We start from the raw sequence: 230,686 nt of genomic DNA, 5'->3' as shown, positions 1-230,686 counted from the left end.
TCGTCACTGACCTGTTTACGCCACCACTCGATATTGCCGATGGTCGACCGTAAGGCAAAGGTGTCAGAAACGTGGACAGCAATCGCAAAGTAACGGGTCCGCTCGTCTTCCTGTGGCCTACGAGCCCTCCAGCGACGGTGCTGCTTGAGCGCTCAGCGGTACCCAGGCCGCAAGTGCCCGTCGATGTCCAAGACAATCCGGCACGCAGCGGGTGTCAGTCGCCTGCAAAGACCGGCGATGAAAACTGAAACGATTGGTGAACCAGGAGCGCGATCATGACCATGTCCGACCAGGAACGGATCGCCATGCAACGCCGGACGATCGACGAGCACATCAAAGGCGAGAACGAGCATGACTGGGTGCGCGTATATGACACCTTTCTGAAGGACGAACGGGCGTACTACGACGTCGTCCCCTTCAGCATCCGTTACCCCGGAATCCGGGGCGTCCAGGACTTCTACGAGATCATCGAAGCGGCCATCCCGGACTTTCGGGTCGTCGTCACCGGCGAATACGACACCCCCGGAGCATCCGTGCGTGAGGTGACGATCACGGGAACGCACCGTGGCGAGTACTGCGGAGTCGTGCCCCAGGGCCGGCCGGTTTCGGTGGAAGTGGCCGCGTTCTATGTCTTCGGAGAGGGAGACGAGTCGGGCAAACTCCTCGCTGAGCGCATCTATTACGACAACGAAACCCTGCTCCAGCAGATGCGTGGCGAGCAGAACGCCCTGTCCGGCGTGGGCCTGGCTTCAGCCAGTGGCCTGTCGCTCGATGACCCAGGTGGCGACCTGAGTGCGTGAGGCCACGCCGAGCTTGGCCAGGATGCGTTCCGCGTGTGCCTCGGCAGTGCGCTGCGCGATGACCAATCTGGCGGCGATGTCCTTGTTCGACAAACCTTCGGCGATCAGCAGGGCCACGTCCCACTCCCTGCGAGTCAATGGTGACCATAGCCGGTTGTCGCGCTTTGGCGGAGGTTCTCGCCGGGTGGCTTCTTCGCGCAGTACCTGGTCGAGCGCTTGATACGGATCCATCCCCGCGACCTTTCCGAACGCGGTGTCGAAAGCCTCTCCACCGAGGGCGGCGCGGGCCTTCGCCTCGTTCTCCCGATGGTGCTCGGCGAGCGGCTGGATACCCATCAGCGGGACGCCGACCAACGGCCAGATGCGCTCGAGGGTCCCGAACAGCCGGGCCGCGTCTTCGTGGCCGCCGGTACAGGTCAGCGACCAGGCGAGGAATTCCACCGCCATGCCGAGACCGAAGAGGTCATGGAGGCTGCGCTTGATCGCGATGCTTTCCCGCAGTGGCTGGATCGCCGGCCGATGGTCGCCCCGGCACCACAGGGCGAGGCCGAGCACGACGAGCCCCCATGAGCGGGTCCAGTGCTCGCCGTGTGTCCTGGTGATGTGCACACACTCCTCGGCATAGTCGACAGCCTGGTCGAAGTCGCCCTGCAGCGACGCGGCGAAACCCTGTTGCATCAGTGCCATGACCGCGGGGCTGGCGACATGACCGTTGGCGCAGTGGCGGTCCCACGCCTCGGCGCACAACACCCGCGTGCCCACGAGATCGCCGCTGCTCAGCGCGCTCAGCCCGGCCACCTGCAGGCTGTAAGCCGCCATCTGCGTGTCCCCCAACTGCTCGGCCAGCCTGCGGCTCTGCTCGGCGCTGGTATGGCTCGCGGCCGGTTCGCCCTGATGGGAGGCCGCCCAGCTGTAGACCCACAGCGCGGTACCGCGTGCCCTGGTCGGTTCGGGATCCAGTGGGAGCAGGCGGTCGATCCACTGCCGCCCTTCCGCGAGGACCCCGCACGGCATCCAGTAGCACCACAGCGCTCCGGCTATGCGCAACCCGGCCTGGACTCCACTCCGTTCGGCGAGGCAGAACTCGATGGATGCCCGCAGGTTGGTGTGCTCGCCGCGCAGGCGGGTGACCCACTGCACCTGGTTCGGGCCGAACCACTCCACCGCGGCCTGCTCGGCCAGGCGCTGGTACCAATCGCGGTGCCGCTCCCGCACCCGTTGCTCCTCGCCGTCGGCTCGGAGTTTTTCCTGTCCGTACCGACGAAGCGTGTCCAGCATGTGGTACCGCGCGTGCTGACTGTGTGGCGGGTCGGACCGGGTCAGAATGGACTTGTCCACCAAGTCCCCCACGAGCTGGATGACGTCCTCGGGGGCGATGCCGTCACCGGAGCAGACGCTCTCCGCCGCGTCGAGGTCGAATTCCCCGGCGAACACCGATGTCCGGGCCCACAACCGTTGCTCGTCGGGCGGGCAGAGGTCGAAGCTCCAGTCAACGGTCGCCCGCATGGTCTGGTGGCGGGGCAGTGCGGTGCGGCTTCCGCCGGTGAGCAGGCTGAAATGGTGTTCCAATCCGGCGAGCAGTTGGTCGATCGACAGCGTCCGCAACCGCACGGCGGCGAGCTCGATGGCCAACGGGATCCCGTCCAGTCGCCGGCAGAGCCGGACCGCAGGCGCGGTGGTGTCGGGAGTGAGGGTGAAGCCGCGGCCCACGGCCGCGGCTCGTTGGATCAGCAGGCTGATCGCCTCGTACTGGTCGAGTTCGTCCGGCTGCGGCATGCGGTCGGAGTCCGGTAGCGACAGCGGCGGCACGAACAGAAGCCGTTCGCCCTCGACCCGCAGCGACTGGCGGCTGGTGGCCAGTACTCGCACTTCAGGGGCTACGCGCAGCAAGGTCTGCACGAAGTTCGCGCAGGCACCGATCAGGTGCTCACAGTTGTCCAGCACCAGCAGGATTTGCTTGTCCGCCAGATAGTCCAGCAGCACGTCCCGGGTCGGCCGGGACGACCAGTCCCGGATTCCCAGTGGCGTGGCCACGGCCTGCACCAGCAGGTCCGGATCCTCCAGCGCGGCCAGTTCGACCAGCCAGACGCCATCCCGGAACGCGCTGCGCACCTTGGCGGCGATGCGCCGCGCCAGCCGCGTCTTGCCCACCCCACCGGGACCGGTCAGGGTCAGCAGCCGAGTTCCCGACAACAGCCGCCTCGCCGAGTCGACCTCCTGGGTGCGGCCGACGAAACTCGACATTTCATCAGGGAGGTTGCCCTGCAAGGGTTTTGCGACCATGACTCATCCACACTGCTCGTTCGAGTTAGGGCGTTGGTCCAAGACGGGGCGATTGTCTCCACTGTCTGGGCCTGGCGGAACAGCGGCGCCTGGCGTGCTGTCGTCAGTGGCCCCTGGCCGCCAGCGCAACCCCACGTTCGCCGTTGTCGACTGATCCAGATGGCGAGCTGGGTGCGCGAGGCGAGGCCGAGTTCGGCGAGGGTGCGTTCGACGTGGGCCTCGGCGGTGCGCTGGGCGATCACCAGCCGGGCGCGGCGACCTTCTTGTCGGTCAAGCCCTCGGTGAGGCTCAGGCCGGCCCAACCGATGTGGCACACGCTGGCATCTTGTGGCCGCTGACGAGAGTCCGCCGGCACTGGCCCCTGCCGAAGGAGTTGGGTACGCAGCATCCTCGACCCCGTGTCAGCCGCATCCGGCAACTTCGTCAACCCGACATGACCGGCACCAGGTCGCGTCGACCGAAAGGCAATCTTCCTGCCGAGACCACCAGTTTCGTCGGCCGGCGGGGAGAAGTCGGCAAAGCCAGACGCCTGCTGTCGACCGCCCGCCTGGTGACGCTGACCGGGGCCGCTGGGGTGGGCAAGACCCGGCTGGCCCTGCGCGTGGCCGCGCAGCTGCACGACGGGTTTCCCGACGGTGTGTGGCTGGTCGAACTGGCGGCGCTGGCCGATGACAAGCTGCTGCCCCAAACGATCGCCGATGTCCTGGGGATTCAGGATGGGTCGGCTCGGCCACTGCTGGACACGGTCTCGGGCTACCTCGAGGACAAACGGCTGCTGTTGGTGCTGGACAACTGCGAGCACCTGGTGGATGCCTGCGCGATCCTGGCGGACAGGCTCCTGCGCACGGCGCCGGACCTGCGGATCCTGGCCTCCAGCAGGCACGCGCTGCGAGCGGCCGGCGAGCACCTGCTGGAGGTGGCGCCGCTGCCCGTGCCGGACCTGAACCAGGCACAGCGCCGGCCGACGCGATATGCGGCGGTGCGCCTGTTCGGTGAGCGGGCCGCGGCCGCGCTGCCGGGTTTCCGGGTGGGTGCCGGCAGCCGCGACACCGTCGCCCGGATCTGCCATCGGCTGGACGGCATCCCGCTGGCCATCGAACTGGCCGCGGTCCGGGTGCGGGCGATGCCGGTCCACCAGATTCTGCGCCGGCTGGACGACTACTTCGAGTTCCTGGCCGAGGGAAGCCGGGCCTCCATACCCCGCTTGCGGACGCTGCGCGCCACTATCGACTGGAGCTTCGACCTGTGTTCGGTCGAGGAGCAGGACATGTGGGCGCGGGCATCCGAGTTCATCGGCGGGTTCGACCTGAACGCCGCCGAAACCGTCTGCGCCGGCGAGGACATCGCCCGCGAGGCCGTCCTCGACCTCGTCGACAACCTGGTGAGCAAGTCCATCCTGACGCGGGTGGACGGTACGGCCATGGCGCGCTACCGGATGCTGGAGCCCATCCGCCAGTACGGCCAGGAACGACTGGCGTCGTCCGGCCACCGGACGACCGTACGGACCCGGCACCGGGACCACTACGGACGCCTGGCCAAGCAGGCCGAGCGGGCATGGCTGGGAGCGCAGGAACTGGAGCACTACGCCCAGCTTCAGTGCGAGCACGCCAACCTGCGGGCCGGGCTGGAGTTCTGCCTGACCGAATCCACCGAGGAGAAGGCCGGGCTCGACATCGGATCCGCACTGTGGATCTACTGGTTCCTCTCCTGCTCTCATACCGAAGGCCGCTACTGGCTCGATCGGGCGCTGGAGGCGAATCCGCAACCGAGCCCGGCACGGGCCAAAGCCCTGTGGATCAATGCCTGGCTCGCCCTGATGCAGGCCGACACCGCCGCGGCGCTGTCGATGGTCGGGGAAAGCCGCCGCTCGGCACAGCGGCTCGACGCCGAATCCGCCCTCGGCCACGCCCTGCGAGTCGCCGGCCTGGCCACGTTCTTCCAGGACGACGTCCCAGGCGGGGCCATGCTCCTCGATGAGGCGCTCGACTGCTTCCGCGCGGCCGGCGACCGCAGTGGCGTCTGGATCACTCTGCTCCAACTGGCCGGGATGACCGCGATCCTCGGAGAACCCCAGCGTGCTGTCGACCTCGGCGAGGAGTGTGTGGACCTCTCTCATACCCGCGCCCACCTGTCCAGGTCCTGGGCACTGTGGGGCCTGGCCATCAGTCGCTGGCTGATCGGCGATCGGGAGGGTGCCGGCGGGCTGGTCCGGGAAGTCATCCGAATCAACCACCGGCCGTCCAACCGGTGGAGCCTTGTCCACAGCATCGAGATACTGGGCTGGATCACGGCAGCCGAGGGACAGTACAGACGTGCCGCCCGATTGCTCGGGGCAGCCGACCCCATCTGGCGGTCGACCGGCGTACTACCGGGCACGCTCAGGCATCTGGCGCCGTCCCACCACCAGTGCGAGCAACAAACCCGCCAGTCACTCGGCGACGAAACGTTCACGCTCGCGTTCCGCGAAGGAACCCGCCTCACCATCGACGAGGCCATCGCCTACGCACTGGAGCCACAGCGAAGCTAGTTGTATTGACCACGAGCGTTGTTGACAGTGGGCGGGGTGGTTCTGTCTTTTGCTTCCGGCTGTGACCCGGCTCTTGTGCGGTCAGCCAGCGGCGACAGCCTCAGCGGGGTCTGTCTCGTCCGCGACCGCGGAGGGGGTGTTCCTGGGGCCGAGGAGAGCGATGTAGACGAGTAGGGCGCCCATGATGGCGGCGCCTGCCCACATCGCCTGCTGCCAGCCGTCGACGAAGGACTGGTGGGCTGCGCGGAGCAGGTCCTGTGCGTGCGGGCCGGTGCTGCCCGCCGCCTCGACGGCGTTGGCGACGCCTTCCCGGGCGGTGTCCGCGGCTCCCTGGGGGATGCCGTGCAGCCTGTCGTCGATGGCGCTGCGGTAGCCGGCGGACACGAGCGCGCCGAGCAGGGCGACGCCGAGTGCGGTGCCGAACTCGCGGGTGACGTCGTTGAGGGCGGAAGCGACACCCTGCTTCTCGCGCGGCAGGGAGGCGGTGATGGCCTCCGTGGACGGGGTCATCGACAGACCCATGCCGACGCCCATGGCGAGCAGGCCGGGCAGGACGGAGATGTAGCCGCCGCTGACGGAGACGAACAGCGCCATGAGCGCCATGCCGGCGCCGGCCAGTGCGATGCCCACGACCATGGTCGAGCGTGCGCCGATACCTGCGGCCAGCTTGGGGGCCAGGCCGGAGGCCATCATCATCGCGAGGGCCATGGGCATCATCGCGACCGTGGACAGCAGGCCCGACCAGTCGAGTACGGCCTGGAAGAACGGGAAGAGGACCACGCCGATGCCCGCCTGGACACCGAAGACCACCAGCAGAGTGAGCGAGCCGCCCGACAGTCCGCGCTCCCGGAACAGGCGCACGTCCAGCAGCGAGGCGTCGCGGCGGTGCAGCTCCCAGGCCACGAAGCCGATGGCGGCGACGAGGCCGACGGTCAGGCTGATCAGTGTCGCGGGCGCGGTCCAGCCGCGTTCGGGGCCTTCCTGCAGGACGGAGATGAGGCCGGTCACGGCGATCACGCAGACAAGGGCGCCGACGGTGTCGAATCGATGGGCCGAGGTCTCGCGGGAGTTGGGAACCGACTTCAGCGTCATGGCCAGGGCCACCAGGATCAGGACCACCGGCAGGGTGAACAGCCAGCGCCAGTCGGCGACGTCGACGAGGAGCGCGGCGAGGAACATGCCCAGGATGCCGCCGCCTCCGGCGACGCCGGTCCACACGCCGATCGCCTTGCCGCGCTGCTCTTCGGGGAAGGTGGAGGTGATGACGGCCAGCGTGATCGGCATGATCATCGCGGCGCCGATACCGCTGACCACGCGCGCGGCGAGCATCACCTCCGCTGTCGGGGCCAGGGCGGCGACCACGGTGGCGACGCCGAACACGCCGAGTCCGGCGACGAGCATGGGCTTGCGGCCCAGACGGTCACCCAGGGCGCCGAGCGGCAGCAGCAGCGCAGCCAGGGCAAGGGTGTAGATGTTGATGATCCACAGGACCGTGCTCTGGGAAGCGTCGAATTCCACGGCCATGTGGGTCTGCGCGATGTTCAGCCCGGTCGCCGAGGCGATCACCGCCATCAGGGCGATCGAGACGGTGATCAGGATCGAGCGCAGCTGACGCGCATCAGGGGCACCCCCGTCGTCGGCCTGCGTGGCCTGTACGGGCTGGTTCGTACTCATGGATTCCTCTCAAAATGGGCATGCCGAGTCAGCGCCGGAGCAGGGCCGGTCGCCGGGTGAAGGGGGATGGGCGAGGCCCCGGGCCGTCGCACGCATCGAGGGTGTGCGGGCCCCGGTGCCGAGCCGGATGTCAGAGGGCGGGAGTTTCGCCCTGGGTTGCGGCGAGGGCCGCGTTGGTGTCTGCGGTGGCCAGCATGCTGTTGATGTGGGCGCCGGCCAGGGCACCGGCCGCTGCGGAGGCGCCGACCTGGGCGGCGAGGTCGGTGGCGTTGCCCGCCACCCACACGCCCGGCACCTCGGTGGTGCCTGCCATGCCGGAGGCGAAGCGGCGGCCCATGTTGTCGGGCAGGTCCTCCACCGGCAGCTTCAGACCACCCAGGCCCTCGATGCGGGCTTCCATCCAGGTGGCGACCGCGATCACGCGGCGGGCCACGACCTGGCCGTCGGTCAGGCGCAACCCGCCGAGGGTGCCGTCCTCGTTGTTGACGACCTCCTGCACCGGGGTGTCGACGGTCCCACCGGGCAGTGCGTCACTCGCGCACGGAGAAGTTGTCACAGCCATGGCCTCCTGCCTTTCTCGTGCACTGGTCCCAGACGTCGCGGCCATCTGCACACGACGCTAAGCCCGGCTTGCCGTGAAGGCATACAATGTTGCTCATGACGCAAGAAGATGGAGACCTGGACAGCCTCGTACGCAAACGCATCCGCGCCCTGCGGGTAGCGCAGGGCTGGTCCCTGGAGGAATTGGCCTCCCGCGCCCACCTCAGCCAGTCCTCACTGAGCCGCATCGAGAACGGTCAGCGCCGCCTCGCACTGGACCAGCTGGTCACCCTCGCCCGCGCCCTGGACACCACCCTGGATCAGCTCGTGGAGACCGCCACCGACGACGTCGTCACCAGCCCGACGATCGACAGCACCCACGGCCGGATGCGCTGGACCATAAAGGCCGACCCCGGGATGAGCGTGGTGCGCCAGCGCATGACCGAACCACCCCCCGAGAACCCGGCCCGCATGCGCGCCCACCCGGGACGTGAATGGCTCGTCGTCCTGTCCGGCACGGCGACCCTCATGCTCGGCCACCGCCGCTTCCGCCTCGAGACCAACCAGGCCGCCGAATTCCCCACGATGATGCCGCACGCGATCGGCGCCGAGGGCGGACCCTGCGAGATCCTGGGCATCTTCGACCGGGACGCCCGCCGTGGCCACCAGAGCGACAACGGCGACGACGCTCAGGGCGCTCCCGAATGATTGCGCGGGCCGCGCGACGACCTCCGCACCGATGACCTCTTGCGCGTCGGGCAGCACCCCCGGCCATCATCTTGCGTAGACCGGGACACTTTGTGCCGCAGGGGCATATCCGTCTTAGTGTGAAGAGCATGAACCACGCACCCACACACACCCCCCACCACGGCGCTTCGCACGGTCACCACCACGAGCACGCAATGGACGGCCAGGCGGAGATCCTCGACCTGGACGCCGAAGTCCTCGCCGAGCACACCGCCTCGATCACCGCATGGCTGCCGCTGCAGACCGCCCCACGCCACATCGTGGACCTGGGCTGCGGTACGGGCGCGGGCACCTTCGCCCTCCTCGACCGCTTCCCCGACGCGCACGTCACCGCCGTCGACGCATCCCCCGAACACCTTCAGCGCCTGCGCACCAAGGCATGCACCCTCGGCGTCCAGGAGCGCATACGCACCGTGCAGGCCGACCTCGACGAAACCGCTTGGCCCGACCTCGGCTCACCGGACCTGGTCTGGGCGTCGGCCTCGATGCACCACATGGCCCACCCCGACCGCGCGCTGCGCACCGTCTACGACACGCTCATGCCGGGCGGCCTGTTCGCCGTCGTCGAACTGGCCGGCCATCCCCGCTTCCTGCCCGAAAACGCCCCCGAGGACCGGCCCGGCCTGGAAGAGCGCGTCCACGCCGCAGCCGACCGCCGCCAAGCCGAACACATGCCCCACCGCGGCGCCGACTGGGGCCCGATGCTGACCGCCGCCGGATTCACCATCGAGGGCGAACGCACCATCGCCGTGAACCTCGACGGCACCCGCAGCGAAGCAATCGGCCGCTACGCCACCGGCGTCCTACAACGCATCCGCAGCGTCATCGCAGACAGGCTCTCCCCCGAGGACCTCACCGCGCTCGACCAACTCCTCGACACCAGCAGCCCGCACAGCATCCTGCGCCGCGACGACCTGACGGTACGCACCGAGCGCACCGTCTGGGCCGCCCGCCGTAACTGACCACGGACGGTTCCTCCCGCCAGGGCGGGCCCGCCGCCGAGCCCCCGGGCGGTGATTGACCAGACGACCAACAACCGTCCCACGTCGCCGACGAAATGGGGATCTCCCGCACCACAGCCCACAAATGGATCCGCCGCCGGCGAGCCGAAGGCGATCAAGGGCTGCACGACCGCTCAACCCTGCGGGTCAATACAGCTAGTGCGGTGACCACCGTCAGTGCGGCTCCTGAGCGGCACCCTGGTGCTCGACGACCCAAGCGGCGACCTGAGCACGGGAGGTGAATCCGAGTTTCGTGAGAATGCGCTCGACGTGGCCTTCCGCGGTGCGCTGGGCGATGACCAGCGCGGTGGCGATGTTCTTGTTGCTCAGTCCCTGCGCGATCAGGCCGGCGACCTGTTGTTCGCGGCGGGTCAGCGGCGTGGCAGCAGCCGAGGATGATGGTGCAGGCCGGTGTTCCTCTTCGAGGGCGTAGGCGAGGATGTCCTCACGGGTGAGGGCTTGACCGTGGCGGAAGGCCTCGGTGAACGCCGCGTCGCCAAGTGCGTCGCGGGCTTGCCGTTCGCAGGCGTTGTGATGGCCGGTGAATTGTTCCATCGAGGCGATGGAGGTGCCGGAGTCGGCGAAGAATCTGTCGGTGGCGCCCAGCAGGGTGGCGGCGCGCCGGTAGTGCTGCCGGCCGGCGGTGATCCAGGCCAGTGTCTCCAGACCCAAGGCCAGGTTGTATGGATTCTCCTGCGTCAGTGCCCGGGCGATTCGCAGGTTCTCCACCGCTTGTGCGGCCGCGTGGGGAAGATCCCCCTGCACCCAGGCCGCGACGGCGCCGCCCCACAGCGCGAGGGCTCGGTAGAGGGCTCCCTGCCGGGACTCGGCGACCGCCAGCATCTCCCGCTGGACGACGTCGGCCCATTCCCGCTCACCCGCCAGCCCGGCGGCCACCCCGAGCGTGATCAGCATGTTCATCTGCACGTCCAGGTCGGGCTCCGGCTGTGTGGACAGGATCGTGCGGGCCCGTGTCAGGATGTCGATCGCGCGGGGCAGGTCGTTGGCGAACAGCGCGCCCAGTCCCCGGATGTAGGCGGCGTGGCCGATCTCGGTGCCGTTGTCCAGGCGCCGGGCAAGGTCCTCGCCCTGGTCCAGCAGCCGCATTCCGGTGTCGGCGTCGCCTTGTGCGAGTGCCAGCTGGCTGTTGACCAGCAGTGCTCGGGCGTGCAGCGCGCTGGCACCCGTGGCCTGGGCGAGTGCCCGGTCGAGCCACCGCCGGCCCTCGCCGAACAGGCCCCGGGTCCACCAGTAGTGCAGGGGCAGGGTCGCCACGATACGCAGCGCGTCCTCGGCCTCGCCGGACTCGGCCAGGCAGTACTCCACGGCGGCGCGCAGGTTGGGGTGCTCGCGGCCGAGCCGGGCCAGCCAGTAGGCCTGCCGGTCACTGACCCACTCGCCGCGGGCGCGGACCACCAGCTGCAGGTGCCAGTCGCGGTGCCGCTGCCGCAGCAGCGATTGCTCCCCGTCCTCGATGAGTTTTTCCTGGCCGTAGCCGCTGATGGTCTCCAACATCCGGTACCGGGCCGACCCATCGCCCTGGTCGGCCCGGATCAGGATCGACTTTTCGAGCAAGCCGGTCACCAGGTCGAGCATGTCCGTATCGGGCAGGCTGTCGTCGGCGCAGACGCCCTCGACGGCGTCCAGCTCGAACCCCCCGGCGAACACCGACAACCGCGCCCACAACACCCGCTCCGGCTTGGCACACAGCTCGAACGACCAATCCACACACGCCCGCAGCGTCCGCTGCCGCTGCGGCACGTCGCGCCGGGCCCGGCTCAGCAGCGAGAACCGATCGGCCAGCCGATCGAGGATCTGCTCCGGCGACAACACCCGGCTCCAGGCGGCGGCCAGCTCGATCGCCAACGGCAGTCCATCCAGGCGGCGACACAGATCGGCCACCGCGCGGCGGTTGCCCGCAGTGAGACCGAAACCGGGCACCACCACCTCGGCACGAGCCAGGAACAGCGCCACCGACTCACACCGGCTCACCTGCGCCAGGCCGGGCCGACGACGGAGGTCCGGGACGGGCAACGGCGGCACGGAATAGGCCGTCTCCCCGGCGATGGTCAACGGTTCCCGGCTGGTCGCCAGCACCCGCAGCCGCGGGCAGGCCCGCAGCAACTCCTCGGTCAAGATCGCACACGCCGGCAACAGATGCTCACAGTTGTCCAGGATGAGCATCAGCCGCCAGTCGGCGAGTTGCTCGGCCAGCATCCGCAGCGGCGCCCCGCCCTGGTCGCGCAACCCGAGTGCGGCCGCCACCAGGAACGCCAGCACATCCGGGTCCTGAACTTCCTGGGTATGCAGGGCCAGGTCGTGCAGTTCGGCCAAGTCGACGAACCACACCCCGTCGGCGAACGCACGCCGCACATCCGCCGCCACCCGCAGGGCCAGCCGCGTCTTACCCGTCCCTCCGACACCGGTCAACGTCACCAACCGGGAGTCCGCCAACAGCCGCTTGACCTCACCCAGCTCCCGCCGACGGCCGATGAAGCTGCTCACCTCGGAGGGAAGATTCCCGGCCTTGCCCGCACGCACCTCTGGCATAGCGCTTCAACTCGTCGCCACGCCGACTCGCAGGATCAGGTTTCCGTTGCCGTCGACCGAGGCCGGCACGCCGTCGGGGACGAACACCGTCGCGTCGAGCTGTTGCACGACAGCGGGCCCGGCAATGGACGTACCAGCAACGAGTTGGGTCCGCCGGTATGCCTCGCCTGTATCCAGGTTCCAGGCGAAGACATCAGTGAACGTGCCCCCGACATCAACGGCGACGCTGTACTCGGTCATGGCTGGTGGCTCAGGGCGTAGGCGATGGCGTGCTCGCTGGTGAATTGGGTGCCTTCGCTGAAGAGGGCGGTGAATGCCTCATTTCCCAGCGCTTGGTGGGTGCGTTGCCGGCAGAGTTCGTGTGCCGGGGCGAGGTGCCGCAGTTCGGCCGGTGAGGATCCGGTTGACCGCCAGAGCCGGTCGGCGGCCCCGAGCAACCGAGCGGCGCGCTGCTTGTGTCGTTCCGCTGCCGCGTTCCAGGCCAGTATTTCCAGGCAGTGAGCCGTACCCCACTGATCGTCCAGTGGTCGTCCGGTGCGCAGTGCTTCCCGGGTCAGCCGGTCGGCCTGCTGCCGATCGCCGGTGATCCACCGCCCAAGTCCGTACACCCACAGTGCCCATGACTTGGACATGGATCCGCCGCGGTCCTCGACCAGGCTCAGGCACTCCTCGCCGCAGTCGACCGAACGGTCGGGGTCACCATTGGCCGCGGTGGCCACAACCAGGTGCAGCAAGTTGATCCAGACACCGCCGCGGTCCCCGGTCGCCCACAAGCCGGGCAGGGCGTCCTCGAACAGCGCCACCGCACGGGGGATGTCATCGCGGAAGAACGCGAAGACCCCGGAAATCCGGATGGCCTGCGCGAGGGAGTGCTCATCGTCCACCCGCTCGGCCAGGACGCGGCTTTCCCGCGCCAGTGACAGTCCTGCGGCCCAGTCGGCCTGGAGAAGCGCGAGCCACCCGTTGACCCAGAAGGCCTTGGCCCTCGCCGGGCTGGGCTCCCGGTCCACCTCCAGGGCGCTGTCGAGCCAGTGGCGGGCCTCGCTGAACCAGCCGGAGAGAGTCCAGTAGTTCCACAGACAGGCCGCGATCTCCACCCCGGCCCGTGCCTGGCCGGGTTCGGTCAGGCAGAACTCCAGCGCGGTCCGCAGGTTGGCGTGCTCGCGCAGGAACCAGACGAACCAGGCCTGCTCGTCCGGCCCCACCCACGCCCGCTCAGCCCGCTCGGCCAGCAGGCGGTAGTGGTCCCGGTGCCGCAGCCGGACAGCCGTTTGGTGGCCGGATGACGCCAGTCGCTGCTCACCGTACTGGCGAATGGACTCCAGCATCCGGTACCGCGCCGTCTCCCCTTGGTCGATCCGGATGAGGACGGACTTGTCCATCAGCCCGGCCACCAGCTCCAGCACGTCCTGTCGCGCGATACCGGTGCCGGTACAGACTTCTTCCGCGGCCCGCAGGTCGAACCCGCCGGTGAACACCGATGCCCGCGCCCACACCCTCTGTTCCTGCTCGGAGCACAGGTCGAAGCTCCAGGTGATCGCGGTATGCAGCGTCTGCACCCGCGGCAGCGCGGTCCGGCTGGCCTCCGCCAGCAGCTCGAAGTACGAGTTCTCCAGCCGGGTCAGGATCTGCTCCAGGGACAATGCGCGTACACGTGCCGCGGTCAACTCGATCGCCAGCGGTATTCCTTCCAGCCGCCGGCACAGGCAAGCGACCGCCGCGCGATTACGCGCATCGACTGTGAAACCGGGCCGGGCGAGCGCCGCCCGCGTGGCGAACAGTCGTACCGATGCATTGTGCGCCAGTGTGCGGGTGGTTACGGGCGTCTCGGTGTCGGGAGTCGGCAACGGCGGCACCTCGAACAGGCGCTCCCCGCCAGACCGCAACGCCTGCCTGCTGGTGGCCAGCACTCGCAGCCGGGGCGCCGCCCGCAGCAGGTCGTGCACCAGCATCGCGCACGCATCCAGCAGGTGCTCGCAGTTGTCCAGCACCAGCATCAGGTCTTTGTCGTGCAAGAACGCCACCAGCACGTCCATCGCAGGCCGAGAGGACTGATCCCGGATACCCAACGCGTCAGCGACCGCCTGGACCAGGAACTTGTCATCCTCCAGCGCGGCCAGCTCCACCAGCCACACCCCGCCAGGAAAAGCATCCGCCAGCCGCGCGGCCACCCGCATGGCCAGCCGGGTCTTACCCACCCCCGGCCCGCCGGTCAAGGTAACCAGCCGATGTCGGCGCAGCATCCGCTTCGTCGCAGTGACCTCCTGACGGCGACCGACAAAGCTGGTGGCTTCGGCGGGAAGGTTGCCCGCCAAGAGACGCGAACCGGTACGTACCGTCACGGGTTTCGGCTTTCTGCCCTGTCACAGAATCCGCATCAAGAGTGACCCAGCAACCCGGCAGGTTGGAACAACAGGGGCAGGCGCAACCTCGTCAGTGACTACCAGACGCCAGACCACCACCGTTGCACCCGCGTCGTTCGAAGCACAGGGTGGACAGGTACCGGGACAACCCAGCATTGGGAGGCACGCCCGATGGCTATCTGCGACGTGTGCGGGAACGACTACTGGCTGACCTTCGAGGTACGCACGGCCGGTGGGAACGTGCACACCTTCGACAGTTTCGAGTGTGCGGTCACCAGACTCGCCCCAGTGTGCGAGCACTGCGAATGCCGGATCCTCGGCCACGGTGTCGAAGTGGCCGGCCGCTTCTACTGCTGTGCGCACTGCGCACGGGAGGCCGACTCCAAACTGGGCGCGCAGATCCGCGACGCCGTGGGTGTCCACCCCGGCTGACGAACTCCAGAGTCCACTATGGACGGTCCCGTCGGGACGGCGCCCGCGCGAGGGGCGACAGGCAATCTTCGGGCCGACGTGACGAGTTTCGTGGGTCGGCGGCAGGCCACGGCCGAGGTGAAACGCGTCCTGTCCGCGTCCCGGCTGGTGACGTTGACCGGCGTGGGCGGGGTGGGAAAGTCCCGGCTTGCCCTGCACGTGGGCCGCGAGGTTCGCCGGGCGTTTCCCGACGGGGTGTGGCTGGTGGAGCTGGCCACGCTCAGCGATCCGGCGCTGGTGGAGCAGACCGTCGCCGCGGCGCTGGACTTGCTCGATCATTCGCACCGGGATCCGGCGACTGTGCTGGTCGAGTTCCTGGCGGACAAGCGTCTGCTGCTCATTCTGGACAACTGTGAGCACTTGCTGGACGGTTGCGCCAGCCTCGCGGGTCGCTTGCTGACCACCGCCCCGCAGTTGTCCATGCTGGCCACCAGCAGACAACCGCTCGGTATAGCCGGTGAACATCTCTGGCCCGTCCCACCGCTGGCCCTGCCACCCACCAACGTTGGCGCGCAGGCACCGAAGGGCACTTATGACGGTCTGGCGTTGTTCGAGGACAGAGCGGCCGCGGTTGTCGCGGGTTTCACCCTGGACAAGAACAACAGGCTCGCGGTGACCCGGCTGTGCCGACGGCTGGACGGGCTGCCGTTGGCGATCGAACTGGCCGCGGTCCGGCTGCGGGTGTTGTCGGTGGAGGAGATGCTGGTCCGGATTGAAGACCGGTTCATGCTCCTGACGGGCGGGAGCCGCGCGGCCCTGCCACGCCATCAAACCCTGCGCGCGGCAGTCGAGTGGAGCTTCGAACTGTGTTCGAAACCGGAACGACTGCTCTGGGCCAGGTGTTCGGTGTTCGCAGGTGACTTCGACGAGGATGCGGCCGAAGGCGTGTGTGCCGATGCGGGGCTGACTGTCGGCGAGGTCTTCGAGGCGATAAGCGGGCTGGTCGACAAATCGATTCTGACTCGGGAGGAACGCGCGTCCGGATCGCGCTACCGGATCTTGGAGACCATCCGCCATTACGGGCGGGAACGGCTGGAGCAGGCCGGCGACACCGCTCTGCTGCGCCGTCGGCACCGCGACTACTACCTGGACCTGGCCGCACAGGCCGACGCGGACTCAGGCGGTCCGCGCCAGTATGAGTGGGCCGAGCGGCTGCGGGCTGAGCGGGCCAACCTGTTCGCGGCACTGGACTACTGCCTGACCGTTCCCGGACAGGAGCGGGAAGGGCTGCGGCTGGCCGCTTGCTTGTGGTTCTACTGGGCCGCCTGCGGATCAGTCCGGGACGGCCGGTACTGGCTCGACCGGGCGCTGGCGACAGACCCGGCACCCAGCCGGGAACGCGCAAGGGCACTGTGGACCAACGGATGGATCGCCTGCTTGCAGGGCGACATCCAGGCCGGTCTGGCCTTGGTGGAAGAAGGCCGGAACCTCACCCAGAAGCTGGGCGACGAGACCGGCCTGACGTATGCGATCCAGATCCTGGGCTGGGCGAAAATGATGTCCGGCGACCTGCCGCAGGCGATGTCACTCTTTGATCATGCCCTGGCCCGCCACCGGACGTCGAACCGCTGGACCGCCCAAGCGTTGATCATTTTTCCGATGCAGGTATTCACTGCCGGTCTCTCCGGAGACTCCGGCCGTGCCATGACGGTTCTCGACGAGTCCCGGGCCGTCTGCGCGCGGCAGGGAGACCGCTTGGCCATGTCCTGGACGCTGTGCTGTGTCGGCAACTGGTGGGCAGCGGGAGACCGCCCGCAAGCGGCGGCCTACCTGCGTGATTCCCTCCGCGTCAAGCGTGACTGGAACGACCAGTTGGGCTACCCGTTCTGCGTGGACCCCCTGTCGTGGGTTGCCGCCGCGGAGGGTGACTGGACCCGGGCGGCCGTGCTGCAGGGGGCGGCGGACAAGATGTGGGGGCCGATCGGCACGCCGCTGTGGGGCTTCGCCTCCTTGATCGCCCAGGGTAAGCAATGCAGGGCGCGAGCTCGCGAGGCCCTCGGTGAACGTGCTTACCAGACCGCTATCCAGCAGGGCGCACAGATGAGCCCAGAAGCGGTCCTTGCCTACGCACTGGGCGAAAAGCCGTCCACACGCGCAACCGATCCCGCCGGGCCACCAGCGGCCACGTCGGTGCTGACGAATCGGGAGCGGGAGGTCGCCACCCTGATCGCACAAGGATTGACGAACAAGGAGATCGCGGCCAGATTGGTGATCGCCCAGCGCACCGCGGAAGGACACGTCGAACGCATCCTCACCAAGCTCGGCCTCACGTCACGAACCCAGGTGGCCACCTGGCTCACCCGCAACGACTCCCGGCGAACTTGATCAACGGAAGCACTCTTCACCACGGCTCACAGGCGGTCACCGTCGAGTGTTCAGGCTTTGCGGGCCAGGACCACGCCGTTGGCGCCAGGTGCGGTGAAGGGATGGACCCGGATATCGGCGAAGCCGGCATTGGCCAGCCACGCTCGGTACTCGGCTGCGGTGTAGTTACGGCCGAAGGTCTCGACGAGCATGGCCAGGCTCATCAGCGCCGCGTCCAGGGGGCCGTCCTTCGTGTCGGCCACCAGCAGTTCGCTGATGAGCAGGGCTCCGCCGGGGGCGAGGGCGGCGAAGCATTTGTCAAGGATCCGGTGGCAGTCCGGTGGTGCCCAATCGTGCAGGATGTTCGACAGCAGGATGGTGTCGTAGCCGGTCGGCAGTGGCTCGGTGCTGAAGAAGTCGCCGGGGACGAGGGTGATGCGGTCGGCCAGGTTCGCCTCCTCGATCTTGGGGCGGGTCAGCTCGCACACTGAAGGCAGGTCGAACACCGCGGCCCGCAGGTGCGGGTACTGCCGGCACAGCTCGATGTCCTGGCCGCCGCCACCACCGCCGACGTCGAGCAGGGCGCGGGTGCCGGAGAAGTCCACGGTCTGGCCCAGCACCGGGGCGGTCACTCGGGAAATCGCCGACATCGCGTCCCAGAATGTCTCCATCATGACCGAGTCCGGGTTGTCGAACAGGGACGATTTCTCCTCCGGGTCGAACACCGTTGGCCGGTTGGTGCGCAGCGCCTCGCCCAGCCGCATCCAACCTGGGTAGTCGTGGAGCTCGAGCATGTCCACCCAGGCGCCGAAGTAGCCAGGCTGCCCTCGGACAAGGTGGTTGTCCGCCACCGGCGTGTTGCGGTAACCCTCGCCGTCCCGTTCCAGCAAACCCAGTCCGGCGCAGGCGGTCACCAGCAGCTCGGTCGGGCGTTCGTGGAGCTCCAGAGCGTCGGCCAGTTCAGCAACGGTGCACCCTGGCGCGGCGGCCAGAAGGGTGAACAGGTCCAGTTCATGAGCGGCGACCAAGGTCTTGGACATCCACAACCCTGACGTTATTCGCATGATCGGCTGAACGGAGGTCGCGTCATCAGTGTGTGCCACGAATATCACTCCTCACAGGTCACGACCAGCTATCGCTCGGGTCGCTGAGGTCCGGGACGATCAGTGGTCACCACCGGAGTCCTCAAGGATCTTGCGGACCGCTTCGCGCGCCTTGCGGTCCATGTCCGCGATCGCAGTCCGCCGCTCAGCCTTGGCCTCGTAATCAGCCAGCCGGTCACGCACGACCTTCGCCGGCGTACCCACAGCGATCGCGTAGTCCGGGATATCCCCACGCACCACGGAATGCGCGCCCAATACGCAGCCGCGGCCGATCCTGGTGCCACGCAACACCGAGACCTTGGTGCCGATCCAGGTGTCCGGGCCGATCCGCACCGGTGCCTTGACAATGCCCTGGTCCTTGATCGGCTGGTGGATGTCGTCGGTGACATGGTCGAAGTCGCAGATGTACACCCAGTCCGCGACCAGCGAGGCGTCGCCGAACTCGATATCCAGGTAACAGTTCACCACGTTCGCACGGCCGAACACCGCCTTGTCACCGATCCGCAGCGACCCCTCGTGACACCGGATGGCGTTGCCATCCCCGATGTGCACCCACCGGCCGATCTCCATGCGGCCAAAGCCAGGCCGGCAGTGGATCTCGACGTTCTTACCGAGAAACACCATGCCCCGCAGGATGATGTGCGGGTTCGCCAGCCGGAACTTCAGCAGCCGCCAGTACCTGACCAGATACCACGGCGAGTAGGCCCGGTTGCGCAACACCCACCGCAGCGAGTCCATGGTCAGGAACTTGGCCTGGCCCGGATCCCGCCGCACCCGCCACCAGCCTCGCGCCCGCGCAGCTACAGGCGAGCCCCACATCGACGTCATGCGTGGAGACGGTAGATGATGACCGCGGCCGACCCGCGAGGCGTCCGGATGCCGGTGGCCTGATAGGCATGACTCTCCTCGCCTGGTGAAGTTCGCGTGAAGGAGTGCCACGATGGCCCTCGCATCGGCTGCCCGCAACACATAGCGGAGGCGAATACCGGACAAACACGCCTATCCGCCAACGGACTGTCACACCAGCGGAGGACCCGGCATTCCTCCAAGACGGATACGACCGCGGATATCTCGCCAGACCAGTGACCTCGCCGACATCCGTTCCGGGGAGTCCGGCTGTACCCGTGCGGCTGCACATTCCACGTCCCTCGGCACCCGACCAGGAGCCATCAGTGGGTGTGTGACGCGCTTTGGCAAGTTGTCGTCACTGGCATTTTACGCCACCGCGCGATATTGCCGACGGCCGGCCGTCGGGTAAAGGTGTGGAACGCGGAAAGTAAACCGCAAGACGACGGGCAGGTGGTGGCCGCCGAGGCGGTCACGACATACAGGGCGATTTCGTTCGCCATTTCACAACGATTGTTGTTTCGTTGATTCTCCACAGAGAGTTGGGCCATTTCGGTGAGGCATCTCACGAGTCGAATCATGAGCCGCACTGAACGCGGCGGCCTCTTATTGGCCGCAGCGTTCACACTGGGCTTATCACCCCGGCCTCCGTGACCAGAGCGGAATCTTCCAACGACGTGAAAATCGACATCCACGGGGGGCGGCACCGTCACCTTCGGCGGTTGCGGCTAAGACGGGCAGCACAAGGCGGGCGGACCCCAGCGCCCTGTTCTCCATGGCTGCCCCGTCTCCATGTGGCCTGTGAGCCCTCCTATGGGGAGAGGAGGCTCACAGGCCACGCTGTCCAGTTATCCCCTCCAGGCCGAGGCACGACATACGTGGCAAGTTGTCGTCACCGACACGTTGCGCCACCGTTCGACATTACCGAAGGCCGACCATCAGGTAAAAGGTGTAGAACGCGGAAGTCAACCGCGAGATGCCGGGAAGGTGATGGCCGCCAGGGCGGTCATCGCAGATTTCAGGGAATTCGTAATTCTACGATGATTGTTGATTCTCTCCAGAGAGAAGGTCATTTCCTATGGGACACGTCATGAATCGAAACATGGGCCGCGCCGGACGCGGTGCCGCCATCGCAGTAGCAGCAGTATTCGCGATGGGCTTATCCAACCCAGCGAGCGCGACCCAGAGCGGAACCTTCAACGACGTGAAAATCGATATTCACGGAGGCAACGCCGCCGCTTTCAGCGGCTGCGTCAACTACGCGAAGGCGAGCGCGAAAAGGAACAAGATACCCCAGTCCAACGCATGCAAGAACTTCGCCAGTGCCGCCGGAGGCTCGGTCGAGCTGGCGCAAGTCTCATTGTTCGTCGACCAGGAGGGCAACGGACGCACGACGCACAACAACGTCAAAATCGCGATCTCCGGCGGTGACGCCACCGCGGTCGCCGGCTGTGTGAACTACCTGCAGGGCACCGCGACGCCGGCACAAGTCGACGCCTGCAAGAACGCCGCGGACGCGCAGGGAGGCAGCGTCAAGCTGAACAACGTCGACATCGTCATCATCCAGCTCGGCGGCTAGGACAGGCAGCGGGACTGGGCGGCGCACCGTCCAGCCACCACCCCTGCTCCTGTCCACTGTGGCCTGCGAGTTCGTCTGGCGAGAGGGCTCGCAGGCCACACCGAACGAACAAAGGTGATGACATGACAACACTGACAGCACAACTCTTGGCCGTTGTTGTCGCCTCATCGGGCTTGCTTCCAGCAACTGCCGGGCCATCGAACCCGCCGGCGAAGTGCACGATCCTCGGCACAGCAGGCAACGACTACCTGCGCGGCACACCGGGCGACGACATCATCTGTGGTCTCGCGGGCAACGATGTGCTGCTCGGCCGTGATGGCAACGACGTGCTCATCGGCGGACCCGGCCGGGACATCCTCGTCGGTGGGCCCGGCAACGACGAACTCCTTGGCGACGACGGCGACGACGTGCTCCTGGACACCAGCGGCATCGGCTTCGAAGGCGGGGGTGACGGTACCGACCACTGTATCGGAACAGGAGGGACAGAGTTCGTCGATTGCGAACGCGTGATCACGCTCCCGAACCATGAGCGGGGACCAGCGGTCAGATGAATCCTCGGGCGAAAGGAGGAAGAACAATGCTCATGTCACGGTTGCGGCGGCTGGTCCCGGCCGTGATTGTGCTCGCCGCGTTCACGACGACCGGCCAGGCCCACGCCTCGACCGGCTTTGTCGATGCCCATGCCGGCTGGAAAGGTGATGTTCTCACGGTGAGCTTCCGGGAAACTGGTCTTCAGCCTGGCGTGGCGACGACGATCTCGGTGACGGCGAGGGGCGTGGTCGACGCGGTGTGCAAGAAGGCCGGCACCGTCGTGATGTCCGTGCGCGCCACCGGGACGGTGAAAGACGTTTCCGACTACACAGCAGCGAACGACGGATCGGTCGACGGTGTGCGTGTCCTCGACTTGTCGGTGAGAATCCCGGCAGCACAAGGATTGGACTGCACCTTGGCGGCCAGCCGGCTGTTCTTCGTCGCACTGGAAGACCTCACCACGGGCGCCGCAATGGAGATCCACGGCCAAGACCCATCCGGTTGGACAGCCAGCGAAGGAGCCGGACTGCCATGAGCGATCACAGATCTCGTCGTCCCGCCCGTGCGGCGCTCGTCGTGCTCGTGGTTTCCGCCGTGCTCGGCGCCGGATTGTCCACGGCCGCACCCGCTGCGGCCGGCGACGCGGATATCCGGATCGTTGGCGGCGACGCCTCGAGCGCCATGGTTTGCGGCAACGTCGCCGCAGCACAGGATCTGGCGCGTCAACGTGGCATCGCGATACAGCGCACCAAATGCACCGCCAGGGCCGTCGCAGGAAACGTGGTTCTGGAGAACGTGGACATCTATGTCCGCAGCGCCGCACCGGCGAGCGGCGACGACGCCGTGCTCGCCGCGTTCGGCACGAACAAAGCTCCCGGCGTCGCCCAGGCGAACTGCAACGATCACCGTCCGCCCGACCCTGGCGGAAGGCAGCTCAACAAATGCTGGGCGATCGCTCACGGCGGACAGCTGTTGCTTGAGAACGTCAAGCTCGTCAACCACCACAGCGATGGCAGCATCAGTTCGCGATCGGTGACCGGCATGGCCTTGCCTGCCGGTAACGGGACCGCTGACGCGTTCTGCGCCAACATCGTCTCGGATCCGCTGAACCAGCGGGACGACTGCGGCGGCACGGGAGCGGGTGCGGCCTGGAGCATGCGGGGCGTGGATGTCGTCATACACAACCCGGACGGCACTTCCTCGACCCGGCGTGGTATCACCATCGAAGTCCGGGGTGGCGACGCGAACGCGACCATCCACTGTTTCAACGTCACGGATGGCAAGGGCCGGGTCATCCAGATCAACGTCTGTAACGCCGACGTGCACGGCGGCGAGGCGACGCTGCGCAACGTCACGATCCACAGCACCGCCTAACGGAGTTGGGGGAGATCCGGTAGCCCCTCGCGGCGGTGTTCGTGGCGGCTGCTGGAGGTGGCATCGTCCCGAGTGTGCCCTTCCGGCCACCTTCGGCAGTCGTCAGGGTCGTTGTCCAGTGCGCTATGCAGGGTAAGTACTTTCTTGGAATCGGTTGGGATGACGAGATCCTCGACCAGCGCGCGTTCCAGCCACCCACCTGGCGATGACGCCGGTCCGGGCGGCATCGATCACCTGCCGCACGAGCATCGGCTGGATCAGTCCGGCGGCGGGCGCCGCCGGGGTTCCGCTCAGGCGGTCACCAGCCCGGCTTCGTGAAGCCGGGCCAGCAAGTTGTGCACGTCCCTGGTCACTGTGTCCCGATCCACCAGGTAGCGATCGAGCACCTCGGTGATCGCCTGGTCGATGTCGCCACCGTCGAGCAACACCCGCAATGCCAGCACACCAGTCGAGCTGATGAGCCAGTACACCCCACTCAACTCGTCGAGCAAGGCTGTTCCGTAGTCCGTCTCAGCGAAGGCGACATGCCCGCGCAGCCTGGTCATCGTCGCTCCAACTGTCCGGCGTGCAGCCTGTCCATGCCGACAACGCAAGTCAGACGCGTGACGGTGATGGGGCAGTACCCCATCACCGTCACGCGCGATCTCCCCACCTCGGCCACACGGATTACCTCCGCTGACCAGTTACCTGGCAGCCATGGCCGGCCCGAACCGTGGGGTACCGGCAGCGGTGCGTCCTGACGCACCATCACGGTGGCATTGCCGCAGGCATCGGAACCAGGCAAGGCCATGAACCGTGAGGCACTGGGCGCCGATGCGGGGAAGCTCATCATCTCACTATGTTCCTGTTGCCTTTCACCAATGATGCTTGTGGAGCCGGCAAGGGCGATCTCGGCCACGACCCTTGATACGACATCCGGTGGCCTTGGCGAAGGCGATTCGCCGGCGATTCATTCGGAGGCACAATGCGCGAGTTCAATGCCGAAGCTTCACGAGTCGGCAGCCACAAGCACTGGCCTGTCATAACGTACCGTTCATGCGTCCTCCCATCGGACGAAGGCAAATCGGACCAGCCGGCGAGAGATGCGGCTCGATGGACGACGAGCGGTTCAGCCGACCATTCTGGTTGACCCGACTATGGTTCATTGCCGGCTCACTGGAAGTAAGGCGCGACACTACTGGCGTTGACGCAGGTCTCGGAGGAACGGTCCGGTCAAATCGCCGGTCAACATCTGCTGGTGCAGTTGCCGCAGTTCGGCGCCTGGCTCAATGCCGAGCTCCTCGGCAAGGAACCGATATGCTGTTTGGTAAGCGGCCAGCGCCTCAGCGCGCCGCCCGGACTGACACAAGGCGACAAGCAACCTGTACCACACGTGTTCTCGCGTGGGATACTCCATCGTCAACGCGCGCAGCGTCGGAATAACGACATGATGCTGGCCGAGTGCGACGTGGGCATCGATCAGGTCCTCACGAACGGCCCAGCGATGTTCCTCCAGCCTGGTCGACTCAGTCTGCTTGACGGCCACCGGCAGTTCCTCGAAGGGCTCACCGCGCCACAGGTCGAGCGCGGCCTGGAGGTGTCCGATGGCCCTGCCGGGGTCGCCGTCCTGCAGCGCCTCTCGCCCCTTGCGCGCCGCTTCCTCGAACAGGAACACGTCGAGCTCGTGCCGATCGGCGAACACTCGATATCCGCCAACGCGACTTTCGATCCGGTTTTCGAGATCATTGGCATCAATCAGTTTTCGACGCAGTTGTGACACATACGTCTTCATATTCCCGAACGCGTTCCGTGGCGAATCACTCACCCACAGCGTCTCGTGGATGAGATCAGTGCTCACCCAGTTCCCAGGAGTGAGCAGCAACAGCGAGAGCAAGGTCCGCTGCTTGTGTTGCGTTATCGGCAGCGACGCACCATCCGGACCGCAAACATCCAATGGTCCAAGAAGGCGGAACATCATGATCTACCCCTTTAGTTCCGCAAACACCTACGACGGCAGGCGCCGCAGCTGTTACACATTCTCCAACGCCCAAATCCGAAGCCGTAAGGCATATGCCCAAACAAGGCGCTCGTACTACCGTACCAGGAGATCACAGCGAGGGCAGTGGCCAGGAAAACGGCCTACAGAGGTAGGGTCAGATCCGCTTGGCAGCACGAAACACTTTGGAGAAATGGCCACCTCCGTCGAGAATCGAGGCGCCGCCAAAATCGCCGAACGTAGGCCCGTCGGCCGTCGGCCGGCTCGAAATGAACCGATGATGATGACCACTGTCCATCCCTAGATAAATACCAGCGAAATCGATCTGCTTGCCGCCATCCGAGTCGAGATCGAAAAATACGAGATCACCAGGCTGCAGCAGGTTGTACGCTTGTGTGCGCTCGCCATCGTCAGGGATGACCTGCACACCGGAACCGAGTTCGTACATCGCGTGGGCACTGCGTGGCAACCCGGCGCCGCGCGTGTTCGAACCGAGCAGTGGATAGCCGAGCCGGTAGCCGTAGACCAGCCGCAGGAAGCCCGAGCAGTCGACCGCGCCATAGGTTCCCTCGGCGGGTTTTCTGCGCACCCCGTCGGGAAACGTCCACCGCATGCCGAGGTACTCGTAGAAGTCGGCGGTCACCGACGCCGTCTGATCGTCCACTTCGGCCCGACCGGATGACGCGTCACCACGGAAGCGCACGTTCTTCTCGTTCGTCCCGCTCGGCGCGCCATCGAGGTATTCCATGGCGACGCCGAGAGCGTCCGGGCTACGGTCGCCCAAAGCCGAATCCAGCCACGGCCGAAACCAGGCCGCCCGCTCCTCGCCCTCCCGCCACTCTTGTGCGATGAGCCGCACCCAAACGTTGGAGGTGACGGTGGCCAGGGTCGTCCGCGGTTCTCGGAACGTCCGGCTGTGCCCGGTGAGGACGACCGTATGAGCGCCGTCGGTGAGGGTGGCCACCACCACACCTGCGTCGTCTCGCACCACCGTCCGGGCGGGATTGGCCAGCCGTTCGTAGCGGTACGCCGACACGGCCGGAACAGCCGCGTCCTGAATTGCGAAGGCGTTGATCAAAGCCGGGGCTCCCGGACCTGATCGACCGTGTCCAAAGTAGAGCGTAGCGGTCACGGACAAGCCGACCACGACCAGTAGCGCGGTGACGCGAGTTGCCCGGCTCCAATGTTTCCGGCGTTCAATCCAGGCCAATGACATCAGCGAATCCACCTGTTTTCTTCCCTAGATCGTTGGCACGAGTCCGACCAGCACACCGCTGACGAGCACGCCGCAGGTGGCCATGCTGACCGCCGATGTCACCAGCAGCGTCGCGACGGGGGGTTGCCGCACCAGTTGGTATGCGATCAGTCCCGGCACGACGAAACCCAATGTCTGATGGGCGAACAGGAGCGGATAGTCGTTCTGGATCACCAAGAACAGCGAGCTCTGAAGCAGCACAGCGAGCAGAACGATCGCCGCGAACAGGCGCTTGCCGTACAAAATGGCGAAACGCCGCATCACCTTGGTACCCCCATAGGTGAGTGCGGTCATCAGCACGATGATCGCAGCGCGGCGGTAGTCCTCGACCAAGGTCAGCGCGAGCCAGCCAGGGCTGATCATTCCGCCGGGAGACAGATTCGTGATCAGTACACAGATCAGGGCCATCAACAGGCCGATGGCGAGCCCGATCGTCGCCACCTCCGCCGCGAGAAAGCGTGTGGTCACTGGCCACTCCCGACGCGTTGCAAGGCCTCGAACTGTTCCAGCAACCGCTCACCCTGGCCGTGGATACTGCCGACTGCGACGACAGAGGCGTAGTGATCGATACCCGCGATGATCCCGTCGAGTAGTTCGGCCGGGTGACGACACCCGCCAAGGTCCGTTGTCCTGTCCTGCCATCCGGCCGGGATGGCCACCCGGGCACTGCGGGTCGGCTCACCGATCAGCACCACTCGCTCAGGGTCGATCTTGCCGACCAGGGAGCCGATTTGGCCGTTGCGTTCGATCCGATCGGGACGGCAGCCGATGACCATGTGCAATGGCCGGGAGATCAGCCGTTCAGCCAGTAGTTCTTCGATGTTCATGAGGGTCGATTCCGGGTCGTTGGCGGCGAACATGTTGGCGAACCACAAGCGCTTGCCGGCCACCCGGTATTCCTCGACGCGAAGCGCGCCTGGATCCGGTGCGGCCGACCACATGCCGAGCAAGGCTGATCTTCGATCCACCCCGAGCTGTTGAGCCACGGCGAGCGCGACCGCCACGTTTTCCTTGAAGGTGATCCAACCGAAGCCACGTATCTCCTCGTCCGTAACGGACATCGGATCGACCACGACGAGCTCACAGTTTCTCCGCCCGGCCTCCTCGGACAGCACATCGAGCCGTTCCCGTTCGGCGGTGATACAGACACCGCCGATCGGCATGGACCGGCTCAGCGAGCGGGCGATGTCATCCGCGGTCGGCCCCATCTCAGCGACGTGGTCCATCCGGACATTGGAGATCACGCCGATCGTGGACTGGACGAGTTTGGTCTGGCTGATCTCCTGCAAGTCGGGCATCACAGCCATGCACTCGACGACCAACGCCGCGGGGCGATAAGCCGCGGCACGGCGTACGACGCTCACCTGCTCGACAACGTTCGCGATCTCGAACTTCCGGTAGACCGGTTCTTCGCTGCCGTCCGGGTGAATGAACCGCGCGGCGGTCCCGGTCGTCTTGGCGACGGTGACCACGCCACCGCCGCGCAGCGCCCCGGCACACAGTCTGGTGATGGTGCTCTTTCCCCGGGTGCCGTTGACGAGAATCCGTACGGGGATGTCGCGCAGATTGGCGTAGTGGCGGCGTTGCTCGACCACGCTGGCGGCCAGAGTCAGCAAGCAGCCAATGAGGTACACCACATAGCAGAACAACATTTCAGCTCTCTCGTCGGATGAGGGCATGTTTCGGTGGGTTCGCCGCGGATCGTCCCGGCCGCGCCGGAATCCCGGCGGGCCTGCCGCGCGGGCGGCGGACATCACCCAGACGGTGAGCGCCATCGGTGAGCGCCTGCCGGCAGATCTCCAGGCAGGACGTGATCGTCCCGATATGGTCCTGGCGGACCGGGTAGATCACGGACTTGATGTCCCCGTTCACCAGCCGCTCGCCGGCTGCGGCGGTCCGCCGTAGCGGCCGGACGAACATGAGTTCGTGCCATCCACAGTGGAGCAACGCGATGACCATGCCGAGCAGCGCCACCACGAGGGCTCGCCGCCGCAGCTCGTTTCCCGGCAGGTTCAGCTCGGCGACGAGCTGCTCGGTGACCACGACCCAGCCGAGCATCGCTGCCGATCGGGAGCCGCCGATCGCCACCGAGGCGACAATGGAAGGGCCGGTAGGACTCTGCATGACACTCGCGCCGGACATTCGTGTGCGCGCCTCACCGGCGCTTCGTCGCAGTGAGTCGTCGGACAGTTCTTGGAATGCCAGGTATCCTTCGGTGTCGGCGATCGTGCGCAGTCCGGTGTCGACAATCCGGGCCCGGCCGGCGGACTGCCTGAGCAGCCCGGAGATGTGCTCGACGTCGAACTCGGCCACCACAGCGCGCTGCCCGTCCGGCAGCGAGCGGTGCGCGAAGATCACGGGCAACCGGCCGCTGGTGTTGTACTGGTGCAGACCTTCTTCGTCGACGGGCAGCCGCTCCGCCGCACGCAACGGTGGGCGTCCGAAATGGACGATGATCCGCCCGGTCAGGTCGACGAGGTAGACACTTCGGTACCTGTCCTCCCGGCCGGCCAGCTGCGCCATCGATGTTCGCAACGCCGGCTCCTCGTTCCTCGCACTGAACCGGCTGAGCGCCTTCAGGTCGGACATGCCCTCGTCGAGGCTGCGGCGCACCGAGTCAGCGATCCATGCGACTTCCACACCTCGTTGCGCAACGGCGGCCGCGGGTACCGCCGGCACGGAAACGCCCACGGTCATGGCGACGAGTGCCGACCAGGCCAACAGTGCGGCAGTGCCAAGGATGACGGCATGCCGGGCGGCAAATCCCAGTGCTGAGCGCCTGTTCGGTCTGGCGAACTCACCTCGCAACCGAACCCGGCAGTTCTCGATCACCGCGGCGATCCGCCGGACCTCGACGACCTTCGAGATCCGGATGGTCCGGTCGAGAACCCCGGACGCGACCGCGATGGCGTCGGCTCGCAGCCGGCGGACCGGGCCGACCAGTACCGCTCGGACCAAGGCGAATCCGAGGATGGCCACAACGACCAGCGCCGCGGCCGGCACAAGCGGATGCCACTGCGACTCGTCGTGATCGATCGACGCATGGCTCACTGAAACCAGACTGAGCCCGAGGGTCCCGGACATCTCGGCAACCGCCAGTGGCGCATAGGCGACTACCGGCACCACAGCGGCATCTTGCGTCGAGCCGTCTCGTTGCGTCGCACCCACTTTGCTGCCACTGCGGCCCGCCGTCGCCTCAGCGGCAGCCGCACGGATCAGCGGGGGAAGTACTCGGTCGCCGGTTGCGGGAACTGGGCCGTAGGAATCGACAACCGCGCCGGTCGCCGTCACCAGCAGCACGCTCTGCCCCAGCCGTTCATCAAGGGGAAACTCCGAGCTGGACAAGTCGAGGGACGCCACCAGAAGCCGTCCGTTGTGGTCACTGCCCAGCGGGATGGTCGCCACCAGCAGCACTCCGTGTCCGGCACGGGCAACCGGCCGGATACTCGCTACCCGCAACGATGTGCGATCCAGTTCATCGAGCGGTACCGGTTCGCCCCTGGCGGCGATCATCCGTTCGCCCGCCCCTTCGACCAGCGCCATCCCCCGCCACCGCGGGTAGACCTCGCCGAGCTGGACGAGTAGATCATCGGGGTCCCGTGCGAGGCCTGCGGCGGGCGACGTCACTGCCACGCGCAGGTTGGTCACCTCCTTGGCCACCGATGCGGCGAGGGTGCGCGCCATCGACGCGGTGAATCGTTCCTGCGGCTCGACAACGGCTGCCGGAACCGCCGGTGTGGCCGGTTGCTGGAGGTAACACGCACAGAAGACAGCCAGCAACAGCGACAGTGCCAACCCGACGCTGGAAGGCACCCCCACACCACCAGGAAATCGTGCCTCGGCGAGTTGTTTCTCCAGCCGCGTCTGACGCCGGCCGATCCACGTTGTCGTCATCGCTCACCCACCACGCCTAGCAGGAGCCTGATGTGCGTCTGCGTGGGACTCAACCACCGCAATGAATTCGAGCCTTCGTTCGACTGGACAAGGGCGTGCCGTGGATCTCATCCGCGACAGCCGGGTCACGCCCCAAAGCCGGATGGCGGCTTGCGGGACTTGGTCATCTTGGCTTCACGTGATCTTGCGGACCAGTGGCCACTCAACTGGCCTCTAGCTGAATCGAGCAATGCCCGGCTGATCCGATCTAGAGTTCGCCGAAGTGGACGACAGATCGGCAAGCCTCAGGCTCCGTGCTCTCGTGGTCACCTGCGTGCTGGCCGCCGCTGTGATCATCGGGATCGGCGGGTGGCCCGGGCAGAACGGCGAGCGCCCCATTGCCCGGCTGGCCGAGCGCCTTGCCGAGTTCACCCGTGGACTTCGGCCGGACGGGCGCTACCGGGCTCCGACGAGCGCAGAACGCGAAACCGCCTCGCGCGGCTTCGCGTCGCTGTTCGTCGGCGCGAACGTCTGGCTTGCCACCAGCCGTTTGACACCGCTCGGATTCTCAATCGATCACGAGATCGACGAGGCAACCGGGCGCCCGTACCTGTTGATCATGAACGAACCTGATTCCGAACGCGCCTGGGGCATGTACATGGTGGACCTCTCCGCGGCCGTCCGACTGGCGATCGAGGTGCCCCACCCGAACTCGGATCTCAAGACCGAGCAGATGGGGCTCGAACTGTTCCGGCTTGTCCCAGGCTCGATCCTGATGATCGCTGGAGCGCACCGCGACGCAGCCGGTAAGGCCGCGGATGTCGCTCATCGCAGGGATTCGATGTTCCACGTCATGGCAACCGGCTTCGCCGGCCGTGGCCTGCCCCAGGTCCAGTTGCACGGCTTCAGCGACGCAACCCTGCCGGCACGGGATCTGGTGATCTCCACCAGCACTGGCCAGGCCGGTGAAGTCGCCGAACACACCGCGCTACAACTTGAGCGAGCGGGACTCGCTGTCTGCCTCGCATGGCGCGAAAAATGCGGGAAGCTGGGCGGAACCCGGAATGCGCAGGGCCAGACGGCGGCGGCATTTGACAGCCCGTATCTTCATGTGGAGGCCAGCCGATCCGTGCGCGAGGACGCCGGACGACGAGCGGCCGTGATCGAGGCGATCGCTGCCGTTCTTCTACTCCGATAGTGAGCCAGCAGGGCTGTGCCGCATGGGCGGCCGGTACCACTGCTCGACAAGGAAACGACTTTGGCAAGAATGCACAAAAGGTGCCGAAGTCGATCTCGCCGATCGCGTCGGCGAGATCGACTTCGGCACCGCGAGCGAGGGCGGCTCGGAAAGCACGACCACCTTCGGCAGTCGTCAGGCCGTTGTTCGCATTCAGCCCTTCATGAGGCTACCCCTGACAGCGACGGACTTCTTCGGCGACGAATTCGCGACGGAAACGGCTTTGTCCTTTCCGCATGCTTTCGGGGAGTCAAGCATCTTGGTGCTGCCATCTTCCATCGTGTACCACAGCCGCACCCAGACGCACTTCCCGTCATCCTTCTTGTCGAGCACCTTGCCCTTGGACCGTCCGCCCTTCCAGCAGACCGTGCCCTCAGCGGATCCCCACGGCTTGTCTATTTTGAAATTGCCGCAGTCGGCTTCCAGCAGTGCGGCGGGCGACGCAGTCGCGTCGCTTTCCGGAACGAGCGCCACCTCGTCCGCATGACCCTGGGATACAGGAGCAGCGTGTCCGGGTCCGGCGACGCACAGTAGTGAAATACCCAGCGCCGTCGCGAGTCCGGCCGCGTGCAACCAGTATTTGCTCATATAAACATAACCCTTTTCTGGTTTACAGGGAGCAAAACAAAAGTGGCGGCCGATGCGAAATCAGCACCACCACACTGAAGCAGAGTCCAGTATGAGACCAGATACTCGAAAAGTGCAGGGGCCATGTGCGCGGCCCACAGGAGTGAACTTCTGACCCACGGGCCGGAAAGCTGCCACGTGGGGCGTCAGGCAGCGGAGTGGATCAGCTGATTTCCTGAGGCCTCGCCTGAGGGATGGCCGCCAAAGCGAAGTCGACTGCTTGCCGAGGGCTACTGGCAACTATCACGGATTCTGGCAGCGGGTTGCCGTCACGGTCGAGAATGGTCCAGCTGCCAAGGGTGATGACAGGGATGCCGCCGCGTCGTTTGGCCAGGGCGATCTCGGACAGGGTGCCCCAGGAGCCACCGATCGCGATGACGGCGTCGGCCGACCACACGATGATGGCGTTGCGGGCTTCACCGAGGTTGGTGACGATCACCGCCGAGAGATCGGGGCTGGCGTCCGCGACGGTGTTGTCAGGGCGGACACCGATGACGAGGCCGTTGGCGGCGCGCGCTCCGGCAGCGACAGCGGCCATGACGCCGGCGCCGCCGCCGCAGATCACGGTGACTCCAGCCTGCGCAAGCAGACTGCCGACCTCGCGAGCGTGGATCTTGTCGTCATCGGTGCAGTGGCGGGGTCCGCAGACAGCGACCTGTAAAGGCAGCATTCCAGGTCACCTTCCATGTGTCGATCAGCCGGCTCTGCCTGACTCGAGTTCCGCCGGGCCGACCGCGTGCTGGGTACAGAAGTCAGCTAGATCATCCCGCAGGGAGGCCACTCGGCGGGAGTCCTGATCGGATCGTTTCTCCAGCAATGTGCTCAGCGAGCGGGCACGGCTCATCACGGGCACAGTGCGGTGTTCGGCGACAGTGGACCGCAGCACTGGGCTGAGTTGCTCCCCGAGGGCGTCGAGGTCTCCACGAGCCAGGTGGGCGCGAGCGAGGTCGATGCGCGCGGCGGCAACGAACTGGGCGTTGGGCTGGGATTCGGCCGTGAACTGGTCGACAGCGCTGGCAGCCCAGGCAACCGCGGCTTCCATGTGCTCGGTGCCGCCGAGCGCGCGGTGGGCCTCGCTGGCGTAGTAGGCGGCTTTGCCGGGAGCGAAGGCCAGCACTCCGGGCTCGTCGACGCCCGGCTCGATGGGTGCGGACTCGGCGATCGCCAACGCTTGTTTGACCTCGTCAGGCCGTCGGCGGGCAGCGTTGATGCGGGCCTGCTGGCTGACCAGCCGCAACAGCGCGGTGCCGCCGGTGGCGTCCGGCAGCGCGGCCTCGACCAGTTGGGCGGCCTCGTGGAAGCGGCCGTCCCAGTACGCGACGTTGGACTGCACCCAGCGGATGTAGACCCTCAGCGGGGTGTAGCCGGCCTGCTCGGCACAGTGCAGCGCGGTACGGGCGTGGGTTTGTGCGGCGTGGCCGTGCCCCAGATCGGCTGTTGCGTGGGCGAGCAACGCACATATCTGCCCGGCGACCTTGTACAGGTCCATCGTGTGCTTCGGCTGCTGGCGCCCGGCGATCAGCGCGAACATGTCGTCGCGGGCACCGAGCAGCCTGGAGAACAGCGGGGCCGGCGGGTCGATCAGGTAGCGCGCCGCGATGTCGGCGACGTCGGCGGCCATTTGTTCCAGCACGTCGTCGTCGACGTTGGTGGTGGCACTCCAGCGCCGGAACCGGGCTGATTCATCGGCTGCCATGACAACCTCCTCACGGATGGGCAGACCTTGTGCGTCGCAGCGCACGACGCGACGGCCGCCCCGAACAGGAACAGGGGCGACATCCTGGTGCGCTGACCCAAGATCGAAGTGGATGCTGTCACTTCGCATGCTGTGCAGGGGGGAGGCCGCAGTTACGGCCGGGGCCGGCAACGCGAGCAGGTCCCCATGCGGGAACATGGTGAACAGGCTGCGATCGGCGGGGCCGAGGTGTTCCAGGTCGTCGGCATCAACGAGCTGGGATGGCGTGCATCCGCAGCCGAACACGGCGGCGAGGTTGGCCAGGTAGTGCACGCTGGGCTGGACACCACCGTGCGGCCAGCTCTCATACTCACTGACGCGATTATCCGACAGCTTCGCCCCAGGGTGAGCGGTGTTGTACCGCTGTGCGAGCTTCCACTGCGTCCACCCCAGGGCGTGCCGCCAAGCCACGCGGGGGCGCAGATTGAACCGGCGAGCCATTTCGGCGGCGATCTGGGCGGCAGAGCATCCTAAGCCGCGCATGCGCTCGCGGAGCTGATCACGCTCGGCCTTCGGGGAGATCCCGGACTTCCTGGGCATGGCCCACCCTTCGAATGCGAGTGGAGTACCGAACCTGGGCGAGTGGAGTATCGAACCTACGGCGGATGGTAGCCCGGATGTTGATCGCATTGCGAGATCGACAACCACACACGCCGGAAGTTCTCCCCTGCCGTTCGCGTGTTCGCCCAGTTCAGCGAGGTGTTGGCGGGCGAGGAAAAGTTCCCGTTCGCACCGGAACCGAAAGCCCGCGACAGGCGCCAGGGTTGTGTGTGGATGCAGGCACCATGCCCAGGGGACCCCGCGGGTCCTCCAGACGAGGAGGTCGGCTTACGTGACCACCGCGATCAAACGCGAGAGTCCTTCAACCCCACCCGAGACGCCCTGCAGGCAGCCGCGCGCGGTGCTGTACCAGGCGGACGGGCCGCACACCACAGGGCAGGCGACGGCGAGATGACCACGGCGGACGACACACAAGGCATCGTGGCCGTCGTCGTCGCCGTGGACAGTCCACTGGGGCGCGCCGTCAAGGCGATCGACGAACTGACCGCACACTTACCATCACCGCGGGAGCCACAAGAGTGCCCGCTGTGCCCGAAACAGTCCTGGCCATGCCCCGGGTTCCATGCCGCCGCCCATCACGTCCACGCGGCCCGGCTGTGGATCGCGGAGTTGGTACCGCCCCACCTGCACCCCCGGTTATGGCCCATGCCGCCCCGGCTGCCGATACCGACGGACTCCGTCGGCAGCGACGACTCTTCTCCTCTCTGGCCGCCGCCGCAGGAGGAACCACCCGTTGGCGTCCTCTCCACACCTGAAGGCGGGGTCTCCGCCGATTGGAGTCCTGATGAACGAGGTCTTGGCCTCGACCCTGCGTAACGCGGTCTACGAGCGACTGGACTATCTGGACAGATTGGTCAACGAGGCCGATCTGCCTTCCCGTGCCTCGCTGGCCGATTCCGAGATCGCCCGTATGACGGCCGCATGGCGAAACCTGTTGGCCAAACACGAGCCCGACTACCGCGGCCGCTGCCGGGAGTGTGGCGGATGGCGCCGTCGCCGGCCACATCCGTGCTCAGTATGGACGACCGCGCACAAGAACCTGATCGTCATCGACTCTCCCAAAACGCCCTCGACCGGCCGGCACGCCGCTGCCTCCTACCTGCCATCGGCGGGGTGACCGGCCAGGGGAGCGCGCAGTGCCCCCGATCCTGTGCGCTCCCCGCAACATCTGCTGTGTTCGTGTGCCGTCCGGCCTGTGCCCGGGCGGCACACTGCCGTTCCGGTACGACGCCGCCTGCGGCCCAGTTGCGTTACGGCTGCGGCCGCCGCAAGCACGCCGCAATCGGCGGGCGTTCCAGTGGTCGCCAGAACAGTCCGATACGCCCAGGCTGTCAGTGGCTCCTCCCTCAGCGCGCTGTCGCTCGTAATGTGGGAATCCTGCCCGATCAAGGCCGCGGGCGTGGCATCCCGGCGGCGCACGGCCATTCCCTGGCGGACCGCTGGAAGGAGGCGCGACATGTCAGTGGACCACCGAACCCTCGACGGCTCCGACGCCACGACCGGCATCGAGCCGGCCATCGCTGGGATACTGGCCGAGGTCGTGCGCGTCGAGCGGGTGCCAGTGGACAGTCACTTCTTCGACGACCTCGGCGCCGACTCGATGATGATGGCCCAGTTCTGCGCCAGAGTCCGAAAACGGCCAGACCTGCCGTCAGTGTCCATAAAGGACATCTACCAGCACCCCACGATCAGGAGCCTGGCGGCGGCGCTCGCGGACACGGCGCCGAACCCGATCGAGCGGATGCTGGCCGAAGTGCTGGCCGAGGTCGTGCGCGTCGAGCAGGTGCCAGCAGACAGTCACTTCTTCGACGACCTCGGCGCCGACTCGATGATGATGGCCCAATTCTGCGCCCGGGTCAGGAAACAACCGAACCCGCCATTGGTGTCCATAAAGGACACATATCAGCACCCCACGATCAGGAGCCTGGCGGCGGCGCTCGCGGACACCGCGCCCGTCCCTGCAGGCTCGCCGGTCCCGGCGACAACCGAGGTGGCGACGCCGGTCAGCACGCGGCAGTACGTCCTGTGTGGAATGCTGCAGGTCCTGATCCTCCTCGGATACGCCTTGCTTGTCGGGCTCGCCGTCGGACAAGGCGTCGACTGGATTTCCGCTGGGAAGGGCCTGCTCGACGTCTACCTGCGGATGGCGCTGGCCGGTGGCGCGGGTTTCCTTGGCATGTGCGTTCTTCCGATCCTGGCGAAGTGGGTGCTCATCGGCCGGTGGAAGCCCCAGCGGATCCGGATCTGGAGCCTGGCCTACGTCCGCTTCTGGGTAGTCAAGACCTTGGTCACGCTGAGCCCGCTGGTGTTGTTCGTCGGCTCGCCGCTCTATGTGCTGTATCTGAGGGCGCTGGGTGCGAGAGTCGGGCGCGGCGTGGTGGTCTTCTCCCGGCACGCGCCGGTGTGCACCGATCTGCTGACCATCGGCGAGGGCACGGTCATCCGCAAGGACGCGTTCCTCACCGGCTACCGGGCCTGCGCCGGCTGGATTCAGACGGGCGCAGTGACTCTCGGGCGGGACGTGTTCGTCGGCGAGAAGGCGGTGCTCGACATCGGGACGTCGCTCGGCGACGAGGCCCAGCTCGGCCATGCTTCCTCGCTGCACGCCGGGCAGGCCGTGCCCGAGGGCGAGCGCTGGCACGGGTCCCCGGCGCAGCCGGCCGGAGCGGACTACCTGGGGGTCGAACCGGCCGGCTGCGGCACCGGGAGAAGGGCCGCCTACAGCGTCCTGCAGCTGGCGAGCTTGCTGTTCTTCTACGCTCCGCTGGTGTTCGGCAGCGTGGACTTCCTGTTCGCCGAGGTCCCGTGGCTCACCGCGCTGACGCAATCAGAGCCGTCGGCCTTCACCAGCTGGACGTTCTACGGCCTCGCGCTGGTGACCTCCGTCGTGCTGTTCTTCGGCTCGGCACTTGTCGGTCTGCTCGTCGTGGTCACCGTCCCGCGCGTGCTCAACCTCGCCATCAAGCCGGGCAAGGTCTATCGCCTGTACGGAATCCACTACGCCCTGCATCGAGCGATCGCGCGCCTGACCAACTGGAAGTTCTTCATCGAATTGCTCGGTGACAGCACCTACATCGTCGGCTATCTGCGTGGCGTGGGCTACCGCCTGGCTCCGGTCGTGCAGACCGGGGCGAATTTCGGCAAGCAGGTGAAGCACGAGACCCCCTACCTGGTCTCCGTGGGCAGCGGCACGGTGGTCGCCGACGGGCTGTCGATCGTCAACGCCGAGTTCTCCAGCACATCCTTCCGGGTGTCGCGAGCCTCGATCGGGGCGCGCAACTTCCTCGGCAACGACATCGTCTATCCCGCGCAGGGCAGGACCGGCGAGAACTGCCTGCTGGCGACGAAGGTCCTGGTCCCGATCGACGGACTGCTCCGGGAGGGTGTCGGGCTGCTGGGCTCGCCCAGCTTCGAGATCCCGCGCACGGTCGAGCGGGACAGCAGGTTCCACCACCTGGCGAGCGGGGACGGGCTGCCCCGGCGTCTGGCCGCCAAGAACAAGCACAACGCCCGCACCATTGGGTGGTTTCTGCTGTCGCGGTGGTGCTATGCGTTCGTGCTGTCCCTGATCGGTTTGTGGACTGTGGACCTCTACGACTCATGGGGAGCGCCGGCGATCGCGTTGTTCTCCGTGTTCTCCCTGCTGTTCGGCGTGGGCTATTTCGCGCTGGTGGAACGCGCGGCCACGGGATTCCGGGGCACGCGACCGACGTACTGCTCGATCTACCAGGTTGATTGCTGGCAGCGGGAACGTTTCCTGAAGATGACCGGGCACATGCACATGGCGCTCAACGGCACCCCGCTGAAGAACGTGGCCTGGCGGCTGCTGGGTGTCCGGCTCGGTAAGAGGCTCTTCGACGACGGCTGCAATATGGCGGAGAAGGACCTGGTGACGATCGGTGACGACTGCACGCTCAACGCGGGAAGTTCGATCCAGTGTCACTCACTGGAGGACTTCGCCCTCAAGTCCGACCGGATCACGATCGGTTCTGGCTGCACCGTCGGGACCGGTGCGCTGGTCCACTACGGCGTGACGATGGGCGACGGCGCGGTGCTGGCCCCCGATTCCTTCCTGATGAAGGGCGAGGAAATGCCACCGCACGCCCGGTGGGGCGGAAACCCGGCCCGCCAGATGCGGGACGCCTTGGCCGGTTCGCGGGTTCTCCGGGACCACAACGACAACGCCGCTGTGGTCACGTCCGGAACTCGACGAGAAGCAGCACCCGGGACGTAGCCGTCTGGCGCACCGGGAGCGGAGGAAAGGTTTTCCGATGGACATGCATGTGGAAGCCGACCGGGAGTTCTGGCGGAATGTGCTCGTCGCGGGCGGGTTCACCGCGATTCCGCGGTGGACTCTGGATCCGGTGCCCGGTGTGGCCGGGCACGAGGTGCCGGTCCCCGGCCAGGACGTGGTGGCGTTGCGGCGGCTGGCGGACGAACTGGCGGTGCCGTTCAGCTCGGTGCTGCTAGCCGCGCACGCCAAGGTGCTGGCCGCGTTGTCCGGTGAGCGCGAGGTCGCGACCGGCTACGTGGCCGTGGCGGGCGGGCGGCCGTTGCCGTGCCGGCTGACCACAGAGCCCATTTCGTGGCGGACGTTGGTGCTGGAAGCCCATCGGGCCGAGTCGCAACTGCTGTCGCACAAGGATTTCCCGGCCGATGACCTCAAACGCGAGCTGGGCCTGACCGGACCGCTCTTCGAGACCGTGCTCGATCCGACCGGCGCCACGGTCGTCGGGCACGACCTACCCGGGGACACCGTGCTGTGGGTAGAAACCGTATGGCACAACGGCCACCTCGTGCTGCGGTTGCGGTACCGGACCGACGTGCTCGACGCGGGCTATGCCGCCCGGATCGCCGACTATCACCGCACCGCGCTCGCACTGATCGCGGCCGATCCGGAGGCCGAGCACGGCCGGCAGAGCCTGCTGACGGACGAAGAAGTGCTCTTCCAGCTCGACGGGCTGGCCGGTGCTCGCCGGGACTTGCCGGACCTGCGGGTGCATGAACTGTTCGAGCAGCGGGCGGCAGCGCACCCGGACACGGTCGCGGCCGTGCACGGCGACCGGCAGTGGACCTACCGCGAGCTCAACGCCCGGGCCAACCGGCTGGCACGAGCCCTGCTGGCCCGAGGCCTGCACCGCGAGGATGTCGTCGCGGTGGTGATGCAACGCACCCTGGACTGGATGGCCGCCGTCCTGGCGATCTTCAAGGCCGGTGGCGTGTATCTGCCGCTCGAGCCGCAGTTCCCGGCCGGTCGCATCGCGACCGCGCTCTCCCGTGCCCACTGCACGCTCGTGCTGAGCGAACACGGCAGCACCAGCACCCTCCAGACGGCCCTCGACACCCTGTCCCGAACCCCGACACCCGCAACCCAGACACCCGCAACCCAGACACCCGGAAGCCAGGCGCCCGGAATCCGGCTACTGCGTGTCGAGGCGGCCTACGCGGAGAACCATCCCGACGGCAATCCCGGTGTCCAGGTCGCGCCGGACCAGCTCGCCTACGTCCTGTTCACCTCCGGCTCCACCGGCGAACCCAAGGGCGCGATGTGCGAGCACGCGGGCATGCTCAACCACATCTACGCCAAGATCACCGACCTCGGAGTCGGGGAAGGCGAGGTGATCCCGCAGACCGGCCCGCAATGCTTCGACATCTCGCTCTGGCAACTGCTGGCCGCGCTGCTGGTGGGCGGGCGGACCCTGCTGGTCGGCCAGGAGACGATCCTGGACGTCGAACGGTTGCTCGACACCATCGCGGCCGGCCGGGCCGGGGTGCTGCAGCTCGTGCCGTCCTACCTCGACCTCGTGCTGTCCTACCTGGAACAGCACCCCCGCGAGCTGCCGCACCTGCACACCGTCTCCCCCACCGGCGACGTGCTGAAGAAAGAGCTCGTCGAACGCTGGTTCGCCGCCCAGCCCGGGATCACCCTGGTCAACACCTACGGGCTGACCGAGACCTCGGACGACGCCGTGCACGAGGTCATGGACCGGGTACCGGCCGGCGAGCGGATCCCGCTCGGCCGCCCCATCCACAACGTGCACGTCTACGTCGTCGACGAGAACCTCTCACCGGTGCCCCTGGGCGCCCCCGGCGTGATCGTCTTCTCCGGGATCTGCGTCGGCCGCGGCTACATCAACGACCCCGAACGCACCCGCGGGGTCTTCACCACCGATCCGCACCGCGAGGGACAGCGGCTGTGCCGGACCGGCGACTACGGCCGCTGGCGGCCGGACGGCACACTGGAGTTCCTCGGCCGCCGGGACAACCAGGTCAAGGTCCGGGGCTTCCGGATCGAGATCGGCGAGATCGAGAACGCCCTGGTACGGGTGCCCGGTATCCGCGACAGCGCCGTCGTGGCCACCGGCGCGATCCATGGCACGCGACTGGTGGCCTTCTACACCGGCCGGCAGCCACTCCCCACCGACCACTTGGCCGACCGGCTGGCCGAGTCGCTGCCCGGCTACATGATCCCGTCGGCCTTCCACTGGCGGGAAGACCTGCCGCTGACCCCCAACGGCAAGATCGACCGCACCACCCTGACCACGCTCGCCGGGCAACCCGGCGACAGTGCCACCACCGACACCACCGACACCACCGATATCACCGACAGCACCGAGCAGGACCACCAGACGCCCAGCACGCCCACCGAACAGCGCCTGGCCACCGCCTGGGCCACAGTGCTCGGCATCCCGCCCGACCAGATCAGCCGGCGGGACCACTTCTTCGACCGGGGCGGCACCTCACTGTCAGCAGTACGGCTGGTGATCACCTTGGACCGCGCGGTGACCCTCACCGACCTCACCCGCCACCCGATCCTCGCCGACCTGGCCACGATCCTCGACGAGGCCGCCACATCTACCACTGCCGGGTCACCGGCTTCGCCACAACCGGCTTCGTGAGGAGCAGCACCGGCTTCTTCCCCACGGAGCAACTGAAAGGACAACGAGATGTCGTCCTCATCCCGGGTAGCACCACCCGGCGTGGACCTGCACCCCGGCACACCCCCGATACTCCTCGCCGACCCGGCCGGCGACCCGCCGGGCTGGGCGGCCGAACACCGGGACACGCTGCGCGCCATCGTCACCGAGCACGGCGCGGTCCTCATCCGCGGCCTCGGACTACGCGACCCAGCCCAGACCACCGCCGTCTTCCACCACCTGGCCACCGATCTGATGACCGAGAAGGAAGCCTTCGCGTCCCGGCGAACCTACCCCGGCGGCGTGTACTCCTCCTCGACATGGCCGGCCAACCAACAAATGTGCATGCACCACGAACTGAGCTACACCCTCCAATTCCCCAGCCTGCTGCTGTTCGCCTGCCTGCGCGCCCCCACCACGGGCGGCGCCACCGGACTGGCCGACGCACCAGCCATCCTCGACGCACTACCCCCCGAACTGGTCGACCGGTTCACCCGCGAAGGCTGGCTGCTCACCCGCACCTACAACCACGAGATCGGCGCGCCCTACACCGAGGCATTCGGCACCGAGGACCGCGCCGCCATCGAACACTACTGCCGCGCCAACGCGATCGCCTTCCAATGGCAACCCGACGGCACACTCCGCACCCGACAACACCGCAGCGCCATCGTGCGCCACCCCATCACCGGCCGACGCAGCTGGTTCAACCAGATCGCCTTCCTCAACCAATGGACCATCGACCCCGAAATACGCGACTACCTCATCGACGTCTACGGCGCCGACGCCCTGCCGTTCAACACCCACTACGGCAACGGCGACCCCATCAGCGCGGACGTCATCCACCTGCTCAACAAGACCTACGACGCCCACACCGCACGCGAACCCTGGCAGGCCGGCGATCTGATGCTCGTCGACAACATCCGCACCGCCCACAACAGAGACCCCTACCACGGACCACGCGACATGCTCGTCGCACTCGCCGACCCCGTACGCCTGGCCGACTGCTCACCCACCGTGGACGTGAGCACCAGATGACCACTACCCGTTCCACCACACCACAACCCGCACCCCAGGCCGGGCCAGTCACCGTGCCCGGATTCGCCGTGATCCCCGGCGCCCAGGTCCAGCACGCGCTCCAGGGCCGCGAAACCCTGATCGTGGAACTCATCGAGGCCACCTACCGGCTGCACAGCGCCGGCGACTCGGTCAACCCACCGTCCTACTTCCTGCGCTTCCCCGACCACCCCTCCGCCCGGATCATCGCACTGCCCGCCTCGATCGGCGGCCCGGCACCGGTCGCCGGCCTGAAATGGATCTCCAGCTTCCCGCACAACGTGACAGCCGGCCTCCCCCGCGCCTCGGCCGTCCTGATCCTCAACGACCACAACACCGGCTACCCCTTCGCCTGCCTCGAAGCCTCCATCATCAGCGCCACCAGAACAGCCGCACTCGCCGCCGCAGCAACCGACTGGCTCACTCGCAACCGACCACGCCCCACCCACGCCGGATTCATCGGAACCGGCCTGATCGCCCGCTACATCCACACCTTCCTGACCCGCACCGGCTGGTCATTCGACGAGATCGGCGTGCACGACCTGTCCACCGACAGCACCACCGGCTTCCGCAACTACCTGCAGCAGTCAGGTACCACCGGCCGGATCACCGTGCACGACACCGCCGAACACCTCATCCGCTCCAGCGACCTCGTCGTCTTCGCCACCGTCGCCAGCCAGCCGCATGTCCACGACCCGTCCTGGTTCGAGCACAACCCGTTGGTACTGCACGTATCGCTGCGCGACCTCGCACCGCAGATCCTGCTCACCGCCACCAACATCGTCGACGACATCGAGCACTGCCTGAAAGCCGACACCTCACCACACCTGACCGAACAGCTCACCGGCAACCGGGACTTCCTGCACGGCACCCTGCACGACGTGATCGCCGGACGGGTCACACCACCGACCGACCGGCCACTGGTGTTCTCCCCCTTCGGCCTCGGAGTACTCGACCTCGCAGTCGGCAAATACGTCTACGACCACGTGGCCTCCTCCGGCCAACTACACACCATCGACAACTTCTTCCACGAACTGCGCCGGCACGGATAAGCAGCTCGAGTGCTCTACCAGACACATGAGGGGTGCAACGGTGCCAGTCATCTCCGTTCCACAGGACTTCAACGAGGAGGAGCTCTACGTCGACCTCCGGTCGATCGTCGGGCACCCGCTCTTCCTGAAGTGCGAAGGCTTCAACTTCGCCGGCTCCATCAAACTCAAAGCCGCCACCGAAATGATCACAGCCGCCGAACGAGACGGCGCCCTGACACCGGGATCGATCCTGGTCGAATCCTCATCCGGAAACCTCGGCGTGGCACTGAGCATGATCGCGGCCAGCAAGGGCTACCAGTTCCTCTGCGTGACCGACTCCCGCTGCAACCTCTCCACCAGACGACTGATGGAAGCACTGGGCAGCCACGTCCACATCATCACCGAACCCGACACCAACGGCGGCTTCCTCGGCGCACGCATCGACCACGTCCGCACCCTCTGCGCCTCCGACAACCGATACATCTGGCTCAACCAATACGCCAACCCAGGCAACTGGAAAGCGCACTACCACACAACAGCACCAGCGATCGCAGCCGCGTTCCCACAACTGGACGTACTGTTCATCGGAGCCGGCACCACCGGCACCCTCATGGGCTGCGCACGCTACTTCTGGGAACGGCACCGGCCAGTACGGATCATCGCCGTGGACAGCGTCGGCTCGGTCACCTTCGGCGGCACACCACGCCGCCGAATGATCCCCGGCCTGGGCACCAGCCTCCGCCCGCCACTGCTCGACGAATCCTATGTAGACGACGTGATCCACGTCGAAGAAGCCGACACCATCCGCACCTGCCACCGCCTGGCCCGAAACGGATTTCTCTTCGGCGGCTCCACCGGCACAGTGGTCAGCGGCGCAACAGACTGGCTGGCCCAGCACGACACACGTGCACTCACCGCAGTAGCCATCGCCCCCGACCTCGGCGAACGCTACCTCGACACCATCTACCAAACCAACTGGCTACAGGACCTCTACGGCGAAAACGTACTCAATTCCAACAAGCTGACCGCCGGCTCCCAGCCAGTCTGACACACGAGGTGACCACGACATGGACCGTGTGACCGGGTCGGTCGGCCTGGCGGGTTGTGAATGGCTGCAATACGACTACAACCCCACGCTGATAGCGCAGGACCGGCCGGGATCGTTCACCATGTGGCGATACCGGGAGCTGCTGCCGGTTGACGATGGTCCGGTGCGGTACCCGGTGCCGATCGGCGGCACACCGCTGCTGCCCGCGCCGGCCCTGAGACAGACGATGGGCATGCCGCACCTGTGGATCAAAGACGAGACACGCAACCCGACTGCGTCCAATAAGGACCGCGCCACCGCACTCGTGCTCGAAGACGGGCTGCGGCGCCGAGTGGACACGATCACCACCGCGTCCACCGGCAACGCGGCTGTCGCGACCGCCTTCGGTGCCGCGGCAGCCGGGATACGGGCCGTCATCTTCGTGTCCACCGACTGCCAGCCGGACAAACTCACACTCATGACCCAAGCCGGCGCATGGGTCTTCCTGGTACGCGCAGGCTACGCGGCCGCCGTCGACCTCTCCCGGGCCGCCGCCCGCACATTCGGCTGGCTCGACCGCAACACCGGCGCCAACCCATTCACCATCGAAGCGAAAAAGACAGTGGCATTCGAGATATGGGAACAACTCGAACGCCGGCCACCGGACGTGATGATCGCCCCGGTCGGCGACGGCCCCACACTGGTGGCGCTCGACAAAGGCTTCGCCGAACTTGTCAGCTGCGGCCTCGCCACGCGGCGACCACGCCTGATCGGCGTACAGGCCGAGCACTGCCAGCCGTTGGTGCGAGCCTGGCTCGGTACCCCCGCCGGGCCGGCGGAGCTGGATCCCGCCGCCACGGTCGCCGACGGCATCGCAGTGGTGCGCCCGGCCATCGGGAACGCCGTGCTGGACGCGGTGCGCCGAGGCGGCGGAGCAATGGTGGCGGTCTCTGACAACGCACTACTGGGCGCGGTCGCGACATTGGCCGGCCGGGCCGGCGTGGGCGCCGAACCCGCCGGGGCGGCGGCCCTGGCCGGGCTGGAAGTCGCTGTCGAACACGGCCTGGCAGACCGAGCGGAAACCGTGGCTCTCCTGGTCACCGGCCGGGAAGTGAAAACCAACAGGGCGACGTCCCGCCCGGACCGGACGGCCATCGTCGAAACACTCGACCAAGTCGAGCGGGCTTTGGAGCAATAACAGTTCGATTGTCAGATTTGAGACAATGGCACGTTCTGGTCGTGCTCTAGCCCTTTCTTTCCCTGGAGAGCAGATAGCATCGGTCATTCTCAGAGCCGTGTCTGACCTGCGGATGGGCGCCGCAGGCGGGGGTGGGAATGCCGGAAAACGTGGAGATCCATCTGCTGGGGCCGATGGAGGTAATCGGTCCGGGTGGTTTAGTGGAGCTACATGGTGGAGGACAACGCACTCTGATCGCCCGCCTGGCATTGCCGCCGGGCAAGACGGTGACTCGTGCGACACTCATCGATGCGTTGTGGGCTGACGCGGGACCACCAGCGGCTCAGAAGACCCTGCACAGTCACCTGGCTCACCTGCGCCGTCAGCTTCGTGCGGCCGGCTTGGCGGATCTGATCGCCACCCAGGATTCCGGCTACGCACTGCGCGCACCCGCGGACGCGGTCGACGCCATCCGCTTCGAGACCTTCTCTGCTGACGGGCGGAACGCATTGGCAGCAGGAGACCCGAAAACGGCGACAGAGTTGCTGCAGACGGCGTTGACGATGTGGCGTGGCGAGGCGTTGGCCGACTGCCGTCTCGGCGAATGGCAAAGTGCCGAGACAACCCGGCTCAATGAGGCCAGACTTGCCACTACCGAAGACCTGATCAGTGCGCGCCTCACCCTTGGCGAACACGTCACCGCCGTCGGCGAACTGGAATTCCTCGTCATCCAGCACCCATTCCGGGAACTGCTGTGGGAACTGCTGATCCTTGCCCTGTACCGCTCGGGTCGCCAAGCCGATGCCTTGGCCGCCTTCCAACGTGCCCGTGTCACATTGATCGACGAACTGGGAATCGAGCCAGGCCCCAAGCTACGCCGGCTCGAAACAGCCATACTCACCGCCGACCCCTCGATCGATCAGCCGGTTGCCCCGCAAGCAGACACAACAGTGACCGGCCAGCGCTTCAGAGGCCGCTTGCCGGTGCCGCTCACCCGTCTTGTCGGCCGGGAGACGGATGTGGCAACGGTGCGGCAGTCGCTTCTCCAGCGGCGTCTGGTGACACTCACCGGCCCCGGCGGCTGCGGCAAGACGCGGCTGGCCGTGGCCATAGCGGCGCAGTACACCAAACCTGTCTGTTTCGTGGATCTGGCCCCACTGACCGAATCCGACCTCGTACCGCGGGCGGTCGCCGACGCTCTCAGCCTGAGCGAACAGGGCGGTCGCAGCATCACCGACAGCCTGGTCGACCAGCTGGCAGATCAAGCGCTGCTTCTTCTCCTCGACAACTGCGAACATCTTGTCGGCACCTGCGCGCGGCTGGCCCATGTACTGCTGCCCAACTGTCCGGAGTTGCAGGTCCTGGCCACGAGCCGAGAGCCACTGCATGTACCCGGTGAAACGGTCCACGCTCTGCGGCCCCTGGCCACCCCGGACCCCGGGGCCACGTATTCCCACCGGGATCTTCTCCACTACGACGCGGTCCGGCTCTTCCTTGATCGGGCACAGGACGCCGGAGCCCAGATCGGCACAGACAGGGCTACCGCGCACGAAGTGGCCTTGATCTGCGCGCGCTTGGACGGACTGCCACTCGCACTCGAACTGGCGGCGGCCCGCGCGGCAGCGTTGCCGGTACGCCAGATCGCCGAGCACCTGCACGACCGCTTTCACACGCTCTTTTCCGGCAGCCATGCCGCACGTCCCCAGCATCGAGCCCTGCACACGACCATCAAGTGGAGCTATGACCTGCTCAATCCCGACGAACGCGCACTGTTCCGGCGGCTCTCCGTGTTCGCCGGGAGTTTCGGGTTGGCGAGCGTCACAGCACTATGGCCGCACGACGACGACGCGGCCGATCTGTTGGGCCGATTGGTTGAGAAGTCATTGGTGGCCAAGGAAACCGGCGCCTCGCGTTACCGCTTGCTGGATACGATCCACCAGTTCGCCACCGCCCAGCTCGTCGGGGACGAACTGGCCGACGCGCGGCAACGACACGCCGAATTCCACCTGGCGCTGGCCGAACAGGCGGAAGAACACCTCGACCGCGTGAACGCCGTGGAGTGGCTGGACCGGCTGGCCACCGAGCACGAGAACCTTCGAGCAGCCATCGCCTGGGCGACTGCTCAGCCTGATCCCGCACTGGCCTTGCGACTGGCCGGCTCACTGTCCCGGTACTGCCGGCTGCGCGGACACTACGGGGATGGCCGCAAATGGCTGGCGGACGCCCTGGATCATGGTGAGCAAGCCCCTGACGCACTGCGGGCGAAGGCGTTTGCCGGGGCCGTCACCCTCACCTTCCTTCAGTGCGACTACGACGCTGCTGTACGGCTGGCCGAGCAGAGTCTGGACCTGTATCAGTCGCTGGGTGACGTGCACGGCACTGCCAGCACCCGCCTGCTGCTCGGCTCGATCTGCCGGGAACATGCCAGCTACCAGCAGGCCCTGGACTACCACCAGTCCGCTCTGGAGACCTTCCAAGCCATGGACGATGCTCCGGGCATCGCGCGAGCCCTGCAGCTGTGCGCCTTCACCGCATGGCTGCGCGGCGACTTCGACTCAGCCGCCGAGTGGGCGCGCGAAAGCCTGCGCCGCTTCGAGGAACTGGGCGACACCGGATCGACAGCCAGCGACCTCATGCACCTCGGCGCGGTAGCGCACTACCGCGGCGACAACACGGAGGCGCTCCGGCTGCTCATCAAGTCCAACGCACTTTCCGAGCACAACGGATGCCTGGAAGGAATCGCGTGGACGCTCAACCTCATCGGCCTGGTACACCATGCAACCGGCTCAGCCGAAGCCCGCATGCTCCTTGAACGAAGTCTTGCTCTGCACCGCGAACTCGGTGACCGATGGCGAATGGCCAGCGTGCTCGAGGCACTGGCCGCGATCGCCTGTGATCAGCACCGTTGGCAAGACGCGGCCCGCCTGCTGGACGAGGCCGGGACTTTGCGCACGGCGATCAACAGCCCCATCCCCACCTGCGAACTCCCGCTCTACCTACGCACACGAGCCGCGCTCGAGGCTGCCGACGAACGCCCGATCACCGACCTGCGAGTGGCCCGCCGAGCGAAGTAGTCTCGCCGTCCCCAAGTCCCGAGGCTTACGGCCGGGTCACGCGTCGTCGGCGCCGCCCTTGATCCAGGCCGCTATCTGGACCCGCGATCGGAAGCCCAACTTGTCCAGGATGCGCTCGACATGGCCCTCGGCGGTGCGCTGCGCGATCACAAGCCGAGCGGCGATCTCCTTGTTCGTCAGCCCTTGCCCTACCAGCTCGGCGATCTCTGTCTCGCGACGGGTGAGTTGGGCCGCCGTCGCCTTCTCGTGACTGGGAGCCGCCTTTTCCAGCGTGAACTCGACCACTTCGGCCGGCGACATCGCCTTGCCCCTGGCAAGGGCTGCCTCGAACCCGTGCTCGGTGAGCGCGTCCCGGGTGATCCGCTCGTACTGGACGAAGAGCTTGGAGATGTGCGGATAACTCGGCTCAGCCCCGACGAACCGCCGCAGCGTGTCGGCCGCACCCCAGAGCAGAGCCGCCCGCTCGTGCCTGCCATCACCCGAGGCGCACCATCCCAGCACCTCGACGCACCGGCCGATCGCGCGCAGATCGTAGGTCTGCCAGGCCAGCGACAGGGCCTCTTCGAACAGGGCCGCTGTCTCCTGGAGCGCACCGTCGGCGAGCCGGTACCGGCCAAGCAGCCGCAGCACGATGCACTTCGACCAGCCGGCCCCCGCCAGCTCGACCAATGCGCGTGCCTGTTCCGCGGATACCCGTCCTTCGTCTGGCGCGACGGTGAACGCGGCGATTCCGTGCATTATCAACGTGCGGAAGACGCCCGCCATGTCCGACGCCGCACGGAATCCGACCATCGCCCGATTGAGCAGCGTGAGCGCGCTCGGCGCGTCGCCAAGGTAGATGGCACGCAGCGCTCGACACCAGTCGGCCTGCGCGATGGTGGCGGGGTCCCCGAACTGTCCGGCCAGCACACACGCTTCGTCGAGCATGCTCGCCACCGCGTCATACTCGCCGCAGAACTCCAGCAGATACGCACACGCCACCAGTGCATGGGCACGCACCGCGCTTGGTTGCGGGGCAGCCGCGAGCGCCCGGCGCGACCACAGTCCCCCTTCGCGGAGGAGGCCGCAGGCAAACCAGTAGAACTGAAGCCGGGCAACGATGTCCAGGGCGACGGGCGCACGGGCGGGGTCGGCAAGGCAGAACTCAAGCACGGACCGCAGGTTGCGGTGTTCGCGGCGCAACTCGGTGAACCACGCGATCTCACAGGCGTGGAAGTAGGCGTTCTCCCCGCGATCGACCAGGGCGCGGTAGTAGCCCAGGTGCCGTTCGCGGACCGCGAGTTCCTCGCCAGAGCTGGCCAGCTCGCGTGCTCCGTACTGCCGGACGGTGACCAGCTGCCGGAACCGCGCCTGCCGGCCGTAGGACCCGTCAACCCGGATCACGATGGATTTGTCGGCCAGGCCGACAACAAGGTCGAACACCTCGGACCGGTCGATCCCGTCCCCAGAACACACGGCCTCGACCGCATCGAGGCCGAAGTCGTCGGCGAACATCGACAGCCGCGCCCACATCCGCTGCTCGGTCGGGCTGCACAGACGATGACTCCCCGCCATCGCCGTCTCCAGGGTGCGGTGCCTCGGATCGCCCCCACGGCGCTCGGACGTCAGCAATGCGAACGCATCGTCCAGGTGGGCCAGTATCTCGGTGGGCCCGAGCCCGCGGCACCGCACCGCTGCCAGTTCGATGGCCAGCGGGATACCGTCGAGCCGCCGGCAGATGGCGTGCACTTCAGCCAGGTTCTCGCCGGTGAGCCGGAAGCTGGGCGCTGCGGCGGCCGCCCGGTCGGCGAACAGGGTGACCGCCTCGGAGGCGAACCGCTCTCCAGCGCCGCCGGCCCCGTCCGACGGGAACACCGTGAGCGGTGCCAGCGGAAGAAGCTGCTCGCCTTCCATCCTGAGAAGCTGCCGACTGGTGGCCAGGATGTGCAGACGGGGCGCCGCCGTCAGCAACTTGGTCAGCAGCACAGCGCAGGCGTCCACCAGATGCTCGCAGTTGTCGAGCACCAGCAACAGGTGCTTGTCCTGAAGGTACTCGGCCAACCGGCCGGTCGGATCGGCGCGATGATCCGACAGCCCGAAGGTGTCGGCAACGGCATCGGCGATCAGTTCCCCCTCGTTGAGGCCGGCCAGCTCGACGAGCCAGACACCGTCGGGAAACGCCCGCTGGCACTGCGCGCCGATCCGCAACGCCAGCCGGGTCTTGCCCACCCCGCCGGGTCCGGTGCAGGTCACCAGCCGCGATGTGGACAGCTGGCGGCGCGCCTCGGATAGTTCACGCCGTCGACCGACGAAACTGGTTTGTTCGACAGGCAGGTTTCCCAATGTCCGAGCCGGCATGCCTCGATGGTCGCACGAGGGCTAGTGGTCTGGTACCGAGTGCAGTCGGGGCCGGCGAGGCAGACGCACGGCGAATGTCATGCCAATGAGCGCGAACGCGCCCATTACGAGGATGGCGGCACGCAATCCGTCCACACGCGCCGCGGCATTGATCCGGATGAGTTCGTCGGCCGTAGGACCGGTGATCCCTTTTCCTGCCAACGCGCTCGCTGCTTGCGCATCGCTCATCGCAGCCGCCTGCATTCCAGACTCGACAGTCTGCGTCACCTCAGACCGTGGGCGCCACACCGCCCTTGGCCATCTGTCCGAATAGGACGACATCGTTGCGGGCGACGAACACGCCTTGCCAGCCGTCGACCAGGTCGCCGACAACACTGCGCCGACAACGTCGAAGGCACGGCTGGGCTGCGGACCGCGTTGCTCGACAACTCGCGTCTTCGGCCGGCTCAAAGCTCACCTCGGCTCGTAGGCGGGGTGCCTGGGGCCAGGTCCCTGGGGAGGAACGCCGCGGCAGCGAGTCCGCCGAGCCCGACGGCCGCCAGTGTGATCATCGCGGCGGCATATGCATGGGACGTGAAGCTGGCGACGAGGATCGTGCCGGCGATGGCCGTACCGAGCGAGGAGCCGAGGTTCGACACAGCGCGCGACAGGCCCGAGATCTCGCCCTGCTGCTCCTCGCCGAAGCTCGACTGCACGACGTTGACCGACGGGGTCAGCATCACGCCGAGTCCCAGTCCGACCAGGAGAAGTCCGGGTACGGAGGCCCAGACACTCGGAGAGACGGCCACCATGGCGAGCAGGACGCCGATGCCGGCGATCGTCACGACGAAGCCTGCCACGATGAGCGTTCGCTGGGCGCGCCGTTTCGCCAGGCGCTCGGCGGATACTGACGACACGAGCAGGCCCAGCGTGGCCGCCGTGAAAATCAGACCGGTCTGGATCGCGTTGTACCCGCGCACGACCTGGAGGTACGCCGCCACGACGAACGACGTCCCCATGAGCAGCAGCCACTGCGTGTTCTGCGTGACGAGACCGAGATTGGAGGTGCGATTGCGGAACACGCTCGTCGATATCAGCGGCTTGCCGCCGGCCTTTTCTTTGGCGCGTATCCATCGGAAGAACCACGCCAGGACGAGTCCGCCGAGGACGAGCAGGGCGAGCATCAGCCAGCCGTTGTCGTCAGCCGCCAGGATTCCCATGACAACGAGGACCATGCCGACGGCCGACAGGACCACTCCGCCGATGTCGATAGGGCACGCAGGGTCCGGGGGCAAAGGATCTTTGATCCGGCGGCCGAGCAGAATGATCAGCACTATCACCAGGGCCTGGAACACGAAGGCCGCGCGCCAGTTGAGCACCGAGGTGATGAGCCCTCCGATCAGCGGTCCCGACGCGCCGCCGATGCCGCCCATCGCCATGATGACCCCGAACGCGCGGGCGCGTGAGGCCACCTCTGTGAACAGCAGCGTCGTGAGGATGTAGACGGGCGGGATGAGCAACGCCGTACCGACACCTTCGAGGATCGAGTTGCCGAGGATGAGGACGCCCAACCCCGGGGCGACCGCGCTCAGCACGGCGCCGACGCCATACAGGGCGAGACCTGCGACGAAGCACCGCTTCCGGCCGTATCGGTCGGTCACCTTGCCGCCGGGAATCATCAGGGCGGCCATGACCAGCAGAAAGATCGTGATCGTGACCTGCACGCCCTGCACCGTCGTGTGGAGGTCCGCGCTGATGTCCTTGAGCATGACATTCATGTTCGAGCCGGCGAAGCTGCAGATGAACTGCGCGAGCGCGAGCGGGATGAGCACCGCTCGCAGTGCCCGGTAGGTACCTGCTTCAGCCATAAGTGCCGCCTTCGCCGCGTGGCCTCACATGAGACTCCTTGACGGCCGGGCTTCCGCCCGGTCGAGCTCTTCATCGAGTGCTATGGCGCCGGCGACCAGGGCGAGGTGCGTGAACGCCTGGGGGAAGTTGCCGAGATGTGGAGCTGGATCTGGCCAGCCGCCGCATACCACGGCATTCGCGGAAGCCTGGCCGTCAAGGCGCGCCCCTCATTTCAACGGCGGGTCGGGTTCCTCGGCGAACGCCGCGCGCAAGGCCTCCTCCTGCTCATCGGAAAGGCTGGCGAACAACAGTTCCGGCCGTCCCTGTCCGGCCATCGCCTCCTTGATCTTGTCCAGCACGGCATCCGAGCTGAGCAAGAACAACGCCGACGTGCCCGGGGTGACCTGGTCGCGGATTCGCGCTATCAGCTTGTCGTCGATGCCGACGTCGGAGAACGTGCCCGCCAGCGCGCCGGTCGCCGCTCCGATCGCCGCTCCGAGCAGCGGTACGAAGAAGATCAGCCCGAACAGCATCCCCCAGAACATTCCGCCGAGGGCTCCCCTGCCGGCGAGGTTGCGCAGTTGCCTTGTCTTTGGCTTCTTCGCACCTTCCGCCCATGACACGGTCGCCGCGTCATGCAACGTGATCAGACCTGACGCGGCCAACGACTCGAGAGTGTGCACTGCCTGGTTCGCGCCGCCGGGAGTGTCGTACCGCCAGATGGTCAACGTAGCCATTGTTGTCTCCTCTTGCCTTCCTTTGCTCGACGGGGCCCGAGTATGCGCGGATCCGCCCAGGCCGGACGTCACCCAGCGAGGATGGGACAACCGGCCTGCCTGGCTTCACGAAGCCCGCGGCTCCAGTGCCCGTATCCGGCTGGCCGGCAGCCGGCCCCGCACCACCCCGGCGATCTCATCCTCAGCGGGTGAGGCTCGTGCTCAGTCACAAGCCACGCTGTAGGACCGGACCACCACAAGGGGAAAGGGCTCACATGGCGACGCACCCGTCGGAGGACAACATTTCCGGTCGCCGAATGCCGTTGCGGGACTACGCCGCGATCACCTTGGTGGTGATCGGTGTGGGAGCGCTGGTGGCCCTCGCCTACCTGGCGCGAGGAGCGCTGTCGTTGGCGGCTTTCGGTCTCTTTCTCGCGATGGGTGTGGAGCCAGTGATTCGCGCACTGATACGCCGTGGTGTACGTCGCCGGACTGCTTGTGCAGTCGTGCCGGCCGTCGCCGTGGCGGTGATCGTGGCACTGATCCTGCTGTTCGTGATCCCCGCCGTGCGCCAGCTCGGGGCGTTCGCCGCCGAGGTACCCGAGCGCCTCGACGTGCTGGCCGACCGGTTGCACCTCCGCGACTCCCCGCTCACCGATGCCCGCCGGCAGGACGAACTCGCGGCCGCCCTGCGCGCCGCCGCCGGCATCGCCGTCTCGTCATTCGCCGCGGCACTCGGGGTCTTCGGGGAGATGGTCGGCGCTGTCGCCGCCGGCATCACGGTGCTCGCCCTGCTGGTGTACTTCTCCCTTGCCATGCCCCGCATCCTGGCCGCTGCCGGGCGGCTGCTCGGCACCCCTGAACGTGCTCTGCTGATCGAGCAGGTTGTGGCGAAGGTCGGAGGCTATGTCAGCGGGCAGGCGGTGCTGTCCGCGTGTGCGGGTGCGGTGTCATTTCTGTTCTTCCTGCTCATCGGAGCGCCCCACCCGGCCATGCTCGCATTGGCCGTCGCGATTCTCGATGCCATCCCGCAGGTCGGTGCACTGCTCGCGGCGATCCTCAGCACGGCGGCGGTGCTCACCGAGGACAACATTTGGTTCGCGGTCGCGACAGTGGGTTATTTCTGCGTGTACCAACTCATCGAGAACTACCTGCTTGCGCCGCACGTCTTCGCGCGGGCCATCGCACTCACCCCGGCGACGGCGTTCGTCGCCACACTCGTCGGCGTCTCGGTCGCCGGCCTGCTCGGTGCGATCGTCGCGCTTCCAGTGACGGCGGCGGTGAAAGTCGTTGTCCACCATTGGTTGTGGGGTCGCGGCGTGGACGTCGTAAGACCCGAAACTCAGGCGGAGTAGCCTCTTCGGTCCTCGCCGGAACTGAGTTCCTGACGGAAGTCAAGCGGTGCACCGGCTTTGGCGACAAAGCCCGTCCGAGCGGAGCGAGGACCATCAACACTGTTAGATCAAGCCGAGTTCGCGGGCCGCGACCACCGCCGCACGGCGGTTGCTCACGCCGAGTTTCGTGTAGACCGAGCGCACATGCGTCTTCACCGTGTTCACGGACAAGGTGAGATCCGATGCGATCTCGTCGAGCGGCCACTGTGAAGGCAGTCTGGCCAGTACGGCCTGCTCGCGCTGAGTCAGGGCACCGTGTGTCCGCCCGGCATGAAACCTGGTGACCGCTTCGCAGACCCGGCTTGCGAAGTCGTCCAGCACCCCGAAACCACCCTGCTGATCAACCAGCAGCTGCCGCACCGACGAGCCGGCTTCGCCGAACGGCAGGATCAACCCCGCCGGTTCGGCAAGTGCCAGTGCGGCCTCCAGCGCGCATCGCGCCTTGGTCCGCTGTCCTTGGCGCAGCTCGATGGTCGTCTCCAGCAGTCGGGCCTCAACGCGAGTGATCGGAGACAACCGCGGCCGGGCGACATCCAAGGCGCCACGCAGCGCCCGGGACACACCAGCCTGCGCGGTCATGGCAAGCGACCACGCTTCCAGCAGGGACAACTCGGCCGTGTCACCTATCCGGGCCCGCGTCCAGTCGAAGACCTCCCGTGCGTGGGCGTGCTGGCCGAGCTTGACCGTGCAACGATGCTCCAGGACCGCGACTGTGGCGGCCAGTTCCGGCAACAGGACAACGTCACCGAGCTGCCGGCGCGCCTGCCTCATCCGGTGCAACCCGGTCAAGCGGTCACCCGCGTCGAAACGTGCCGCCCCTTCGACGAAACTGATCATGAATCGAAGTCTCGGCTCGTGCGCCGCGCGGTTCGCCCGTTCAGCCTGCGCCGCATAGTGCCTCGATCCCGCCGGATCGAGCCGCAGCAAGCGCGCGAAGGCGAGTACCAGGTAGTCAGTCGCCAGCCAGGGCGCCCGGCACCAGCCTCGCTCACTCGCCAGACCGATGGCCGCCGCTGACGCCTCCGCCATCGCGGGATAGTCGCCGCTCAAAGCGCAGGCCGCGCCGAGGACTGTCTGGCATTGCACGACAAGGTGATCGAAGCCATTACCGCGGGCGAGCCGGAGAGCTTCCCGCAATTCTCGCCGGGCGGTAGCCAGGTCCGCGGCATACAGCGAAGTCCAGCCGACAGCCATTCGAGCCCAGGCCTCGAGCCCAGCGCCCATCGACAGCAACCCGCCCGGATACTCCGCCGTCAACAGCGCAGCCGAGGGTTTGCCCCGGACGAGCGCGAGATGTGCTCCCACGAGCCAGCGGAGCAACGCCATGTCGGTGCTGCATGTGGATGGCCAGATGGCGTTACTGCAGGCGAAATCCGTCTCTGCCGCGGCCAGTTCGCCGGTTGCGAGGTGCGCGAACGCGGATATCAGGGCAAGCGAAGGATCTTGCGTGACCGTGCCGGGGCCGACCAGCGCCAACGCCCGGGTGACGTCATGGTGCTCGCCAGTGAGCAGCAACATGACGGCATGCCGGTGCAGGAGGGCCACGACCATGTCCTGGTCCCCGGCCTGTCCAGCGTGGTCGAGCGCCTCCAGCACCCGCTGTTCGGATGCGAACCATTTAGCGGCCGTACCGTGCAGCTCGGCCGTCCGCTCCGGCTGCTGCCGGTCGAGGTCAGCACGCAGGTACGAGCGCAGCAAGGTGTGGATCCGATACCGCTGCCCGCCTATGTCGACGCTCGTCACCAGCGAACTCTCACGCTCCAGCACATCCAGGAGCACGCCGGCGTCATCCAGCCCGGACAGCGCCGCCGCCAGGGGTGGCGACACCTCGTCGCAGACACTGATCACCCGCAGGAACTCCCTGGTCCGCCCGGGCAAGCGAGTCAGCACCTCGCCGACGAGGTAGTCGGCCACGGATCGGTCGTCGGCAGCGAAGTCCGCGAGGAACTCGTCGCGGTCGGCCGCGTCGCGCAGCGAAAGTGCGGCCAGCCGCAGCCCGGCCGCCCACCCCTCGGTCTGGTCGACGAGCAGCCGCAACTGCTCGTCATCGAGTTCGACTCCGGCAGCGCGGAGCATTGCCGCGGCGTCATCGGGGCAGAACCGCAGCCGGTTCGCACGGATCTCGGCCAGGTTGCCCTGGGAACGCAACCGAGCCAACGGGAGCGGAGGGTCGAGCCGGGTGGACAGCACCAGCCGCAGCCCCTTGGGTACATACCGGATGAGCGCCTCGACGCCGCGCAGTGTCCGCAGCGCCACGATCTCGTGCACGTCATCCAGCACCAGTCGCAGCGGGGTGTCCAGCGCGTCAAGGGCGTCGACGACCTCGGCGAGAAAACCCGGCTCGTCGGCCACCGCCGGTGGTGCGAGGTCTCGCAACGGGCTGTCGCTGGGAACGCACTCGGCCATGGCACTGAGCACGGCCGACCAGAATCGGCTGGCATCGTTGTCGTCGCGGTCCAGCGACACCCAGGCCACGGGGGTCGCCGTGACCCAATCCGCGAGCATGAGCGTTTTTCCATAACCCGCCGGCGCGCATATCACGGTGACCGGGACTTCCGCCGCCTGGTCGAGCAGGCGCCGCAACCGCTCTCGCCGGACGAAGCTGACCGGCACCCGCGGCACCGCGATCTTGGCGCGGGGAACCCGCCACCGGGTGTGCCGGGGCAGCTCACCGGCTCGAGCCGTCTGCCGGACCCGCTCGAAAGCAGTTCGCTGGATCTGTGGCCGTACCGCCATTGGTTCCCCTACCCCCTAACGGGCGGCTCTCAGGCCGGCGGTCCACGACGGGGCTTCGATAAGTCCCTGGTCGACGGCGACCGCGAGGGCGTCGCGGCGGGTACCGACGCCGAGTTTGGTGTAGATCGCCCGCACATGCGTCTTGACTGTGTTCGGGGATACCGTCAGATCTTGCGCGATCTCCGCGAACGAGCGCTGTGTCGGCAGCAGTCGTAGCACCCCGCGCTCCCGATCGGTCAGCGATATCGGCGCCGACTGCACGCCGATCAAACTCCGGGCAGCCAGTACGCGGCGGGCGAAGTCCTCCTCCGCACCGAGCCCGCCGATCAGCCCGATGAGCAGCTCGATCACCTCGTGCGCGGCGAACACCACCGGATACAGCGCATCCATCGGCGCGGCGAGCGACAGCGCTGTCCGCAATGCGCGGCGCGCCTGAGTGGCCTGCGCGGTACGGAGCGCGATCTCCGTCTCAAGCAACCGCGCCTCGACGATCGACCAGGGCAGCAAAGGGTGGGCAAAGCCGTCGAGCAGCGGCTGGAGAACAGCCCGGGCAGTGCCGTATCGGTGCGACGCCGCCTGAGTGCGGGCACGGATCAGCAGCAACTCACCCGAGGCCGGAATCACCTCACTCACCCAGCGCACCACGGCGCCGGCGACGCCGCCCCACCCGAGCAGCGTGGCGGCCCGATGTTCCACGACAGCGGCAAGCGCGACCTCGTCCGGCGCGAAGTGACCACCCGCCGCGTTCAGCCTTGCTTCCCGCATCTGCCGGAGCCCGGCCGAACGGTCACCGGTATCGAACTGGGCGGCGCCCCGCAGGGTGTGCATCAGGAGGCTCGCCGGCGGAGCCCCTGCGTCGAACAAGTCGGCCGCTCGAGCCGTCTGGTACAGACACTCAGCGGGGTCCGCGCGCAGCAGTGCGCCGTACGCAAGCAGCAGGCGCGCCGCCATGCCTGCCGTCTTCGCGGGCAATCCGCCCGCGAGCCGCGAGTCGACCGTCGTCGCCAGTTCGTTCATCAGCCGAAAGTCACCTTCGGCTGCCGCGATACGACCAAGGATCGTCAGGCATTGTGCAGACAGGTAGTCGTAGCCGTTGCGCCGTGCGTCCGCAAGTGCGGCCTGCAGGAGTTCACGCGCCCGGGCCCGATGCCCAGCGTGCAGCAGCACTGTGCCCTGGTGGAGCTTTGCCAGCGCGTCGACGGCCGGCGCGTTCCCAGCCGGTGAAGTGGGACTCTCCGTAATCCGCGACATGTCGTCGATCCCGCCGGCGAACTGGGTGAGGCACGAGCAGACGAACTGTCGCAATGACTCGAGCTCAGGTGTCTGTCCGGCCGGCCGAATCGCTCCGGCGCGCGCCAGATCGGCCGACGCCGCAGCCGGCTCGCCGGACTCCAGGTGCAACAACGCGGTGATCAATGCCGGCCATGGCTCGTCGGCGAACGATTCGTCGCCCAGCACGGCGACGGCACGGCGCAGCACCACGTGCTCGCCGGTCAGGACCAGCGGCAATGCGTTGTGCCGAAGCAGGTCGCCGACGCGCTCACGGTCCACTGCAAGACAGGCGTGCGCCATCGCCTGTGACGTGCGCTGGTGCGCCGCGAGCCAGTCGGCTGTCTTGCCGTGCAATGTCGCGGCGCGACCGGGAGCTTGCCGCTGGAGGTCAGCGTGCAGGTGCGAGCGGAGCAGCGCATGTACGCGGTACCAACGTCTTCCGGTTCCGGTGCTGACGACCAACGCGGTCTCGCGCTCGAGACAGCCGAGCATCTCGCCGGCGTCGGCCTGTCCGGATACCGCGGCCGCCAAGGAGGCCGACACCTCCTCGCACCCGCTGATCGTGCGCAGGAACTCCTGTTTCGCATCCGGCAGCCAGGACAGAACCTCATCGATCAGGTAGCCGGCCACGGCCCTATCGATCCCTGTGCGATCGGCCAGGAACTGCTCCGGGGCATCGGTTTCGGTCAATGCCTGAGCGGCCAGCCGCAAAGCGGCCGCCCATCCTCCGGTGCACTGCACGAGTTGCCGTATCTGCCCGGCAAGCAGCCCAACGCCCGCGGCCCCGAGCAGGGCATCGGCTTCATCCATTGTGAACTGCAGCTCTTCGGCGCGTACTTCCCGCATCTGGCCCGACAATCGCAACCGCGCCAGCGGAAGCCGCGGACCGAACCGGCTCAGCAACACCATCCTGAGCCCAGCGGGCTGGAAGCGGATGAGCGTTTCCGTGCCCTGTAACGGTTCCACGGCCGTGAGCTCGTGCAAGTCATCGAGCACCAGCCGCACCGGTGACGGCAGGCCGTCCAGCACGTCGACGATCTCGGCGAGAAAACCGGGATCGGTGCTCGGCAACGCCGGCAATACCAACTCCCGCAACGGATTGTCAGGGGGGATGGCTGGGCAGGCGTCCAGCGCCGCGAGCACCGCCGACCAGAAACGGCGGTCGTCGTTGTCGTCGGAGTCCAGCGACACCCATGCCGTGTCCGACGAGTGTCCTCGCCGGACCCATTCCGCCAGCAGCAGCGTCTTGCCGAACCCCGCGGGAGCCTGGACCAGGGTGACCGCACTGTCCTGCGCTCGATCCAGCTCTGTCCACAATCGCGCACGAGAGACCATCCGGGCCGGCAACTCCGGCACGACGATCTTGGTCCGCGGTACCCGCGGCCGTACCCTGCCTGACCGAGCCTCCGGCATCCCCACTGCCTTCCAGCGTAGGAACGTGCGTTCCATCAGTCTCTCACCGCACTGTCGCGAAGGGACGAGGCCACTCGGCGATCCATCTCACCTCTCGCGGGCGAAGTGGCCCTCTGGCCGCACCTACCACGGTAGTCCCGGTGCCGGTGATACCGCCGGCGGTGGCACAGGGAGGAAAGATGGGTGTGCACACTCGCTCGACGTGGTCGAACTGGATCTGGTTCGCCGGAACCATCTTGATCATTACCGGGTTCTTCACCGTGATCGAGGGCATCGTCGCCCTGTTCAGGAACGAGTACTACATTGTCGGCAGCAACGGCCTCCTGGTGTTCGACATGACCGCGTGGGGCTGGATCCACCTCATCGTCGGCGCGTGCGCCATCGTCGTCGGGCTCGCGTTGTTCACCGGTGCCGCGTGGGCTCGCGTCGTCGCGGTCATCCTGGTCAGCTTCAACGCGATCAGTCAACTGGCTTTCCTGGCCGCCTATCCCATCTGGACGACCATCATCATCGCCCTGGACGTCCTGGTCATCTGGGCCGTCGTCGTCCACGGCGAGGTCGTCCAGGACGAGGAAACACGCATCGACGAACAGCGCTGACCGCCCGCTACACATCATCACCCCCGAGCCCGAGCAGCAGGTGAAGCCATGTCGCAGACACGCTATGAGTTTCGCGTGACTGGACACGTGTCGGACCGCGCACGACACGCCTTCGGTGAATTCGGTGAAATGCACATCGTTCCCGCCGCACCCGAAACGATCATCTACGGCGACGTGGTCGACGACTCACACCTGCACGGGATCCTGGCGATGGTCCAGAACCTCGGACTCCGCATCGTCTCGATGCACTCGGTACCCAACCCACCACCTAACGCTACGACGTCCCCCTGAAAGTCCCATAGGGCTGAGGTGGCGTGTTTGGTTGATTGGCCGATTGTGGACAAATCTCGCCGCATGCGAAAGCCTCGGCACCACAGCGCCAGACTGCGGTGCCGAGGCTTGCCCGGCATCAACAGAAGCGTCCATTGCGGACAGCGAGCTCATATTCGATCGGATCGTCATGAAGCCGCGAGCGCGGGTCAGCGGCAGCCGATCCAGACAGGATCGCTCTCCTCACGATCCCGGTAGCGATCCCGGTCATCGCGTGCGAAGTGCACGGATACTGTCCGGTACCGGCCTCGTTCGCACCGAGTTTCGGCGTCGGCGCGCACCCAGCGTGCGTTCTCCCTCCTTTCGGAACCCTCCCTGACGTTCTCCCATTTGTCGTCGTCGCGGTCGTATTTCTGCAGCCACACTCGCACCCCGATCACGTCCGCCTCGTCGCGACAGCGGGTTACGGCGCGGGCACGCACACGGTCGCCGTCTTGCTCGGGGCGATCCACCCTGCCCTCGCACTGCAATTGCGGCAGCGCCACACCGGTCCCAGTGATCGCCGCCCCGGCGGGGGCGACCCCGGACAGCAGACCAGACATGAAGAGTGTCACACCCGCCACGGCCACCGAGCGTCTGATCAATGAGTTCGTCACGACAGTTCTCCCAGGTTTGTCAAGAAAAGAAGAATGACCAACGACGCCATTGTCAAATCGGAACACAGGGGACCGCAAGTAGCCTCTTTCCCGGCCCCGGAATCGATCGGCCGATCGTGGACAGGCCTTGACACCGCGACGAGCACCGCGGTGCCAAGGCCTTCTCATCAACTGACAGAAGCGTCCGTTGCAGACAGCGAACTCATGTTCGATCGAGTCGAAGCTGCGAGCACGGGGTCAGCGGCACCAGATCTGGACAGGATCACTCTCTTTACGATTGGTGTTGGTGCCCTCGCTATCGCTTGCGAAGTGCATGGATACTGCCCGGTACCGGCCTCGCTGACACTGAACGTCGGCGACAGCCTCCACCCGGCGAGCCTCCTGATTCCTGCCGGCGCCGTGCGCGACGGTCCTCCATTCGCCGGCCTCGAATTTCTCCAGCATTACCCGGACCCGGACCACGTCCACCTGGTGGCCGCAGGAGGTCACGGCAATCGCACGAATAGTGTCTTCGTCCCGGGCCGGAGGTTCCACCCGGCTGATGCACCGCAACTGCGGCGCGACACTGGCCTCTGTGACCGCTTGAGCGGCGGACGCACCCCCGGCCAGGAGTCCGGACAGGAACAGTGCCGCGCCTGTCACGGCCAGCGAGCGCCGAACGATGGAATTCGTCAAGACAGTTCTCCTCACGTATCCAGAAAAGAAGAATGATCAAATTGAGCGCCCATTGTCGGATCGAAGCACAGACGAGGACAAGTAGCCTCTTTCCCGGCCCCGAAATCAACAGCAAGACGGGGCCAGACACATGGCCACCTATTCTTTTCAATCCTCGGATCGCAGACTGATTCCCCAGTCAAGCACTGGGGAAAGCAAGACGAGTTCTGTTGCGCTTCGCCTGTCCCTCGTCGAGCTGGTTACCGGTCCACGCGAGGTGCAGGAAGGGAAGCTGTGCACGAGAACACGAAAAAAAGAAGCGAGGTCGATCCGGACGTTACGCCATTCGATATCTCCTCGGCGCGGGAAAGCCAGCCGCCTGAGATCAGCGTCATCATTCCGGTCCGCACCAAGACCGACGATCTCGCCATCGTGTTGCAGCGACTTTCCGAGGAGAATTCAGGGCCGTCGATGGAAATCCTTTTCGTCGACGACAGCGACGACGGCGCCAGAGATGTCGTGCTTTCCCTGGCCGCGCTGTCAGCCGTCCCGATCCGGCTGATCCTTCGCGAGCCGGGCGAACGGCACGGTGGGCTCGGCGGCGCGGTGCTCGCCGGTCTGGCGCAGGCACGCGGCACGTGGGCCGTGGTGCTGGACGGCGACCTGCGGCACCCGCCGGCACTCGCGCCACAGCTGGCCGAGATCGGCCGATCGCGGGGCGTGGACGTGGTGATCGCCACCTGCAGGCACGTGGTGCCCGTTCTGTCCACCGTGATCGCCAAGGCCGTCTTCCCGCGCCGGCTCGGTCAGCCGAGCGACCCGCTGAGCGGCTTCTTCGCCGTCCGCCGCGCCACACTCGACCTCGACCGGTTGCGGCCGGCCGGGTTCAAGATCCTGATGGAGATCCTGGTCCGGCATCCGGGCCTGCGGATCGCGGAGGTCCCGTTCGGGATGGAGCGGCGGCCGGCCGGGCGCCGCAAGGCTTCGCCGCGTGAAGGCATGACGTTCGTGCGGCATCTGGTCCGGCTGCGGACCTCGCTGTCGAGCCGGCAGGCGACCTCGTCGCCGAAGGGCCGACTGTTGCACGCCGGGGCGTTCGGGCTGGTCGGGCTGTCCGGGCTGGTGGTCAACATGGCCGTGCTGTGGTTGTTGTACGACCACCTGCTGAGCCTGCACTACCTCGTGGCCGCCACACTGGCCACCGAGGCGTCCACGACCTGGCTGTTCGTGCTCACCGATACGCTCGTCTACCGGGGCGCGAAACCGGGCACGATGGTCTCCCGCGCTGTTCGGTTCTTCCTGCTCAACCATGCCTTGCTGGCGCTGCGGCTGCCGGTGCTCGCGTTACTCGTCGACGGCATCGGGCTGGGCGTACTGCTGTCCAACGCGTTCACCCTCGGCCTGCTGTTCCTGGTGCGGCTTTTGGTGGCCGACTGGGCGATCTACGGCCGCGGCGAACCAGAGGCAGAGCAATCCGCGCGCGAGGCCACCCGGGTCATCGTCGAGGTCACCCCCGCCCCGAGGGTCTCAGTCGGTATCACCCTGAAGCGTTCCCCCGACCTGGCGCGGTACCTGCCCTACCGCTACTGCATTCCGGGAGTGGCGACGATCGGCTCACAGGTGCGGCTGGCGGAACTCGAGTACTTCCGTGCGCAGTGGCTGGACAACGACACCGAGATCCAGATCCGGGTCGGCCCGGCCGGCCGCCGGCACCCACTGCCGCGCGCGGTCGTCACCCAGCTCGCCTGCCCGCCCGCGATCGAATACTCCGAGCACCTCGGCCGGTTCGGGGCCAACTTCCGGATCTCGCTCGGCGACCCGATCGAGGTGGTCGTCTCCCCCAGCCTCGCCCGGTCGCCGCATGTGGTCTACACGAACATCCTCGAGGCGCTGCTGCGGTTCGTGGCGGTGTCGCGGGGCGCGATGCTGCTGCACTCGGCATGCCTGGAGCTCGACGGGACCGGCGTGCTGATCTCTGCCAAGACCGACACCGGGAAGACCGGCACTGTACTCCGGCTGGTCCGGGAGCGCGGCGCGAAGTTCCTCTCCGACGACATGATCGTGCTGTACCCGGACGGCCGGGCCGGCTGCTTCCCCAAGCCTCTGACGATCAGCCACCACACGCTGCGAGCGGTGCAGTCCGACGAGCTGACCCGCCGGGAGTGGCGGCGGCTATGGCTGCAGAGCCTGCTGCACTCCCGGACGGGCCGCCAGTTCGGGCTGGCCCTCAGCCACCTCAACGTACCGATCATGGGCGCGAACGCGCTCACCCAGCGGATCGTGCCGCCGCCGAAGTACGCGGTGGACCGGCTGCTGCCGTGCGAGATTCTACCGGAAAGCAGGTTGACCGAGCTGTTCGTGATCGAGCGGGGAGCGTACGCAGTCAGTGACATGTCGCCGGAGGACGCGATGAGCACGTTGCTGTCCAACACCGAGGACGCCTATCAGTTCCCGCCGTTCCGCCAGCTCGCACCGTCCATTGTGATCGGTGAGGACGACCACTTGGCGTTGCGGGAGAAGGAACGCCAGATCTTGGCCGCCGCGGTCCGGCGGATCAGGGCACGGTCGCTGGCCACGCCCGGTTTCTCCTGGGCGGACGAGATCCCCGGGCTGTTGGTCCCGGGCCCGGCCCACGGGTGGCTCGTGCCCCGCCGGTATGCATGATGGGTGCACCGGCGACGCCGGACATGGCGGCCTGTGCCGCCACTGGTCCGCGATATCGACGGCCGGCGTGGGTACACCCGCGTGGCGGCACAGTGCTGGCAATGGCGCTCATCGTGGGAGCCGGTGGCTTCGTGCGCGTGTGGGCACTGGGCGAGGTCGGCTTCAACAGCGACGAGGCCGTCTACGCCGGACAGGCCGCCGCGCTGGCCGGTGATCCCGCGCTGGCCGGGCTGTTCCCGGTCTTCCGGGCGCATCCGTTGCTGTTCCAGGCAATGTTGTCGTTCGGGTTCCCCGCCTCTGTGAGCGACACTGGCACCCGATTGCTGTCCGTCGCCTTCGGCCTGTCCACAGTGGTCACTGTGTACCTGCTCGGCAAGCTGCTTTACGGCCGGAAGGTCGGGTTGACGGCGGCGTTCTTCCTGGCAGTCATGCCCTACCACGTGGTGGTCACCCGCCAGGTGCTGCTCGACGGACCGGAGACCTTCTTCGCAGCAGTCGTCTTGTACTGCACAGCGCGGTTCTGCGCCGAGCGGACCCCGCGGTGGCTCTACTGCGCTGCCGCCGTCATGGGGCTCACCCTGCTGACCAAGGAGAGCGCCGCCATCCTGGTGGCCGCGCTGTTCGTGTTCTTCGTGCTCCGCCGGGAGTTCCGCATCCGGCTGCGTGACCTGCTGGTCGCGCTCGTCATCCTGGCCGCAGTCGTCGTCGCGTATCCGCTGTCGCTCAGCCTGTCCGGCTGGACCAGCACCGGGCAGAACTACCTGGTATGGCAGCTGTTCCGGCGTGCCAACCATGGGATCTCGTTCTATGCCGAAACCGTGCCTCCGGCGATCGGGCCGGCCTTGATCGTACTCGCCGCCGGCGGCCTCTGGCTGCTGCGCGGGCAAAGCACATGGCGCGAATGGCTGTTGGTCTGCTGGATAGTCGTACCGCTCGTGTTCTTCCACCTGTGGCCGGTAAAGGGATACCAGTACCTCTTGCCGATCACGCCCGTCGTGACAGTGCTGGCGGCACGAGCAGGAGTACATGTGGCCGTGCCATGGCTGTCGGCTCGCCGTCCCGCGGTGGCCCAGCGGGTCCGGGCAGCCGCGATCCTCGCTGTCGGCGCAAGCCTGGCGGTGCCGGCCTGGCTGGCCGTGAATCCGGCACCGAGCACTACGTTTCTGGCCGGCTCCGGCGGAGTGCCTGCAGGCCGGGAGGCCGGGAGATGGATCGCGGCCAACCTGCCCGAGGGCAGCCGGTTGATCACGGTCGGCCCGTCGATGGCCAACCTGGTGCGATTCTACGGGCACCGTAAGGCCTTCGCGTTGTCCGTGAGCCCCAACCCGTTGTCCCGCAATCCATCCTATGAGCCGGTTGACAACCCTGACCGGGCACTGCGCGACGGCGACCTGCAGTACGTGGTGTGGGACGCGTTCTCGGCCGCCCGTGCGCCGTTCTTCGGCGAGCGGTTGATGCGCTACGTGCACAAGTACGACGGTGTCGCTATCCACACCGAAACGATCGAAGTCGCCGGGGCTGACGGCCGGACCACACCGAAACCCGTGATCATCGTCTATGAGGTGCGACCTTGACCACTCGTCGTCTCGCAAGGGTACTGGCCGTGCTTGTCATTCTGGCCACGCTGGCGGCCTGGCCGGCCGCCGCCGGGCCGGCACGCGCGACCCGCACGCCGATCAAGCACTTCGTGGTGCTCATGCAGTCCAACCACTCCTTCGACAACTACTTCGGTACCTACCCCGGCGCGGACGGCATTCCCGCCGGCACCTGTATGCGGCTGAGCAAGGACAACTCCAGCTCGAACGGCTGCGTCCGTCCGTTCCGGCTGGGCAATCAGTCGCCGGATCACCTTGATCACAACCCGGCCACCCAGCGCGCCCAGTACGCGGACGGAAGGATGGACGGTTTCGTCTCTGCATACCGGGAAAAGGGCCTCGACGGCGCCAAGGCGATGGGCTACTACGACGCGAATGACCTGCCCTACTACTGGAACGTCGCCGAGAGGTACACCCTGTTCGACCGGTTCTTCAGCTCCGCGACCACCGGCAGCCGCCGCAACCACTTCTACTGGGTCGCCGGCGTGCCTACGCCGGACAGCAGCGAACGCGTACCACAAGGCGGCTACGGCGACATCCCGACGATCTTCGACCGGCTCGAAAAGGCCGGTGTGCCGTGGAAGTTCTACGTGGAGAACTACGACCCGAAGATCACCTACCGCACCCCGGGCAACGGTCCCCTTGCCGGGCAGACGACCAGAGTGCCGTTGCTGAACTACGCCCGATTCCTCGACGATCCCACGCTGTTCGGCAAGATCGTCGACCTGACCCAGTACTACACGGACCTTCGCAACGGCACGCTGCCCGCGGTGGCCTACGTCGTGTCGTCAGGGTCGAGTGAGAATCCGCCGAGCCGGGTGCAGGCCGGCCAGACCCTCGTCCGCAAGATGACCGCCGGGCTGGCGAAGAGCCGCCATTGGTCGAGTTCGGCGTTCATGTGGACCTACGACGGCTGGGGCGGCTGGTACGACCACGTCCCACCGCCCAAAGTGGACAATTACGGCCTCGGCTTCCGGGTGCCGGCCCTGCTGGTCAGCGCCTACTCCCGGCGCGGGCACATCGAGCACACGCAACTGGATCACACCGCGGTGCTCAAGTTCATCGAGGACAACTGGCGCGTGGCGCCGCTGGGCGAACGGGACGCCCGCTCGGCGGGAATCACCGGGGCGTTCGACTTCGCCTCGCCGCCAAGGCCGCCGGAACTGCTGGACACAGATCGCGCCGCCGCACCGCCGACGGTCCACCCGGCGATGATCGTCTACCTCAGCTACGGCGGCGCTGTGGCGCTCGCACTGCTGAGTTGCTTCGGGGGCACACCCGTCCGCCGATGGCTCACACACAGGCGACGTCCCGTCGAGGAGCGTATCCAATGAGGGCGGTCGGATGGATTGGAGTCATGGCGCTCGCGGCCATCGCCATCGTCGGCTCCCCCTCGACGGTCTCGGCGGCGCGACCGCCGGCGCAGAACGTTCTCGAAGTGGTCACCGTGCCGCCATTGCCGTCCGCCAAGTTCACATTGGACGGCAAGCCACTGGTGACCGACGACAAAGGTGTGGCGCGCGCGACTGTGCGGCGCAGCCGGGACAAGCACCAGCTTCAACTGCTCACGCCGCACCTGGACATACCCGGCGGATCCGCCGACTTCGTCCGTTGGGTCGGGCGCGGTGACGCCCACCCGGGATTCACCCCGTCCCTGCCCAACCTCGTAATCGGGCGCAACACACGGATCCAGGCCGCGTTCCAGTCCACCCGGATCGTTCGCTACGACTTCGTCGACCAGGCCCGCAACCCGGTCGCACCGGATCGGATCACCTCGCTGACCATCCGCAGCGACTCCGGTCAGCACTTGACCCTGGAGGGTGGCCGACCGGTCAGGCTGACCGCCGTGCGGCCGGTGCTGGAAGCCGGTTCCGCAGTCGGCAAAGAGGTGACGTACTACTTGCAGAGTGTCGTAATCGACGGCACGAACGTAGTCAATGCCGGTGAACAGCGGCTGATGCCCAACCGGACGGCCGACGCAAAGTTCGTCGTGCTGTTGCGGTCGGTGCGTTTCCAGGTCCGCGACTGGCTTTTCGGCGACCCGCTCGCCAGCGCGATCGAACTGACCTATCCGGACGGTCGCGCCGAGCGGTTGACCGCCGGCCTCGACGGTGACGCGGAACTGGAGAACCTCGCCCGGGGCGACTACCAGGTCAAGGCCTCCGGGTCCGGCTACTCACAGGCCCGGGAGATCGCGTTGTCCCGCAGCCAGTATGTCGAGCTTCCCGTAGTGACCTATGTGGACGTGGTGACACTGACGGGCGCCGCACTGGCGATGCTGACTGTGCTCATCGTGGTGGGCAGGCGGCTCGTGGTGGGCAGGCGGCGGCTGCGCAAGCGATCGAGGACGGTCGCGTGATACGACTGTCCGCCCTGCTGTCCGCCGCCCTGCTGTCGGTCCTGCCGCCCCACCCGGCGGCAACCGGCCTGCTTGCCGGACCTCCGGTGCTGGCGTACTACTACATCTGGTACGACAAGACGTCGTGGGATCGAGCGAAAACCGACTATCCAAGCCTGGGCCGCTATTCCAGCGACGACACCGGCGTGATGCGTCAGCACATCCGGGCTGCCAAGAGCGCCGGTATCACCGGGTTCATCGTCAGCTGGAAGTCCACTCCCGCCCTGGATCGCAGACTGGCGATGCTGGTGGGTGTGGCCCGGACGGAGGACTTCACGCTCTCGATCATCTACCAGGCGCTGGACTTCGATCGTAACCCCCTGCCTACCGACCGGGTGGCCGCCGACCTGCTGCGGTTCGAGGAGCGCTACGCGGCCGACCCGGTGTTCGCCGTGTTCGGCAAGCCGCTCGTAATCTGGTCGGGGACTTGGAAATTCTCAGTCGAGGACATCGCCCGCGCCACCGGGCCTGTGCGCGACCGGCTGCTGGTCCTCGGCTCGGAGAAAAGCCCTGAAGGCTACGAACGCATTGCCTCCGCAGTGGACGGTGACGCGTACTACTGGTCCTCCGTCGATCCTCAGCGCGACAGAAGCGCGGAAACCAAGCTCGCAGCCATGAGCGCGACCGTACATCGGAACAAGGGACTGTGGATCGCACCGTTCGCACCAGGATTCGACGCACGGGTCATCGCCGGCAAGCGCGTGGTCGACCGGCAGGACGGCGAGACGCTGCGACGCCAGTACGCGGCCGCGATCAAGTCGTCTCCGGACGCTGTCGGTCTGATCAGCTGGAACGAGTTCAGCGAGAACTCCCATATCGAACCCAGCGTCACGCACGGCGACCGTTATCTGGCCGTGCTTCGGGACATCACACGCACGCCGACGCCCACTCTCAGCCCTCTTGCGGAGGATTCCAGCGACGCGGGCGATCCACGCGGATTCCCGTTCGGGCTGGTCGTGGCCGGTGGCGCGGTTCTGCTGCTCAGCATCCTGCTCATCCTGTCGATCCGGCGCCGCCACACCCGGTCTTAGTGGGGTCGCTTTCGGAAGTTCTTTCCGGGTCGTGAAGACCCGATCAGAAGGGGTTGTCCAGGTAGAGGCGGCTGTCCCCCGGCTACAGTAAGTCGCGAGCGTCCTCCCCGGCGTGAACGCCAGGGGTATCCGCCGACTGGAGTTCAGATGAACCGCAGCCACCGAGCATGCGAACGCGCACGCTCGATGGCTGCGTGTAACTCAGAATGCTTGCGGGAACGAGCCACAGTCACGGAAACCGAACCGTCCCGCTGGATCATGATTTCTGCGACAAACGCCATCGCGGTCCACGAATCGCACCGTTGACCGCTGCGGCCGAACAGACCACCGTATCCACTTTGGACAAACTGTCGTCAGTGGTGCGGCCGGCGAGTGGTCAGCAGTGGCGCTCGGCCTCGTTGAGCAGTTTCAGGTGGCGCATGACGACCGGAACGGCCGCGGCCGCCAGCGCCTTCACTTCCGGCGAGCGTCCGTGCCGCAGTTGCTGCCTGCCCAGTTTGATCGCTTCGCGAACCCCGGCAGCCCGCATCCGCAGCCAGGCGGCATCGAACTCGCGCCCGGACAGCGCCGCCAGTTCGGCAAGCTGCTTTCGCGCTTGCGCATCTGGGGCATCCGGCAGTCGTACATCGAACTTGTCCGCCAGAGACTGGACATCGTTGTCTATTCGGGAGTGGTCCTCAATGAACACGTGGGCAATCCGGTTGACCACCTCACACCGCCCCTTCTGCAATGCCAGCCGTCCCGCCTTGATCTCTGCGAGGTTGCCCTGATGCACCGTCATGAGGAACATCCGATCCTGTTCCGATATGGCAGCCACCGCGTCGGTGCCGGAGTCCGCGTGTGACGGTGCGAACGACGAATGGGCTGGTATCGCCCGCGTCGGAGAGGCTGCGTGGGCGATGGCGGATGTCGGCAGCATGAGCGTGCCGACCAGGCCGGCGATGGCCAGGTAAGGCGTGGGTTTCATCGTCCTCCTTTGTTGATAACGCAGGGTGCCCAGACTGGCGAGTGGCCAGCCGGCGGCAAAGGGGCCATTTACCTGGCCTTCGAAAGGGCGGATTCCTCATCCCCGCATAACCTTCGAGGAGCCACGGGCAGTAGCCGAGTAATTGGCCTCTTGCCGAAATCTGACGTGATAAACAAGCTGATATCGGCACGGCTTGGACTCATCCAGCCCGGCGACTCCGGCAGGTCACGACGGCTGGCCCCGGTCAACCGGCCGTTTCCAAGCCTTGCCAGACCAGGCCGCGCCGCACGAGGTCGACGGATCCGGGAACCTCGCGTGGAGGATGGACTCCGGCGTGTTCGGATCCGGCGCCTGCCCGGTGCACCTGCTGATGCCCAGCCACGAGCACCTGCGGCTGGCCCGGGGTGAGACCGCCGTGCCGGCAATGCCCCGCCTGAGCTTGTGCAGCGAGGGCTCAGTGCCGCCGAGATGTCGTCGATTCGCTGCGAGCCGCTCGCCACGTACCCGGGCTGGAACCCCGCTGTGTGACACAGAAATCCACGAGAGGCAGGAGTGACCATGGCGTCGGAACCCGCCTCTCGGCGCTATCGCGTCCACCTGATCCAGGCCGGCCGGGCCGACCATGTCACTGCGGTTGCCGCCCTGCTCGACGGCGCTCACGCCGACGAGTTGCGGAACATCAGCAGTCCGGCCACATTGCAGGAATTCTTGCAACAACCCGACTTCGAGATCCCCGACGGCACACCCATCATCCGCCTCGACCTCACCGACGACGCCGAGTTCTGGCGACATTTCCGTCAAGGCCCCCACCTCAACAGCACGCAACCACTGGGCACAGTGTCGCCACCCGGCACCGATGCGCCCATTGCTTACGCCGGACAGACGGCCACTGAGCTGCACGGCTGGTGGGTCGCCGCCGACGTCTACGGCCAACTGGCCGCACAGGCAGGTCTCGTCGTCGAACACACCACCAGCCACATCACCCGTCGCGGCTAAACTGGTACCGAGATCCGACACGACCGCCACTGCACATGGCATACATGAGCGTCTGGCGGCCACCGGCTCCCGACGAACAACGCCACTCAGGCGGGAGCATCACATTGGCTGAGTTCACAGTCGCGCACAAGCGGGTCGACATCACCCCCACCGCGGCGAATGGGCAGAACCCTTGGATGTCCGGCTACGGCTGGAAACCGCGTGGCAACCGGCACTATGTCGTGAATAGGTCGCTACACGCCGACTGTGCCGTGCTGCAGCCAGACTCCGGCAACCCGCTGATCATGGTGCGAGTCGATGTGGTGAGCGTGCCGTCGTTCATCTATCGCAGGCTCCGCGATCACGTGGTGAGCATGCGCAAGACCGATGAGGCGTCGTTCCTGCTGGTCTCCAGTCATACCCATTCCGGGCCGGCGCTGCCACGGGAACCGGACCCGTACAGCCTGTTCGGCCTGACCGGACGGCAGCTCGAACGGATCAACGCCTACGGGGAGTGGCTGATCAACGAGCTGATCAAGCTGATCGACCGTACCGCGGCGGAGCCAGGCGTCGGCGTGATCCTGAAGTACGGCGTCGGTGAGGAACGCGGAATCTCCGTCAATCGGACTGGGCTGTCATGGGTGCTCGACGACGTGCAGACTCTGGTCGCGTATCGAGACCGCACGAACACGCCCGAGCTCGCACTCCTGGGCTTTGCCTGTCACCCCGTCTCCTGGGGTGAACAACCGGTGTACGACACCGATTACCCGGGCGTCGCCACCCAGGTCCTGGAGAACTCCCTGGAGTGCCCGGTCATGTTCTTCACCGGCTGCGCGGGTGACCAAAACCCGTACCGCAACGACGGCGACGCGGCCGTCGTGGAGATCGGCACCCGAATCGGCAACGCCGCGCTCACGAAGATCAACTCTGGGCTCTCCCCGGTGTCCGGGCCTGTCAGGACCGTTTTCCGGAGAGTTCAGCTCCCGCTGGCAGTCAACCTGGCCGACTGTGCGACCCGCGCCGGCGTGAACAACAGATACGGGCAGGAAAAGGCGGCCGCGGAAGCCAGAGGCGATCTGCCTGTGGCCCGGTTCTGCGAGGTGATGCAAGCCGAACTGGCCGACGTGACATCGCCGACGGTGGTGTCGCTGCCCGTGCAGTACTGGAAGTTCGGCACCGATTTCGGCATCCTGGCTCTCGGCGGTGAAGTGCTCTCCGGCTACCACGTCGGCCTGCACAGATTGGTGCAGGACAGCGGCGTGCGGCTGTGGGTCATGGCCTACGCCGACGAGATCCCTTGCTACATCCCGGCGGACGACGTGCTCTGGCATTCGGGCGACGCGCGCATGCACTACGAGTCCGGCTGGGTCGACGACCCGACGTTCACCGGCTTCTACACGAGTTTGATGGCCTACGGCTGGCCGGTTCCGCTGGCTTCCTCACAGCCGGTCGGAACGTCCCCGGCGACACCGGAAAGCGCCGAAGGCCGGCTTATGGCCACGTGCCGGAACATTCTCGGCAGGTGAGCAACCGGCAGACAACCGAATGCCGAGCCGGTCACAGACTCGGCCGCTTTCCGGTCAGCCAGGGGGAATTGATCACGATGGCTCGTTTTCACCGTCGCGACTTCTTGCAGAGCGCACTACCGTAACCGCTAGTTGGTCAGCTGGCCGGTTATCTGGTGCACGGCGTACTGGAGTCCCGGATCGGCTGGCATCTCGTCGACGAAGTACCACCAGTACCCGCCGCCGACGCTGCGCTGGTAGCCCAATGCGGCCCGGTAGTAGTACGCGGCCAGCGCTCGCCGGGCCCTGGCAACGTCGTGGGGATCGAAGGCCCAGTACAGCTTCGAGGTGTCCGCCGCCCAGTAGCCGAGCTCGCCCAGGCCGACCTTCTTGCCGGCGAACTCGTCGAGCAGCGTTGTCATCACCTGGTCGAAGGCCAGGCCCAAGGGAGCGTCCTCCACCCAGGTCGACAGCAGCACTGTGTCGATGTTCCGCCGGATCTGCGGGGTCAGATTCGCCCTGGCCCAGTTGAAGGTCGACCACTCCGGGCTGTCGGTGCCGATCTGCCAGTACAGGGTGAGCACCACCATGGCATCCGGCCGCTGCCGGCGTACGTACAGCGCTGCCTGATCGACCTTGGTGATGATGCGGTCCTCGTGGGGGACCTGTTGCTCGGTGCATGTGCCCTGCTCGTCGGTCTTGCGATCGAGCCAGCAGCCGTTCACCTCGTTGCCGACCTCCCAGGCGTCTATCCATGGGAAGGCGGTCACATACGCCCTTACCCGGGTCAGATACTCCTCGGTGGTGTACCGGTTCGCGAAGTGGGAGTCCACCGGCTGGCCGAGGATCTTCAACCCGGCGGCGCGGGCCGTTTCGACTGCCTGCCGATAGACCTCGGGATCAGGGTGCCCGCGGTCGTTCTCGCCGTCTACCCCCGGGTCGAACACGATGCGGACCCAGCCGTATGACCCGCTGATACGCCGCGCGAGCGTCGACCACTCCTCAGGCGTGCCGATCGTGTCCACGGTCAGGCCGATCTGCGGGTCGGTGCGGTGGCTCCTGGCGTACTGGGGCCCGTACTCCGCCAGCAGCGTGTCCAGGGCCAGGTGGATCGAGTCGAGCGCGAGCTGGCCGTACTTGCCGCGGTCGCTGTCGGTGCGCGCGTGCCGGGCGCTGCTCAGGTTCGATTCGGCCGCCGCGTACGCGGCGGCCCAGTCACCCGAGCGGGGGTAGTCCGGCCGGGCGTCCAGCGCCGCGTCCAGCCGTCGCATGGCATCGACCGCCGCCTGGTAGTTGAACACGACCGTGCCTCCCGCACGGAAACCGGCGCCGCCATCGTCGAGGACCACGAACGAGAAACCCCGTTGGGTCGGCCAGTTGACCGCGAAGGCGACCGGACGGCCGGGGATGTCGAACTGCCACCGTCTCGGCATGCCCTCCTCGTACAACGGCTGCGTCGCGAGATTCTGCATGGTGGCCGGATCGAGCAGGGTGTCGCTGTCGTGTTCGCCGGTGCCGTGCATCACCGACCTCACCTCGTCGGCGAACAGTTCGGTGCCCGAGCCTTGGGCATCGTAGAACTTCAGCGTCACGGTGTTGCCGACACTCGGAGCTGAGCTGGAGACCACCGTGCCCACGACAAGCACTCCGACGCAAAACCAACCGCCAACGCGTGCGAAACGACTCATCATCCCGTCGATCGTCCCGCCAAAGCCGCGCCGAGGGGAAGCGGCCAGCACTCTGTCCAGTGTGGATGACAGCGCGCAATGGATACCACGTCGACAGCCTGACACTCCCGGATGGGCGGGTGAAGGGCTACGTGTGGCGCAGAATCGCCGTTGTCATGATTGGGCCAATACTGGCAGCGGTGAGTCCGGGCCGGATCACGTGGTCACGGACGAACCGGCGTTCCACACTCCACAGTGGACAGGTGTGGGTCATGGCCACGTCACCCAAGTCACGAGCGACAAGTCGGCGGGGCCTCGGGCAATCGCGCCGGCTGTCGCCGGGCTCCACCGCGACCATCTCAACCTCGGCCACAGCACCCTCACCATCGGCCCTGACACAGACGTTGACTTACCATCATCACCATCTGGCAACGGCGGCAGAGGATTGAGGGCGGACATGCGAATGCTGCGAAGCGTGGCCGGTCTGCTGGTCCTGCTGCTCACTTTTGGTTGGGTCTCCGTGCCGGTGGCCTCGGGTGTGGTGGTGCAGGCGGTAGCGGCCGACGTTCATCTCTTCTACTACCCGTGGTACGGCAGCCCGTCGGTGAACGGGAGCTATCGGCATTGGCAGCAAGGCGGTCGCACGCCGCCCAAGGACATCGGCGCGGACTTCTACCCGGTGCTCGGCGCGTACGACTCGGCCGATACAACCATGATCGACCAGCACATGCGCTGGGTCCAGCGGTCCGGCGCGGGCACGATCGTGACCAGCTGGTGGGGCCAAGGGTCCTATGAGGACAATGCGGTGCCCGCGCTGCTGGCCGCCGCGGCACGACACGGCATCAAGGTGGCCTGGCATCTCGAGCCGTACTCCGGCCGGACCGCCGACTCCACGGTCGCCGACATCAACTACATCAACTACCGATATGGCGGCAGTCCGGCGTTCCACCGCGACGCCGCCCACGGCAACCGTGGCGCCTTCTACGTCTTCGAAAGCCTGCGGATCACCGACTGGACCGCCATCGAACAGGTCAAGCCGACGAGCATCGTGCTGGCCCAGACCACTGACACCAGTAAGGTCGCGCACTTCGGCGGGATGTACACCTACGACGGCATCGCGGGCGCGACCGCACCCGGCTGGAAGAACGCTTCCGGCTTCTGCAAGGCCAACGGCCTGGTGTGGGCGCCTTCTGTCGCGCCTGGCTACATCGACGACCGGGCAGTGCCCGGTAACACCACTCCCACGCTCAACCGTGACAACGGTGCGACGTACGACAAGCAGTGGAGCAATGCGTTGAATCCGGCGACCGGTGGGGCGCCGACGTGGGTCTCGGTCACCTCGTTCAACGAGTGGCACGAGGGATCCATCATCGAGCCGGCACGCTCGAATCCGCCCGTGGGCCAGGGATATCTGACGTTCCAAGGCGCCTATGGGCAGACCGGCGCCGCCGCGGAGACCGCGTATCTGGACCGGACCCGGTACTGGGTGCAGCGGTTCACCGGCGGGAGCGTGCCGCCGGCAAACCCCAGCCTCGGCGAAGGTCGCCTTCCCTTGTGAAGGTGACCTTCGCTGTGTCTACTGGGAAACGCCCTCATGTTCCAGACGATTGCGTACAGCTCTTTCGACGAGGATCGGCACGAAGGCCTGGACTGGCATGTCAGCGAAACGCTCCGCTTCGGCCTTGGTGTACTGCCGGATCCGGTCGGCTGGAATGTCCTTGTAGCGCTCGAGCAGCCGGTCCTGCACCCCGGCCAGGTAGGCACCGAACTGGCGGGTCAACTCGTCGATGGTGTGGTGGTGGGGCATCTCACTCACCGTTCCCGTTCATGGCGGTTCACGAGCCTCGTGTTGCCATTGAAACCTCCGGAATATGAAAGGAAGATGAACCTCGGCTGGTAGGCCGTTGCTGTGTTTGGTCCCGGCGGCGGTCCTGACACGATCAAGACACCCGGCGTTCGTCTCCAGGAATCGACCAGTAGGTTCCCGTTCACCTCGATGTCCATCTTGATCTGCGACAAACTCTCTGGCCGATCGAACGCTCGGCTCTCGAGACGTTCGCCCACTCCGCCAACGAGTTTCATACGCAGGACGCTGGAGGTCCCGGTTTGACAAGAAGCAAGCACACAGACATGGCAGCGTTAGCCATCGCCGGCGTGCTGCTGAGCGGCGGTCTCTGGATGACATCGGGCGCGCCGCCGCAGGCGACAGCGGCACCGCCCGCCGAGAATCTCACCATCCAGCAATGGCTCAGCGGCCGCGAGGCGCTCCAGATCAAGCTCAACAACACGCTCGTCGAGGCACGGCAGCTGGCCGCACCGTCCGCCCGGACGACCTCGATATGCCAGAAGCTGGCTCGTGTGTCGCAGCAGTTGCTGCACGGCGGGCGTGCACCGCACCCACACCTCGACACAGCCGCCAACGTAGGCATCATGCAGTTCACCCAGGCCGCACAGGCATGCCTGGCGGGGGACTTCCCACAGATGCGGCGCCAGATCGACGACGGAACGACGCTGCGCGCCGAGGCGCAGGACACCCTGGATCAGCTCCTGCACGGAGAGCACAATGACCACTAAATCCCGCATCGCGGCCCTGTGCGGTGTCCTTGTCGTGCTCGGCCTCACGACAGTCACGGCCCCACCACACGTTTTGGCCGATCCCCCGCCGCCGCGCGATCCTGTGGTCGTCGCAGCAGGCGACATCGCGTGCTCGCCGTCCGATCCGAACTTCAGCAACGGTCTCGGCACGCCGGGACACTGCCGCATGAAGACCACGTCGGACCTCGTCCTCGGGATCGCCCCGGCCTCCGTGTTCATGCTCGGTGACGCCCAGTACCACGGCGGTTCGCTCGCCGACTTCAACGCCGGCTATGCCCCGTCGTGGGGCCGGCTGAAACCGATCACGCGCCCGGCGATCGGCAACCACGAATACGTCACGCACGGTGGCAGTGGGTACTTCACCTTCTTCGGCAACGCCGCGACCCCACGACAGCCAGGGTGTGCCAAGGACTGCGAAGGCTGGTACAGCTTCGACGTGGGCAAGTGGCACGTGGTGGTGCTGAACTCCGAGTGCACGAAGATCAGCGGCGGCACGGGATGCGCCGTCGGGTCACCGCAGCAGCAATGGCTGGCCGCCGACCTCGCGGCGCATCCGGCCAAGTGCACCGCGGTACTGCAACACCGGCCACGGTGGAGTTCCAACAGCTTCGCCAGCGCGGACGTGGCACCACTGGTGGACACCATGTACGCGGGCGGTGTGGATCTCCTGCTGGCCGGGCATTCCCACAGCTATGAACGGTTCGCGCCGCAAACCCCATCCGGGGTACCGGACGACGCCCGCGGGATCCGCGAGATCGTGGTCGGCACGGGTGGCGCGTTCTACACCGGATTCGCCAAGGTCATGCCGAACAGTCTGGTACGCAAGGACAAAATCTTCGGTGTCCTCAAGCTCACCCTGCGCCCGGACAGCTATGACTGGGCTTTCGTGGCGGCCCCCGAAACGCCGTTCACCGACTCCGGGACGGGACAGTGTCACTGATCCATGTGGGCGACTGATCTAACTGGACAGACTAAGAGGCTCCGTCACTCAGCGGAAGCACAAGGCGAACGTCGGCCCCGCCCTCCGGCCGGTTGGCGGCCTCGACCCGTCCACCGTGCAGGACGAGGACTGACCGCACGAGAGCCAGGCCGATGCCGTGGCCGCGGGCGTCGCCTCTGGTGAAGCGACGGAAGATGTGCGGCAGCAGATTCGGGTGGAACCCCGGTCCGTCGTCGGTGACCGTGATCACAACCTCTCCATCCTTTGTGGTCACGGTCACTCTGACGTGATCGGCACGATCGACAGCGTTGCGCAGCACGTTGTCCATCGCATGGCGAAGCAACGCGTAGTCCGCGTCGACCACGGCAGGGGTGGCGGAGAGCAGCTCGACCGGAGCGCCGCCGGCGACAGCCGAGGCGACGACCTCCTCAGCGAGCAGATCCAACCGCAGTGGAGCGCGGACCAGCTCGACTGATCCAGTCTCGATCCGGCTGAGGTCGAGTAGTAACAGGACGCCAGTGCTGGCCCGCTCGGCAGCCGCGCGGACCTCGGTGAGCGCGGACACGTAGTCCGCGGCGTCCCTCGGCCTGGACAGGGCATGGCTCGCTGACGCCTGAATGACCGCAAGGGGCGTACGCAGCTCGTGCGCCGCGTCGGCCAGGAAGTCCCGCTGGACACGCTGACTGAGCGTCACAGGTCGCATCATCCTGCCGGTGATCAACCAGACAGCCAGCACCAGCGTGGCGGCGACGCCGGCGACGGCGACGATGGCCCACCACGGATGGCTGACCATCACATCTGTCCCGCCGAGATCGCCGGCCGCGACGCAAACTCCCGCGCCACCAAGCACGAACACAACGAGCAACGCTGTGGTCAGTGTGAGGCGGGTCCGCAGCCGTCGCAGGTGCACTGTCAACTCCCGGTATCGGACGTACGACCAACGTACAAGTGATAACCGACTCGACGCACCGTTTCCAACCGTACATGTGAGGTCGAGAGATCGAGCTTGCGGCGCAAACTCGCCACGTGCACATCTACGACATTGGACAATCCGTCGTAGTTCATGTCCCACACCTGTTCGAGCAACTCGGCGCGGGTCACTACCTGCCCCAACCGGACCATCAGGTATCGCAGAAGGGTGAACTCCTTGGGGGTCAACGGAACGAGGACGCCCGAACGCCACACCTGGTGAGCCGCCATGTCCATGCGTATCTCTCCGGCCTCGATGCTGGTGTCGCCCAAGGTGACCGGGCGCCGCAGCAACGCCCGGACCCGCGCCGCGAATTCCGGAAAGTCAAAGGGCTTCGTGAGATAGTCGTCCGCTCCGGCATCCAGCCCGCGCACCTTGTCGGTCAACCCGTCTCGGGCGGTCAGCACGAGTACCCGGGTACGGCCCTCGGTTTTGAGCTGCCGGCACAACGCGAGCCCGTCCCCGTCCGGCAGGCCCAAATCCAGCACCACGAGCGCGTAGTCCGTGGCAGAACACGCTTCCTCCGCCACCGTCAACGTACTGACGTGATCGACCGCGTGTTTTTCGTCACGCAGCCCCCGAAGCAGGACAGCGGCCAACGCCGCGTCGTCTTCGACCACTAGTAGTCGCACTCCCCCAGTATCACCGCAGTTCGGCCATCCTCGGGGTCACTTGTCGTCCTTCATCATCCGTTCATGATCCACATGCAACCGTTTCCTTGTCCCAGGGCAGATCCCCGCGGGGCACCGACAGGAGCGGAGGCCATGAAGCAGATGTCCATGAGACGGAAACTGATGACCATCCTGACAACAGCGATGACGACAGTCGCGCTGACGGCAGGAGATGCGCAGGCCGGCAACAACCAGGTGCTGGTGGACTTCTACGCACTCGACAAAACGGGGGCGCCGGTACGGCTGAGCGTCGGCGACGGGCTCAAGGTGATCCACCACAGCTCGGAAAAGAACCCGGATGACGAGCGCTGGAGCGAAGTACTTCTCGACCCGGACACTTTGGAGGCGATCCCCGGCAAGGCAGGCCAGGTGCGGGTGACCGATGACGGCGCCGGTCACTTCCGGCTGACGTTCACCGCGCGGAAACTGCGGTCGGGCAAGGGACCGGCGCTGGCGCTGGCCTGGCCGACCGGTAAAGGCTATTCCTACGTGATCATGGACAACGGCGGCAAGGGATACGCCCAGGCGCCGGACAAACCGGTGGTCTTCAACTACCAGGCGGCCAAGGACATCGAGGACCAGCTGCGGGCACGGGTGGCCGCCGTCCCCGGCTACCGGCCGCCGGAGGCGTACACCAACGCGTTGACCCGGGCCACGAGCGAGCTCGGCAAGGTAGGCAATTCCTCGTCCCCGCCCACACAGGGACGACACGGCGAACGCGCACTCAATGCCCTGCATAGCGCGTATGACGCCTTCATAGCCGACTACGGGCCACGCGTCGCCCAGCAGCGGATGGTTGCGGCGCCACCTGGCCAGGACGCGCGACCGTGGCTGGGTACCACCATCGTCGAGTCGGAGTCGGTGCCGTTCTACGACAACGTCTGGCCTCGCATCGTCAAGGCCACCACCCCGCTGGGCAAGCAGTCAGGCTACGGCTGGGTACGGATCGTTTTCGAGTACGAGAATGGGACGACCGTCGACTTCGCCAGGTATGACACAGCAATCAGGAACGCCCACAAGGCGGGCCTGCGGGTGATGGGCGAGATCCTCGATTCGGCCGACGCGGCCAAGCTGACCACCGCGCAGTACCTGAAGCGGACACGCAACCTGCTCAAGCACTACGGGCGTTCAGCCGACCCGGGGCTGCGGATGGATGCTTGGGAGGTCGGCAACGAGGTCAACGGCTGCTGGGTCGACAACCCCGGCTGCGGTAAGCCGGTGCCCCAGGGTGACCGCATTCACGTCAAGGCCGGCGCGGCGGCGCGGGCGGTCAAGCAGGACAGCCCGACGACGCCCGTCACCCTGACGCTGTTCTGGGAGCTTGGCGCGTGGGGGCCGTCCACCGACCTGCGGGGCGGCCCGACTGCCCAGCAGACGCCCTGGGCGTACTCGCCGTTCAACTGGATCGCCCCCGGCTCGGACAATCTCCAATGGACAGACGGCGACGGGGTGAAACGTGACCTGATGGCCGACGTCGACGTCGTGCTGCTGTCGATCTATACCGACAACGCCCCGTTGGGCGTCTCCGTCGATCGGGTCATGTCCACTCTGGACAAGCGAGTGTCGGAACTGTCCAAGAAACTCAACAAGAAAATGAATGTCGGCGTCGGCGAACTGGGCTACTGGTGCGGACGCGCCGCGCGCCGGAAAGCGCCGGTGTACGAGTGGTGTGCGGACATGAACCGCGTGTGGCCGATGGGCGACGACGGTATGGGCAACGCCGGCATCGAGAAGGCTCGCTCCTACATGGTCGACCAGTACACCCGCGCGGCGCTGGCCACCGACCACGGCCTGGGCGGCGGCTTCTACTGGTACGCGCTGCAGGAGATGTTCCCGCAGAAGACCAAATCCGGCCTGTGTGCGGCGCTCAATGCGGTCACCGACGCAGTCGGCCCCAAGCCGGCCGACCAGTCCGGCATGGCGGCACCCGCGAAGCCCTGCTGACCTTCAGCGACATCAAGAGGCTCCGGGGTCGATCTCGGCGAGGGCGGAGAAACCACGTGCGGAAGCACGCGCATGGCGCGTGCTTCCGCTAAGTGTCGGTTCCTTCCCCCTCTGCACCGAATCGTCGATCAGTTGCCCAAGTTGGAGGAACAATGAAGACGATCTCCGTCGCGCTTGCCGCGACACTAGGTATGAGTCTCCCGTCAACCAGTATCGCGGCCCTGAGGGCCGACACCACCGATCCGGTTTCGCACGCCGGCACTCGCGTCACCGGCCACCAGCGGACTGTCGTCTCGTCACCGGATATCTGTCCACGAACGGGCGCGGAAAGGTTATGCGCCAACGCGGATGGTGGGCACCGCCGCAGCGCGATCGACCAGCAGGTCCCGCACCAACGGGCTGCCGAGGAGTTGATCGACCACCTCAATGCCATCGGCTGGCCCCAGGCGAGAAAGTACAACTGGTACCGGCAGGAACAGCAGGAGACCATCGTGCGATGGGGACAGCCTGGCCGGCCGTCCACCTACAAGAACGTCTCGCGATGCGCCTCGTTCGTCACCGAAACGCTGAAGCACACCTACTCACAGTGGGCCACCGACAGCTTTTTCAAAGCCCATTTCGGCAATTACAGCCCGTTCGCGCGCGACTACCACGACGCGATCGCGGATGACGCCAACCCGGTCCCGCACTTCAAGAAGATCACGAAAGTCACCGACCTGCGGCCGGGCGACCTCATTGCGATCAAGTATCCGGAGTCGAAAGACCCCACCGGCCACGTCATGCTGGTACGCCGAGTCACAGGCCTTGAGCAAACCGGCCCAGCCCTTGACGGCGTCAGGTCGTACGTAGTGGAGGTCATCGACACCACCAAAGAGGCGCACGGCAGCGTCGGCCAAAGTGGTGCCTACCGGGACACTCGGATCACCGCGAGCACAAAGGAAACCGGCGCCGGTTACGGCCATATGGTCTTCTACGCCAACAAGGATCGCACGTTCGCCGGGTACCGGTGGAGCGTGGCCAGCCATCAGATCGTCCCGGTGCAGATGCACCCCATCATCGCGGCCAGAATCACCCCAGCATCGCTGGGGATTCCCCATCAGGGACAAGCAGGCGTGGCGTTCCGGAGCCGTCCGCGGGTACCGACCAGACGTCGGAATGGTCAATACCTCGGGGAATCGCGTAGGCGACGGTGCGATCGTCGATCCACACGGCCTGGTCGTCGACATTGCGCGTTTCCGCGAGTGGTGCCACGGCAGCGGTGGACAGGTCAAGCACTGACAGCCGCCATCCCTTCGCCGGATCACCGTCTACTGCGGACTTGAACGCCAGGCGCGTACCGTCCGGGGAGAGCGACGGGCACTCGACGTTCTCCCGCACCGTACGGACGGTGCGCGCCGCGAAATCACCGTCGACGAGATACCGGTGGCCACCGGTCGACATGGTCGCGAAGAACCGGTTGTCGTCCTTCGTGAAGGTGACACCCCAGAAATTCACGTCCGCCACCGGATAAGGCTCACCGTTCACAGTCACCGCGTAGTCCTCCAACGTGCGCGTGACCTCGCCGGTCGTCGTGTCCAGGATGCCGGTGCGGGTGGAGAAGAACCTACCTCCGCTGTAGGAATCTCCGGTGACGAACACGGTCCATGTGACCATCCGGCCACTTGGCGAAACCCTGGCTCGGCTGGGTAGGCCGAACAGCGGGATTTCCCGCTTCTGCTTGAGCTGCTCGTCGAGGACGACGAGGTAGGTCGTGAGGTCGCTGTCCTGGCGCAGACAGAGTCCGGTGCCGCCGGCGGCGTGAACCCGGGTGCAGGACACCGGCGACACCGCGCGTGGGCCGCCAGGATCAGTCGCGGAAACGGTGACCAGATGTCCGCGGTCCCCGTCCGCGGTGCTCCGGACGAGCAGCCTCGGGCCGCGGGTGAGAGTCACCGCGCCGGCAGTGCCGACAGCGGTCGCGTCCCGGTTGCGCGCGGCGGCTAGTCCTATGTAGACGACGGCAACCGTGGCGAGCGCCACGACACCGACGATCGCGATCAGGATTCGGATGCGGGTGTTCACAGCTGATCCTCCTTCGTAGCCGGGCGCGGGACCAGGAGCACCAGGGTGATGACGATCGCGAACACCGCAGCGCCCACAGCCAGTCCGGTCGCCATGCCCGCGCCCCAGGCGCTCCAGGCCAGTCCGAAGAGGACGGAAGAGACGAAGCAGGCGAGCGCTTGTCCGGTTTGGATGAGCGCGATCCCGGTGGTGCGCAACGCCTCCGGCAGAATCGGGCCCGCGAGCGCCATCAGCACTCCGTCGGTGGCGGCGTAGAAGGCGCCGTACAACCCGAGCGTGATCACGAGCAGCGGCCACCCCGAAACCGGCCCGGCAAGCTGCAGATAGACCACGGCCAAGGCGCCATATCCGCAGAGCACCACCCGAAGCCGGCCGAACCGGTCGGCCAGCGCGCCGAGTGGCGCGGCCAGCAGCAGGTAGGCGAAGTTGACGCCGACGGCGAGCAGCGGAAACCATCCGGGCGCGATTTCTTCCTTACGCTGCAACAACAAGTACACGAATCCATCGCCGATGGCCACCATCCCGAGTACGCAGGCGGCAAGGAACAGTCGGCGCACCCCGGCGTCGCGCAAGAGGGTAAGAACCGCGCGTGGTGACACCCTTCCAACGGCTGGGCGTGGGGCCTGGTGGTCGCGGACGAACAGCACGAGCAGTAGCACGCCGATCGCGGCGATGCAGAAGCTGGTGACGAACACGGCGTTGAACGCGCCGGCACTCGCGGACGAGCCGACCACAGCGAGTACCCCGAGCGCGACCAGCGGACCGGCGAACGCGCCCGCGCTGTCCATCGCGCGGTGCACCCCGAAGGCTCGGCCGAGCATGGATTCCGGCACGGACAGGGTGATCAGTGCGTCACGCGGTGCCGTCCGCAGCCCTTTGCCGGTCCGGTCGATGGTGATCGCGGCGCCGATCGCGGTCGCCGACGCGCCGGCCGCGACCAGGCCCAGCTTCGCGGCCGCGGAGAGCGCGTAGCCGATGCCCGCGACGGTCTTACGCTTGCGCACCCGGTCAGCGAGGTAACCGCCGACTATCCGCAGCAGCGCGGTCGCTCCGGTGTAAAGGCCGTCGACCAGCCCATAGACCGCGGGGCTCAGATGCAGGCCGAGCACGAGGTAGATCGGCAGGATCGCGGTGACCATCTCGGCGGAGATGTCGGTGACCAGACTGACGGTCCCCAGTGCGACGACGTTCGAACCGATCGCGCCGGGCTTACGCCGGGACACCGTGCCGCAGTCCTCTCGGCCGATGTTGGACAGGTACACGTTGTTCGCCCTTCCACGGCCGCGTGGGCGGCACACGCCAGACGGAGATATCCGGCCAAGAATGATGCACCACGAGAGAGGAACATTTTTATCCATCATTCACGTCCAATCCGTGGTCCGAACGTGAACAAAAGAAAACCACCCGGCGGGTTGGCGAGTTTTGACCATTGGCCACTATTGGCCAAAACCAGCGCGAAAGTCGGCGATACAAGCGCTCAGCGAGGCCAGAATGCGACATTGGCAAGAATACGCCGAACGATCACCCGAATATGCTCTTGCGGGATGTCCGACACAAGGAAAAAGTGACGTACACAACAGGGCAAACATCCCATCGTCGGATAAGCGTTCGGGTGGACTTTGCGATTTCGGAAAGGGCGAATCATGACTAGGGACCGTGGAATGCTGGCATCTCTGACAATCGCTCACATCGAGCACGTCGGCCACTACCACGTGCACGGTGAAGGCTGTGGCCACGTTGCCATCCCGCACGACAGTCACGTGGATTACGTGCATGACGGCCACTTGCACCGGGTCCACGCGGGTCACTACGACGAGTGTGAGATGACCGAATATGCCTCGCACGACGGGCACGACCACAAGCACGGTGAGAATTGCGGCCACGTTGCGGTGCCGCACGGTGATCACGTTGACTATGTGCACGACGGCCACCGGCACGCCGCTCATGGAGACCACTACGACGAGCACTGAACTGGGCAACCCCGTTGCCCGGCTGAGTCCGAAGCCCTCAGCCGCTGTCCGGAAACGCGCACAGACCAGTACCCAATCAGGTAGTTCTCCCGGTGGCCCGAGGCCTTGCCGAATCCATACTGGTGAAAGCCAGTGAGGGTCTACTCGAAGCGAGGCGATCACGATGTCGGTCACCAGCATTCGCAGGGCTGCGGAACCGTTGGACGCTGTGCTCGGCCGCGAGGATCGCGACGAGGAACTCGGACGGCTGTCTCCTCATGAACGGCTCTCGTGCCCGGTGCACCGCAGGTGGATTCACCAGTGCGTCAGCTCGCCACTGCACGCCATCCCGGTGACCGGGCACCGCTGGTGCCGCCGGTGCGAGTGCGCGCAGTTGATCGCGATCGACGAGGTCAACGGGACGGTATCGATGTCGTGCCCGAGCTGCGGTGAGGTTCCGACCACGCTGGCCAGCCGCCAGATCGTGCGGACGTGCCGGGCGAGCATGGCCGCATGGCGGTTGCACCGCGACTCGGTGCCGACTCGAAAGCAACCCGGTGAACAGGGCCGGCGAACGGAGTCCGCCCTGTTCACCGGGTATCCAGCATGCGCCGCCGGCTGATCCCGGGTCATACGAATTTCGTACGTACAGCAGCCCAAGCCGATCCCGTCCTTCCCAACGGCCATAGCGGATGTATCCGCAACAGGAGCACTTCCGACTACAGTCCTTTTCGGATAGTTTTCCGGGATTGACCCCGTTTGGACGGATAGTTGGATGCGAGGCGGCCAGGCGACCTCAAGCCGGACAGGTGGCGCGACTCCGGTCGTACAGGGGATCCGAGTGGCCAACTCAAAGGCTCTCTCCTAGAGCGCCGTGACCGCCCTACGGTGTACGAGGATTGCTGGAAGGGTGGCGCTCCTCAATCGCGCCGCCGCTCCAGGGCAGAAGTTAGTCCATTTCGGACAGAGCTGCGGTCGTTACGCAGGCCGGCCGCGAATCCTTGTAGCTGAAGACATTGATCATGCTGGACGCAACGATTGTGAAGGGCGGCATGAAATATTTTGGTGTGGTGCTGAGCTGCATACTTGCCGTTGTCGTGTTGCCGGCAGGCAGCGCCTCGGCGATCACGGGAGGCGCCGAGGTGTCACCGGGCAGGTACCCCTGGCTGGTGAAGGTCGGTAACGAGGCCGAGGGCTACTGTTCCGGTTCACTCGTGTCGGCCAGGCACGTACTGACCGCCGCGCACTGTGTCGGCAAGGAGACCGGCACCCCGAGCGGGTGGTTTGCTCATTTCCTTGGGCTGCCCCCGCCCTTCTCCGGTTTCAGGGTCGGGGTGATTCGGACCGAGCGCCATCCCAGTGGCATAGCCGATGCCCGCAACGCGGACATCGCCCTGCTCACGCTCGAACACCCGGTGTTCGTCAGGCCCATCAGTGTGGTCGCTTCCGGTGACACCAGCCCGACCAGGCCCGGCAGCGAGATCACGGTCGCCGGCTATGGCAAGACCAGACAACAGCAGGGGACCGTCTACCGCGCCCGTGAACTGAATTTCAAGGCGACGAACACTTGTGCCAGAACCGGACGACAGTGGTTCTGCGCCGACGCTCCCAGCCGGGACACCGGCATCCGCCCTGAGGACAGCGGTGGTCCGGCATTCACCGAGATGACTGTGGACGGCGAGTTTCGGTACGTCCTGCTTGGAACGTCCAGTAACCACCGTGGCGCCAACACATGGTTCGCCAACCTGTCGTTGCCCGCGTTCAACGACTGGATCCACGACGCGATCTCCGGAGACAGGCGTTAGAAGGTCAGCGGCTCCGCCCAACAGCATGGTCGCGTCACTCGTGCAAGGCCGCCGCGCGGTGCTCAACGGTCCACACATCACCAGTCAACTTGCAGTAGTACACGTGGAGCGTACCCTGGAAAATATGTTGAAAAAGGCACGCTGAGCCGTCGCCGAGCACCGGATTACCACTGACCTCACGGAAATCACGGTCAGGAAATATGCTGGTCAGGACGTTGGTCTCCCAGACCCCTCCCCGAAGGACTTCGACGGCGAGATAGTACGTACCGCGATAATAGAGAACGTTCGGCGCGGCCAGCGTGGAGTTCGCGGACAGCAGTACCTCCGAGGGACTGTTCACGAGGTCGCGGACAGACTTCGCCGACTTCACCCGGATCTCCCAGTAGGTGGTGTCATCGCCGCGATACCAGTAGAAGTAGTAGCGCCCGCTTCGCGGATCCTTGAAGAGTGTCGGATTCTGATTCCGCCACCCCTTCTCCGGCGGAACAAGCGTGACCGGATCGGTGAAGCGCAGACCATCGCGACTCGTCCGCGACACAATGTAGCTGTCGTGACAGTAGTTCATGGTGTGCACCATTTGGAATTCGTCGCCGACCAGCAGAACGAATGGCCATCGTTCACCGTGCTCATGGAACAGGGGAACAGGATCCTTCACCCACGTAACGAGATCGTTGCTCCATGCCCGGCCGATGCCGCCGCATTCCTGAAGACCGTAGTAACCCCAATACCGGTATCCGCCGCGGCCGGGTTCGACCACGCTCAACGTATGCGGCGCATCGGTCTCCCAACCAGACTGGACCAGAACGGTGGTCGGCGGGCCAAGCGGAAAGTAAGTGGTGCCCGGCGACAACGACTCGCCAGATGCCGGCCGAGGACCGGCACCGCAAAGCAGGACAAGAGTCACTATTCCCATGATCGCACTGGTTCGATTCCACAGCGCGTGCCGTCTCAGGGACCGAATATTCTCATTCATCGATACGTGCTGCAGGGGCATTTTACCGCCTCCTATCGCCGGCGTGTTCGCATGACTAAGCTGCAAACACCGCAAACGTAGCGATCGTTGCGTTGCAGCCACACACTATGGCATTGAGCGCACCGGTCGGTGGCGCATACTGGCCCGCGGCGACTATTGGCCTCGCCGGCATGCGCCTGCGGTGGGTCGCGCATCGCGGCATAGCTCTACCATCGATGGCCGAGTAATTGGCCCCTTGTCCAAAGGACGACACCTGAAGCAAGTTCGGTATCGCCGTGAAAGTCGCCGCTCGGGAGTGATGCAGGATGGCCGGCAAGAGCACACAATCCGCAGAGCTCCGCCAGCGCACTGCCGGCGGGGCCGAACCGGTGCGCCTTGGGCGGCACTTCCTCTGCCGCGATGGCCAGGCGTTCGTGCCGGTAGGCACGCATGTGGTGCCGAGGTCGGGTCCGGACTGGGCGAAGCGGGTGGGTGCGGAGGCGTTCGACGAGGCGTTCGCCCAACTCGCCTCGCTCGGGCTGGACGCGGCGCGTATCGACGTGCTGTGGGCGGCCGTGGAGCCCGAGCCGGGACGGTACGACGAGGCGCATCTCGCGGTCCTCGACGAGATTCTCGCCGCTGCTCGCAAGCACGGTGTGCTGCTGCACCCTGCTCTGTTCGTCGGCGGTGAAGTCGGAGACGCGTACTGGGACCTACCGTGGCGTAACGGGCGCAACCCGCACACCGACGTCGAGCTGCTGCGGGCACAAGCCGCGCAGGCACGGATGCTGGCGGAGCGCTGGCGGGGCGATCCCGCCGTGCTTGGCTGGGATCTCACCGACGAGCCGCCGTACTGGATCATCGCCGGAACGACCGATGCCGAAGCGCGCGGCTGGACCTCTGACCTGGTCATGGCATTGCGCGACGAGGACCCTCAGCACCTGATCACCATCGGCACGGCGTCACAGGAGGTGACTGGCGGCCCGTTCCGTGCCGACGTGGTGGGTGATCTGCTCGACTTCACCTGTGTGCATCCGTATCCGATCTATTCACCGGCACTGTTTCCGGACGGGTTGCTCGATACCCGGATGACTCACTCCGCGGCGTTCGAGACGGCGCTGGCGGCCGGCGCGGGCCGGCCGGTGATGCTGCAGGAGTTCGGTGCCTCCTCCGCCCAGTACCACCCAGAGCGGATCGCGGCCTACGACCGGTTGTTCCTCTGGTCGAGTCTCGGCCGCGGTGCCATCGGTTTTCTGTCCTGGTGCTGGTCGGATGCCGAGCCGGCCGCCTACCGGCGCGTCCCATACGTGCGATGGCCGCACGAGACTCAGTTCGGTTTCACCGACGCCTCCGGTGAGGTGCGGCCACGAGGGTGGGTGCTGGCGGAGTTCGCGGCATCCGTCCACCAACTCGACCTCGACGGCCACGCCGGACGCGGGCCGGACCCGCGAGCCGGCATCGTGGTGCCGTACGAGTACGTGAAGCCCTTCGACCGGGAGTTCTACGGCCTCGACGAGAAGTCCGGCATCTACACCCCGGCCGAACCGGTGTGGAATCCCAATCCGGGTGTCGTACCCCTCGTACACGGGTGGCTGAACGCGTTCGTCCTGGCCGCCCGAGCCGGCATCGCGGTCGGTTTCCCCCGGGAACGCCCGAAGGACGACCAGTGGCCCGAGCTTCGCCTGTTGCTGCTGCCGGCACCGTTGACGACCACCTCGACCACCCTGTGGCACGTGCGGACCACCTTCTGGCGGGGCGCACCCGCTTTCCACGCCGCTGGGGGAACGGTGTACCTGTCGCTGTCAGCCGACAGCGCCATCCCGGAGATGACCGAGCTGGCCGGATGCCGGATTCTCGACCGGGAACCCGCGGACCAGGACGTGCGGCTGACTTTCGTCGAGCCATGGGGACCGTTCGCTTCGGGTGACACCATCGAGATTCCGGCTGCCGACGACAACCTGTCTACCCGAGGGGTCCTGCTCGACGTCGACGACGCCCGCACCATCGCGGTCGACGAGCACGGGCATCCAGCCCTCGTAGTGGCCGACCGAGCCAACGGACACACCGTGACCTTCGCTTACCCAATCGAGTTGCTCCTGGCGCGCATCCCCGACGCGCAACGGCGCCACGCGGACTGGTACGGCTTGTACGCCGGTTTGGCCGAGCTGAGCAACGCCCGGGAGGACGCCTGGGCCGACCACCCTGACATCACCAGCGGGGTCCTGCTCGGTGACCGTGGCGGGCTGGTCACGTTGACCAATCACAGCCCTGAACAAGTGGAGTTCGACCTCGTGCTGCCGTCAGGCGCGATCGCCCGCGACACCTTGCCGATTCGGACAGAGCGTCCCGCAATGGGCAAGTTCAGGTTGAACGCCTACGACTCGGCTGTGGTGACCTGGGACAGCCCCGACTCGTAGACCACTCAGACCGTTACGACTTCTGGGCCGCGTTCGGCTATCGCGTGCGCCAGTGCGGGGTCGACGTTCTTGTCGGTGACCACGGTGTCGAGTTGCTCGACGCCGCAGACTCTGGCGAACGCGATCGTGCCGATCTTGGTGCTGTCGGTCACCACGATCTTGCGCCGGGCGCTGGCCGTGGCAGCCTGTTTCACCGCGGCGTCCTCGGGGATGTATTCCGTGACACCAGCTTCGGGGTCCACCCCGCCCGCTGAGAGCACCAATGTGTCGAAGTACAGGTCAGCGAATGCCCGTTGGGTCATCGCGCCGATGATCGAGCGCTCGCCTGGTCTGGTGATGCCACCGGGGATCATCACGGTGAGGCCCGGCTCGTCGGCGAGCAGGTCCGCGATCCGTAGGCTCAGCGCGAGCACTCGCAGGTTTCGCCGTCCGCGCAACGCCTTCGCCACCTCGAGCGTGGTGGTTCCGGCGTCGATGATGACGGTTTCGCCGTCGTGTATCAGTTCGGCGGCCGCTCGGCCGATCCGCTCCTTGTCGTCGACTCGCTGCAGCCTGCGCGCATGGTAAGCCGGTTCGTAGCTTCGGGACGGCGGAGCGGCGGCACCGCCGTGCACCCGGGTCAGGGCGCCGACCTGTTCCAGCGCCTCGAGGTCGCGACGGATCGTCATCTCCGACACGCCGATCCGGGCGGCGAGTTCCGACACCTGGACGTTTCCCTTGGTCTGCACCAGATCGAGGATCAGTTGGTGCCGATTCTGTTTGCTCATGGGTTTCGGGATCCTCGCTGACCAGGATGCGGCGTGTCCGCGCATGGTAACCGGCCGGCAATCGGCGCCGGGCGTGGTTCCGGCGGTTGACGGAGCTGCCCGCGGTGGCGACCGCTCAGCATGGCCGGTAGAGGTATTTGGCGATGTCGGGATCGTCGACGTTCGCCGCGGTGGCCACCACGATCGACGTCTTCGACTCCGGCTGGACGGGTTGCCCCTTGACCGCGGCCAGTGCCTGTTCCACGCCCTTTTCGCCGATCTCGTAGGGCTTGTGCAGCAACAGTTCGGCGACTTCGCCCTTCTTGAGTTCCTCCACTTGGAACGGCTGCGCGTCGCCGGAGATGAACTTCACCTGGTTCTGCTTTCCGGCCTCGCGTAGCGCGGTCACGACGCCTTGGGCGTCACCGCCGTTGAGGGTGAACACCGCCGCCAGATCGGGGTGCACGGACAGCGTCGCCGCGACCAGGCTCGCCGACTTCGCGGCGTCGCCCCCGCTGAACTGGGTGGAAACCAGCTGAAGTCCGGGGTATCGAACCAATGCGTCGGCAAGTCCCTGGCGGCTGAGGTCGCTGGTGGTCACGCCGGGCGGACTCGCGATGACCAGGATCTTGCCCTGGCCGTTCAGCAAGGTGTTCAGCCGCTCGGCGGCCGCGGCGCCGAGCTCCACGTAGTCCGAACCGACGGCCGCGGCGACGATGTCCTTGTTCTTCAACGTGGTGTCGACCGTCACGATCTTGGTGCCGGCGGCGTGCATCTGCTGCAGCGGCGGGTACAGAGCGGTGTCGTCCGTGGGTGCGATCAGCACCGCGTCCGGATGTTTCGCGGCCACCGAGTTGACGATCTGGACCTGCAACGAGGTGTCGAAGGCGCGGGGACCCTGCAGGTCCAGGCGCACGCCGAGGCGTTCTGCCGCCGCCTTGGCGCCACACTCCATCGCCTTGTAGAAATCGTCGCCTTCGTTCCCCACGATCAGGGTCATCCTGTGCTGGTCAGATGACCCGCCGTTGGTGTTGCCACATCCGCTGATGCCGATGGCCAAGGCCAGCGTCACCGCGGAAAGGGCTATGAGCTTCGTACGCATGATGGTGATGCTCCTTCGGCAAGACGCCGGTCAACCGGATGCCCGTGCGCGACGCAACTGGTCGACCAGCACGGCGATGATGAGCACTGCCCCGACGGCGACCTGCTGCCAGTACGGGACCAGGCCCATGATGACGAAACCGTTCTGCAGCACGGCCGGGATGAGGACACCGATACAGGTGCCGAGGATCGTGCCGATCCCGCCGAACAGGCTCGTGCCGCCGATGACCACAGCGGTGATCACCTGCAGGTTGTCCGTCGCATGCCCGGCGATGGTGGTCGTGCCGAACCGCGCCAGCGCCAGGTAGCCGGCGAGGCCGGCGAGCGCCCCGGCAAGGACGTACACAGTGATCAGATGTGATTTGACGTTGATCGTCGCCCGCTCCGCCGCTTGCGCGTTCGCGCCAATGGCGTAGGTGTGCCGGCCGAATCTGGTCTGCGCGAGCAGAACGCCGAACACGATCGCCACCGCGACGGCGATCAGCACGAGCCAAGGGACGCCGGCCAACCGGCCGACCCCCACCTCCACCAGCGCGTCAGGGACCGTTCGAACGTCCAGGCCGTCGGTCATGATGTAGGCGAGGCCGAGCGCGGCACCCAATGTGCCGAGGGTGACCACGAACGACGGGATCTTCGCGCGCGCGACAAGCACGCCGTTGAACGCGCCCCAGGCCGCGCCGCTGACCACCGCCACGACCAGGCCAACGAGTGCGGTGCCCCAGCCGTCCCCACCCATCGCGCCCATCGCCTTGGCCGACACCACTCCGGAGAACACCAGTACCGATCCCACGGACAGGTCGATGCCGGCTGTGATGATCACGAAGGTCGAGCCGACCGCGAGTACCAGCAGCACCGCGGCATCGAGGGCGATGTTCCTGGCGTTGTCCGTGGTGGCGAACTCGGCAGGAGAGAGCACCGAGAAGAGCACGATGACGAGCACCAGGACAAGGAAGATCATGCTGGTCGGGCGAGCGGCCAGCCGGCGCAGCCGGGTCGTGGCCGGACGGGGCACTGAAGTGGCGTCGATCGTGTGCTGTCCTGCTTGCCGAAGTCGGCTCACCGCTGGCCTCCGTCCACTGTGCCCTGCTCGTCCAGCAGGTCCTCGGTTTCCGCCCCTGTGATGGCGGCGACGACGCTTTCGGTTGTCGCGTCGGCGGCTTGAAGCCGGGCTACCCGCCTGCCGAGGCGCATCACCTCGATGCGGTCCGCGACCGCGAGCACCTCGGGGACGCTGTGGCTGATGAGCACCACCGCCACCCCGGAAGACCGGACGCGGTCGATGAGTTCCAGCACGTTGCGGGTCTGGGTGACCCCGAGTGCGGCAGTCGGCTCGTCCATGAACACCACTCGGCTGGCCCACATCACCGCTCGGCACACCGCGACGCCTTGACGCTGTCCACCGGACAGCGACCCCACCGCGCCGTGTTCGGCGCGCACGGTGACCCCGAGCCGGTCGAAGGCTTCGCTCGCCTGTGCCCGCATGGCGCCGTGGTTGAGAAAACCGAGCCGGCCCCACAGCCCTTTGCGTACCAACTCCCGGCCGAGGAACAGGTTCGCCGGCGGGTCGAGGGTGTCGGCCAGTGCGAGATCCTGGTAGACGGTCTCGATCCCGCGCCTGCGCGCGTCCTGTGCGGATGTCAACGACACCCGTTCGCCGGCGAACCAGATCTCCCCGGCATCCGGGGTCAGCACGCCGGAAAGCGTCTTGACGAGAGTGCTTTTCCCCGCGCCGTTGTCTCCCATGAGGGCGACCACCTCGCCGTCGTGCACCTCGAAGTCGGCTCCGCGTAGCGCTTCGACATGGCCGAAGCTCTTTCTGATGCCGCGAGCCTCGAGCAGTGCCGGTGGCCTCGCCATCTTGTCTCCTCGTGTCATCGGTCGATGCCAACGAAAAGTACCCATCCGAACGGCCAGATTCAATCAGTTCGAACAGAAATTCTGTTCGGATAGGTTGTTTTCACGATCGAACCTGTGCGACCCTCCGTTCGTGCGATCCGTGTGCTTCCTGATGCGCCCTAGGAGAACCTGTGCCCGACTCCCTTGAGCACCCTGTCCAGACATTGCCCCGCTACGTCCAGGACATCCTGGGACAGCCGCAGGCTCTGCGCGGTCTGCTGACCGCGGGGCTCGGCTCGGCGGCGAGCACCTTCCTGTCCCATGGGATCGCGGGCTTCGACCGGATCCTGATCACCGGAATGGGCGCGTCCCTGTACGCGAGCTACCCGAGCTACCTGCGCCTGGCCAAAGCCGGTCTGCCGGTCTGGCTGGTGGAGACCGGGGAGCTGCTGCACGACGTGCCCGAGCTGGTCACCGGCCGCTCACTGCTGTGGGTGGCCTCGCAGTCCGGCGAATCGGCTGAGGTCCAGGCCCTGCTTGAGCGATGCGCCGACCCGCGGCCAACGGTGCTGGGCATCGTGAACAACACCGACAGTGCGTTGGCCCGGGCGGCCGATGTCGTCATCGAACTGCACGCCGGTGAGGAGACGGCGGTGAGCACCCGGACGTATGTCAACACGCTCGCGGCGTCAGCGCTCGCCGTTCGCCTCGCCCTCGGTGAGCCCGAGAGCACCGATCTCTTCGACGCGACCGGCGCCATGCAGCACTACCTTGCCCACTGGCGTGCGCACGCCGACGCGATCAGCGACGCGATATCCACACCGGACGCCCTGGTCATCCTCGGCCGGGGTGCTTCCCTGGCCGCGGCCAGCACCGGGGCACTGATCATCAAGGAGGCCGCGAAGTACCACGCGGAAGCGATGAGCACAAGCCAGTTCCGGCACGGCCCGCTGGAGATGGTCGCCGAGGGCGTCACCGCCGTGCTGCTCGAAGGCGATCGGCGCACCGCGCCGTTCAGCCAACGACTGGCCGATGACATTCGCCGGTACGGCGGGCGGGTCGTCTGGCTCGGCCAGAGGGTGCTCGACCCGGACGCCATCCCGCTGGCGGCCTACCGAGGGGCGGCGCAGCACATCGCCGAGATCCTCCCGCTGCAACTGCTCAGCGTCGTACTCGCCGAGCGCGCCGGCATAGAGCCAGGCGTGTTCCGCCACCTGGAAAAAGTCACCAGAGTGCTGTGATCGACTGGAGGTACGAACGATGACCGAAGCCTCCCCGGAGGTCGAGCACCACACCACACTCGCACTGGATATCGGCGGCACGTGGATCCGTGCTGCCACGGTCACGCACGACGGACAGTTGCTCGGTGCGCGTAAACAGGCGAGCCCCACCACCGGTTCCGCAGCGGAGATCCTGGCGTTGTGCGCGCAACTGGCTGACGAGGCGCGGGCTGCCAGCCCCGTGCCACCACGGGGGCTTGGGGTGAGTACGACCGGGCCGGTCAACCCGCAGACCGGGGTCCTCTACGACCCGCCGAACACCCCAGCCGGATTCTCGGGCCTGCCCCTCGGCCAGTACCTGCGGGAACGATTGGAGCTGGCGGTGGTCGTGGACCGGGACGTCAACGCGGCGGCGCTCGCCGAGCAGCGTTTCGGCGCGGCCCGAGGATGCACCGACTTCGTGTACCTCACGGTCTCGACGGGCATCGGCGGCGCGGTCATAGCCGACGGCGAGCTGTTGCGTGGCGCCGACGGTGCTGCTGGGGAGCTCGGCCATGTGGTGGTCGCGCCTGGCGGGCCGACGTGTGGCTGCGGCCGCCGCGGCTGCCTCGAAGCGGTCGCGGCCGGGCCGGCGATCGGCCGGGCCGCAGACCGGCACGCGCGGGCCCACCCCGGATCCGGCCTGGCCCAGCTGCGTGACTCGCTCGGCGGAACTCCATTGCGAGGCCACCAAGTCGGCGCCGCGGCCCTGGACGGTGACCCTGACGCGCGGGAGATCCTGGCCGCCGCCGGAGCGGCCGTGGTCTCCAGCATCGTCGACATCGTCAACGTGTTCAATCCACAGCGGGTAGTGCTGGGCGGCAGTGTCGCGATGGCCCAGCCATGCTGGATAGAAAAAGCGAACGCCGCAGTGCGGCAGTCCGCGCTGCAACCAGCGAGCGAGACCGCCCGCGTCGTCCCGACCGAGCTTGGCGACAACGGCGGGCTGCTCGGGGCCGCGCTACTACTCGACCGTCCAACCGAGGCCGATCATGCTGCCCGGCACCGGCGGCGCTGAGACAAGAGATCACCCTGCTGAAGCTACCAACAGCCTATTGCGCGAATCGGAGGATCAGTGACGGTATGCCATCGGCCGGTGCCCAATGGTGATGTATCGGGAACGGGGCGGGACCGGCCGCTGGTCCGTCGGCTGCTCGCGCCACGCGCGATCGGTCACCGGCTGGTCCGGATCAGGCTGGCGTCGGTGACCCTGGTGCTGGTCCTGCTCGGGATGGCCATCGCCGGGCAACTCAGCGACTACTCGGACGCCTGCGATACCAAGCAGGCCGTGTCGCTCGCGCTCACGGTGCAGGACTTGACCCAGCAGTTGCAGCGGGAACGAGACTTGACCAACGGTGTGCCCGGTGGGGAGTCCCAGTTCAAAGCGGAGATCGGGCCGCAGCGCGTGAACACCGACAAGGCGCTGGCCACGCTGACCCTGGCCGTCGCGGCCGACGACACCCCTGATGCCCGTGAGGTTCGCAGCGCCCTCGACCGGCTCAACGCGGTGATCTCGACCAGACAGAACATCGACGACGGCCGGGCCGACCGAACTGCCGCGTTCCAGTGGTACACCGCCGGGATCGCCGCACTGAACGAGGCGGCGCCCGGTGTGGGCCAGGGGCGGGATGCCGAGCTGCGCAATGGCCTACGTGCGTTGGGTGAGCTCGGCGCGGCCAAGGAGGCCACGGCACAGGAACGCGGGTTGCTCAACCGGGTCTTCGCCACCGGCCATTTCAGAGCCGGTGAGTACATCCGCTTCACCGAGATCCGGGCCGACAAACAGGCGGGGCTCGCGGCGTTCCAGGACGACGCGAACGTGGTCCGGCGCGCCCAGCTGGACCAGACCCTCAAGTCCGAGTCCGCGGTACAGGCGGCCGCCGCCGAGACGGTGGCGATCTCGTCGGCAGTGGGCCCGATCGCGCGGTGGATCGATCCGGTCGGCTGGTGGGCGCAGATGACCTCGGTCGTCGACCAGATGTGGGACCTACAGCGCGCGGTCGGACAGGACTTGACGTATCGCGCGAGCGAGTTGCGTGCCGAGGCCACCAGCGGGCTGGTGGTGTTCCTGCTCTTGGCATTGCTCGCCGTCGGCCTGGAGATCACCCTCGTGGTGGGCTGTCTGCGGTCGGTCGTCCGGCCGCTGGCCGCGCTGGCGGTGCAGGCGCACGACGTCGCCGCTCGCCGGCTGCCGACTTCGGTGGCCGGCTGGCACGCGCCCGGCACGAACCAGCCGGTGCCGCCGGAACCGGTACGCCCGCCCGCCCGGGCGGGTAGCGAGATCGCGTCGGTCGCGCAGGCATTGGACCGCGTGCAGAGCACAGCCTTCGAGCTGGCCGGCCAGCAGGCTTTGGTGCGCCGCAACACCACCGAGTCGCTGGCCGACCTTGGCCGCCGCAACCAGGACCTGGCCTGCCGCCAGCTCGGCTTCATCAGCGCGCTGGAACGTGATGAGCCGGACCCGGCGGTACTGGCGAACCTGTTCGAACTGGACCACCTGGCCACCCGCATGCGCCGCAACGCCGAGAGCCTGCTGGTCCTGGCCGGTGAGTCGAGTCCGCGGCGTGGAGCGGAACCTCTCGCCATCACGGACGTCGTCCGCGCCGGGATCTCCGGCGTAGAGGATTACCAGCGAGTCTCGCTGCGGGATGTCGACGACGTGTATGTGACCGGTGCGGCGGTCGGCGAACTGGCGCACCTGCTCGCCGAGCTGATCGACAACGCCCTGTCGTTCTCCCCGCCAGACCTGCCAGTGGAGGTCTACGGCCGACGGGCAGGCGTCCGATATGCGCTCACCGTGGCCGACCACGGCGCCGGAATGTCCCATGAGCAGCTGGCCACGGCCAACACCCGGTTGCGCGGCGAGGAGGACTTCCCCGTCGCGCCGACCCGGTTCCTCGGGCACTATGTGGCCGGCCGGTTGGCCCAACGGCTCGGCGTCCAGGTCGAGCTGACTCAGGCACCGGACAGCGGGATCAACGCCCAGCTGCTGCTGCCCGACACCATGCTGATCGACCTACTCGCTCCGCGAGCCGAGAACAGCGACGAGCCGGCAAGGGAGATCCCAGCCGGCAACGGCTCGGCCACCGGCACCGCGACAAAGTCGCATTCAACAGATGAGTGGGTCACAGCCGGGCCCGCGATCACTCAAATCACCCGCATGGTGAAACGCAACCCCAAGCGCCAGGGCGACCAGACACGGCCCGCCCCGGTCAGACCCGCCGAAAAGGGCACATGATTCATGTGCCGTTGGCACCGGCGAGATCCTCGATGCCGGCAGACAGACCGCCGGCACGACTCCAGACGATCGGAATATGTCACACGATATTCGTGGTGCCCGGCGCCCTGTGCTGCTTGAGCGGGTCCTGTCCCCACGCCGGGCCACGCTACCTCCGCGACTCAAGAACGTCCCGGAGGATTGCTGCGACAGCTAGTCGAAGTAGCCGTACTTCACGGACTCGAGGAACACGACCCACTCGCCCTCACCGAACACCAGTGCGGGCCCGGAGGAATTCTTGGAGTCTCGCGTCGCGGTATGACCGGGAAACGGCCCGACCTCGACGCAGGCGCCTTGGCCAACACTGCGGCTGGCCTTTCGCCACATCGTGTCCTTCGGTATCACGATTTCTTGACTGATCAACTACAGCTCCTTGACGATCTTGTGAATGAATCCGACGGTGACCTCCGGGTCCATCGCCAGCCTCCGAAGCTGGTCAAATATGCGCGTGTAGTCCGTGATTTCGTTGTCCTTCTCCAGATAGAGGCCGCCAACCTGGGTGTCGAGATAGACGACGTCAGGATCGGTCTCTTCGCGGAACTTGAGTATCGTAAAAGGTCCAGCCATTCCCGGATGCTCGCCTACGGAAACGGGCAGCACCTGCACGTTGATGTGGGGCAGTTCCGCCAGTTCCATGAGGTGGTGAAGTTGTTTCCGCATCACTGCGTCACCACCCACCGGACGTCTCAGAGCCGCCTCACTGTGCACCGCCCATAGTTCGACCGGCCGGTCGTCGAACAGCCTGTCCTGACGCTTCATTCTCAGCGTCACCCGCCGGTCGGCTCCATCCTCCGACATCCCGATCACGGTCGCCAGCGTGACCGCCCGAGCATAGTCGCGGGTCTGCAGGAGTCCAGTAACCACCTCACCCTCGTACACATGACTCGCGGAGGCTTCCGCCTCCAATCCGACGTAGGTCGCGAGCCACTCTGGCAGCACATCACCGTAGCCATGCCACCAGCCCTTCACGCGAGATTCTCTCGCGAGACGGATCAGACGTTCGGCTTCAGGACCGTGCACTCCGTAGAAATCCAGCATCAAACGGACATCGCCAGGCCTGATGGTGCCATGCCCATTCTCGATTCGGGATATCTTCGGGTGCCTGCAACCCAGGTACTCGGCGACTTCCTCGATCTTTCTACCAGACATTTCCCGGTGGCGCCGCAGTTCGGCGTCGAGCCGCCTGCGCCGGACGGTGGGACTGTAGTCGGATGTCACCTGGTTACTCCTCTCGCCGCTGCGGAGCGTCCACCAGACGTGCCGACTTGCGATAGGTCCAGTCAGAGTAATGATTCGACAACACTCGTGGGTGATGTACAGCTCCGTACATTCCAGACCAGACTGTACGGCGAGATCAACAACCGACCGGATAGCGGCCGGCGGGGCAGAGAAGTTCACGATGTTGCACCATCCGAGCGAACCTCTCGGACGGCCATCTCCTGCTGCCTTTACATTGACATTCACATCGCACGAAAGCACGAAAGAGTGCAAGATGATTCGGATCGAGTGGGCGGCCAATTGTCGAGACGCCGTCGGACGACGCCGCGCCGTACGAGTGACGAGTATCGACGGGATGATCGCCTTGACCTTGCCGCACGGCGAGATCGCCTACTTCACGGCGGCTCAGGCTCGCCAGCTGCACACGGCGATTCGAAAAGCGACCAACATACGCAAATATGAAAGAACCTCCGGTGCCGGGATCGCCTTCTCCGCTAGGGCCGGCACCGATCCGGCCGGGCGGCACAGCGGCGTCTCCTCCCCTCAGGTGTCGTCTGTCGCCGCCCGGCATCCCAGCCGCGGTGAGGCCGGGCTGGCGCGGATCCCTGGCCTCACCGCACCCCAGTCCTCGCGACGGGAGTAGCTCGTGCTGGACTACGTCGCGGTCGGCGCAGTCGGCGCAGTCGGCATAGGTGCCGCACTACGCGTGGTCGCCAACCGTCTCGACAGGCGATCCAGCATCGAAACGACGGCGGCACACCGACGTCCGCGCGGGCGCCCGCCAGATCCCGTGCTACGTCTGGCATTGGAGACAGCCGGCACACATGGGCTCGGTCTGGGCCCGGCACGAACGAATATCCAGGCGGACGTGCGCTCGAACTCGACACTCCCAAACCGCCGGACGGTGTGACGTGCTCCGTCGAGCCGTCCGGCACCGGCCGCGGTGGAACCGATTGCCTCCTGTCCCTCCGTCGGTTCCGCTGCGGCCGGTTTCTCCCACTGACTGCTGACCGGAAACGACGCCAGCGAAAAGAAGACGAAGAGGGTGGCTCACTGTGCGTGGCGCTATCTCATACCTCGGCGAACAAACGTCCCTTCTGGACGGCGCGGCGGCCAGAGCCATGGCTTACCAACACCTCTACGGCTGGCTGACCAGCGTCGATGTCGCGACCGGGCGCCTCGTACTCGCCGTGTCGGAGAGCGTGAACGCCGTCATCATGCGGGTCGAGCTCGGCATCGAGACTCAGTCGCTGCTGTCCGTGCGAATGCTCGCCGGCCCAGTGATCGCTCTGCCCGGCGACTGCCCGGAATGGGTGTTCCTCACCGGGCCGGCCAGTTCGATCAGTGCCAAGACGTTGACTGCCCTCAGTCGCCTCGGCGTTCGTCTGCAGAAGCATGGAACATTCGTCCCGCTGCCGCCCTCCAGCCTGGACGGCGGCATGGTTCGGTGGGCGAGTGGGCCGACGGTCGGCCGCGACCTGCCACCGTGGACCGCCGTCTTGGCGGCCACCCGATCCGCTTCGCTCTCACCGATGTGTGGTGTGCGCTGATCGGCTTCCTGACTCCATCGACCCCCGTAGGGACTGACGCGATGCTCGGCGCGGGTGTGTTCCGGCAGTTGATGCACATTGTGGATCCTGACGCGCTTTCGATCGAGTTCGATGGCATTCCGCTGTGGTTCGCTCGCTGCGGCGCCGCGTGCGTGCTGATCAACGGCGACCTGCGCATCGACCGCAACAGATGTTCAGCGTGCGACCAGGCGGCGCAACGACAGGTGAGGACACCACGTTCTACTGTGGACGTCGAGAGGAACACGCCATGCCTGACCAGGACCGCGTTCCGCAACTGTCCGAACTCGTGTGGGCGCTGGGCACGGACGAACCGCTGATGCTCCACGTGGTGATCATCCCGGGGCGGACTCACCTCGATGAACCACTGGACAGCGCGGTATCGCTGACCTTGTGTGGAGCGCAGGCAGTGCCGTTCCGTGCCCTCGGCGGCTTCCCTGCGCATGGCTCGCTGCAGCCCGGCGAACTCTGCGACATGTGCGTGACGGGTCTTCGCGCGATCCACCGCGCGCTCGGAGGTAGCTGGTGAACAGCTCTGCTGCGACGTCATGTCATTGCCGGCGAGATCCGATGCGCACCGACAGTAATCCGGTGCCGGCTCAACCCAGCGCGATGACGGCATTCTTGAGTGACAAGTACCACGGACTGGACGTGAAATCCGGGCCTTGCTCTTCACCGATGTATATGTCGATGTGCTGAGGCCCGCCCAAGCCGGGTGTGAACTCGTCCCGGATCGTCCAGCGAGCCGACCGGATTCGCCCGCACACATCGTCGGGTGGCTTTACTCCTGAATCAAGCGTGCCACACTCCGCGATCGTGAAATTCGTACCGGCGGCCAGGACACCGGGGTCTGCGGCGGCACTCACAAATGGTTCGAGTACCTGGCCGCGAGAATCTCGTGGACTATCGTCCAACCAGTAGCCGAGGTCGTATGACCAGTTCAGGTAGCGCCCAGCGTTCGGGCTGCTCGTAATACGTCCGGCGCCCTCCGCCTTTACGGCGGCCACGAAGTCGTCGGGATATTCACCCAGCGGCTCGTCGCCGCGCTCGCACTCGAGTCGCAAGCACCCGCGGACGGATTCAGCAGAGCCGGCGTGGTAATTCTCGACAGCCGTGTAATAGACGGTAATGGACCAGCCGTCGAGTCTCGGGCCGGTAGGTTTCGGCCGTGATGAGCAGTTGGTCACGACGAAGGCGAGCAAGGCACCGACCACCAGGGCGATGCCAAGCGACGCAAGCCTGGTTCTGCTCATGATCCCTCGACAACACGCTCGGTCTTCGCCCAGTCGTCGCGACGGGCGAGGTGCCGGGCGACCGCCTGGCAACTCCCGGCGGCGCCGAGCATGAGAAACACCGGGTAGCTCAGTGAAACGAGAAGGCAGCGTCCCAGCGGTTCGTCTCGCAGCCGCAACCAGTGCGCCAGGCCCCAGATCGCCCCGGGCAGCAACAGCGCGGTCACTCCGACGGCCAAGGACGCCGGCCTGTCCGCCGCGCTCGCGACGAAGGGAGTCGGGACCAGTCCACCGAACTGGCCATAAATGCTCAGGCCAAGCAGGAGCAGCGCGATCACCGAGACCGGCGGCACCAGCCACGGAGTGATCAGGTAGTGCAGGAAGTCGAGTAGTCCGAGACTGGAAACGCGCGGTGAGCCGAGCAGGCCTGGCACGTGCCGGACACACTGGAGGTTTCCCTGCGCCCAGCGTCCACGCTGCCGCACCAGGCGGCGCAGGTCGACCACGGCCTGCTGGGACACGTCCGCCTGCCTGACATAGCGGATACGGACACCCGCTCGGTGCAGCCGGAGTCCCAACTCGACGTCCTCGACCAAGCAGGACGACCATGGCGAGTCCCCGAATGGCATCAACACGGACAGCTTGGTGAACTGGCCGTTGCCGCCCAGCCCGACGCTGCCGATCGCATCGCGCAGCGCCTGGGCGGAATCGGCGATACAGCCGAACTCGACGTCCTGCAGCAGGCCGAGACGGGTGTGGCGGTTGCGGATACGGACCCGGCACTGCACCGCCCCGACGGCGGGGTCGGCCAAGTAGCGGCTCACCTCCGTCAGGATGCCGGGACTGGCCCTGCCGTCCGCGTCGATGACTCCGATGACCGTGCGACGTACGGTGCCCTCTCGCCGCGCGACCTCTCGGATCGACCGATACGCGGCGTTGAGCGCCGGTCCTTTGCCGTTACGCGCGTCAGGAGGCTCGCGCCGCAACACGACCAGGCGTTCGTCGTCGATGCCGGCCAGCACCGCCGATGTCCCGTCCGTGCTGCCGTCATCGACCACCAGCACACGTAGTCGGGCACCCGGCGCTTCAAGTGCGAGCAGTGACCGGACAGTGCCGGCAATGACCAACTCTTCGTTGAGCGCCGGTACCACGAGCCAGAAACATGATTGTTCCGCCGCCTTGACCGAACTCGGCCGAGGAGTTCTCAAGCCCAGAACAGAAAGTACGAGATTGTATATAGGCCAGGCGAGCAAAAGCCCGAGCATCAATGCGGGAAGGTTCATTTCCGGTTTATTCGCCGATCTCGGCCCACAGGCGCAGGGATAGCCTGCGCAGGACCAGGAAGGTCGTGGCACCGACTACGATCTGCCCGATGAGATGTGCGGCGCTGGCACCCGCTGAAAAAGCGAATCCAAGAGCGACCGGAGTTCCTGCCCGACCGACCAAAGCAGTCGACATCTTGACAATCCTTTTGGTGAGTGGATAACTTGCTGCGTCGATTTAGAGAGCATGGGAAGCTCTACGTACCGCTACTACTGAACCTGCTTGCGCGGCCTCGGGCAACTCTTCTCGAGGACTTCGCGCAAGAATCACTGAGCGGGAGTAAGAATGGACTGCGCTGTTCGGAGCAGGGCAGGGGTCACCCTAACGGCAAATCCTCGTGCCGTCACGACCGCTACCACCACACCCAAACCGGAAATAATGCTCGTCGGCGGGACACGGCCAGAGGCGGTCAAGCTGGCGCCCGTGGTGGAGGCGATACTGGCGCGTGGCCGAATGCGCCCTGTCGTGGTGGCCAGCGGTCAGCACGAGTCGATGTTCGAGCCGGCGCTCGACGCGTTCGCCCTGCGCCCCGACGTCCGCTTGCGCATCGAGCGCTCGACAGGAAGCCAGCCCGAATTGCTGGGCGAGCTCGTGCGAGTGCTCGACCGGCAACTCGCACAACGGAATCCTTCGATCGTCGTGGTGCAGGGTGACACGACGACTGCCCTGGCCGGGGCGCTGAGCGCCTTCTGGCGGAAGGTGCCGGTCGCACACATAGAGGCAGGGCTGCGGTCACACGATCTGGACGCTCCGTTTCCGGAGGAGGCCAATCGCAAGCTGCTCGCTCAGATCAGCTCATTGCACCTGGCGCCGACGAAGCGCGCCGTGGAGAACTTGCGGGCGGAGGGCATCACAGGACCGGGCGTGGTGCTGACCGGGAACACCGTGGTGGACGCCGTCCTCTCGATCGCCGGCCGCCCTATGGCGTACAGCGACCCCAGGCTGGCCGCGGTGGAAGACAGGGTGCGCTCCGAACGGAACCGCCTGATGCTGGTCACTGTGCATCGCCGGGAGTCTTGGGGCCCGCCGTTGACGGGCATCCTGGCCGGCTTGCGGAACGTGCTGGAACGCCACAAGGACGTCGAGATCGTGCTGCCCATCCATCCGAATCCCGACGTTCGCAAGCAGGTCATGGCCGGAGTGTTCGGGGTGGACCGGGTTCACCTCACCGCGCCGCTGAGCTACATCGAGTTCTGCCGCCTGCTCTCGATGGCTCGGCTGGTCGCATCCGATTCCGGTGGCGTACAGGAGGAAGCGCCCAGTTTCGGCGTTCCGGTCCTGGTTCTGCGAGACGTCACCGAGCGGATGGAGGCGGTGGAGGCCGGCTGCTCGACGCTCGTCGGAACCGATCCCATGGTGATCGCGGACCAAGCCTCGCGGCTACTGAACGAACCACCGCTACTGCCGGAGAACAGGCCGGTCAATCCCTTCGGCGATGGGCTCGCCGCGCACCGCGCCGAGCACGCGATCGCCTGTTTGCTCGGTCTGGAGAGTGCCCATCCCATGGCACCGCCGGTGCTTCGCCCCTCGGCCGCCGGGGGCGAATGATGCGCTCATCGACCACCACTCTACCGACCAGTCTATGGACGCCCGCGTGGCTGCGGTTGTTGTTGTGCGTGCTGGCAGTCATCGGTGTTCTGCTGGCCCCGACCTCGGCGCCGGCACCGGTGTTGCTGCCTGCCGAACCGAAATGGGGTTCCGTGCCCTCGGCATCGCTCGCGGGCAAGCCGGGCGATCCGGCTCCTGGTGCCCCGGAGGGCAGCCGAACACTCGTGCTGTACAACAGCTCCGCTCCCGGCCCGGTCACGCCATCGGCCGCCAGCGGCGAGGGCTATGGGACACAAGCCGCCAATCTCGTCTCGCACAGCAGCGCTTTCGAACTGCGTCAGGCCGAGAAGTACCAGCCGGGTGACATGACGGGGTTCTCGGCAGTCGTCTACGTAGGTCTCATAGATGGCGGCCCGCTTCCGGACGCGTTCTTGGCCGACGTCCGCGCGGGCGGGACGCCGGTGTTGTGGCTGGGATACGACATCAACCGCTTGTTCGACGGCGACAGCGGATACGCGGCGAAGACCGGCTGGCAGCCGGACGGCTGGGCAGAGCGAGCCATCACCGGCGTGGACTACAAGGGAGTACGGCTGACCCGTGACGCCCAAGCGGGTACATCTGTGCGTACCCGGCTGCTGGATCCCGCGAAGGCCAGGGTTCTCGCTGAGAGCGTCCACGACGACGGCAGTCGAACCCCTTGGGCGGTGCGCTCGGGAACCTTGACCTACGTGGTCGAGATACCGTTCGCCTATGTGGGTCCGACGGACCGGTATCTCGCAGCCGCGGACCTGATTCGGGCGACGCTGTCGCCGTCGACCCCGCCACGGCCGGCGCGCGCGTTGGTGCGACTGGAAGACGTGGGACCGTCCGCGAATCCCGAACAGCTCAAGCAGATCGCGGACCGTCTCCACGATCGGGGGGTGCCTTTCTCGGTCGCTGTCTACCCGTACTACCGCGATCCCAAGGGGATCGCCAACTCAGGGGTACCGACGGAGCGACGGCTCGCGGACCGCCCGGAGATGGTGCGGGCGCTGCGATACATGATCGACCGCGGCGGAACGATTGTGCTGCACGGGTACACCCACCAGTTCGGCGACGAACCCAACCCGTACGGGGTCAGCGCCGCTGACTACGAGTTCTACCGAGCGCGGTTGAACGACGAGAAGGTAGTCGAGCTCCTCGGACCCGTGCCTGGCGACTCCGTGCAGTGGGCGAGTGAGCGATTCGCCCGTGCCCTTGGCGAACTTGCTCTGGTCGGACTACCGGATCCCGCGGCATTCGAGTTCCCCCACTACACGGCGTCCGCCGCCGGATATCAGGCCGCGACCGCGACCTTCGGCGTTCGGTACGACCGGGGAAGCTACTTTCCAGGCTGGTGCTCGACCGAGTGCGGCGACATCGTGCGAGCAGACCCGGCGGGGATATTCACGCAGGCGTTCCCGTACGTCGTGCGTGATGTATACGGTGCGGTCGTCGTACCGGAGAACCTTGGCTACATCCCGCCGTGGTCTGAGCCCGCCGAACTCGATCGTCACATCGAGGGAGTCCTCTCCGGCGCCCGGACGCTTCGTGTGGTCGACGACGGGATCGCGAGCTTCTTCTACCACCCTTATCTGGGCACCGAGGCACTCGATCGGATCATCGACGGCATAACGGCCGCCGGCTACCGGTTCGTGTCCGTCTCCGAAGCCGGGCAGGGGTGACCTCATGCCCACACTCGACTGTCCAATCGAGACAGATAGAACCGGGTGAACCGCGACTGGCGCTGTCACCACCATCACAGGAGTACCCATGAGAATCCGCGGTTGCATTCGTCGGCTACCAGCCGTCCTGCTCGCACTGTGCGTCATGTTCACCGGCGTGGCCAACGCAGTCCCCAGCGCGCCCGGGAGCGCCGTGACGCCGGAGCACCATCGTCCACGGCCGGCCCGCGTGTCGGGCGGCTGGCAATGGCCCGTCCTGCCCGCCCCTCCACGTCCACCCTCGACCCGGCCCGATCCCAAGGACACCACGACAAATCCGGCAGCCACGGATACCCCAAGGCGCGTACGGACCTACCCGTCCGCTCCCGGAGCGGATCCCGGCCGGCGGACGCTCGTGCTGTACGACACGGGTGGGGTGTACGGCTGGCTGGGCGAGTCCTACGCCGTGATGACCGGAAACCTCATATCCCACAACAGCGCGTGGGTCATGCATCCCGTCCGCGCGTACCGGGCGGGCGAGATGTCCGACTACACCTCGGTGATATACATCGGCTCCACCTTCGACGAACCGTTGCCGAACGCATTCCTGGACGACGTGCTGAAGGCCCGAACGCCGGTCGCGTGGATGTACGACAACATCTGGCGTCTCGCCGAACGTGGTCGGGACTTCGCGACCCGGTTCGGCTGGCGGCCAGGCCCCATCGACACGACCGACGTGACAACTGTCCGCTACCGAGACGTGGACTTCACCCGTGACCGTGCCACGATCCCCTCGGGCATCGTGCGTGCCGACATCGAGGACGCTGACAAGGCACGTACAGTGGCGCAGGCGGTCCGATCGGATGACAGCCGCTTCCCGTGGATTGTGCGCTCAAAGCACCTGACCTACTTCGGTGAAGTGCCGTTCTCGTACACCGGACCGGACGACCGCTACCTCGCTGCCGCTGACGTGCTGGCGCGGCACGCCGACCCCAACGCGCCGGAACACAAGCGCGCTCTCGTGCGCATCGAGGACGTGGGCCCGGACGACAATCCCGCACAGCTGCGCGAGATCGCGGACTACCTGGCCGGCCGCCGAGTGCCGTTCTCGGTCGCGGTGTATCCGCGATACCGGGACCCACACGGGGTGTACCACGATGGCAAGCCGGTGGACAGGACCTTGGCCGACGCACCCAAAGTCGTCGCGGCGTTGCGATACATGCAGGACAAGGGCGGCACGTTGATCATGCACGGCTATACCCACCAGTACCGCGACACCCTCAATCCGTATAACGGCGTCAGTGCTGATGACTACGAGTTCTACCGGGTGCGCATGGACGACAAGGGTGAATTGCACTACGTCGGTCCGGTGCCCGAAGACTCGCGATCCTGGGCGACCGACCGGATACGAGCGGCCGCGCGGGAGTTCCGGGCGGTAGGCCTGGAAGTACCAGAGATCTTCGAATTCCCGCACTATGCCGGCTCCACCATCGACTACACGGTGGTGGACGACCGGTTCGAGGCGCGCTACGACAATGGTCAGTACGCAGCCGGATGGTGTCGCAACGGTGACTGCGGTTCTGGTACTCCCGACTATTCACGGATCTACGGCCAGAGCTTTCCGTTCCTGGTACGCGATGTCTATGGGTCCGTGGTGATACCCGAGTCACTCGGCTACGTCGACTTGACAATGGCTGATGACAACCGCCGCCGGCTGCCCTCCCATATCCTCGCGACCGCCCGCCGTGTCGCAGTGGTGCGTGACGGCGTGGCGAGCTTCTTCTACCACCCAGGGCTCGGCACCTCGCATCTCGGCGAGATAGTCGCCGGTATCCGGGATATGGGCTTCACATTCGTGAGTCCTGCCGAACTCAACTGCAGCTGATCGTCCGGGCATGAAACGAGCTCAAGCGGGAAACCACCGGGACAGGAAACTGAACGTGCATGACAGAGAGCCACCTGAATCAATTTCTGAGCTGATCAGGTCGGCCCGGCACAAGCACAAACTCAGCCAGCGCGAGCTCGCCGATGCGCTGATCGAGGCGTCGGGCCGTGATACGGTTACGCGTTCCGACGTATCCAGATGGGAACGCGGCAAGCGTATTCCAACCGGTCATTGGCTGTACTGGCTGAGCCACGTGCTCCAAGTACCACTGGCCGGCTTGCGGCACGCGGCTACCGTGGCCAGGAAGTACCGGTTGATGGCGGCTGTACTCCAGCGGCCCCCGTGGCATACCGACCCGCCCGACAAACCGGAACGAAATCAGCACGATGCGGAAAACCAACGAGATAACAGACCGATGAAACCGGGGCCACGTCAATGGCCACTTTCTTGAAGAACAATCCAGGTGGAACAGTCGAACACAGGGTTCCTCGATGTCCTGGAGCACGTGATCGAGGCACCTCGCACAGGTGACCATGTGCATTATTCCTTGAAATCACCCTCTGAGGAGATTCCCTCAATGAAACGCACAATTACCGCCGTTCTCGCGGCATTTGCGGTTCTCGGACTCGCCGGGGCCGGCACCGCGAACGCATCCGGGCAACAGGGCGAGTCCATCGCGCCCACGGTCGTCCCAGCCGAACTGTACATCAGCGAAGTCGCCACCCGCCTCAACAACCTGCCGCTGCCCACCGAGCAGGAGTTCATCGAGATCTGCACCCGCGCCACCGAGCCTTTCGTCGTGCCGATGGGCGGTATCCAGGTGCAGGCCACCTTCAGCGGTGCCGACCGGCGGGGCCTGGTCGTCGAGATCCCCGCCGGCACGGTGATCCACCCAGGTCAGGCGTACGTGATCGCCAGCCCCACCTACACCCTGACCGTTCCCGACCAGATCTTCGAGACCACGAAGAACCTCCCCGACCTCTTCGGGATTGGGCTGGTGAACCCGGCGACGAATATCACGTTCGACAGCTTCGCGACCATTGCCACCTCGCCGTTCGCGGCACCGCCGGTGGCGACTCCGCTGACCCCGAACGACCCTCGCGCGACGTCCCTCTCCCGGGTGAACTTCACCGGAATCAACAAGTTGGACTTCGTCAAGACGGTCGCCACCCCGGGCCTCTGCAACCCGGTCCAGACCCGGTAACGTACCGGTAACAACCAGAGCGTGTGGAGCTCGGGCCACCCCGACGGCCCGAGCTCCACCGCGTTTTACGAGACCGGGATCGTTGGCAGTCCGGGCACAGTACCCAATACGACTACGACGAGCACAACGGGCGCCATTCCGACCAGTCTTCCGAGGGAGGTTGTAAGAATGAAACGCACAATTCCCGCGGTTCTCGCGACGGGCATGATGATTCTCGGACTCACCGGCACGGCGAACGCATCCGAACCGCAAAACGAAGCCAGCGCGGTCAAAATCGTCCCCGGCGATGTGTACATCAGCGAAGTCGCCACCCGCCTCGGTGGTTTGCCGAACCAGGAATTCATCGAGATCTGCAACCGCAGCGCCGACGTTTACACCGTGCCGATGGGCGGTCTCCAGGCGCAGGCCTCCTTCGGCGCTGCCGACCCGCGGCGCCTGGTCGCCGAGATCCCCGCAGACACGATGATCCACCCAGGTCAGGCATACGTACTGGCCAGTCCCTCGTACATCTTGTCCATCCCCGACCAGACCTTCGACACCGCGAGGGACATCCCCGACCAAACGGTGATCCGACTGGTCAAGCAGGCGACGAATGTCACGATGGACAGCGTCGCGACCACTCCTGCCACGCCGCACCTCACCCGGGTGAACTTCACCGGAATCAACGCGTGGGACTTCGTCAGGAAAGAAGCCACTCCCAGCACCTGCAACCCGTGAATCACCTGCCACACCCGGGCGGTGCCGAAGAACAAAGCGAGCCGGAACTCTGGCGAGTAGTCGCAACCGGCTGGTCCGCGCCACCCGAGTTCACAACCGGACAGTACCGGCGGCTGCATACTTACGAGCAATTTCGATCAGGATCGCACGCAGCGGACGAGCCCGAAGAGGGCTTGTAGGTGGGACAACGCCCGAGCGCTCCGCCGACATGGCTGAGCGCGGCAAACGGCCCCCGGTGTCATGACCACCGGGGGCCGTTTTGTGTGTCAGCGGTCAAACCGGCCGGCACGCACCATTCTGACGAGCATGCGCACGTCCACGGTGAGCGTGCTCTCCGGGTTCTTGCTGTCCCGGACCGCCTCGAGATTCTCCGTCATCGCAACTTCGACACAGTCCGACTGCGAGCCACTTCGTGACGACTTGCGCCACGTTGCCCCAGATAGATCCATAGTCAGCTCTCCATCTCGCCCTTTCTGTGGGAGATCCACTGACTCGATTCTGTCTCACTCAGCGCAACTTCCGATACCCCGGCCAGGGTGTCGAAGTACGGCCCTGTCAGGGACGGCTCGTCCAGGAACACGCCGGAGCGCGCAAGCTCGACGTGCACCACCGGCTCCTCGTTCTCCAGCTCGAGCGCGAGGAATCCGCCGAGCCGGCCGGCGTGCTTGAGCCGGCCGATCGGCACGACTCGGATCGAGATGTTCGGCCGGGCACTGGCGGCCAGCAGAGAGGCATACTGCTCGGCGGCGAGGGCAGGGTCGAGGCCGGACAGTGCGGGCTCGCCGATGATCGCTACGTACTGCACGTCCGACCGCGTCAGGCGATGCTGCCGACGCAGCCGCGTAGTCAGCCGGCCCTCGACCTCGGATGGTGCGATCCCGTCATCGAGCATGTACGCCCGCGAGTAGCTCATGGTCTGTAGCAGGCCCGGGATGAGCAGTGGCGCCCAACTGGTGATCCGGCGGGCGCGCTCCTCGTAGTCCGCGAGGGTCGCCGACTCCTGCGTCAAGCCCGGCATGTCGTGTTCCCACCAGCCTGGGTCGTTCAAAGTGCGGGCCATCATCAACAACTGCTCCCGCTTCGGGCTGGCAATGGCGACCTCGTACACGGTGAGCAGGACCAGCACCTCCTCCTCGGAGATGTTGCGGTTGCCGGTCTCCAGCCGGGAGATGACCTGTACCGACACACCGAGCGCACGAGCAGCGTCGGCCTGTTTCTTCTTGGCTCGCTCACGCAGGATCCGCAGCTCCGTGCCAAGACCCTTGGCTTTGGCTCCCGGGCTCTTACGCGGCATGAGTGACTCCATTTGGGTGACACAGAGTGGCATGTTTCCGGAATCATGGCATAGTTTCCGGAAACGTCATGGGTGGGCGCAGGGCGCACGACATCGCACGGCAGCGGGCAAAGAGACGTGGAGGAATGACGATAGCCGAGCTAGCGGAACTCCTCGCCGCTGACTGGTACCTAGCGCTGATGTCCGCTTTATGGGTCGCCGGACTGGTGATCTGGGCGGGTCGCTCGGTTCTGCGGAGCCGCCGTGATCACCCTCTGTCACAACAGCGGATTCGCAAACTCCGGGCTGCCGGTCACCTGCAGCGTGACGTTCCGGCGGCGGTCCGGCGAGGCTCTGTCGCCGGCGCACTCGGCGACGAGCCTCAGCCCGTGCCCGGCCGCCAAGACGGTCGCCGGGCACGGGCCTACAGCAGACGGTCGACGCCGAGGACCGGATGACGCCCTTCGAGTCCCGGCCGTTCCGATTCCGATCCGAAGCGCCGCAACAGCTTCCAATCCCTGATGAGTCCCGGCTCGCCCTGCCGTGCCCGGTCGGCAGATGCGGCACCTACGTGTTCGGCGCGACCGCCGAGCAGGCGGCCGTGCGACTCGCCAGGCACACCCACTCCGCCCACCCGCGAGCCTCTTGAACTTGGGACGGGATCCGGCAATGAGCCGGCTCGCCGGCGGCGTGTTGCGCTCAGTTGACTGAGCCGCCGGCGGTAGGTGGAACGATGTTCCCATCGTCGTGATGACCCGAGAGCCTGTCGCTCTCGCGGGCCAGGAAGTCTTCTACGTGGAAGAGGTTGTCGCCTGCGCGTTCCACGACGTGCACCAGCCGGCTCATCTGGGCGACTTCCTCCACCTGCTCGCGCAGGAACCAGTCCATGAACTGCTCGCCGATGTAGTCCCCCTCGTAGCGGGCGGCGTTGGCGAGCCTGGTGATCTGCTCGGTGACCTCCTGCTCCTGGTGCAGTGCGAGGGCCACGAGTTCGTGCGCGTTCTTGAAGTCGTTGCGGACGTCGTCGGTGCCGGGGATGGCCACCGGAAGATCCTTGTCCAGAAAGTACCGCACGATCTTCATGGCGTGGTCGCGTTCCTCCAGCGCCTGCCGGTAGAAGTGCGCGGCCAGCCGGGGCAGGTCCTGGTCGTCGAACCAGACTGCGAGTGCGACGTACTGCTGCGACGCGGTGAACTCGTTGCGGATCTGCGCATGCAGCAAATCGAGGAAAGTGGTGGTGGTGGCTGTGTTCGGAGACATGATTCGTCCTACCTCCGTGCTCGATCCTGAGGACCCGCGGGCTGGGACAAGGTAAGAGGCCACATTCCGTATCGTCGCACCTGGGGACGTCATATTGACGTCACCGTCGTACATGTGCCTCAAGTCATTCGCGCAACGCGAACCGGTTGTGCAGGGCCCGCAACGGCCTGGGTGCCCACCAGCTCCACCTGCCTGACAGACGCATGAGGGCCGTTACCAGGACGGGCCGGATGAGAAACGCGTCCAGCAGAACGGCCAGGCTGGCACCGAGCCCCAGGAGTTGGATGAGCGACACGCGCGAGGCGAGCATGGCGAGAAAGGACACACACAGGATCGCCGCGGCGGCGGTGATCACCGGTCCGCTGCGCGACAGTCCATGCACGACAGCCCCGTTGAGATCGGCCCCGGCGTCGTGCTGCTCCTTGATCCTGGCCAGGACGAAGACCTGGTAGTCCGTCGATATCCCGAAGATGGCGCAGAACAGCAGCACCGGGATCACGACTGCGAGCGGGGCCGGGGTGAACCCGAGCAGTCCGGACAAGTGCCCGTCCTGGAAAACCCACACCATCGCCCCGAAAACCGCGCCAAGGCCCAGCAGGTTGAGCACCAATGCGTTGAGCGGCAACAGCAGGCTCCCGGTCATCATGAAGAGGAGCACGAAAGTGCTCAGGGCGATCAGAGCGAGCGCGTACGGGAGCCGGTCAGCGATCGACTTGGTCACATCGGCGAGCTGGGCACCCTGCCCGGTGACGAACACGCGACGATCCTTGGGTACCGGAACGGCCCGTACGTCGCGCGCGAGCTGCGCGCCCTCCGACGAGTACGGCTCGACCCCGCTGAGGACGGACAACCATATGACCTCACCGGAACGGAACTGCTGCTCCCCGCCCGGCATCGGCGGCTGCATCAGGACACCGTGGGCGAATGACCCAGCCGCACTGTCCACACGGGTCACGCCCGGCACGAGAGACACCCGCTGTCCGTACTCGGCAACGGCTTGCTTCGCGTCGAGAGTGTCGCCCCACTGTTCACCGACGACCGCGAGCGACCCATTGCCGGTCGAGCCGAAGTCGTCACGTACGCGGTCGGTGACTTCCCGGCTCTCCGCCGAGCGGGGAAGCACCCGCTCATCCGCTATTCCGAATTGGACGTGCAAGAACGGCGCGGCGAGCACCAGCAGCAGTGCGACCACCGGCGTCGCGGTGAGAACAGGACGACGCAGTACCAATCCCGCGACGCCGCCCCAGAAGCCGGCGGCCCGATCACGACGGATCCTTCGGCCTGGCAACGCAAAGGAGTCGATGCGGTCGCCTACGATGGCCAGCAGCGCCGGCAGGACAATCGTGGCGCCCACCACGGTCACACCGACAACGCCGACGCCCGCATAGGCGAACGAGCGCAGGAAGTACTGCTGGAAAACCAAAAGACTGCAGAGCGCGACAGCCACGGTCAGCGCGCTGAACACAATTGTCCGGCCCGCCGTGCGCATGGTGGCTGCGAGAGCGAACGTTGCGTCCGGATGACGGCGACGCTCCTCGCGGTAGCGGGAAACGAACAGCAAGCTGTAGTCGACCGCGAGCCCCAGGCCAAGTGCGGCGGCCAGGTTCACCGAGAACACCGAGACATCGACGACCGACGCCATCGCTCGCAGGACGCCAAGAGTGCCGGCAATCGCCATGAGGCCGATCAACAGCGGTACACCGGCCGCGACGACGGTGCCGAAAACGAACAACAGCAGGACGAGTGTCAGCGGGATGGCGACTGACTCAGCCTTGACAAGGTCCGCTGCAGCCTGAGTATTCACGTCGTTCTCCACCTGGGCCAAGCCGCCGAACTGCACCCGGACCGGCCCGCGCCAACCAGCCAGTTCGTCATGCAGTCGCTTGGTCACATCGGCGACTTCGTCCTCGCCGCCACCCACTCGGGCCAGGATGAGGCCGGCTTCACCGCCGTCGCTACGGAGTTCGGCGATCGGAGTGTCCCAGTAGGACGATCCGACGGTGACATCAGGTGTCACCGCGAGCCGATGCGTCACCTCTCGTCCGATCTCGGTGACGTCCGGATCCGCCACACTGCCACCAGGGTTGGCGACCAGGACAACCAGATTGGGATTGGCGTGCGGAAACCGCTCGGCGAGGATTTCCTGGCCACGGACCGACTCGGCCCCCGGGGCGTCGTAACCTCCGGTCTTGAGCTCACTCAGGGCTCCGGCCCCGAAAACACCCATGCCCGCAGCGAGAAGGAGGGTCATCAGCAGGATTGTCTTCGGCCAGGCGAGCGTCAGGCGCAACAACCGATTGACCGGCGGAGCGGCAGCGAGGCCGGCCTTTGTCGCTGCTGGGCGTAGATCGGCAGTCTTCTCCGTACCATCTACCACTTGAGTCACCTAACTACCTGAACGTTCAGGCTGGGGCGGTCTGTGCCGTCTTGGTCGCTTGGCCGGCTTCGAGCCGATCGAGTTCGTCGGCGAGGATGGCCACGGTCTGCGTGATCTGCTCGGGTGTGTGCTCGCTCGTGACGAAGAACCGCAACCGGGCCAGTTGTTCTTCGACAGCCGGGTACAGAATCGGGCAAACGCTGATGCCGCGCTCGAACAATGCGTTGGCCAGCTGTACACAGCGCAGGGAGTCGCCGATGACACACGGGATCACCGGGGTACCCGCGCTGCCGGCGGTGTCGATGCCGGCCTGTTTGGCCAGCCGGAGGAACAACTGTGCGCGTTCATGCAGCCGGACCAGCCGCTCGGGCTCGGCCCGCATCTGTTGTATCGCGGCGAGGCTGGCCGCCGCATTGGGTGGCGTCAGGCCGACGCTGTAGACGAACCCCGGCAACGTGTATTTCAGGTAGTCGATTACACCGCGGCTGCCGGCGATGTACCCGCCGCAGCCGGCGAAGGCCTTGGACAGCGTGCCCATCCACAGGTCCACATCGGCGCGCTCCACCCCGAAGTACTCGCCGATGCCACCGCCGGTGGCCCCGAGGACACCGATGCTGTGCGCTTCGTCGATCATGATCAACGCGCCGTGCCTCTTCTTGACCCGGATCAGCTCAGGCAGATCCGGGATGTCGCCGTCCATGCTGTAGACACCTTCGACGACGATGAGCACGCGCCGGAACTGGTTCCGAATCCGGGTGAGCAGCTCGTCGAGTGCGGCGATGTCGTTGTGCGGAAACGGCCTGCGTGTCGCGCCGGACAGCTTGCAACCCTGGAGAATGCTGTCGTGGGCGAGCGCGTCGTGCACGATCAGGTCGTCCGGTCCGAGCAGGTGCCCGATCATGGTGACATTGGTGGCGTGACCGCTGACGAGTCCGAGCGCGTCTTCGGTCTGGAGCAGATCGGCGAGCGCCATATCCAGCTCGCGATGCAGCGGACGATCCCCGGAGAGCAGCCTGGCCGCGGACACCGACGTTCCGTACAGATCGGTGGCCTGCTTCGCCGCCGCACTGACGGCGGGGTGGCCGGACAGCCCGAGATAGTTGTAGCTGGAGAAGCAGATCAGCTCTTTGCCCTCGACTTGGGTGAGATCGCGCGCGGTGCCCTCGTGAGTCAGGAAGTACGGGTTGGTCAGCCCGGACTTCGCCACGAGATGAAAGCGCTCCTGGTGCCTCAGGATCTCGGGAAACGCGGACATGTCAGTGAATTCCGGCACGTCGCTGAATTCTGGCACGTCGCTGAATTCCGTATGGTGCTCCGGCGGGCCGGCCGGCGCGGAAACGCCGACCTGCTCATGATCGGGCTCTACCGCCACGCTGGGTGTCTGGGCACCGACCTGACTGGCGATGGCCCGCACGAAATCATCGATAGTGGTGATGGCGTGCAGGTCGCCCATGTCCACTCGTAGTTCCGGCCAGAGTCGCTGGAACGCGGCGAACAGGTCGGCGAGCATGATCGAGTCGAACCCGAGATCGCCGACTATCGCGTGGTCGCCCCGCAGATACTCGTACGGGTACGCGCTGATCTTGGCGATCGCGCCGAACACCCGATCACGGATGTCCGGCTCACCCGCTGCCGGGACGAGTGTGGGACGCTGTGGCACGGTGTCATGATCTGGCGCGGTCGTGGTCACCGCCGGGACGACTGCGGGTAGCGGGCAAACCTCGGTGACCGTGGTGGCGCAGGCACCGGTGGCGGCGCGCAGGACGTCAAGCTGCTCACGAAGAAACTGGACGACATCGTTCATGCGTACCTCCGGGGATCCGGTTGTTTCCGCCGTATCCGGCTGCGAATAACGGTGTGCGGGCAGGCACGGATCGGCCTTGCGGATCGTGTAGCGCTGTGTGACCAGCGGGCTCGCCGGCAGGTCCACCAGGTTGCGTTCGGATTCCTCGAACAGTGGCAGCAGATCGACCGGTATCCCCAGCACGGCGAGCCGGCCGAGACCTGCGAGGAACGTGCGTCCCTCGTCCGGCTCCGCACCGGACAGGCTGACGAAGTGGTGGGACGCGGGATCGGGAACAGACTGTCGCGCCATGGCGAGCAGCCCGTTCCCGCCGAATGCCTGGACGAAGACACGGTTACCGCCCTCGGCAGCCACCTGGATGGCCGTGCCGAACCGCACTGGCGACGAGCAGTGCCGTCGCCAGCAGCTACGCAGCTCATCTGGGTCCATGCACGCCTGGCCGCTCACAGTGGAGACGAAGACGCGGTCGGGTTGGCGCAATGGGAGCCGTGCCAACTGCTCGGCAACCTGCGTGTCAGCCTTTGCCACGAGGGGCGAATGGAAAGCGTGCGAGACACGCAGCGGGGTGGCCGTGACACCAGCCGCTGCGCAGCGCTCGGCAAGCCAGTCAAGCGCGTCCGCCGTCCCACTCGCGACAACCTGCCCGGGGTGGTTGAAACAGCCGGGCCACACCCAGTCGATGTCGGTGGCCAGTTCGGCGAACTGCTCTTCGGTCGCCTGAACCGCAAGCATGCCCCCCAACTCTGTGTCGCCGACGGCTGCCATGGCCGCCCCTCGGTGCACGAGGAAGTTGGTCGCGTCCACCGCATCCAGAGCGCCGGCGGCGACCGCGGCCGGAAACTCGCCCACACTGTGGCCGAGCACGATATCGGGGCGAACCCCACAGTCGGCGAGCAGCGAACTCATCGCGATGCCCAGTACACCCAGTGCGGGTTGACAGATCCGCGTGTCGGTCAGCGCCAGGTCGGCATCCTCAGCCGCCACCCCTTGCGGCCAGACCAGTCTGGTAAGCGACGTGCCGATGCCCTGGTCGACGTCTGCTTCGAGCCCCTCCACGATGTCGCCGAAGGACGGGAAACGACGGCGTACGTCGCCGAGCATGCCGGCTCGCTGAACCCCCTGGCCGGGGTAGACGAACACGACCGTCGGCAGGTCCTTCGGGGGCGGCGCCGCTGCCACGTGGATGCCGGAGCCGAGATCACCACTGGCCCCTGATCGCAGCGCCACGGTTGCCGTATCGAGGAGATCGATCAACTCGTCCCGGGTCGCCGCGACGAAGGTCACGCGGATCGACAGCGGCGAACGGGTCGCAAGGGTGTACGCGACCGACGCCGGTGTCAGATCAGGGTTCGTGGCGACCTTCTCCCGGACCGCGGCGGCGTGTTCGGCGAGCAGCTGAGGCGATCCGGCTGAGAGCACATAGAGCCAGGGCTTCTCACCGATCTCGACGCCAGGAGCGGCGGCCGCCCGGAAAACTCGCCGATCCGGTGCCTCCTCGAGCACGACGTGGACGTTGGTACCGCCGAAGCCGAACGAACTCACCGCCGCGCGCCGCGGATGGTCCGCAGGTCCGTTCCACGCAATCGCCTGCTCGGTGATCTGGAATCCCGCCTCGGCCAACGACAAGTGCGGGTTGGGTGCGGTCTCAGGCTGCGGAGGGATGGTCGTGCGATGCAGCGCAAGCGCGGCCTTGACCAGTCCCGCGGCGCCGGCCGCGGGCAGTGTGTGTCCAATCAGCGCCTTGACCGAGGAGAGATAGCAGTGTGCTGTCTCGGCCCTCAGGCTTTCCGTCCGCGCGGCACGAAGAGCTTCGACCTCGACGCGGTCCCCTACCGCTGTAGCCGTGCCGTGCGCCTCGATCAGCTCGACCGTGCCCGGATGCACTCCAGCGTCCTGGTACGCGGCACGAAGGGCCGCGAGTTGACCTTCGACACGCGGCGTCAGCGGGCCTTCGGCCGCGGCGTCATTCGACACCCCCACCCCCTTGATCACCGCGTAGACACGATCGCCATCACGCATCGCGTCTTCGAGCGGTCGCAGAACCGCAAGGGCACCACCCTCGCCGAGCACGAACCCGTCCGCACGCGCATCGAACGGACGGCACACGCCGCGCGCCGACACCGCGCCCACCAGGCAGAACCCGAGGAGCGCGTCTGGGGTGAGGTTGAGAAAGACACCTCCGACGAGGGCTGCCGCGCAACTGCCTGTCCGCAGGTGGTTCACCGCCTCCTGCAGCGCGACCAGCGCCGACGAGCAGGCCGCATCGACGACGAAGGACGGCCCACTGAGTCCGAACGCCGAGCTGACCGCGCACGCACCCATGTTCAGCAGGGTTCCGGGCAGTGAGAACGCCTGGCCGGGAGCGAGTGCCCCGGCAGCCGCGTCCTCGATCGCGGCGAGCAAGCCGGAGTCGGAGTGTCCGGCGTGCAGCGAACCGTCGGCGAGCAACCTCGCCCGTAGCCGTGTGGTCAGCAGGTCCCGGTAGTCAGACTGGCTCATGCCGATGAATACGCCGGTGCGCGACCGGTCGAAGGGGCGGCGTTCCCAGCCGGCGTCCTGCAGTGCCTCCCTGGCGAGGTCGACGAGCAGCCGGTGTTGTGGATCCATGGCTTCCGCTCGCAGCGGCGGTATGCCGTAGTGCAGCGGATCGAACTGATCCACATCTTCGAGGAAGGAGACCTGGTCGGTGTACGCCTTGAGCGGGTCGCCGCTCTCGTCCGGGTTGTAGTACATCTCATGCCGCCAGCGGTCCGGGGGAACCGGACGGAACTGGCGTGCCGCCTGGAGAATCATCTGCCAGTACTGGTCCGTGCTGGCCGCACCCGGGAATCTGCAGGCGAGTCCGACGATGGCGATATCGTTCACACTGCGGCCCTAAGCATTCACTATTCTCCCTCGGGAATGTCATCCAGTCACGTTATTCGCGCAGCACTGAACCGGGCCGAACAGTAGAACGAATCCTATATGCCCGTTATTGCGCGAAGAATGCTTCCAGCTTAAGGCCCCCGACCGGCGAACGCAGGAGGCCACTTGACTGGCCCCTGGCCCGAAACAATCGGTGAGCCACTGGCCATGACTTGACCCGGTGACGTGCTGATTCGACTGTCGGTCTGCGCGGTCACGAGGCCCGGATGGAGGGCGGAACGGACAGCGAATCCAAGGGCGTTGGCTTGGCGGATAATGTACGTAACTGCTCAGACGAGTCCATACGCCAACACGTGATGTAGACTACTTCTCGATTAACACACGACACAGGTTCGGGGCTGCAGCCCCACGGCGACAAGCCTCCAAGAGCCAGCGGAGCGGCCCTCTTGCCCTCGGAGAATTGCGAGAACAAACTTTGTCTTACCGGAAGTGAACTCGCGCACTCTTCCCGAATCCGCGACCAGTATCATCCCGACAGCGGTCACCGCCGAAGCCCCTACGCCATTCTCGACCGATTGACCTGCGGTTCACGAATCCAACAGCGCCGACGTGGAGTGGTGACGTAAGATGCAAGTACATCAATCAAGTGTGTCTTTCGAACCTTTCAAGGGTTCAGGACCACGCACAAAAAAATACGAAGGAGAATTTGACTCACCGGTTTCTACGCTTACCGCGGTCCTCAGGGGTTTCAGTATGCGTTTCACGCACAGAGATGGCGACCATGAACTGGGAAACCTCAACATGTACCTCGACGTCCGGCAACTCAGTCCGACAAGGTTCGAGCTTGGTGCAACTTTCGGACTGCCTGTCTGGACCGGAAACTGGGATGACGAGTACTCGGGGACCGTATACTTCACCGTAATAGGCGAATAAGCAGGCGATGGCTTGCCGCCGACTTCACGCAGAGATATCCGGACGATGAGGCCACGCCCAATAGTGTCGCCCCTACGTTCACGACTCGACTTGACCAGGTCGGACGATGTCAGCGATGTCGGCGAACGCCGCGATGATCTGGTCGATCTGGGCTTCCGTGTGGGTGGCCATGAAGCTGATACGGATCCTTTCCCGGCCTGGCGCCACGCCTGGAGATATCACGGGGTTCGTGTAGATTCCGCGGTCCAGCAGCGCCTTCCAGGCGGCGGCCGTTGTCGGTGCGTCGCGCGTGAGGACCGGCACGACGGGGGTCTCGCTTGTTCCACAGTCGTATCCCATCGCCCGCAGCTCCTTGAGAACTCGGTCCGCATGTCGCTGTGTGCGGATCGGGCGGTCGGGCTCGCTCTCCAGTACGTCGAGGGCTGCCAGTGTCGCTGCTGTGCTTGACGCCGACAGGGCCACGCTGAACAACAGCGACCGCGCATGGTGCCGCATGAAGTCGATCACCTCGGCCGAACCGGCGACCACGGCACCCCCCGATGCCAGTGCCTTGCTGAACGTGCCCGTGATCAGATCGATGTCGGGCACGCAGTCGAAATGGGCGGCGGTCCCTCGTCCGCCGGGGCCCGTCACTCCCAGGCCGTGGGCGTCGTCAACATACACTCGGGCGCCGTTGCGGCGCGCCACGCTCACGATCTCTGGCAGTTTCGCGCGGTCGCCACTCATCGAGTACACCCCGTCCACGATCACCAGGGCCGGCGTGCCCGCGTACAGCTTCAGCACAGCTTCGAGGTCTGCGGAATCGTTGTGCCGGAACCGTGCGAGTTGAGCACCGGCCATCTGCACCCCGTCAAGGATGCACGCATGGACTTCCTTGTCGCATACGGCGACGTCAGCCGGGCCGAGCAGCGCACTGATCGCTCCGACGTTGCATTGATAGCCGGTGCCGAACAACAGCGCGTCCTCCTTGCCCAGGAACCGTGCAATCCGCTCCTCGAGTTCGAGGTGCATGGCCAGTGTGCCGTTCATCAGCCTGCTGCCGTTGCAGGACATGCCGAATCGCTGAACGGCCTCGATGGCCGCTGCGCGCACCCGCGGGTGGCCGTTGAGCCCGAGGTAGTTGCTCGACCCGGCCATCACAAGGCGTTTACCTTCCATGACGACCTCGGTTCCTTCGCTCTTCTCAAGCGGAAGGAAGTACGGATACATGCCTTGCGCGCGTGTCTGGGCGGCCAGCTCGGTTATCGGGTCATCGGCCAGGACACCGAACACGTCGGTCATGGTTGTCACTTGTTCACTCTCCACTTAGGCCTGATACTGCGGCGACCGCGCAGATCTTGGCGTCATACAGGACCTGCCCCACGATCGTCAGGAAAAGGCCGTCGTCGAAGACCTGCGCGATGACTTCGATCTCGCCGCTGGGAGGTACCGGCCGCGTGAACCGCGCAGCCAGTACATGCGTCACGGAGAAGTTCGTGACCGCACCGTTGCGGATGCCGTCGATGATGATGCCGGCCTGCCCGACGGTCTCGATCTGCAGTGCCCCCGGGTATACCGGCCGGCCGGGGAAGTGCCCGGCGAATATCTCTCGTGCTGCCGCCAGGTCGTAGCGGGCGATCACGATGCCGCGTTCGCTGTCCAGCATGGTCACGCGATCCACGAGCAGGAACGGATCCCGGTGCGGCAACAGCGCTTTGATTTCGGCACGGTCGAGCACAGTCGCTGTGGGCCGGTCGTCGACCAGCGGGTTTTTCTCGGCGTGCCGGTACAAAGCCGCGATCTCGTCGGTCATCGTGGCGATCATCGGGCCTCCGTACCGATGCTGGCGACCAATGCCGCGCCATCGCGGGGGAACTCGAACGGTTCACGGCGGCCGACGAGAAATGCCGATGGGCCAAGCAGCGACATGCCTTCGTCCACCCGCAAGACCTGTCCGGTGACCGCGTCGAGCAGTCCGGACGACAAGGCTACGCAGGCCCGGCCGACACCGGCCGGGTCCATCAGGATGTCGGGGCGATCCTTGACCGATTTCACGACGTCGTCGCCGACGACCGCCCGTGCGCTGGGCGTATCGACATAGCCGGCACGCACGACATTCACGCGGACGCCTTGTGGTTTGAGCCGCACCGCGAGATATCGGCAGAGCGTTTCGAGTGCGGCTTTGGACACGCCGGCCAGGTCGTAGCTGTCGTGGCAGACTTCGACACCGTCACTCGATATCGCCATGACGTACCGTGGATACGAGCCGAACGCGGCATGTGCGCATTGCACCAAGTCGACGACGGGCCATGCCGAATAGCCGAGGGACAGTTCCATACTGGACCTCTTCAGGTCATCCATGTCGTCGATGACCTTCGCGAAGGACACATTGCTGACCACGGCATGGAGCTGACCGGCCTGTGATTTGATGTGGGCCATCAGGGCGCGCGTCGCGGCGTGGTCACTCGCGTCGGCCTCGACGACAACCGGTGATGGAAGTCCTGCGGCGTCGAACTCGCCAGTGAGCTCGGTCTCCTCGACGCTGCCCCATCGGTGCGTGACGAACACAGTTGCGTTGGCACGCGCGAACTCCATGGCTATGGCCTTGCCGAGGCCACGCGTGCCTCCGGTCACCAGAGCCGCCCGGCCGGCGAAGTCGGGCATGATCATGTTGTTTCCTTTCCGTGGCGGGCGGCGACCGGCGCGGGGTAGCTCTCGTCGATGCGTGTGCGGGTCTCCGGCTGGTCGAACACCGCCGTATGCATGGTGAGTTCATTTACGATCGCACGTTCGAGCTGGGCACGACGTCGCGTCGTGATGTGTCCTTTGAGGAGTCCCATCGCTGCTCGGGGTGCCTGAGCCATCTCAGTGGCGAGCGCGTACGTCCGGTCTCGGACGTCACTACGAGGCACTACGGCGTGCGACAGCGGTACTCCCGCTTCGCGGATCTCTCGACCTTTGATCATTCGCCCGGTGAGCAGGAGGTCCCGCGCGAGCGGCACCCCGAAGACCTCTTCGAGCAGTACCGTCGAACCCATACCCGGCGTGAAGCCGAGAGCGAGGAAATTGGCTCCGTAGAGCGATTCCTTGGCCAGTACGGCGACATCACACCACAGTCCGAGCATCAGACCACCGCCGACCGCGTGTCCGGTCATCATCGCGAGCGTCGGGATCTCCAGGCTCAACAGCAGTCGTGGAAGACCACCCGTCAGCCGCGCGATGGCCTGTGGTGCGTCGGCGCCGAGCAGCGTGTCGCGGGTCGCTCCGCTACAGAAGTGCTGCTCGCCACCTTCGAGCACCAAGGCACGTATGGACGGATCACGCTTGATGACATCGACAGCATTCGTGAGTGCTGTCAGGGCAGCGTCGCCGACATGGGGAGTTTCATCGGTGGTGATCCGCAAGGTGGCCACGCCGTCAGCGGCTCGTTCGAGTCCATACAGTGCGATGGTCACATCGCCACCTCGCCCAAGCCACCAGTGGCCGATACGGCCTCACCGTTGATGTATCCGGCACGCGCTGAGGCCAAAAACAGTACTGCCGCGGCGATCTCTTCCGGCTTTGCGTTACGTCGCAAGGGGGTTGCCTCAAGTAGCAGTCGGCGCAGACCCTCATCGAAGTGCTGAGTGAGTTCCGTTTCCACGTATCCCACAGTCACCAGGTTCGCGACGACCGACTTGTGACCGTACTCCTTCGCGATCGTCCGGGTGAGCCCGAGCAGTCCACCCTTGCTCGCCGCGTACGCCGCCTGGGATGTCGCACCATGTTGCGACAACGAACTGATCGACACGATCCGCCCACCGCCGCCCTGTGCCAAGAACTCCCGGACAGCTCGACGGCAGACGAGAAAAGCGCCGGTCAGATTCGTGGCGATCACATCGTCGAACGCCTCGGTCGTGGTGTGCACCAGCAGCGCGTCGCGATTGATTCCGGCATTGTTGACCACGACATCCACCCGGCCGAACCGGTCGACGACCGCGTCGAACAGTTCCTCGACGTCGGACTCGATGGCCACGTCCGCGGCGACCGCAAGGGCACGGTGCTTGCCGGCCAGGCTCTCCACCTGGGTGATGACCTCATCAGTCGCAGGACCAAGCTTCCGTGCGCAGAAAGCCACCCGTGCACCCGCTGTGGCAGCCGCGAGCACGATCGCACGGCCGATACCGCGTGATCCACCCGTGACGACCACGACCTTGTCCTGCATGGTTCCAGGAGTGGTCACAGCTCTCCTTCGCTGTCGTCGAGCCACGGTGGCTCACCGGCCGCCATCCGTACGATTCGTCTCTGCGTTTCGGCTGTGGCAAGTAGCTTCGTGAACCGGCGCAATGCCGCGACTTCGGTATCCGGTGCGTTCATCTCCACGATCCCCGCCTTGACTTCCTGCTGTGCACGAGCATCCGCCCGCAGCCACCTGCGCGCGTGCCGGGCAATCGCGATGTCGAGGTCGTCGGCTATCTCGTCAACCAGGCCAATCCGTAGTGCGGTAGGCGCGTCGACAGTCCCGCCGTCGAGTGCGAGCAGCCGGGCCTTGGCCACACCAACGCGTTGGGCGAGGTAGGGCAACGCCATCTCGGGAATGAGTCCGACGAGGACTTCGGGAAGCCCGAATGTGGACCTCGATGTCGCGATCACCAGATCGGCTGTGGCCACAAGCCCGAGTCCGCCACCAAGCGCAACACCGTCGACCAAGGCGACGACCGGGCATGCAGCGCGTTCGATTGCCCGCAACATAGCCGCGTATCCACGTTGGACAGCCGTCCAATCCTCAGCCGGGTCCGACAGACAGTCCAAGTCCAAGCCTTCGCAGAACGCGCCCGCTTCGCCTTCGACGGTGACATAGCGAGCCTTCGCCTCGGTCAGGGTGGTCGCGATGTGTTCGGTGAGCGGGCCGGTGATCGTGGGCCGGCCGGACACGGCCGACAGCTTGATCCGAAGTCGTTCGTTCACGGTCATTTCCAGCCATACGTCCGGTAGTAGTCACGCACGTGCTCGAGGACCAACCGTGACCGGCCGGTATAAGCCTCATCGAGAAGCCCCGGCACGAGTGATGTGTCAGGCTTGAAATGGGCTTCGGTCAGGCTCCGCTCGGCGTCCAGCACAATCCTTTCGTACTCGGACACATCCACGAGCCTGCGGCTTGCAAGGTGCTGGCCGATCTGGTGACGGCCAACGGTTTCTCGCGCGGCCGTCCCGAACCGGCCACTGAAGAACTCGGCACAGGACCCAGAACCATACGAGTACAAGCCGATCCGCTCGCCGATCGCGACCGACGGCGCGTGATCCACCAGTGCGACCAGTGCGGCCCACAAGCTCCCCGAGTATGTGTTCCCCAGTTCCTGGCAGTACTTCAGCGACGGCCGGACCATCCGCCCGAAACTATCCGCAACGGCGCTTGGTTCCACATCCGGTCGATGGGCCTCGACGACGAGGCCGTGCGCTTGCTGAACGAGCGGAGTGATCGGCGTGTGATAAATGACATGACTGAAGGTGTCGAACACGTCGGCGCCGGCATCTTCGCGATAGCCGTCCCACGCCAGTTCCAGCAGATCGAGATACGCGGCCAGAGAAAGTCCAGAGTGGATGGTCTCCAAGGATGGGGTCGGCCGCATCACGTCGTAGGTCTCCCGCGCGGCCACACCGCTCGCCGGCTCCAACGCAAGCACCCGCGGCTCGGCCGCGACAGCCATGGCGACGGCGCCCGCACCCTCGGCCGGCTCTGCGGGATCGTGGAACAGTCGCCGGGCCATGTCGGTCGTGATCACGAGCGCTCGGCGCGTGGGATTGCAGTGAACCCACGCGCTTGCGAGCCGCAGCGCGGCCGTGCCGGCGTAGCACGCGTGCTTGACTTCGAGATGCCGGCAGCGACGTGAGAGCTGGAGGTACTTGTGAACATAGGAGCTCAGCGGTTTCGCATAGTCCACACCGGACTCGGTCGCGACCACCAGTAGCCCGTAACGGTCCGGGTCGTCCGGATCGGTGAGCGGGCGCGCGGCATTCACAGCCAAGGTGACCGGGTCTTCGAAGCTCGGCGGCAAGGATCGGCGCACCAGTTGCAGTCTCTGGATCTCACGCTCGGATGTGCCACGGGCCGATGCGAGCCCGGCGGCGTCCACGGCCAGTGTGCTGCCATAGAGAGTGAGGTCGTCGATACCTACTGACAGCTGCATAGGTGCTTCCTTCGACGTCATGACATCATCCGCGGCACGTCACGTACCGCTCCTGCCACATACACGGCGTCACCCGTCACGAACGACGCTTCATCTGATGCCAGGAAGAGGACCGTGCCGGCGACCTCCTCCGCGAGCCCGAACCGCCCGTAGGGTGAGAGCTGAGCCAGCGCTGCCCGAGCAGCCGGGCGGTATCCGGTGGTCATGTCGGTCTCGATGAACCCGGGAACGACCGCATTGCAGAAGATTCGGCGGCGACCGTACTCCTTGGCCACACTGCGGGTCAGCGACAGCAAAGCGGACTTGGAAGCCGCATAGCTCGCCGCGCCCACAAGACCGTTGGCCGTGAACGAAGCAACGTTCACGATCCGGCCACCGCTGCCTTGGGACAGCATATCGTCCACCGCGCGACGGCAGACCAGGAACGGACCACGAAGGTTGACGTCCAGCACATACTGCCAGTCCTCGAGGGCGGTCTGCACGAGCAACGAGCCACGAGTGACACCGGCGTTGTTCACCACGATGTGCACCTCGTCCAGCCATCCGAGGGCGTTGTCGAACAACCGCTCGATATCTGCCTCCACGGCGACATCCGCCGGGACGAACCGCGCCTGACCGCCCGCCGCACGGACAGCGGCTTCGACCTCGGCTCCGACAGGCGCGGATTCACCGCGTCCACAGAACACCACGCGGGCACCATCGGCGGCAGCGCCGAGCACGATCGCCCGCCCGATGCCACGCGTACCTCCGGTGACAACAAAACTCTTGCCGTTAAACCGGCCCGACATGTGCACCTCCCGCATCGCGCGTCGCAGCCGCGGTCTCCTCGAATGTCGCGCGTGGGACGTCCGGAATGGTTCGCGATGCGAATTTGAGCCCCGCAGTGCCTGGCCCGCATCCGATCACGCGCTGGACGCCCAGCTCCATCAGGGTGCGCAGGCTGTCCTCGAACAGCACCGGCGCTTCAATCTGGTCCACAAGGGACTTCCTGACCGCCTCGGCGTCACGCAACGGCTGCGCTGTGACGTTGTCCACCACAGGAATTTTCGGCGCCTGTATTGGTGTTTCGGCTATCAGTTGAGCAAACTGCGGCACGATAGGAGCAAGGAGCGCGCTGTGGAACGGCGCACTCACCGGCAGAGCGACAACACCGCCTCCAACGTCCTCGCAGGCATTCGCAGCGACCGCGACGGCGTCTGCTTCTCCGGAGAGAACGGCTCGGCCGGGTGCGTTGAAGCAGGCCACACCAACCACACCGTGCTCGTTGCCGAGCTTGCTTGCCACCGCAAGGGCCTCCGGTGGCAAGCCCGAGACAGCCACCATCGCTCCGGCTCCGCGCGGGACAGCCTGCTGCATCAGCTGCCCACGTGCCGCGACGAGGCGCACTGCATCGTCGAAATTCAGCGCCCCGGCCGTCACCAAGGCGGTGTATTGGCCGAGGCTGTGTCCCGCGAGTGCCACTGGCTCGATGCCATGCGCCAGCAGGTGTTCCCCCTGCGCGACACCGATTGTCAGCAGCGCGGGTTGTGCGATCTCGGTACTTCGCAGGACATCCTCTGGCCCCTGCTCAATCCAGCGCGACAACGGCCGGTCCAGTGCCTTGTCCGCGGCGGCAAACGTGGCCCGGCAGCCCGCACAGGCAGCGGTCAGCCCAGCACCCATGCCAACCCGCTCGCTGCCTTGCCCTGCGAACAGCAGTGCGGTCATCCTGGGCATCCCACAACCAAGCACGAGTTGATCCCGCCAAAACCGAACGAGTTCGAGATCGCTACGGTGACGGCCTGCTCACGGGCCTCATTCGGGACGAAGTCCAGATCGAGCTCCGGGTCCTTCTCCTCCTGGTTGATCGTCGGGTGCAGCACGCCATGCTGGATCTGCAGCGTCGTGGCAACCAGTTCGATGACTCCGGCCGAGGTGAGGCTGTGTCCGATCATCGACTTCGTCGCGTTCATCGGAACACTGCGCGCCCGGTCGCCAAGGACGGCCTTGACCGCGGCGACCTCGACCGGGTCACCCTGCGGCGTCGACGTCGCATGGGCATTGACGTAGTCGACCTGTTCCGGGCGGACACGCGCGTCCTGCAATGCGTTCCGCATCGCACGCTCCTGCCCGTCCTGGTGCGGCTGGGGTTGCCGGGAAGCATCCGACGCCGCTGCGCCACCAAGAAGTTCCGCGTACACGCCTGCGCCGCGCCGCCGGGCGCTCGCCATCGTCTCGATCACCACCGCGGCCGCGCCCTCACTGGGCACGAAGCCCTCCCGTCGAGCGTCAAAGGGCCGGCTGGCGCGGGCCGGATCATCGTTGAACGACCGGAAGGTCAACGCCTCGATCTCCACCCACGCCTGGATAACCGCGGGATCCATGGCAACCGGGCCACCCGTGACGACGACCACGTCCGCTCGACCGGCGCGAATCATGTCCAACGCACTGAGGGCAGCCAAGTTGCCGCTCGCGCATGCGCCACCGACCATCAAGCTCGGCCCACGCAGGTGCAACAGCTCGCAGACCACACCGACGACGTCGGTGTCCAGTGCCACCATCCCCATCAACGGGGTCATGTACTCCGGGTCGTCGGCAAAGATACGGCTGTTCTCCGTGATCAGCGGCGTATTCAGGTTTTGACCGGCCAGCACGTGCCCGACTCGGCGAGGATCGACCGTGGCGGAATCAAGCCGAGCGTCGACGTATGCCTGAGCCGCAGCCGACGCTGTCATTCGCCCGGAAAGCGGCGTGACGCGAAGGAGTCTCTTGGCCGCCTTCGTCAGCTCAGCGTCATACCCACGACCCACACGGCCCAGATGCTCGTTGTAGTCGAAGTCGCTCATGTCGCCCGCGACCCGGCACTCCACCCGCTCATCCATGCTTTTCCAGTTCGTGATCCCGGACCGTCCGGCGAGAAGTCCCGCCCAGAACTCGGGAACACTGTCACCAAGACACGTCACCACACCCATGCCAGTGATCACGACACGCTGATCGAAAGTCCGTTCCATCGAGCACCTCAGGCGGCTGCGGCGAAGTGCTCGAAGATGTCCACGAGCTCCTTGAGGTTCGAAGCCTTCGACAGCTCGGTGCGCGGGACCTTGATCCGTAGCTCCTTCATCGAGCGCGACACCACCTCCACCATCTCCAGCGAGTCCGCGCCGAAGTCCTTCATGCTGGCTGTCTCGGTGACCTCCAGGCCTTCAGCTCCTTCGATCACGGTGGCAATGTTCTTCGTAATGACAGCGAAGATGCCTTCGCGAGTGACAACAGGCTGCGTCATGGTTGTTCCGTTCTCCGTCCACAGAGGTGCACTTGCGCTTTTCCGTAGTCAGGGCAATACGCGACACACGGGAAACTCCTTGCTCAATTGGCAACTACGACGAGACTCGTAGCACCCATCGTCGTGAACACATCGACACAATGTCGATGCCATGCCGCGCCCGCTTCCTGCCAAACAACTGTCTGCGACGGTCGGGCACGGCACCGGGGCGAGCCGTTGTCAGTGTCACGTCTCTGCGTGCGTCGCGAAAGGGGCCGCTGAACTGGTCCGCGTAACCAACGGCGGTGATGTTGGTGGCTACCAGCTCGGAGCAGCCGACAATACGCCAAACGCGTTGCGGTACAACAAAAAACATAGAATGCCGGTATGAACATGGTCCTTGATGGACTACCTACCGCGCGTCCAGGGACCATCGTGCCGACGCGCTGCCGGACGCGTTCACCGAGACGACGAATTCGTAGTACTTCTCACCGGCGTGGAGCTCATCGGCCCGTGACACCGTGGGCGGCGTTCGGTGACTCGATCACTGACGGTCCGACGCCGGTGAAAGGGCACCATCCGGTCACCGGCTGACCATCGCGGCGGTTCCCCTGGGACGTCGCACCTTCAGATGCCCCAGGGGAACCACAGTTCGAAAGCAGGCGTATCAGGTCGGCGGGACAAGGCTGTGTACCGTCACGTGATCGGCTGCCTGTTCGACATGCAGATGGTGGATCTCGTCCGGCCTTGCCTTCGGCCAGGCCCGGTGCTCCCGCAGAGCCACCTCGACGGCCGAGGGATGCACGCGGGCAAGCCGCGCCACATGGTCTTGCATCGCGATCCGGGCGAGATGGTCCCTGCCTCGGGATCCGGCTGGGAGACCGTAGACATGCGCGATGGTTCCTCCCAGCCAGTCGAACTGTTCGACGTCCGCAACGGACAGTCGGGTCACATCCGCGTCCTTCACCGAGATGCCGAGGCCTCCCGCGTAGCGCCGGTGCCGCAGGAAAGCCCGTCGTACACCGGGTTCCGCAATCCCCAAGCGTCCCCCGGGCATCAGGATGTCGACCAGGCGGATGGTGGCGAGTAGCCGCCGCTCGTCCGACAGCCACAAGTCCACGACCGGTCGCGTCCTGTTGCCCTGGTCGAATCCGACGAAGCGTGCCTCGACGTACACATTCCCGGAGTCCGGCAGCGGCGCGAACGACTCGAACGCTGTGATCTTGTGCGGGAATCCCACCACGTCCCTGCCGATCTCGTCGGACCACCGCCAGAGCTGGGCATGGGGTATGACGTGGGTAGCGGCATCGAGTAGTCCCTGGTTGAGTATCCCGCGCGGCACACTGCCACGACCGGCGTCGAGGACTCCCGATGCTCCGCCGATCCCCAAGCGCCATGACACGAGGTACTGGAAACTCGGCCCGTGGAAGACCACTCCGGTGCAGTAGGGATCGCCTGCGGGCTCGGCGCCGGCCAGAGGTCCGGGCGCCGCCCGAGATCCGGCCGGTTGCCCGCCGACTCGCACGGTGGCGCTGGCTACCGGTTCGAAACGGGAGAGCGCTGGTGTCGCCGCGTCACGCCATACCAGGAGCGTCACGTCCAGCTCATCGCCCGATCCACTCACCTCTGTCCTCAGCCGAACCGCCTCCCTGATCGGCACCCACCGGCGCAGCTGCACGTCGCGCACTGCCGTGACGGGGCGGCCGGTGTGGCCGACAGCCGCACCCGCAAGCAGATCGACCGTGGACATCATCGGCAATGCCGGAAACGTGAAGGTCGGACAGTGATCCAGCAACCATTTGTCGACCGCGGGATCGAGCACGTGCTCCGCCGAGCGTGACACCGGACCGCCGGTGGCGCCCTCCACGACACGCATGCCCAGGTTCTTCACGTGGTAGATGCGTATTCCGTCCACCCACAGCCATGCATGCCCGACCGCGTGGCGGTCGTGCTCGTCGACCTCGATGATGTCCATCTCGACCGTGACGCGTTTGTTCGTCGGTACGACCTGACCACGGTACTTCCAGGTCACCTGGCGACCCGGCAGCACGGGTTCGAATCGCGGATTACGCAGTCCCGCACCGAGACCGCGCTCGATGAGGTAGAACTGCAGGAGCTGGCACATGCCCTCGACACCCAGTGAGCCCGGCTGCACGGGATCCTGGAAGAAGTGGGCCTTGAAGAACCAGTCACCCGGATCGATGTCCTTTTCGGCACGCAACCGGCCGAGCCCGGCCTCGCCGCCGTCCGGCCAGTAGCCGGTGATCCGGTCGAGCATGAGCAGCATCGGGCCGGCCAGCCGCAGCGAACCGTCGAAGTAGCGGGCCGGGCGTCGCGTAAGATCGACGACGCGGTCGCATGGTGCCGCGAGCCGGGCACGTTCGGCATCGGACGGCGGCAGGCCGACCTGATTGTCGAAGGCCTTCGGTGCGAAGTACCCGAACCCGCTGGACAGCTGGAAAACCGATTGCCCGTCGGCGAAACACTCGATGTCGAAGGACATGATGACCACGCCGGCGACCTGCGAGACCCGGGTCAGCTCGGCGCGAGTGCGTAGTGTGCGTGTCCCCGGCCGGATCTCACCGGTCACGGTGCCTGTGCCGTCGAGGTTACGTATCAACAGGTCCGTGTCGCCGCCTGCCAGCGCGACGCCGGCGTACAAGCCCACCCAGCCGCAGGCCTGAAGGACAACCTCCAGGAGCACCGCGAACGGCATGGCCGGGCAGCCGTTCTGCTCGAAGTACCAGATTTCCTCAGGAACGTCATATTCGACCTCGGCCCGAGTACCGACTTTCATGCCAAGGAACGGGCCGTCGACCCACGCTACGCGGCTCATGAAACCGTAAGGCGGGCCGGGCATGCGAGTGATCCGACGCGGACCGTCGAAGACCTCATAGGCGGGTCCGAAAGCCTCGGACGGCTTCCCCCATGCGAGCGCGAGCAGAGCCGCGTAGTCGAAACGGAAGCCGTCCACTTCGGCCACTGGCTTGGTCTCGTGGTAACCTCGCAGCCCGCCGAGTTCCGCCGGCGCCACCGGCTCACCGGTGGTCAGGACGGCGGGAGGGCCGAGCGGGCGCCAGTACGACAGCGGCCAGTCCGGCACGAGCCGCAGACCCAGACGGCGGCCGTAGAACATCCTAGTTCCGTCCACTGTGCACAGTACATCGGCGAACAGTGTCGGTTGCGGGCCTGCCGCTACCTCCCGGACGAACACCTCGTAAGTCAGGCCGCGACTGTCCGGGGTCACCCGGCCGCGGTTGCGCACGTGGTAGGCATGGTCGGGCACTGGTTCAAAGCGCCAGCCGTCGCGGTCGACCGTATATCCCATGGCCGCCAGGTAGAACGCCAGTGCCTGCAGGCATCCGTCGAACATCAGCGAGCCGGGCATGAACGGGTCATCGGTGAACTGAGCCTCGAACAACCAGTCCCCCTGCGAGACGGGTGTTTCGGCTCTCAGATAGCCCCGGCGCCACGGCCCACCGGCCGGATCGAACTCGGTCACCTCGTTGAGGAGCATCCGGCCGTCCGATATCCGCGGACTGCGGATGTGGCATCGGGTTCGCTCCCAACCGGGCCCGAAACAGTCGGCCGGCTGGCCGTCGACGAACGCGCGCACCGCGTCGGGACCGAATCGGCGAACCGAGCAGACGACGGCCGGCGGATCGACTGGCTCCGAGGCGCCGGGTGACTCTGCCGCAGGATCCCATTGCACGCCGCCAAGCGCAGCGAGTTCCTTCTCGGTGAAGAAGCCGGCAACGCAGTCGTGGGCTGTCATGCGGGGCTCGTCGCCGACGTACCAGGTGCCGTGGAAGAACGACAGGCGCACACCATTGTGGTCGCCGTACCCATCGACGCGAGTCTCGCCGCGGAGCTCCTCACCGAGCAGGGGCGGGCTGCCATGGAAGGTCAACTCGGCGCTGAGCAGCCGGCAGAACCGCTCGCCATGGCCGGGCTGGTCGGCACCGGCATCACGTCGCCCGGTGGGTCCAATGTGCCCGGTGTTGCCCGTCCCGTGGTGCACGACGCTGGTGCTGCGCTGGGAAAGCAGGAACCGCTGGTGGACTTCTGCTTGGCGCGTCAGGAATTCCTGATGCCGTGCGGAGATCCGCCGATAGATGTCGCCGACCGCCGTCACGGCCGTCCGGGGGTGTGCCGTGGCCGGTATGGCTGCAGTCGGCGCCTCGGCGGATACTCGTGGCCGCGATGGCGCGGGCGGCATCATCTGTGGGGCAGCGCTTTCCACGGCCGGCGCCCGGTTTCGCGCCAAGTGATCGAACAGTGGATCCGTCCGCATGGGCACGCCCGCTGCGACGAGTTCCGCGACAGTGCCGGCGAGATGGTGCACGCCACGACCGTCCATAGCGACCGCGAGATGCTCCCGGTCACCCAGGATGCGGCGAATCCATCCGGTGCACAGCGCCTGGGGACCGTGCTCGATGAACACGCGTACCCCGTCGGCCCACGCACGCTCGACCGTCGCGGCGAAGTCGACCGTGCTCACCGCCTGCGCGGTCAGCGCATCCGCCGCGGCTTCCGGCGTCGGTGAGTACCAGTCCGCAGTGGCGCAGGAGTAGAACCGCACGTCCGGTACTTCGAAGGTCGGCCGGTGGTGCAAATGCCACCATTGCTCCCGGATCTCGTTCAACTCGGGCGCGTGCACCGCGATCTCGTAGTTGAGAGGCAGCGCACGTCCCGGTCCGAGCCGGCGGACGACGCGTTCACATCCCGCCGCCTCGCCGCCCACGACGCACGAGTCCGGTGCGTTTATTGCCATCAAGTGCACCGCGGGCTCTCCGTCGAGCGCCACGCGGACGTCTTCCACCGGTCCGTTGACGATGTAGTTCATCCACCGATCGCCGTCGACTCCGAGGCGCCGCCACACGCGGCGCACCGCCTCGAACTCACCCACCAGCCCGCTGGTGAACAGCACGGAACCGCGTGCGTCCGTGACCAGATCCGGGACGTCCCGCCACGCCCCCATGGCCACCAGCGCATTGGATTCGCCGGACGAGTAGCCGATGATCGCGTCCGGCGAGATGCCCAGCAGGCCCCAGTTGATCTCGGTGTGCAACTGGGCGAGCAAGCCGGCTGCCCAGATCTGATCGAGGGCATCCACACTGTCCACTTTGGTGTCTGTGTACGCCCATCCAACGGGGTCCAACGGGCCGCAGCGCGCCTCGAGGGCAGCCATGATCTCGGGGAACTCGAGCATCAACTCCTTGCCCATGCCCTGATAGGCGGCGGCACCGCTGGTGAAGACGAACGCGACCTCACCCTTTATCGGAGTCTCGCGGAAGGCGACGCCTTCGGGTGGCCGCCCGGAACCGGTCAACCACTTGCGGGCAGCGGCCACGCGCGCGGCGTGCTCCGCCGCCCCCGCGGCGAGGATGACCAAGCGTGCCGGCCCCTGGCCGGATTCCTGGCCGGCCGCCAGCGCCATCAGTATGTCGTGCCGATCCTTTCCTGAGTAGACGTGCAGGCGGAGCGGAACGCTTGCGCCGCCGCCATCGGCAGCCGGTCCGAATCCCAATCCCATGTGGACTTCTCTCATCTTCCGTCATTCCGGGCGCAGCACGAGATTCACGGCGAGCAATTCCGCCCGCGGTGATCCATCGGCGTCCACCAGCCCGATGTCGCATTCGGCACGGTCGAGGTAGACCTGTTTGGCCCGCACGACGCACCGCATCGGCCCGTCCGCCGGACCTTCCCGGTGCAACCGGTACTCGCCGACGGACATCGGCAGCGTGGCGCCGCCAAGTACCTGCTCGGCCCACACCAGCGACAGCTGGAGGCAGGCGTCCGTGGCCGCGGGGTCGGTCCGCCAAACTGTGCGTTTCCAGCCATTCCCGCTGTTCCAGCCCAACTCCTGCAGACCTACGACGTCAGCGGTCGCTCCCAAACGCGAAACGCCGTGCAGTGAACGGATCGCTTGGAAACGTGGGCCGTGGAAGAGGACACGCCCGCCGTAGATCTCTGCCGGTTTCACCGGCTGGAGATCCGGCCGGAGATCCGGTGGAGTCTCCCAGGCGGTCATCGGTCCGGGCCCCGCCTCGCCAGGGTTCATGGTCGCCCGGTAGTGCGGCCTGCCATCGTCACCGAGCAGCTCCATCATCAACCCCGGACCGCCGGCGTCGCAGCGCACGGCAAGACGTGTGCCGCCGTCTTCGAAACGGTTGAGGCTGATCTTGCGCAGCACATCGATTCCGCGAATCACCACGGCGTTCCCCGACGGGCTTGACTCCCGTGCCGCTGCAGCGAACCACTCGAGCGCCATGGCCACCGGCACGACCGGTGTACCCGCGATGTCATGGTCCGCCAGGTATGGATGCGTTCGCGAACTCAGCCGGATCTCCGCCCTCGTGGTGCGCTGGTGGGTAGCCCCGTTCACCTGGCCGCCACTGTCACCTGGCGTGATGACGACCTGGACCTCGTCCGGTGGGCTACCGAGTTCGGCGACGAACGCCTGTGCGCCGGCGGCAACCGGAATCAGCGGCACCTGGCGGCTACGGAAGTGGCTCTCGACTTCCGGCGTGACCATGCCGCCCTGCCACGGTCCCCATGCGATCGACCGAACCACGCTGCCCGGCCGCTTCGCTGCCTCGGCGCTCGCGACCTGGTTGAGCACCTCGTTGGCCATCGCGTAGTCGCTCTGGCCAGGATTGCCGTAGCGCGCCACCACCGAGGAGAACACACACAGCACCTCGAGAGGATCATGCGCCGTCGCGTCCAGCAGCGCCAGCAGACCCGCGGCCTTCGTGTCGAAGACCTTCTCGAACTGCCCCAAGGTCTTGTCCGCGACACGTTTGTCGGCGAGCACACCGGCTCCATGCACGACGCCGGTGATCGGCCCCCAACTCCGCCGCACCTCGCCGAGCGCCTCACTCAACGCCTTGGCGTCCCTGACGTCCACCGCGAGGTAGCGCGCCTCGGATCCGGCTCGCTCCAAGGCCGCCAGGGTGTCCCGGATCTCACGCGCGGCCTCTGCCGCCGCGACCAGCGAACCCACCTCGGCGGGAGTCGGCGTCCGCCCGGTCCGTCGCCGCTCGAGGGCGGTCACGATCTGTTTGAGCGAGGCGTCATCCGTAACGCCTTGCAACGCAGCGGGTTCATCCATCAGCGGCGTACGTCCAATAAGGACAAAGCGAGGTCGGCACGCCTCAGCGAGGGCGCGCAACGAGGCAGCCGTCACCCCGCGCGCGCCACCCGTCACCACGATCACGGATTCCGGCCTGATCCTAGGCGTGCCAACGGGTTCGGCACGTGCCTCGGCCACTTCCACTGTGGTCCTGGTGCCGTCCGCGCGCAGGCCGACCTCCAGCGTCGGCCCACCGGCGAGGAGCTCACGCACGATATCCTCGGCGATCGCCGAAGCCGCCCGGCCGCCGCGCTCGCAGTCGATCGTCTTGACACTGGCGGCCGGCCATTCCTGACCAACGGTCCTGGCGAGCGCGGCAACGCCACCGAGCCAGGCGCGGGTCGGCTCACGACCACCGAGACCGAAGTCTCCGCCGGTGTCCTGCACGGTCACGAACACGCCACCGTGCTCCTCGAAACGCCGCGCCACCGCCGCCGCGGTACGAAACGCTTCGGCGTTGACGGCCATGGCCTGTTCCTCGGAGTCGACATCCCGCAGGCCGCCAAGGAAGACCACACCGGCGACGTCAGGGGGAACGTCGGTGACGACACTGGCGGACAAGCCCTGTTCGTTGAGCCCGTCCACCACCAAGCGCGCGATACCGCAACCGTCATCGGTAACAGCCAGCGGGCCATCGCTCAACCCGGCCATCGCCAAACCGGATGCCTCAGCGGCCACCGTTCGCACAGCGAGCCGGACGAGCGGCGACGCCCCGTCGGTGCCGATGCTCGACCCGGTAACCAGATCTTCGCGTGCTTCCCGGAGTTTGTCGACGATCTCGCCGACCGTACGCAACTTGCCGAGCTCCATGGCATCCACATCGGGCAGGCCCGGCGCCTTCTCCCGCACCGCCGACAGGATCTCCACCCGCTTGATCGAATCGATCCCCAGATCGGCTTCCAGCTCCATCCCGGCATCCAGAATGTCAGGCGGATAACCTGTCTTGTCCGCGACCACCGACAGCAGCACCGATTCCAGGTCCACCGTTTCCGGGTCCACTGTGGCCACTGTGGCCACCGGACCCGGTGCCGTGGCGATGCCGGTGGGCGCGGCTTGCATCGGTTGCACCGGTGGCGCGATCGCGAGATCCGGTCCGCAGGACTCAATGCTCGACCCGGCAAGAAGATCTTCGGGCGTTTGCCTCACCAGATCCGGCGGCGTCTCGTGCGCCGTGACTGTCGCACGGAGACCCCCTCCCCACGTATCGGCGACCTTCAGGAAGGCGATGTGACTGTCGGCCATCGCACGCTGATACGCGGCGTGCGCATCTATCGTTCGGCGCGCGAGATCCTCGTGAACCCGCAGCCACCCATCACCAACAACATCGGTGTCGATGGTCGATCCTCCCAGCAGATCCTCGGTGTCGATGGTCGGTCCTCCCAGCAGATCCTCGGTGTCGATGCTCCATCCGGCGAGCAGATCCTCGGTGGGCTGTGGCGGATTCGGCAGCGGAAGCGCTTGCGCACCACCTGCCGGGGGATATCGACGATTGTGGTTGACACTGGAGATTTTCAACACCGCCTTGGACTTCTGCACTGCCCGAGGCGTAGCCGGTGCGTAGCCGGCCCACAACGTGTCCAGATCCAACGACATGCCTCGTGCGCAAAGCAGTCCCAGTGCGTCGTAGAGGCTCGTGACACCGTTGCTGCCCTTGCGATCGAGACTCACGGCCGTATGCGCGCGGCCGCCGAGTATCTGACCGACCAGGCCGGTGACCGCAGAACCCGCACCGACCTCGATGAACGTGCGCACCCCTTGGGAGTACATCGCTTCGATCTGATCGACGAACCGCACCCCGGACGCGAGGTGATCCGCGACGCGGCGACGCACAGCCTCCGGATCCGCCGGGTACCGGGTGGCGTCGGCGTTGCCGTACACGTCAATCCGCGGGCCACGGATATCCATGCCGGACAGGAAGTTCAGCAGCGGGCCACCTGCCGCCATGACCATCGGGCTGTGAAAACCGGTCGCGGCTTTGAGCCGCTGTGACGCCATCCCGGCCCTGGCGAGCTTGCCCTCCAAGGTCGCGACCGCCGCGGCACTGCCCGAGATGACGACCTGTCGAGGTCCATTGTGGTTGGCCACCCACAGTTTCTCCTCGCCGCAGCTGGCCATGACCGCCTCGACGTCTTCGCGGGAGCCGGAAACGGCCACCATTACGCCAGGGACGGCCGCCGCGTCGCGCATCAGCTCACCCCGACGACGGGCCAGCCGTACCAGCGTTTCGTCGTCGAACGCCCCTGCGACGTGCAACCCGACCAACTCACCAAAGCTGTGCCCTGCCACGCAATCCGGCCTCAGCCCAAGCGCACGCAGCACGTTGAGCAACGCCAGGCTCGTCACCGCGAGGGCCGGTTGCGCCCACTCGGTCTCGGTCAGCAGCCGTTCCTGCGCCACACGTTCGACATCGGTGAAGACGGGAATCGGGAAGACCACCTCGTGCAGCGGCCGGTCGCCGATGTCGATCGCGGCCGCCTGGTCCCAGACAGCGGCGGCCGCTGGAAAGTGCATCGCCACGTCGGCACCCATGCCGACGTACTGGCTGCCCTGGCCCGGAAACAGGAAAGCGACCTCGCCGGCTGCCGCAGGCCCGGCTCCGTAGTGTATTCCGGCCGGCGTGGAGAACGAGGCGCCCGGGTTCTTCTCGATCAGCGTGACGGCCTGCTCGAGCTTGCTCTCGAGGTCCCCGGCATCGGTGGCGACCACTGCCAGCCTGTGGCGGTCGTCGTGGCGGAAGTCCTGCTGCGTCTCCTGCGCGATGCGGGCCAGATCGTCCTGGGCGACGCCACGAGCGCGATCCACGAGTTCCGGCACGGTGGGCGCACTGAGGAGCACGAGTTCAGCGGGCATCGTGCGGGCACGCCACGCCGGGCTGCCACCGGCATCCCCGGAGCCGGGGATGTACTCCTCGAGCGTCACGTGGAAGTTGGTGCCGCCGAAGCCGAAGCTGGACACCGAGGCCCGGCGTGGATGCGTCGAGTCCCGTATCCACGGGCGGGCATACGTATTGAGGTACAACGGGCTGTTGTCCAGGTCCAGCTGGGGATTCGGGCGCTCGACCTTGATCGTCGGCGGAAGTAGCTTGTGCTGCAAGGCAAGCACCGCTTTGAGCATTCCAGCCGCACCCGCCGCGGACTTGGTGTGACCGACCTGCGACTTCACGGAACCGAGCGCGCACCATTGCCGGCTTGGCCGGCCCGGCTTCTCGAACACCGAACGCAGAGCGGCGAACTCGGCGGCATCGCCGGCCTTGGTACCCGTGCCGTGTGCCTCGACAAGTTCGACGGTGTCCGGGCCGTATCCAGCCGCATCGTACGCTCGGCGCAGCGCCCTGGCCTGCCCTTCCGGCAGTGGCGCGTAGACCGCGGTTGCACGACCGTCCGAGGACGAGCCGACACCACGGATGACCGCGTAGATCCGATCACCTTCCCGCTCGGCGTCCACCAGGCGCTTGAGCGCGAACATGACCACGCCCTCGCCGAGCACCGTGCCGTCAGCGGTATCCGAGAACGGCCGGCAGTCCCCGGTCGGCGACAGCGCCGGTGTCTTGCTGAAGCACATGTACATCGGGATGTCGTTGCAGGCGTCGACGCCACCGGTGATCACCAAGTCGGACCGGCCGAGAGTGAGCTCGTTCACCGCACCCGCCAGCGCCGCCAATGAGGTCGCGCACGCGGCGTCGACGGTGAAGTTGGTGCCGTGCAGGTCGAACTTGTTGGCGATCCGGCCGGCGACGACATTGCCCAGCAGCCCCGGGAAGGTGGCTTCCTGCCATGGCACGTAGTGGTCTGCGATCCGGTCGCAGATCGCCTGCGCCTCCGGCTCCGCGACACCACTCTCGCGCAACGCCTTGAGCCACACCGGACGTTGGACTCGAGCACTCATAGTGGTGAGCAGTTCCAGCGCTCCGCTGCCGAGGATGACACTCACCCGGTCGCGGTCCACTGCGAGCAGATCGCCGCCAGTCACGTCGGCGAGCACCTTCTCGGCCACCATCAGCGCCAGCAGCTGGGCCGTGTCAGTGGCCTCGACAGTGTTCGGCGGTATGCCGAACGCGACCGGGTCGAAGTCGACCTGGGGCAGAAAGGCCCCTCGACGGCTGTACGTCTTGTCGAGGGCTGCCGGGTCCGGATCGTAGTAATCCTCGAGCAGCCAATGGGTCGGCGGGACATCGGTGATCAGGTCGCGCCCCTCCAGCACGCCACGCCAGAAACCTTCGACATCCGTTGAGCCCGGCGTCAGAGCGCCGACTCCTACGACGGCGATGGGCTGCTGCCGGACATGGCTGTCGCGGGACATCATCTTCATCGTCACCTCGGAAAGTAGGTGTGCTGGTTCAGGCCAGCGGGCGCGGCACGAACGTGAACGCGGCCGCCGGCACGGGAACGCCACAGGTGCGCAACTGGTGTGCGCGAGTGATCACCGCAGCCCCTTCGAGGAGATTGCGGGCGATCTGCACAACGGATCGATTCGCCGGCTTGGCCAGGAAACTCCCTGCCGTCCAGCGGTTGAACGCACCCATCGCCGGGCCGCACCAGATCTGGTAGTCCGCACGGCGAGACACCTCGCCGTCAATGGCCCAGCGGCTGGACTTGCCCAGGTACCAGCGAAACAGCAGTGCCATCCGGTGCTTGGGATCCCGCTCGGCCTTCGCCAGCTCCGCTGGGTCACGCCGCTGCCAGAAACCGGCTGTCTCCGACCAGATCTCGTCCAACGGAGCACGCAGGATGTCGCGTTCGACCTTGCCGCGGATTTCCGCCGGGATCCGCTCAAGACTGGGATGGCTTCGGTAGATCTCGTACAACTGGGCGGCACGGCTGGCGAACAGGGTGCCGCGACGCAACACCTGCAATCGGACACCCATCTCGAACATGTCCGCGGCCGGTGCCATGGTCACATCGGCCAGGTCCGCTTGTGCGAGCATGCTCTTGGCATCCTCCGACAGCCCGGCCTCGACCGACGCCTGGTTCACCGAGCCGGTCACGACATACGCGGCACCGAGCGCGAACGCGGCGGCGACACCATCGGGCGCACCAAGGCCGCCTGCGGCGCCGACCCGGATCGGACGGGTGTAGCCGTACCGATGGGTCAGCTGATCTCGCAGCGCGAGCACCGCCGGCAGCAACGCGACCAACGGCCGGTTGTCGGTGTGTCCTCCGCTGTCGGCTTCAACGGTGACGTCCTCGGCAACCGGCACCCGCGCCGCCAGCCTGGCTTCGGCCTGCGTGAGCTGCCCCCGCGCCACCAGCACATCGAGCAACTCGGCCGGCGCGGGTGACATGAACCGCTCGGCGATCTCAAGGCGGGAAACCTTGGCGAACAGCTGAGTGCGGCGTTCGATCTGTCCACTGTGGTCGGCACGAAGGCCGCTGGCCGCGCACCGCACCACAGCAAGAGTCAGCCCCATGAACGCCGACGCTGAGATCCGGGGGACCTCGCGGCGCACGAGCAGGTCGGCGACCCGCTCCTCGAACTGCGGCTCGCGCGGCGAATGGATGAGATTCACGCCCCAGTTCGAACCGCCGCCCACCTGGCCGGCGAGCTCGTCGACAGCCCGCTCGACACAAGCGAGGTCCAAGCCCGCGGCACCGAAGAAGCCGAGCATCTCCGCACGCGCCAGCTCGGCCACCATCCGCGTTGTGGCGATGCCATTGGCCATCTCCCCCGCCACATAGGGAAAGCGTGTGCGGTGCGCCGCACAGAAGGATCGGCCACCCAGCCACTCCGGATACAGCGGCGGGAGCAGGCCGATGATCTCCTGGCGATCACCAGGCACCGGTCTGCCACCGAGGGCGACGCCCACACACCCAGCGGAGGTGTCCGCCACGATATGGATCGGCTCCCGGACCTTCGCGACGACGCCGGCTATCCCTTCGGGGCTGAACATCCCCCCAGGTCCATCGGGAGGCGGGCCATCCACCTGTGCCGGCCCGGCGGCTGCGAAGCCGCTCACCGTGTCGCGTCCACGCCACGCGTGTCCTGTCGAGAACTCTGGAACACCCCGATTGTCGTCTGGGCCGCATGGATCTCGCCCGTGAGGTAGGCACGTCGACATGCCGAGCGGCGAATCTTGCCGCTGGTGGTCTTCTTGACCGTGCCCACGGTGCCGAGGACCACCGCGTGACAGGCGATCTGGTGATCCTCTTGGATACGCCGGCGAACGGCCCGCAGGATCGCCTCTTGATCCGCTGGGCCTTGCCCGTCCCTGCGGATCTCGACGAACAACACGAGTTGCTCGTCGGAATCGTCATCGTCCGGCGGGACCGAGAAAGCGGCGAGTCCGCCCGGCCGGACAAGTGGATGAGCCTGGCGCGCGCTGTCCTCGATGTCCTGCGGATACAGGTTGTGGCCCCGCAAGATGATCAGGTCCTTGTGGCGTCCGGTCACGAACAACTCACCGTCGAAGAAAAACCCGAGGTCACCGGTCCGCAGGTACTCGCGTGAGGCGTCCTCACCATGGCACCGGGCTTGAAAGACCTCTCTGGTCTCGTCGGCCAGTCCCCAGTAACCGGCCGCCTTGGTCGGGGAGTCGACCCAGATCTCGCCGATGCGTCCAGATGGGCACGGCCGGCAGGTGTCCGGGTCCACAATGCGTACGCGTGCCATCGGCTTGGTGACACGTCCGCAACTGAAATACGTGAGCGCGGGCCGATTCGAGGCATCGCCGAGTGGCACGGCACGGCCGCCCTCGAGCTCCTGCTTGTCCAGTCTGAGCGTGGTCTTGCCACCCACGGACACCGACACGGAGCACTCCGCCAGCCCGTACCCGGAATAGAACGCATCTGGCCGCAGCTTGCTGTCCGCGAAGGCGTCCAAGAACGCACGAACCGTCGCCGGGCGTACCTGCTCGCCTGCCGACCCCACGAGCCGCAGCGAGCTCAGATCCCAGCTCCGCCGCTGCTCCTGCGAGGTCTTGCGCACCAGCAGGTCGTACGCGAAGTTCGGTGCCGCGGTGTGGGTCGCGCGTACCCGCGATATCACCTCGAACCAAACCGCCGGCCGCTTCAGGAAAGTCAGCGGGGACATCAGATAGGTGTCCAGGGAGTTGCCCACGACGGTATTGATGATGACGGTGATCAAACCGAGATCATGGAAGTGCGGCAGCCAGAACACCCCTCGGGTATCCGATCCCAGGCCGAGATCCCTCGCATTCGCCCATACCTCGTGCCAGAGGTTGCCATGGGTGATGATCACCCCCTTCGGGGATCCGGTCGAGCCGGAGGTGTACTGCAGAAACGCGGGCGTGTCGGCGGTGGCACGCATGTGCCAGGTCGTCGGCGTGGTCGAGCCCGGCAGGCAACGATCGGTCTGGTACCACGGGACATCGGGCCAGCGAACCTCAGAGCAGGACATCGGGTCGACGGTCGCGTCAGCCATGCTCAGCGCCTGATCGAGGTCGGTGTTGGTGAGCACGACCCGGGCGCCGGCACTCTCCACGATCGTGGTAAGCGCGGTGATGTCGTGCTTGAGTTTGAACGGATTGGGCGGGCATACCGGAACAGGGATCACCCCCGCCGCCAGGCAGCCGAGAAACGCCTTCACGAAGTCCAACGAGGGCATGTAGACAAGCACCGCGCGGTCTCCCGCCTGGACGCCCCATGACCGCAGCGATCGGGCGATTCCGTCCGCGGCCGCGGCAAGCTCACCGACAGTGAGCACCTCGTGGTCCCTGCCCTTGTCGTCAACGAAAGTGAAGAGAACCGCACCAGGATCACATTCACAGAGCCGCCGAAATGCGGAGACAATCGAGCCGGCTTCTTGGACATCGCCTCCGCAGTTCCTTTCCGCCGTCGAGACCAAATCCACTCCAATTATCGTCGGGATTTCCGGGAACGTGAGCCCATAGTTTGCTTGGCGACTCGGAACCTAAAAAGGGGCCACGCAGCAGGCCCCCTGCGGAACGCCGCACCCAGTCCCGCGTCGCGGAAAGCGGCCGGCGGGTTCAGGGCCGCGTGATTGGCCACTTTCAGCGCTTGCGCTGCGCCAGCACACTGACCCAGGTCATGCAGGGTAGCGGCACCGAAGCGACGTGCTTGAGCAGCGAAAACGATTTCCGGCCTTGCTTGTTCGAACGAATGCGGGACGCACGCCGCCATCGCTCTTCGACCGCCGGCTCACGAAGGCGCTGCCCGCTCGAGCCACACCCGACATGACGGCCACCCTGTTCTCCCACAAGGAAAGGACCGATGTGTCTCCTGCCGCCCATATCGTGTCCACGGGCACCGCGCTTCCCGGCGATCCCGTTGACAACGAAGCCATCGCCCGCAGGTTCGGCACCGATACCGACTGGGTCGAGGCGTTCATCGGCACCAGGCAGCGACACTTCGCCGTGGATCTGAACACCGGCCAGGTCACGCACACCCTGACGGACCTCGGCGCGCAGGCCTGCGCGCAAGCCATGGCCGGGGCCGGCCTGGAACCACAGGACGTGGATTTCCTCGTGCTCGGTACGTCATCGCCGGACGCGCTCATGCCCGCCACGGTGAACCTGATCGCCGACCGGCTCGGAATCGACCAGGTGGCGACCTACCAGCTGCAGTCGGGTTGCGCCGGTGCGTTGCAGGCGCTCGACCTCGCGTGCCGGCTGCTGGACGAGGAGCATCTGATCGGCTTGGTCGTCGGGGCGGACGTCTGCGTCAAGCACCTTGTGCTGGACCGGGACGCAAGTTCGGTCCGGCCGTCCGGCCGTGTGCTCTCCGGCGACGGTGCCGGCGCCGCGGTGCTGGCGTCCGAGCTGGTGCCCGGCTCAATCGCGGTGCGCCGTGTGCTCAACCGGTTCAGCGGGCTCGGCCAAGCTCCCGGTCAGGTCGTCCGCTGGTTCGGCGCGGCCGACCTGGCCGATCCGCGACAGCCCGTCGAGGAGGACCACAAGGCCATTGCGGAACGAGTGCCACTTCTGGCCCGGCAGGCCATGAAGGAGATCCTCGGCATGACCGGCTGGCATCCGGCATCCATGTCATACCTGCTGCCGCCGCAACTGCCTGGCCGCGTGGCCCGCCTCGTCACCAAGGAACTCAGTCTGACTGATGTAACGGAGATCAGCTCCATCGCGCACCTCGGCAACGCCGTGCCGTTCTTCCAGTTCGACCTGCTGCGCGATCGGATCCTGGCTGAGCAGCGAGCAGTCGCGATCGCGATCGAGCCGAGCAAGTGGATCAGGGCTGCCGTCACCCTCGAAGGAGTGTGACTTGATCTCGAGGACACCAACGCTGGTGTGTTTTCCGCACGCCGGTGGCGGTGCTTCGGCCCTCCGGTCGCGGCGACGGCATGCCGATACGAAGATCCCATTCCCGGCAGCCATTTCCTGGTATCGGACGAGAATTCCGAGTTGCGATCCGAAGTGTTCGCGCTTGTCGAAAGCGTCACCCATCCGGACGCGCCCCGGTTGCAGTAAGGGAAAGGCCAGCCATCCGGCCTCTTTCGGCGCCGCCGCCACCTTCTCCAGAATCACCCGAGCCAGAACAACGACGAAAGGCAGAAACCAGCGTGCGTCGAATGGTAAGGGTCATCCTCACGACCATGGCCGTAACCGCCATCCCTGTCGCCATCGCGGCGGGAGCGAATGCCAGTCCGCTTTTGCCCCAGCCGGCGGCATCACACCTGCATCTCGACTGGCGGATCGACGGTCTGCGCGCAGGGGTCCACATCGATCACTGTGGCGTGTCCGGGTGGTTCTCCGACAAACACCTCGGGATCAAGAAGAGCGTCAGCATCGGCTGCTGACAGCCTCGGACACGACAACCCAGTGCAGCATCGCCCGATGGGTATCGACCGGCAGGAGTTGACGTGCCGGCCGATACCCATCGGCATGCAGGAAGGGCACCATGAGCGGCACCCAGTTTCTGGAGCGCCCCGGGGGGACGCTCGCCTACTCCGTCGCCGGAGAAGGACCACTTGTCGTTTGCTCTCCTGGAATTGGTGATCTCAGAAGCACTTTCACCGACCTGACTCGCCTGCTTCTCGCCGGCGGTCTCCGGGTAGCGGCGGTCGAATTGCGGGGCCACGGGCAGTCGAGCACCAACTGGCCGTCTTACACGGCGAACGACGTGGCGGACGACCTACTCGCGGTCTGCAGAGCGCTGGACGATCAGCCGGCGGTGTTGCTGGGCAGCGACTACAGCGGCGCAGCCGCGGTCATCGCGGCGGCCAAAGCGCCTGACGCCGTGGCCGGAATCGTATTGAGCCGGTCATTCGTCAAGGCCCCTTCGTATGACCCGTTGGAAAGGACGATGACGAGCCTGGCCATGCTGCCCGGGCTGGGCCGGACATTGTGGATGTCCTATTGGCCAACGCTGTTCGCCACAAAACCGGCCAACTTCGAACAGCGGCGCCGTGAACTTGCTGTCAGCCTGGCCGAGCCGGGCCGGTTCGACCCGGTCCGCGAGATGATCAAGAGTGATCATACCGCTGCCGAGCGGGCACTCCCCGACGCCGGATGTCCAGCACTGGTGGTCATCGGCGACCGTGATCCGGACTGTCCCGATCCCGCCGCCGAGGCCTGCCTCACGGCCGACCGACTGGGCGGCCCGGCAACCGTGCTGGTGGTGCCGGACGCAGGTCACTATCCACACGCGGAGGACCCTGAGCGGGTCGCCCTTGAGGTCGTCGCCTTCGTACGGGACTCGTGCCGGCTTAGCGGCTCCGGCGATTGAGTCTTGGAATAGCGAGTCCGCCCCGGCCAGAGGCCGGAGCCGGGCGACTGGAGGTGGATGCGTCGGTGCCCGGCGGGCCGGGCCTGGGCTCCGAGGAATCCCGGGTCTGGTTCGCCGGGCACCGACGCATCCTGGGCCCGATCTCGCCCAAACGCTCAATGGCCGCAGCCGCGCCAAGTGAATGATCCGCAAGTGGATGGGTTCGGCTCGATTTGACGTACGCGTCAAATCGAGCCGAACCCACGTCTACGCCACACTCGACCTTCTGTCCGAATTGGACGTAACAGACAATGGGTTGCGGGTCACGGGATCTCCTCGGTGTACACGTGACTGAGGTCGAGTCGTGGCGCCAGCGGGCAGAGATGAAACACGACGCGCACCTCCACGTCACCGGCGTTGCGCACGCGGTGGCGGACGTAGCGCGGCACCAGTACGCCCTGGCCGGTGCACATGGTGATCGGCTCGTCGTCGAGATCCAGGGTCACATCACCGGAGACCACGTACAGGAACTCGTCGGAGTAGGGGTGGTAGTGCTCGGTGATCCGTTCGCCCGGCTTGAGGATCGCGACGCCGAGAAAGCCGGTCGACGCGCCGACCGTGCCGGGTGTGAGCAGCAAGCGAATGTCGCCACCTCGCGTGGTGACGGCGGGTACGTCGTCGATACCGATCACGCGACGGACGTTCGTGGTCATCTGGGGACTCCTCGGCCGGCCGCGCCAGTGCACATGTGAGCCAGGCAGCTGACGAACGGAATGTGTGAGTGCACTGAGGACTTCGCATCACCGCACCTCCCCAGTGGTTTCCAGAACGCACTCACCATGGCGCGTCACACTCACGGATCGGTGACTGGCGCACAGGATCGCTGCGTTGATGTTGCCTCGGCCGGCCACTGGCGAAAAGCGGCCAGTCAACTGGCCCCCTGACCGGACCGATCTTGATCCCCGCCGGCCGGCCCCGATTCGCGTGGCGCCTGGGCCCCCGGCTGGTCCGCGGGCGACGACGGGGGTGGGACCAGCCCGTGAAACGCGGCCTGCAACCCGGCCTGAAACCGGGTCCGGACGCCCAGAAACTCGATCAGGGCACCCAATCTGCGCTGGAACGTCCGGTAGGACAAACCGAGCTGCCGGGCCACCGCCTGGTCCGGAAGTCCGGCCGTCAGCAAGGTGATGAGCCGGGCGTCCTCAGGGGTGAGCGAACTGGCACCTACCGGCCTCGTCGAGTCGGCGGGTATCGGCAACGCCGTCCGCCACAGTGCCTCGAACAGCGCGCTGAGAGCGTCCAGTATCGCGGAAGGATGAACGGCGACGACACTGTCGACCATCGTTGGATTGGACTGCAGCGGCAGCAGTGCGAGACGGCGATCCGACAAGATCAACTTGACCGGTGCCTCTGGTAGCACTCTCGCCTGTTCGCCCATGGCGATCGCCGGTTCGATCTCAGCCTGGATACTGCGGGTTGCGAGCCCTGCGGTGTCGTAGAGCGCACGATAGGCGATACCTCGCCGCAGCATCTCCGCCTCGACTGGGGCGAGCACGGTCGGGGCGACGACGTACGGGTGTTTGTCGATGAAGCGGATCTCGTGACTGGTGCTGCGGACGATCTGTTCCACGAGTTGAGCCACCGCCTGCTGGCCGGAGACGACCTCGACCAGTTCAGTCGGCTCCCATCCCGCTGCCGTGCGAACGTATCGACCAGCGAGTTGCTCGACATACAGACGGGCGCGCTTGATTTGCTCCTGTTGCTCGAGAAGTAGCACCTCCAGCGCGACGTCGGGGGCGGTGGCGGTGAACTTGGGCGGTACGCACGCCGTGCTCTTCACAAGCCCTAGGGATAGGAGCTTCTCGAGCACCTTACGCAGGCATGCGTCATCGATGTCGACCCGTTGGCATATGTCGTCGAAGGTGGCCGGTGGGTTATCGATGAGCAACTCGTAAACGGTCTGCGCAGAATTATCGAGGCCAACGATCTCAAGCATGAGGTGATCCTCTGCTTCGCGTCGCTCTGATGGGGTGCGGATTTCGGCGAGCCATCGCCACTGTCCAGCATGCGCCAGCATTCAGAGCCGGATTCGGCGCGGTGGGCGGGACACGATGGCGAAGCTCCCGGTCTCCTGATCACCCGGCAGCGTTCGCGGAGGCTAAGGCGGAAGCCAGCCGACGTGTCCCGGTCGACTCCCGCCGATGTTATTTGCACCCGGATATGATTGCCCTGCGCCAGAAGTACAGCGCGCGAAACCACCCGGAACTAGGCGCCCATGCGAAGCGGGCCCGTCGCCGTCCACGGAAGGCTCATGTCCAACACCTCCTCGGTGACCTTGTCGAGTTGCCGCTGCGTGGGAATATTCAGCACTTCGGATGCGGGCTGAACGATCTTCTTCCCCTGCACATAGAACCCCCTGTCATTCACCGGTTTGGTCACGGCATAGAGCACGTTGTCGGCCGCCGCGCTAACGGGCGCACCCGGCCAGCCGAATGACTGTCGTTGCAACTTCGTCTCGGTGAAGCCAGGATCGACGCACACCACGGCGAGCCGAGTCCCGGAACAAGCGGAGACCAGCGAGGCAGTATGCGCGACCAGGGCGAATTTGGATTGCGCATACGCCACCGCAGGGTGATAACGGCGGTCGCAGAGCGAATCTTGATCGAAAGTCGTAACGTTACGGTAGACGTCACAGGCGACATTGACGACACGGCCACGCCTGGCCACGAGCAGCAGATCGAACAGTCCAGCGGTCAGGAGAGCCGGAGAAAGATAGTTCACCTGGAAGGTCAGCTCATGCCCGTCCTCGCTCTGCATAGCGGAATGCTGCCCGACCGTCGCCGCGTTGTTGACGAGAATATCGAGGTGACCGTAGGTCGTGCGAACGCGATGAATCAGGCGTTCGACGTCGGCGAAACACCCCAGGTCGGCCACAACCGGAACGATGCAGGTACCCGGGTTCGCCGGTGCGAGTGCGGCGGCCAGCGTCGCCAGTGGCTGGGGACTTCGACCGTGCACCAGTAGTGTGTCAACCAGCCCAGCCAAACGGTGCGACACTGCTCGGCCGATTCCGTCAGTCGCGCCGGTGACAAGTGCCGTCGGCCGTGTCTGAGATATTTCGACGGTTGACCCCGGTGGATCTCCTCGCGCAACGCGTACTTCCGATTCGACCGTTGGTTCCAAGAGTTGAGTCGAACTGATATCCATTCGTCCATATCCGTCAGGTCCTTCTTCGCGCGCGGCGGTGAATACCAAGGGGTCGCTAAAGTGCTCACGAAGTGTCTGTATCTCATACCGTCAGGCGCTGTAGCGCCTCGTGCCGAAAGTGGGGATCACCCATGCGGATTTACTCCAGAGAGGAGTGAGCCGAGTGGACGAGTGCAACGGAGCCGCGGCGGGACCGATGACTCGTCCGAACCGCCCCTACCCCGTTGACCCATCCAGCGGATTGCCAGTGAACCCAGACAACTCTGGCGGGACCTCATACGGTCCGCAAGGACCAGACGTGTGATGCACCGACACCCGTTTGAGCTAATTCCCGAATCACTTTCGGTTATTGGGTTGAGGCGTCGACCAGATGACGATCTTACTGCTGCGCCCGGGTGACGTCCATCTGGATCTGATGCCGGTCCACCCGGACGGCTGATGCGCCGCGGGAATTGGGTCTGAAAAGGTTCAGACCGTTCCGTTGACCTTGACATCGTCATCAGCAAACGCACCGCCGGCGGCATGGTGCGAGCGCGAACCGGTCGACCGGCTCTCGAATGTCATTCCAGAGCCGGCCGGCCGCGAAACGGCGCAGGACTGGCGCGACTACGACGTGGGCTTTCAGCTGGACAAACGTTATTCCGAACAGTCGACACATGAGCGGCGTTGCTTCATTTCAATGTCACATGCGCCCTGCGACCTGGTAGTAGAGAGGCATTTCGAGTTGGACATGCGTTACGAGGAGTTCTGCCTGGCAGACACTTGGTTTTACGACACACCGGCCAGGTTGAGCTCTGACGCTGATTCGTTCGACCACGTGTGGCGTCCACTGCCCATGGGATGGGAGTGCGCCCGGCGCGACATCTGGGTGACCATGAGCTGTCGCGGCCGGACTCTGCCAAGGCAGGGCTGGAAGGTGCATGTGTCCGCCAGGCTGGACAACGCCGAACGCATACTGAAGGCGGTGTGCGACTACTGCTTCTCCCGGGGGATCAGCTTCAAGTTCCTGCACAGCAAGAAGATCCTGCTGGCCAGGAATGCCAAGTACACACCCCGCGAGGACAGCGGCAAATTCGTGACGATTTATCCCGCGGACTACGCGGAGCTCGAACGTGTGCTGGTCGACCTGACCGGCGAACTGGCCGACGAGCCCGGGCCATACATTCTGTCGGATCTACGGTACGGAGCGGGACCACTCTACGTGCGGTACGGCGCGTTCACCGAACGGTGGCTGGCCACTGACAGGGGCCGGCTCGTGCCGGCCATCGAACGTCCCAACGGAACTCTCATTCCCGAGCAACGCACTCCGGTCTTCTCTGTTCCCGACTGGGCCGAGTTGCCCGACGTCCTGGTTCCACACCTCGCACTGCGCGAACTTCCGCACGAATCCCGCTTTCCGCATCTGGTCGAGCACGCACTGCACTTCACCAACGGCGGCGGGGTGTACCTCGCCAAGCGTGACATGGGCGACGAGTTGGTGGTGCTGAAAGAAGCGCGGCCGTACGCCGGTCTCGACGCCGACGGAACGGATGCCGTCGCGCGGCTGCACCGCGAACGAAACTCCCTTGAGCGGTTGCAGGGCGTGACAGGTGTGCCGATCCTGCACGACTGGTTCACGGCATGGGAACACCACTACTTGATGATGGAGTACCTGCCGGGCCGCCGCCTCGACCGATGGCTGGCCGCCCAGTACCCGCTGACCATGTGTGATTCCGAGCAGGCGGACCTCGCCGCCTACACGAGGCGTGCACTTGGTGTGCTCGACCAGGTCGAGAAGCTGATTCGCTCGATCCACGAGCGCGGAATCGTCTTCGCCGACCTGCATCCCGGCAACATTCTGATCGCTGAGGACGACACGGTCTCGCTGGTGGACTTCGAGCTCGCGTTCGCGATCGACGAGTCAGACGGCCGCCCCGTCCTCGCGGCTCCCGGATTCAGCGCACCGGACGAACGCACCGGGCCGGCGATCGACAATTACGCACTCGCCGCCCTGCGGCTGCACATGTTCCTGCCGTTGACGCACATGATGCGGTTCCAGCCCGACAAGGTGAATCTCTACATGGAAGCCATCCAGGAGCGCTTTCCCGTTCCCGATGAGTTCGGCAAGGTCGTGCTCGCCGAGCTCGCGCCGACGAGCGGATCGGTCGTGGGCGTCCCGTCGCAGACGACGTCCCGCGCAAGGGTGAACGCAGGGCGCCGCAAGGCCCCGACAGTGTCGGAGTTCGATTCGGCACAACCTGACTGGCACGCGATCTGCGGGTCACTGATCGACGCCATCCTGCTCAGCGCGACCCCGGATCGCCAGGATCGGCTGTTTCCCGGCGACATCGAGCAGTTCACTGCCGGGGGCACATGTTTCGCCTTCGGCGCGGCGGGCGTGCTGCACGCACTCTCGACCAGCGGTGGGGGCCGCTACGTAGAGCACGAGCGTTGGCTGTTGGAGTCGGTCCGCCGAGACCCCCCACGCCGACCAGGTTTCTACGACGGCACGCACGGCATCGCATACGTGTTGCGCGACTTCGGCTACGTGCACGAAGCGGTCGCGTTGATCGAGGAGTCGGCGCCACTGGTCGGGCCGCTGCGCGATCACGGACTGCACAGCGGCCTGGCAGGGGTCGGTCTCAACCTCCTGCATTTCGGTCAGGTGATGCAGTCCGGGACGTATCTGGCGCAGGCGATGTCCATCGGCGACCGGTTGACCGAAAAGCTGACCGTCGTGGCCGGTCGGCTTGACGGGCGTGAGCCTCGAGCCACGGCGGGTCTATTGCATGGCTGGTCCGGCCCTGGACTGTTCTTCGTCAGGCTGTACGAGCACACGAGTGACCCTTCCTGGCTCGACATGGCCGCGTGCGCCCTGCAGCTGGATCTCGACGAATGCGTCGCGCGGCCGGACGGCTCACTGCAGGTCCCCAGCCAGGACGGGCGAGCACTACCCCACCTGGACGTCGGCACTGCCGGGATCGCGCTGGTGGTCCAGGAACTCGTCCGGCATGTACCGGACACCGAGTGCGCAATCGCGTTGCCGGCCATGCGGCGCGCCTGCTGCCCGGAATTCGTAGTCCAATCTGGATTGTTCGCGGGAAGGGCCGGCCTGCTGGGCGCGCTCGCCATGCTGCAGCGTGGGTATGCGGGCTTGGACGGCGAGCGTGCGCTGACCCGTCACCTGGTGCGACTGGGCTGGCATGCGGTGCCCTACCGAGGCGAACTCGCCTTCCCCGGCAACAAGTTGCTGCGCCTTTCGATGGACTTCGCCACAGGCACCGCTGGTGTGCTCCGCGCCTTGACCGTCGCGGTGGATCGGTCCGGTGCTCTGCTGCCGTTCCTCGACGACGGCGACTCGACGAAATGAGATTGGAGCTTCGATGAACCATATATTGCGCCTGCAAGGTCTCGAAGTCGAGACTCCGGACGCCAAGCTGGATCTCGGCGCGGGGGCCTGTAGCTGCTGTGGCGGAGCCGGCCACCGTGAGCAGCCGGCATACCGGTCACATGATCGCGGCCACACCCTGCTGCGAACAGACAGCGACGACTACATCTATTCGAGTGAAACAGCGTAAGACATTCGAGTGAAAAACGGCCAGAAGCGCATGCCCCGTCCGATAAACATATGCGGGATTTACCAGCAGTAACAGTTGGCCACATGTGGCCATTTGGCGATTTCCGCCAAATGGCAATCGAGCCGTGTGTGAGAAGTCACGACAACGATCAGTGGAGCACGGAGTTTGAATTGACCATCAAATACCCACTCTTAATAGTTGCACTGACAATTGCCCTGGTGACCTACGGATTTGCGACACCAGGTCGCGCTGCGATCTCGAACGCGCAACAGACTGAGTTGGACTTGACGATCTCCGAGGGTCTGGTGCGGGTAGCCGCACCGCGAGTCAGGAAGCTGATCTGCGACCCGCCGAGTGGAGACCACCCGCATCCCGAGATGGCATGCCATGACGTGGCGGCCGCGGAGGGTGACCTTGCCCGGCTCCCAGGGGAGCCGGGCAAGGTGTGCAGCGGTCTGTACAAGCCGGTGACCGTGACCGCGCTCGGCGAATGGCGAGGTGTCCCGGTGCGCTTCGGGCAAAGCTATCGCAATGCCTGCAAGTTGATGGCGAGCACTGGGCTGGTGTTCGACTTCTAGCCTTCTGGTTTGTCTGGTCTGTGCCGCGCAACGTGGTCGCGCGCGTTGCGCGGCACAGTCCCCTTATGCGGTTATTGCACGGGATTCGCAGTCAGCGCGTATGCACGCTGCATGGTTTGGTTCATGCGGTTGCCAGCGGAATCCCACACTTCGGCGCGCAACGAGACGAATCCGTTTGTCTGGTCGAGCGCTGGATGTGCGATCTGAACCGTGTACCGCCCACCTCCCTTGGCGACTACCTGGGCACGCTGCCAACTGCTGCCGTCGTTGGTCGAGTACCACAACCGGAACTCGGTGATCTTGCCTGCCGATTCCACGGCCTCGTGATCCCCGGCCACGACATCGAAGGTGTGCGTGCGGCCGGCAGGCGCCTGGTTGAGCAGATCGAGCCCGAGTTGGTAGTCGAGGAGGATGACGGGCTGGTAAGCGCACCTGGCCCAGATCTCCGGGCACACATAACCAGACGGCACTGTGCGTGTCGGCGGCGCCGAGGAGAAGGTCGCCACCGTGTTGATCCGGGGTGTCAGCCGGTTGATCGCCCCGCTGGGCAGACCGTACACGGGCTTCGCCGGCCACTCGTCGACGGCCTCGAGCCGGTAGATGTCAGACTGCTGACCGAGCTGAAACAGTGGTACCACCAGAGGACCGATGCGGCCCGGAATCTCCTCGCCGCGGCGATACAGCCGGACTTTGCCGGGGTTCTTTCCGGCCAGCCACGGTTCGATGAAGTGTCCACGGTGGGAGTCCATCAACTGGACGGCGGGCAGGAAGTCACCTGTGTCGCCTCGGCACAGTGAGCACACCCGGGGGAAGGCACCGTATGTATGCGCGACCGCGCCGCTGTGAATCGGTGCCTGGAACCAGCGCTCCTGGGGCCGTGGGCCCGCTGTGGGGAACACGTCTTCGGACAGCAGGTTGAACGTCGTGGACCGATCGGGCGCTCCACCTGGGCCTGGTGCCATCTGGGATACGAAACGCTTCCAGAACACCTTGTCATCGGCTGGCCCGATGTACTCCTTCCACTGGGACGGACCCTGGAACTGGGTTCCGTTGAGCGCGATGCTGGACGGAGTGTCCGTGGGCAACGCGAACCACCGCTTACTGAACAGGTTGTCGGGCTTGTCGCTGTGGTAGCGGGTGTCGACCGCGACCAGCCTGGCGGGGTCGGCCTTCTCGACGTGCGACGCGGGCACTCCATTGCGATCGCGGAAGTACAGGTTGTACATGTAGTCCGGCTTGCTGCGGACATCGACCGAGATCGTGGCATCGCCCCGCTGGGCCAACTCGCGCAGTCGCTCGCCTTCCTCGCGGCTCAACGACAGGTGCGGTCGCGAATCACCGGCGGTTTCCTGGATGGGCAGTGCACCTGGCACATCGAGGAAGGTCAGGGTCGCCACCGCACCGGCTTGCCCGGCCTGGGCCACCGCGGCCTGAGCGGCCTGAGCGGCCTGCTTCGGCAGGGCGTCCTCGGCGATTCCGGGCGGAATGCCGATCCGGACCAGCGCCACCTTGTCCCTGGCCGCCTGGAAGTCCGCCGGCTTTGCCGAGTCGACGGAGACGACCGGCAAGTCCCGGCGACCGGCAAGTCCCCCTGCGATGCTGGACGCGTCGTACAGCGGGTGCAGCGTCAACTGCTGAGGTGCGCGAACACGGAGGTCCACCAGGGCCTGCCCCAGCGTCAGGTGGTCTTGTGAGCTCACTGTTCCGTGTGCCGCCGCGGCACCGGGTGTGATGTAAGTCTGCCAACCGGCTCCAGAGGTGAGCACACCGCTGCTGAGCGCCATGGGCGCTCCTGGAAGGTAGCGCTGCACTGCGGTGTACCGCTCCCTGGTGTCAGTCGGCTCCTTGGTCTCCACCTGCATGGGCACGGCCGCACGCGCGTCCAACGCGATGGTGCTCGGCCCATTCACAGCGACCTCGGCAGCAGCCATCAGGGTGGCACGCCGCACGTCGGCCGCCTGCTCGACGACGGCTGTGACGGTCGAGTACTTCCCCTTCGGCACTCTGATGGTGCCGGTTCCGTTGTCCACCAACACACGGAACGTCGGGGGGATGAAGGGATCGTTGTTCTTGGGATTGGTCCAATCGTAGTCGTCACGGGCGATCGTCAGCAGCTGCCGAGAGGGCGCGTTCCCCCGGGAGTCGGTCACCTTCACGGTAAGCGGGACTTGCTCGGGTTCGTCGTAAAAGCTGATCGGCGTCCGGATGGCGGTCCCATCTGCCTTGTCGGTGGCTGTGATCAGCCCGCCATACGCTCCTGCCGGGCCGATGGTGGGATCGATCCGCACCGCGAGTGTGGCCTGTCCCTTCGCAGGCACCACGACGGTGTTCTTGTCCAGCGACGCCACACCGCCGGGCGCTGGGCGACCGACCCATTCCGTTGCCGACACGGCCAGCGAGAGAGTCACGTCCCGTTCGGTGACGTTGGTGTAAGTCACCGTACGCGTCGTCGCGGCCTGGCCGTCCGGATAGGACAGTCGACCGAACGCGACCGACGTCGGCCCGACGACCTTGCTGGCCAACGCCGCTGGGACGTCGACGCGACCGGCGCCTTGCTCGTACCACGAAGCGCCGACGTCCTTGGCACTCGCGGTGAGAGACGCCTTCAGTTCGCCGGATCGCCAGTCGGGATGTTTCTGGGCAAGCAGCGCGGCCGCGCCGGCCACGTGCGGCGTCGCCATGGATGTACCCGACAACTGCGTGTACTTCTCGCCGACCACTGGACCAAGGTTGGTCCCCGCGGCACGGGCGGCGACGATGTTCACACCGGGCGCTACGATTTCCGGTTTCACCATGGCGTCGCCCAACCGCGGCCCGCGGGCGGAGAAGCCGGCGAGGTGATCGGACTTGTCCACGGCGCCGACCGCGAGCGCGGAACTGGCCGCCGCCGGTGTCTCCACCGCTGCGATGCCACCGGAGTTGCCCGCAGCGGCCACGAACAGCGCGCCTGTCTCGGCGGTGAGTTTGTCGACCAGCTCACTGATCAGGTCGTCGCCGGCGGAGGGACCCCCGCCGAGACTCATGTTGATCACGCGCGCACCGGCGTTGGCCGCCCACTCCATGCCGGCCATGAGCTGTGAGAGCTCACCGGAACCCGTGCTGTCGAGTACCTTGCCGTTGAGCAGCCGCACGCCGGCGGCCACTCCCCGGTACCGGCCGCCTGAGGCCGCCCCGGATCCAGCGATGATCGACGCGACATGGGTTCCGTGACCGTAACCATCTCCGCTGTCCGGATCCGTCGTGAAGTTGCGCGAGTCGGCGATCTTGCCGGCCAGATCGGGGTGCTGGGCGTCAATGCCCGTGTCCAGCACCGCTACCGTCACTCCCTTGCCGTCCAGCCCGGCCTGCCACGCCTCGGGCGCGCCGATCTGGGGCACGCTCTTGTCAAGACTGGCCTTGACCTTGCGGTCGAGCCGGAGCTTTGTCACGCCGCCACCGAGCGCGCGTGCGCCGGCCCGGTCGCCACTTACCTCTCCGGCCAGAGCCTTCCAGAACGCGTTCGCCTCGGTTCGGTTCACCTGCACCGCCGCGGCGTGCACGCTGGGCAAGGTCACTGTCCGGTCGCTTGCCGGCAGGTCGTCCGCACGACGCGTGACTGCGTCGGCAGGAACGGTGTCGTCGTAGCTCACGACTACGGGCAGCTTGTCCTCGGCCGCGTCGCCAAAACCTTCCTTGGAAAGCTTCTTGACGTCGAACAACTCCGGGTCCACCGCACCCGACGCCAGGTAGGGCGCAGCATCGGATGGGACTACCAAATAGCCGTCGGCACTGCTGCTGGTCTCGAAAACCGGTCGCGAACCGGAACGGGGTGCCGCCTCAATCGATACCGTCGACTGTCCACCAGTGCTTTCGGTATAGGTGACCACATCACCGGTCAGCAGCGTTACCCGATGCCGTTGATCACTTCCTGCACTTGATTGTCCACCGAGTGTGACTGTGTGCTGGCTGTCATTCGACGCGAGTTCCGCATGTGCTGTCGACGTCGCGGAGACCGCGACCACTACGCCGAGCACGAGACCGCGCAGGCCACACCAACCGCGTAATAGGCCACTTTGATGTGGGGTCAGTTGGGCACGCATAAATCCTCATCTCTGGGGACTAGAGGAAATGATCTGCCGACACGACAGACGCGACTCACTTCCACCGTTCGCTCTCTGTCCTCTGTTGTCCTCCGCTTGTTGGTTTGGTCGGTTACGCCACTTATTGCTGTTGAGGATGACTGCCCGAGTGGCCCCTGACACCTGGAGATCGTCGGCGAAGTTATGTCATTGGCCACTATTGGCCACAGCAGACGCTCAGCACGATCCAGCAGGTTCAGCCACTTCGTTCCTCTCACCACCGCCACGACGGCGGATCGTCGGCGACCGGCCAATTAACCAGCCATGAACCGAAAGGGTCGCCAACTTGACCGGGATGCGATACGGGAGAAATACCTGGGCGCCTACCCGAAGCCGGCCAGGTAGGCTACGTTCCTCTCGTCATGGACACGGACGGATACAGTCGAGCACCTGATGATTCTTATTGGCAAGAATGCCTCAGGCTCCGCCCGTACCTGCTCAGAGTCGCTGCCTGGCGCTGTCAGGGCTTACTTGAGCCCGACGACGTAGTGCAGGAAGCGTTCGTCCGCGGTGCGGAGTCACGCCATCTGGAACTCAGGTGGCTGCGACCGTTTCTCGTCACGGTGATCTGCCGGTTGTGCGTCGACGAAGCACGTCGCAGGGCGGTGGCCGGGCGGTTGGGCTCGCACCCCCGGCTCCTGCCTCCCCCGGCCGAGGATCCCGCCGAACTCGCCTGCGACAGGGCGGAAGCTCGCTGGCTGGCGATGAAGTCGAGAGATCTCTCGCCGAGCGATCGCAGACTGCTGTCACTGTTGACGGCCAGACGCGGGCGCAAGGAGATCGCCGACGAACTGGGAACCACCCCGCAGGGCACGTACTCCGCTGTCCACCGGCTGCGCCGCAGGATCGGCCCTACCTGCTGACGAGGCTCTGACCGGAGCGAATGGTCGGGCGGGAGTGGGTCCGCCTGGGGGGTTAGCGTCCCGTACTCCCGCCCTCGGGAGGCTGCCTCCCTGCCTCCGTCTGGCCCCCGCCAGGGCGATTCCCTGCAAACCGCTCTTCGCTGGGTGCAGACGCTCACGCAGCCTCCGTCGTTCGCACAATGGCCCATCCACCGCCGCAGCAGAACAGCAACTGGTGGCGCACTGTCGCCATTGGTGTTTATTCGCCTACCCGAAGCCTGCCCACTGGATGTGTGCGAGTAGCGGATCACCTCATGCTTGAGATCGCCGGCCTCGGCGCTCACGCTCAGACGGCGTATGAGACGCTCGTGAACAAGCCGCCCCTTTACCCTGGAAGAGCTGCGTCAGCAATTGACGTTCAGCGACGCCGGCTTGAATTCCGCCGTCGGCGATCCGGCAGCCCAGAGGGCTATTTACCTGGACCACAGGCCACCCAAAACGACTTGTCCTCGCACCACCCGATGTCGCGCTCGAGATACTGCTGCCGGAGCGGCAACAGCAAATCAAGCACGGCCGCTTGTTCACCAAGCGACTCGCCGATCGCTACCGGCCGGCCTCGTCAGGCGAAAGCCCAGCCGACGTCATCGAGATGATTCCCGGCCGCACAGCCGTGGCCGGGAGTATCAAGCGAGTCTTCCGCGACGCCCTTGTCGAGATTCGCCTTATCGGCAAGCATCCGTATGGGCTCGCCCCAGAGATCCCGGCTCCTCTCCGTACCGAAAACTGCAGCGAGCGGTTTCTTGTCGTGGGCTTTGTGACGCGGAGGTACTCGCCTCGCTCGAACTGCGAGCCGAGTTCGAGCCGGCCATGGCGGGCGGTGAACAGACACGGGTGCTGCCCGCCGCCCCACCAAGCTGATCATGTCCGATGATCGCCTGCCAGGATCGGGCACACCAGCCCTGATCTCGGACGCTCCCAGCACAGTGGACAGCCGCATCATCACATTGATGAGACCGCATCAGGCAGTCAGCGGCTTCGGCCAGGTTTCCAGGTAGGTACTCAGGTAGTTATCCCCTCACGTCGTCCCGGCATGTCCGCGACTCTCAATGCTCATACGGCCGACCGGCCAGGAGACGCAGCCGATAGAAAGGGATGTCGTTGTCCGAGCGAGTATCCGCCAGGCCCAGGATCGCACCGTGCAACTCGTCCACACCTGCCGCTCGTCGTCTGATCTCCCTGCGGGAGGCCGCGCTCTCCGCGAGCCAGCACGGCTGGCCGGTGGTACCGGGTTCGGTGTGGCGGCGATCCCGCTACTACAACGCCATCACCGATGCGATCACCAACGGCCTGACGCCGGTATTGCCACGCCAGCACGCCACTGCCGACCCTCGTCGAGTGCGAGCTTGGTGGGCGAGCCTGCCACATGCCGTGCTACTGGTCACCGGGGAGGCGTTCGACGTGATCTCCGTACCGATGGCCTGGGGAGTCAGTGCCGCAAAGAATTCGACGCTTCGTCAGGATCCTGCCCCACTGATCGTCACACCTGACCGGGTGGCGCACTTTCTGGTCACCGCCCGAGCGGCACTGAGTGACGAGCTGAGCCGCTGGCCGCAGGCGGTGCTGGCCAAGCCCTTGTCGTTGGTGCCGGCGCCCCCGACGCACATGGACGGCAACGTCGTCAAGTGGTGGATACCTCCGAACCGCACCGACTGGACGCCGGGCGATCCGGCCATCGTGCAACGCGCCCTCGTCGCCACCGCCACCGCCACACGCCGCCGCACAGCGGATGATGCGAACGACTTCGGCATTTCCTGACCGAACATCCAGGAACCCGCGGTTTGACCAGCCGGCCGCCCGTCCGGTGCACCTTGGTCAGCCGCGCGCCCGCGCTCTGGGTCGGCGCGGGCAAGGCCGCAGCGCCCCCACCCCTCCCCCGGCACGGGGGCGCTGCGGCTCACGAAGCACACGAGTGAGAGCGGTTGTGCCGCAAGGCGGTCATTCGGCAACCTGAAGCAGTGGACACAGGCCAGGACAGTTTCTGGGGACGGCTCGCACCGGCCGAACGGGAGGCGCTCGAAGTCGCCGCGGCGCGCCGCCGGTACGCCGCCGGGGACTATCTTTGCCACGAGGGCGACCAGACCAAACACGTGATCGTGGTGCTGTCCGGGCACGTCCAGGTGATCAGCCACACCACCGACGACCGGGAAGTGGTGATCGCGGTCCGGTCCGCGGGCGACATCGTCGGCGAGATGGCGGCGTTGTACGACCAGCCCCGGTCGGCGACTCTCCAGGCGCTGGACAACGTCGAGGCGATCACCTTGCTCAGCGACAGGTTCACCCATCTGTGCCAGACCAGAGCGAAACTCACCTATGCGTTACTCGGTGTGGTGCACGCACGATTCGGCGAGCTGAACCGGCAACGCGCCGAATACGGCGGCGGCAGTGCGAGCCGCCGCGTTTTCGCGCAGCTCGTGCAAATGGCGGTGCAGTACGGACAGAGCAACGGCACCGGTATCGAGATCAAATCCGGGTGGACGCAACAACAGCTTGCCGACAACGCGGCTACGTCCCGTGAGTCATACGCACGGGCGCTGCGCAGCTTGCGGGAACGTGGCATCATCACCACGGGCCGAGGCTGGATCCGCGTCCACCGGCTGGACGAACTGCGCCGCCTCGCTCATTGACTTCCTCCTTGCCGAAAACCGGCGCTCTGTGTCACGTGACACAGACCAACTGCCCCGCCTCGGGTTGTATCGGTTGTGACGAAACCCGAGGAGGGGGGCATCAAATGGACCCGTTTCTTCCCGCACCAGACCGGAACCGGTGGCGTCGTGGCTTCTTCGCCGCGTGCATCGCCATCCCGTTCACCGCGATGCAGATCTGGGCTGTCACGGTGGTTCTGAGCACCGCGACCATCGAAGGGCCTGCCGGAGTCGCGTTCCTGCTGGCCGTCGGAGGTTCCATCGTCGCCGTCCTCGACGGGTGGCGGTGGGCCTGGCGGCTCGGCCGGGCCACGCCTTCGCCGTCCCGCCGGGCGTATCTGGTCACCTGACCCGGAGCGAGGACCGCCGACCCGAGGGGGGCCGACGGTCCCGCTACCCCCGGTCACTGCGGTGGCCGGCATTTTGTTTGGATTCGCAACATATCGCTGTGTCAGGGGCTGGCACAGCCGCCGATCAGGTTCACCCAGGAATGCGTTCAGCCTGGCAGAGCAATGCTGTCGGAGTGTGACCGATCCGGGTGAGCACCACAGTCCCCTCCCGCGGTCCTCGTGGCCGTAGGCGGGGACGCAGGGCGTTCGGATCCACGTCCAGCCCGCGGACCAGGATCTCCAGCCGGCCGATCTCGTGCCGGCCGAGCACCTGCTTGAGAGATTTCTCGGAGTACCGGCCATGTTCGATCACCCGGAACGCTCGGATTCCGGGCGGCGGTCGCATCCCCGTCAAGTACGCGATCCGCGGATCGAGCTGTGCCAGGCCGTGCCTCGCCGCGTAATGGCGGACCAGGCCGGCCCGAACGACCGCGCCGTCCGGGTCGATGATCCACTCGGCCGGCGCGGTCACCGGGCAGTCGTCCGGCTCGGCGTCCGTGATCGTCCAACCATCCACATCGGACTTCAGGACGGTCGCTCGCCTACCCACCGTAGCCAGATCGCCGGTCCACAAACAGGATTCACGGACTTGTCCGTCCAATGAGACCAGTTCAATCTCACGCGCCCAGGGGACGTCCGGGGGGTCGATCCCAGGTGCGCACTTCACCGCCATGTCCCGGCCGCGGTACACCTCGGCCAGTTCGTCGAGCGGTGGCGCGAAATCCGCAGGCCGCCATTTTCTGCGCCCAGACGAATCCCGGCGTGCCGGATCGGCCAGGACCGCCGCGTGTTTCGTCACCGGTTTGAGCGCGTCCGCCCGGACGACCGACGCGCCAGTGTTGTGGCGTGCCATGGCGATCCGGACTTCGTCGAGGTCCGAACCAATCGCCTGGTCAGCGGTTTCGCGGAGATGAACGAGTTCCGTGCCGATCGAACACGTCACGTCGTGCACGACCCGGCCGGTGAACCTTCGCGCCCGGTGCTCGGCCACACGAGAAGGCGTGGCCTGCTGCAAGGCCTCGTCAGTGAACAGCCAGCGGGTCGAGTCGTCCAGTTTGGACACTGCTTTCCGGCGCAACAGCACGGTTTCCAGCAGCATCGCGGCCCGGTCGCCGGCCTGCTTACGAGCCGTCGCGACGTCGGCGAGGTAGCTCGCCGACGTCAGCTCCAGCCGGTCGATCTCCGCCAGGGCGGCCACGCCCTCGGCCGAGCCGAGGAACGCGACATCCGCGACGGTGAAGCGGTATCCCACGGATCAGGGCTTGACGCCGGTGATCATCACGTTGTAGAAGAGCTCACGCGGCATGACCCCGCGCAGGATGTTCTCGTCCACCCAGGACAGCCGCTGCCACGCCCGGTAGGCGAACATCCGCCAGCCGAACGTCAGCTTCTCCTGCGGCACAGCGGCTTCGAACGTCCGCACCGGCCAGCCGAACAACGCGGCAGCCAGCTCTTCGGTCTTCGCGTGCACGTCGGCCGCGCCTGCCTCGCGCACCAGCTTCTCGAGCTCGGTCGGGTCGAACGTGTGGATGTCCACGACCGCTTCCAGAGCCGCGGCCCGGGAGGACTCGTCGAGCTCCTCCTGCGGCCGCCGCCACGAGCTCAGCGCGGGCAGTTTCGTCAGGTTCGTGGTGAGCCACCAGGTGATCTGGCCGAGCTTGCGGGCGTAGGCGTTGCCGATGTTGGTCGGCTCACCCGCGAACACGAACCGGCCGCCAGGCTTGAGCACCCGCAGGATCTCCTTGAACGCGGCGGGCAGATCCGGGATGTGGTGCAGCACCGCGTGCCCGACGACAAGGTCGAAACTGTTGTCCTCGTAGGGAATCCGCTCGGCGTCGGCGACCCGGCCGTCGACGTCCAGACCGAGGTTCCGCGCGTTGCGCAGGGCCACCTCGACCATGCCCGGCGAAAGATCCGTCACGGACCCCTTCTTGATCACACCGCCCTGCATCAGGTTCAGCAGGAAGAAACCCGTGCCACTGCCCAGTTCCAGCGCGGTCTCGTACGGCCAGCCGCGTTCCCCGGCAACCGAGGAGAACCGGCCGGTGGCGTACCCGATACACCGCTCGTCATACGAGATCGACCATTTCTCGTCGTACGTGCCGGCTTCCCAGTCGTGGTAGAGCACGTTGGCGAGCTTGAGGTCCTTGTACGCCGCCTCGACTTCCTCGGCGGTCGCGTGCGGGTTGGGCGTGGGGTCACTTGCCACTGAACGTCGCCTTTCCTGGGCCGTTGGCGATGAAGGACTCCATCCCGGCGGTCCGGTCTTCGGTCGAGAACAATCCGGTGAACAGGGCGGTCTCCAGGCGCAGGCCGGCATTGAGGTCGCCGTCCAGCCCGCCGTCGATGGCCGCCTTGGCCGCGGCGAGCGCACGCGTGGCGGCCCCGCTGAACTGGCCGGCCCACTTCTGCGCGGCGGTGTAGACGTCGTCGGGTGCCACGACCTCGTCGACCATGCCGATCCTGAGCGCCTCCTCGGCCTCGACGAACCGGCCGGTGTAGACGATGTCCTTGGTCTTGCTCGGGCCGATCAGCCGCGCCAGGCGCTGCGTGCCGCCCGCGCCGGGGATGATGCCCAGCAGGATCTCCGGCTGGCCGAGCTTGGCGTTGTCGCCGGCGATCCGGCGGTCGCAGCACAGGGCCAGTTCGTAGCCGCCGCCAAGGGCGTATCCGGTGATCGCGGCGACGGTCGGCTTCGGCAGCTCGGCCACGATGCTCAGCGTCCTGGAAAGTTCCGGGGCGTAGTCGGCGATGTCGGTGTGGCCCATCTTGGCGAACTCCTTGACGTCCGCCCCCGCGGCGAACACCTTCGGGCCGCCGTAGATGATCACGGACCTGACGTCCGCCCGGTCGCCTGCCTCGATGGCGATCTCTCGCAGCTCGGCCTGCAGCTGCCGGTTCAACGCGTTCATCGGCGGCCGGTCGAGCCGGATCGTGCCGATCCCATCTGCTACCTCGAGCTTGACGAACTCACCCATGCTCGGAGGTTACCTTTCAGTAGGCAGGTCAGGCTCGCCGGGCGAAGAAGCGATCTCCCGACCGTTCCAGCCGCAACTGCTGGCCGAACGTGGCGGACAGGTTCTCGCTGGTCAGCACGTCGTCCAGCAGGCCCTGGGCGACCACCGCGCCTGCCGAGAGCAGCATCAGGTGGGTGAAGCCCGGCGGGATCTCCTCGACGTGGTGGGTGACCAGGATGGTCGCCGGTGCGTCCGGGTCCAGCGCCAGCTCCGACAGCCTGGCCACGAGGTCCTCACGGCCGCCGAGATCCAGCCCGGCCGCGGGCTCGTCGAGCAATAACAACTCGGGGTCGGTCATCAGGGCACGCGCGATGAGCGTGCGCTTACGCTCCCCTTCGGACAGAGTGCCGAACTCGCGGTCCGCGAGGTGCCCGACGCCCAGACCGGCCAGCAGCTCCTGTGCGCGGCCCGTGTCGAGCGATTCGTATTCCTCGCGCCACCGGCCCATCACCGCGTAACCCGCGCTCACCACGACGTCGAGGACCTTCTCCTCGACCGGGAAGCGGTTGGCGGTGGCAGCCGAGCAGAAGCCGATCCTGGGCCGCAGTTCGAAGACGTCCACCTTGCCGAGCTTCTCGCCGAGCAGGTGCACACTGCCGTTGGAGGGGTGCAGCTCCGCCGCGGCCATCCGCAGCAGAGTGGTCTTTCCCGCGCCGTTGCCGCCGAGGATCACCCAGCGCTCGTCCAGCTCGACGCTCCAGTTCACCCCATCGAGCAGCTTGTTGCCGCCCCGGCGCACGCCGACGTCGGCCATGTGCACCACAAGGTCGTCGATGTCTTCCGGGACGTTTGGCTCGCTCACGCCTTCATTCTGTCGTCAGCCCTCTGCGCGGGCGCCAACCGGGGTGGTCGCTACGCCAGGAGCTTGCCGAGATCGATGTTCAGCGGAGCGGGCGTGGTGACCGACAGGACGCCGTCCGTCTCGGCGTTGAGCTCGTAGTCCCCGTCGATCAGTTGGAACGCGGTGACCGACACCGGCGGATCGAGGTCGACGATCCAGTAGTCCGGGATTCCCGCCTCGGCGTACTCGTTGAGCTTGTGAACGCGATCGATCTTCCGGGAGCCTGGTGAGACCACTTCGACGACAAGAAGCACGTCCTCGGCCCTGACACGAGGTGGGTTCGTCCTGCCCACCGCTTCCGGGACCACAAGCAGGTCCGGCACCCGGATCGTGGGCGGGAAGCTGTCGGACAACACAAGCTCGAACTCGGGCTGGACAACCAGATCCTGGGGCAACTGCGAATCCAGCCGGCCAAGCAGCTTCGTGATGGCCCGTTGGTGGTTCCACACCGGGTGTGGTGACACCTGCAATACCCCTTCGACGAGCTCGAAATGGCGGGAGTTGTCCTCTGGGAGGGCTTCCCAGTCCGCCAGGGACAGCAGGTGATCCGGCCACATCACAGCGCCCACTGTGCACCCTTCCTTAGCCAAGGCTCAACCCATTGTCTCATGACCTGCGGTTATACCCCTACTTCGGCACCTGACAGCCCCTGACTTGATGGTCCGATCGGCTGGCTTCGAAATCGATTGCGACGGACTGTCGGTGGTCCTTGCCAGAATGGGAGGGTGCCGATCTCTCCACGCGAGTACCCGACGATCCTCGCCGGCCGCCCGTTCCCGCTGGGTGCGTACCCCGAATGGGGCGGCGTGCGCTTCGCCGTGGCCTCGTCCGTGGCCGAGGCGGTCGAGGTATGCCTGATCAGCGAGGACGGAACGGAACGGCGGGTCGAACTGGCCGAGCACACCTTCGGCATCTGGCACGGCATCGTGCCCGGCGTGACCCCAGGTCAGCGGTATGGCTTTCGCGTGCACGGGCCGTACGACCCAGGTCGCGGAATCCGCTGCAACCCGGCGAAGCTGCTGGTAGACCCGTACGCCCGGCGGATCACGGGCGACGTCACGCGGATGTCGGACACATTGGACTACGTCGGCAACCTGATGGACGGCGTGCCGTCGCGTGTCGACTCGCTCGGTGCTGTGCCACTGTCTGTTGTCACGTCGCCAGGTGGGGCTGACACAGGTACGAGGCCTGACGTGCCGTTCGAGGAGACGGTCGTTTACGAACTGCACGTGCGCGGGTTCACCAAGCAGCATCCCGAGGTGCCTGAGCGGCAACGCGGCACGTACCTGGGGCTCGCGCACCCGGCGGTGGTCGAGCACTTGGTACGGCTGGGCGTCACAGCCGTCGAGTTGCTGCCGATCCACGCGATCAGTTCCGAGCCAGGCCTGCGTGACACCGGCCGGAGCAACTACTGGGGTTACTCGACGCTCGGATTCTTCGCGCCGCACAACGGATACGCGAGTGAACCGGGCCGCGAGATCGAGGAATTCCGCACGATGGTCGCGGCCCTGCACGCCGTGGGCATCGAGGTGATCCTCGACGTCGTCTACAACCACACGTGTGAGGGTGGCGCGGGCGGGCCGTCGCTGTCGTTCCGTGGGCTCGACGCGCCTGCTTATTACGTGCTCGGGCCGGACGGTTATGACCGTGACATCACCGGTTGCGGCAACACGTTGGACAGCGGATCGCCGACCGTGGTCCGGATGGTCACCGACTCGCTCCGGTATTTCGCCGGTGAGCTGGGCGTCGACGGCTTCCGGTTCGACCTGGCCAGCGTGCTCGGCCGGCCGCGCAGCGGTGCGTTCGACCCGAACGCGCCGTTGCTGACCGCGATCGTGACCGATCCGGTGCTGTCCCGGTGCAAGCTGATCTCCGAACCCTGGGACGCGACCGGCGAGGGCTACCGGGTCGGCGGCTTCAGCCCACAGTGGACAGAGTGGAACGGCCGTTACCGGGACACGGTAAGAGATTTCTGGCGTGGCGCGGTCGGCGTGCGGGACCTGGCGTACCGGCTGTCGGGCTCGTCGGACCTGTACGCGCTCAACCGTCGCAGGCCATGGGCGTCGGTCAACTTCATCACCGCGCACGACGGATTCACGTTACGAGACCTGGTTTCGTACAACCACAAGCACAACGAGGCCAACGGCGAAGAAGGCCGCGACGGCACCGACGACAACCGCGCCTGGAACTGCGGCGCGGAAGGCGAGACCGAGGATAAGGAGATCCTCGCGCTGCGGGCCCGTCAGGCCCGCAACCTCGTCGCGACACTGCTGTTGTCGACCGGCACGCCGATGCTTGTCGCGGGCGACGAACGCTGGCGCACACAAGGCGGTAACAACAACGCGTACTGCCTGGACAACGAGACATCCTGGGTGAGCTGGAAACGTGACGACGACGCGCTGGACATGAACACCTTCGTCCGGCACGTGATCGGCCTGCGCACCCAGGCACCCGCGCTGCGTCAGCCGCATTTCTTCGACGGCAGGCCGACCCGCTCCGGCGAACCGGACCTGGTGTGGTTCCGGCCGGACGGCTGCCCGATGTCCGACGAGAACTGGTTCGACGACGGCGCCCGCTCACTGGGGATGTGGATCGACGGCTCGGAGTCGCTGTCCCGGACGCGTGACGGCGAGCTCGTGTCGGACGACTCGTGGCTGCTCCTGCTGCACGCGGGCAGCGACTCGACCGCCTTCACGCTTCCCGCGGCCAGGTACGGCGACGATTTCGAACCCGTGCTGGACACCGGCTCACCGGACGGCAAACCGTCCGAACCGCAACCGCTGGAGCCCGGCGCCAAGATCACGCTGCCGCCGCGTTCGCTACTCCTGCTGCGTGCCCGCCGCTGAGTCGTCCAGCTGGTGAGAGCGACTTTTCGAGGTGCGTGAGACATGGCACCATTCGAATATGACCCGGCCGCTGCTCACCTGGCGCGACCGCACAGTTGACCTTCAGAAGCTCAACCTGTGCGCGTGTACCGCCACGCGGTACGGGTCCTAGACGCTCTTCGTTCTCCGTGCCGCGTGTCGCCTCACACACCCGACACTCGTTGCCTGGAGACCTTCCATGACCGCGTCCATCGCCGACGTCGAGCTGCACCCTGAGATAACCGACCCACTGCTGCCCGACCTGCTGCACCCGTCCCGCCTGCTGTGGACACCCCGCGAGCTGCGCGACCTGACGTCCACAGTGGCCTCTGAGCTGACATCCTCGTTGCTGGGAATCCTGACCTTCACCTCGCCCGACCGATGGTGGGCGCGCCTGGCGTTGACCGAGGGCGTGGAGCTGTGGTTGCTTTCATGGATGCCCGGCCAGCACACCGAACCACACGACCACGGCGGCGCCGCGGGATCGTTCACCGTGCTCACCGGCACATTGGCCGAGTTCTACCGATACCCCGGCGGCCCCATCCGCAGCCAGGAACACACCGTCGGCTCCGCACTCGGCTTCGGCGCGGGCCGTGCCCACCAGGTGCTGAACCTGTCCAAGCAGAACGCCGCCAGCGTGCACGCCTACTCACCACCTCTGGTCGCGACCCGCGAATACGCAAACCTCGCCGACATCCCCGCGGACATCCCGCCCCTGCCCGCCCACCGCTCGCTGGCCGAACTCCGGAAGGAACCAGTCGAACCGTGAGCAAGATCGACACAATCCTGGACTCCGCCCGGGCCGGGCTCACACGCGTGCAGCCCGCCGAGTCGCTGCTGACCGACCCGAACACCCTCATCGTCGACATCCGCCCAGCCCACAACCGGGCCGCCGAAGGCGAGATCCCCGGCTCAGTCGTGATCGAGCGCATCGTCCTCGAATGGCGCCTCGATCCGGACGGCGACCACCGAATCGAGGGCTTCGACGCCACCACACGGGTCATCGTCGTCTGCAACGAAAGCTACTCCTCCAGCCTCGCCGCCCGTGACCTCCAACAGGTCGGCCTACCAGCCGCAACCGACCTGATCGGCGGTTTCCGCGCCTGGAAAGCCGCCGGCCTCCCCATCCGCAAGGGCACCACCACCCCGATCACGTAACGTGGCAACCGGCTACTCTTGGTGAGTGCGAGTAGGGGTAATCGTGAATCCTGGCGGGGGCTACGTTGCCGGAGCACTGTCGGCGGATGCCACCAGAGGCGCAGGCCGCCACTGGTGGCGTATCCTGCGGCCCGCGGACTTCGCCGAACACCAACTCCCATATCCGCCCGGTCCCTCGTGGGCCGGGTTTTCCTTTGTGCCGGATACGCCGACCGAGCAGATCTGCCCCGATGGACACCCCTGTGGACGTAGGTTTGCGAACGATGGGTGCGTAACGTCTCTGTCTCGTGCGGACAGTTTGCTCCGGAACTTACCTGGTCATCGCGGTGGTGACCGCGGTCGTGGCCATTGAGTGGTCGCGGGTGGGCATTGTGTTCGGGCTGCTCGGGGCGCTGGTCGGTGCAATCGTGACGTTTGCTGTCATCAAGCTCGGTCTGCTGGTTGGGGCGTTGCTGTTCGGGGTGCGTGTGCACGGCGTCGTCATCGGGATTGGGCCGAGGGTGGCGGAGTGGCGGGTTGTTTCGGTGCGGGCGTTGCCGCTGGCGCTGTCGGTCGATGTCGGTCCTGGGCGGTTACCTGCACGGCGGCGGCTGGTGGGCGCGGCTTTGGTGTCGGTTTTCGCGGGGTTGGCCGCGGTCGTGACGTTCGGCTTTGTCGCCGGGCTGGGGATGGCGCTGGGCGGCGCTGCCGCGTTGATCAAGTCGATGGTTCCGGACCGGATGTCCACCGGGTGGTTGCTGTTCCGGCAGCCCTGGGCCGAGATGACTCCGGGCGTCCTGCAGGTGTTCGACCTGGTGCAGGCCGGGGAGTTGGACGCGGCGGAACGGCTGGTCAGCCAGCTTTCAGTGGCCCACCCCCAGATGCGGGCCGTGCGCGCGTCCCGGGTCCTGGTCCTGGAGGCGCGCGGACGTTACGCCGAGGCTCTGACCTTGGCCATCGGCATGTCCTCCGACGCCGAGCAGCATGACGCCGCAGCCGCCATGGCCACGGTCGCAGGCCTCACCGGCGCGGCAATCGAAGCAGGCCAATTGGCCGCCTCAGATGGGTTACCCGTCGCGGCCCGCGCCCTGCACGAAGCCATTGAACTCGGCAACCCCAGCTACATGCTCGACGGAGCCCGCGCCCTGATCGCCCTGCTGGCCGGTGACCCCCAGCTCGCCGTCCAACTGGCGAGAATGGCCTGCAACAACAACCACGGCTCACTCGGCCGGGCCGACCACCTGGCCACCCTCGCCCGCGCCTACATGGCCGCCGGCGACAACTCGGCCGCCCGCCGAACCCTCGCCAAAGCCGAACGCCTCGTCCCATGGTGGCCCCGAGTCGCCCTGACCCGCCGCCGCCTCGACCTCGCCTGAGACAGTTTGTGCGTCCCCAATGCCACATTGGTGGCATCAGATGACACCAATGTGGCATTGGGGGCAAACTCAGTTGGCGAGGATGACGCGGCCTAGCTCGGCGGTTGAGGACAGCAGGTCGTGCTTGGGCAGCACGCGGACCGTGTACCCCAATGCGCCGGCGTGCGGCAACGGGAGTTCGGCTACGTAGGTGCCGTCGCTGTCCGGGTTCATCGGGACTGTGACGACGTCGAGCAGGTCGTCTGTGTCGCCGACTCGGCCGACTACGGCTTGGACTTCGACGTCGGCCGGCTGGAGGCCCGCCAGTTCGACTGAAGAGCGGACCTGGACGCGTTCGCCGATCACCGGAGTTTTTCCGTCGGGGAGGGTCAGTTCGCTGTCGGTTACGCGGACGTGGTGCCAGGCTGCGTCGACTCGGCCTCGGTAGGCGGCGAGGTCCTTGGCTTGCTGGTAGCCGTCGGAGTTGGCGCGGGAGGCCGACGTGGCCGCGGGCGCGTAGAAGGATTCCACGTATTCGCGGACCATTCGGGTGGCCTGCACCTTGGGGCCGAGGGAGGCCAGGGTGTGCCGGACCAGTTCCATCCAGCGCGAAGGGACTCCGTCGGTGCCGCGGTCGTAGTACGTGGGCGCGACCTGGGAGGTGATGAGGTCGTACAGGGCTGAGGCTTCGAGGTCGTCACGGCGCACGGGGTCGGTCACGCCGTCCGCGGTCGGGATCGCCCAGCCGTTGCGGCCGTCGTAGAACTCGTCCCACCAACCGTCCCTGATGGACAGGTTCAGGCCGCCGTTCAAGGCCGCCTTCATGCCGGAGGTTCCGCACGCTTCCAACGGCCGCATCGGGTTGTTCAGCCAGACGTCGCAGCCCCAGTACAAATACCGGGCCATCGACATGTCGTAGTCGGGCAGGAACACGATCCTGTGCCGTACTTCGGGGTCGTCGGCGAACTGGACGATCTGCTGGATCAGCGCCTTGCCGCCGTCGTCGGCCGGGTGCGACTTGCCGGCCACGACCAGCTGGACCGGCCGTTCGGGGTCGAGCAGGATCGCCTTGAGCCGGGCCGGGTCGCGCAGCATCAGCGTGAGCCGCTTGTATGTCGGCACGCGCCGGGCGAAGCCGACGGTCAGCACGTCGGGGTCGAACACCGAGTCGGTCCACGACAGTTCCAGTGACGACGCGCCGCGCTGCAACCACGCCTCACGGACACGCCTGCGGACCTCGTGCACGAGCCGGTCCCGCAGACCGCAGCGCAGTTCCCACAGCAAAGCATCCGTCACAGGCTGGAAGCCGGTCAGCCCCACTTCGGTGTCTACTTCGGACTCACCCAGCAGCTTCGAGATCTCGCGGGCCGCCCAGGTCGGGCCGTGCACGCCGTTGGTGACCGACTTGATCGGCACCTCGTGGGTGTCGAAGCCCGGCCACAGTCCGCCGAACATCGACCGGCTGACCTCGCCGTGCAGCTTGGACACACCGTTCGCGCGTTGCGCCAGCCGCAGGCCCATGTGCGCCATGTTGAACATGCCGGCGTTCTCTTCCGCACCGAGCGCGAGCACCCGCTCCACGTCCAGGCCGGGCAGCAGATTGCCGCCGCCGAAGTAGTGCCGGACCAGGTCCACCGGGAACCGGTCGATGCCCGCGGGCACGGGCGTGTGCGTGGTGAAGACCGTCCCGGCGCGCACAGCCGACAGCGACTGGTCGAAGTCGAGACCCTCAGCCGCCATCAGCTCACGGACACGCTCCAGCCCCAGGAAGCCCGCGTGACCTTCGTTGGTGTGGAACACCTCAGGCTGCGGGTGGCCGGTCAGCTCGCAGTACGTCCGCACGGCGCGTACGCCGCCGACCCCGGCGAGGATCTCCTGGCGGATGCGGTGGTCCTGGTCGCCGCCGTACAGCCGGTCGGTGACCCCGCGCAGGTCCTCGTCGTTCTCCTCCACGTCGGAGTCGAGCAGCAGCAGCGGCACCCGGCCGACGTTGGCCTTCCAGATCCGCGCACGCAGCACCCGGCCGCCAGGCATCGAAACGTGCACAAGCAGCGGTACGCCCGACGGCTCGGTCAGCGGTTCGAGCGGCAGGCCACGCGGGTCGATCACCGGGTAGTGCTCGACCTGCCAGCCCTCGGCCGACAGCGACTGCCGGAAGTAGCCGGAGCGGTACAGCAGCCCCACACCGATCAGCGGCACGCCCAGGTCGGACGCGGCTTTCAGGTGGTCACCGGCGAGCACACCGAGTCCGCCGGAGTAGTTCGGCAACGCCTCGGTGACGCCGAACTCCATCGAGAAGTACGCGATCGACCGCGGCAGCCGCAGCGCCGCCGGGTCGCCCTCGGCGCGGTGCGTCAGTTCCTCGTTGCGCCGCTGGTACCAGCGATCGCTGGTCACGTAGCGCTTCAGGTCGTCGGAGATGGCCCGGACCCGGGTCATGAAGTCCTCGTCGGCCGCCAGCCGGCGCAGCCGCTCGGCGGGCGCCTGCTCCAGCATCCGCAACGGGTCGCCCCCCAGCTCCTCCCACGCCTTCGGATCCACCGTGGCGAAGAGGTCCTGGGTCGGCGGATGCCAGGTCCACCTCAGGTTGTTGGCCAGAGTGCCCAGCTCGGCGAGCGACTCCGGCAGGCCGGCACGGACGGCGAAACGACGCACAGCTTTCACCCGAGCACCATACTTACCGATGCAGGTGATCTTGAAGGGCCCTTTCAGGCGGGAAAACCGGTGTTCCCATCCCCTGGTGGGCCGATAAAAACAGGTTATGAGACCTTCCGGTCCGCAGGTCGCCGGCCGCACGGGCATGCTTCGCCCGAACGGACCGTTTGTTCCCGGCGAGACCGGGTACGTCTGCCGGCTGTCCTCCCGGCACGGTGGATTCCAGGCGGGACACCCGAGAGAAGGTGATCTTGCCTGATCCCGCCTCGTCAACATCGGGTTAACCCGGGCTTACCGGCGGGTTCGGGCCAACCCCGTTACGTGATAAGCACTCGGACACGGCAGACTAGAGGCAGAACCCGGACTTGAGGAGTGCCTCTGTGAGCGGCCGCCTGGGCATCGATGACGTGACACCCACTGTCGACTGTGGCCGGTATCCGGTCAAAGCCGTTGTGGGAGAACACATTCCGATCCAGGCGACGGTGTGGCGCGAAGGTCATGACGCGGTCGCGGCCACCGTCGCCTGGCGCGGGCCGACCGACACTGTGGCCCGGCAGACGCGGATGGTGCCGCATCCGGTCGAGCCGGACCAGTTCGTGTCGACGATCGTGCCGGACACCGAGGGCCTGTGGACGTACCGCGTGGACGCGTGGAGCGACCCGTGGTCGACGTGGAAGCACGCCGTCGAGGTCAAGGTCGGCGCCGCGCAGACCGCCGAGGAGCTGTGGAACGACCTGGAGAACGGCGCCCGCCTGCTGGAGCGGGTCTCCAGGCGGCCCAACCGCAACGGTGAGAAGCGGCTGCTGGCCTCGGCCGCGCAGGCTCTGCGGGACACCGAACGGCCGCTGCCCGCCCGGATCGCCGAGGCGCTGTCGGAGCCGATCCACAAGATCATGACGTCGCATCCGGTCCGGGAACTTGTCACGCGCGGCAAGACAATCCGGATCTGGGTGGACCGCAAGCGCGCGTTGTTCGGCTCCTGGTACGAGTTCTTCCCGCGTTCCACCGGCGGTGTGGACGAGTCCGGCAAGCCGGTGCACGGCAACTTCACCACAGCCACCAACGAGCTCGACCGGATCGCGTCGATGGGTTTCGACGTGGTCTACCTGCCGCCGATTCACCCGATCGGCCGGGTCAACCGCAAGGGCCCCAACAACAGTGTCATCTCGGTGCCGGAGGACGTCGGCTCGGTCTGGGCGATCGGGTCGTCCGACGGCGGGCACGACGCGATCCACATGGAGCTGGGCTCGCTCTCCGACTTCAAGGACTTCGTGGCCCGCACCCACGAGCTCGGGATGGAGGTCGCACTCGACCTGGCGCTGCAGTGCGCGCCCGACCACCCGTGGGTGGCCGAGCATCCGGAATGGTTCACCACCCGTCCGGACGGGACGATCGCGTACGCGGAGAACCCGCCCAAGAAGTATCAGGACATCTACCCGCTGAACTTCGACAACGACCCCGCCGGGTTGTACGCCGAGGTGCTCAGAGTCGTCACGCACTGGGTCGAGAGCGGGGTGCGGATCTTCCGGGTGGACAACCCGCACACCAAGCCGCCGGACTTCTGGCACTGGCTGATCACCCAGGTCAAAGCGACACACCCGGATGTGCTGTTCCTGTCGGAGGCGTTCACCCGCCCGGCCCGGCTCTACGGCCTCGCCCGGCTGGGATTCACCCAGTCGTACACGTACTTCACCTGGCGCGTGGGCAAGCAGGAACTGATCGACTTCGGCACCGAGCTGGTGAACCACGCCCACGAAGCGCGGCCGAACCTGTTCGTGAACACGCCGGACATCCTGCACGCCTCGCTGCAGGAGGGTGGTCCGGGCATGTTCGCGCTGCGCGCCGCGCTCGCCGCGACCTTCTCCCCCACATGGGGGGTTTATTCGGGCTACGAACTCTTCGAGCACGAGCCGGTCCGTGAAGGCAGCGAGGAGTACCTGAACTCGGAGAAGTACGAACTTCGTCCCCGCGACTGGGAGCAGGCGCTCGCCGACGGCCGTTCCCTGGAGCCGTGGCTGCGCAAGCTCAACTCGATCCGCCGCGCGCACCCGGCGTTGCAGCAGTTGCGCACGCTGCACTTCCACAGTGTGGACAACGACGCGATCCTGGCTTACTCCAAAGTGGACCCGGCGACCGGCGACACCGTGCTCGTGGTGCTCAGCCTCGACCCGTTCGCCGGCGAGGAGGCCACGGTCTGGCTGGACATGCCGGCGCTCGGCATGCGCTGGCACGACCGGTTCACCGCGCGTGACGAGGTCACCGGCCAGTCGTGGGACTGGGGCCAGGCGAACTACGTCCGGCTGGAACCGTGGAACGCGGTCGCTCACATCATTTCTGTGCAGCGCTAAATCCGGCGGGCTGCCCGGAAGCCCCGGGAGTACATGCCGCCGTCGTCCAGCAGTGATGTTCCGCCCACGTCGCCGAGGGTGGGGCCGTTGATCCGTTCACGGCTGGACATGAACCGGTGCCGGCCGTCGGAGTCGGCACCGAGGTAGATGCCGGCGTGGTCGAGTTCGTCCGCGCCGCCTTCGACCTCGAAAAAGACCAGGTCACCAGGTTGCAGGGCGTCGTATGCGGTGCTGCGCTGCCCTGTATTGGGTACGGGCGTGACGCCTGGGCCAAACGCGGCGATCGCGTACGCGCGTCGAGGCAGGCCGGGGCCACGGGTGTTCGTGCCGAGCAGCGGGTACTCCATGCGGTAGCCGTAGACCAGCCGCACGAAGCCCGAGCAGTCCACAGCTCCGTAGTGCTTGCTGTCGGGCTTTGTTCGCGTGCCGTCCGCGAATGTCCATGGCACGCCTAGGTAGTCGTAGAAATCCGAGCGTTCGAGGCGGCCCGCGCCTGTCGACGCGACCGGCCCGAACGAGGCATCGCCACGGAACCGCACCCCCTCGGCGTTCTTCTGCTCGGCGGCGCCGTCGAGGTATTCCATCGCCACGGCAAGCACGTCCGGGCTTTTGTCGCTCATTGCCTTGGTCAACCATGGCCGCAACCAGTCCGCCGACTCGTCTCCTTGCTTCCACGCCTGAGGCGCGAGCCGTACCCAGGCATTGGTCGTGACATCGGCCGTGGTGGCTTTCGGCTCACGGAACGTACGACTTGGCCCTGTGATCACGACGGTTCGGGCACCATCGGTCATCGTGGCGGCAACAACCGTGCGACTGTCACGGACGACTGTGCGTGGCGGATTGTCCAATCGCTCGAACGTGTAACCGTCATTCACGCTTTCGGGCAAGGCATTTTGTCTGGTGGCGCCGGCCACCGGGGCGGGCGGCGGCGTTTCCTGGTCGAAGTAGACAAAGGCCCCGGCGGCCACACCGATGACTCCGAGCAGGACGCCTGCCCGTATGGCCGTGGTGGTTCTGGACATGTCACTTCCTGCCTTTCGTCAGGTGGTCGGCACCAGGCCGACCAGGACGCCGCTGATCAACACTCCATAGCTGGCCAGACTGACCGCCGTCGTACTCAGCACAGTGGCAACCGGTGGTTGGCGCACAAGCTGGTACGCGATCAGGCCGGGCACGACGAACCCAAGCGTCTGGTGAGCGAACAACAACGGATAATCGCTTTGAATCAGCACGAAAAGCGATGTCTGCAGCAACACCCCGGCCAGCACGACAGCGGCGAACAACCGCTTGCCGTAAAGAATGACCACCCGCTGCAGAATCTTGGTCAGGATGAAGGTGAGCGCGGTGGTGACCACGATGATCGCGGCCCGCCGGTAGTCCTCGACCATGGTGAGCGCCAGCCACCCGGGCGTGATCATCCCGCCCGGCGACAGATTCGTGGCCAGATAGCAGACAAGCGAGAACACCAGCCCGATCGCCAGCCCCAGCGTCGCGACCTCGCTGAGCAGCCCGCCCGCGATCACGACCCACTCCCCGGATCGGGAACCCCACCTTCACCAGGCGGCGCCACCCTCCGCGGCAACGGAATGGTCCGCTGCACCGCCGAAGACCGCCGCGGCACCGGACTGGGCCGAGAACCATTGGCAGGCTTGGGTTTCACAGCCTCGGGCTCGACCGGCTGCGATCCTGTGACAAACCAGTACTCCGACGACAACCGACGACCTGCTGGCTGCACTCGAGCAACAGTGCCCGGTTCCACGGACTGCAGCAGTTCGGCGCCGGGCCAGGACTCGACCGGCGAGTGGAATCCGGTGGGCTGGGCTTGTGCCGAGGGGCCGGGCCAGGGCTCGGTCGGGGGGAGAAATCCGCTGGTGGGCTGAGGCTCCGGGGGTAGTGAAGGGCCGGCACTTGGCTGTTGGGGGTCGGCGGGCTGGAGGGTGGCCAGTTGTTCGAGGAGGACCTCGCCCTGGCCGTGAATGTTGCCGATGGTCACCAGGGAGGCTGTGCCCGCCATTGCGTTGAGGACGCCGGCCAGCAGTTTGCCCGGGTCCTGACGGCCACCGAGGTCCACGACTTCGCCCTGCCATGAGGTGGGGATCGCGGCTCGGGCGCTGCGGGTCTGTTCGCCGATCAGGACTACACGGACGGGGTCGATGCGCGGGATCAGGGCGCCCATCTGGCCGTTGCGTTCGATTCGGTCGGGCCGGCAGTTGATCACCACGTGCAGGGGGCGTTCGATGGCCTTGTTGCCCAGCAGCTGTTCGATGTTCATCAAGGTCGACTCGGGGTCGTTGGCCGCGAAGATGTTCGCGAACCGCAGGTGGAGGCTGCCTGCCTGGTAGCGCTGCACGGAAAGCACGCCTGGGTCGGGGGCCGCGTCCCACATGCCGGCGAGCGCGGACTGCCGGTTCACGCCAAGCAGATCCGCGACCGCGAGTGCGATCGCCACGTTCTCCTTGAAGGTGATCCAGCTGAAGCCGGCCATCTGCTCGTCGGTCACGGACTCGGGCTCGACCGCGATGAGCTTGCAGTCACGGCGCTTGGCCTCCTGCTGAAGGATGTGCAGGCGTTCCTGTTCCGCGGTCACGCAGATGCCGCCGACCGGCATCGAACGGCTCAGCGAACGGGCGACGTCGTCCAGCGTGGGGCCCATCTCGGCCAGGTGGTCCTCGCGGACGTTGCAGAGCACACCGATGGTGGACTGGATCAGTTTGCGCTGGTTGATCTCCTGCAGGTCGGGCTGCACGGCCATGCACTCGATCGTGAGCACGTCCGGACGGTAGGCGGAGGCACGCCGGACAATGCCGATCTGCTCGACCACATTGGCGATGCCGAATTTCCGGTACACCGGTTCCTCGCTGCCGTCGGGGTGGATGAACCGGGCCGCAGTGCCGGTCGTCTTGGCCACGGTCACCAGGCCGCCTCCGCGTAGAGCGCCCGCGCAGAGGCGTGTGATCGAGCTTTTGCCGCGAATTCCGTTGACGAGCACACGGGTCGGGATGCGGCGCAGATTCGCGTAGTGGCGGCGTTGCTCGACCACTCCCAGAACCAGCAGGGACAAACATGCGGTCGTGAAGACCACGAACAGGAACAGCACGTCAGACCTCGGCTCGGGTATCAGCGGTGATCCGGGGCAGTTGCATGGTGTCCTCGGTGGCCGCGCCTCTCGGGCGGCGTGCCACGCCGAGTCGTTCGACTCCGTCGGACAGGGCCTGCCGGCAGATCTCCAGGCAACAGGCGATGGTTCCGATCTCGTCCTGCCGCTCCGGGAAGATCACGCCGGTGAACTTTCCCGCCGCCGCGACCCGGCGAAGCGGCCTGATCAGCACCAGGTGGTGCCAGCCGAACAGCAATATCGCGAGCAGGCCGCCGATCAACGCGACGAGCATCGCTCCACGCCGTACTTCGTTGCCGGGCAGACTCAGCTCACTCACCGGCTTTTGCGAGACAATGGCCCACGGCAGGTCCTCGACCGGCCGCGCCACGAGCACCGACCGGTCCCGGCCGGCGCCGTCCACCCTGGCGGCGGGCCGCCCCGAGAGCGCCTCGGCGACGCCGCGCCGCGCGTCCTGCCCAGGCAGTTGTTCGAACGCGACGAAGCCGTCGGTCGCGGCCAGCGTGCGCAGTTCCGAGTCGACCAGCCGGACCCGGCCGGGGGCACGCCTCAGCAAATCCGCGAGGTGGTCCACGTCGAACTCCGCGACCAGCGTGAAGTTCGCACCAGGCAGTAACGCGTGCGCGAACAAAACCGGCACCCGGCCTGCGGTGTCCTGCAGCCGCACGCCCGGGTCAGCCGGCAGCACGTTGATCCCGCGCAACGGTGGTCTGCCTGCGGAAGTCGGGGTCACGACCCCTGACCGGTCGATCACGTACACACTGCGGAACCGCTCCTGACCAGCAAGTTCCTGCACAACAGGCAGCAGTACGGCAGGGTCTCGGGAGCCGTTGAGCCTGGCGACCGATTGCAGGTCGGTGAACCCGTCGCCGACGGTCCGGCGGATGGTCTCGGCCGCGTTGCCCACCTGGCTTCGATGGCCGCTGACCACCGAGTCAGGCACCTGGGCAGTGCCGGCACCCACTGTCAGGGCAACCCATCCTGACCAGGCGAGCACCCCAAGCGCGGCGAGAAAGACCGCGATGCGGGCCGACAACAACGGCCAGCGCCGCACGCGTGGGGCCGGGTCGCCGCGAAAACTCGCCCGGCAGTACTCGACGGCCGCCGCGATCCGGCGCGTCTCCGACGAATGCGACAGCCGGGTCCGATGGTCCAAGTTCCCGCCCGCGACCTGCAACATGTCCGCGCGCAACCGCCGAACCGGGCCGACGAGAGCCATCCTGATCAGCCCGAATCCGGCCAGCGCGACGATGACCAGCGCAAGCGCGGGCCGTACTCCCTGCTGGGTCGGTCCGGCCTCGGCCAACGGCGAACGCACGACCGAGAGCAGGGAAAGTCCTCGCGCGTCGACCACGGGTGCGTAGGCCACGACCATGGCACGCTCGTCCAGACCGGGTTCGCCGACGTAACTGCCGGTCTGCCCGGCACTGGCCGCTGCGGCCGCGCTGGCCAGCAGCGACTGGGCGGGCTGGTCGTCGACTGCGGGAACCGTGCCCCGGCGGTCGATGATCTGGCTGTTCTGGTTGGTCAGCAGCAGCCCTTGCCGCAGGTCAGCGTCCAGCGGGACACTGGGAATGCCTGAGGCCGTGGCCGCCACGAGCACTCGTCCCGAGTCGTCGGGCAGGACGACCGAGACCACCATCCACAGCTCGCCGTCCGCCCGGACCACCGGGGTGATCATGGCGTCGGTGAGCGGATCCGGGGCCGGAATCGGCTCGCCGCGGGTGGCGATCGGCTTGCCGGTGTCGCGTTCCAGCAGGGAAAGGCCCTGCCACTTGGGCTGGCTCTGGTTCACCGCGGCCAGCAGGTCCGCAGGTTCACGCGCCGGATCCGAGACCGTGACCGCAGTACGCAGGTCCGCGACGTTCTGACCGGCCGTGGCCGCGACGGACCTGGCCATGCTCTGCACAAGCGCCCGCTGGGACTCGACAACCGCCTCCGGTGCGGACACGGCCGGCTCGCGCAAATGCAGTGCGCTGAATCCGGCGAGCAGTATCAGCAGGGCAACGAGGACGGTCGAAGGCACGCCGACCCCAGCGGGGAAACCGCCTTCTGCCAGCTGCCCTTCCAGATCCGTACGGTTGCGCCCTTTCCTGAAGATCCTCAAGGCCACTCCGAAATGTCGGTTACGGTGGCGCGCGCTTCGTATAACGCATACGGGCTCATGCGCGAAGTGGTTCATCCGGCCGGGAAAACGCGGGATTCCTCTACACTGCGCGGCGATGAAGTTAAGTGCGCGGCAGTGGATACCCATCGTCACGGCCACCGTTGCACTCGTGGCAGTTGTGGGGGTGCTGGTGGGTATCGATGGCCAAGAGCAGCCGAGCATGGAGCCCACCCCGCCCTCGCTGGATCTCGGCGACGTGCTCACGGGTTTCGCAGCGACGCTGCGGCCGGAAGCGCCCTACCGGCCGCCGACCGCGAGCGAGCGCAGGGATGTCGTCGCCGCGCTGAGCCCGTTGTTCGGCGAGAGCTCGCGCATCGATCGGTCCCACGAAGCCGATGCCCTGCGGCCGCTGGGATTCACGCCGACCATGGGCACCGATCCCGCGACTGGCCGGGAGTACGCGCTGGTGGTCAACGAACGGGGTACCGAACGCGCCTGGGGCTTCTATCTGGTCGATCTCTCCCGCCCGGTGCGGCTGGCCGTCGAGGTGCCGCATCCGAACTTCGACCTCGGTACCGAGCGGATCGGGTTGGCGCTGTTCCGCGCGGTGCCGGGAGCGGCACTGCTCGTCGCCGGTACACACCGCCGGGCCGAACGCGGCGCCGGCGACGTGGCACATCGCACCGACTCGGCGTTCCATGCAGTGGCCACCGATCTCGCTGAGCGAGACGTTCCACAGGTGCAGCTACACGGCTTCCACGACGACAGCCTGCCGGACACCGATGTGGTGATCTCGCCGGGCGCCGGCAAGGCCGGCGAGATGATCCGGCGGATCGCCGCCGGGATCGACGACAGAGGCCTGAAGACTTGCCGCTCGTGGGAACGCGACTGCGGCAGGCTCGAGGGCACCAGCAATGAACAGGGCAAAGTGGCCGCTGAGCAGGAGTCCGTCTTCGTCCATCTGGAGATGAACCGGAGCGTGCGGGACGACGAGCGACAGTGGGGCGATCTCGTCCGCGCGGTCGCCCGCGGACTGGAAAAGTAAAGAGCCACCCGTGATTCGCTCGTCCGGCGGTTGACCAGCTAGAGTCCGCACACCGCCGAAGCATTCGCCGTCCGGACAGCCGCCGTTGTTGATCGCCGCTGTTTCGAACAGTCACGCTTTGGGGTACCACCAAAGTGTTGAGTCTCGAGTGAACGAGTGGTGCAGACGTGGCGAGCATGCCGGAAGAATCCCGTCCAGACTCCGCGTTGGGCCTGGACGGTGTCCCGCATACGGGTGAAGCCGTCCTTGCCGACGGTCACCTGGTCGAGCCGCAGGCCGAGGACTTCCGATCGGCGCGGCTGGTACCCCGTGACCCTGACTGGTTCAAAAGCGCTGTCTTCTATGAGGTTCTGGTCCGGGCTTTCACCGATTCGGACGGTGACGGCACGGGCGACCTACGCGGCCTCGCGTCCAAGATGGACTATCTGGCCTGGCTCGGGGTGGACTGCCTCTGGCTGCCGCCGTTCTACGCCTCGCCGCTGCGCGACGGCGGCTACGACATCAGCGACTTCCGCGCGGTGCTGCCCGAATTCGGCACCGTTGAGGACTTTGTCTACCTGCTCAACGAGGCACACCGCCGCGGCATCCGGGTGATCACCGACCTGGTGCTCAACCACACCTCGGACGCGCACCCGTGGTTCCAGGCGTCCCGCAACGACCCGGCAGGCCCGTACGGGGACTACTACGTCTGGTCGGACACCAACGAGGCCTACCCGGACGCGCGGATCATCTTCGTCGACACCGAGACGTCGAACTGGACCTACGACCCGGTGCGCGGCCAGTTCTACTGGCACCGGTTCTTCTCCCACCAGCCGGACCTCAACTTCGAGAACGCCGAGGTGCAGGAGGCCATGCTGGAGGTGCTGCGGTTCTGGCTGGACATCGGCATCGACGGCTTCCGGCTGGACGCGGTGCCCTACCTCTTCGAGGAGGAGGGCACCAACTGCGAGAACCTGCCGCGTACGCACGAGTTCCTGCGCCGCTGCCGCAAGGTCGTCGACGACGAGTACCCCGGCCGGGTGCTGCTTGCCGAGGCCAACCAGTGGCCGTCGGACGTGGTGGAGTACTTCGGCGATCCGCAGGTCGGCGGGGACGAGTGCCACATGGCGTTCCACTTCCCGTTGATGCCGCGCATCTTCATGGCCGTGCGCCGGGAGTCCCGCTTCCCGATCTCGGAGATCCTCGCCCAGACGCCGCAGATCCCCGACGGCTGCCAGTGGGGCATCTTCCTGCGTAACCACGACGAGCTGACGCTCGAGATGGTCACCGACGACGAGCGCGACTACATGTACACCGAGTACGCCAAAGACCCGAGGATGAAGGCCAACATCGGCATCCGGCGCCGGCTGGCCCCGCTGTTGGACAACGACCGCAACCAGCTCGAGCTGTTCACCGCGATGCTGCTGTCGCTGCCCGGCTCGCCTGTTCTGTACTACGGCGACGAAATCGGTATGGGAGACAACATCTGGCTCGGCGACCGGGACGCGGTCCGCACGCCGATGCAGTGGACTCCCGACCGCAACGGCGGGTTCTCCCAGTGCGATCCGGGGCGGATCTACTTGCCGGTGATCGCCGACCCGGTGTATGGATATCAGGGGATCAACGTAGAGTCACAGCTGAATAACACGTCATCGCTGCTGCACTGGACACGTCGGATGATTGAGGTGCGCAAGCAGCACCAGGCGTTCGGGCTCGGCGATTTCGACGAACTCGGCTCGTCCAATCCGAGTGTGCTGGCGTATCTGCGCCGGTTCGGTGACGACACGGTGCTCTGCGTGAACAACCTCTCGAGATTCCCGCAGCCGGTGGAGCTGGATCTCTCGAAGTACGAAGGGCGTCAACCGGTTGAGCTCACCGGCGGCGTGCGGTTCCCGTTGATCGGTGAACTGTCCTACCTGCTCACCCTGCCGGGACATGGCTTCTACTGGTTCGAGATCGTGGCGGTGGACGAGGGATGACTGAGGCGCTCGCGCGGATGCTCGCCGGCGAACTACCGCAATGGCTGCCTGGGCAGCGGTGGTTCGCCGGAAAGGACCGGCCGGTCTCAGCGGCTCGCGCGGTGCGCCTGGTGACATTGCTGGCCGGCGAGCCCAGGCTGGAGCACGCGCTGGTCGAAGTGGTGCAGGACGACCGCAAGTCGGTCTACCAGATGCTGCTGGGCAGCCGCGAGACGCCGCCGGAGCACCTGTCCGGCGTGTGGGTCGATGCCGACGGCCGTCAGTGGTACGAGGCGACCGCCGACCCTGAGCTGATGGCGTTCCTGCTCGACGCGATCGCGGCCGGGCAGAACGCCGGGCCGGTCAGCTTCCACCGTGAAAGCGATGTCAAGCTGACCGAAGGCCTGCGTGGCCGGGCTGTCACCACCGAGCAGAGCAACACGTCACTGATCTACGGCAAGCAGTACATCCTCAAGCTGTTCCGTCGTCTGGCTACGGGCCCGAACCCGGATCTGCAGATCCATCGGGCCTTGCATTCGGTTGGCTGCGAACACATCGCGCAACCACTCGGCTGGATCGCCGACGACGAGGGCGCCAGCCCGACGCTGGGCATGCTGCAGGAGTTCCTGTCGGACGCGGCGGACGGCTGGGCGATGGCCACCACGAGTGTGCGTGACCTGATGGCCGAAGCCGATCTGCACGCCGACGAGGTAGGCGGCGACTTCGCCGGCGAGGCGCACCGCCTCGGCGCGGCAGTGGCCACTGTGCACGCCGATCTGGCGCGGGCGTTGGGCAGCCGCCCCGTCGAACCCGGTGAGATCGAGGCGACCGTCAACGCCATGCACCGCCGTCTGGACGCAGTCCTGGAAGCTGTTCCTTCGCTTGCACCGCAAGAGAAAGCTCTTCGCGAGGCGTTCGAGGAGGCGCGCGGCGCGGACGGCGGCGTACCGATCCAGCATGTGCACGGCGACCTGCATCTGGGCCAGGTCCTCCGGACGGTCAACGGCTGGGTCCTGATCGACTTCGAGGGCGAGCCGTCCGCACCGGTGAGCGAACGCAGCGCGCCACGATCCCCGTTGCGGGACGTCGCCGGCATGTTGCGGTCGTTCGACTACGCCGCTCACCAGCTGCTCGTCGGCCAGCCGGAAGACCACCAGCTGGAAGTACGCGCACGCGAGTGGACCAGCCGAAACCGCAGCGCCTTCTGCGACGGGTACGCCGAGGTCTCCCCCAACGGCGACCCCCGTGAACACGAGGTCCTGCTCCGCGCCTTGGAGCTGGACAAGGCTGTGTACGAAGTCTTCTACGAGCATGCCAACCGTCCCGACTGGATCCAGATCCCGCTGGCGTCGATCGCACGGATCGCGTCCTGACGTGATCTGCGCCCAGCCGGCCTGACCACTAGGATGTCCTGGTGAATCCACTCGACCCGGCCCCGCCGGCCGAGGATCTCGACCGCCTGCTCGCCGGCTCACACCATGACCCGCATTCGGTGCTGGGGATGCATCCGCATCCGGCCGGCGCGGTCGTCCGGGCGTACCGGCCTGGGGCGAACTCGGTGACGGTGCTTGCCGGTGACCTCAAGCAGGAGCTGGACGAGGTCGCGCCCGGGCTGTTCGCCGCCGTGCTGTCGCAGACCCCGACGGAGTACCTGTTCGAGGTGGCGTACGGCGACAAGGTCGAACTGGTCGAAGATCCGTACCGCTGGCTGCCCACGCTGGGTGAGCTCGACCTGCACCTGATCGCCGAGGGCAGGCACGAGCGCCTGTGGACGGTGCTCGGCGCGCACGTCCGTAACTACGACACGCCTGCCGGCGTGGTCGAGGGCACGTCGTTCGCGGTCTGGGCGCCGAACGCCCACGGCGTAAGGGTCTGTGGCGAGTTCGACGGCTGGGACGGCCGGGCGAACCCGATGCGCTCGCTCGGCTCCTCGGGCATCTGGGAGCTGTTCCTGCCCGGCCTGCCGCCTGGCACGCACTACAAGTTCCGGATGCTCGGCAAGGACAACGGCTGGCACGAGAAGGCCGACCCGCTGGCGTTCTCGGCCGAACCGCCGCCCGCGACCGCTTCCATCGTGTCCACTTCGAACTATGAGTGGCAGGACGACGAATGGGTCGAACAGCGTGAGAAGACCCAGTGGTGGCGTAGCCCGATCAGCAAGTACGAGGTGCACCTCGGGTCCTGGCGGCCAGGTCTGGGCTACCGCGAGCTCGCCGAGCAGCTGGGCGACTACGTCAGTCAGCTGGGGTTCACGCACGTCGAACTGATGCCGGTGGCGCAGCACCCGTTCAGCGGGTCGTGGGGCTACCAGGTCACGTCGTACTACGCGCCGATGTCGCGCTTCGGCTCGCCGGACGACTTCCGGTACTTCGTCGACCACCTGCACTCGCGGGGCATCGGCGTGATCATGGACTGGGTGCCCGCGCACTTCCCCAAGGACTCCTGGGCGCTGGCCCGGTTCGACGGCCAGCCGCTCTACGAGCACGCCGACCCGCGCCGCGGCGAGCACCCGGACTGGGGCACGCTCGTGTTCGACTTCGGCCGCAACGAGGTCCGTAACTTCCTTGTGGCCAACGCGCTGTACTGGCTTGAGGAGTTCCACATCGACGGCCTGCGCGTGGACGCGGTCGCCTCGATGCTCTACCTGGACTACTCCCGCCAGGAAGGCCAGTGGCTGCCCAACGAGCACGGCGGCCGGGAGAACCTGGACGCCGTGCGGTTCCTGCAGGAGCTGAACGCGACTGTCTACAGGCGACACCCAGGCGCGATGATGATCGCCGAGGAGTCGACCGCGTGGCCGGGCGTGACCAGGCCGACGCACCTGGGCGGCCTCGGGTTCGGCTTCAAGTGGAACATGGGCTGGATGCACGACACGCTCAACTATCTGGGCCACGACCCCGTGCACCGCTCGTACCACCACAACGAGATCACGTTCTCGCTCGTCTATGCCTGGAGCGAGAACTACGTCCTGCCGTTGTCCCATGACGAGGTCGTGCACGGCAAGGGCTCGCTCTGGACCCGGATGCCCGGCGACGACTGGAACAAAGCCGCGGGCGTCCGAGCGTTGCTGGCCTACATGTGGGCACACCCCGGCAAGCAGATGCTGTTCATGGGCGGCGAGTTCGGCCAGATCGACGAATGGTCGGAGAACCGGTCGCTGGACTGGCACCTGCTCGACGACCCGCTGCACGCCGGAATCAAGGCACTGGTCGGCGACCTGAACTCGGTCTACCGCGACAACCCGGCGATGTACACCGGCGACACCGCGCCCGAAGGCTTCTCCTGGATCGACGCGAACGACGCCGCCGGCAACGTCCTGAGCTTCCTCCGCCAGGACCCCGACGGAGACAACGTCGTCGCCTGCGTCGCCAACTTCGCGGGCATGCCCCACCACGACTACCGCATCGGCCTGCCCAAAGCCGGGCACTGGCGCGAGATCGTCAACACCGACGCCACCGCGTACGGCGGATCAGGCGTCGGCAACCTCGGCGGCGTCGAGGCCACCGCGAAGCCGTGGCACGGCCGACCGGCTTCCGCTGTACTGCAATTGCCTCCCCAAGGCGTGGTGTGGCTCGTACTCTCCAAGAGTGGCGAGTGATCTGACCAAGCTGCTCGGCGCGTTGCACGAAGCCGGGCGCCAGCCGGAGGCGGATGTACGTCACCAGGTGCTGACGACCGTGACCGCGGTCGTCGGCGGTGACATCGTGGCCTACCAGTCGATCGACCAGACCACCGGTCGAAGCGAGCAGGTCTCGGTGCCGGACTCGTGGGTGACCAGGGATTTCGAGGAAGTCTTCGTCCAGCACGTGCCGCGGCACCCGTTGTTCCAGCACTTCCACCGGACCGGACAGCTCGACGCGCTTCGGCTCAGCGACGTGGCCACTGCCCGCGAGCTGCGGGGATTGGGGATATATCAGGACTTCTACCGGCCGTTGGGCATCGCGTACCAGATGATCTGCCGGTTGCGCGGAGAGTCGGGCGTGTCGGACATCCTCGTGCTCAACCGGGGGCACGCGGATTTCACCGATACGGAGCAGCAGGTCGTCCGGATGGCGCAGCCGTTTCTGGCCAATCTGGTCGCCACCGCGGCCGCCACCTCGTGGTTCGACACCGCTTTGGCCGCACTGGAAGGAATCGACGACACCGCGTACGGCGTAGTGCTGCTCGGCCCGCTCGACAAGATCAGCGTCACCAACCAGGCCGCGCGACTACTCTTCACGGCCTATTTCCGCCGTACGGCAAAGGAAGGCGACGTCCTGCCGGAGGAACTGGCTTCCTGGCTTGCAACACAGGGTCTCGTTCCCGAGCCGTACACCGTGCGGCGTGGATCGCGTCAGCTGACTGTGCGGCTGTACAAACATCGTTCCTCGGCAGCTTTGCTGATGTCCGAGACTCGCACCGAGTCACCGCCGGTGCCGCAAGCGGATCTGACCGCCCGCGAATCCGATGTCCTGTGGTTGGTGACCAACGGCCGGACCAGCGCACAAGCCGCACAGGTCCTGGGAATCAGCACCCGGACCGTGGAGAAACACCTGGAGAACGTCTACAACAAGCTCGGCGTGACGAACCGTATGCAAGCCTCGGCTCTGATCTTCGGTAAGTAGGACAAGGTGCGTGCCGGCGCCCTGCATCGCCGGCACGCACCTGGTGAACGGTCAGGCAGGCGCGAAGGAGAAGAGCTTGGCCATGCCCGTGTACTGAGCCATGATCGTGTTGGGGCCGTTGCTGTTGTTCAGCATGTTCATGAATTTCCCGCTATGGGAGACCTGCAGCAGGAACAGACCGGTCGGCGGATCGATGAACCGGGAGAATCGCTGGTGGCTGCCTGCCACGCATTCGGTCTCGGTGAAATAGGCGCCTTCTCCCTGATCCGCGCCATAGGCACCGAGGCAGTTACGGGTGTGCACATTCCAGAATGTGTACTGCGCACTGGGATCCGAGCCGCCAGTCTTGCAGACCAGCCATTTCTGCTCGGCGCCGCCCCAGATCCAGTGCTGAACGACTTTGCCCTGGTTGGGCGACTCCTGGGAGATCTGCAGCGCGTAGCCGTCCGCCGTCTTGATCCGCTGTGCGCCAGGAGCGCAGCTCATGTCGCCGCCCACGCCGGCCGGTCTGATCGTGATCTGCGCGGACGCCGTCGGCGTGAGGAATGCGCAGGCCGAAACCACGATCGCGACGACGGCACCGAGTTTGCGCAGCATTGTCTTGTTTCCAGCCATTGCGCTCAGCATCCGATCCGGCGCCGCGCGGCTTCCCGCAACGTGCCCTGGGGTTCAGTCTGGGCGCAGGACGCCGTGCCTTCCTCGATATCGGCGAAGGTCACAAAGCTGCCCCGGCCGCCAGGGGTGATGTTGACCCAGACCCCGGTGGAATTGCCGGTCCTGCCGCAGATGTACCGGGACCACTCACCCATCACCCGGCGGGTGCCCTTGTACAGGCCGTACTGCCCGGGCTGGTTGAAGTTCCAGGTGATCGCGGTCTGCACAGTGTCCGTTGTGGACTTGGTGCGCTGCACCGAGAACCCGACCTTGACCGACACGTTGGCGAACAGGCTCGTGCCGATGACGGCGCTGAACTCGGTGCTCTGGTTGACCGACGTGGTGACGGTGTCGACCTGGGTCAGGGTTTCGGTGCGCGAACCCGTCGTACCCGGTGCGATGGTGATTCCCCGGAAATGGGTCACCGTCGGCATTGTCTGCGCGGAGATGATGTCGTACCACTCGGACTCGATATTCGGATTGCAGTTACGGCCAGGTGGCGGATCGGCAGCCGCCGATCCCGCCGGAATCGCCAATGCGGCGGCCGCGGCGGCGGCGACGCCGATTGCGATGTTCCTGAGCTGCCTTCGCAAGGATTTCCTCCCGATTCGACAGGGTTTGTTGTTTTCCCATCGTCGGGTCCGGCTGTTGGGCGTCGCAATACGTATCGCTACGTAGCCCGGCCAGACCTCGGAGGACTTGCCCTGGTTGGTCTAGTCCATCCCTCTTGACGCGACTCGCCCGGCTGCCTACTTTCGTGATGAACTCGGGTGCACTGCCGCCGCCCCGCACCTGCTCACGAGTCAAGGGACGGCGCATGCCCAAACAGAGCTGGGATGTTTCCCGGCGCGGTTTCATCGCTGGAACGGCCGCGGCCGCGACGGTGGCCGGAACTGGTTCCGCCGCGCAGGCGGCGGTTCCGGCCGCGCTGGACTGGCCCGCGTTCATGGCGAAGCAGGACCTGATCTGGAAAAAGCTGCCGAACGACTGGTGGCAGGGCCCGTTCCTGGGTGACGGCCGGCTTGGCACGATGGTCTACAAGCAACCCGGCAAGAACCAGATCCGGTTCACCACGCAGCACGCCGAAGTGCAGGACTACCGGCCCCAGTTCGGCAGCGCCTGGGGCGTGTGCCGGTTGCCGGTAGGCCAGCTGACGCTCGAACCGGCTGGGACGATCAGCGGCGTGGACTGGCGGCTCGACCTCTGGAACGCCGAGTTGACCGGCACAGTCACCACGAACAAAGGCACGCTGAGGCTGCGGGCCTTCATCCACACCACGCAGTCGGTGCTGGTCGCGACCGTGACGGCGACCGGAACCGAACAGGTCAAATGGGTCTTCCACGAGGAGAAGGCCATCAGCCCGAAGTCGGCGTCCGAGTCGCCGCCGTCCGGGTACACCGAAAACCCCGCACCCACAAAGAAAACCACCGCGAACGTCAATCTCGTGGTGCAGCCCTTGGTCGCGGACGGGCAGACCGCCACCGCATACCGGAAGGCCGGCGACACGCTCTATCTCAGCGTCGCGCATTCGTTCCCGGACAAGACAGCTGAAGCAACAGCTCGAACAACTGTTGAAAACGCTGTCAGCACAGGCGAAGCGGCCCTGCGGACCAGCCATCGGGCCTGGTGGAACGCGTACTACCAGAAGAGTTTCCTCTCCATCCCCGACCAGCGGCTGCAGGCGTTCCACTGGGCGCAGCTGTACAAGATCGCGTCCGGCACGCGGGCGGACGCGCCGGTCATGGCCACCTGCGGGCCATGGCTGGAGAAGACCGGCTGGCCCGCGGTGTGGTGGAACCTGAACGTGCAGCTGGAGTACTGGCTGATCCACGGCTCCAACCATCTCGAGCTCGACGCGATCAGCAAGACGTTGCACGACAACACAGCCAACCTGATCAAGAACGTCCGGCCCGAGTACCAGTCGGACTCGGCCGGTGTCGGACGCAGCACCGACCGGCGCACGATCAAGGGCAGTTACGTCCAGCGTCCCGGCGACAGCGGCAGCGGTGAGGTCGGCAACCTCGCGTGGACCCTGCACAACGCGTGGCTGAGCTACCGGCACTCGATGGACGAGACCCTGCTCAGGGACACGATCTTCCCCCTGCTGCGCAGATCGACGAACTACTATCTGCGATTCCTCAAGACCGGCAGTGACAACAAACTCCACTTGCCGCAAACGCTTTCCCCAGAGTACGGCCTCGCGCCGGACGCCAACTACGACCTGTCGTTGCTGCGCTGGTCACTGGAAGTATTGCTGGACACCAACACCAAGCTCGGCCTGAACGACCCACTGGCCTCGAAGTGGCGCCAGGTCCAGCGCGATCTCGTGCCGTATCCGGTGGACAGCACGGGTTACATGATCGGCACCGGTGTGCCGTACGAGAAGTCGCACCGGCACTACTCGCATCTGCTGATGGTGTACCCGCTGTATCTGGTCACCCCGGACACCACGGCGAACCGGACGCTGATCGAGAAGTCGGTCAAACACTGGCACAGCATCCAGGGCGCGCACCGCGGCTACAGCTACACCGGCGCCGCATCGATGTTCGCCTTGCTGGGCAACGGAAACGAAGCGCTCACCTATCTACTGAAGTTCTTCGACACGAGCACTCGTTACCCCGCGACAGAGAACACCATGTACAAGGAAGGCAGCCCGGTCGTCGAGACCTCGTTGTCGGCCTCCCAGTCCATTCACGACATGCTGTGCCAGAGCTGGGGCGGAGTGATCCGGGTCTTCCCGGCCGTGCCGGACAAATGGCCGGCTGCCGCGCTGGACAACTTCCTCACTCAAGGCGCTTTCCTGCTCAGCGCCGTACGCAAGGGCGGAAAGACGAGCTGGGTCAAGATCACCAGCCAGGCCGGTGAACCCTGCAAGGTCAAACACGGCATCGGCGGCGACATCGCCGTGAGCGCGTCCGACGGCACACCCGTGACCTGGCGAAACCTCACCGATGGCGTGATCGAGATCGATCTCGGCAAGGACGCTGCCGCCGTCGTGCACCCGAAAGGGGCACTGCCTGACCTGACCGTCGACGAAGTCCCGATCACGATCCCCGGCAAGCCCTGGGGCCTGCCGGCCTAGCCTTATTGCGAGGGAGCACCACCTGTGTCCAGAAAACTCGTGGCGGCCGTGGCCGCACTGTCCACTGTGGCCGCGTTTGTGGTCGCACTCGTCGTCACCGTGGCGGCGGTACCCGCCCAGGCCTTGGAGAACGGCCTCGCCCGGACACCTCCGATGGGGTTCAACAACTGGAACACCACCAACTGCCGGGCCGAGTTCAACGAGAAGATGGTCATGGACACGGCCGACATCTTCGTCTCGCGCGGCCTGAAGGACGCCGGCTACGAGTACGTCAACATCGACGACTGCTGGGCCAAGACCAGCCGCAACGCCCAGGGCAACCTGGAGCCGGACCCGGTGCGCTTCCCGCGTGGCATCAAGTTCGTCGCCGACTACGTGCACTCCAAGGGCCTGAAGTTCGGGATCTACACCAGCGCGGGCACAAAGACCTGCAACACAGCGGGTTTCCCTGGCGGGCTGAACAACGAACAGCGGGACGCCAACCTGTTCGCGTCGTGGGGCGTGGACTACCTGAAGTACGACAACTGCAACAACCAGGGTGTGGACGCCAAGCAGCGCTACACCAAGATGCGGGACGCGCTGGCCGCGACCGGACGGCCGATCGTGTTCTCGATCTGCGAGTGGGGCCAGAACAAGCCGTGGGAATGGGCGCAGAACGTCGGAAACCTGTGGCGTACCACCGGTGACATCAACGACTCGTACAGCAAGATGGTGGACATCTTCAAGAAGAACCTGCCACTGGCGCAGTACGCCAAACCCGGCGCGTGGAACGACCCGGACATGCTGGAGGTCGGCAACGGCGGCATGACCGCGACCGAGTACCGCTCGCACTTCAGCCTGTGGGCGATCATGGCGGCACCGCTGCTGATCGGCGCGGACCTACGCAAGGTGAACACCGAGAACTTCACCACCCTGCTCAACAAGGACGTCATCGCCGTCGACCAGGACACGCTGGGAATCCAGGGCAAGCAGATCTCGTTGTCGTCCAACAAGTACGTGATCTCCAAGCAACTGTCCAACGGGGACTACGCGGTCGTGTTGTTCAACAACAACTCCTCCGCCCAGACAATCAGCACAACGGCGTCCGCGATCGGGATCGGATCGTCCACCAGTTACAACCTCAAGGATCTCTGGTCCAAGTCGACCCAGACGACAACCGGCGCGATCAGCGCGTCCGTCCCGGCCCACGGAACCGTGATGTACCGGGTCAGCAAGGGCGTCCGCACCCCGCCGGCCGCCGGAACGCACCAGGTCTCGGACCTCGGCTGGGACTCCGCGACCAGCGGCTGGGGCCCGATCGAGAAGGACCGCAGCAACAACACGCAGGCCGGCGGGGACGGCCGGACGCTGACGATCAACGGCACGACCTACGCCAAGGGCCTCGGCGTGCACGCGGTCAGCGAGATCACCTACTACCTGGGCGGGGCGTGTAGTTCGTTCTCGTCGAGCGTCGGCATCGACGACGAGACCGCGAACGGCTCGGTGGTCTTCCAAGTGTTCGCCGACAGCACCAAGATCGCCGACAGCGGGCGCATGACCGGCGCGGACGCGGCCAAGCAATTGACCGGTTCGTTGGCCAATGCCGAACAGCTCCGCCTTGTCGTGACCAACGGCGGCGACAACATCAACTCCGACCACGCCGACTGGGCGGCCCCCACGATTGCCTGCGGATGAACTTTGTGTGTCCCCAATGTGGCGTTGGTGGCATCTGATGCCACGAACGCCACATTGGGGACATGTCGGCGGTGCCCCGAAAGCCACGTTGGGAGCATCCAGCGCTCCGAAAGCCACTTTGGGGGCACACCCGGCACCGAAATGAGGCAGGCTGTGGGGCGTGACTGCGCACGACTATGACCTGATCGTCATCGGTTCCGGGCCGGGCGGGCAAAAAGCCGCGATCGCCGCGGCCAAACTGGGCAAACGCGTCGCCATCGTGGACAAACACGACATGGTCGGCGGCGTCTGCGTGAACACCGGCACCATCCCGTCCAAGACTCTGCGCGAAGCCGTGCTCTATCTGACCGGCATGAGCCAGCGCGAGCTGTATGGCGCGAGTTATCGCGTCAAGCAGGACATCACAATCGCCGACCTGCTCGCGCGCACGCAGCACGTGATCGGCCGCGAGGTCGAGGTCGTGCGGGCGCAGTTGCTGCGTAACCACGTCGACGTGATCGACGGGATCGCGAAGTTCGTCGACCCGCACACGCTGGCGATCGAGGGCCGGTCACGGACCACGATCAGCGGCGGCAAGATCGTGATCGCCACCGGCACGAAGCCGGCCCGGCCCGGCGAGGTCGACTTCGACCAGGCCCGGGTGCTCGATTCCGACGAGATCCTGCAGATGGAGTCCATCCCGGCGTCGCTGGTCGTGGTCGGCGCGGGCGTGATCGGCATCGAGTACGCGTCCATGTTCGCCGCGCTGGGCTGCCGGGTGACCGTGGTCGAGCAGCGTGAGCAGATGCTGGAGTTCTGCGATCCGGAGATCGTCGAGTCGCTGAAGTTCCACCTGCGGGACCTGGCGGTGACGTTCCGGTTCGGCGAGAAGGTCGTCGACGTGGCGGTGAACTCGATCGGCACGGTCACCACTCTGGCCAGCGGCAAGCGGATCCCGGCCGAAGCGGTGATGTACTCGGCCGGGCGGCAGGGCATGACCTCCGAGCTCGACCTGGAGAAGGCTGGGCTGGAGGCCGACAAGCGCGGCCGCCTCGCGGTCGGCCCGCACTACGTGACCTCGGTGAATCACATCTACGCGGTCGGCGACGTGATCGGTTTCCCCGCACTGGCCGCGACTTCGATGGACCAGGGCCGGCTGGCGGCCTACCACGCCTTCGGCGAGCCGACGAACGAACTCGCGGCCCTGCAACCTATCGGTATCTATACGATTCCGGAGATCTCGTACTGCGGCGCGACCGAGGCCGAACTGACCACTTCCTCGGTGCCGTACGAGATCGGCACGGCGCGTTATCGCGAACTTGCCCGAGGTCAGATCGCCGGCGACTCCTACGGGATGCTCAAACTCCTGGTGTCCACAACGGACCGAACCTTGCTCGGCGTGCACGTTTTCGGCACGGCGGCGACCGAACTGGTGCACATCGGCCAGGCCGTGATGGGCTGCGGCGGCACCGTGGACTACCTCGTGGACGCTGTTTTCAACTACCCGACGTTCTCCGAGGCCTACAAAGTGGCCGCGCTGGACGCCACGAACAAGATCCGCGCCCTGGAAAAGTTCCGTCCTTGATCGTCCTGAGCTGCACTTTTGGGCGGTGATATCGGTCAAGCGCATGCTCGGGCCCCCGTGGGCGCGGACGAACAGGCACACTTGAGGGGTGTCTCGGTCATTCGGCGTAGCCAGTGCCGTGGTGGCACTTGCCCTGGTGTTGTCCGCGTGTACGACCACAGTCGCGGGCAGACCGCTGGCTGCTGGACGAGTGATCGACTCCGGCAAGTCCGGCCAGGAGGTCAACCCGTCGTTCATCAACAACACCGACGGGGGTGAGATCGACAAGCTGGCCGGAACCGTGGTCAAGGACGTCGAGAAGTACTGGGAGGAGACCTTCCCCAAGACGTTCGACAACAAGCCGTACCAGCCGCTGCGCGGCGGCTACTACTCGGTGGACACCAGCAAGGCGAACTCGCCTGCGCCGCCGTGCACCGACCAGGCCTCGGACGTGGAGGGCAACGCGTTCTACTGCCCGTCCGCCGACGTGATCGCGTGGGACCGTGTCGCGTTGCTGCCGGTGCTGAAGAACAAGTTCGGCGAGGCCTCCGTCATGCTCGTGCTCGCGCACGAAATGGGGCACGCCGTGCAACGCCGCGCAGGCTTGACGCAGGCAGCAGAGCGCGCGAACCCACAGCGGTTCCCCACGATCCTGCTCGAAGCGCAGGCAGACTGCTATGCGGGCTCGTTCGTGCGCTGGGTGTCCGACGGCAAAGCCCCACGGCTACAGCTGGACCGTGACGCGCTCGACCCCGCGCTCGAGGCGATGGTGCTGTTCCGTGACCCGGTCGGCACGTCTCAGACCGCCGAGGGCGCGCACGGCGACGCGTTCGACCGCGTGTCGGCTTTCCAGGACGGCTTCGAGAAGGGCGCGAAGCTGTGTTCGGAGATCACCGTGGAAAACCGGACCTTCACCCAGCGCGGCTTCCTGTCCGCGGACGACCAGGCCAGCGGCGGAAACCTGACCCTGGACAAGGCGATCGACGGCATCCAGACCGAAGCGGGCAAGTACCTGCAGGCCGAGATGACCAAACTGGGCAAGCAATGGCCGGGCACCAAACTCCAACAGGTGACCGCCGCCCCCCGATGCTCCAAGGGCGACCAGGGCCCGGCCGCGTATTGCCCCGAGCAGCGTGAGATCGATGTGCAGACAAAGGGCAAGCTGTCCGAGTTGCACACCAAGATCGGCGACTGGTCGACCGGGACAATCCTCGGCAGCCGCTACGGCCTTTCGGTGCTGGCTGTCCTGGGCAAACCGCTCACCGGTCCGGAAGCGCAGAAATCCGCGCTCTGCGTGTCCGGCGCGTACAGCGGGTTTCTGCTCGCCCGCAACGACAACGGCTTCACGTTGTCCCCCGGCGATCTCGACGAGGCGGTCCAGGTGTTGCTCGGGTACGACTTCGCCGCGCGTGACGTGGAAGGCAAGGCGCCTGCCACCGGTTTTGAGCGGGTCACGGCATTCCGAGCGGGTGTGGTCGGCGGGTTCGACGGTTGCAAGCTCGGCTGAGTCCCCGGTTTCCGGCGTGTCCTCAGGACCCCCACAGTAGGGTGCGGGCGTGCGGTCATATCTGACTTTGGCGCTTGCCGCGGTCGCGTTGGTGCTCGTGAGCTGCGCACAGGCAGTCCCTGGCGTTCCCAAAGCAGAAGGCGATGTCGACCCCGGCACAGTCGCGGGCCTGCGCGTCACCAACGACAACGAAGTGCCCAGCGGCCCCAAACAGAGCGCTCCGCAAGTCGACTTGTCGGCCGAGAACGGCGACAACAGTTCAATGGACGCCCTCGCCCTCGCGGCGCTCGCGGATCTGTACGAGTACTGGACCGAGCGAATGCCCGCCGACTTCGACGGGCAGAAATTCACGCCGCTGGCGCGGCTCGTGTCGTACGACTCCAAGGGCAATTCACTCAAGCTGTGCCAGACGAACACGGCAGGCCTGGTCAACGCCTTCTACTGCAGCCTCGACGACAGTATTGCCTGGGACCGTGGTGTCCTGCTCCCCGAGCTGAGCAAGCAGTTCGGCAAAATGTCGATCGTCACCGTGCTGGCGCACGAAACAGGCCACGCAGTCCAGTTCAAACTGGGCGGGCGAAGCGGAATCACCCAGGCGACAAAAACGATCGTCAAAGAGCAGCAGGCGGACTGTTATGCCGGCGCCTTTTTCCGCTGGATAGCGGACGGAAAGTCGAAGCGTTTCCAGATCTCCACCGGCGAGGGCCTCAACAAGGTGCTCGCGACGATGTTCTTCATCCGCGACCCAGCGGGCACGGACGCGAACAAACAGGGCGCCCACGGCCTGGCCTGGGATCGGGTCTTCGGCTTCCAGGTCGGCTTCAGCGACGGTCCGAAACGCTGCGCCCGCATGGACCAGGAAGAGATCGACAAGCGAATCAGCGAGCAGAAGTTCGCCGAAGACGACACCGGCCGCGGAAACCTGCCGCTGAACGCGGAGAATCTCCGGAAACTGAAGGTAAGCCTGGACGAAGCCTTCAAGCAGAGCGGAGTGACCCCGCCCCAGCTGAAGGACAACGGCTCCCGCTGTCCGAACGGAAAAGCCACCGAGCCTGCCGCCTTCTGCCCGGAAGACAACTCAGTGGTCCTTGACCTGAAAAAACTGGCGGAAATAGCAAAACCCCCGAAACGCGACCAAGAACCAGGAGAAGATGGCGTAGGGATCGGAGACTTCGCCGCCTTCGCCGAAGTAGCCTCCCGCTACACAATGGCAGTGCAAAAATCGGTAGGCCTCTCCCTGGACGACGAAAAAGCAGGCCTGAGAACAGCCTGCCTTACCGGAGCCTGGGCCAGAGTGGCGGAAAAACCCGGCACCCAGGAAAACCCCCTCAGGATATCACCGGGAGACCTGGACGAAGCCGTAGCCGAAATGCTCATGGGCAAAAGCCTGATCGCAGCCGACATCAACGGAAACCCGGTAAAAGCAGGCTTCGCCCGGGTGGAGGCCTTCCGGATAGGCCACACCAACGCCAAAGAGTGCACAGCCCGATTCTCCTGACAGACGTCACGGCCCGGCCTGGCCAGATCGGTCAGGATTCAAGAAGTCAAGTCGCGCGGACGCACCTAGCATGATCGCCATGGACATCACCATCCACACGACGGTCCTCCCCCATGACGACCCCGAGGCCTCCGTGGCCTTCTATCGCGACGTACTCGGCTTCGAGGTCCGCACCGACGTGGGCCAGGGCAAGATGCGCTGGATCACGGTCGGCCCACCCGGCCAGCCAGGCACCTCCATCCTGCTGGCCCCACCGGCCGCCGACCCCGGAATCACCGACGAAGAACGCAACACAATCGCCACAATGATGGCCAAGGGGACCTACGGCTGGATCCTCCTGGCCACCCCGGACCTCGACAGCACATTCGAGCAGGTGCAAGCCGGCGACGCCGAGGTAGTCCAGGAGCCGACCGAGCAGCCGTACGGAATCCGCGACTGCGCCTTCCGCGACCCAGCAGGCAACTTGATCCGCATCCAGGAAACCCGCTAAGGGAGCCCTCATGTGCAAACCCTCATGGGGACGAGCACGCGCAGAGGCCCACCGCCTAAGCGACCTCGCCCAAGGAAACGAGATCAGCCGGGCCGGCTCCGGCGCCGCCGCTGAGATGCCCGAAGACGACCAGCGCGGCGACGCCAGGAACCATCCCAGCAAAGCAGGATGCACGGCCTAGCCGAGAACTGACCGTGCGTCGATGGCCATAGGGTTGGTATGCATGGCTTCGTTCTGGTCGGCAAGTACTTTCACCAAGGGGCGCAACAACTCTGCCAGGCGCTGCGTCTTCTCGGCGCCCAAAGCGTGCCAGGGCGAGGAAGCGAGCTCGTCGGTGAGCTGTTCGATCTCGGCTCGCAGGGCGGTTCCGGCCTCGGTGATCGAGCTGTCGGACAGGAGGCCGCGGTCGCTCAGCCTGGACTCGGCCGCGGCCCATTCCTCCGAAGACCAGCCGCGCGCTTTCTGCATGTACGCCTGAGAAACCTTGCGTTCCGCGGCGAACAGAACCAACGTCTCGACCGGAGAAAGCTGCGCGGCGACCAGAGCGGCGACGTGACCGTCCCCACGGGACTCGCGCAACACGGTCGCTGCCTGCCACAAAGCGAGATGCGGCTGCGAAGGCGACTCGAGTGCAGCGTTCGCGGCAGCCAAAGGACGCCCAGCGATCGGCGCGTGCCGGGCCGCCTCCTGCGCCAGGTCTGCGGCTTCGGAAACAGTCGACACAGCCGGCCCGAGCATGCGCTTGAGCGCGCCGTCCACCCCAGCGAGACGGGTCGCTAGAAAGTCTGCTGGCGAGGCGATCTGCCAGGCGTCCGGGATCGCGCGCCGGACCATCCATGGGTGGAAGTTGTAGAACGTCGAGATCACCATTTCGGGCGGGACGGCCCCCAGGGGCGCCGCCCGCATGCCGAAGTAGCCCATCCAGCCGCCTTTGCAGCCCAGTTTGTCGGCCGCCGCCCTGGATTCGGGGGTGAAGTACGTGACGTCGTGGTAGGTCTCGAAAAGTACCCACATCTGCCGGCTACTGATCAAGGTGCTGCTCCAGTCGTTCGACCTTGGCCGTGATCTGCCCGGTGTAGCCCGGCCTGATGTCCGCTTTGAGCACGAGGCTCACTCGCGGCGCGTCGGCTTGCAGTACTTCGATGGCGCGCTTCACCACCGCCATCACTTCGTCCCATTCGCCGTCAACGTTTCGCATATGGGTAATCAAATCCATCGCGGTTCGCAGACGTGAGCGATGAACCATCGCTGCACGTCAGGAGGACCTACCGATGGCCACGCGCCACACGTTACCCGCCGCTCCGCCGAACACCGCGAGCATCTACGTCCGTCTCTCGAAGCTTGCCGGCGACGAGAACCTCTCGAAGGACGGGATGGTCGAGGACTGCGTCAAGGCGTGTCTCCCCGACAACCTCACGCCCATCGCTATCCACATTGACGACGGCATCTCCGGTGCGGTCCGGAACCGGCCAGAGTTCACGGCCTGGCTCGACGACGCTCGGGAGTGCCGCGCGTCCACCCTGGTCACCTGGCACGTCGACCGGCTCACCCGTGAGGGCATCAACGTCGCCGCACTGATCATGGACACGATCGAAGGCAAGGACCCTGAAACCGGCAAGCCCGTCCGCGCGGAGGCGCGCCTGATCGACACCAAGGGCCTCGACTCGGCAGGCGATGAGACGACATTCCGCTTCCGCTTCGTCATCGCAGCCGAGCTTGCACGCGGAGAGCGGGTCCGCATGATCGACCGCTCCCGCGCCCGGCATCGCCGTTCGCGCGAATCCGGCCGTTGGTCCGGCGGAGTGATCCCGTACGGCTTCCGTCCCGTGAAGGCGACGAACGGGAAGGGCCTCGTCCTCGAACAGCACCCTGAGGAGGCCCGCGCCGTGCGTGAGGCAGCCGACCGCATCCTCTCCGGTGCGAGCTGGGGCGCCGTCACGCGCTGGCTCAATTCCTCCGAGGGCTATCCGCCGCGCAGGGCAGATGCGTGGTCGTCGACGACCGTTCGCAAGATCCTCACCGGAGGCCCGCAGGCTGGCTACCTCGTCAAGACAGTGAACGGTCAGAAAAGGCCGGTGGTCGACGCCAACGGCGACATCGTCACAGTCCCCGCCATCCTGACGCCGGACGAGTCCGCAACGATCCGCGCGATGGTGGACGAGGCCGCCGAGCGTCGGCTTCAGGAGCTGGGCCGGTCGTTCAGCGATCACACGACGGGTGGTCGTCACTCGACGCGCTGGCTCTCCGGCGTCGCGACGTGCGCGTCCTGTGGCCGCCTCCTTGCCTTCTCCCAGGCGCATAACGGCGGACGCGGGATGTACTTCTGCCGGAACGACAGCAACGGCGGATGTCCTCATCCTCCCTACGTCGCGTCCGCGCGCCTGGAGGAGCACGTCGAGAGCACATTCCTCGGCACGTTCGGTGATCGGCCGGAGTACCTGAAGCGTCGCGAGGTGAGCGGCGCGGCCGAGATCTCCGCCGCCGAGGAGGCCGTCACCACAGCCATCGCCGCCCTGTCGGAGGCCGCGACCGCGGAGGCGTTCAAGGCGCTCCAGAACGCCCAGGCTCGTCGCGAAGCGGCCCTCAACGCTCCGCGCGTGCTGAACGAACGGGTCGTCGAGACCGGCCGCACGATGCGCGAGGCGTGGGAGGCGACGGCCGAGAACCCGGAGGCCCGCCGCGACCTCCTCCGGGCGAACTACGCCGCGATCGCCGTCCGCCGGTCCGCGCCGGATAACCACGGCTCGAAGGTGTGGGACCCGCGCCGCGTGACCATGGTCGCGAATTCCCCGGTCGTCGTCGGCCTCACCGAGCACACCTACCGCCACGGCATCGCCGTCGTGAACGTCGAGGAGGAGACCGCCGCATCGTGAGCACGGCGGCACCGCTTCGCAGATCTCCAGGGTATGAAGACCCCTGTCCAGAACTGTGCCAAGCGCCTCGCCACGCTCTGCCACAGCGCCGCCGACCGCCTCCTGGACCTCGGCCTCCTCACCTTCGAGAGCCAAGGCACGATGACCGTGTGGGACTTGGCCGTTGTCCGGGTCGCGTACGGCCTCCTCGTTCTCGGCAACCTCGTCGAGCGGGCCTCCGGACGAGAGGACGCAAGGACTTCTCCGGAGGGACGAGTTTGAGCATCCACGAACTCGTTGGTGGCATCACCGACCCCGACGAGAAGGCCTCCGCAGCGTCCGCTATCCGGCACGCTGTAGCTCGACGGCTCCGCGCCGTCGAGTCCAGCAGGGTTCCGCGGATCATCCGGGCCGCCAAACGGTGCCCGTCGTGCCGAACGGATAAGCCGGTCGCCGAGTTCGGCCGGAACTCCGCCCGGCCCGACGGCCTCCAGTCCGTCTGTCGGGCGTGCCGTTGACGAAAGCCCCCGTCTCCTCACTAGGAGGCGGGGGCTCTTTGCGTTTACACGTGCCCACCTTGTTTCGCCGACACCAGATGCGGATGGCTGGGGGCGGACTTGTTGTCGAGGGTGGCTCCGTGAGAGCGGTTGACGGGCGAGTACGCGGTGTTCCCCGACAAATGGGTGGCCGGCCTGCTCGCCGTCAGGCACCCTTGACGCCGTGAAACAGCTTGAGCGCCTCGTGGTGCATGTCGAAGAGGCGATCCGTTTCGGCACGGCACAGGATGAACCTCACCTTCGACTGGGCCTGATGATGATCGACTCGGCAGCTGAGCTCATGATGTATCGCGAGACCGACTACCTGCTACGCTGGGGCGCGGAGTATGGGGAGTGGCTGAAGCGCGCCGAAGAGTCCTTAGCACGCGGATTCGGCGACCAGAAGCACGTTGACGAGTTGCGCGGGAAGGTGTTCTCAAAGACTCAACGCAAGAAGATCGAGCGCGAATTCAATGCGAAGTGCGACCTGCTGGTTCGGGAAAACATCCTCGACGTAGCCCAAGCGCGGGTATTGAAGAAACTGCACGAGTACCGCAATGAGACCTACCACCGCGACGAATTGCGTCCGGCCACACTGGCAAGCGCAACCAGGATCTACATCTACTTGGTGTGCACGATGATGACCACGATGCCGGTGCACAGCATGAGCTATTCGTCGCCGATCCCACCGGACACTCTGAAGAAGTACCTGGAGCCAGAGGAGACCGGTCTCGGCGCCGGGATGGACATGCAGGCGCTTATCGGTCGGAAGTTGCTCGCCGTCTCTGGAATCGACAACCAGATGGAAATAGGCGAGGCCCTCGCCGAGCATGTCACCTACCGCCTGGACGAGATCGAGGCCATGGTCGAGGAGTGCGCCTCAGTCTTCAACGACATGAATAACCGCGGTTGGGATTTTCTGTCCGTGCTCGGCATGATCCAGGCGCCTGAGCCCGACGATCCGTTCGATCATGTGCGGCGCACCGTCGAGGACTATCGCAACTGGGCGCGGCCGGTGAACAAGGCGCAATTTCGGGCCTGGCGGACAGCCGCGGCGACGCTGGCGACCGAGACCGACGACCTGATGGCGTTCGCTGCCTTCGCCGATCTCGAAGATGCATTCGAGCCGATAGAACAGCGGGTGATGAAACTAGGACTCGACGTCGACAGAGCAATCCAGCATGAGATCGACGTTGCACGGGGCAAGTGACGACGATTCGTAGGTCGGTTCTCCGTTTACACGAGGTGAGTCACAGCGTCCGCCGATATACCCAGTAGAGAGCACTGGACCTTCTGGGTCCGCCGACGCGAGCCCCTGGGGGCGCCGCGGGCCGGTCCCGTGCCCTGCGATCGGCAGTACGCGATACCCGTAGCCGACCGCCGCCCCGTCGAGCGCGCTCCTCCGCTTGCTACCCGGAGTGGAGCGCCCGGCGGGGCCTTCATCTTCCCGCGTCAGGTCGGCTTCGGACGCTGCTGTGGGTTCTGGCCGCGGCGTCCCGGTTTCTTTTCGACGCGCGGCGGCTTGTTCACGTTGCGCTGCCTCCTGTTCGCTCCATTTGGCACGTGCGTGATCAAGCCGCCCCCCTTCGATCCGACGACTCCCTGGTAAATGACGAGCGCACGGTCGCGCTGCTTTTCGTCCAGCGCACAATTGAGGACCTGCTGCGCTGACTTGTTTCGCAACCGCGTCGCTGACACTGAATCGTAGGCCTCAGTGAAGCGGTGCAGATTCATGATCACTAACGTTGCAAAGATCGCCCAAGGGCCGTGCGTCGCCAAAGTTTGGAGCAAAGACAAGAGTTGAGGATGCATTCCGGTTCCCCGCCTAGGTTGAGCGGGAACCGCGTCGGGGCTAACCCGGCGACGCATGGTTCCACGCATGACTATCGACAGTCACGCGTGTTCAGGCAGTCGCCAGCGGGTGATCAGGGCTTCTTACCAGCCTCTTGATCATCCCAGCCTCTCGGTGCGGACGGAGGCTCAACTTCTCCGACGGCCATATCAGCATGAACGCCGACAGCAGGACCGCTACGAGGATGACCTCGAACATAGACTCGAACAGAGAGGCGAGTGCCTGAATACAGTGGTGTGCCCGTGTGGTGACGGCGAACCTGACGTTCCATCGGACGTCACGTCGACCGGTGCCGAAACGGGCGGACTGCATAGCCGCATTCTGCCCCATCGAGCCCCGCATCGGTACTGGGGGCACCAGTCCCGGATAGCTCAGATGGCAGAGCAGCGGATTGCTAGTCCGCAGGTCCCAGGTTCGAGGCCTGGTCTGGGAGCAATGGAGAGTGGCCGCACGGCGATGGCACCCGCTTCGAAAGCGGGTTCGGGCTCTGCCCTACGGGGTTCGACTCCCTGACTCTCCGCAATATTCCGTTGTCTGGAAGGAGTCCGTGGTGAGGACGCCGCCGAACACACTGCGTGCGCTCCAACGTGCCGGCTACAAGTGCCAGACCCGCACATCCGAGGGCTACCAATGCAATGCTCCTGCCGGCCACGTCGACCGCTCGACGGGCCTGGTCGTATGCCAGGGCCATAAGGGTGGCACGGCGAGTATCTGAGCCTGCTTAGGTTCCCATAAGGGTAGTTATGGGAACCTAGCTGATCACGTAATGCCTGGTCAGGCAGGACGACCGACGGAGCGCGCCGCTTCTGCCCGGCGCTTCATCCGTGTCTTCGCAGGTAGCGCCTAGTCTAGGTTCCGCATACTACCCTTATGGGAACCTAGCCGGGCGTGTATCTGGTAGCGACCTACCCCGGCTGTCCACCGTGCACCGGCGACGAGCACCCGGGGCACATCCCCAGACCTTCCGCCCCCAGCTCCCGAGTGGTCGAACTGGGGGCGTACGTCCGTCCATTTGCCTCAACCTGACAGGGCCGACGGCGACGCTCAAGAGTGAAGGGCAGAAGGTAGGCCCACATGCCCAGGGCTAGGCGCGTATGCCGCGAGCATGGATGCCACGAGACCACCACCTCGACCCGCTGCGCTGAGTGCCAACGCAAATACGAGGCTCAGCGCGGATCGGCCGCAAAGCGTGGCTACGGACACGCACATCGCAAGGCCACAGCACGAGCCAAGGCCAAGGTCACTCACTGTGCCCGATGTGGATTGCCGTTCACTGCCGACAATCCTGCGACTGGTGGTCACATCAAAGCAGTCCGAAATGGAGGTTCTGTCCACGACGGCATCGAGGCGCAGTGTCGGCGATGCAACTACGGATGGCGTCGTACGGGCCTCTAGAAACTTCGCTGACACGCGCACGCTTCAGACCATCGGATCACGCCGGCACTCCCCCTGGGGGTCCCTCCCCTCCCCTGGGATCTCTGGAGACCGGTGGAGAGGGCGGCTCGGGGTCAGTCAGGTTCAAACATCCCCAAAGTCATCACCAGACCAGACCACAGGAGGTCACCGAATGGCCCTCGTGTGGGTCGCCCTCGCTCCAATCTGGCACGGCCAGTTCCGCGCGTTCAACATCGGTGAGATCGTCCCGGACTCCGTCGAGGCCCGCTGGGACTACTCCGGCCAGGGCCTCGTCGCCCGCCAGGAGATCCCCGACGGAGGGAGCCCTGACCTTGAAGAGATCGGTGTGGCATTCCGCAAGGACGTCGTCCTCCGATCCCAGCTCCACCTCGGGAAGACGCCACCCGAGTCGCCGGCCGTCGGGACCGTCTGGATCGACACCTCCGTCTGACCGTCTCACCAAGATTTCTCGGTCCCGAACACGAGGAGCCCCATGCCCATCGACACGGCGAAGCAGCGGGAGAACCTGGCTCTCGCATACGGCAACGCAGCTACTCACGTCGCCGCTCACTCCACAGACCCAGGCAACACCGGAACAGGCGAAATATCCGGGACGCGGAAGAGCGTCATATGGACGCCCGGCACGGTCGATGGGGTCATCACGGCGACCGTCACCCTCGACATCCCGTCCGGCGCGACCGTCGGCGGCATCGGTCTGTGGGACGCCGCGTCCGGTGGCAACTACCTCGACGGCGGCACTGTCACGGCCCAGGCGTACTCGGCCAACGGCACCTACACGATCACCCTGACCTACACCCAGAACTGACGCCCAGGTTCAGGACCGGAGAGGAGGGCTTCTGTTGGCAATTCAACCGCCCACCTTCGTCGCCGCTTACGGCCCCGGGGCGTACTCCAGCGCAACCACGCTCACGACCTCCGTTACGGCGGACTCCGGCGACGTCCTGGTCCTCGTCGCGACCAGCGGAGACGCCAACAGGACGATCTCGACGCCGACCGGCGGATCGGGCGTGAACTGGACGCCACGTGAGCAGGTCGGCCCGATTGAGCACTACGGCAGAGCCGTCGTGTGGACATCGTCGGTGCCGTCCAGCCATACGTTCACGGTCTCCATGACAGCGGCAGGTGGCAACCCCGGCGACAACAACGTGAGCTTCAAGGTCCTCCGGTTCCGGAACTCTGACGGGATCGGCGCGTCGGCGAAGGCGAACGACATGTGGCTGCCGACCTTGGGCGTCCCGACCACGCAGGAGAACTCAGCCCTCGTCGTCGCGACTACCGACTGGAACGCCCTACCGGGCTCGTCGCGGGCGTGGAATACAGCAGCGGGCCCGGTAACCGAGGTCTACTACTACTCCGGCGCTTCCCAGACCGACTACTTCGGCGTTTACCCGAACGTCGGGGCGCTCGGGACAAAGACAACCGGACTCGTCGCGCCGACCGGACAGCAGTGGTCCATGGTGGCCGTCGAGGTTCTCGGCACCACGGCGCCGAGCGTCGCGCTGTCCGGCTCCGGATCCCTGGCGTTGTCCTCCGCTCTGCCTCATGTAAACACCACCATTCCCGTCGGGGCCGCCGGCTCGCTCGCCCTCCTCGGCTCACCCGCCACCTCCGGATCCGTGTCTCTGTCCGGATCCGGGCCACTGGACATCGCCCATGTCTCCTCCGGCTACTTCGGGTCTCCGAACCCGCTCACGTTCTCTGGCGTCGGCGCGCTCACGCTGGACGACCCCAACGCCAAGCCGGTCTACATGTGGAATGGCGAAACCTGGCGATCCCCTGACGTCTGGGTATGGAACGGCCGGGCGTGGCTTCCCATCCGCGCCAACGACATCCACATTTACTAGGAGGTGACCATGTCCTCTGGTGGTGCCCGTGGCCGATCTGGCCCGGCCCCTGATCTGAACGCGCTTCGCCGCGACCGCGAGGGTGACTGGGTCATCCTCACCGAGCGGACCGGCCCGATACCGACCTGGCCACTCTCCATCCCGGCATCCCCCGCGGAACTCCTTCACTGGGAACGAGCCTGGACCACGCCCCAGGCCACTCAGTGGGAAAAGAACGGTATGGAGGTCGAGGTGGCGCTGTACGTCCGTTCCCTCGCCGAGGCCGAACTGCCCGGCGCAGCCGCGAACCTGCGGAACCTCGTCAAGCAGCTCCAGGAGAACCTCGGCCTCTCGCTCGTCGGACTGGCCCGGTTCCGCTGGAAGATCGCCGACTCTCCTTCTGCCACAACGGCTTCTTTCACCCGACAGTCTCCAGCCGCACGGCCCGCACGGAGCCGTCCTTCGGCGCGCGAACGATTCAAGGTCGTCTCGCCTCCTCAGGACGCATAGTCCAGAAGGGAGGCCGTTTACACGATGGCCTCCCAGCCAGAGTTTCCGCCCATCGACTTCTCCACGCTCGGCTTTCTGATCATCGACTGGATCGAGGCCCACTGCGTCATCCCGGACGGCTTCTCCAAGGGCGACCCGTTCATCCTGTCAGGCTGGCAGGCCTGGAACATCCTCAATCACTACCGCGTCAAGCCAACCGCACAGGGCGTCCGAGCCAATCAGTACGCCTCAGCGTTCGTCCATCGCCGGTCGCAGACCGTCCGTCCACAGAAGACCGGCAAGGGACCCTTCACGTCCGCAGTGGTCTGTGCTGAGGGCGTCGGCCCCGTGCTCCTCGACGGCTGGGCAACCGGCGACGAGGTCTATGACTGCCGCGACTGGGGCTGTGGGTGCGGCTTCCTCTACTTCTACGAGCCCGGCGAGCCCATGGGGACGCACTGGCCCACGCCGCTCATCCAGATCACCGCGACGTCGGAAGAGCAGACGGCCAACATCTACGCCGCGCTCCGGCCGATGATCGAGGGCGGCCCGCTCGCCGAGATCATCCGCAAGACCGGCGAAGAATTCATCCGCCTCCCGAATGACGGACGCATCGACACCGTCACGAGCAACGCCCGTTCACGCCTCGGCGCCCGCGTCACGTTCGTTCCCCAGGACGAGACCGGCATCTGGGTCCCCTCGACTGGAATGGTCAAGGTGGCCGAGACGCAGCGCCGCGGCTTGGCCGGCATGGGTGGTCGGGCCTGGGAGACCACGAACGCGTGGGACCCCACCGAGAACTCCGTGGCACAGCGGACCTACGAGTCCGGCATGGAGGACATCTTCATCGACTTCCCCCAGGCCCCCGTCGCACTTTCCTTCCGCAACAAGGCAGAGCGGCGCCGCATCCTCCGCGCCGTCTACGCCGGGTCCCCCTGGGTCAACCTCGACGACATCGAGGGCGAGGCCGCCGAGCTGCTCCGCGTCGATCCCCAGCAGGCGGAGCGATTCTTCGGCAACCGGCTCGTCTACGCCGCCGGTACTTGGCTCCCGGAGGGACGCTGGGATGAGACAGAGGACGCGCAGAGATCCCCAGTAGACGGAGCTTTCGTCTGCCTCGGCTTTGACGGCTCCGAAAACAACGACTGGACGGCTCTCCGCGCCGAGACTTCTGACGGCTGGCAATTCACGCCGACCTACGGCCCGGACGACCGGCCGACGGTCTGGAACCCGGCCGAGTGGGGCGGCTCGATCCCGCGCGAAGAAGTCCATGCCGCCATCGACGAGTTGTTTACACGCTTCAACGTCGGCCGCCTCTACGCGGACCCTCACGACTGGTACTCCGAGATCGGCGAGTGGTCGCTCAAGTACGGCGAGAAGCACGTCATGGAGTGGGCGACCAACCGGCCCTCCGCCATGTACGACTCGCTCCGCCGGTTCGAAGTGGACCTGGCCTCCGGCCGGCTCACGCATGACGCCTGCAAGATCGCTGAGATCCACGTGGCGAACGCGCGCAAGAAGGCTGTCCCTGGCCAGAAGTACGTCCTCACGAAGCCGACCGACCACCAGAAGATCGACGTAGCGATGGCTTCCGCGCTTGCCCACGAGGCCGCCTCTGACGCGCTCGCGAGTGGCTGGGGGAAGGCGAGGTCCAGGCGCGTCCTGGTCCTCAGTTGACCGTCAATTCCCCCTTGACGCACTGGCGTCACCACTTCGCCACCGAGATCTCTCGGCGGCCCGTACGCGAAGGGAGGGAGACGCTCCGTGTCCCTGTCCAAGTACGAGCTGGACACGATCAACCGGCTCTCCGCCCAGCTCAGACGAGACGCCGTGAAGCTCACTCGATACGGCGACTACTACGAGGGGACCCGTCACCTCGAACACCTCGGTATTGCTATCCCGCCCGACCTGCGCCAGTTCATCGTCTGCGTCAACTGGCCCCGCATCACGGCTGACAGCCTGGAAGAGCGGATAGACCTCGAAGGCTTCCGGCTCCCTGGCAAGCACGAACGCGACAAGAACCTATGGCATGTCTGGCAGGCCAACAATCTCGACGAGGAGAGCCAGCTCGCTCACCTCGACGCGATCATCTACGGCCGCTCCTACATCTGTGTCGGCTCCAATGAGGACGATGAGAGCACGCCGCTCATCACCGTCGAGTCGCCACTGGAGATGACGGCGGAGGTCTCGCCGAAGACCCGCAGGGTCACGGTCGCGCTCCGGCTCTACCGCGACAAGGACGAGAACGGCCACGTGGTCGACAAGGCCACGCTCTACATGCCGAAGGTCACTGTCTGGGCGGAGAAGCGCTGGACCGGCTCAGAGCGGGGCTGGGTTGAGGTCGACCGCGACGAGCACCTCCTGGGACGTGTCCCGGTTGTCCCGCTGGTAAACCGCGCACGGACCGGAGACCGCTACGGCGTCTCTGAACTCCAGGACGTCATCGACCTCACGGACGCCGCAGCTCGCGCGCTCACACTGGCACAGCTGGCCACCGAGGCCCTGTCTGTACCGCAGCGCGCCGTACTCGGCGCCGAGGAGAAGGACTTCGTCGGCCCCGACGGCAAGGTCCTTCCAAAGTGGGCCGCCTACTTCGGTGCCATCTGGGCACTGGAGAACCCGGACGCGAAGCTCCACCAGTTCACCGCGGCGGATCTCGGCAACTTCAAGACCATTGTTGACCACTACGCCGCGATGGTCTCCAGCGTCACCGGCCTGCCGCTCCGTTTCTTCGGCCAGAACACGGCAAACCCGCCGAGTGCCGAGGGCATCCGCGCCGACGAGGCCCGCATCGTCAAGCGGGCCGAGCGCCGCCAGCGTGCTTGGGGCGGCGCGTGGGAAGAGGCGATGCGCATCGTCAAGCGCATCCAGACAGGCGATTGGGACGACGATCTCCAGGAGCTGGAGACCATCTGGCGCGACCCGGCGACCCCGACGCGCGCCCAGCAGGCCGACGCCGCCGTAAAGCTCGTCCAGGCTCAGATCCTCCCCGTTGAGGCTGCCTGGGAAGAGATGGGCTACTCCCAGACCCGCATCGACGAACTCCGATCGATGCGAGAGCGTCAACTCGCCGCCACCGACGTCCTCGCACGACAGATCAACGCCTACCGGCAGAACGTGACCGGAAACCCCGGGGACAACAACACCCCCGAGAACGACTCCGGCCAGGACACCACCGCACCTCCGGCGGAGTGACCCATGCCGGAGATCGCCGCCGCTGAGTCCTACGAGCAGCAGGTAAAGATCATGGCCGCCGCCGTCCAGGCCGCCCAGGACATCTGGAGCGGCCTGGATCCGACCCGGCTCTCCGAGAGCTGGGTCCGTGACCAGGTCGGCGATCAGATCTTCCTGTCCGTCGCGCGATCCCAGGAACTCGCCGCCATGGCCGCAGACGTTTACACGGACCTCGTCCTCGCAGAGGCAGGTATCGCCGTGGACGCCGACGGAGCCATCATCCCGGCATCCCTGGCAGGTGTCGCATCGGACGGATTGCCTCTCGACTCGCTTCTCCTTCAGCCGCTCATCACCGCGAGCGTCGCTCAGGCTGGAGGCGCCACCGCCAGTGAATCGATGGCCGCTGGACTCGCCCAGCTCACCCGGATCGTCGGGACGCAAGTCCAGGACGCCGGGCGCAGTGCCACCGGTCTTTCCATCGCCGCACGGCCACGGACCGGATGGGTGCGCCTGGTAGAGGCGAAAGCCTGCTCCCGATGCGTAATCCTTGCGGGCCGCTGGTACCGCTGGAGCGACGGATTCGACCGGCACCCGATGTGCAAGTGCCGCAACATCCCCGCCGCCGAGGACACGCCGGGACTGACCGCTCAAACCGATCCCAAGACCCACTTCAACTCCCTCACGGAGGCCGAGCAGAACCGCCAGTTCACGAAGGCGGGCGCTCAGGCCATCCGCGACGGAGCCGACATCGCCCAGGTCGTCAACGCCCGCCGTGGCGCCATGGGCCTCTCCGCTCCCGGCCGTTTGACAGCCGAAGAGCAGAAGATCCTCCGAGGCGGAGCCGAACGGGGCCGCATCGTCCGCACGGACGTCTACGGCCAGCCCGTTTACATCACCTCTGAGGGAACGACCAAGCGCGGCCTGGCCGGCGCCCGCCTCATCAAGGCATCCGGCTCCACCCAGTCCCGCGAGCAGAGCAACGGGCAGCCCATCTGGCGCACGCGCGCCGCGACGCCCCGCCTCATGCCCGAGTCGATCTACCAGATCGCAGAGGACCGCGAGGACGCCATTCGGCTCCTCAAGCGGTTCGGCTACATCACCTGATTTCCCTTGCCCCGCAACGGGGCCTGTCCCGCTACGGGAGACAACAACCATGCGCCAGACCACGACCGATCCGAACGGCCAGCCTGACCCCGGCGCCGAGGACCCGAACGGCAAGAACGACGGCACGAAGTCCGACGAGACGCCAAAGAGCGTGGAGGAGCAGCTCGCCGAGCTGACCGCCAAGTTCGAGGACCTCAAGACCAACTCCCGCAAGTGGGAGACCCGGGCCAAGGAGAACAAGAAGGCCGCGGAGGAGCTGGACCAGATCAAGGCCCAGGGCATGACCCCGGACCAGAAGCTCCAGGCCGCCGAGGACAAGGCCAGCAAGGCCGAGCGTGAACTGGCGCGCTACAAGGTCGCGGCCGAAACCGGCGTTCCCGCCGCGCTCCTGCACGGCGGCGATGAGGACGCCATGCGCGAGTCCGCCAAGGCAGCCCTGGAGTTCCGGGGCACCGCGCCGAAGTCCACAGCCCCGAAGCCTGACCCATCCCAGGGCGGCACTGGCACCACGCAGAAGCCCAGCGCTCGGGAGGCGGGCCTCGACGAGGCACGGCGCCGCTTCAAGAAGTCCTGACCGATCCCCGTAGGAGGGACACCCCCGCATGACCAACATCTCTGTCCGCAAGGCCCCGGCCGTCCAGAGTGAGGACCGGAGCTGGCTCGCAGGCCCGCACGGTACCGAGACGAACGCGATGCCCGGCGTCACCGTCGACACCGCGCTCTTCCCGGCCGGCGCGAAGGTGAACGGCTACATCAAGAGCGGCACTGTCCTCGGCCGCGTCACCGCGACCGGCCTGTACGGGCCGTACGACTCGACCGCGAACGACGGCCGCCAGACGCCGACCGGCCTGCTCTTCCAGAGCATCGACACGAGCCACGGTGAAAAGACGTTCGGCACCGCACAGCTCGTCCACGGTTTCGTCTTCGGCTCGAAGCTGCCCGGCGGTGCTCCGGCCGCGACCGTGAAGGCCGCGCTGCCCCTCATCTACTTCTACGCCTGATCCCGGCGAGAACAGGAGCTAACCCCAACTCATGGCGATCTTCTTCGACGCCGAGGTCACTCCGGACGCCCTCACCGCATTCGTGCGCGAGGTGCCGACGCCGGCCAACCTGGCGTTCTTCAACAACATCGGCCAGCGCACGGTAGACGACCACAAGGTGGACTTCTCCGAGCTGGTCCACACCAACCGCACCGCGAAGTTCCGCGCCTTCGACGGCAACCTCCCGACGATGGCCCGCGATGGCGGCAGCACCTCCGAGGTCTCGCTCCTGCCGCTGGGCAACAGCATGAACCTCGGCGAGTACGAGCGGCTCCAGATCCAGTTCGCCCGGACCTCCGGCACGAACAAGGCCGCTCTCGCGAACGCGATCTACAACGACGCGGAGAACCTGACCGCGTCGGTCTACAACCGGCTTGAACTGGCCTGGGGTGACGTGCTCGCCGACGGCAAGCTGACGATCAACGAGAACGGCTACAAGGGTGAGGCCGACTTCGGCGTCCCTGCGGAGAACATCGTCACCGCGGCGAAGAGCTGGACCGACCCGACGGCCCCGATCCTGGACGACCTGCTCGCCTGGCAGCAGGCGTACATCGACTCCGGCGTAGGCGCTCCGGGCGCGATCCGAGCCAAGATGAAGACCATCCGGCTCATGCAGCGCAACGAGCAGCTCGTCCGGTTGGCCCGTGGGCCGGCTGCGAACTCGACGGCGACCCGCATCACCGCGCAGGAGCTGCGCGACCTGCTGGCCTCGGAGGACCTGCCGCCGCTGGTCGAGCTTCCGGACACGTCTCTGGACGTGGACGGCGTCGCCACGAAGGTCATGGCGGACGCGAAGGTCCTGTTCACCCCGGCCAGCCTCGGCGACCTGGGTTTCACCGCGCTGGGCGTCTCCGTGACCGCCCTGGAGCTGGTGAACAGCAACAAGGCGGAGATGACCTTCCAGGGCGCAGCTGGCCTGGTCGGCATCGTGGAGAAGGTAGGTCCGCCCTACAGGCAGTTCACCTACGTGGACGCAACGGCCATGCCCATCCTGAGCCAGCCGAAACGGCTCTTCATCGCTTCCGTCTGACCTAGCCACAGAGATCTCTCTGTGACGAAAGGGGGCGCCACCCGTGGAGGTGCGCACCTACGTACACGTCCGCTCCCATGATGGCGCCAAGAGCGCTGTCCTCAAGCCGGGCGACACAGTCCCTGATTGGGCCGAGGTGACCAACCGGGCCGCACTGCTCGACGCCCCGGAAGCCGCGGCGCCGAAGGAGGTCGCGGAGCCAGCCACCGAGGGTCCGGCGGTCGAGGACGAGAAGCCGACCCCGAAGACCTCAGCCCCCAAGGCGACGACCAGGCGTAAGCCTGCCGCAAGGGCCACCGAGAGCAAGACGGAGTGATCCGCAGGAAGGGCCGGCCTCTGGTAGACAAGGCCGGCCCTTCCTCCGTGCCGCGGGGCTAACTCGTCACGACACCTTGCCCGAGCACCAGATGAGACCACCCGGGCACCTGATTTACGAAGAAGGAACCCAGGGCGGATTTCCTTTCCAGGGATTAACCACTCCGTTGATCTCGTCAATTCGAGCCAGCAGCAGATGGTATCGTCGCATAAGTTCCAATTCTGACGGTCCACCAGAATGTTCAATTCCCTCAGTGATCGCCGGAATCCACCGCTGAACAGACTCCAACTCTGCTACGCGGCGGCGGGCACCTTCCGCCCGTTCTGGCGCGCGGAGCGCCGCGATTCCGGCCGATAGAGCGGTGCCTACAAACGATACGATGATCACGAACGCTCTCCAGCCACCGTCTAGGTCACTAATGCTAGTTACACCGCCGGCGATAGCAGCCGCGATGGCCGACACAACCGGGAGAATGACGCCCAGCCTCGACCATCGAACGGCTACCTGCTGCGTCTCTCTGTGATCCCGAGCAACACGTTCAGCAAGTCGATCGATCGAGCCTTGGCCTACATTCATGGCATCCGGTGATTGCGCGGTGGCCATGACGCCTCCTTACCCACATCGTCACGCATTCATTGCGAGGGCAAGTCAATCCTCTCTTCAAGCGGTTTGCAGTACTCCATCTCGGCGACTTTGCCACCCCATTGGGTGATTCTTCGCATGGCTTAAATGAAGCGGCGACCTGACTAGAATGGAGGGAGCGGGCATGGCCCAGCTCATCTCCCGCGAGGAGCTGGCCCTCGTCCTCGACGAGGACATCTCCGAAGCGCGTTTCAACGCTCTCTACGCTTCCGGCCTCCGTGTCGTGAGTGCCGGCTACAACGGCGACCCCGAGGCCGCCAAGGGCCGAGCCGCCCAAGTGGTGGCCGGGGTCCTCTTCGGAGTCCTGGTCCGCATCGGTTCCAACCCCAAGGGCGCTCGCCAACTCAACGCGGGAGGCGCCGGTCTGACCTTCGGGGGAGCGGACGCTGATATCGCCGCGGTCTTCTCGCTCACCGACGACGAGCGCGCGAACCTCGACAGCGTTTCCCCGGCACCGATCGGCCGATCTCGCGCATTCACCATCCGGCCTGGCGGTGGCCAGTGAGCTTCAAGGCTCTCTTCGAGCAGAACTTGTTCAAGGTCCGACGCTACGGCCCAGGCCCCAAGGACCCTCTCGGCAAGCCGACGCGGGTGGTCCTCTCCGAGACCACGGTAGACGGCATTCTCCAGCAGACCGGAAGCGTCGAAGGCGAAGCCTTTGTGGTGAACGAGTTCCGCGCGACCATGCCTCTCGGCACCGATCTCCGGCCCGCCGACGATGTGGTGAGCAAGGGACACGTTTATACGGTCGAGGGCAAGCCTTTCGCCGCTGTCGTCCCGAAAACCAAGATCGGCGTTGTCACCGCCATTCTCAAGTACGTCGGACCGGTGACCGCATGACCGTTCCCTATCCCGACCCGGCCATCATCGCTCTCCTCACAACGCTCCCCGGCCTCGACGAGATCGGTGGCCGCGTTTCAACCCAGCTCGACTCCACCCTCCCCGCTATCCGAGTCACGAAGGTCAGCGACCGCGAGGCCCCCGTGAGCTGGGAGGCCACGCCCATCTACCAGATCGAAGTCTGGGCCGACGACGAGTTCCAGGCTGGCGCGCTGGCGTGGGCGATCAAGAACAACTGGCCCACCGCGAAACGAGCCGTCGTCCTCGACGCGCTCGTCCACGGCAGGTGGGTCGATACCGACCCGATCTCCTCGCCCGACCCCGAGACCGAACTCCCTCGGTTCCTCATCACCGTCGGCATCCGACTCTCTGGAGCTTCGTCATGAGCGACACCCGCCACATCGCCACCCAGGACATCTACGCCGCGCCTGGCGTCCTTGCGTACCGCAAGGGGAGCGAGGTCCCGGCGTCCGCCGTCGAGAACCTCGATTGTAAGGACAAGGTCGCCACCGAGCACCCGAAGGCTCAGTCGGCCGCCAAGGGGGCAGCCAAGGAGTGAGCCGAGTCCACATCGACGCCCGCGCCCTCGCAGAGATCATGCGCAGCGACGAGGCCGTCCGCTTCATGGGCACCGTCGGCCGACAGGTCAGAGACCGTGCCCGCGCGAACGCGAAGTCCGTGGTCCCTCCACCGGGAAGCGAACCCGCCGGAAAGGTCCGCCGAGACGCTCAGGGTCGTTTCGTCAAGGGAACCGACGACCCCATTGACGCCATCATCGCCGTGCCAGGCAAGGACGAGGACAGCGCACACGTCGATGTCGGCTACTCGAAGCATCATCCCGGCTTCTACCTGTGGTGGTGGGAGGTCGGCACTCAGAACCACCCCGCCCGGCCTCACCTTCGTCCCGCTCTCCGGCCGAACGGCTGATCCGCACATCCTCACCTCGGCAGGCACTCGCCACCGAGATCTCTCCATCGGAGGTACTCCTCTTGACCAGCCCCGGCAACGCTGGTGCCCTGTCTCTGGGTCCCGGCCGCCTGTACTACGCCCCGCTCGGCACCGCGCTCCCGACCGACCTTGGCACCACGCTGGACGCCGCCTTCAAGCCGATCGGCTACACGGAGGAGGGCTCCGAGTTTTCCTACGAGCTGTCCTCGGACCCGGTTGAAGTCGCCGAGTCGCTCGACCCGGTCTTCTACCGGACCACCGGCCGCAACGGCACGGTCACCTTCGCGATGGCGGAGAACACCGTCCGGAACCTGACCCTCGCCTTCAACGGCGGCACCGTGACCCGGACGGCCGGAGGCAACGTCTCCTACGAGCCGCCGGAGCCGGGCACCGAGGTCCGCCGGGTCCTGGTCTTCGACTCGGAGGACCGCGAGGAGCGCTGGGTCTTCCCCCAGGTCTTCCAGGGTGGCTCCGTCTCGATGGCCCGCCGGAAGGGCGCCGACAAGGTGACCATCCCGGCCGAGTTCCGGCTGGAGAAGCCCGCGCTCGGCGGCGCTCCGTTCAAGGCCTTCTACGCCGACGACCGCGACGGCGGCTCCGGCGTAACCCCGGTCACCCCCTGACCTTCCCCTCCTGACCGAACTCCCGCAGTAGACAGACGAGGACACTGAAAATGGCTGCCACCAAGAAGAAGGCCGTCCAGGCCATCGACTCCGACATCGCCGAGAAGAAGGAGACCGGCTTCGGAACGGTCACCTTCGAGGGTTTGGAATACACGATCGAACGCAAGCCGAACACGCTGCTCATCTCCGAGCTTGCGCGCACCGGATCGGGTGATCCGGAGGCAATGGCCGTCCTGGCCGAGTTCTTCGAGGTGACCTTGGGCGACGGGTACACGCGCTTCAAGAAGGCCGTCTACCGCTCCCCGGCAGCCGACGACGACAGCGTCCTTTTTGGAGTCCTCCAGGAGATCATGGAGAAGACGCTGGGCCGCCCTACGGAGTAGTCCAGACCCTCGTCGGCTGGGCCGCCGACTCGTGGAATGAGGTCGAGTCCCGAGCAGTGATACTCGGCCTCATCGCCCGAGTTGGCGGCCCAGCGTCGGTTCTGGACTTGGGCGCGCGTCACTTCCTCGCATTCCTGGAAGGCATCGTCCGCGAGGACGACGGCCGCCGGAAGACCCTCGACGAGGTCTACGCGAAGTCGCGTCCCGCCGCCACAAAGTCATCCGTCGACCGCCGCGAGCGCCGCCGCGAGATCGACCGCCTCGCCCGCATCTTCGGCGGCTGACACCGCCTCCCCATCCCCATCTCCCGCGAGAGGAGGCGATTACCCTGTCCAACTCCATCCTCGGAAACGCATACGTCCGCATCCGGCCAGACACCACCGGCTTCGAGAGCGACGCACGTAGCAGCATCTCGAAGGCCGTCGCGGGACTCGCGGTCACCGTCGCAAAGGGACTCGCTCTCGCCACTGCGGGCGCCGCGATCGGCGGAGGCCTGGCCGCGGCCTGGGGCCTCAAAGTCGCGTCGGACATGGAGCAGGCGAACATCGCCTTCACCACCCTCCTCGGCAGCGCCGTGAAGGCCGACGCCTTCCTGCGCAAGCTCCAGGCTTTCGCTGCCACCACGCCGTTCGAGTTCCCCGAGCTCCAGACGGCCGCGTCCTCCCTGATCTCCATCGGGATCGACGCCGAGAAGGTCATCCCGATCATGACCACTCTCGGCAACGTCACCTCCGGTATGGGAACTGGCGCCGAGGGCTTCAAGCGCGCCACCGTCGCGATTCAGCAGATGAACGCCGCCGGGCGCATCACGGCCGAGGATCTCTGGCAGCTCCGTGACGCCGGCATCCCCGTGTTCGACCTTCTTGCTGGCGCGACTGGCAAGACCACGGAGCAGCTCGCCGAGATGGCGAACTCCGGCAAGCTGGGCCGTCAGGAGCTTGAGCAACTCATGACGGCCCTGGAGACCGGTAAGGGTCTGGAGCGTTTCAACGGCCTCATGGCGGCGCAGAGCCAGTCCCTGAAGGGAATGGCTTCGACCTTCAAGGACGCCGTGCAGCTCAACCTCGCCGAGGCGATGCAGCCGTTCATCCCCGGCATCAAGCGCATGATGTCCGAGGCCACGCCGATCATCGACTCCGCGCTCAACTCTGTAGCTCAGAAGTCGACCGTCCTCGTCCAGCAGGTCCCCAACCTCTTCGCCGCGATCGCAGAGCGCGACGCGCAGGGAATCGGGGAGGTCCTCGACAACATCTTTGGCAACACAGGCGACAAGGTCGACTACTTCCGAAGCAAGGCCGAGCAGATCCTCCCCGTGATCGACCAGGCGAAGGAACTTTTCGCCAATCTCTGGCAGATCGCCGGGCATCTCGGCCCGGCTCTGGGGGCGGTCGGCGACTCCGTGCAGGTTGCCTGGGAGATCTTCAAGTTCCTGTTGCCAATCCTCGTTCAGATCACGGGATTCCTCGCTGAGAACAAGGAACTCGTCATCGGTCTCGCTGTGGCCTACGGAACCCTGCGTGCTGCGATGATCGCCCACCAAGCGGCCCAGGCCGTTTCCACAGCCGGTGGCGTGGTCAAGTGGCTCACGGCCTGGATCGGTCAGATGAAGATCGCCCAGTCCGTCCAAAAGGCATGGACCGCCGTCCAGTGGCTGTTCAACGCCGCAATGAACGCCAACCCAATCGTCAAGATCGTCTCGATCATCGGACTCCTGGTCGGCGCTCTTGTTGCGGCATACCAGAACTCCGAGACCTTCCGGAACATTGTGGACGGTGCGCTCCACGCTGTCGGTGCCGCCGCCTCCTGGCTTTGGAACGACGTGCTTTCACCGGTCTGGAACGCGATCAAGACCGGCTGGGACGCCGTCGTCACGGGCATCCAGTGGGCCTGGCAGAACATCCTCAAGCCGGTCTTCGACGTGCTAGGCACTGTGGCCCAGGCTCTCGGCATCTTCCTCATGGTCGTCGTCTTCGGCCCGATCATGCTGGCCTGGAAGGTGCTGACCGAAGGCATCAAGCTCTACTGGGAGCACGTCCTCAAGCCGACCTTCGAACTGGTCGCCGACGTGGCGGTCTGGCTGTGGCAGAACGTCCTTTCGCCGACCTTCGACGGGATCAAGGCGGGCTGGAACGGCGTCATAACCGGCATCCAGTGGGCCTGGCAGAACATCCTCCAGCCAACCTGGAATGCGCTCCAGATCGCTGCCCGCTGGCTCTGGGACAACGTGCTCGCACCGGTCTTCGCAGGCATCGCTGCCGGCTGGAGCGGACTGCTCACTGGGATCGATTGGAGTTACGAGAACGTCCTCAAGCCCACCTGGGATGCGATCTCCGTCGCGGCCGGGTGGCTCTGGAACACCATCCTCAAGCCGATCTTCGACGCCATAGGCACAGGGTGGAGCGGACTCTTCAACGGCATGAAGTCGGTGTGGGACAACGTCCTTTCGCCCGTCTTCAGTGCATTCGGTCGCGCTCTTGATGTGATCAAGGACAGCTTCAACACTGCCGTCGAGTGGATCGGCAAGGTCTGGGACGGCATGAGGCAGAAGCTCATGTCTCCTATCCAGTGGGTCGTCGATTTCGTCTGGAACAACGGGCTCCGCAAGCTCTGGAACTGGATCAATAACCTCTGGGGCGGAGACGACCTCGAAGCCTTCAGGCTCGACGCCGCGACCGGCGCCGTGGTCCCGACCAACCTCGGCCGAGCTGGCGGCAACCGTGCGTACGCGACCGGCGGTGTCCTGCCCGGGTACACGCCCGGCCGTGATGTCCACCGGTTCGTCTCACCTACCGGCGGTATCCTCAACCTCTCCGGTGGAGAGGCCATCATGCGGCCGGAATTCACCCGCGTGATGGGTGTGCACGGTGTAAACGCCCTCAACGCCGCGGCCCGGACAGGAGGTCTCCAGGGCGTCGCCGATGCTCTGGCCGCGCGGAGTCAGTACGAGCAGAGCCACAAGGACGGCGGGATCATCTCCCTCCCCGGCTGGCTGAGCACCGCGCTCGAATACATCCCGGGCGCTGGGATCGTCACCGACGCCATCAACGCCATCAACGGCGGCAAGGGCTGGGGCGCAGGCCAGTGGTCGGACGCATTGATCGGAACCGTCAAGCAGGTCGGCTCGAAGATCTGGGAGAAGGTCAAGTCCTGGTTCGACTCCGACTCCGGCACCTACAGCGCCAAGAAGCCCAGTCCCCCCGGAGTCAATGGTCTCGGCCCGATGGCCAAGGCGGCCAGGGAATTCGTCATGCGGACCTGGGGAATCCAGAACATCGGCGGCTACGCCAATCGGAACATCGCCGGGACTAACACGCCGTCGGACCACGCCCTCGGCAAGGCCATCGACGTCATGATCCCGAACTACCAATCGGCGGCTTCGATCAACCTGGGCAACAACATCGCCAACTGGTTCACCGCCAACCCCGCCAAATTCGGCACGAAGTACGTGATCTGGCGAGACCACATCAACTCCGGCCGCGGCTGGGAGCCATACGGCCACCCCGGCGGCGGACGGAACGACACGCTCCAGCACCGCGACCACGTCCACGTCTCGCTGTACGACCAGGGCGGCGTACTGGAGCCGGGACTCACTCCAGTCCTGAACAAGACCGGCAAGCCCGAGGCCGTCTTTACCCACGACGAGTGGGGCGTCTTCAAGTCAATCGCCGCTGGCGGTGGGAACGCCCCGCTTGTCGGCGGGGACCTCATCCTCCAGGTCGGCGAGGGCGCCAGCGTCCGTGACCAGATGGAGGAAGCGATGTTCCAGCTCCGGAGGATCAAGCGAGGAGGTGCGCTCCGGTGATTGATGGCCAGTGGAAGCTGACCTATCCAGGCATGGAGTACACCTTCGGGACTCCGGACCTGCCTACGTTCAACCGGACGACCCCCGATGTCGGCGACGTGGACATCCGCGTCGCCGACGTCGATCGGCCCCGCACGGACGGACGGACGTTCGGCGTGGACTTCCGTTCTGGCCGCACGATCTCCTTTGACCTCGGAGTCCGCGGCCGGACGGAGGAAGATGCCCGCCGGGAGTCCGCCCTCCTCACGACGGCCTGGCGCGCCGACCCGGTCCGACTCACTCCTGGTGGCGTCGCCGAGCTACACGCCCGGTACGCCGGCCGCGACCGAGTCGCGTTCGGACGGCCACGCCGGTTCTCGCCGAACTTCTCCGATGTGCGTGTAAACGGCTTCGTCACGGTGACAGCGGATTTCGCCGCCATCGACGACCTCTTCTACGCACCCGACACGGAGACCATCCAGTTTGGCATCGTCCCGCCGCTAGGTGGCGGCCTTCTGGCCCCGCTCGCCTCGCCGCTGTCGACGACGATGAACTCCGATCGCTCCCAGGCCATCCGCGTTGCATCGGAGATGCCGGTCTGGCCCGTCGTCGAGATCCACGGACCAGTCGCTAACCCCGTCCTCACTGTCGTCGGTACTGGCGGCTCAGGGTTCACCTTCGATGTCCGGCTCACCCTGCTCTACGACGAGTCGATCACCATCGATACCCGGCCCTGGGCTCGTTCGGCACTGCGGAACGGGACGGCCAACGTGGCTGGCGCCGTCCGCGGAACCCGCCTCTCGAAGGCAGCCCTCGCCGCCGGGTCCTATGAGGTCGGACTCAAGGGGAACGACCCAACGGGGACCGCGCGTGTGCGGCTCTCCTGGCGTCCCACCTACGCCTCCCTCTGACCTGCCCACGGAGATCCCAAAGTCGCGCCTTCGGTGTCAAGAAGTCCTTGACCCTCCAACGCCTTCGAGGCATTGGCCGCGCAGATCTATCCGGTAGGCCCCCGAACTCGGCCCCTGGGCCTGGCGCTCCCCTCGTCTGGCGCCAGGTCCAAGGGGCCGACCCGTCTTGCAAGGAGATCACCTTCATGTGGGATTCCGTCCCCTGGTTCATCGGTGGAGGCGCCCACCACTCGCCCGAGGTTGCACGCCTCCTCGCCTACGCCGCGACGTCCGGCGCCGAGGGCGTCGTCACCCCGGGGGATCTCAAGGTCGTCCCGCTCGACGTACCCGGCTCGTCCGTACGTGCGCTCTCCGGCGCCTGCTTCATGCTGAACAAAGCGGCTGGAGGAGCCCAGCAGACTTACGTGGGTCGTAACCCGTCGGAAGACGTCGTCGCCATCTCGGCGACCGGCTCCGGCTCCGGCCGTTCGGACCTCGTCGTCGCTCGTGTCGAGGACCCGAACATGCCGGGCGAGCCCTGGAACGACCCGGCAGACCCGACCACCGGCCCTTACATCTTCACGCGTGTCATCCCGAACGTCTCGCCAACGACGACCACGATGCCGGCCGGCCAGAGCGGAATCCCACTCGCCCGCATAGACATTCCGGCCAACACCGCGACCATTACGTCCTCGATGATCAAGGACCTCCGCAAGCTGGCCCGGCCGCGGAGCTGGAACGACTACGACGTCCAGGCAGGCATCAACGCCGCCGGAGGTGGCGCCGAGTACATCCGTGTCACGGACTCGGACTGGCGCACGTGGCCCCTCAACACGATGTCCGTCACGATCCCGACGTGGGCGACCCACGCGCAGATCTCCATTCACCTCAGCGGCATCGGCGCCACCGGTCCCGGTGACGTGAACACCCGCATCCAGCTCGGCAACCTCTTCGGCGCGATCTCCTACCTCGACCACAACGGAAACCCCGGCACTCCGGTCGGTTTCGTCGAGAAGATCAACCACTTCGCGTACGCCGAGTTCGACGTCCGGGCCTACCAGGGCACCACACAAACGCTCAAGGTCAACTCCCGCCGCACTTTCCCGCAGAACACCGGAGATATCTGGTTCGGCGAAGGAGAACAGATCGCCTTCGACGTCCGCTTCCGCGAACTGGTGGTCTGATCGATGAGCGCATGGACCTTCATCGCCCAACGCGCGACGACCGGTGAGTGGCTCGACTGGGACATCCCCATCACATTGTCCTCTCTGGAATGGACGCTCTCCGGGCCGGGCGCCCTGACCGGCACGATCGCCCCCGATGTCGGCGGCCTCCGAACCGACGACGGCCGACTCCTCCTGGAGGAGTGGGGAACGCTGATCTACGCCGAGTCCGGCGGCGAGATCCGTTGGGGCGGAATCGTCATCTCCAGCTCATTCGAGGGCGAGTCTTGGCGGCTGGAGTGCGCTGGGTTCACGACCTACCCGCGCGCAATCACCTACGAAGGCGAGTACTCGAAGATCGGCGTCGACCCGGCCGAGGTCGTCCGCGAGCTCTGGCGGCACGTGCAGAGCTTTCCGGACTCCGACCTTCGGGTGATCGTGACCGGCTCCACCTCGACATCGGTCCGGCTGGGCAAGGACGCCGAGCCCTACGCGCTGCTCTGGTGGGAACACCCGAATTGCGGCGAGGAACTCGACAACCTCGCCAAGCAAACTCCCTTTGACTACATCGAGAAGCACTACTGGGCTCCGGACAAGGAGTCCGTGGTCCACGAGGTCGAGCTGGGCTACCCACGCATCGGCCGACGCCGCGAGGACCTCGCCTTCGTCCAGGGCGACAACGTCGCCAAGGTCGTCTCCGTCGAGTCCAATGGGGACGAATACGCGAACACCATCCTCGGCCTCGGTGCTGGAGAAGGCCGCTCGATGGTCCGCCGGGAAACCGGCCTCCGCGACGGCCGTCTCCGTCGCGTGTCGGTCTACTCCGACAAGGCCACCACGGACGCCGCACGCATGGACGCGCTCATCGCCGACGAACTGGCCCACCGTAAGGCCGCGCTCCGCATCACCAAGCTCGACGTCATCGACCATCCCAACGCCCCTCTCGGCTCCTGGCAGGTGGGCGACGACGTCCTAGTGCGGGCCGAACTTCCCTGGCTCGGCGACTTGGAGATGTGGGTCCGCATCACGTCGTGGGCGCTCACGGGCGAGAACACCGCGTCGCTCGAAGTGACCCGATCCGACCACTTCCGTTACGGAGGCTGACTGTGCCTGTCCAGGACCCCGCCAAGCAGCTCGCCAGGCAGCTCGCCGACCTCCAGCGCCAGGTCTCCTCGCTTTCCCGCGGATCCCAGGCGTCCCACCGATCCATCGAGGGTGGCGCCATCGCGGTGTATGACGAGGAGGGCAACCTCCGGGGGACCGTCGGCCAACTTCCGGACGGGACCACCGGCTTCATCACGGTGAACGGGCCGCCTCCCCCGATGCCCTCGGCGCCGATTCTGGAGCCAACGGTCGGCGGGCTGGCCATCACGTGGGACGGAAGCTTCTTCGGCGGGGCCGAGAAGCCGGGCGATTTCCACCGGCTGGAGGTCCACGCATCGACCTACTCCGTTTACACGCCTAACGAGGCCACCCACAGGGTTGACCTCATCGGCCCAGGGACGGCAAACCTCATCCTTCCGCCGTCCCCGTGGACCGTCGTCTTCGTCGCAGTCTCGACGGCCGACACCCGTTCCGAGTCATCGATCTCCGCGACCGAAACACCAGAGCAGGCCCCTACGTACACAGAGGTCATTGCCGCCAACGGGAAGAACAAGGTCTTCTGGCGCAAGGACAATGCCGCTCCGACCGTGGTCGAAGACAAGCTTGTGGACGGTGACCTCTGGTTCCAGGCGGACCACGACTTCCGGCCGATGAAGTGGGACGCCGCGACGTCGGCGTGGGTGGCCGCTAGCTTCGGTGACCAGGCCCTCTCCGGCCTCAACGTCGGCAAGCTCGTAGCTGGAGAAATCGCAGCGGGCCAGAAAATCATTGCTGGTCCCCAGTTCGGCACACACGCCGAGATGGCGTCCGACGGCTTCCGCGTCTACCGCCAGGACGAGGTTGAGGGCGGCACGGACGAGGTAGTCCGGCTCGGCACCTCGACGAACGACTACTTCGCTGTGGTCAACGCCAATGGCGAACTCGTCGCCTCGGTCGATGACACCGGCCAGGGCAACTTCTCCGGACTCAACGTCAGCGGGGACCCGGTAATCCAGGGCACGCCTCTCTCCGCCATGCTCGATGAGAAGGGCGGGGCCGTCGTCGGCTGGTTCGCCAACGCGTTCGCCAACGACTACGGCCCGATCCGCGACGCCATCGGCGTCTGCGAGGTATCCGCGATCATGCGGAAGAATCACCTTTACGAGATCTCGGTACGTCTGCCGTGGAGAGCCATGGTCGAGAAGGACGAGATCCGCGTCTTCGTCACCCGGCGCAGCGGCACCGACGGGACCACTGACACCCCTACCGCACCACTGGCCTCCGATGAACGCCTGGTGAGCTGGTACACGACCACGGAGGCAGGAGGTCGCTACCAGACCTTCTCCGGCCAGTACGTCTTCCAGCCTGGACGCAACGCCCGATACCGCTTCCTCCTCGCACTGGAGCGGGGAGTCGGCACGGGGGACGCCTGGGTCCTCGGCAGCCAGCAGATCACTCTCCAGATCCGCGACCTCGGACCGTCGATCCCGTCAACAGGTCAATTCACGCAGGGAGGCGGATCGTTCTACCAGGGGCCTCCACCGCCCCCGCCGCCCCCGCCGGTCCAGCAGTACTACGTGGACCTCGGCGCGGTCGGCAAAGCGTCCTGGCGTGGCAACGGCTCACTCCGCACCGACCTCGGCGGCAACGAGGTCGTCCAGGGCCATGACCCGTCGGGCTACAACGGCGACGGCCGCGGGATGTGGTGGTTCAACCTGCCCGTCATCACCGGGACCGTCGACCGCGTGGACGTCTACCTCTACTCGTCCCACTGGTACTACAACTCCGGCGGCACGGTGATCATGAACATCTCCGATCAGCGTGGCCTCGGCGGCGACTTCTTCCGGTTCAGGGGTGACTGGCACGTCGGTGGTTATCCGAAGCCCGGCGGCAAGACCGTCACCGTCCCCGGCGATTGGTTCCCACTGTTCCGCGGCACGAACAACGACAACTACAACGGCCGCGCCACCTGCATCACCGTCGGACCCGGCTACGGCACCAACTTCACCTACTACGGCCGGTTCACCGACATCCGGCTCCGCATCTGGTACACCCAGTAACCCCCGAGGAGCACCGCATGATCCACGTCTGGATGAGCCTCGACCCCGAGACCCGGAGAGTCACCCTCCAGACCCGGGAGTTCGGTGATGGTGATCTCCCCCGCGGGTTGAGAGGGCAGGGGTGGCCAATCCGGCAAGCCCACATCGACGAGACCACCTGGGATGCCCTGCTGGCCGGCGAGCTGACCGCCGTGCAGCAGGACGACCTCCATCGAACACTTTGGACTGAGAACGGAGCTACGGCGTGGCCGGACCTGTGACACCCTTTGACGCACCGCCGGTTCCAGTGGCGGGGCTCC

General features: G+C 66.1%; 186 protein-coding genes, 2 tRNA genes and 2 pseudogenes. 106 read left to right on the top strand and 84 right to left on the bottom strand.

What is annotated here, in order from left to right:
• Positions 1 to 275 precede the first annotated feature (275 nt).
• Positions 276 to 800 carry an ester cyclase gene (locus JOF56_RS19475; protein ID WP_209640091.1) on the top strand — a complete coding sequence of 175 codons (525 nt, stop codon included), beginning with the start codon at positions 276 to 278 and terminating at the stop codon, positions 798 to 800.
• Here the strand turns inward: JOF56_RS19475 and JOF56_RS19470 are convergent.
• Entirely contained in the window at positions 750 to 3,083 is a 2,334-nt protein-coding gene (locus JOF56_RS19470) for an ATP-binding protein (protein WP_209640089.1), read from the bottom strand. The genes JOF56_RS19475 and JOF56_RS19470 overlap by 51 nt on opposite strands.
• A 433-nt stretch (positions 3,084 to 3,516) precedes the next feature.
• On the opposite strand from JOF56_RS19470, the gene JOF56_RS19465 reads away from it, so the two are divergent.
• Positions 3,517 to 5,610 (top strand): ATP-binding protein, encoded by a 2,094-nt coding sequence (locus JOF56_RS19465; RefSeq protein WP_209640086.1) that lies wholly within the window; start codon positions 3,517 to 3,519, stop codon positions 5,608 to 5,610.
• 81 nt (positions 5,611 to 5,691) lie between these two features.
• Here JOF56_RS19465 and JOF56_RS19460 read toward each other — a convergent pair whose 3' ends face one another.
• Together JOF56_RS19460 and JOF56_RS19455 are read right to left on the bottom strand one after the other, a co-directional pair.
• Positions 5,692 to 7,284: an MFS transporter gene (locus tag JOF56_RS19460; protein WP_209640083.1), complete on the bottom strand. Its 1,593-nt coding sequence runs from the start codon at positions 7,282 to 7,284 to the stop codon at positions 5,692 to 5,694.
• Between the two features lie 130 nt (positions 7,285 to 7,414).
• Entirely contained in the window at positions 7,415 to 7,840 is a 426-nt protein-coding gene (locus JOF56_RS19455; protein ID WP_209640079.1) for a hypothetical protein, read from the bottom strand.
• Between the two features lie 101 nt (positions 7,841 to 7,941).
• Here JOF56_RS19455 and JOF56_RS19450 point away from each other — a divergent pair, with 101 nt between their 5' ends.
• The 3 genes and pseudogenes from JOF56_RS19450 to JOF56_RS19440 form a co-directional block, all read left to right on the top strand.
• Positions 7,942 to 8,532 carry a helix-turn-helix domain-containing protein gene (locus tag JOF56_RS19450; RefSeq protein ID WP_209640076.1) on the top strand — a complete coding sequence of 197 codons (591 nt, stop codon included), beginning with the start codon at positions 7,942 to 7,944 and terminating at the stop codon, positions 8,530 to 8,532.
• 128 nt (positions 8,533 to 8,660) lie between these two features.
• Entirely contained in the window at positions 8,661 to 9,533 is an 873-nt protein-coding gene (locus tag JOF56_RS19445) for a class I SAM-dependent methyltransferase (RefSeq protein ID WP_209640073.1), read from the top strand.
• 77 nt (positions 9,534 to 9,610) lie between these two features.
• Positions 9,611 to 9,727, top strand: a pseudogene (locus JOF56_RS19440) (helix-turn-helix domain-containing protein); the annotation flags it as partial.
• Positions 9,728 to 9,746: 19 nt separating this feature from the next.
• Here the strand turns inward: JOF56_RS19440 and JOF56_RS19435 are convergent.
• From JOF56_RS19435 to JOF56_RS19425, 3 genes are read right to left on the bottom strand one after another with little or no spacing between them, the layout of a single operon-like run.
• Positions 9,747 to 12,122, bottom strand: coding sequence for an ATP-binding protein (locus tag JOF56_RS19435; protein WP_209640070.1), 2,376 nt, complete (start codon positions 12,120 to 12,122; stop codon positions 9,747 to 9,749).
• Positions 12,123 to 12,128: 6 nt separating this feature from the next.
• Positions 12,129 to 12,362 carry a hypothetical protein gene (locus JOF56_RS19430; protein ID WP_209640066.1) on the bottom strand — a complete coding sequence of 78 codons (234 nt, stop codon included), beginning with the start codon at positions 12,360 to 12,362 and terminating at the stop codon, positions 12,129 to 12,131.
• Complete coding sequence (locus JOF56_RS19425; protein ID WP_209640063.1) at positions 12,359 to 14,464, bottom strand: ATP-binding protein; 2,106 nt, start codon at positions 14,462 to 14,464, stop codon at positions 12,359 to 12,361. The genes JOF56_RS19430 and JOF56_RS19425 overlap by 4 nt, the downstream gene beginning before the upstream one ends.
• 192 nt (positions 14,465 to 14,656) lie before the next feature.
• Between JOF56_RS19425 and JOF56_RS19420 the strand changes: the two genes are divergently transcribed.
• Positions 14,657 to 14,917, top strand: coding sequence for a metallothionein (locus JOF56_RS19420; protein WP_209640060.1), 261 nt, complete (start codon positions 14,657 to 14,659; stop codon positions 14,915 to 14,917).
• Between the two features lie 78 nt (positions 14,918 to 14,995).
• The gene (locus JOF56_RS19415; RefSeq protein WP_307855158.1) at positions 14,996 to 17,281 is read left to right on the top strand and encodes an ATP-binding protein; all 2,286 of its coding nucleotides are present in this window, start codon (positions 14,996 to 14,998) and stop codon (positions 17,279 to 17,281) included.
• 50 nt (positions 17,282 to 17,331) lie between these two features.
• Here JOF56_RS19415 and JOF56_RS19410 read toward each other — a convergent pair whose 3' ends face one another.
• Both JOF56_RS19410 and JOF56_RS19405 read right to left on the bottom strand, forming a co-directional pair.
• Positions 17,332 to 18,324 carry a methyltransferase gene (locus JOF56_RS19410; protein WP_209648339.1) on the bottom strand — a complete coding sequence of 331 codons (993 nt, stop codon included), beginning with the start codon at positions 18,322 to 18,324 and terminating at the stop codon, positions 17,332 to 17,334.
• A 99-nt stretch (positions 18,325 to 18,423) separates the two neighbouring features.
• The gene (locus tag JOF56_RS19405) at positions 18,424 to 19,191 is read right to left on the bottom strand and encodes an acyltransferase (RefSeq protein WP_209640054.1); all 768 of its coding nucleotides are present in this window, start codon (positions 19,189 to 19,191) and stop codon (positions 18,424 to 18,426) included.
• A gap of 1,096 nt (positions 19,192 to 20,287) precedes the next feature.
• Here JOF56_RS19405 and JOF56_RS19400 point away from each other — a divergent pair.
• From JOF56_RS19400 to JOF56_RS19385, 4 genes are all read left to right on the top strand, one after another.
• The gene (locus tag JOF56_RS19400; RefSeq protein ID WP_209640052.1) at positions 20,288 to 20,788 is read left to right on the top strand and encodes a hypothetical protein; all 501 of its coding nucleotides are present in this window, start codon (positions 20,288 to 20,290) and stop codon (positions 20,786 to 20,788) included.
• 122 nt (positions 20,789 to 20,910) lie between these two features.
• Positions 20,911 to 21,339, top strand: coding sequence for a calcium-binding protein (locus tag JOF56_RS19395; protein ID WP_209640050.1), 429 nt, complete (start codon positions 20,911 to 20,913; stop codon positions 21,337 to 21,339).
• Positions 21,340 to 21,365: 26 nt separating this feature from the next.
• On the top strand, positions 21,366 to 21,854 hold the full coding sequence (locus JOF56_RS19390) for a hypothetical protein (protein WP_209640047.1): 489 nt from the start codon (positions 21,366 to 21,368) through the stop codon (positions 21,852 to 21,854).
• Positions 21,851 to 22,693 (top strand): hypothetical protein, encoded by an 843-nt coding sequence (locus JOF56_RS19385; protein WP_209640044.1) that lies wholly within the window; start codon positions 21,851 to 21,853, stop codon positions 22,691 to 22,693. The genes JOF56_RS19390 and JOF56_RS19385 overlap by 4 nt, the downstream gene beginning before the upstream one ends.
• Before the next feature lie 290 nt (positions 22,694 to 22,983).
• Here the strand turns inward: JOF56_RS19385 and JOF56_RS19380 are convergent, their stop codons facing one another.
• The 7 genes from JOF56_RS19380 to JOF56_RS19350 all read right to left on the bottom strand — a co-directional run bounded on the left by JOF56_RS19380 (position 22,984) and on the right by JOF56_RS19350 (position 29,817).
• Complete coding sequence (locus JOF56_RS19380) at positions 22,984 to 23,238, bottom strand: lasso peptide biosynthesis PqqD family chaperone (RefSeq protein ID WP_209640041.1); 255 nt, start codon at positions 23,236 to 23,238, stop codon at positions 22,984 to 22,986.
• Positions 23,235 to 23,591: a hypothetical protein gene (locus JOF56_RS19375; RefSeq protein ID WP_209640039.1), complete on the bottom strand. Its 357-nt coding sequence runs from the start codon at positions 23,589 to 23,591 to the stop codon at positions 23,235 to 23,237. Before JOF56_RS19375 ends, JOF56_RS19380 begins: the two co-directional genes overlap by 4 nt.
• Before the next feature lie 276 nt (positions 23,592 to 23,867).
• Complete coding sequence (locus tag JOF56_RS19370; RefSeq protein ID WP_209640035.1) at positions 23,868 to 24,650, bottom strand: AfsR/SARP family transcriptional regulator; 783 nt, start codon at positions 24,648 to 24,650, stop codon at positions 23,868 to 23,870.
• 175 nt (positions 24,651 to 24,825) lie between these two features.
• Positions 24,826 to 25,896 (bottom strand): NlpC/P60 family protein, encoded by a 1,071-nt coding sequence (locus tag JOF56_RS19365; RefSeq protein ID WP_209640033.1) that lies wholly within the window; start codon positions 25,894 to 25,896, stop codon positions 24,826 to 24,828.
• A gap of 12 nt (positions 25,897 to 25,908) precedes the next feature.
• On the bottom strand, positions 25,909 to 26,391 hold the full coding sequence (locus JOF56_RS19360; protein ID WP_307855157.1) for a poly-gamma-glutamate biosynthesis protein PgsC/CapC: 483 nt from the start codon (positions 26,389 to 26,391) through the stop codon (positions 25,909 to 25,911).
• Positions 26,388 to 27,575 carry a poly-gamma-glutamate synthase PgsB gene (pgsB, locus tag JOF56_RS19355; RefSeq protein ID WP_209640031.1) on the bottom strand — a complete coding sequence of 396 codons (1,188 nt, stop codon included), beginning with the start codon at positions 27,573 to 27,575 and terminating at the stop codon, positions 26,388 to 26,390. The genes JOF56_RS19360 and pgsB (JOF56_RS19355) overlap by 4 nt, the downstream gene beginning before the upstream one ends.
• A gap of 1 nt (position 27,576) precedes the next feature.
• Positions 27,577 to 29,817, bottom strand: a complete 2,241-nt coding sequence (locus JOF56_RS19350; protein WP_209640028.1) for a cache domain-containing protein — start codon at positions 29,815 to 29,817, stop codon at positions 27,577 to 27,579.
• A gap of 262 nt (positions 29,818 to 30,079) precedes the next feature.
• Between JOF56_RS19350 and JOF56_RS19345 the strand changes: the two genes are divergently transcribed.
• On the top strand, positions 30,080 to 30,994 hold the full coding sequence (locus tag JOF56_RS19345) for a hypothetical protein (protein WP_307855156.1): 915 nt from the start codon (positions 30,080 to 30,082) through the stop codon (positions 30,992 to 30,994).
• Between the two features lie 192 nt (positions 30,995 to 31,186).
• Here the strand turns inward: JOF56_RS19345 and JOF56_RS19340 are convergent, their stop codons facing one another.
• The 3 genes from JOF56_RS19340 to JOF56_RS19330 form a co-directional block, all read right to left on the bottom strand.
• Positions 31,187 to 31,621: a hypothetical protein gene (locus JOF56_RS19340; protein WP_209640025.1), complete on the bottom strand. Its 435-nt coding sequence runs from the start codon at positions 31,619 to 31,621 to the stop codon at positions 31,187 to 31,189.
• 202 nt (positions 31,622 to 31,823) lie between these two features.
• Positions 31,824 to 32,330, bottom strand: a complete 507-nt coding sequence (locus JOF56_RS19335) for an SLOG cluster 4 domain-containing protein (RefSeq protein WP_209640022.1) — start codon at positions 32,328 to 32,330, stop codon at positions 31,824 to 31,826.
• A 24-nt stretch (positions 32,331 to 32,354) separates the two neighbouring features.
• A complete protein-coding gene (locus tag JOF56_RS19330) occupies positions 32,355 to 33,935 on the bottom strand; it encodes a helix-turn-helix domain-containing protein (RefSeq protein WP_209640019.1) in 1,581 nt (526 codons plus the stop codon).
• Positions 33,936 to 34,740: 805 nt separating this feature from the next.
• Here JOF56_RS19330 and JOF56_RS19325 point away from each other — a divergent pair.
• The 8 genes from JOF56_RS19325 to JOF56_RS19285 all read left to right on the top strand — a co-directional run bounded on the left by JOF56_RS19325 (position 34,741) and on the right by JOF56_RS19285 (position 48,235).
• Complete coding sequence (locus tag JOF56_RS19325; protein ID WP_209640017.1) at positions 34,741 to 35,073, top strand: hypothetical protein; 333 nt, start codon at positions 34,741 to 34,743, stop codon at positions 35,071 to 35,073.
• A 339-nt stretch (positions 35,074 to 35,412) separates the two neighbouring features.
• Positions 35,413 to 38,190: a Pls/PosA family non-ribosomal peptide synthetase gene (locus JOF56_RS19315; RefSeq protein ID WP_245378311.1), complete on the top strand. Its 2,778-nt coding sequence runs from the start codon at positions 35,413 to 35,415 to the stop codon at positions 38,188 to 38,190.
• Between the two features lie 37 nt (positions 38,191 to 38,227).
• Positions 38,228 to 40,855 carry a non-ribosomal peptide synthetase gene (locus JOF56_RS19310; RefSeq protein WP_209640014.1) on the top strand — a complete coding sequence of 876 codons (2,628 nt, stop codon included), beginning with the start codon at positions 38,228 to 38,230 and terminating at the stop codon, positions 40,853 to 40,855.
• Between the two features lie 48 nt (positions 40,856 to 40,903).
• A complete protein-coding gene (locus JOF56_RS19305) occupies positions 40,904 to 41,908 on the top strand; it encodes a TauD/TfdA family dioxygenase (RefSeq protein ID WP_209640011.1) in 1,005 nt (334 codons plus the stop codon).
• Positions 41,905 to 42,978 carry a 2,3-diaminopropionate biosynthesis protein SbnB gene (gene sbnB, locus JOF56_RS19300; RefSeq protein WP_209640008.1) on the top strand — a complete coding sequence of 358 codons (1,074 nt, stop codon included), beginning with the start codon at positions 41,905 to 41,907 and terminating at the stop codon, positions 42,976 to 42,978. Before JOF56_RS19305 ends, sbnB begins: the two co-directional genes overlap by 4 nt.
• A 40-nt stretch (positions 42,979 to 43,018) precedes the next feature.
• Positions 43,019 to 44,005 (top strand): 2,3-diaminopropionate biosynthesis protein SbnA, encoded by a 987-nt coding sequence (gene sbnA, locus JOF56_RS19295; protein WP_209640006.1) that lies wholly within the window; start codon positions 43,019 to 43,021, stop codon positions 44,003 to 44,005.
• Between the two features lie 19 nt (positions 44,006 to 44,024).
• Positions 44,025 to 45,182: a threonine synthase gene (locus JOF56_RS19290; protein ID WP_245378310.1), complete on the top strand. Its 1,158-nt coding sequence runs from the start codon at positions 44,025 to 44,027 to the stop codon at positions 45,180 to 45,182.
• Positions 45,183 to 45,319: 137 nt separating this feature from the next.
• Positions 45,320 to 48,235: an AfsR/SARP family transcriptional regulator gene (locus tag JOF56_RS19285; protein ID WP_209640003.1), complete on the top strand. Its 2,916-nt coding sequence runs from the start codon at positions 45,320 to 45,322 to the stop codon at positions 48,233 to 48,235.
• Positions 48,236 to 48,271: 36 nt separating this feature from the next.
• Here JOF56_RS19285 and JOF56_RS19280 read toward each other — a convergent pair whose 3' ends face one another.
• From JOF56_RS19280 to JOF56_RS19265, 4 genes are all read right to left on the bottom strand, one after another.
• Complete coding sequence (locus tag JOF56_RS19280; RefSeq protein WP_209640000.1) at positions 48,272 to 50,572, bottom strand: ATP-binding protein; 2,301 nt, start codon at positions 50,570 to 50,572, stop codon at positions 48,272 to 48,274.
• Between the two features lie 21 nt (positions 50,573 to 50,593).
• Positions 50,594 to 50,800 (bottom strand): hypothetical protein, encoded by a 207-nt coding sequence (locus tag JOF56_RS19275; RefSeq protein ID WP_209639997.1) that lies wholly within the window; start codon positions 50,798 to 50,800, stop codon positions 50,594 to 50,596.
• 218 nt (positions 50,801 to 51,018) lie between these two features.
• Entirely contained in the window at positions 51,019 to 52,419 is a 1,401-nt protein-coding gene (locus JOF56_RS19270) for an MFS transporter (protein ID WP_209639994.1), read from the bottom strand.
• Between the two features lie 207 nt (positions 52,420 to 52,626).
• Entirely contained in the window at positions 52,627 to 53,136 is a 510-nt protein-coding gene (locus JOF56_RS19265; protein ID WP_209639991.1) for a DUF1269 domain-containing protein, read from the bottom strand.
• A 254-nt stretch (positions 53,137 to 53,390) separates the two neighbouring features.
• Between JOF56_RS19265 and JOF56_RS19260 the strand changes: the two genes are divergently transcribed.
• Positions 53,391 to 54,470, top strand: coding sequence for an AI-2E family transporter (locus JOF56_RS19260; RefSeq protein WP_209639988.1), 1,080 nt, complete (start codon positions 53,391 to 53,393; stop codon positions 54,468 to 54,470).
• 102 nt (positions 54,471 to 54,572) lie between these two features.
• Here JOF56_RS19260 and JOF56_RS19255 read toward each other — a convergent pair whose 3' ends face one another.
• Positions 54,573 to 57,245, bottom strand: coding sequence for a winged helix-turn-helix domain-containing protein (locus tag JOF56_RS19255; protein WP_209639985.1), 2,673 nt, complete (start codon positions 57,243 to 57,245; stop codon positions 54,573 to 54,575).
• Between the two features lie 15 nt (positions 57,246 to 57,260).
• Positions 57,261 to 59,966, bottom strand: a complete 2,706-nt coding sequence (locus JOF56_RS19250) for a winged helix-turn-helix domain-containing protein (protein ID WP_209639982.1) — start codon at positions 59,964 to 59,966, stop codon at positions 57,261 to 57,263.
• Positions 59,967 to 60,109: 143 nt separating this feature from the next.
• Between JOF56_RS19250 and JOF56_RS19245 the strand changes: the two genes are divergently transcribed.
• Both JOF56_RS19245 and JOF56_RS19240 read left to right on the top strand, forming a co-directional pair.
• A complete protein-coding gene (locus JOF56_RS19245) occupies positions 60,110 to 60,529 on the top strand; it encodes a DUF7144 family membrane protein (RefSeq protein ID WP_245378309.1) in 420 nt (139 codons plus the stop codon).
• A 48-nt stretch (positions 60,530 to 60,577) separates the two neighbouring features.
• Positions 60,578 to 60,820: a DUF8691 family protein gene (locus JOF56_RS19240; protein WP_209639979.1), complete on the top strand. Its 243-nt coding sequence runs from the start codon at positions 60,578 to 60,580 to the stop codon at positions 60,818 to 60,820.
• Positions 60,821 to 61,008: 188 nt separating this feature from the next.
• Here JOF56_RS19240 and JOF56_RS19235 read toward each other — a convergent pair whose 3' ends face one another.
• Positions 61,009 to 61,455 carry a hypothetical protein gene (locus JOF56_RS19235; protein WP_209639976.1) on the bottom strand — a complete coding sequence of 149 codons (447 nt, stop codon included), beginning with the start codon at positions 61,453 to 61,455 and terminating at the stop codon, positions 61,009 to 61,011.
• Positions 61,456 to 61,692: 237 nt separating this feature from the next.
• On the bottom strand, positions 61,693 to 62,130 hold the full coding sequence (locus tag JOF56_RS19230) for a hypothetical protein (protein WP_209639973.1): 438 nt from the start codon (positions 62,128 to 62,130) through the stop codon (positions 61,693 to 61,695).
• 273 nt (positions 62,131 to 62,403) lie between these two features.
• Here JOF56_RS19230 and JOF56_RS19225 point away from each other — a divergent pair, with 273 nt between their 5' ends.
• From JOF56_RS19225 to JOF56_RS19205, 5 genes are all read left to right on the top strand, one after another.
• Complete coding sequence (locus JOF56_RS19225) at positions 62,404 to 64,773, top strand: GtrA family protein (protein WP_209639970.1); 2,370 nt, start codon at positions 62,404 to 62,406, stop codon at positions 64,771 to 64,773.
• 101 nt (positions 64,774 to 64,874) lie between these two features.
• Positions 64,875 to 66,347 carry an ArnT family glycosyltransferase gene (locus tag JOF56_RS19220; RefSeq protein WP_209639967.1) on the top strand — a complete coding sequence of 491 codons (1,473 nt, stop codon included), beginning with the start codon at positions 64,875 to 64,877 and terminating at the stop codon, positions 66,345 to 66,347.
• Positions 66,344 to 67,702, top strand: coding sequence for an alkaline phosphatase family protein (locus JOF56_RS19215; protein ID WP_209639964.1), 1,359 nt, complete (start codon positions 66,344 to 66,346; stop codon positions 67,700 to 67,702). Before JOF56_RS19220 ends, JOF56_RS19215 begins: the two co-directional genes overlap by 4 nt.
• On the top strand, positions 67,699 to 68,727 hold the full coding sequence (locus JOF56_RS19210) for a hypothetical protein (RefSeq protein WP_209639962.1): 1,029 nt from the start codon (positions 67,699 to 67,701) through the stop codon (positions 68,725 to 68,727). Before JOF56_RS19215 ends, JOF56_RS19210 begins: the two co-directional genes overlap by 4 nt.
• A complete protein-coding gene (locus JOF56_RS19205; RefSeq protein WP_209639959.1) occupies positions 68,724 to 69,797 on the top strand; it encodes an endo-1,3-alpha-glucanase family glycosylhydrolase in 1,074 nt (357 codons plus the stop codon). Before JOF56_RS19210 ends, JOF56_RS19205 begins: the two co-directional genes overlap by 4 nt.
• 376 nt (positions 69,798 to 70,173) lie before the next feature.
• Here the strand turns inward: JOF56_RS19205 and JOF56_RS19200 are convergent, their stop codons facing one another.
• The gene (locus JOF56_RS19200) at positions 70,174 to 70,578 is read right to left on the bottom strand and encodes a DUF4142 domain-containing protein (RefSeq protein WP_209639957.1); all 405 of its coding nucleotides are present in this window, start codon (positions 70,576 to 70,578) and stop codon (positions 70,174 to 70,176) included.
• Positions 70,579 to 70,603: 25 nt separating this feature from the next.
• Between JOF56_RS19200 and JOF56_RS19195 the strand changes: the two genes are divergently transcribed.
• The 3 genes from JOF56_RS19195 (at position 70,604) to JOF56_RS19185 (ending at position 73,265) form a co-directional block, all read left to right on the top strand.
• Positions 70,604 to 70,750, top strand: coding sequence for a hypothetical protein (locus JOF56_RS19195; protein WP_209639954.1), 147 nt, complete (start codon positions 70,604 to 70,606; stop codon positions 70,748 to 70,750).
• A gap of 572 nt (positions 70,751 to 71,322) precedes the next feature.
• Positions 71,323 to 71,760: a hypothetical protein gene (locus JOF56_RS19190; protein ID WP_209639951.1), complete on the top strand. Its 438-nt coding sequence runs from the start codon at positions 71,323 to 71,325 to the stop codon at positions 71,758 to 71,760.
• A gap of 104 nt (positions 71,761 to 71,864) precedes the next feature.
• Positions 71,865 to 73,265, top strand: coding sequence for a hypothetical protein (locus JOF56_RS19185; RefSeq protein WP_209639948.1), 1,401 nt, complete (start codon positions 71,865 to 71,867; stop codon positions 73,263 to 73,265).
• A gap of 128 nt (positions 73,266 to 73,393) precedes the next feature.
• Here the strand turns inward: JOF56_RS19185 and JOF56_RS19180 are convergent, their stop codons facing one another.
• A complete protein-coding gene (locus tag JOF56_RS19180; RefSeq protein WP_209639946.1) occupies positions 73,394 to 74,881 on the bottom strand; it encodes a hypothetical protein in 1,488 nt (495 codons plus the stop codon).
• Positions 74,882 to 75,368: 487 nt separating this feature from the next.
• On the opposite strand from JOF56_RS19180, the gene JOF56_RS19175 reads away from it, so the two are divergent.
• A complete protein-coding gene (locus JOF56_RS19175; protein ID WP_245378308.1) occupies positions 75,369 to 76,469 on the top strand; it encodes a glycoside hydrolase family 99 protein in 1,101 nt (366 codons plus the stop codon).
• An 18-nt stretch (positions 76,470 to 76,487) separates the two neighbouring features.
• Here JOF56_RS19175 and JOF56_RS19170 read toward each other — a convergent pair whose 3' ends face one another.
• Entirely contained in the window at positions 76,488 to 76,718 is a 231-nt protein-coding gene (locus JOF56_RS19170; protein WP_372448384.1) for a three-helix bundle dimerization domain-containing protein, read from the bottom strand.
• Between the two features lie 323 nt (positions 76,719 to 77,041).
• Here JOF56_RS19170 and JOF56_RS19165 point away from each other — a divergent pair, with 323 nt between their 5' ends.
• The gene (locus JOF56_RS19165; protein ID WP_209639941.1) at positions 77,042 to 77,485 is read left to right on the top strand and encodes a hypothetical protein; all 444 of its coding nucleotides are present in this window, start codon (positions 77,042 to 77,044) and stop codon (positions 77,483 to 77,485) included.
• Positions 77,475 to 78,446 carry a metallophosphoesterase family protein gene (locus tag JOF56_RS19160; RefSeq protein WP_209639938.1) on the top strand — a complete coding sequence of 324 codons (972 nt, stop codon included), beginning with the start codon at positions 77,475 to 77,477 and terminating at the stop codon, positions 78,444 to 78,446. Before JOF56_RS19165 ends, JOF56_RS19160 begins: the two co-directional genes overlap by 11 nt.
• 31 nt (positions 78,447 to 78,477) lie before the next feature.
• Here the strand turns inward: JOF56_RS19160 and JOF56_RS19155 are convergent, their stop codons facing one another.
• Together JOF56_RS19155 and JOF56_RS60170 are read right to left on the bottom strand one after the other, a co-directional pair.
• Positions 78,478 to 79,356: a sensor histidine kinase gene (locus JOF56_RS19155; RefSeq protein ID WP_209639935.1), complete on the bottom strand. Its 879-nt coding sequence runs from the start codon at positions 79,354 to 79,356 to the stop codon at positions 78,478 to 78,480.
• Between the two features lie 2 nt (positions 79,357 to 79,358).
• Complete coding sequence (locus tag JOF56_RS60170) at positions 79,359 to 80,048, bottom strand: winged helix-turn-helix domain-containing protein (RefSeq protein WP_209639932.1); 690 nt, start codon at positions 80,046 to 80,048, stop codon at positions 79,359 to 79,361.
• A gap of 147 nt (positions 80,049 to 80,195) precedes the next feature.
• Here JOF56_RS60170 and JOF56_RS19145 point away from each other — a divergent pair, with 147 nt between their 5' ends.
• The gene (locus tag JOF56_RS19145) at positions 80,196 to 82,031 is read left to right on the top strand and encodes a hypothetical protein (protein WP_209639929.1); all 1,836 of its coding nucleotides are present in this window, start codon (positions 80,196 to 80,198) and stop codon (positions 82,029 to 82,031) included.
• Between the two features lie 581 nt (positions 82,032 to 82,612).
• On the opposite strand, the gene JOF56_RS19140 is transcribed toward JOF56_RS19145, so the two are convergent.
• Genes JOF56_RS19140 through JOF56_RS19130 form a run of 3 tightly spaced genes read right to left on the bottom strand, consistent with a single transcriptional unit; the run spans position 82,613 to position 85,354 of the window.
• Positions 82,613 to 83,080, bottom strand: a complete 468-nt coding sequence (locus tag JOF56_RS19140) for a hypothetical protein (protein WP_209639926.1) — start codon at positions 83,078 to 83,080, stop codon at positions 82,613 to 82,615.
• Between the two features lie 19 nt (positions 83,081 to 83,099).
• On the bottom strand, positions 83,100 to 84,092 hold the full coding sequence (locus JOF56_RS19135; RefSeq protein ID WP_209639923.1) for a TolB family protein: 993 nt from the start codon (positions 84,090 to 84,092) through the stop codon (positions 83,100 to 83,102).
• On the bottom strand, positions 84,089 to 85,354 hold the full coding sequence (locus tag JOF56_RS19130) for an MFS transporter (protein WP_372448037.1): 1,266 nt from the start codon (positions 85,352 to 85,354) through the stop codon (positions 84,089 to 84,091). The genes JOF56_RS19135 and JOF56_RS19130 overlap by 4 nt, the downstream gene beginning before the upstream one ends.
• Before the next feature lie 381 nt (positions 85,355 to 85,735).
• Here JOF56_RS19130 and JOF56_RS19125 point away from each other — a divergent pair, with 381 nt between their 5' ends.
• The 3 genes from JOF56_RS19125 to JOF56_RS19115 all read left to right on the top strand — a co-directional run bounded on the left by JOF56_RS19125 (position 85,736) and on the right by JOF56_RS19115 (position 87,846).
• A complete protein-coding gene (locus tag JOF56_RS19125; RefSeq protein ID WP_372448036.1) occupies positions 85,736 to 86,062 on the top strand; it encodes a hypothetical protein in 327 nt (108 codons plus the stop codon).
• 163 nt (positions 86,063 to 86,225) lie between these two features.
• Complete coding sequence (locus JOF56_RS19120) at positions 86,226 to 86,663, top strand: hypothetical protein (RefSeq protein ID WP_209639917.1); 438 nt, start codon at positions 86,226 to 86,228, stop codon at positions 86,661 to 86,663.
• Between the two features lie 430 nt (positions 86,664 to 87,093).
• On the top strand, positions 87,094 to 87,846 hold the full coding sequence (locus JOF56_RS19115; protein ID WP_209639914.1) for a S1 family peptidase: 753 nt from the start codon (positions 87,094 to 87,096) through the stop codon (positions 87,844 to 87,846).
• 34 nt (positions 87,847 to 87,880) lie between these two features.
• On the opposite strand, the gene JOF56_RS19110 is transcribed toward JOF56_RS19115, so the two are convergent.
• Positions 87,881 to 88,750, bottom strand: a complete 870-nt coding sequence (locus JOF56_RS19110; RefSeq protein WP_209639911.1) for a glycoside hydrolase family protein — start codon at positions 88,748 to 88,750, stop codon at positions 87,881 to 87,883.
• A gap of 374 nt (positions 88,751 to 89,124) precedes the next feature.
• Here JOF56_RS19110 and JOF56_RS19105 point away from each other — a divergent pair, with 374 nt between their 5' ends.
• A complete protein-coding gene (locus JOF56_RS19105) occupies positions 89,125 to 91,215 on the top strand; it encodes a glycoside hydrolase 5 family protein (protein WP_209639907.1) in 2,091 nt (696 codons plus the stop codon).
• Positions 91,216 to 91,220: 5 nt separating this feature from the next.
• On the opposite strand, the gene JOF56_RS19100 is transcribed toward JOF56_RS19105, so the two are convergent.
• The 4 genes from JOF56_RS19100 to JOF56_RS19085 all read right to left on the bottom strand — a co-directional run bounded on the left by JOF56_RS19100 (position 91,221) and on the right by JOF56_RS19085 (position 94,919).
• Positions 91,221 to 91,982 carry a DeoR/GlpR family DNA-binding transcription regulator gene (locus tag JOF56_RS19100; RefSeq protein WP_209639904.1) on the bottom strand — a complete coding sequence of 254 codons (762 nt, stop codon included), beginning with the start codon at positions 91,980 to 91,982 and terminating at the stop codon, positions 91,221 to 91,223.
• A gap of 115 nt (positions 91,983 to 92,097) precedes the next feature.
• Entirely contained in the window at positions 92,098 to 93,063 is a 966-nt protein-coding gene (locus JOF56_RS19095) for an ABC transporter substrate-binding protein (RefSeq protein ID WP_209639901.1), read from the bottom strand.
• Positions 93,064 to 93,093: 30 nt separating this feature from the next.
• Positions 93,094 to 94,122 carry an ABC transporter permease gene (locus JOF56_RS19090; protein WP_307855154.1) on the bottom strand — a complete coding sequence of 343 codons (1,029 nt, stop codon included), beginning with the start codon at positions 94,120 to 94,122 and terminating at the stop codon, positions 93,094 to 93,096.
• The gene (locus tag JOF56_RS19085; RefSeq protein ID WP_209639899.1) at positions 94,119 to 94,919 is read right to left on the bottom strand and encodes an ATP-binding cassette domain-containing protein; all 801 of its coding nucleotides are present in this window, start codon (positions 94,917 to 94,919) and stop codon (positions 94,119 to 94,121) included. Before JOF56_RS19085 ends, JOF56_RS19090 begins: the two co-directional genes overlap by 4 nt.
• Before the next feature lie 170 nt (positions 94,920 to 95,089).
• Here JOF56_RS19085 and JOF56_RS19080 point away from each other — a divergent pair, with 170 nt between their 5' ends.
• The 3 genes from JOF56_RS19080 to JOF56_RS19070 all read left to right on the top strand — a co-directional run bounded on the left by JOF56_RS19080 (position 95,090) and on the right by JOF56_RS19070 (position 99,395).
• Positions 95,090 to 96,139 (top strand): SIS domain-containing protein, encoded by a 1,050-nt coding sequence (locus tag JOF56_RS19080; RefSeq protein ID WP_209639896.1) that lies wholly within the window; start codon positions 95,090 to 95,092, stop codon positions 96,137 to 96,139.
• 19 nt (positions 96,140 to 96,158) lie between these two features.
• Positions 96,159 to 97,175: an ROK family protein gene (locus JOF56_RS19075; RefSeq protein ID WP_209639892.1), complete on the top strand. Its 1,017-nt coding sequence runs from the start codon at positions 96,159 to 96,161 to the stop codon at positions 97,173 to 97,175.
• A 78-nt stretch (positions 97,176 to 97,253) separates the two neighbouring features.
• Positions 97,254 to 99,395 carry a sensor histidine kinase gene (locus JOF56_RS19070; RefSeq protein ID WP_209639889.1) on the top strand — a complete coding sequence of 714 codons (2,142 nt, stop codon included), beginning with the start codon at positions 97,254 to 97,256 and terminating at the stop codon, positions 99,393 to 99,395.
• A 192-nt stretch (positions 99,396 to 99,587) separates the two neighbouring features.
• On the opposite strand, the gene JOF56_RS19065 is transcribed toward JOF56_RS19070, so the two are convergent.
• Positions 99,588 to 99,797 carry a DUF397 domain-containing protein gene (locus tag JOF56_RS19065; protein ID WP_245378307.1) on the bottom strand — a complete coding sequence of 70 codons (210 nt, stop codon included), beginning with the start codon at positions 99,795 to 99,797 and terminating at the stop codon, positions 99,588 to 99,590.
• Positions 99,798 to 100,652 (bottom strand): helix-turn-helix domain-containing protein, encoded by an 855-nt coding sequence (locus JOF56_RS19060; protein ID WP_209639885.1) that lies wholly within the window; start codon positions 100,650 to 100,652, stop codon positions 99,798 to 99,800.
• Positions 100,653 to 100,926: 274 nt separating this feature from the next.
• On the opposite strand from JOF56_RS19060, the gene JOF56_RS19055 reads away from it, so the two are divergent.
• The 3 genes from JOF56_RS19055 (at position 100,927) to JOF56_RS19045 (ending at position 102,749) form a co-directional block, all read left to right on the top strand.
• Positions 100,927 to 101,295 (top strand): hypothetical protein, encoded by a 369-nt coding sequence (locus JOF56_RS19055; RefSeq protein ID WP_209639882.1) that lies wholly within the window; start codon positions 100,927 to 100,929, stop codon positions 101,293 to 101,295.
• 412 nt (positions 101,296 to 101,707) lie between these two features.
• Complete coding sequence (locus JOF56_RS19050) at positions 101,708 to 102,202, top strand: bifunctional DNA primase/polymerase (protein WP_209639879.1); 495 nt, start codon at positions 101,708 to 101,710, stop codon at positions 102,200 to 102,202.
• 268 nt (positions 102,203 to 102,470) lie between these two features.
• On the top strand, positions 102,471 to 102,749 hold the full coding sequence (locus JOF56_RS19045; RefSeq protein WP_209639876.1) for a hypothetical protein: 279 nt from the start codon (positions 102,471 to 102,473) through the stop codon (positions 102,747 to 102,749).
• Between the two features lie 70 nt (positions 102,750 to 102,819).
• On the opposite strand, the gene JOF56_RS19040 is transcribed toward JOF56_RS19045, so the two are convergent.
• Together JOF56_RS19040 and JOF56_RS19035 are read right to left on the bottom strand one after the other, a co-directional pair.
• A complete protein-coding gene (locus JOF56_RS19040; RefSeq protein WP_209639873.1) occupies positions 102,820 to 103,473 on the bottom strand; it encodes an RlpA-like double-psi beta-barrel domain-containing protein in 654 nt (217 codons plus the stop codon).
• Positions 103,470 to 104,603 (bottom strand): glycosyltransferase, encoded by a 1,134-nt coding sequence (locus JOF56_RS19035; protein WP_307855153.1) that lies wholly within the window; start codon positions 104,601 to 104,603, stop codon positions 103,470 to 103,472. The genes JOF56_RS19040 and JOF56_RS19035 overlap by 4 nt, the downstream gene beginning before the upstream one ends.
• Positions 104,604 to 105,153: 550 nt before the next feature.
• On the opposite strand from JOF56_RS19035, the gene wecB reads away from it, so the two are divergent.
• From wecB to JOF56_RS19005, 6 genes are all read left to right on the top strand, one after another.
• On the top strand, positions 105,154 to 106,323 hold the full coding sequence (gene wecB, locus JOF56_RS19030) for a non-hydrolyzing UDP-N-acetylglucosamine 2-epimerase (protein WP_281065452.1): 1,170 nt from the start codon (positions 105,154 to 105,156) through the stop codon (positions 106,321 to 106,323).
• Positions 106,323 to 108,026 (top strand): DUF2334 domain-containing protein, encoded by a 1,704-nt coding sequence (locus JOF56_RS19025; RefSeq protein ID WP_245378306.1) that lies wholly within the window; start codon positions 106,323 to 106,325, stop codon positions 108,024 to 108,026. Before wecB ends, JOF56_RS19025 begins: the two co-directional genes overlap by 1 nt.
• 88 nt (positions 108,027 to 108,114) lie before the next feature.
• On the top strand, positions 108,115 to 109,890 hold the full coding sequence (locus JOF56_RS19020; protein ID WP_245378305.1) for a DUF2334 domain-containing protein: 1,776 nt from the start codon (positions 108,115 to 108,117) through the stop codon (positions 109,888 to 109,890).
• A gap of 10 nt (positions 109,891 to 109,900) precedes the next feature.
• A complete protein-coding gene (locus JOF56_RS19015; protein WP_209639861.1) occupies positions 109,901 to 110,341 on the top strand; it encodes a helix-turn-helix domain-containing protein in 441 nt (146 codons plus the stop codon).
• Positions 110,342 to 110,467: 126 nt separating this feature from the next.
• Positions 110,468 to 111,094, top strand: coding sequence for a lamin tail domain-containing protein (locus JOF56_RS19010; protein WP_209639858.1), 627 nt, complete (start codon positions 110,468 to 110,470; stop codon positions 111,092 to 111,094).
• Positions 111,095 to 111,262: 168 nt separating this feature from the next.
• On the top strand, positions 111,263 to 111,811 hold the full coding sequence (locus JOF56_RS19005; RefSeq protein WP_209639855.1) for a lamin tail domain-containing protein: 549 nt from the start codon (positions 111,263 to 111,265) through the stop codon (positions 111,809 to 111,811).
• 266 nt (positions 111,812 to 112,077) lie between these two features.
• Here JOF56_RS19005 and JOF56_RS19000 read toward each other — a convergent pair whose 3' ends face one another.
• The 21 genes from JOF56_RS19000 to JOF56_RS18900 form a co-directional block, all read right to left on the bottom strand.
• Positions 112,078 to 112,260 (bottom strand): DUF397 domain-containing protein, encoded by a 183-nt coding sequence (locus tag JOF56_RS19000; protein WP_209639852.1) that lies wholly within the window; start codon positions 112,258 to 112,260, stop codon positions 112,078 to 112,080.
• Positions 112,261 to 112,262: 2 nt separating this feature from the next.
• The gene (locus JOF56_RS18995) at positions 112,263 to 113,105 is read right to left on the bottom strand and encodes a helix-turn-helix domain-containing protein (RefSeq protein ID WP_209639849.1); all 843 of its coding nucleotides are present in this window, start codon (positions 113,103 to 113,105) and stop codon (positions 112,263 to 112,265) included.
• A 403-nt stretch (positions 113,106 to 113,508) separates the two neighbouring features.
• Entirely contained in the window at positions 113,509 to 113,703 is a 195-nt protein-coding gene (locus JOF56_RS18990) for a hypothetical protein (protein ID WP_209639845.1), read from the bottom strand.
• Between the two features lie 80 nt (positions 113,704 to 113,783).
• Positions 113,784 to 114,344, bottom strand: a complete 561-nt coding sequence (locus JOF56_RS18985) for a ferritin (protein WP_209639843.1) — start codon at positions 114,342 to 114,344, stop codon at positions 113,784 to 113,786.
• Positions 114,345 to 114,468: 124 nt separating this feature from the next.
• Positions 114,469 to 116,721, bottom strand: a complete 2,253-nt coding sequence (locus tag JOF56_RS18980) for an MMPL family transporter (protein WP_209639839.1) — start codon at positions 116,719 to 116,721, stop codon at positions 114,469 to 114,471.
• Positions 116,722 to 116,746: 25 nt separating this feature from the next.
• Positions 116,747 to 121,390 (bottom strand): type I polyketide synthase, encoded by a 4,644-nt coding sequence (locus JOF56_RS60165; protein ID WP_209639836.1) that lies wholly within the window; start codon positions 121,388 to 121,390, stop codon positions 116,747 to 116,749.
• Between the two features lie 1,011 nt (positions 121,391 to 122,401).
• Positions 122,402 to 123,604: an aminotransferase class I/II-fold pyridoxal phosphate-dependent enzyme gene (locus tag JOF56_RS18970; protein ID WP_245379732.1), complete on the bottom strand. Its 1,203-nt coding sequence runs from the start codon at positions 123,602 to 123,604 to the stop codon at positions 122,402 to 122,404.
• 13 nt (positions 123,605 to 123,617) lie between these two features.
• Positions 123,618 to 124,127 carry a 3-hydroxyacyl-ACP dehydratase FabZ family protein gene (locus JOF56_RS18965; RefSeq protein ID WP_209639830.1) on the bottom strand — a complete coding sequence of 170 codons (510 nt, stop codon included), beginning with the start codon at positions 124,125 to 124,127 and terminating at the stop codon, positions 123,618 to 123,620.
• On the bottom strand, positions 124,124 to 124,972 hold the full coding sequence (locus tag JOF56_RS18960) for an SDR family NAD(P)-dependent oxidoreductase (RefSeq protein WP_209639827.1): 849 nt from the start codon (positions 124,970 to 124,972) through the stop codon (positions 124,124 to 124,126). Before JOF56_RS18960 ends, JOF56_RS18965 begins: the two co-directional genes overlap by 4 nt.
• The gene (locus tag JOF56_RS18955) at positions 124,969 to 125,757 is read right to left on the bottom strand and encodes a polyketide synthase (RefSeq protein WP_209639824.1); all 789 of its coding nucleotides are present in this window, start codon (positions 125,755 to 125,757) and stop codon (positions 124,969 to 124,971) included. Before JOF56_RS18955 ends, JOF56_RS18960 begins: the two co-directional genes overlap by 4 nt.
• The gene (locus JOF56_RS18950; protein WP_209639821.1) at positions 125,754 to 126,524 is read right to left on the bottom strand and encodes an SDR family NAD(P)-dependent oxidoreductase; all 771 of its coding nucleotides are present in this window, start codon (positions 126,522 to 126,524) and stop codon (positions 125,754 to 125,756) included. The genes JOF56_RS18955 and JOF56_RS18950 overlap by 4 nt, the downstream gene beginning before the upstream one ends.
• Positions 126,521 to 127,249 (bottom strand): enoyl-CoA hydratase/isomerase family protein, encoded by a 729-nt coding sequence (locus tag JOF56_RS18945; RefSeq protein ID WP_209639818.1) that lies wholly within the window; start codon positions 127,247 to 127,249, stop codon positions 126,521 to 126,523. Before JOF56_RS18945 ends, JOF56_RS18950 begins: the two co-directional genes overlap by 4 nt.
• 2 nt (positions 127,250 to 127,251) lie before the next feature.
• On the bottom strand, positions 127,252 to 128,469 hold the full coding sequence (locus tag JOF56_RS18940; protein WP_209639815.1) for a hydroxymethylglutaryl-CoA synthase family protein: 1,218 nt from the start codon (positions 128,467 to 128,469) through the stop codon (positions 127,252 to 127,254).
• 17 nt (positions 128,470 to 128,486) lie between these two features.
• The gene (locus JOF56_RS18935; RefSeq protein WP_209639812.1) at positions 128,487 to 129,257 is read right to left on the bottom strand and encodes an SDR family NAD(P)-dependent oxidoreductase; all 771 of its coding nucleotides are present in this window, start codon (positions 129,255 to 129,257) and stop codon (positions 128,487 to 128,489) included.
• Positions 129,241 to 130,176 (bottom strand): ACP S-malonyltransferase, encoded by a 936-nt coding sequence (locus JOF56_RS18930; protein ID WP_209639809.1) that lies wholly within the window; start codon positions 130,174 to 130,176, stop codon positions 129,241 to 129,243. The genes JOF56_RS18935 and JOF56_RS18930 overlap by 17 nt, the downstream gene beginning before the upstream one ends.
• A complete protein-coding gene (locus JOF56_RS18925) occupies positions 130,173 to 131,459 on the bottom strand; it encodes a beta-ketoacyl-[acyl-carrier-protein] synthase family protein (RefSeq protein WP_209639806.1) in 1,287 nt (428 codons plus the stop codon). The genes JOF56_RS18930 and JOF56_RS18925 overlap by 4 nt, the downstream gene beginning before the upstream one ends.
• Before the next feature lie 8 nt (positions 131,460 to 131,467).
• Positions 131,468 to 131,731 carry a phosphopantetheine-binding protein gene (locus JOF56_RS18920; protein ID WP_209639803.1) on the bottom strand — a complete coding sequence of 88 codons (264 nt, stop codon included), beginning with the start codon at positions 131,729 to 131,731 and terminating at the stop codon, positions 131,468 to 131,470.
• 646 nt (positions 131,732 to 132,377) lie between these two features.
• Positions 132,378 to 137,261, bottom strand: coding sequence for an acyltransferase domain-containing protein (locus JOF56_RS18915; protein ID WP_209639800.1), 4,884 nt, complete (start codon positions 137,259 to 137,261; stop codon positions 132,378 to 132,380).
• Positions 137,262 to 137,267: 6 nt separating this feature from the next.
• Positions 137,268 to 143,144 (bottom strand): type I polyketide synthase, encoded by a 5,877-nt coding sequence (locus tag JOF56_RS18910; RefSeq protein ID WP_209639797.1) that lies wholly within the window; start codon positions 143,142 to 143,144, stop codon positions 137,268 to 137,270.
• Positions 143,145 to 143,181: 37 nt separating this feature from the next.
• Positions 143,182 to 144,732: a PfaD family polyunsaturated fatty acid/polyketide biosynthesis protein gene (locus tag JOF56_RS18905; protein WP_209639794.1), complete on the bottom strand. Its 1,551-nt coding sequence runs from the start codon at positions 144,730 to 144,732 to the stop codon at positions 143,182 to 143,184.
• Positions 144,733 to 144,794: 62 nt separating this feature from the next.
• A complete protein-coding gene (locus tag JOF56_RS18900) occupies positions 144,795 to 146,651 on the bottom strand; it encodes a fatty acyl-AMP ligase (protein ID WP_209639791.1) in 1,857 nt (618 codons plus the stop codon).
• A 343-nt stretch (positions 146,652 to 146,994) separates the two neighbouring features.
• Here JOF56_RS18900 and JOF56_RS18895 point away from each other — a divergent pair, with 343 nt between their 5' ends.
• From JOF56_RS18895 to JOF56_RS18885, 3 genes are all read left to right on the top strand, one after another.
• Positions 146,995 to 148,032, top strand: a complete 1,038-nt coding sequence (locus JOF56_RS18895; protein ID WP_209639788.1) for a 3-oxoacyl-ACP synthase III family protein — start codon at positions 146,995 to 146,997, stop codon at positions 148,030 to 148,032.
• Positions 148,033 to 148,364: 332 nt separating this feature from the next.
• Positions 148,365 to 148,568 (top strand): hypothetical protein, encoded by a 204-nt coding sequence (locus tag JOF56_RS18890; protein WP_209639787.1) that lies wholly within the window; start codon positions 148,365 to 148,367, stop codon positions 148,566 to 148,568.
• 101 nt (positions 148,569 to 148,669) lie between these two features.
• Entirely contained in the window at positions 148,670 to 149,497 is an 828-nt protein-coding gene (locus JOF56_RS18885; protein ID WP_209639784.1) for an alpha/beta fold hydrolase, read from the top strand.
• A 302-nt stretch (positions 149,498 to 149,799) separates the two neighbouring features.
• On the opposite strand, the gene JOF56_RS18880 is transcribed toward JOF56_RS18885, so the two are convergent.
• The 3 genes from JOF56_RS18880 to JOF56_RS18870 form a co-directional block, all read right to left on the bottom strand.
• Positions 149,800 to 150,189 carry a cupin domain-containing protein gene (locus tag JOF56_RS18880; protein WP_209639781.1) on the bottom strand — a complete coding sequence of 130 codons (390 nt, stop codon included), beginning with the start codon at positions 150,187 to 150,189 and terminating at the stop codon, positions 149,800 to 149,802.
• Positions 150,190 to 150,404: 215 nt separating this feature from the next.
• Complete coding sequence (locus JOF56_RS18875; RefSeq protein ID WP_209639778.1) at positions 150,405 to 151,472, bottom strand: helix-turn-helix domain-containing protein; 1,068 nt, start codon at positions 151,470 to 151,472, stop codon at positions 150,405 to 150,407.
• Positions 151,473 to 151,741: 269 nt separating this feature from the next.
• Positions 151,742 to 152,683, bottom strand: coding sequence for an SDR family NAD(P)-dependent oxidoreductase (locus tag JOF56_RS18870; protein ID WP_209639775.1), 942 nt, complete (start codon positions 152,681 to 152,683; stop codon positions 151,742 to 151,744).
• A gap of 679 nt (positions 152,684 to 153,362) precedes the next feature.
• On the opposite strand from JOF56_RS18870, the gene lanKC reads away from it, so the two are divergent.
• Both lanKC and JOF56_RS18860 read left to right on the top strand, forming a co-directional pair.
• Positions 153,363 to 156,032 carry a class III lanthionine synthetase LanKC gene (gene lanKC, locus JOF56_RS18865; protein ID WP_245378303.1) on the top strand — a complete coding sequence of 890 codons (2,670 nt, stop codon included), beginning with the start codon at positions 153,363 to 153,365 and terminating at the stop codon, positions 156,030 to 156,032.
• 426 nt (positions 156,033 to 156,458) lie between these two features.
• Entirely contained in the window at positions 156,459 to 156,818 is a 360-nt protein-coding gene (locus tag JOF56_RS18860) for an SSI family serine proteinase inhibitor (protein ID WP_209639772.1), read from the top strand.
• Positions 156,819 to 156,889: 71 nt separating this feature from the next.
• Here the strand turns inward: JOF56_RS18860 and JOF56_RS18855 are convergent, their stop codons facing one another.
• On the bottom strand, positions 156,890 to 160,528 hold the full coding sequence (locus JOF56_RS18855; RefSeq protein WP_209639770.1) for a S8 family peptidase: 3,639 nt from the start codon (positions 160,526 to 160,528) through the stop codon (positions 156,890 to 156,892).
• 770 nt (positions 160,529 to 161,298) lie between these two features.
• On the opposite strand from JOF56_RS18855, the gene JOF56_RS18850 reads away from it, so the two are divergent.
• The 4 genes from JOF56_RS18850 (at position 161,299) to JOF56_RS18835 (ending at position 164,830) form a co-directional block, all read left to right on the top strand.
• Positions 161,299 to 161,799: a sigma-70 family RNA polymerase sigma factor gene (locus JOF56_RS18850; protein ID WP_209639767.1), complete on the top strand. Its 501-nt coding sequence runs from the start codon at positions 161,299 to 161,301 to the stop codon at positions 161,797 to 161,799.
• 1,137 nt (positions 161,800 to 162,936) lie between these two features.
• Positions 162,937 to 163,593 (top strand): bifunctional DNA primase/polymerase, encoded by a 657-nt coding sequence (locus tag JOF56_RS18845; protein ID WP_209639764.1) that lies wholly within the window; start codon positions 162,937 to 162,939, stop codon positions 163,591 to 163,593.
• Between the two features lie 200 nt (positions 163,594 to 163,793).
• Positions 163,794 to 164,462 carry a Crp/Fnr family transcriptional regulator gene (locus JOF56_RS18840; RefSeq protein ID WP_209639761.1) on the top strand — a complete coding sequence of 223 codons (669 nt, stop codon included), beginning with the start codon at positions 163,794 to 163,796 and terminating at the stop codon, positions 164,460 to 164,462.
• Positions 164,463 to 164,566: 104 nt separating this feature from the next.
• On the top strand, positions 164,567 to 164,830 hold the full coding sequence (locus tag JOF56_RS18835) for a hypothetical protein (RefSeq protein ID WP_209639758.1): 264 nt from the start codon (positions 164,567 to 164,569) through the stop codon (positions 164,828 to 164,830).
• A gap of 130 nt (positions 164,831 to 164,960) precedes the next feature.
• Here JOF56_RS18835 and JOF56_RS18830 read toward each other — a convergent pair whose 3' ends face one another.
• The 5 genes from JOF56_RS18830 to JOF56_RS18810 are packed head-to-tail and all read right to left on the bottom strand — an operon-like array spanning position 164,961 to position 169,296.
• Positions 164,961 to 166,121, bottom strand: a complete 1,161-nt coding sequence (locus JOF56_RS18830) for a THUMP-like domain-containing protein (RefSeq protein WP_209639755.1) — start codon at positions 166,119 to 166,121, stop codon at positions 164,961 to 164,963.
• A 3-nt stretch (positions 166,122 to 166,124) separates the two neighbouring features.
• Positions 166,125 to 167,078 (bottom strand): class I SAM-dependent methyltransferase, encoded by a 954-nt coding sequence (locus JOF56_RS18825; protein WP_307855152.1) that lies wholly within the window; start codon positions 167,076 to 167,078, stop codon positions 166,125 to 166,127.
• Positions 167,068 to 167,847 (bottom strand): enoyl-CoA hydratase/isomerase family protein, encoded by a 780-nt coding sequence (locus tag JOF56_RS18820; protein ID WP_245378300.1) that lies wholly within the window; start codon positions 167,845 to 167,847, stop codon positions 167,068 to 167,070. Before JOF56_RS18820 ends, JOF56_RS18825 begins: the two co-directional genes overlap by 11 nt.
• A 28-nt stretch (positions 167,848 to 167,875) precedes the next feature.
• On the bottom strand, positions 167,876 to 168,688 hold the full coding sequence (locus JOF56_RS18815; RefSeq protein WP_209639749.1) for an ABC transporter ATP-binding protein: 813 nt from the start codon (positions 168,686 to 168,688) through the stop codon (positions 167,876 to 167,878).
• A 50-nt stretch (positions 168,689 to 168,738) separates the two neighbouring features.
• Complete coding sequence (locus JOF56_RS18810) at positions 168,739 to 169,296, bottom strand: Uma2 family endonuclease (protein ID WP_307855151.1); 558 nt, start codon at positions 169,294 to 169,296, stop codon at positions 168,739 to 168,741.
• A gap of 156 nt (positions 169,297 to 169,452) precedes the next feature.
• Here JOF56_RS18810 and glgX point away from each other — a divergent pair, with 156 nt between their 5' ends.
• The 4 genes from glgX to JOF56_RS18790 all read left to right on the top strand — a co-directional run bounded on the left by glgX (position 169,453) and on the right by JOF56_RS18790 (position 174,104).
• Entirely contained in the window at positions 169,453 to 171,573 is a 2,121-nt protein-coding gene (glgX, locus tag JOF56_RS18805; RefSeq protein ID WP_307855150.1) for a glycogen debranching protein GlgX, read from the top strand.
• Between the two features lie 217 nt (positions 171,574 to 171,790).
• On the top strand, positions 171,791 to 172,360 hold the full coding sequence (locus JOF56_RS18800) for a cysteine dioxygenase (protein ID WP_209639746.1): 570 nt from the start codon (positions 171,791 to 171,793) through the stop codon (positions 172,358 to 172,360).
• Complete coding sequence (locus JOF56_RS18795; RefSeq protein WP_209639744.1) at positions 172,357 to 172,749, top strand: rhodanese-like domain-containing protein; 393 nt, start codon at positions 172,357 to 172,359, stop codon at positions 172,747 to 172,749. Before JOF56_RS18800 ends, JOF56_RS18795 begins: the two co-directional genes overlap by 4 nt.
• Positions 172,750 to 173,036: 287 nt before the next feature.
• Positions 173,037 to 174,104: a tetratricopeptide repeat protein gene (locus JOF56_RS18790; RefSeq protein ID WP_209639741.1), complete on the top strand. Its 1,068-nt coding sequence runs from the start codon at positions 173,037 to 173,039 to the stop codon at positions 174,102 to 174,104.
• Positions 174,105 to 174,173: 69 nt separating this feature from the next.
• Here the strand turns inward: JOF56_RS18790 and glgP are convergent, their stop codons facing one another.
• Complete coding sequence (gene glgP / locus JOF56_RS18785) at positions 174,174 to 176,747, bottom strand: alpha-glucan family phosphorylase (protein WP_209639738.1); 2,574 nt, start codon at positions 176,745 to 176,747, stop codon at positions 174,174 to 174,176.
• A 371-nt stretch (positions 176,748 to 177,118) separates the two neighbouring features.
• On the opposite strand from glgP, the gene JOF56_RS18780 reads away from it, so the two are divergent.
• Positions 177,119 to 179,086: an alpha-1,4-glucan--maltose-1-phosphate maltosyltransferase gene (locus JOF56_RS18780; protein ID WP_209639735.1), complete on the top strand. Its 1,968-nt coding sequence runs from the start codon at positions 177,119 to 177,121 to the stop codon at positions 179,084 to 179,086.
• Here JOF56_RS18780 and JOF56_RS18775 read toward each other — a convergent pair.
• Genes JOF56_RS18775 through JOF56_RS18760 form a run of 4 tightly spaced genes read right to left on the bottom strand, consistent with a single transcriptional unit; the run spans position 179,083 to position 184,308 of the window.
• Entirely contained in the window at positions 179,083 to 180,108 is a 1,026-nt protein-coding gene (locus JOF56_RS18775) for an NlpC/P60 family protein (protein WP_209639732.1), read from the bottom strand. The two genes, JOF56_RS18780 and JOF56_RS18775, sit on opposite strands and share 4 nt — an antisense overlap.
• 18 nt (positions 180,109 to 180,126) lie before the next feature.
• Positions 180,127 to 180,609: a poly-gamma-glutamate biosynthesis protein PgsC/CapC gene (locus JOF56_RS18770; RefSeq protein WP_209639729.1), complete on the bottom strand. Its 483-nt coding sequence runs from the start codon at positions 180,607 to 180,609 to the stop codon at positions 180,127 to 180,129.
• The gene (gene pgsB / locus JOF56_RS18765) at positions 180,606 to 182,183 is read right to left on the bottom strand and encodes a poly-gamma-glutamate synthase PgsB (RefSeq protein WP_209639726.1); all 1,578 of its coding nucleotides are present in this window, start codon (positions 182,181 to 182,183) and stop codon (positions 180,606 to 180,608) included. Before pgsB (JOF56_RS18765) ends, JOF56_RS18770 begins: the two co-directional genes overlap by 4 nt.
• 1 nt (position 182,184) lies before the next feature.
• Positions 182,185 to 184,308, bottom strand: coding sequence for a cache domain-containing protein (locus JOF56_RS18760; RefSeq protein WP_209639723.1), 2,124 nt, complete (start codon positions 184,306 to 184,308; stop codon positions 182,185 to 182,187).
• Positions 184,309 to 184,423: 115 nt separating this feature from the next.
• Between JOF56_RS18760 and JOF56_RS18755 the strand changes: the two genes are divergently transcribed.
• The 5 genes from JOF56_RS18755 (at position 184,424) to JOF56_RS60160 (ending at position 191,894) form a co-directional block, all read left to right on the top strand.
• Positions 184,424 to 185,353, top strand: a complete 930-nt coding sequence (locus JOF56_RS18755; protein WP_209639720.1) for a hypothetical protein — start codon at positions 184,424 to 184,426, stop codon at positions 185,351 to 185,353.
• A 176-nt stretch (positions 185,354 to 185,529) separates the two neighbouring features.
• Positions 185,530 to 187,311, top strand: a complete 1,782-nt coding sequence (gene treS / locus JOF56_RS18750) for a maltose alpha-D-glucosyltransferase (protein WP_209648325.1) — start codon at positions 185,530 to 185,532, stop codon at positions 187,309 to 187,311.
• On the top strand, positions 187,308 to 188,663 hold the full coding sequence (locus tag JOF56_RS18745; protein WP_209639717.1) for a maltokinase N-terminal cap-like domain-containing protein: 1,356 nt from the start codon (positions 187,308 to 187,310) through the stop codon (positions 188,661 to 188,663). Before treS ends, JOF56_RS18745 begins: the two co-directional genes overlap by 4 nt.
• A gap of 41 nt (positions 188,664 to 188,704) precedes the next feature.
• A complete protein-coding gene (gene glgB / locus JOF56_RS18740; RefSeq protein ID WP_307855149.1) occupies positions 188,705 to 190,888 on the top strand; it encodes a 1,4-alpha-glucan branching protein GlgB in 2,184 nt (727 codons plus the stop codon).
• Positions 190,878 to 191,894 carry a response regulator transcription factor gene (locus JOF56_RS60160; protein ID WP_209639714.1) on the top strand — a complete coding sequence of 339 codons (1,017 nt, stop codon included), beginning with the start codon at positions 190,878 to 190,880 and terminating at the stop codon, positions 191,892 to 191,894. The genes glgB and JOF56_RS60160 overlap by 11 nt, the downstream gene beginning before the upstream one ends.
• A gap of 51 nt (positions 191,895 to 191,945) precedes the next feature.
• Here the strand turns inward: JOF56_RS60160 and JOF56_RS18730 are convergent, their stop codons facing one another.
• Both JOF56_RS18730 and JOF56_RS18725 read right to left on the bottom strand, forming a co-directional pair.
• Entirely contained in the window at positions 191,946 to 192,509 is a 564-nt protein-coding gene (locus tag JOF56_RS18730) for an RICIN domain-containing protein (protein WP_209639710.1), read from the bottom strand.
• 5 nt (positions 192,510 to 192,514) lie between these two features.
• Positions 192,515 to 193,141 carry a hypothetical protein gene (locus JOF56_RS18725; RefSeq protein WP_209639707.1) on the bottom strand — a complete coding sequence of 209 codons (627 nt, stop codon included), beginning with the start codon at positions 193,139 to 193,141 and terminating at the stop codon, positions 192,515 to 192,517.
• Positions 193,142 to 193,365: 224 nt separating this feature from the next.
• Here JOF56_RS18725 and JOF56_RS18720 point away from each other — a divergent pair, with 224 nt between their 5' ends.
• The 6 genes from JOF56_RS18720 (at position 193,366) to JOF56_RS18695 (ending at position 202,342) form a co-directional block, all read left to right on the top strand.
• A complete protein-coding gene (locus JOF56_RS18720; RefSeq protein ID WP_209639704.1) occupies positions 193,366 to 195,630 on the top strand; it encodes a glycosyl hydrolase family 95 catalytic domain-containing protein in 2,265 nt (754 codons plus the stop codon).
• 153 nt (positions 195,631 to 195,783) lie between these two features.
• Positions 195,784 to 197,304 (top strand): NPCBM/NEW2 domain-containing protein, encoded by a 1,521-nt coding sequence (locus JOF56_RS18715; RefSeq protein WP_209648323.1) that lies wholly within the window; start codon positions 195,784 to 195,786, stop codon positions 197,302 to 197,304.
• 160 nt (positions 197,305 to 197,464) lie between these two features.
• Entirely contained in the window at positions 197,465 to 198,868 is a 1,404-nt protein-coding gene (sthA, locus tag JOF56_RS18710; RefSeq protein ID WP_209639700.1) for a Si-specific NAD(P)(+) transhydrogenase, read from the top strand.
• Between the two features lie 88 nt (positions 198,869 to 198,956).
• Positions 198,957 to 200,354, top strand: a complete 1,398-nt coding sequence (locus tag JOF56_RS18705; RefSeq protein WP_209639697.1) for a neutral zinc metallopeptidase — start codon at positions 198,957 to 198,959, stop codon at positions 200,352 to 200,354.
• A gap of 49 nt (positions 200,355 to 200,403) precedes the next feature.
• Entirely contained in the window at positions 200,404 to 201,852 is a 1,449-nt protein-coding gene (locus JOF56_RS18700; protein ID WP_209639694.1) for a neutral zinc metallopeptidase, read from the top strand.
• Positions 201,853 to 201,922: 70 nt separating this feature from the next.
• Entirely contained in the window at positions 201,923 to 202,342 is a 420-nt protein-coding gene (locus JOF56_RS18695) for a VOC family protein (RefSeq protein WP_245378298.1), read from the top strand.
• 177 nt (positions 202,343 to 202,519) lie between these two features.
• On the opposite strand, the gene JOF56_RS18690 is transcribed toward JOF56_RS18695, so the two are convergent.
• A complete protein-coding gene (locus JOF56_RS18690; protein ID WP_245378297.1) occupies positions 202,520 to 203,374 on the bottom strand; it encodes an SCO6745 family protein in 855 nt (284 codons plus the stop codon).
• Positions 203,364 to 203,534: pseudogene (locus JOF56_RS18685) on the bottom strand (thiamine-binding protein); the annotation flags it as partial. The pseudogene JOF56_RS18685 and the gene JOF56_RS18690, both read right to left, overlap by 11 nt.
• Before the next feature lie 79 nt (positions 203,535 to 203,613).
• Here JOF56_RS18685 and JOF56_RS18680 point away from each other — a divergent pair.
• From JOF56_RS18680 to JOF56_RS18670, 3 genes are all read left to right on the top strand, one after another.
• Entirely contained in the window at positions 203,614 to 205,215 is a 1,602-nt protein-coding gene (locus JOF56_RS18680; RefSeq protein WP_209639684.1) for a recombinase family protein, read from the top strand.
• A gap of 33 nt (positions 205,216 to 205,248) precedes the next feature.
• A complete protein-coding gene (locus tag JOF56_RS18675) occupies positions 205,249 to 205,476 on the top strand; it encodes a hypothetical protein (protein WP_209639681.1) in 228 nt (75 codons plus the stop codon).
• Between the two features lie 438 nt (positions 205,477 to 205,914).
• A complete protein-coding gene (locus tag JOF56_RS18670) occupies positions 205,915 to 206,940 on the top strand; it encodes a hypothetical protein (protein ID WP_209639678.1) in 1,026 nt (341 codons plus the stop codon).
• A gap of 242 nt (positions 206,941 to 207,182) precedes the next feature.
• On the opposite strand, the gene JOF56_RS18665 is transcribed toward JOF56_RS18670, so the two are convergent.
• On the bottom strand, positions 207,183 to 207,464 hold the full coding sequence (locus tag JOF56_RS18665) for a hypothetical protein (RefSeq protein WP_209639675.1): 282 nt from the start codon (positions 207,462 to 207,464) through the stop codon (positions 207,183 to 207,185).
• Positions 207,465 to 207,942: 478 nt separating this feature from the next.
• Between JOF56_RS18665 and JOF56_RS18660 the strand changes: the two genes are divergently transcribed.
• The 13 genes from JOF56_RS18660 to JOF56_RS18600 all read left to right on the top strand — a co-directional run bounded on the left by JOF56_RS18660 (position 207,943) and on the right by JOF56_RS18600 (position 217,974).
• Positions 207,943 to 208,015 (top strand) — tRNA-Ser (locus tag JOF56_RS18660).
• Between the two features lie 4 nt (positions 208,016 to 208,019).
• Positions 208,020 to 208,102: transfer RNA gene (locus JOF56_RS18655), tRNA-Ser, on the top strand.
• A gap of 1,047 nt (positions 208,103 to 209,149) precedes the next feature.
• Entirely contained in the window at positions 209,150 to 209,428 is a 279-nt protein-coding gene (locus tag JOF56_RS18650) for a hypothetical protein (protein WP_209639673.1), read from the top strand.
• Positions 209,429 to 209,470: 42 nt separating this feature from the next.
• Entirely contained in the window at positions 209,471 to 209,803 is a 333-nt protein-coding gene (locus JOF56_RS18645) for a phage tail fiber protein (protein ID WP_209639670.1), read from the top strand.
• A 34-nt stretch (positions 209,804 to 209,837) separates the two neighbouring features.
• The gene (locus JOF56_RS18640) at positions 209,838 to 210,842 is read left to right on the top strand and encodes a hypothetical protein (RefSeq protein WP_209639667.1); all 1,005 of its coding nucleotides are present in this window, start codon (positions 209,838 to 209,840) and stop codon (positions 210,840 to 210,842) included.
• A gap of 9 nt (positions 210,843 to 210,851) precedes the next feature.
• Positions 210,852 to 211,331: a hypothetical protein gene (locus JOF56_RS18635; protein WP_209639665.1), complete on the top strand. Its 480-nt coding sequence runs from the start codon at positions 210,852 to 210,854 to the stop codon at positions 211,329 to 211,331.
• A 24-nt stretch (positions 211,332 to 211,355) separates the two neighbouring features.
• Positions 211,356 to 212,987, top strand: coding sequence for a terminase large subunit domain-containing protein (locus tag JOF56_RS18630; protein WP_209639662.1), 1,632 nt, complete (start codon positions 211,356 to 211,358; stop codon positions 212,985 to 212,987).
• 87 nt (positions 212,988 to 213,074) lie between these two features.
• Entirely contained in the window at positions 213,075 to 214,505 is a 1,431-nt protein-coding gene (locus JOF56_RS18625) for a phage portal protein (RefSeq protein ID WP_209639659.1), read from the top strand.
• A 3-nt stretch (positions 214,506 to 214,508) separates the two neighbouring features.
• The gene (locus JOF56_RS18620) at positions 214,509 to 215,588 is read left to right on the top strand and encodes a hypothetical protein (protein WP_209639656.1); all 1,080 of its coding nucleotides are present in this window, start codon (positions 214,509 to 214,511) and stop codon (positions 215,586 to 215,588) included.
• Between the two features lie 49 nt (positions 215,589 to 215,637).
• Positions 215,638 to 216,162: a prolipoprotein diacylglyceryl transferase gene (locus JOF56_RS18615; RefSeq protein WP_209639654.1), complete on the top strand. Its 525-nt coding sequence runs from the start codon at positions 215,638 to 215,640 to the stop codon at positions 216,160 to 216,162.
• A gap of 28 nt (positions 216,163 to 216,190) precedes the next feature.
• Positions 216,191 to 216,589, top strand: coding sequence for a head decoration protein (locus tag JOF56_RS18610; RefSeq protein WP_209639651.1), 399 nt, complete (start codon positions 216,191 to 216,193; stop codon positions 216,587 to 216,589).
• A 31-nt stretch (positions 216,590 to 216,620) separates the two neighbouring features.
• Complete coding sequence (locus JOF56_RS18605) at positions 216,621 to 217,658, top strand: major capsid protein (protein WP_209639647.1); 1,038 nt, start codon at positions 216,621 to 216,623, stop codon at positions 217,656 to 217,658.
• Between the two features lie 43 nt (positions 217,659 to 217,701).
• A complete protein-coding gene (locus tag JOF56_RS18600) occupies positions 217,702 to 217,974 on the top strand; it encodes a hypothetical protein (protein ID WP_209639643.1) in 273 nt (90 codons plus the stop codon).
• A 114-nt stretch (positions 217,975 to 218,088) separates the two neighbouring features.
• On the opposite strand, the gene JOF56_RS18595 is transcribed toward JOF56_RS18600, so the two are convergent.
• Positions 218,089 to 218,577, bottom strand: coding sequence for a hypothetical protein (locus JOF56_RS18595; protein WP_209639640.1), 489 nt, complete (start codon positions 218,575 to 218,577; stop codon positions 218,089 to 218,091).
• Between the two features lie 163 nt (positions 218,578 to 218,740).
• Here JOF56_RS18595 and JOF56_RS18590 point away from each other — a divergent pair, with 163 nt between their 5' ends.
• The 14 genes from JOF56_RS18590 (at position 218,741) to JOF56_RS18525 (ending at position 230,647) form a co-directional block, all read left to right on the top strand.
• Complete coding sequence (locus JOF56_RS18590) at positions 218,741 to 219,121, top strand: hypothetical protein (RefSeq protein WP_209639638.1); 381 nt, start codon at positions 218,741 to 218,743, stop codon at positions 219,119 to 219,121.
• Complete coding sequence (locus JOF56_RS18585) at positions 219,118 to 219,456, top strand: hypothetical protein (RefSeq protein ID WP_209639636.1); 339 nt, start codon at positions 219,118 to 219,120, stop codon at positions 219,454 to 219,456. The genes JOF56_RS18590 and JOF56_RS18585 overlap by 4 nt, the downstream gene beginning before the upstream one ends.
• Positions 219,453 to 219,842 (top strand): hypothetical protein, encoded by a 390-nt coding sequence (locus JOF56_RS18580; RefSeq protein ID WP_209639633.1) that lies wholly within the window; start codon positions 219,453 to 219,455, stop codon positions 219,840 to 219,842. Before JOF56_RS18585 ends, JOF56_RS18580 begins: the two co-directional genes overlap by 4 nt.
• Complete coding sequence (locus tag JOF56_RS18575) at positions 219,839 to 220,015, top strand: hypothetical protein (RefSeq protein WP_209639630.1); 177 nt, start codon at positions 219,839 to 219,841, stop codon at positions 220,013 to 220,015. Before JOF56_RS18580 ends, JOF56_RS18575 begins: the two co-directional genes overlap by 4 nt.
• A complete protein-coding gene (locus JOF56_RS18570; RefSeq protein ID WP_209639627.1) occupies positions 220,012 to 220,383 on the top strand; it encodes a hypothetical protein in 372 nt (123 codons plus the stop codon). Before JOF56_RS18575 ends, JOF56_RS18570 begins: the two co-directional genes overlap by 4 nt.
• 62 nt (positions 220,384 to 220,445) lie before the next feature.
• The gene (locus JOF56_RS18565; protein WP_209639624.1) at positions 220,446 to 221,027 is read left to right on the top strand and encodes a phage tail tube protein; all 582 of its coding nucleotides are present in this window, start codon (positions 220,446 to 220,448) and stop codon (positions 221,025 to 221,027) included.
• Positions 221,028 to 221,077: 50 nt separating this feature from the next.
• Complete coding sequence (locus tag JOF56_RS18560; RefSeq protein WP_209639621.1) at positions 221,078 to 221,410, top strand: hypothetical protein; 333 nt, start codon at positions 221,078 to 221,080, stop codon at positions 221,408 to 221,410.
• Between the two features lie 56 nt (positions 221,411 to 221,466).
• The gene (locus tag JOF56_RS18555) at positions 221,467 to 221,694 is read left to right on the top strand and encodes a hypothetical protein (RefSeq protein ID WP_209639618.1); all 228 of its coding nucleotides are present in this window, start codon (positions 221,467 to 221,469) and stop codon (positions 221,692 to 221,694) included.
• Positions 221,631 to 225,212 carry a tape measure protein gene (locus JOF56_RS18550; RefSeq protein WP_307855791.1) on the top strand — a complete coding sequence of 1,194 codons (3,582 nt, stop codon included), beginning with the start codon at positions 221,631 to 221,633 and terminating at the stop codon, positions 225,210 to 225,212. Before JOF56_RS18555 ends, JOF56_RS18550 begins: the two co-directional genes overlap by 64 nt.
• A complete protein-coding gene (locus JOF56_RS18545) occupies positions 225,209 to 226,102 on the top strand; it encodes a hypothetical protein (protein WP_209639612.1) in 894 nt (297 codons plus the stop codon). The genes JOF56_RS18550 and JOF56_RS18545 overlap by 4 nt, the downstream gene beginning before the upstream one ends.
• Positions 226,103 to 226,287: 185 nt before the next feature.
• Positions 226,288 to 227,265: a hypothetical protein gene (locus tag JOF56_RS18540; protein ID WP_209639609.1), complete on the top strand. Its 978-nt coding sequence runs from the start codon at positions 226,288 to 226,290 to the stop codon at positions 227,263 to 227,265.
• A gap of 3 nt (positions 227,266 to 227,268) precedes the next feature.
• Positions 227,269 to 228,348: a hypothetical protein gene (locus tag JOF56_RS18535; RefSeq protein ID WP_209639606.1), complete on the top strand. Its 1,080-nt coding sequence runs from the start codon at positions 227,269 to 227,271 to the stop codon at positions 228,346 to 228,348.
• 2 nt (positions 228,349 to 228,350) lie between these two features.
• The gene (locus JOF56_RS18530; protein ID WP_209639603.1) at positions 228,351 to 230,387 is read left to right on the top strand and encodes a hypothetical protein; all 2,037 of its coding nucleotides are present in this window, start codon (positions 228,351 to 228,353) and stop codon (positions 230,385 to 230,387) included.
• 17 nt (positions 230,388 to 230,404) lie between these two features.
• A complete protein-coding gene (locus JOF56_RS18525; RefSeq protein WP_209639600.1) occupies positions 230,405 to 230,647 on the top strand; it encodes a hypothetical protein in 243 nt (80 codons plus the stop codon).
• Positions 230,648 to 230,686 lie beyond the last annotated feature (39 nt).

Origin of the sequence: Kibdelosporangium banguiense (assembly GCF_017876405.1) — a bacterium.
In the GTDB taxonomy this organism is placed as follows: Bacteria; Actinomycetota; Actinomycetes; order Mycobacteriales; family Pseudonocardiaceae; genus Kibdelosporangium; species Kibdelosporangium banguiense.
Note: the sequence above shows the minus strand (reverse complement) of the source record. Positions and strands in the feature narration are given on the sequence as shown.

What these genes read in the sequence shown, in the direction of transcription:
- JOF56_RS19475 (WP_209640091.1), top strand. Translation starts at nt 276, where the DNA reads ATGACCATGTCCGACCAGGAACGGATCGCCATGCAACGCCGGACGATC.
- JOF56_RS19470 (WP_209640089.1), bottom strand. Translation starts at nt 3,083, where the DNA reads ATGGTCGCAAAACCCTTGCAGGGCAACCTCCCTGATGAAATGTCGAGT.
- JOF56_RS19465 (WP_209640086.1), top strand. Translation starts at nt 3,517, where the DNA reads ATGACCGGCACCAGGTCGCGTCGACCGAAAGGCAATCTTCCTGCCGAG.
- JOF56_RS19460 (WP_209640083.1), bottom strand. Translation starts at nt 7,284, where the DNA reads ATGAGTACGAACCAGCCCGTACAGGCCACGCAGGCCGACGACGGGGGT.
- JOF56_RS19450 (WP_209640076.1), top strand. Translation starts at nt 7,942, where the DNA reads ATGACGCAAGAAGATGGAGACCTGGACAGCCTCGTACGCAAACGCATC.
- JOF56_RS19445 (WP_209640073.1), top strand. Translation starts at nt 8,661, where the DNA reads ATGAACCACGCACCCACACACACCCCCCACCACGGCGCTTCGCACGGT.
- JOF56_RS19435 (WP_209640070.1), bottom strand. Translation starts at nt 12,122, where the DNA reads ATGCCAGAGGTGCGTGCGGGCAAGGCCGGGAATCTTCCCTCCGAGGTG.
- JOF56_RS19430 (WP_209640066.1), bottom strand. Translation starts at nt 12,362, where the DNA reads ATGACCGAGTACAGCGTCGCCGTTGATGTCGGGGGCACGTTCACTGAT.
- JOF56_RS19420 (WP_209640060.1), top strand. Translation starts at nt 14,657, where the DNA reads ATGGCTATCTGCGACGTGTGCGGGAACGACTACTGGCTGACCTTCGAG.
- JOF56_RS19410 (WP_209648339.1), bottom strand. Translation starts at nt 18,324, where the DNA reads ATGCGAATAACGTCAGGGTTGTGGATGTCCAAGACCTTGGTCGCCGCT.
- JOF56_RS19405 (WP_209640054.1), bottom strand. Translation starts at nt 19,191, where the DNA reads ATGACGTCGATGTGGGGCTCGCCTGTAGCTGCGCGGGCGCGAGGCTGG.
- JOF56_RS19400 (WP_209640052.1), top strand. Translation starts at nt 20,288, where the DNA reads ATGGGACACGTCATGAATCGAAACATGGGCCGCGCCGGACGCGGTGCC.
- JOF56_RS19395 (WP_209640050.1), top strand. Translation starts at nt 20,911, where the DNA reads ATGACAACACTGACAGCACAACTCTTGGCCGTTGTTGTCGCCTCATCG.
- JOF56_RS19390 (WP_209640047.1), top strand. Translation starts at nt 21,366, where the DNA reads ATGCTCATGTCACGGTTGCGGCGGCTGGTCCCGGCCGTGATTGTGCTC.
- JOF56_RS19385 (WP_209640044.1), top strand. Translation starts at nt 21,851, where the DNA reads ATGAGCGATCACAGATCTCGTCGTCCCGCCCGTGCGGCGCTCGTCGTG.
- JOF56_RS19380 (WP_209640041.1), bottom strand. Translation starts at nt 23,238, where the DNA reads ATGACCAGGCTGCGCGGGCATGTCGCCTTCGCTGAGACGGACTACGGA.
- JOF56_RS19370 (WP_209640035.1), bottom strand. Translation starts at nt 24,650, where the DNA reads ATGATGTTCCGCCTTCTTGGACCATTGGATGTTTGCGGTCCGGATGGT.
- pgsB (WP_209640031.1), bottom strand. Translation starts at nt 27,575, where the DNA reads ATGTTGTTCTGCTATGTGGTGTACCTCATTGGCTGCTTGCTGACTCTG.
- JOF56_RS19350 (WP_209640028.1), bottom strand. Translation starts at nt 29,817, where the DNA reads ATGACGACAACGTGGATCGGCCGGCGTCAGACGCGGCTGGAGAAACAA.
- JOF56_RS19340 (WP_209640025.1), bottom strand. Translation starts at nt 31,621, where the DNA reads ATGAGCAAATACTGGTTGCACGCGGCCGGACTCGCGACGGCGCTGGGT.
- JOF56_RS19335 (WP_209640022.1), bottom strand. Translation starts at nt 32,330, where the DNA reads ATGCTGCCTTTACAGGTCGCTGTCTGCGGACCCCGCCACTGCACCGAT.
- JOF56_RS19330 (WP_209640019.1), bottom strand. Translation starts at nt 33,935, where the DNA reads ATGCCCAGGAAGTCCGGGATCTCCCCGAAGGCCGAGCGTGATCAGCTC.
- JOF56_RS19325 (WP_209640017.1), top strand. Translation starts at nt 34,741, where the DNA reads ATGAACGAGGTCTTGGCCTCGACCCTGCGTAACGCGGTCTACGAGCGA.
- JOF56_RS19315 (WP_245378311.1), top strand. Translation starts at nt 35,413, where the DNA reads ATGTCAGTGGACCACCGAACCCTCGACGGCTCCGACGCCACGACCGGC.
- JOF56_RS19310 (WP_209640014.1), top strand. Translation starts at nt 38,228, where the DNA reads ATGGACATGCATGTGGAAGCCGACCGGGAGTTCTGGCGGAATGTGCTC.
- JOF56_RS19305 (WP_209640011.1), top strand. Translation starts at nt 40,904, where the DNA reads ATGTCGTCCTCATCCCGGGTAGCACCACCCGGCGTGGACCTGCACCCC.
- sbnB (WP_209640008.1), top strand. Translation starts at nt 41,905, where the DNA reads ATGACCACTACCCGTTCCACCACACCACAACCCGCACCCCAGGCCGGG.
- JOF56_RS19290 (WP_245378310.1), top strand. Translation starts at nt 44,025, where the DNA reads ATGGACCGTGTGACCGGGTCGGTCGGCCTGGCGGGTTGTGAATGGCTG.
- JOF56_RS19285 (WP_209640003.1), top strand. Translation starts at nt 45,320, where the DNA reads ATGCCGGAAAACGTGGAGATCCATCTGCTGGGGCCGATGGAGGTAATC.
- JOF56_RS19280 (WP_209640000.1), bottom strand. Translation starts at nt 50,572, where the DNA reads ATGCCGGCTCGGACATTGGGAAACCTGCCTGTCGAACAAACCAGTTTC.
- JOF56_RS19275 (WP_209639997.1), bottom strand. Translation starts at nt 50,800, where the DNA reads ATGAGCGATGCGCAAGCAGCGAGCGCGTTGGCAGGAAAAGGGATCACC.
- JOF56_RS19270 (WP_209639994.1), bottom strand. Translation starts at nt 52,419, where the DNA reads ATGGCTGAAGCAGGTACCTACCGGGCACTGCGAGCGGTGCTCATCCCG.
- JOF56_RS19265 (WP_209639991.1), bottom strand. Translation starts at nt 53,136, where the DNA reads ATGGCTACGTTGACCATCTGGCGGTACGACACTCCCGGCGGCGCGAAC.
- JOF56_RS19260 (WP_209639988.1), top strand. Translation starts at nt 53,391, where the DNA reads ATGGCGACGCACCCGTCGGAGGACAACATTTCCGGTCGCCGAATGCCG.
- JOF56_RS19255 (WP_209639985.1), bottom strand. Translation starts at nt 57,245, where the DNA reads ATGGCGGTACGGCCACAGATCCAGCGAACTGCTTTCGAGCGGGTCCGG.
- JOF56_RS19250 (WP_209639982.1), bottom strand. Translation starts at nt 59,966, where the DNA reads ATGGAACGCACGTTCCTACGCTGGAAGGCAGTGGGGATGCCGGAGGCT.
- JOF56_RS19245 (WP_245378309.1), top strand. Translation starts at nt 60,110, where the DNA reads ATGGGTGTGCACACTCGCTCGACGTGGTCGAACTGGATCTGGTTCGCC.
- JOF56_RS19240 (WP_209639979.1), top strand. Translation starts at nt 60,578, where the DNA reads ATGTCGCAGACACGCTATGAGTTTCGCGTGACTGGACACGTGTCGGAC.
- JOF56_RS19220 (WP_209639967.1), top strand. Translation starts at nt 64,875, where the DNA reads ATGGCGCTCATCGTGGGAGCCGGTGGCTTCGTGCGCGTGTGGGCACTG.
- JOF56_RS19210 (WP_209639962.1), top strand. Translation starts at nt 67,699, where the DNA reads ATGAGGGCGGTCGGATGGATTGGAGTCATGGCGCTCGCGGCCATCGCC.
- JOF56_RS19200 (WP_209639957.1), bottom strand. Translation starts at nt 70,578, where the DNA reads ATGACGGTGCATCAGGGCAACCTCGCAGAGATCAAGGCGGGACGGCTG.
- JOF56_RS19195 (WP_209639954.1), top strand. Translation starts at nt 70,604, where the DNA reads ATGGCAGCCACCGCGTCGGTGCCGGAGTCCGCGTGTGACGGTGCGAAC.
- JOF56_RS19190 (WP_209639951.1), top strand. Translation starts at nt 71,323, where the DNA reads ATGGCGTCGGAACCCGCCTCTCGGCGCTATCGCGTCCACCTGATCCAG.
- JOF56_RS19175 (WP_245378308.1), top strand. Translation starts at nt 75,369, where the DNA reads ATGCGAATGCTGCGAAGCGTGGCCGGTCTGCTGGTCCTGCTGCTCACT.
- JOF56_RS19170 (WP_372448384.1), bottom strand. Translation starts at nt 76,718, where the DNA reads ATGCCCCACCACCACACCATCGACGAGTTGACCCGCCAGTTCGGTGCC.
- JOF56_RS19165 (WP_209639941.1), top strand. Translation starts at nt 77,042, where the DNA reads ATGGCAGCGTTAGCCATCGCCGGCGTGCTGCTGAGCGGCGGTCTCTGG.
- JOF56_RS19160 (WP_209639938.1), top strand. Translation starts at nt 77,475, where the DNA reads ATGACCACTAAATCCCGCATCGCGGCCCTGTGCGGTGTCCTTGTCGTG.
- JOF56_RS19145 (WP_209639929.1), top strand. Translation starts at nt 80,196, where the DNA reads ATGAGACGGAAACTGATGACCATCCTGACAACAGCGATGACGACAGTC.
- JOF56_RS19125 (WP_372448036.1), top strand. Translation starts at nt 85,736, where the DNA reads ATGACTAGGGACCGTGGAATGCTGGCATCTCTGACAATCGCTCACATC.
- JOF56_RS19120 (WP_209639917.1), top strand. Translation starts at nt 86,226, where the DNA reads ATGTCGGTCACCAGCATTCGCAGGGCTGCGGAACCGTTGGACGCTGTG.
- JOF56_RS19115 (WP_209639914.1), top strand. Translation starts at nt 87,094, where the DNA reads ATGAAATATTTTGGTGTGGTGCTGAGCTGCATACTTGCCGTTGTCGTG.
- JOF56_RS19105 (WP_209639907.1), top strand. Translation starts at nt 89,125, where the DNA reads ATGGCCGGCAAGAGCACACAATCCGCAGAGCTCCGCCAGCGCACTGCC.
- JOF56_RS19100 (WP_209639904.1), bottom strand. Translation starts at nt 91,982, where the DNA reads ATGAGCAAACAGAATCGGCACCAACTGATCCTCGATCTGGTGCAGACC.
- JOF56_RS19095 (WP_209639901.1), bottom strand. Translation starts at nt 93,063, where the DNA reads ATGCGTACGAAGCTCATAGCCCTTTCCGCGGTGACGCTGGCCTTGGCC.
- JOF56_RS19085 (WP_209639899.1), bottom strand. Translation starts at nt 94,919, where the DNA reads ATGGCGAGGCCACCGGCACTGCTCGAGGCTCGCGGCATCAGAAAGAGC.
- JOF56_RS19075 (WP_209639892.1), top strand. Translation starts at nt 96,159, where the DNA reads ATGACCGAAGCCTCCCCGGAGGTCGAGCACCACACCACACTCGCACTG.
- JOF56_RS19055 (WP_209639882.1), top strand. Translation starts at nt 100,927, where the DNA reads ATGATTCGGATCGAGTGGGCGGCCAATTGTCGAGACGCCGTCGGACGA.
- JOF56_RS19045 (WP_209639876.1), top strand. Translation starts at nt 102,471, where the DNA reads ATGCCTGACCAGGACCGCGTTCCGCAACTGTCCGAACTCGTGTGGGCG.
- JOF56_RS19040 (WP_209639873.1), bottom strand. Translation starts at nt 103,473, where the DNA reads ATGAGCAGAACCAGGCTTGCGTCGCTTGGCATCGCCCTGGTGGTCGGT.
- wecB (WP_281065452.1), top strand. Translation starts at nt 105,154, where the DNA reads ATGCTCGTCGGCGGGACACGGCCAGAGGCGGTCAAGCTGGCGCCCGTG.
- JOF56_RS19025 (WP_245378306.1), top strand. Translation starts at nt 106,323, where the DNA reads ATGCGCTCATCGACCACCACTCTACCGACCAGTCTATGGACGCCCGCG.
- JOF56_RS19020 (WP_245378305.1), top strand. Translation starts at nt 108,115, where the DNA reads ATGAGAATCCGCGGTTGCATTCGTCGGCTACCAGCCGTCCTGCTCGCA.
- JOF56_RS19015 (WP_209639861.1), top strand. Translation starts at nt 109,901, where the DNA reads ATGAAACGAGCTCAAGCGGGAAACCACCGGGACAGGAAACTGAACGTG.
- JOF56_RS19010 (WP_209639858.1), top strand. Translation starts at nt 110,468, where the DNA reads ATGAAACGCACAATTACCGCCGTTCTCGCGGCATTTGCGGTTCTCGGA.
- JOF56_RS19005 (WP_209639855.1), top strand. Translation starts at nt 111,263, where the DNA reads ATGAAACGCACAATTCCCGCGGTTCTCGCGACGGGCATGATGATTCTC.
- JOF56_RS19000 (WP_209639852.1), bottom strand. Translation starts at nt 112,260, where the DNA reads ATGGATCTATCTGGGGCAACGTGGCGCAAGTCGTCACGAAGTGGCTCG.
- JOF56_RS18995 (WP_209639849.1), bottom strand. Translation starts at nt 113,105, where the DNA reads ATGCCGCGTAAGAGCCCGGGAGCCAAAGCCAAGGGTCTTGGCACGGAG.
- JOF56_RS18985 (WP_209639843.1), bottom strand. Translation starts at nt 114,344, where the DNA reads ATGTCTCCGAACACAGCCACCACCACCACTTTCCTCGATTTGCTGCAT.
- JOF56_RS18970 (WP_245379732.1), bottom strand. Translation starts at nt 123,604, where the DNA reads ATGACCGACGTGTTCGGTGTCCTGGCCGATGACCCGATAACCGAGCTG.
- JOF56_RS18965 (WP_209639830.1), bottom strand. Translation starts at nt 124,127, where the DNA reads ATGATCGCCACGATGACCGACGAGATCGCGGCTTTGTACCGGCACGCC.
- JOF56_RS18960 (WP_209639827.1), bottom strand. Translation starts at nt 124,972, where the DNA reads ATGATCATGCCCGACTTCGCCGGCCGGGCGGCTCTGGTGACCGGAGGC.
- JOF56_RS18940 (WP_209639815.1), bottom strand. Translation starts at nt 128,469, where the DNA reads ATGCAGCTGTCAGTAGGTATCGACGACCTCACTCTCTATGGCAGCACA.
- JOF56_RS18935 (WP_209639812.1), bottom strand. Translation starts at nt 129,257, where the DNA reads ATGTCGGGCCGGTTTAACGGCAAGAGTTTTGTTGTCACCGGAGGTACG.
- JOF56_RS18930 (WP_209639809.1), bottom strand. Translation starts at nt 130,176, where the DNA reads ATGACCGCACTGCTGTTCGCAGGGCAAGGCAGCGAGCGGGTTGGCATG.
- JOF56_RS18925 (WP_209639806.1), bottom strand. Translation starts at nt 131,459, where the DNA reads ATGGAACGGACTTTCGATCAGCGTGTCGTGATCACTGGCATGGGTGTG.
- JOF56_RS18920 (WP_209639803.1), bottom strand. Translation starts at nt 131,731, where the DNA reads ATGACGCAGCCTGTTGTCACTCGCGAAGGCATCTTCGCTGTCATTACG.
- JOF56_RS18915 (WP_209639800.1), bottom strand. Translation starts at nt 137,261, where the DNA reads ATGAGAGAAGTCCACATGGGATTGGGATTCGGACCGGCTGCCGATGGC.
- JOF56_RS18910 (WP_209639797.1), bottom strand. Translation starts at nt 143,144, where the DNA reads ATGTCCCGCGACAGCCATGTCCGGCAGCAGCCCATCGCCGTCGTAGGA.
- JOF56_RS18905 (WP_209639794.1), bottom strand. Translation starts at nt 144,732, where the DNA reads ATGTTCAGCCCCGAAGGGATAGCCGGCGTCGTCGCGAAGGTCCGGGAG.
- JOF56_RS18895 (WP_209639788.1), top strand. Translation starts at nt 146,995, where the DNA reads ATGACGGCCACCCTGTTCTCCCACAAGGAAAGGACCGATGTGTCTCCT.
- JOF56_RS18890 (WP_209639787.1), top strand. Translation starts at nt 148,365, where the DNA reads ATGGCCGTAACCGCCATCCCTGTCGCCATCGCGGCGGGAGCGAATGCC.
- JOF56_RS18885 (WP_209639784.1), top strand. Translation starts at nt 148,670, where the DNA reads ATGAGCGGCACCCAGTTTCTGGAGCGCCCCGGGGGGACGCTCGCCTAC.
- JOF56_RS18880 (WP_209639781.1), bottom strand. Translation starts at nt 150,189, where the DNA reads ATGACCACGAACGTCCGTCGCGTGATCGGTATCGACGACGTACCCGCC.
- JOF56_RS18875 (WP_209639778.1), bottom strand. Translation starts at nt 151,472, where the DNA reads ATGCTTGAGATCGTTGGCCTCGATAATTCTGCGCAGACCGTTTACGAG.
- JOF56_RS18870 (WP_209639775.1), bottom strand. Translation starts at nt 152,683, where the DNA reads ATGGATATCAGTTCGACTCAACTCTTGGAACCAACGGTCGAATCGGAA.
- lanKC (WP_245378303.1), top strand. Translation starts at nt 153,363, where the DNA reads ATGTCACATGCGCCCTGCGACCTGGTAGTAGAGAGGCATTTCGAGTTG.
- JOF56_RS18850 (WP_209639767.1), top strand. Translation starts at nt 161,299, where the DNA reads ATGGACACGGACGGATACAGTCGAGCACCTGATGATTCTTATTGGCAA.
- JOF56_RS18835 (WP_209639758.1), top strand. Translation starts at nt 164,567, where the DNA reads ATGGACCCGTTTCTTCCCGCACCAGACCGGAACCGGTGGCGTCGTGGC.
- JOF56_RS18820 (WP_245378300.1), bottom strand. Translation starts at nt 167,847, where the DNA reads ATGGGTGAGTTCGTCAAGCTCGAGGTAGCAGATGGGATCGGCACGATC.
- JOF56_RS18800 (WP_209639746.1), top strand. Translation starts at nt 171,791, where the DNA reads ATGACCGCGTCCATCGCCGACGTCGAGCTGCACCCTGAGATAACCGAC.
- JOF56_RS18775 (WP_209639732.1), bottom strand. Translation starts at nt 180,108, where the DNA reads ATGTCCAGAACCACCACGGCCATACGGGCAGGCGTCCTGCTCGGAGTC.
- JOF56_RS18755 (WP_209639720.1), top strand. Translation starts at nt 184,424, where the DNA reads ATGAAGTTAAGTGCGCGGCAGTGGATACCCATCGTCACGGCCACCGTT.
- treS (WP_209648325.1), top strand. Translation starts at nt 185,530, where the DNA reads ATGCCGGAAGAATCCCGTCCAGACTCCGCGTTGGGCCTGGACGGTGTC.
- JOF56_RS18745 (WP_209639717.1), top strand. Translation starts at nt 187,308, where the DNA reads ATGACTGAGGCGCTCGCGCGGATGCTCGCCGGCGAACTACCGCAATGG.
- JOF56_RS18730 (WP_209639710.1), bottom strand. Translation starts at nt 192,509, where the DNA reads ATGGCTGGAAACAAGACAATGCTGCGCAAACTCGGTGCCGTCGTCGCG.
- JOF56_RS18720 (WP_209639704.1), top strand. Translation starts at nt 193,366, where the DNA reads ATGCCCAAACAGAGCTGGGATGTTTCCCGGCGCGGTTTCATCGCTGGA.
- JOF56_RS18715 (WP_209648323.1), top strand. Translation starts at nt 195,784, where the DNA reads ATGGGGTTCAACAACTGGAACACCACCAACTGCCGGGCCGAGTTCAAC.
- JOF56_RS18695 (WP_245378298.1), top strand. Translation starts at nt 201,923, where the DNA reads ATGATCGCCATGGACATCACCATCCACACGACGGTCCTCCCCCATGAC.
- JOF56_RS18680 (WP_209639684.1), top strand. Translation starts at nt 203,614, where the DNA reads ATGGCCACGCGCCACACGTTACCCGCCGCTCCGCCGAACACCGCGAGC.
- JOF56_RS18675 (WP_209639681.1), top strand. Translation starts at nt 205,249, where the DNA reads ATGAAGACCCCTGTCCAGAACTGTGCCAAGCGCCTCGCCACGCTCTGC.
- JOF56_RS18665 (WP_209639675.1), bottom strand. Translation starts at nt 207,464, where the DNA reads ATGAATCTGCACCGCTTCACTGAGGCCTACGATTCAGTGTCAGCGACG.
- JOF56_RS18650 (WP_209639673.1), top strand. Translation starts at nt 209,150, where the DNA reads ATGGCCCTCGTGTGGGTCGCCCTCGCTCCAATCTGGCACGGCCAGTTC.
- JOF56_RS18645 (WP_209639670.1), top strand. Translation starts at nt 209,471, where the DNA reads ATGCCCATCGACACGGCGAAGCAGCGGGAGAACCTGGCTCTCGCATAC.
- JOF56_RS18635 (WP_209639665.1), top strand. Translation starts at nt 210,852, where the DNA reads ATGTCCTCTGGTGGTGCCCGTGGCCGATCTGGCCCGGCCCCTGATCTG.
- JOF56_RS18630 (WP_209639662.1), top strand. Translation starts at nt 211,356, where the DNA reads ATGGCCTCCCAGCCAGAGTTTCCGCCCATCGACTTCTCCACGCTCGGC.
- JOF56_RS18620 (WP_209639656.1), top strand. Translation starts at nt 214,509, where the DNA reads ATGCCGGAGATCGCCGCCGCTGAGTCCTACGAGCAGCAGGTAAAGATC.
- JOF56_RS18615 (WP_209639654.1), top strand. Translation starts at nt 215,638, where the DNA reads ATGCGCCAGACCACGACCGATCCGAACGGCCAGCCTGACCCCGGCGCC.
- JOF56_RS18610 (WP_209639651.1), top strand. Translation starts at nt 216,191, where the DNA reads ATGACCAACATCTCTGTCCGCAAGGCCCCGGCCGTCCAGAGTGAGGAC.
- JOF56_RS18605 (WP_209639647.1), top strand. Translation starts at nt 216,621, where the DNA reads ATGGCGATCTTCTTCGACGCCGAGGTCACTCCGGACGCCCTCACCGCA.
- JOF56_RS18595 (WP_209639640.1), bottom strand. Translation starts at nt 218,577, where the DNA reads ATGGCCACCGCGCAATCACCGGATGCCATGAATGTAGGCCAAGGCTCG.
- JOF56_RS18590 (WP_209639638.1), top strand. Translation starts at nt 218,741, where the DNA reads ATGGCCCAGCTCATCTCCCGCGAGGAGCTGGCCCTCGTCCTCGACGAG.
- JOF56_RS18580 (WP_209639633.1), top strand. Translation starts at nt 219,453, where the DNA reads ATGACCGTTCCCTATCCCGACCCGGCCATCATCGCTCTCCTCACAACG.
- JOF56_RS18575 (WP_209639630.1), top strand. Translation starts at nt 219,839, where the DNA reads ATGAGCGACACCCGCCACATCGCCACCCAGGACATCTACGCCGCGCCT.
- JOF56_RS18560 (WP_209639621.1), top strand. Translation starts at nt 221,078, where the DNA reads ATGGCTGCCACCAAGAAGAAGGCCGTCCAGGCCATCGACTCCGACATC.
- JOF56_RS18540 (WP_209639609.1), top strand. Translation starts at nt 226,288, where the DNA reads ATGTGGGATTCCGTCCCCTGGTTCATCGGTGGAGGCGCCCACCACTCG.
- JOF56_RS18535 (WP_209639606.1), top strand. Translation starts at nt 227,269, where the DNA reads ATGAGCGCATGGACCTTCATCGCCCAACGCGCGACGACCGGTGAGTGG.
- JOF56_RS18525 (WP_209639600.1), top strand. Translation starts at nt 230,405, where the DNA reads ATGATCCACGTCTGGATGAGCCTCGACCCCGAGACCCGGAGAGTCACC.